Genomic DNA, 230,686 nt, shown 5'->3' on the forward strand with positions numbered 1-230,686 from the left:
TTTCAGTCTTGCGACCGTACTCCCCAGGCGGAGTGCTTAATGCGTTAGCTGCAGCACTAAGGGGCGGAAACCCCCTAACACTTAGCACTCATCGTTTACGGCGTGGACTACCAGGGTATCTAATCCTGTTCGCTCCCCACGCTTTCGCTCCTCAGCGTCAGTTACAGACCAGAGAGTCGCCTTCGCCACTGGTGTTCCTCCACATCTCTACGCATTTCACCGCTACACGTGGAATTCCACTCTCCTCTTCTGCACTCAAGTTCCCCAGTTTCCAATGACCCTCCCCGGTTGAGCCGGGGGCTTTCACATCAGACTTAAGAAACCGCCTGCGAGCCCTTTACGCCCAATAATTCCGGACAACGCTTGCCACCTACGTATTACCGCGGCTGCTGGCACGTAGTTAGCCGTGGCTTTCTGGTTAGGTACCGTCAAGGTACCGCCCTATTCGAACGGTACTTGTTCTTCCCTAACAACAGAGCTTTACGATCCGAAAACCTTCATCACTCACGCGGCGTTGCTCCGTCAGACTTTCGTCCATTGCGGAAGATTCCCTACTGCTGCCTCCCGTAGGAGTCTGGGCCGTGTCTCAGTCCCAGTGTGGCCGATCACCCTCTCAGGTCGGCTACGCATCGTCGCCTTGGTGAGCCATTACCTCACCAACTAGCTAATGCGCCGCGGGTCCATCTGTAAGTGGTAGCCGAAGCCACCTTTTATGTTTGAACCATGCGGTTCAAACAAGCATCCGGTATTAGCCCCGGTTTCCCGGAGTTATCCCAGTCTTACAGGCAGGTTACCCACGTGTTACTCACCCGTCCGCCGCTAACATCAGGGAGCAAGCTCCCATCTGTCCGCTCGACTTGCATGTATTAGGCACGCCGCCAGCGTTCGTCCTGAGCCAGGATCAAACTCTCCGATAAGTGGATCACAGGTTAAGTTCACCGCATCCTGCGGCGACACCTGTGTGACCTGCATCGTGCAGGCCCTAGTTTGACTGACTACGCACATCGCTGTGCGATTTATAAAAATGAATTAACAGGTACGTTTTGTCTTGTTTAGTTTTCAAAGATCATTTCGTCACTTCTTAATGAAGCAGCTTTACTAATGTAACATTCAGCTTCTTTTTTGTCAACAACTTTTTTGCGTTATTGTTGAAGCTTTTTGTTTGTGTCCGCTGTGTATCAGCGACATTTAATAATATAACACCTGTGTTTATTTATTGCAATAGTTTTTTTAAAAAATCTATAAAACAAATAAACTATAATCCTCGCCATGATTTCTAAAGCGTGTGTATCATATAATTTTCTTAAAAGAACATATATATCAGTCATGTGATCTTGTTGTTTTTTTCGTTTTCTTGTATAGTAGAAACGAACTAAATACTGATGACCACAAGGGGAGCATTAAAGCTGAGAGTGAGCGGTTTCGTTCTGACCCTTTGAACCTGTTAGTTAACGCTGGCGTAGGGATGTGGCAAAGTCAAATGAATTGCAGATCGTAAAGCAGTGCGTGGAACTTTTCTCATCCTTCCGCGTGCTGCTTTTTTGTTGTCCTTTTGGTTGTCTGTCAATGGAAGGAGATATTTATGGATCAATCTAAGCAACTGGTTCGCCTTATTGAAATTGCCATTATGACAGCAGCAGCCGTTATTTTAGACATTGTCTCGGGAATGTTTCTTAGCATGCCTCAAGGAGGCTCGGTCTCCATCATGATGATTCCGATCTTTTTGATTTCGTTTCGCTGGGGGGTCAAAGCAGGCCTTACTACCGGTTTGTTGACAGGCCTCGTACAAATAGCGATCGGAAACCTGTTTGCACAACATCCTGTACAGCTATTGTTGGATTACATTGTTGCGTTCGCAGCAATCGGCATAAGCGGCTGTTTCGCTTCTTCTGTCCGTAAAGCCGCTGTAGCAAAAACAAAAGGGAAATTGATTGTTTCAGTGGTCAGCGCAGTTTTTATCGGCAGTTTCCTGCGCTATGCCGCGCATGTCATTTCAGGAGCTGTGTTTTTCGGCAGCTTCGCTCCAAAAGGAACGCCGGTATGGATTTATTCTTTAACTTATAATGCGACTTATATGGTTCCTTCATTCATTATTTGCGCCATTGTCCTATGTTTATTATTTATGACAGCACCGCGTTTACTCAAAGCTGACAAAGCTTAAAAGTGACAATCCCCCAGCGAATTCCGCTGGGGGATTTTTGTTATCTGTTAAGAAGTGTTTTTAAAGCAGAAAGATCCGGCCAGCCAAGGCCCGCTTCTTTCAGCCTTACTCCGGCAATTTCAAAGCTGTCCTCCGATACTCTTTCAGGAGAATAGGACTGATAAAATATAATCGAGGGGTTCTGCTCAATGACCCAAACAAACATGCTCGAAAAGCCATGTTGAAGCAAAAACTCTGCTCCTTTTGTTAAGAGCGCCCTCCCTGCACCTTGCCGCTGGTGCTCTTCCAGAAGGTAAATAGCATATAGCTCGCCGTCATAGCCTTCTTGTTCAGAGCGGATAGGTCCAAATGAAGCAAAGCCAAATACTGAATCCTTTTCATCCTGGGCAACAAATACTCCCTTTAACGAGCGGCTTTTCCATTTGTCTTCAAATTCCTTATAGTTCAGGCTGTTTAAATAATCAGTCGGGATAATTTCGTGGTATGTTGTCCTCCAGCTGTCTACATGCACCTTTGCAATGTCCTTTATATCATCTAACCTCGCTTCACGTACAGTTACCATCCCGTTCTGTCCCTTCCTTACTCTGATTTTTGGACCGTTTTGGCTTCTTTGATTTCATTTGTTAATTCATTAATGCTTTGTTTTACGTTTCCTTTTCCTGAAAAGTTCTCAATCATTTCTTTTACGTCAATTCCTGAGGATGCTTTTAAACTTTCTTGCAGACTTGACATTAGGTTCGTCGCATAGCTGGTTACTTTGTTTGCGCCGCTTGATTCACCGCTTCCTCCTGTATCTACAACGGTGATTTTATCAATATTTGAAAGAGGAGCCGCTGCTTGTTTCGCGTATTCCGGAAGCATTTTGACGATCATATCGAAAATCGCCGCCTGCCCGTACTGTTCAAAGGCAGCCGCAATTTTCTCTTTTGCTTCCGCTTCTGCAAGACCTTTCAGGCGGATAACCTCAGCCTCTGTTTCTCCTTTTGCCTTTTCAGCTTCTGCTTTGGCTAGCCCGTCAATTCTTACTTTTTCCGCCTCAGCCTTTGCCATTGCTTCTATACTGTACTTCTTGGCATCGGCTTCCGCTAGCTGTTTGGCTTTTTCAGCTGCTGCAGACTGCTCAACAGAATAACGGTCTGCATCGGCTTTTTTCTTCACCTCTGAGTCGTATTGACGTTCACGGCGAAGAATTTCTTTTTCTTCTAGTTCTATTTGCTTTTGGCGTTCGATAATTTTAACCTGCATTTCCTGTTCTGTGACTTGCTGGCGCGCTCTGGCTGTCTCTAAATCATATGCTTGGTCAGCATTCGCTTTTGCCGTATCTTGGTCTCTGCGGAATTCAGCCATTTTGAGCTGATTGATTTTTTCAGCTTCAGCGATTTCCGTCGCCCGTTCAAGTTCAGATTTCTTTGCATCTTTATCGGCTTCTGCCCGCTTAATCCGGGTTTCTTTATCAGCCTCTGCTGTTGCGATATCAGCATCGCGTTTTACTTGGGCAATTCTCGGTTTCCCTAATGATTCAAGATAACCGTTTTTATCACGTACATCTTTAATGGTAAACGAGACGATTACAAGCCCCATTTTCGCGAGATCCTGTGAAGCGACACGCTGCACCTCTTGAGAGAATTTTTCTCTATTTTTATAGATTTCTTCTACTGTCATTGAGCCGAGAATGGAACGAAGGTGGCCTTCTAAAACCTCCCGCGCTTCCTGCTCACGGTCGTCTTTTGATTTTCCTAAAAATTGTTCGGCTGCTGTAGCGATTTCTCCTATAGAACCGCCGATTTTAATAATCGCAGTTCCATCAGCCATTACAGGCACTCCTTGCTCTGTATAGACTTCAGGTGTCGAAACATCAAGTTTACTTGACAATAAGCTTAGCGGCTCAGCCTGCTGGAAGACGGGAAGGACAAAGGTTCCTCCGCCGCGGACGATTTTGAGACGATTGCCGCCTTCATCGACATGAACATTTTTATTGCCCAGATAACTCCCCGTTACGATTAACGCTTCATCAGGCCCTGCTGTACGATACTTTGTAATAAACACAGCTATTAGTGCAATTAATAAAAAGAATACAACTCCGATGATCATTATAATCGGCATTGTCATATCAAATTCCTCCTTGTGTTTTAAATGGATTCATGCGGAGTAACAGAAAGAACTCCATTGCTAATATCTACGACCAACACCGTTGTCCCGTAACTGATTTGCTGATTATCAAAACTGACCGCTGACTTTGAAATGGTGCCGCCTATTCCTTCAATGACCACTTCGCCAAACCCGTCAACTGGAACAGCTGTAATGACTTTACCGACTCTCCCTCTTAGATCATCTTCTCTATATGCCAATGATTCTTCCGCGGATGATAATGGAACCAGCACAAAGATGTGAAGCAATATCACCAGCATGATTGAAAGGATGCAAGATAAAAGCGCAATCAGCAAGCTTGACAGCGGCAATACGAGCTCGCCTATATATCCGCCTGCTGAAAAACATGTGAAAAATGAGAGCACTAATGTCGGATTTAGAAACGGAATACCTTCCGACAGTCCTGCAAATACATCTCCGAAAAACAGAAATAACAGCGTAAGACTGCCGGCAATCATAAGCGTATAAAGATAAATCGTTTGTATAGGTACACCAAATAACTCCAATTCCCTCATCCTTTCTTCATCAATGCATTGATGAACGGCTGCCGTTACCATTTATACGAGACAACGCAGGAAAGGTTTCAAAATTTTAAGACAAATAACCTATTTTGAAGTGCTTTATAAATGATAATTGCTTATATATATGGTAATGTCATTTTAGGAGGAGATATGATGAGTATCTTTAATGAAGCCAGATTAGAAACGTGGAACGAATTGAAAGGACTTTCTGACGAAAAGCTGAACCAAAAGCCTTCTGCTGATGAATGGAGTATACGGGAAGTTCTTGACCATTTGAAAAAAATCGATATGACAGCACAAAAAATGCTGAAGGAACGTGTAAAGGACGCTCCTATCAAAGAAATTGAAGAAAAACCGCTTGAGGTGGCACAGAACAGAAATAATAAACGGAAAGCTCCGAGTCATCTTGAACCTGCGCATGATTTTATTTCAGGCAGCCAAATGAAACGCGAGCTTGATGTTGTAAGAGAGCAGCTGACAGCCACGATTGCCTCTCTGAAAGAAGAAGATTTTGAAAGAGTGCTTCCGCATCCTGTGTTTCAAGAGCTGACTGTCAGACAGTGGATCGATTTTATCGGCCATCATGAAAAACGGCACCTCAGCCAAATGAAAGAAATTAAAGAAAAGATAGAAAGGGCCTGATTTGTTCAGACCCTTTCTGCTTTTCGTTTAACTTTTCGCTGATAGGAATGAACTTCTATTTCATCACCTGCGTAAACAGCTCCGGGTCTCTCAACAATGCACACAATCCCTCTTATGCCCAGTGCGTGACGGACAAAAGCCGGCGCCAGCTTCGGTTGCTCCGGATAATAAGACTGAATGACTTCTCCCGGCTGAATGCACGGATCATTTTCGCCCTCGCACAGCAGAGCGGCTCCGCTCGGAAAAAGAATCCGGCTTCCTTCTTTTAATGTAGTAAGATCTGGTATACCGCTGACTGCCACATTCGCCCCGAGCCATTCCGGAAAAATCCTCGGCACTCCCATTTTTAAAGCGATTTCGTTGCATTCCTCTATAGAAACAATTGAAATTTGTCTTCGGTTGAAAATTTCAGTCCCTCTTGAAAACATTGGTTCTCTGGCTCCCGCTTTTTTGGTCAGGCCAAAATGCAAGTCTCCGGGGATGCCGCCATATTCAAAATCAAGCTTGTCCATTTGCTTTGTTACGAAGCTTTCTGTATCTGCAATATATAAGCCTTCTGCTTTTGCGGTCATACGCTTCCACATCAGCTGGCACCTTCCTTCTCATCTGAAATTTCCATCTATGCTTCATTATCCCAAAAAATCCCGCTCTGTAAAGGAGCGGGATTTTGATTATACCGTTTTAGGCGTAAGGTTAAAGCAGCGCTTGTAGATCCAGTTATATGCTTTTTCATTTAAATCTCTAGGATTTCCGAAGGTTTGCGGGTCTTTCATTGCTTCTTTAGACAAGCGTTCGATCATGTCAGGTGACACTCCCTGCTCTTCTAAAGTCGGCACTTCTAATTCTTTGACCAGATCATACATCCAATTGACAGATGCTTTCGCAGCTTCTTCTGTTGTCATCTTGCTTGTATCAATACCGAAGGCTTTCGCAATCCGTGCAAATTTCTCAGGATAGCCCTTCCAGTTGTATTCCATGACAGGGCCCATCATCGCCGCCACACATTGGCCGTGAGCGACTGGGATAATACCGCCAAGCGTTTGGCTCATCGCGTGAGCCGCGCCAGCTGATTCACTGCCGTAAGAAAGACCGGCAAGCATTGCAGCCTGCGCCATTCCGTATCTTGCCTCCAGATCCTCTCCGTCAGCAAATGCCCTTTTAATGTAATGAGCGGCATATTCAATTGCCATTAAGGCAACTGCATCCGTGATTGGCTGTGCAAACTTCATTGTATAGCACTCAATAGCATGAGCAAGCGCATCAATTCCCGTCATGGCTGTTACATGCGGAGGCATCGAAATATGAAGCTCAGGATCAATGATGGTCAAGTGCGCTGCAATCAGCGGACCGCCCGTGTTAAATTTGAATTCTCTTTCTTCATCTGTGATCACCGCCCATTGCGTTACTTCTGATCCTGTTCCAGCCGTAGTGGGAATTGTCGTCAGTGGAGGAATGCGGTTTTCCAGCGGTTTTTTCCCATCTGCCGCTTCATAATCAAGCACGCTTCCTTCGTGAGTTGCTTCTACTCCGATTGCTTTTGCTGTATCCATGGAGCTTCCGCCTCCAACTGCCACCAAGCCATTACAGTTCTCTTTTTTGTAAAGCTCAGATCCTTCATTCACCAGACGGACAGGCGGGTTTGGCTCCACTTTATTAAAGAGCACCACTTCAATGCCTGCTTCTTTAAGTGATTCGATAACAGGATCAGCTACGCCAGCTTTGTAAATCCCTGGGTCTGTGACAAGGAGCGCTTTTGAAACGCCCAGTGCAGCTACTTCCTCACCCGTATGCTTGATTGCTCCGATTCCGTGCTTAATGACAGTCGGAATTTCAAATGTGTGGAATTTCTGCATACTTTCTACCTTCATATTTAATGTCATCATCAATCTCCCCCTCTTATGAATTGAACCAGTTAACCGCTGCCGGTTTTGTATTGCGATATACATGCTTGACTTCTGTGTATTCTTCAAGGCCTATTTTTCCAAGCTCGCGTCCGAACCCGGATTGCTTATAGCCGCCCCATGGCGCCTGTGCAAAGTACGGATGAAAATCGTTGATCCAAACGGTTCCCATTCTCAAACGGGCTGCTACCCGTTCGCATTTTTCAATATCTTTTGACCATACCGCTCCGGCCAGGCCGTAGATGGTATCATTCGCAAGCTCAATTACCTCTTCTTCAGAGCTAAAGGTTTCGACTGTCAAAACAGGGCCGAAAACCTCTTCCTGTACAATTCTCATGTCAGATTTACAGTTTGAAAAAATAGTAGGTTCATAGAAAAAGCCATTTTGAAGCGCTGGGTCTTCCGGGCGTTTGCCTCCTGTCTCCAGCTTCGCGCCTTCTTCTATTCCGATCTCTACATATTTTTCTACCTTTGCCCTGTGCTCCGCCGAAATAAGCGGTCCGCTTTCTGTCTCTGCGTGAAAACCGTTTCCGAGTTTTATGCGTTTTGTCCGTTTGACCAGCTCCGCCAAAAATTGATCATGAATGGCGTCCTCTACAAGCAAGCGGGAGCCTGCAGAGCATACTTGGCCAGCGTGGAAAAATACAGCGTTTAATGCCTGATCAACCGCAACTTCTAAATCCGCGTCCTTGAAAACGATATTTGGGTTTTTCCCGCCAAGTTCAAGGGCGATTTTTTTGACATTTCCGCTTGCCGCCCGCATGATATTTTTGCCTGTTTCGATTCCGCCTGTAAACGAAATCAAATCGACGTCTTTGTTTGCGGCAAGCTCATCGCCCACTGTAGCTCCCGGTCCAAGGACAAGATTGGCGACACCTTTTGGAACGCCGGCTTCTTCCATCAGCTTAAAGACTTTGATTGTCGTCAGCGGCGTAATCTCACTCGGCTTCATGACGATTGTGTTTCCTGCAGCCAGTGCAGGTGCGATTTTCCAGCTCGCTTGAAGAAGCGGATAATTCCATGGAGTGATCTGGCCGCAAACCCCAATCGGCTCCCTAATGATTTTGCTTTCTGAATCAGGAATCGGAGATGAAATGATCTCTCCGCCATCTTTGTCAGCCAAGCCGGCGTAATATTGAAAAACATTGGCGATATCGTCCATATCGGCTTTGCTTTCTTCGAGTGTTTTTCCTGTATCAAGAGATTCAAGCTCTGCCAGCTCCTCGAGATCGCGTCTGATTAATTCCGCAATTTTCAGAACAATCTTCCCGCGTTCAAGCCCGGATAATGAAGACCATTCTCCTTTGTCAAATGCTCTGCGCGCGGCTGCGATTGCCTTGATGGCGTCCTCTCGCCCTCCCTCGCTTACAGTTGCAATTTCTTCTTGATTAAATGGATTGATAATGCTCCGGATCTGTCCTTTTTCAGCACTGATCCATTCTCCGTCAATGTAAAATGTTTGACTCATATAAGCCTCCTTGACGTAAATAAAGTTTGTTAAATAAAAATTTAATGTTTTTAACAACCTTAATCTAACATACGGTTTTTAAACTGTCAAAGCCCCTTTTCGATTTTTCTTTTTGACTTTTCCTTATGTTTCGTTAAGATAAAGAACATAAAGAAATAACTTAACGAATTTAACTTTCTAAAGGAAAAGAGGGTCAGTATGGATGAAAATCCAGAATTTGCAGCTATAGAACAGGCTCGGGATCTTGTTATTGACTCCATTGCTGAAACGATGGATCTTTACGGAATTACCCGCAGTGTCGGGATTTTATATGGGACGATGTATATGAGGGATGAGATGACGCTTGACGAAATGCGCGAGGAGTTGCAAATGAGCAAACCAAGCATGAGCACAGGCGTCAAAAAGCTTCAAGACTTAAACGTAGTGAAAAAAACATTTCACCGGGGCATCCGCAAGCATACATTTGTGGCTGAAAAAGATTTCTTTAAATTTTTCACAAATTTCTTTCCCCCTAAATGGGAGCGGGAGGTTCAAGTGAATGTAGCAGCGATCGAAGAAGCTCAGGCTGATTTACAAAAGGTTTTAAGCAAGGAAGATCTCGATAAGGATATCAAAAATGAAGCGTTGCAGTTATATGATCAGCTGGAAAGCTCTAAAGCTTACTACGACTGGCTGAAGCGGCTTGCTGAAGCAGTGCAGAGCGGAGAAATTTTTAAATTTATACCGATCGAAACAAAGTAAAACAGCAAACGCCTGGGAAACCAGGCGTTTTTTTAGTGTAACTACTACAAATTTGAAAAATACGGGAAAAACACCCCATTTACTTCCAAAATATTTGATGGTAATTTTATGTAGGTAAAATTTGTATTTGGCCTTTCAGAGGAGGGGAAAAGCGGGCAGGCCTGTTTAATTAATCAATTTTTAGGGGGAATTTTATTATGAAACGCAAATTATTATCTTCTTTGGCAATTAGTGCACTAAGTCTCGGGTTACTTGTTTCTGCACCAACAGCTTCTTTCGCGGCTGAATCTACATCAACTAAAGCTCATACTGAATCTACTATGAGAACACAGTCTACAGCGTCATTGTTCGCAACAATCACTGGCGCCAGCAAAACGGAATGGTCTTTCTCAGATATCGAATTGACTTACCGTCCAAACACGCTTCTCAGCCTTGGCGTGATGGAATTTACGTTACCAAGCGGATTTACTGCAAATACGAAGGACACAATGAACGGTAATGCCTTGCGTGAAACACAGATCCTCAATAATGGGAAAACAGTGAGAATTCCTTTGGCACTTGATTTGTTAGGAGCTGGCGAATTCAAATTAAAACTGAATAACAAAACACTTCCTGCCGCTGGTACATATACTTTCCGCGCGGAGAATAAATCATTGAGCATCGGAAATAAATTTTACGCAGAAGCCAGCATTGACGTGGCTAAGCGCAGTACTCCTCCGACTCAGCCATGCGGCTGCAACTAATGTAAAAGACCGGTTAACACCGGTCTTTTTTTGCGTTTTCCCCTACCCTTTTTTCTCTCATTTCCGTTATCTTTTTTCTGGTTTAAAATTTAAATTGACAAACACTAGAAACAGGAGTAAATTCTTGAGTGTTCAATTTCATACAGTCTCTTTTACCGCTTAATCAAACACGAACGGGGGAACCAACGATTGGCTGTTTTATTAACAGCCTTGGGGTGAATCTTACTAAGTAAGAGGGGGTACTCTGAATCCCTAATCCGACAGCTAACCTCGTAGGCGTATACAGAGAGGAGGTCTATTGCGACCATTCTTCGAAATGGTCTTTTTTTCTTAAAAAAACGTTAATTTTACTAAGGGAGTTATGAACATTGGGAAGAATAAAAAATAAGCAATTTGCCGTGATCGGGCTGGGCCGGTTTGGCGGCAGCATTTGCAAAGAGCTGCACAGAATGGGACACGAAGTCCTTGCAGTTGATATCAACGAAGAAAAGGTCAATGCTTATGCTTCTTACGCCACTCATGCGGTAATTGCCAACGCCACCGAAGAAAACGAATTGCTTTCATTAGGAATACGCAATTTTGAATATGTGATTGTTGCCATCGGAGCGAATATTCAAGCGAGTACGCTGACCACCTTATTATTAAAGGAGTTTGATATTCCAAATATTTGGGTGAAGGCTCAAAACTATTATCATCATAAGGTGCTTGAAAAAATCGGCGCGGATCGTATTATCCACCCTGAAAAGGACATGGGTGTCAAGATCGCACAAAGCCTTTCTGACGAAAACGTTTTGAATTACATTGATTTATCTGATGATTACAGTATTGTCGAGCTGCTGGCAACGCGAAAGCTTGATTCAAAATCAATTATTGACCTGAATGTGAGAGCAAAGTACGGCTGCACGATCCTGGCCATTAAACATCATGGAGATATCCGTCTTTCTCCCGCACCTGAAGACATCATTCACGAGCAGGATTGCCTGGTGATCATGGGGCACAAAAAGGATATTAAACGTTTTGAAAACGAAGGGATGTAGACAAAGGTGACACTTCAAAAGGATAAAGTGATCAAATGGGTTCGGTTTACACCGCCTCAAGTGCTTGCAATTGGTTTTTTCCTAACCATTATCATCGGGGCTGTGCTGTTAAAGCTTCCGTTTTCTACACTGAAGCCATTGTCATGGATCGATGCCCTTTTTACTGCAGCTTCCGCTACAACCGTTACAGGGCTTGCAGTTGTCGATACCGGTACAGAATTTACACTTTTCGGGCAAACTGTCATCATGGGGCTGATTCAGATCGGCGGGCTTGGATTTATGACGTTTGCTGTTTTGATCGTCATGATATTAGGGAAAAAAATCGGGTTGAAAGAACGAATGCTGGTTCAGGAAGCCTTAAACCAGCCGACAATCGGCGGCGTCATTGGCCTTGTCAAAGTCCTGTTTTTGTTCTCGATCAGTATTGAATTGATAGCAGCACTCATCCTATCCATCCGGCTTGTGCCTCAGTATGGCTGGTCATCTGGCTTGTTTGCCAGTCTGTTTCACGCGATTTCTGCTTTTAACAATGCCGGGTTTTCGCTGTGGCCTGATAATTTGATGAGCTATGTTGGGGACCCTACAGTGAACCTTGTGATTACTTTCTTATTTATTACAGGAGGGATCGGATTTACGGTTCTGTTTGACATTATGAAAAATCGGCGTTTCAAAGCTTTTTCCTTACATACAAAGCTTATGCTTACAGGAACGCTGATGTTGAATGCGATTGCTATGCTTGTGATCTTTATTCTAGAGTACAGCAACCCTGGCACGCTAGGCCACCTGCATATAGGGGATAAACTATGGGCTTCTTATTTTCAGGCAGTGACGCCGAGAACCGCAGGCTTCAACTCCCTTGATTTTGGAAGTATGAGAGAAGGAACCATTGTATTTACTTTATTATTGATGTTTATCGGAGCAGGCAGCGCTTCTACGGCGAGCGGCATTAAGCTGACTACGTTCATCGTGATTTTAACATCTGTTATTGCTTACTTGAGAGGTAAAAAAGAAACGGTGATTTTCCGCCGCTCCATCAAATATCCGGTAATCATTAAGGCTTTAGCTGTGAGCGTCACCGGTTTGTTCATCGTGTTTTTAGGGATATTCGCCCTGACGATCACAGAACAAGCGCCTTTTATTCACATTGTGTTTGAAACCTTTTCCGCTTTCGGAACTGTCGGTCTATCGATGGGGCTTACTCCTGAACTGACAACAGCTGGCAAGTGTATCATCATTGTCATCATGTTCATCGGAAGAATTGGTCCTTTAACGTTCGTGTTTTCATTCGCAAAAACAGAGCAATCAAATATTCGATACCCTGACGGCGAAGTGTTTACAGGGTGATATCAAAAAAATCCGGCGTGCAATCGCCGGATTTTTTTATGATTCGATATGAGATTGATTTTGTCTTTTTTCTTGTTCTGCGATGATCTCGTTGTCCTCTGCGTTATCACGGGTCACTTTTTGTGTAAGAATCGCACCAACAGCTACGAGTATCATAACAGCGATGTAATAACCTTTTTCATTGAGTTCCAGGTTATCAGCATTATAGAGTCCGATACTAAACAAAAATACTCCCGCAAAAAAAGTGAAATAAGCCAATACGGTAAAGGCAACCGTATTTCTGCGTCTATATTTCTGCACCTTTGTTCCCTCCCAAAAGCATAGTTAATTAGTGTTAACTGTCGTGGAATATTATACCTCAAATTCCCCGGAATGGAACAAAGAATTAAAAATACCAGTAAAAAGGACTTAGGTTGCTTCCTTTATTTCAACAGCGGAATCATCAATCCAGCCGATGAGTTTATTATTGATTTGGAATTGGTACCATACAGACTGGCCTTTCTGTTTTTTAGACACAACCTTTATATCTTTGCCGACGTAAGATTGGGCAGAGGTAAGCCTTATAGACCGATCATCAGTAGAAGGCTTGGACCATACGTCTTGAACGGCACTATCTTTAATGGAAGCATGTAAATCCACTGATTTGAGGGATGGGTTTACCTTATCGTACTCATCCAAATCGTATTTTTCCACAATAGCGCTGATTTTATGAGCGTAGTCAGGGTCTGTAGCATATCCTGCTGTTTGCAGTGCAGTAGCAGCTTCCTTATAATCTCCAGCCTCAAGCACAGGTTTATACTTCTTTTTATTCCACGATGTGCCGCGGACGAACAATTGGGCATGGTCATCCATCGATTCAAAAAACGTGCTGTATTTTCGAAACTTCGCACGAATGGTTTTTCTTTTCCCTTTTTCAACTTCGTCCGTTTCCATCGTAACGTGATGGCCTTTATAATTTCCTTTTACGCCAAAAAGGTTGTTGGCCTTAGCAGCCAGCTCGCTATTCCCCCAGTCAGATTCGAGAATGGCCTGAGCGATTGTGATGCTGGGGAGGACATGATATTTTTCATACAAAATTTGGGCATGCCCGGACAGGCTGTCTATAAATACTTGCTGTTCATCAACTTCTTCGGTTTCTTTAGATGTTTCAATCGGTTTTGATAAAGTTGTCGCTAAAACAAACAGAGCTAGCGGAATCGATACAATGAAAAATAGTGAAATGAAGAGTTTACGTTTTTTCAATTTTTTACGGGCCATGAAAACCTTCCTTCGAATTAAGAGATTACGAATGTAAAAGAATCTACCTTTTAGAATTTTACTTGTACTTCTAATATTTTTCAATTCTTTAGGGATAAAGTTGGGAAAAGATTGCATAATAAAAACCTTTTCGTGAAAGGAAAAGGTTTTTATCACGTTTCTACTTTTGCAAATTTCTGAGTGCATTCCGATATTCTGTATCATTGATTACTTGATGTGATTTGACAGTTGCATTCGACAATCCCTGTCCTGAAACGGCCGGTTCCGGAGCTGTTTTTGCTTGGTCATGTGGTTTATGTGCAAGCTTGTGCCCCATTCCTGTAGCATTCATACAAAATGACAGGCAGACGAGCAGAACGCTGAGTATAAAAGAAATGAAAAAGAGATCATGATAAGCAGTCATCATAGAATCCTGTACCGAACCGTTTTGTCTGGCAGCATCTTTTTTCGTGAAAAAAACGATGAGAATCGGAACCCCCATATAGACAAACAATCTTAAAAACTGGACAGCTGTCATTCTCTTGACCAAATCAGGCAGCGGTCCTCCCATGGCAGCTCCCATCAGCCCTGCGGCGACTGTCAGGCCTGTTCCCGCTGCCAGCATGATAAACAGTGCTGCGAACATAGAGAGAGACGATTGATCCTGCATATGCAGCCATTGAAAATTTACAAAGACGAGAATAAGTCCGCCAATAATACCAAGCATCCCTGGTCCGACTTTATCATAAAACAGAGCGCTTAAAATGGCCGCGATCGCCACCCCGATTAAAAGAGTCAAGTTTAAAAGAATGAGCTGCTCCTGAGAAATATCATACATTTGACGGAGCAAGCCTTGAAAAGCAGACAGGCTGACAGCTACCGTTATCGTCCCTGCAGCTATGATCAATAACCCGAGCACCGGTTTTGGGAGAAGCATTAGTTTAATAGAAATGAAGGGATTTTTCACTTTATATTCTACTATTAATAGAACAATGAGCAAACATAACGTCACACCGAAACCTGTCCATACATAACCCGATGAAAGCCCCCATTTTTGCAGAAAAATGAATGAAACCGCTGAGGCTGCGGCAAGGAGAACAGATAAAAGAATTCCCGCACGATCAAGGGGCTGTTCTTGAGCCGCTGCTCCGTGATGTTCGTCATGGAGAAAGAAATAGCTCACCGCGACACCGATCAGTGACAATGTGCCAAAGGTGAAAAACAGCCATCTCCAATGCCCGCAGCTTGTAGCTATCGTTCCCAGGATCGTGCCGATGATAACAGAACCATAAAATCCCCCAATCAGCACAAGCAGGGCATAGTTCCTGCGTTCAATCGGGAATGACAGTACAAGCATTGGAATCATAATCATCAGCATGACACCTGTTGCCGCTCCCTGTAAAAAGCGTCCTGCCGCCATCCATACAATATCGTTTGAAAATGCGATGAGCAGTGACCCTAGTATAAAAACAGGTAATGAAGCAAGGTAGACGGGACGAGCACCGAATTTTTTCCTCAGCAGCGGTCCTGTCGGAACTAACAAGGCAAAGGCCATATTTCCGATCAATATTGGATTTACTGATGTGAAGACACTTGTTCCAACCGCTTTCTGAACAAGGCTTTGAACTGACGACAATGCCGTGTTAGACATCAATCCCGGCCCGACCGCTAAAACGGCGAGCAAAGAAATCACCCAATAGTGTTTTGTCTTCATGTTGTCATTCCTTCCTATATGAATACATGCGAAATACACCATTTTTTGAAAACAAAAGAAGCTAATAGATTTTCGCATACCATTAGCTTTCATTCTAATATTCTCCCTTTCAGGGGAAATGATATTATTTTATTATAAATATGTGAACAAATGAGCATATAATCAAATATTATTTCAAACCGACTATGTTTTGTCAATGGCGCAAATTTCAAGCTCCAACATAAACAGTTTTTGCCCCGATATTGTGTATAAGAGCCTAAAACTCCTCGCTTGTTCCTTCAAGTGAATCAAAGCAGGCAGTTTGAATCCTTTCATCCCCTATTCCAACTAATAAGCTCGAATAGGTTGGTGATAAGCCAACGTGTTGACCGCACATTTTTTTGTGTTCACTGGGCGTTTGCCGCCTCTAATTTGTATATAGGTAAATACCATGAATTAATCTGTGAAATACCAATGTTAGGAAATTTTTATTTTTTCCGGGAGGCAAAACGAATGGAACTGTATGAGTGTATCCAAGATATTTTTGGCGGCTTGAAAAATCCATCGGTTAAAGATTTAGCAACATCATTAAAACAAATTCCAAACGCAGCACAATTGAGTCAACCGTATATTAAGGAGCCAGACCAATACGCCTACGGCCGAAATGCCATCTATCGTAACAATGAGTTGGAGATTATCGTAATTCACATTCCGCCTAACGAGGAGACAACCGTCCACGATCATGGCCAATCTATTGGGTGTGCAATGGTGCTAGAAGGAAAACTCCTTAATTCTATCTATCGCTCAACCGGCGAACACGCAGAACTCTCCAATTCATACTTTGTCCACGAAGGAGAATGCCTTATTTCAACTAAAGGTTTAATTCACAAAATGTCCAATCCGACGTCCGAACGAATGGTATCTCTTCATGTCTACTCACCCCCTTTGAAAGACATGACGGTCTTTGAAGAACAAAGGGGTGTCTTGGAAAATTCATGATTGACAGATGAACTGCTCAACTGGAGGATTCAGAGAATGAACCTTTTCCTCAAAACAAAAAAAACCTTATAGAATAAGGGTTTACAGGTATGGAGCCAAGGGGGCTCGAACCCCTGACCTCTACGCTGCCAGCGTAGCGCTCTCCCAGCTGAGCTATGGCCCCGTATGTAACGTCATGTTTATTATAGATGATTTTTTTTTGAAAAACAAGCTGTTTCCTCTTGAATTGACAGAAAAAATAAGGCTCGGGATGAGCCTTATTTTTCGACTTACATCATGATTAAAAGTAAAATCACCCCGAGAATAATTCGATAGATTGCAAATGGGACGAGTTTGATTTTATTAATCAGTCTTAAGAAGAAACGGACGACAAACAAAGCGACAACAAAGGCACAGATAAAGCCGACGATGAAAAACGGCATCAAATCCGAGCTTAAGCTGTCCCAATGCTTCACAAGGCTAAGAAAACTTGCTCCCATCATGATCGGCATCGCCATAATAAACGTAAAATCGGCTGCCGCTCGGTGGTTTAACCCGAGAATAACACCTCCGGAAATGGTTGAACCTGAACGTGAGAAACCCGGCCAAAGGGCAAGACATTGGAATAAGCCGACTGCTATCGCCTGTTTATAGGAAATGCGGTCGAGGGTGTCTGTCGCTGCTTTCCGCTTATTCACCCAGTCAGCAAAAAGCATCAGGATTGCCCCGGCGATTAAACCGAAGGCCACAGTTTTAACGGAAAATAAATATTCATCAATGTAATCTTCAAACAAAAAGCCGAGAACAGCAGCTGGAACGAGCCCGACAGCAATTTGGGCAATGCTTAATTTATGTCCCTGCTTCTGGTCGCTTGTAATATTTTTTTTCAAGCCGAGTAAATTTAAAATTCGGTCTTTAAACACGATAGCTACTGCTAAAATGGAGCCTAGCTGAATAACTACTTTGAATGAATTAGCAGCTTCTTCTGACATCAGATTACTTGATTTAAGCCAGATGTCGTCTACTATGATCATATGTCCTGTCGAAGAAACCGGCGCGTACTCTGTTAATCCTTCTACGATTCCTAAAATGGCGGCTACAAACAATTCCCATAGAGTCATGATTTTGATTCTCCCCATTAGACATTTATTTTTTTACATAACGGAAGCTTCCCATAAATGGAAAGCCCGTCTTATATAACTATAAACGAAAATCACACTTTATGACCCGGCATATTTTCATTTTTTTCTTCGTCGTATAAATGTGACCGCATTTTAAACCAGTCAAATAAATGTGTGGTAATGACTTTGGCGACTGCATAGCCCGGAATGGCAAGAATGATTCCAACAACACCAAACAGTTTGCCGGCTGTTAACAGCAGAAATATAATCGTGATCGGGTGGATGTGAAGGTTTTTCCCCATAATTTGCGGAGAAATCAGCTTCCCTTCAATCAGCTGAACAATGGTCCAAACGATCACCAGCTTAAGCAGCATGAGCGGCGATGTCACTATGGCGATGATAATTGCAGGCGTAATGGCAATCGTTGGTCCTAAATATGGAACAATGCTTGTACATGCCGCAATGACTGCGAGCAATGAAGCATAATCCAGGCCGATAATCAAATAACCGATAAACAGCAAAAACCCGATACAGAAGCTGACAATGATCTGGCCTCTGATATAAGAGCTTAACCGATGATTCATTTCACTTAAGACTGTATATGTCTGTTCTTTCAATCGAGTCGGCACAAACTTCAGTATGTAGACCGGTAATTTTCTTCCGTCTTTTAGCAAATAGAAAAGAATAAACGGAACCGTGACGATCGAAATGATAATCTCAGTCAGCGCGCCGATAAAATTCCCAACGCCGGTAAAGGTGCTGTTTACGATCGTCGCTGCCTGATCCGAAACCTTTGTAGCAAGATCAGATATATTAATGTTCATCGTTTGCTGGGCCTGATTGACGAAGTTGCTGCCGATCAGCTGTTTCGTCTGGTCTTCTACGACATCGACATATCTCGGGATATTGTCAATCAAACTCATAATTTGTTCTTTTAAAAAGGGGATGATGGACACGATCGTGATCGTGATCAGCCCGATAATCAATAGATATAACAGCAATATAGAATAGATTCTTCTTATTCTTCTTCTTTCCAGGAAATCGACGACTGGATTTAACAGATAAAAAACAATGCCTGTCAAAATAATCGGAAGTGAAATTGTTTTGAGCAGAACAATAATCGGGGTGAAAATAAATGATGTTTTTGTAAATACAAGAATATTTAAACCAATCAGCAGCAGCACAAGCAAAAATAAAACAAACTTATTGTCCAAGAAGAATCGCTTGAATCTGCCGCTCCATGTTTGCAACGTCTCCACTATCGTTCCTCCGTCATACATAGTTTAGTTAAATTGTACACTATCGTCCCTATAATGAAAAATAAAAACCGTTAATTGCTGGAAAAGCTTTCTCTGTTGTCACATTCTATTTATCTCTATCATGTGATTTTGTTCTTTTTAAGCTATAATTTAGCTATATCATGCAAAAGGAGCGATACGAGTGATACGTTTTGCGATAATAGGAACCAACTGGATTACAGACCGCTTTCTTGAGTCAGCAGCGGATATAGAAGATTTGCAGCTGACTGCCGTTTATTCAAGATCGGCTGAACGCGCTGCTGAGTTTGCTGCTAAACACAATGCTGCGCATACCTTCTCAGACCTTCAGGAAATGGCGGAGAGCAATTGTTTTGATGCCGTATACATAGCCAGCCCGAACGCTCTTCACAAGGAACAAGCCGTACTCTTTATGAACCACGGCAAGCATGTGCTTTGTGAGAAGCCGTTTGCTTCAAATACAAGAGAAACAGAAGAGATGATCTCAGCGGCTAAGGCAAACGGCGTTGTCCTCATGGAAGCGATGAAGACCACTTTCCTGCCGAATTTCAAAGAGCTGAAAAAACATCTGCATAAAATCGGCACTGTCCGCAGATTTACCGCAAGCTACTGTCAATACTCCTCACGGTATGACGCATTCAGAAACGGAACTGTTTTGAATGCGTTTCAGCCTGAGCTTTCCAATGGGTCATTAATGGATATTGGCGTCTATTGTATTTATCCGGCTGTTGTGCTGTTTGGCGAGCCGAAGGATGTAAAAGCAAATGGATATGCTTTATCTTCCGGAGTAGATGGAGAGGGAACTGTCATTCTGTCTTACGATGGGTTCGAAGCTGTTCTGATGCATTCTAAAATCTCTACTTCATATGCCCCGGCGGAAATCCAAGGTGAAGACGGAACGATTGTAATTGATACGATTCACCGGCCTGAACGTGTTGAAATCCGCTACCGCGACGGCCGCCTTGAAAACATTGCGATCCCTGATCCTAAACCGGCGATGTTCTACGAAGCAGAAGAATTTGTCACGCTCATAAAAGAGAATAAGCAGGAATCTGAAGAAAATACATTTGAACGATCTTTGATCACCGCAAAAATTATGGAAGAAGCAAGAAAGCAAATGGGGATTGTGTACCCTGCTGATCATGCTTAAAAAAATCCGCCCGCGTACAAATGACGCGGCGGATTTTTTATTAGGCAATCGGAGAAGACGCCTTCCTTTTTAAAAGCACCTCTTGTTCATACTCTTTGATATCATGCAGCCATGTCTCTTTTACCGGCACGCCCATTTGTTCACAGTAGGAATCCCAGATGGCTCCGAAAGGATATGTTTTGAATTCCTCCATAAGGGCCAGCCTTTCTGTATAGCGGCCCTCTTCCTGCAATTGTTTTAAATAGCCGTTCGGAAGAAGCAAGGCATACAATAAAGCTTTGATCATATTTCTCGTTCCGATGGTCCAGGCCGCTACACGGTTAATGCTGGCATCGAAAAAATCCAGACCGATGGCGACCTTCTCAAGAGCCTGATTACGCACAATTTCAAGAGCGATTTCTCTCAATTCATCATCCAAAACCACTACATGGTCGCTGTCCCAGCGAACTGGCCGAGATACGTGCAAAGCAAGCTTGTCTGTAAAAAGCAGCATGGACGAGATCTTGTTTGATACCGTCTCAGTCGGATGAAAATGGCCTGTATCAAGTAAACAAAGCTTATGATTCGTCAGAGCATAGGCGAAATAAAATTCATGAGATCCGACAACATATGATTCAGAACCAAGCCCGAACAGCTTGCTTTCAACTGAATCGAGATTGTGTTGTTCACTGATCTCTTCTGCGAAAATCTGATCCAGTGATTCTTTTAATCTTTTACGCGGTGTCAGCCTGTCACTCGGGACATCCTTATAGCCGTCGGGAATCCAAATATTCGTCAAGCAAGGGGTGCCTAATTCTTTCCCGAAGTATTCTCCGATACGGCGGCACGCGATGCAATGCCTGATCCAAAATTCTCTGATATCCGGATCGGGGTGTGAAAGGGTGAGTCCATCAGCCGCTTTCTCATGCGAAAACAAGGTCGGATTGAAATCTAAACCTAGCCCTAAATCTTTTGCCCATTTTACCCAGTTTTCAAAATGCTGCGGCTTCAACTCGTCACGTGCTGTCTCTTCCCCGTTAGTTTCTGCGTAAATCGCATGAAGGTTCACACGGTGTTTTCCAGGAATGAGAGAAAGAGCCTTCTCCAAATCTCTTCTTAATTCTTCAGGCGTTTGCGCTTTTCCAGGATAATTGCCGGTCACATCAATTCCTCCTGAAAGCTCGCTCTTATTTACTTCAAAGCCTTCAATGTCGTCACCCTGCCAGCAGTGGATTGAAATGGGCACTTGCTTTAATTGCCGAAGCGCCTCTTCAACATCAATCCCCCATTTTTCATATGCCTGTTTTGCACTGTCATAATTGGTTTTTATGGTCATGCAGCTCTCTCCCTTATTTCAGTTTTTTAATCCAAATAGAAAACTTCCTTTAGATCTATCGAAACAGGACTGAAATCCGAATTTGTTTTCATTAAGGGCGCCATCGTTTTCCACCATCTCCGGCAAACTTCCGTGTCCGCCATCTTTCTCCATTTCCCTTCATCCTCTATTTCTAAATATGCAAAAAGCCGGCCTGTTTCCTCATCTAGAAAAATGGAATAATGGTGGGCTCCATGAGCTTTGAGTGCTTCTGCCATCTCAGGCCAAATGTCATCATGCCGCTGCTTGTATTCTTCGTACTTGTCTTGATGGACAAACATGATACTGGCTTTTCTTTTCAAACTTTGTCACCTCTTCATTATTTAGATAGCGCTTTCAAAACAGTTTGCTGAAATGACTGAATGATCGTGCTTCTGTCAATGTCTTTGGGTGTAAACACTTTGATCGGAAAGGAATTTCTGACGACTTGCCGGGCTTCTTTTATGTCTTTGACTTCTTTGGCAGCAATCATTTGCATCAGCAGATTTCCTATGGCGGTTGCCTCTACGGGCCCTGCGTATACTGCTTTTTCGCTCATGTCTGCCGTTAATTGATTTAAGAAATCGTTCCGGGCTCCGCCGCCGATGATATGAAACTGATCGATCGTTTTTTCTGTGATCGTTTCGAGTTCTTTGATGGCTATCGCATAGATGATGGCTAAATTGCTGTAGATGCAGCAGGCAAGTTCGCCTGCAGTGCGGGGAATCTTTTGGCGGGTTTCTCTGCAATAATGTTGGATTTCCATTATCATGTTTTCTGGATTGAGGAAGCGTTTATCATTTAAGTTTATAAATTGCTGGAATGGTTCTGTTTTTTCGGCTTCTTCTGCAAGCTGCTGGAAAGAGTAATCTGCTTGTAACTGCTGTCTTACTTCTTGTATCACCCACATGCCGATAATGTTTTTGAGAAAGCGAATGGTGTTGTTTGCGCCGCGTTCATTTGTATAGTTGTTTTTCAAAGCCAGATCAGTTATTATCGGTGTTTTGTTTTCAACCCCGATTAGCGACCATGTTCCGCTGCTGATATACGCCCAGCCATCATTTACACCAGGCGCCGCGATGACGGCCGAGGCCGTATCATGTGTTGCGACTGTCATCACCTTGCACGCCGGGAGATCATAATCCGGAAACCAGTCATTTCTTAGCTTCCCGAGCTCATACCCCGGTTCAGTCAACGGGGCAAATTGCTGTTCGTAAACAGACACGGCTTCAAGCAATTCAGGATCAAACTTTCCCGTTGAGACGTTTAAAAGCTGTGTTGTGGACGCATTCGTGATTTCTGTTACAGCTTTTCCGGTTAAGCAATAGCCTAAATAATCAGGAACCATCACAATTTTATCTGTCTTTTTCAGCAGCTCACGGTTTTCTTCATACAATTGATAGATCGTGTTGAAAGGCTGAAATTGTATTCCTGTTTTTTGATAAATTTTAGCCTTCGAGAGGGTATGTTCCAGTTTGTCTATTGTATGATCTGTTCTTCTATCACGATAGGATATTGCTTCGCGCAATCGATTTCCTTTTTCATCCATCAAGACATAATCAACTGCCCATGTATCGATGCCAATGGTGCAGTGTTCATGTCCAAGCGTTTTTACTTTTTGCAGTCCTTGCAGGATTTGTTTTAGCAAATGATCAATATCCCAAAAGCAATGCCCGTCTCTTTGACTAAAACCGTTAGCAAATCTGTGAATCTCTTGTATGTCAAGCTTCCCTTCCTTCAGTTCACCTACCATGATTCTCCCGCTTGATGCGCCTATATCAATGGCAGTATAAATCATTCTTTCACCCTCTCTTCGGAAGAGGAACAGCTGTCACCTTCACCTTTTTGTCTTCAAGAGCTTTTACCGATGCCGGATCAAGTCCAGAATCTGTAATAACGCGGCTGACATCTTGCAGCGAGGCGATATGTGAAAACTCGCGGTTCCCCCATTTGCTTGAATCGGCCATCAAAATGGTCTGGTCTGACCTTTCGATCATCCGTTTTTTGAGCAGCGCCTGCCACTCATTTGAGTCACTCATCCCGTTGTTTACATCAAATCCCTTACATGACAGAAAGGTTTTATTGACATGATAGGTCTCAAGTGAACGTTCTGCTAACGGGCCGGCAAATGATAATGATTTTTCCAGCAAAATGCCGCCTGTTGAAATGACTGATATGTTTTTTTTATTGCTGAGTTCAATGGCTGCTTTCATTGAGTTTGTAATCACGGTGAGCTCAATGTCAGGGAGTATTTTCGCCATGTACCAGGCGGTTGTGCTTGCATCGAGAATAATTCGGTCTCCGCTTTTTACATATTTGGCCGCTTCGTGAGCAATAGCTTTTTTTTCGATGACATTTGTGATTTCCCGTTCAGAAAAATGAATTTCTGATTCCTTCTGCTGAATACTGACCGCTCCTCCATGACTCCGGCTCAGTTTATGTTCTTTTTCAAGCTTCTCAAGATCACGCCGAATGGTTTCCTCTGTAACTGAAAATATGTCACTTAATTCGGCAACGCGGATGCTTGAACGCGTATTCACTATTTCCACTATTTTTTGCTGCCGTTCTGCTACTAGCATCAGTAACGCCCTTCCTCATATCGTAATCCATCTTATAATTTTTATCATAGCATATTTCTAACGCGTAAAAGCAGCAGGGACGCCGCCGTCTACCGTGAGCATGCAGCCCGTTGTTTTTTCGGCTTTAGAAGAAGCGAAAAATGCAATGGCTTCGGCAATATCCTCCGGGTAAATATTGACGAGCAATGCAGTCCGTTTCCGGTAATGTTCTTCCAGCTGATCCGGTTCAATCCCGTACGCCGCGGCTCGTTCCTCACGCCAGCTTGAACCCCAGATTGCCGATCCTTGAAGAACCGCGTCCGGCAAAACGGAGTTGACCCTAATGCCGAATTCTCCGCCTTCTGCAGCAATGCATCTTGCTAAATGGGTTTCAAGCGCCTTAACCGAGCTGTAGGCAGAGGCGTTTTTCCCCGCATAAACCGAATTTTTCGATCCGACAAATACCATGCTTCCGCCTCTATTTTGCTGTTTCATCTGTTTAAACGCTTCACGGGCTACAAGGAAATAGCCTGTTCCTAAAACATTCATATTAAGATTCCATTCTTTTAGACTTGTTTCGTCAAATGGGCTTGATGTGGCCAGCCCGGCATTATTGATGACGATATCAATGCCGCCGTAAGCAAGTGCCGCTTGTTCAAAAGCTGACTGTACGTCTTTTTCCTTTGTCACATCCATTTTGACAGCCATTGCACGCCCTTCTCCGTACGCATCGTTTATTTCCCCGGCAATTTTCTGTGCACCTTCTATATTCAGATCAGCTGCGATTACGTGCCCTCCCTCAGCTGCAAATCGGCGGCATGCTGCACTGCCGATTCCGCCAGCCCCTCCAGTTATCAGCGCTACTTTTCGGGAAAACTCTGCTTCCGGCGGGGCAAGCGTAAGTTTATATAGTTCGAGCGGCCAATATTCGACATGGTAGGATTCATTTTCATTTAAAGAAACAAATTGCCCCAGAGCTGTTGCTCCTTTCATAACGGCGATGGCCCTCCGATATAAGGCCCCGCTTACTTTAGACATGGTATAGCTTTTTCCTGTATTCACCATTCCGATTCCAGGAATCAATATCACCCGCGGAGCGGATTCAAAGATTTGATCCCCATCCTGCTGATTGCGTGTAAAGTAAGCCTGATACTCTGACGTAAAGCGCTCGACTCCTGACTTGAGCAGATCCGCAAGCTTGTGAACATCTTGAGTTTCCGGATTCCAATCAATGTACAGTGGAACCCTTTTTGTGTGAACAAGGTGATCCGGGCATGCCGCACCGATTTGCGAAAGTGCTGGCGCTTGAACACTGTTTACAAATTCCAAGACGTCGTCATGATCATCATAGGAAAGGATCTGTTTCTTTTCTTCACTTACAGTTCCTCTGATCACAGGCATGATCTCAGCCAATATTTGTTTTCTGCGATCTTCCGGCAGCGGCTGATATCTTTTGCCTCCGAATACCTCATGCTGATTGATACGGTCGTTAATATACTGCTCGGCTTCTTGAATGATGGATATCGTTTTTTGATAACATGTTTCAGACGTCTCTCCCCAAGTGACTAAGCCATGTTTCTCCATTAACACAAGCTCGGCGTGAGGGTTGTTCGCTACGCCTTCAGCGATTATTTTAGACAAAGCAAATCCAGGGCGGACGTATGGCACCCATACAAACCGGTTTCCGTAAATGTCTTCAGCGATCTGTTTTCCATTATCTGCGCAGCATATGCTGATAATCGCATCTGGATGGGTATGGTCAACATGCTTGTATGGCAGAAAAGCGTGTAATAGTGTTTCAATTGAAGGGCGGGGATGTTTGCTGTCAATCATACAATGAGACAGGTAATCTACCATTTCTTCATCTGACATTTGGTCCCTTTCAATCAGCGGGCGGATATCATCTAATTTCAAACCGGTAAAGTTATGCGCTTTCATTGTTGCCAAATCTGAACCGCTTCCTTTTACCCACATGACTTCTATTTCACGGCCTCTAAAATCCTTTTCCGTTGTCTTCATAGATGTATTCCCCCCGCCCCAGTTGCAAACAGTGCGGTCTGACCCGATCAAATTGGACCTGTACACCAGTTCCTCTACACCTTTAGGCAGCTTTGCAGCTCGGTCTGAATCCCATATATGCTTCACCATATTTGATATTCCTCCATACCCTTTTATTTGTATCCGTTTTCATTATATATGATCTTCATTTGTTTTTGAATTATTTTTGTTTATTTTTGTTTTCAATAAAAAAAGAAAGCAGCAGAATATGCCGCTTTCTCGTTCATTATGATTCAATTTTAAATTTTTTCGTAATGTCCTGAAGTTCTTCCGCCATGTTTGCCAACGTTTCCGCTGAAGAACTGATTTCTTCCATGGACGCAAGCTGTTCTTCAGCCGAAGCCGCGATATCCTGAATGCCTGCCGAGCTTTCTTTCGCCACTGCAGAAATGTCTTCAACAGCACTTGACACTTCATGTGATCCGGCTGATAGTTGTTCAACCGTCGCGTTCAAGTTTTGCAATTCGCCGGAAATTTGGGTTGTCATCTCATAGATTTGTTTAAAGCTTTCCGCTGTTTTGTCAGTAATCTGCAAGCCTTCCTTCACTTCATGATTCACAGATTGGAACATCGAAAGGGAAGTGCTGATTTCTCTGACAATCTCTTGAATTAATCCTTCAATTTCCTTGGCGGAGTCTGCTGATTGCACGGCAAGTTTTCTAACCTCTTCCGCAACTACTGAGAAGCCTCTTCCGTATTCTCCCGCTCTTGCCGCCTCAATCGCAGCATTTAATGCCAGCAGGTTGGTTTGGTCAGCGATGCCATTAATCACATTCAAGATGCTGTTGATGTCTTGCGATTTTGTTTCAAGGCCCTTCACAACCGCTTCCGCTTGTTGAACGGATTGGTCGATTGTTTTCATTTGGCCGACTGTGTGTTCCACCAGTTTCTCGCCGCTGCCCGCAGCCTCAGAGGACTGAATCGATGATTTCGTAATGGTTGAAGAGGCTTGTGCCACTTTTGAAATCCCGTGATTCATTTGAGAAAGGTGGTTTGAGCTTGTTTCCAGTTTCTCGCTTTGCGCCTCGTTGCCATCTGAGAACTGTTCGATGGCGAGTGTAATATGTTCAGTTGCCTTACTCGTTTGAGCTGCGCTTGCCGTCAGCTCCTCAGAAGATGAGGCGACGTTTTCGACAGACGCTTGAATAACGCCGATTACAGAACGCAATGATGCAGACATTTCATTAAAGCTCTCGCCAAGCTGGCCAAACTCGTTTTTCGAGTGAATATCAATGACTTCTGTGAGATCACCGTTGCTGATTTTTGCAGACGTTATGACAAGTTTTCTTAATGGCTTGGTAATGGCACGAATAATATACAGTATGAGTATGCCGCCGATTACAATAGACACGCATAGAATGATAATCGCAGTGTTCAGCACCGGGCTTGAAGCATCTTGCAATTCACTGACAAAATAAGTGCCCGCGATTTTCCAGCCAGTCAATTTATTTGTCGTAAAGGCCATTTTCTTTTCTTTGCCTTCGAATGTATATTCAAAGGAGCCGTCATTTTTGGAATATACTTGGTTTGTCCAATCGCCGGAGCCGGTTGTCCCAGGCTTAATCGTCGGATGGGCGATATATTTTTTGTTGCCTGTCGTAATAAATGCATAGCCTTCTTTACCGATTTTGATTCTCTGTGATGCAGTAAGCACCTCATCCAGGTTTAAATCAAGCGCTATAACCCCTGACCCGTCTTTTAATTGTTTTGAAATTGTGACAACGGTATTCCCTGTTGCTTCATCCGTATACGGTTCTGAGAAAACAGCCTGTCCTTTTTCCGCAACGGCCTGTTTGTACCAGTCACGTCCTGTCGGATCGAAGCCTTTCGGAACACCGCTGTCCGGATATTTGTAAAGCTTCTTATCTTCTGAAGCAGCATAGATCGCGCCTACATCATCGTTAAGTGTCGTGTACTGCTTAAATTTCTCTTTCAGTAAGGTTTTGTTTTTGCCTAGCAATAGGTCTTTATCGATTGTCTCACTATAATAATCTACTGCTTTCACTTTATTATTCAATTTGTTTTGCAGGGTGCTATTGAGTTCCTCAACGTTTCCCACTGCACTATTGGTTAGTTCCCTGTCCAGTGCGTTCCAAGCTGATTGATAACTGAAATATGCTAAAACCCCAACCGGCAAAATAAGCACTGCCAGAAACGCAGCGATTAGCGGTTTGCTGATCGATGGCTGTTTGATCCATTGTATGAATTTTCCCATTCCTGTTGACTCCTCCTTTAAGCTAAATCTAATATCGTCAACTAGGATAAAAGGTTTAATAAAAAAACTAAAAAAAACACCCAAGCGCAACATGCTTGGGTGTTAAGGCTTATTATTCGATTTTGAATCGGTTAGTCATATCGCGAAGCTCTTCCGCCATAGACGAAAGGGTTTCTGCAGACGAGCTGATTTCTTCCATGGAAGCAAGCTGCTCTTCAGCTGACGCAGCGATATCTTGAATATGTGCTGAGCTTTCTTTGGAAATCGATGCAATATGCTCAGACGCTCCCGATACTTCCTCGGAGCTGGCAGAAAGCTGCTGAACCGTCGCACTCATATTTTGCAGTTCGCCGGCGATTTGGTTCGTCATTTCAGAAATGCGCTTAAAGCTCATTTCTGTTTTATCTGTGATATCAAGTCCTGTCTGCACCTCTTGATTGACAGACTGGAACATGCCGAGAGATGTATTAATTTCCTTCACAATTTCGATGATTAATCCTTCAATCTCTTTTGCTGAATCTGCTGACTGTACTGCCAGTTTTCTTACTTCTTCCGCTACAACAGAGAAGCCTCGGCCGTACTCGCCTGCACGGGCTGCTTCAATTGCCGCATTTAAGGCAAGCAGGTTTGTCTGGTCTGCGATGCCGTTAATCACACGCAAAATGTTTGTAATGTCTTTCGATTTCGTTTCCAATCCGCGTACGACTTGCTCCGCTTCTTTAACGGACTTGTCAATGACGTTCATTTGGCCGACGGTTTGGTGAACAAGCTTGCCGCCTTCACTTGCAATTTCCGTCGATTGAACAGATGAATCTGTGATGACTTCAGAAGCTTGAGCCATATTCGTCAACCCGTCATTCATTTGATAAATATGCTCTGCTGCCGTTTCAATATTTTCGTTTTGTTTTTCATTGCCGTTAGAAAACTGTTCAATCGCCAATGTAATATGCTCTGTTGCCTTGCTCGTTTGTGCAGCAGATGCAGTCAGCTCCTCAGAGGAAGCGGCAACATTGTCTACCGAATCCTGGATGGCGTGTATGAGAGAACGAAGTGACGACGCCATATTATTAAAGCTTTTGCCGAGCTCGCCCAATTCATCTTTTGAACGAATATCAATGGTTTCCGTCAAATCTCCCTCGCTGATCCGCTTAGAGGAACCGACAAGCTGTTTCAGCGGTGTTGTAATCGACCGAATGATCAAAGTCATGACGATAATCCCTATGATAATAGCTGCGGCCAAGACAATTAAAGCAAGGTGAAGGACAGGCTGGGCTGCCTCGTGGATTTCGTCTAAATACATGGTGCCGCCGATCTTCCATCCCGTTAACTTGTTTGTGTCAAAGGCCATTTTTTTCTTATCGCCGTCCATGGTGTATTGAAAATCGCCTTTATCAGCATTCAGCATCTTATCGAGCCAGTCGCCTTTTAATTCAGTTCCTGATTTTTCATTAGGATGAGCGACAACTTTTTTGTCCTTCGTCATGATAAATGCGTAGCCTTGTGTGCCGATGTTGACTTTTTTGGTTGTTTTCAACAGATTTTCAATGGTCATGTTGATTGCGATAACGCCTGAACCATCTTTTGTCTGCTGGGCGATTGTCACAACCATCGTATTTGTAGACGCGGTTTTATAAGGATCTGTCACAACGACTTTTCCTTTATTCGCAACCGCTTTTTTGTACCAGTCGCGTTCAACCGGATTGTAGCCGCTCGGCATCGGGAGATCCGGGTAACGGGTAAATCGCCCGTTTTCGTCACTAGTATAAATGGACTCTACATCTTTATTAATGCTGATATATTGTGAGAATTTCTCTTCAATGCTTGCATTGCTTTTTGCTTTATATCTCTCTTTTGTCAGCCATTCGCTGAAGTAAGCAGCGCTGTTTTCTTTTTCGCCGATGCTGGTGTTAATGATTTCGTTTAATTGCTGTACATTTTCTAATGCGCTCCCCATCATCTGTCTGTCGAGCGAGCTGCTAGCCGATTGATACGCAAAGATCGCCAATATGACAACCGGTATGATGAGGATCGACAGAAAGGAAACGAGAAGCTTCCGTGTAATTGATCTTTGTTTTATGAGTTGGAGTATTTTTTTCATCATTCATTTCTCCTTTTTTATGCTACCCTTCATATCGGCTGGAAATGGGTAAATATATACAGCAAAAAAGAAGAAATTTAACAAAAGTAACTAATTTCCCATAAATAGATAGTCTTTTAGACCTATTATTTATCTATCTTAAATCGTTTTGTCAGATCACGGAGTTCTTCAGACATTCTTTCAAGCGTCAGTGCTGATGAACTGATCTCCTCCATGGATGCCAGCTGTTCCTCAGCTGAAGCGGCGATATCTTGGATACCGTCCGAGCTTGCCTTAGAAATGGCTGTGATATCATTTGAAGCTGCGGAAATTTCTTGTGCTCCCGCCGACAGCTCCTCAACCGTCGCATTCATGTTTTGCAGCTCGGAAGCAATCTGATTGGTCATTTGCGAGATATGTTTGAAGCTCTGCTTTGTTTCGTCCGTCATGACAAGCCCTGTTTCAACTTCTTTGTTTACGGACTGAAGCACGTTCAATGATGTGTGGACTTCTTTTACTATTTCACTGATCAGCGATTCAATTTCTTTTGCCGAGTCAGCCGACTGTACCGCGAGCTTTCTCACTTCCTCAGCGACGACTGAGAAGCCCCGGCCATATTCACCCGCTCTGGCAGCTTCAATAGCGGCATTTAAGGCCAAAAGATTGGTTTGATCCGCAATACCGTTGATAACACGCAAAATATTTGTGATATCCTTTGATTTGATCTCCAGCCCTTTCACCACTTGTTCCGCTGCTTTTACAGAATGGTCAATTGTGTTCATTTGGCCGGCTGTTTTCTGGACGAGTATCTCCCCTTTACTTGACACTTCGGTTGAATCTGCTGATGTCTCTGTAATCACTGCGGCCGCCCGCGCCAGCTCTGCCAATCCGTCATTCATTTCATTAATTTGTTCAGTTGTCGTTTCTATTTTCTCGCTTTGGCTTTCGCTCCCGTTTGAAAATTGCTCGATAGCCATCGTAATGTGCTCAGTGGCTTTGCTTGTCTGGCCTGCCGATGCAGTCAGCTCTTCGGACGATGAGGCAACGTGTTCTACTGAGTTTTTGATTCCGTGAATGAGCGAGCGAAGTGAGTGTGCCATATGATTGAAGCTCTCGCTCAGAACGCCGAGTTCATCTTTTGAATTGATTTCAATCGTTTCGGTCAGATCGCCTTCACTGATTTTTTCAGCTGATGCGACAATGCGTCCCAATGGCTTTGTGATGGATCGAACCACAAAATAAATCGCCGTCATTCCGGCTGCGATGGCAATCGCCAGAACGACTGAAGCCATGATCAGAACCCTGCTTGCAGCATCGTGAATCTCGTTTGCATACATCGTGCCGCTGATTTTCCAGCCTGTTGTTTCGCTAGTGGCAAACGCCATTTTTTTCTTTTTGCCTTTGTACGAATATTCAAAGTCTCCGCTTTTATCCTTGTAAAGCTTATCAACCCAGTCCCCTTTTAGCTCTGTTCCTGCTTTTTCTCCAGAGTAGGCGATGACTTTCTTGTTTTGGCTCAAGATAAAAGCATAGCCTTCTTTTCCAATATTGATTCCTTTCGCGGTAGTGACTAAGTCGTCAATTTTCATATCAATGGCGACAACGCCTGATCCATCCACTGTTTGACGGGCGATGGTGACGACCATTTTTCCTGATGAAATCGATTCATAAGGCTCAGTGACTATTGTTTTGCCTTTATTGTCCATTGCTTCTTTGTACCAATCTCTTTCCAAAGCATTAAAGTCACTTGGCATGTCAGCGTACGGATAACGTGTGAATTCCCCGTCTTTGCTGCTGGAAAATACCGCAGCGACATTATCATTCATTTGGATAAATTGTTTAAATTCCTGTTTCAGCTCTGTTTTCTTTTTATCCTGAAACTTATCTGCTGTCGCCCAATCGCTAAAATACGCGAGGCTCTTTTCAGTCGTTCTGATTTTATCATCAATAATGTGATCTAATATTTGAATGTTTTCCTTGGCGCTTTGCGTCATCTGTACATCAAGTGAGGAAACTGCTGATTGATAAGCGCTTACCGAAAGGGCGGTTATCGGGACAATTAAGATCAGCAGGAAAGAAATGATAAGTCTCCTTGCAATTGATGATCTGCGAATAGTGGTAAGTGTTTTTTTCATTTCCTTTTGAACCTTCTTTCAATAATTTACAAATTATATCGACAGAACTTCCTTTAAATTACATTGAAAATAGAGGTAAAAATGAAAAATAGTTCAAAACTCACCGTATAGACTAGGACTTTGTTAATGTTTCCCATATAAAAAAACAGCGCCTTGATCAGCGCTGTTTTTCGGTTTTTACTCGATTTTAAATTGTTTCGTCAGATCGCGAAGCTCTTCTGCCATCTGCGCAAGAGTGGTCGCTGATGAACTGATTTCTTCCATGGAAGCAAGCTGTTCCTCAGCTGATGCGGCAATGTCCTGGATGCTTGCCGAGCTTTCTTTCGACACGTCTGCAATGCCGCTGACTGCTGCTGAAACATGCTGTGAACGGCCTGACAGCTGCTCGACGGTGGAATTCATCGTCTGCAGCTTGCCCGCGATTTCGTTTGTCATGCTGAAAATGCTCTGGAAGCTTTCTTTTGTATTGTCTGTGACAACAAGTCCGGATTGCACTTCCTGATTAACCTCTTTAAACATGTGAAGGGAGGTTTCAATCTCTGCGACGATTTCTTGGATCAGCTTTTCGATTTCTTTTGCTGAATCGGCTGATTGAACAGCCAGCTTGCGCACTTCCTCCGCTACGACAGAGAAACCGCGGCCTGACTCTCCGGCACGCGCCGCTTCAATAGCCGCGTTTAATGCAAGCAAATTTGTTTGGTCTGCGATGCCGTTGATGACTCTCAAAATGCTTGTAATGTCTTTTGATTTTCCTTCTAAGCCTTTGACTACAGCTTCAGCCTGCTGAACAGATTGATTAATCGAGTTCATTTGGCCGACTGTCTGCTGCACAAACTTTTCACCTGTTCCGGCGATTTCCGTTGATTGGATAGACGCCTTTGTAATATCTGACGATGTTTGTGAGACTTGCTGGAGTCCTTCATTCATTAAGTTCAACTGATGAGAGCTGGATTCAACCTTTTCGCTTTGCTCTTCGTTTCCGTTTGAGAACTGCTCAATCGCCATCGTAATATGCTCGGTGGCTTTACTTGTCTGTCCGGCAGATGCGGTAAGCTGTTCGGAAGATGCGGCCACATTGTTCACCGAGTCCTGAATTGCGCTGATTAGAGAGCGGAGGGATTGTCCCATTTCGTTGAAGCTTTCTCCTAGCTCCCCTAGCTCATCCTTTGAATGAATTTCGATCGTTTCGGTCAAATCCCCTCTGCTGATCGTTTTCGATGATTGAACAAGACGTTTTAACGGTTTTGTAATCGAACGAACAATAAACAGAATTAAAATCCCGCCTGCCACAATGGAGGCAATCAGTACGATCATGCCCGTTACCAGCACAGACTTTGAGGCATCCTTAATTTCATCCATATACATAGTGCCGGCTATTTTCCAACCAGTCAGTTCATTTGTAGTGTAGGTCAGCTTTTTATCTTCGTTATTAAGAGTGTACTTGAGTTCACCGCTGTCATTCGCATACATTTTGGCTACCCAGTCGCCTGACAGCTTTTCTCCAGCCTTATGGTTCTTATGTGCGACGTAGGTTTTGTTTTTTGTTGCAATGAAAGCATAGCCTTCTTTTCCGACCTTGATTTGTTTCATCTGTTCTAACAATTTATCAATGGTAATATCCATGGCGACAACGCCTGAGCCGTCCTTCAGCTCTTGTGCAATGGTAATGACCATGCTTCCGTCACTCGCAGCCACGTAAGGATCTGTCACGACAATTTCACCGCCGGCCTTCATCGCATCCTGGTACCAAGGGCGTTGTCTAGGGTCGTATCCGTCCGGCAATGTCTCTTTTGGCGCTTGTACGTAAGTGCCGTTATCTGCGCCTCCATAAATTCTGGCTACGCCCTGATTAATAGATACGTATTGTGAAAATTTAGCTTTGATCTCTTCTTGATTCGATTTTCCTTTGAATGCGGATCTTTTAAGAGATTCACTGAAAAAGGTAACTGCTTTCGCTTTTTCTCCCAGATCATTTGTAACGGTTGTATTAAATGTATCGACACTGTTTTTCGCATTCCCCATCATTTCCTCATCCAGCTTTCCGCTGGCGCTTCGGTAAGAACTAAATTCTAATATAAGAATAGGGATAATGAGAATCGCAATAAATGAGACGATTAATTTCTTTGAAATAGACGGTTTCTTCAGCCAATTGATAAAAGTCTTCATGTCTACTTGCTCCTTCAGGTTTGATACAGTATATATCGGCTGCTTAAAAAAGTTTTAAAATAAAAAATGGAAGAAGTTCTTTTGCCAGTCTTCAGTCTTTTTAGCTTTCATTGCCCAAGCCTTTTGCATATCTTATAAAAAACAAGGGGGGCTAATCATGATTATAGTATCAGGACAATTGCTCCGTCCCCAGGATATTGAAAACTGGCAGATTGATCAAAATCTGAATCCGCTCTTAAAAGAGATGATTGAGACGCCTGTTCAGTTTGATTATCATTCAATTGCTGAACTGATGTTTGAGCTGAAACTGCGAATGAATATTGTCGCAGCGGCAAAGACACTGCACAAAAGCGGGGCGAAGTTTGCCACTTTTTTGAAAACATACGGGAATACAGCGTATTGGAGGGTTTCACCAGAGGGCGCCTTGGAGCTGAAATACAGAATGCCGCCTTCAAAAGCGATTCGGGACATTGCAGAGAACGGCCCTTTTTACGCATTTGAATGCGCAACCGCAATCGTTGTTATTTATTACTTGGCCTTAATCGATACAATCGGGGAAGACAAATTCGATGCCAGCTTTGACAGAATTATTTTATATGATTGGCATTATGAGAAGCTGCCGATATATACAGAAACAGGACATCATTTTTTCCTTGGCGATTGTTTGTATTTTAAGAATCCTGAATTTGATCCGCAAAAAGCCCAATGGAGAGGCGAAAATGTGATTTTACTGGGGGAGGATAAATATTTTGCCCATGGTCTTGGAATCTTAAACGGACAGCAAATTATTGATAAGCTGAATTCATTTAGGAGAAGAGGAGCCTTACAGTCAGCCTATCTTCTGTCTCAGGCGACCAGACTGGATGTTCCGTCTCTTTTCCGCATCGTCCGCTAAAAAGCCCCATCGCCTATTTTCGGGACGATGGGGTTTCAAATGCCTTCCGTTTTCGATAGAAAGGGGCTGTGCCTAAATATTGGTTCGCAGCCCACTCCATTTTTTCAAGGTCATTTCTTGTCACGATTGGATCTAGGCTGCTCCATTTGATAAAGCGGACAAAATAGTAGCCTTTGATAGGAGCCATTGTAACTTTTGAGTGAGGCCAGCCTTCAAATACAAACTCAATTTTCCCTCTTTTTTTATAAGAGTATTGAAGAATGTTCATATCTGTCACCTCTGATTTATCAAGTTACATTCGCCAAACAGTGTCTTCACGTCAGCAGGCCCGTAAAGCATCCGTGTCTGCTCCCTTCAATTTTTTAAATCTACATCTGGATTTGCTTTTTGAGATGTCGGGACTGAGATATTCGAATGTCAAGCGCGCCTTCATTACGTGAGACGAGCCCTCCGGCTTTCAGCGCTTATGTCAGCGAAAATGTTTCATCATAAAAAACAACCTGCTACCCCATGATTTTGATATAACATGTTCGGGTGCGAGGGCCGTCAAATTCGCAGAAATAAATGCCCTGCCACGTTCCAAGAATGAGCCGGCCGTTTTCCACAATGACATGCTGTGAAGCGCCGACCGTACTCGACTTCATGTGTGCAGCTGTATTGCCCTCCATGTGGCGGTCGAGCTCATGTTCCCACGGATATACCTCATCAAACCTTCTGAGCATATCTTTTTTGACGTCCGGGTCGGCATTTTCATTAATTGTAATGCCCGCCGTCGTATGTGGACAGTAAATCAGCGCTGCGCCGCTCGTTACACCTGTTTCTTGAAGAAACGCATCCACCTCACGGGTGATATCAATCATTTCATCTCGTTTGGAAGTCTTGATTTGCAGTGTTTTCAGCATTTGTTCTCCTTTCGTTTGTCCGCTCTATTTGCTTAATTCGTTCTGTGTTCTTTTTTTCCTGTTAAACCGCTCTCATAAACCTGATAAAACAAAAAAACTCCAGTCTAAGGCTGGAGTTTAGCCCCATAGATATATTCTTGTCTCATACGGCTTTAAGAGTATTGATGTCATATGCTTGTGCGGCTCTGTTTCAATATTTGACAAGGCAAGGGCATCTGATGACAATGGCCATCCAGATTGCTTGAATAACGCCGGTGTTCTAGTCAGATTGGCTGCAATCAGTGCAGTGTGGCTCTCGTTTTTTCGAAGATATGCAAAGATTTGCTGATCTTCCGGTAAAATGAGCTCGTATGTGCCGTTGATAAAAACATCATATGTTTGGCGCAGCTTGATCAAGCTTTTGTAAAAATGGTAAACGGATGTATTATCGTTTTTTTGCGCCTCAGCATTCAGCCATTTGTAATTCTCATTGACTCCGATCCACGGCTTGGCCTCAGAAAATCCGGCGTATGGATCTGCGTTCCATTGCATAGGTGTTCGTGAATTGTCTCTTCCCTTTTTCCAGACAACCTTCATCGCGTCCTCGTGTGATGCGCCTTTCGCTATTTTTGTTTCATAGAGGCGTTTCATTGCGACATCATCATAGTCCTCAATAGACGGAAATGCCACGTTCGTCATTCCGAGTTCCTGTCCTTGATAAATAAACGGCGTGCCTTTCATAAGAAAGTAAACAGCAGCCAGCGCTTTTGCACTTTCTTTCAGGTACACTCCGTCGTCTCCCCAGACAGAAACTGAACGGGGCTGGTCGTGATTCTCCATAAACAAAGCATTCCACCCAATTCCTTCAAGACTGTCCTGCCAGTCAGTTAAAATTCGTTTAAATGAGGCAATATCAATGCTTTCATCGATCTCTACATCCCACAGGCCAAGATGCTCAAATTGAAAAATCATGTTGAATATGCCGTTTTTTTCTCCAGCCCAATCAGCAGCTTCCTTTGCAGAGACGCCGTTTGCCTCGCCGACCGTCATAATCGGATAGCGGGAAAATGTGTTTTCCTTCAGCTCTGTTAACAAATCCATAATGCCATGAGCATTCATATGATAAGGAAAGGAAGGAACATAATCCAGTCCCTTTGGATTCGGCATGTCGGGAAGCCCTTCTTTTTTCTTAATATGCGTAATGGCATCCACCCGAAATCCATCAATTCCTTTATCAAGCCACCAATTGATCATGTCATAAACGGCATTCCTCACCTTTTCATTTTCCCAATTCAAATCAGGCTGTTTTTTATCAAAAAGGTGAAGATAGTACTGGCCTGTCTTTTGATCATATTCCCAAGCCGGCCCGCCGAAAATGCTTTCCCAATTGTTCGGTGCTTTTCCGTTTTTGCCGTCTTTCCAAATATACCAGTCGCGCATTTCCGAGTGTATAGATGAACGGGATTCTACGAACCATGGATGTTCATCGCTTGTATGGTTCACAACGAGATCCATAATCAGCTTCATGCCCAGATCATGAATGTCATCAAGAAGCTCGTCAAAATCTGCCATGGTGCCAAAATCGCTTAATATGTTTTGATAATCCCTAATATCATAGCCATTATCGGCATTTGGTGAATCATACAGGGGGCAAATCCAAAGGACGTCAGCGCCCAGCTCTTTTATGTAAGAAAGTTTAGATCTGATTCCTTGAATATCCCCAATTCCGTCGCCATTTGAATCTTTAAAACTGCGGGGGTAAATTTGGTAAACAACCGCTTCCTTCCACCAAGCCTTTTTCATACAGCCACTCCTTCCCAGTGTACCGGTCTTATATATCCTATGTAGAAAAAAGGCTTCACAGCATTGCTTTTTAAGAAATGACTTGATCACACAAAAAACAGCCGTTCGTTCCCGGCTGTTTTTTATCAAAAATCGGTTTTTTTTATTTCTACAAAACGGATGTGATGATCTTCGGCGTCGAGGATTTTAAATTCACAGCCTTCCGCGTGTATGACGTCTCCTGCTTTCAGCTCCATTTTTTGCGTTAGAAGCCATCCTGCAATCGTATCAATCTCTTCATTTTCAATCGCAATGTCGAGCAGGTCATTTACTTCGTCTATTAACGCTTTTCCATCCATCACATAATGGTGCTCGCCCTTTTTCAGGATGTGCGGTGTTTCATCCTGATCATACTCATCGCGAATTTCCCCGACGATTTCCTCGATAATATCCTCGACAGTGACAAGCCCCGCCGTTCCCCCATATTCATCTACGAGAATCGCCATGTGAATCCGCTCCTTCTGCATGCGGATTAACAGCTGCTGAACAGGAATGCTTTCAATGACCCTGATAACGGGCCTCATGATTTGCTCCAGCTTTATCGGCTGGCCGAGAAAATAAGCTTTAAACATATCTTTGCTGTTGATGATCCCTAAAATATGATCCTTGTCATCTTTGATGACAGGGTAGCGTGTATATCGTTCATTAATGATGTGATGAATCGCCTCTTCAAGCGACTGCTCAAGAGAGATGACGGCAATTTCTGTCCGGGGAATCATAATCTCTCTCGCTACCCGGTTGTCGAATTCAAAAATTTTATTTACATAGCGGAATTCAGACTGATTGATTTCTCCCTTTTCATAGCTTTCTGAAAGAATCAGCCTTAGTTCCTCTTCGCTGATGACAACCTCATGCTCCTTTACTGAATGAAAGCCAAACAATTTCACAAGAAAGCTTGCAGAGCCGTTTAATGCCTTAATAAACGGGTACGTGATTTTATAAAACCAGATGAGCGGCTTTGCAATCCATAAGCTTACAGCTTCAGCTTTTTGAATAGAAACCGTTTTCGGGGCAAGCTCTCCCATCACCACATGCAAAAAAGTGACGATAATAAATGCAACTACAAATGTGACAATGTGATTAAACGGTTCCGGCATGCCTGTCATTGTAAATAAGGGATGAAGAAAACGTTCAAATGTAGGTTCACCTAGCCATCCAAGGCCGAGTGCTGTAATCGTAATCCCGAGCTGGCAGGCTGATAAATACTCGTCAAGATTGGAGATGATTTTATGTGCGGCTAGCGCCCGGCTGTCACCGCTTTCGATGAGCTGATTGATTTTTGAACCTCTGATTTTGACGATCGCAAATTCCGCTGCAACGAAAACAGCCGTAATGCCAATCAAAACAAAAATGGCGATCAATTGTAAAATAAGCAAAAAAAGCCCTTACCATAAATGGTAAGGGGCCACCTCCTTAACGTTAATTCTCATCACGACCGTTTAAGAAGATCATCACAAAACGAAGAAGTTCAAACAGGGAAACCAGGGCGGCGGCCACATACGTTAAGGCAGCAGCGCTCAGCACTTTATTTACCCCATTTTCTTCATTGTTTCGGATGAATCCTTCTGACACAATAATCTGCTTCGCGCGTGAGCTTGCATTGAATTCGACAGGCAATGTAATCAGCTGGAAAAAGACAGCCGCTGAAAATAATATGATGCCAAGCCCGATCAAATTCAGGCTTCCGAGAAGCATGCCTCCTAAGAAAAGCAAAGGAGCTACACCGGATGCAAAATTCACGACTGGGAAGATTTTATGTCTTATCACAAGCGCACCATATGACTCCTGATGCTGCAAGGCATGTCCGACTTCATGGGAAGCTACGGATATGGCGGAAATTGAGCGGCCGTAATAGACCGGCTCAGATAAACGCACCACCCGTCTTGTCGGGTCGTAATGGTCTGTTAAAGTGCCTCTTACCGGTTCGACCGGCACGTCGTAAAGACCGTTTATATCTAAAATCCGTCTTGCTGTTTCTGCCCCTGTACGTCCGCTTGAGGCTTCCACTTTTGAATATTTTTCAAAGTTGCTCTTCACTTTAAATTGTGCCCAAAACGACAATCCCAATGCGGCTATTGTTAAAAATATAAACAGCATTTTTCATCATCCTTTTTCCATGATCATTTCTCTATTACGATTATTTTAATGAGTTTTCTTTCCCGTGTACAGAAATGCGCTTTTTCTTCCGGCTCGGAGCACACAATCCAATCAGCAAAAAGAACAGACCTGCTGAAAACAAATACAAGGCGAAACTGCCGGCCAGTTCTTTCAGAAAATGAAGCCAGGAGAAGCTGCCGGAAAAGTGATTATATGAGTTTAAATCGAAAATAAACAAAATCACCGCGGATGCCGCCAGCTGCGTACCGATCAAAACCACGATCGTTCTTTGAAAGATCGTCATCTTTTTCATCCTTTTTGTTTTAGTTTATGGAGAAATCCGTTTTTATATGTTTTGTTCATTTTTTGAAAAACATCATCGTAAGTGGGACATACTGTTAGAAAAAAGCACGGGTGTGATGGAAGCTATGAAAGTGACGAGTGAGGAAAAGGAACAGCTGAGCACAGCAATCGACCGGATGAATGAAGGATTGGACGCGTTTATTCAGCTTTATAATGAATCAGAAATTGATGAGCCGCTTATTCAGCTTGATGACGATACAGCCGAGTTAATGAAGCAGGCCCGAGATATGTACGGCCAGGAAAAGCTAAATGAGAAATTAAATACAATCATTAAACAAATTTTATCCATTTCAGTATCTGAAGAAGGAGAAAAAGAATGAAATCAAATCGGATATTTATTTCATGGCTTAGATGGCCGTTATTTATCCGAATCGGGGTTATTATTTTATGTCTGATTCTTTTGTTCGGCCAAATCATTTATATACTTGAGCCGAAACAGTTTACTTCGGTATTTGAAGGCATTTGGTGGGCTGTCGTTACGGTTTCGACAGTCGGTTATGGAGACTATGTGCCGCACACGCCGCTGGGTCAGGCAGCTGGAATTCTGCTGATTTTGAGCGGCGCAAGCTTTGTCACTGCATATTTCGCAACGTTATCAGCGGCCGCATTCAGCAGACAGCACCGCTATATCGAAGGAAAAGTTGCTTACAAAGGCCGGGGCCACATCATTCTGATCGGGTGGAATGAAAAAACAAACCGGCTTTTGAAGGACCTTCAGCTTGCGGCCCCTTCCAAAACAGTCGTGCTAATCGATGAATCTTTAACAGAAGGCCCGCTGATCGAAAACGTCCATTTCATACGCGGGCACGCTGCCGATGACGAGACACTGAAACGGGCCAATATTACTGAAGCGGAATCAGTGATGATTACAGCCGATCAGTATAAAAGTGAAACTGAAGCAGATATGCTGTCAGTGCTGACTCTTTTATCTGTGAAAGGGCTTAATCCCCTTGCTTACTGCATCGTCGAGATTTTGACTGACCGTTTTGTCACCAATGCGGAGCGGGCAGGCGCAAACCAAATCATCGGAACGTCAGAATTTATCAGCCGGGCGATGCTGCAGCATTACCAAGTCAAATTACGGCCGTCGAAACAGCAGAACGGAATTAAGCTGCCGCTTGACCAGCATGTAGAGCTTCTTGCTGTTCCTGACGAACTAAAGGGAGTGGCTTACAAAACCTGCGTTCTCTATTTCCTGGATCACAACAAAACAATTATAGGTGTACAAAAAGAGGAGGGGCCGATGATTTCCCCTCCTCTTACATACACGGTACTCGAAACAGACCAATTCCTTGCCATCTAATGCAGCAGAACTTCCTCCAATTCTTTTACGAGAGAGGCGCCGATATCCAAAAATGCCGGATCAATTTCCGCGTCCCGCCTTTCCGGTTCGGAAAATTGATTAAACAGTGATTGGAAAGGCCCTCCCTCGGCTTGATCATCAACATCCGTCTGAAACACCTGTCTCAGCATAAACGGCGTTCCGATCCGGACGGCCGCCCCGCGTTCATCGAGACTGCCCTGTACCGCATTGACAGGAATTCTCAAAAATAAATAGCCGTCTCTATCATCAATTTTATAATCAAAGTAGCCATGATCGTATTCCCAGCCGCCGTTTATCACATAACCGAGCGGCTTCATCACTTGTTCCAGTTCTTGAAGCAGAAAAGACTGCCCATCTATCGCTGAAGGTATCGGTATCATCAAAATGCCCCTTTTTCACTTATCCTGTCCTGCCGAACAAGACTTCATTCAGAGGCGCCTACATGGAAATCGTTGTTTCTTTCGCGCGTCCAACAAAAAAGAAAGCGCATTCAATTAAGAAGTAAACAGCCATTGCCGCAGCAAGCCCTGCAGCTGAATCCCAAGACACATAAACAACCGTTGCATAGAGTCCTAATTTAGTGAAAAGAGTATGGGTTCGTTTCAAATGCAAAATTCGATGTACCGCATCGGTAAAAAGCGCGAGCGGCAAACCAATGAGAAGAAAGGCGTGGATGAAAAAATGTGACAGCGTGCCGCCAAAGCTTGAAGAAACATCTGTATACACAGCATCAAAGGAGATAAGGATACTTAAAAGAGCTGCAGAAAAGCCGGCAATGATGAGGTGTTTAACCACTTGTTTCATGAACATCAGCACCTTTCTGATTTTATAAAAAGCCGACCGGCAATATGCCAGTCAGCTTGTCACATTAATCTTTCAGACGTTTTTCAAGCTCTGCTTTTTTCTCTTCAAAGCCAGGTTTGCCAAGCAATGCAAACATATTGACTTTGTACGCTTCTACACCAGGCTGGTCAAACGGATTGACGCCAAGGAGGTAACCGCTCATCGCGCAGGCTTTTTCGAAGAAATATACAAGGTATCCAAAAGTATATGCATTCAGCTCAGGAATGTTAACGATTAAGTTCGGAACATTTCCGTCAGTATGGGCAAGCATTGTGCCTTGGAATGCTTTCTTGTTAACGAAATCAACCGTTTTACCGGCTAAATAGTTCAAGCCGTCAAGATCGTTATCCGCTTCCTCGATTGTCAGTTCATGTTTAGGTTTCTCTACGTTCAGCACCGTTTCGAATAAATCTCTGCGGCCTTCTTGTACATACTGGCCTAAAGAATGAAGGTCTGTTGAATAGTTGGCTGAAGAAGGATAAATGCCCTTCTCATCTTTCCCTTCACTTTCTCCGAACAGCTGCTTCCACCATTCCGCAAAATATTGAAGCGCTGGTTCGTAGTTGATGAGCATTTCGATCGTTTTGCCCTTGTTATAAAGGACATTGCGAACAACCGCATATTGGTATGCAGGGTTATCTTCCAGTTCAGATGTTGCAAAATCTTTGCTCGCATCCAAGGCGCCTTTCATCATATCGTCAATGTTGACGCCGCTGACAGCAATCGGTAAGAGGCCTACAGCTGTTAAGACTGAATAACGGCCGCCGACATCGTCAGGGATAACGAATGATTCGAAGCCTTCTTCGTTAGAAAGCGTTTTTAATGCGCCGCGCTCTTTATCTGTTGTTGCATAAATCCGCGCTTTCGCTTCTTCTTTACCGTATTTCTCTTCAAGAAGCTTGCGGAAAATACGGAAAGCGATTGCAGGTTCAGTTGTCGTACCTGATTTAGAAATGACATTAATAGAGAAGTCAACATCTTCAAGAAGATCCATGACGTCTCTCATATAAGATGAACTAATGTTGTTTCCGATAAAAATGACTTGCGGATTGCCGCGTTTTGCTTTTGGCAAAGTGTTATAAAACGCGTGATTCAGCGCTTCAATCGCTGCCCGCGCCCCAAGGTAAGAACCGCCGATGCCGACAACAAGCAATACATCAGAGTCAGATTTGATTTTTTCCGCGCTTTTTTTGATGCGCGCGAATTCTTCTTTATCATAATGTTCAGGGAGGTCCACCCAGCCTAGAAAATCGCTGCCCGCGCCTGTTTTTTCATGGATATTATGGTGTGCAGTTTTTACAAAGTCCCGCAGGTATGTAAGTTCATGTTCGTTGAAGAAAGTCAACGCTTTTGAGTAGTCAAAGCGTACATGCGTCATTGCTTGTCCCTCCATAACGGTATAATGTTTTCATCTTTCACTTTATATGAACTTATCTGTGAAATCAAGTCAAGAAGAAAGGCGGAATGACTGGATTCCGCCCTTTGGGGTTATAGAGACGCGCGAAGGATGGCAAGCACGTCATCTTTGTTCAGTTTTTGGAAGTTGCCGAAGCCGCCGTGTTCCATTTCCTTGGCTGCGATATCAGCAATCAGCTCAAGCTTTTCTTCTCCGATATTGTAATCAGCAAGACGGGAAGGCGCGCCAAGGCTTGTCCAGAAAGCAGACAGTTTATCGATTCCTTCAAGCGCAATTTCTTTATCTGTTTTGCCTTCCGTATCAATGTCAAACATGTTGAGCATGAGGTTTTTGAAGCGGCCTACGTTTGTATCAAGCGTATATCTCATCCAGTTCGGGAACAGTATCGCCAAACCGCCCGCATGCGGAATATCATACACAGCTGAAACGGCGTGTTCCATTGTATGAGAAGCCCAGTCACCAAAGTAGCCCATTTGGAGCGTGCCGTTTAAAGCGATTGTACCAGCATACAAAATCGTTTCACGAAGCTCGTAGTTTTCCAGATCTTCAAGAAGCTTAGGAGCTGTTTCGATGACCGTCTGCAAAACAGCAAAGCACATTCTATCCTGAAGCGGCGTGTTTTCAACGTTGTGGAAGTATTGTTCGAATACATGGCTCATCATGTCAACCATGCCGTATACTGTTTGATTTTCAGGAACCGTGAACGTATTTTCAGGATCTAAAATTGAGAAACGCGGATGAGTCACATTGCTGCCCCACACATATTTCTCGTTTGTTTCCCAGTTTGTAATCACGGAATCAGGGTTCATTTCAGAGCCTGTTGCAGCAAGCGTTAGAACAGTGCCAAATGGCAGCGCATCCTCCGCTGTTACTTTTTTGCTGAAAATATCCCAAGCATCACCGTCATATTTGACGCCAGCTGCAATCGCTTTTGTACAGTCAATGACACTGCCTCCGCCGACAGCAAGCAGAAAATCAATGCTATGTTCTCTGCAAAGGCCTATGCCTTTTTCCACTGTCGCAAGTCGCGGGTTCGGCTCAACACCTGACAGCTCATGAACAACAGCTCCCTCTTCTTTTAAAATGCCTGTGACTTGATCATAAAGGCCGTTGCGTTTAATGCTGCCGCCCCCGTAAACAAGCAGTACATTCTTGCCGTATCGTTTTAATTCTTTTCTTAACTGTTCAAGCTGACCTTTTCCAAAAATCAGCTTTGTCGGATTATAATAAGTGAAATTTTCCATAGTAAAACCTCCAATAATGCTGGCTTAAAAAACAGATTTCCCATTGTAACATAAGTTTGACAAAAAGAAAAAGGGAAGCAGCCAAACGGCTATTTCCCCTTTTTTTATAGAGATGCCTTCAGAATTGACAGCACATCTTCTTTGTTGAGTGATTTAAATTGGCCGAATGTACCGTTAGCCATTGCCTTGTCAGCGATTGTGTCAAGCTGCTCATCATTAATATCATAATCAGCAAGACGGTTCGGAGCGCCAAGGCTTGTCCAGAACGCAGACAGTTTATCGATACCTTCACGTGCGATTTCTTCATCTGTTTTACCTGCTTCTTCAACACCAAACACACGAACTGCAAGCTGTTTCATGCGGGCAGGGTTTTCAGACAATGTGTGTCTCATCCAGTTCGGGAACAGAATTGCCAGTCCCCCGGCATGCGGAATATCATAAACGGCTGATACTGCATGTTCAATATTATGAGTAGCCCAATCCCCTCTTGCACCCATAGAAAGCATGCCGTTTAATGCGATTGTTCCTGTGTACAGAATCGTCTCACGCAATTCGTAATTTTCGAGGTCATTGATCAGCTTAGGCGCTGTTTCAATAACTGTACGAAGAAGTGATTCACACATGCGGTCCTGATACGGCGTGTTTGATACATGATGGAAGTATTGTTCGAATACATGGCTCATCATGTCAACCATCCCGTAGATCGTGTGGTTTTTAGGTACAGTGAATGTATTCACCGGATCAAGAATCGAGAATTTAGGGAATACGAGCGGGCTTCCCCAGCCGTATTTTTCTTTTGTTTCCCAGTTTGTAATAACAGAGCCTGAGTTCATTTCAGAACCAGTCGCAGCGAGAGTCAATACCGTACCGAATGGCAAAGCATCTTTTGGCTGATGTTTTTTCGTGACGATATCCCACGCATCACCATCATACTTTGCTCCTGCGGCAATCGCTTTTGTACAGTCGATGACGCTTCCGCCTCCGACAGCCAGTAAGAAATCAATGTTGTGTTCTTTACAGATGGCAACACCCTTATTAACAGTCGACACACGCGGATTCGGTTCCACACCTGCTAATTCATGCACGGTCGCTCCGGCTTTATTCAGCTGTTCGATCACTTGATCATACAGGCCGCTGCGTTTAATGCTGCCGCCTCCGTACACAAGCAATACGTTTTTCCCGTAAGGTTTGAGTTCCTCCGGAAGTCTTTCCACTTCGCCGCGCCCGAAAATTAATTTGGTCGGATTCCAGTATGTAAAGTTTTGCATGACATCTCCTCCTTAGATTTTTTATTATGCAGAATGTCCTCACCACATGTAAAGCAATCAGCTCTCACCGCCCAGCATATCTGATGGTTTTATCTTGCAAGACGCTGGGAAAGAAGCTGATATAAGCGAGGGCAGGCCAGTTTCCCCTTATATGGAGAATGCATGTATAGATTCTCCAATATGTCACAATCTATAACTGTTTTAATAATTCATGGAGGAGGTTGCAAAACATGAGTACCATTCAAAGAATTTGTCTTGTATTAACCATCATTGGCGCTATTAACTGGGGACTGATCGGATTTTTCCAATTTGACTTAGTAGCGGCTATTTTCGGCGGCCAAGGGTCAGCCCTTTCCCGAATCATTTACGGACTTGTCGGAATCGCCGGCTTAATCAACCTCGGTCTGCTATTTAAGCCAAACGAGGAAAGATCACGTGAAGAAGCAGCAAATCCTGAAATGCGATAGGATATCAATACGCTGAAATAGGATTTTGCATGAAAGCAAAAGCACCGAACATTCCTGTCCGGTGCTTTTTTCATACTTATTTTTTGATAAGGTCTTTGCGGTTGGACATTTCGATCCACTCTTCAAGCTTATCTTTTAATGTGTTGAAACCTTGTGGTGTAGAAGCTTCTTCGCTTACTTGCGCAGCTTTAGGTTTTCTTGGTTTGCTTTCTTTTTTCTCAGGCGCAGCTTGTGTCGCACGAATTGAAAGGCTGATTTTGCCTTTTTCTTCATCAACAGCAAGTACCTTTACTTGTACTTCGTCGCCAACTGAAAGGTGCTCGTTGATATCTTTTACGAAACCGTGAGTCACTTCAGAAATGTGTACTAAACCTTGAGTTTCTTCATCTAATGCAACAAACGCACCATACGCTTGTAATCCTGTAACTTTACCAGTGTAAACACTGCCCACTTCAAATTTTGCTGCCATTCATAACAACTCCTAAGTTAAATTAAATATCTGTTTATACGCAATTTAAAATTATATCACACATGTCTTATTTTCGCAAAGAAATCTTTTTTATAAAAAATCAGGTTTGTGCACGGCAAAAAGGGGGTAAACTGAAAATACCAAAGGCTTTCTAGTATTCCCCCCTTTTATTGGATGCGAACAAAAGGTTCGTATCTTTTTTTTATGTTGTTTTGTGCAGGAAGCGTTTCATTCTGACTAACGCTTCTTGAAGCTGTTCAATCGAAGTTGCGTATGAACAGCGGATATATCCTTCACCGCTCGGGCCAAACACACTTCCCGGAACAACTGCCACTTTTTCCTGCGTCAGAAGCTCTTCTGCAAACTGTTCTGAGCTCATTCCCGTGCTTTTAATGGATGGAAAAGCATAGAAAGCGCCGCCCGGGTGATGGCAGCTGAGACCAATTTCATTGAGAGATTCTACAAACAGATTCCGTCTTCTTCGATAGCTTTTTTTCATTTTTTCTACGTCTTCCATGCCGTTCTTCAGGCCTTCAAGGGCGGCAAACTGCGCCATTGCGGGCGCGCACATCATCGCATATTGATGAATTTTAAGCATTGCATCCCGAAGCATGGATGGTGCTGCAGCAAAACCAAGCCTCCAGCCCGTCATCGCAAATGCTTTTGAAAAGCCTGAAATGACGACCGTCCGTTCCTTCATTCCCGGTAATGCCGCTATACTTGTAAATTCCTCATCATATGTCAGCTCCGCGTAGATCTCGTCGGCTAAGACAATGACATCATGTTTTTTGGCAAACTCAGCAATCGCATTCAGCTCTTCCTTCGAATAAACCGAACCTGTCGGATTCGATGGTGAGCAGATGAGAATGGCCTTTGTTTTTTCAGTGACTGCCGCTTCAAAATCAGCGGCCGTTGCTTTAAACCCTTTGTCTGCTGTTGTATGAACATGAACCGGGATACCGCCTGCCAAAGAAACAAGCGCATCGTACGCCACAAAACATGGCTCAGGTATGATGACTTCCTCACCTGGATTCACAAGAGCACGGATCGCAATATCCAAAGCCTGACTTGCCCCTACTGTCACAATCAGCTCATTATCTGGCGAGTAGCTAAGGTCAAACCTGTTGCTCAAATAACGGCTGATTTCCTCTCGCAATGAGTATAAACCGGCATTGGCCGTGTATGACGTATATCCTTGTTCAAGAGAGAGAATGCTTGCTTCACGGACATTCCACGCGGTAACAAAATCAGGCTCTCCAACACCTAAAGAAATAACGCCTTCCATCGTTGCCGCCAAATCAAAGAATTTGCGGATGCCTGATGGTTTTATTTGTTGTACATAGTCTGATAAATACGAAGTCATTTACGGGGACACCACGATTCTTTTGTCGTCGTCTCCTGTTTCAAACACTTTGCCGTCATGCTTGTATTTTTTCAGGATAAAATGGGTTGTCGTAGATACAACGGAATCAAGCGTTGACAGTTTATCTGAAACAAAACGCGCTACGTCAGACATCGAATTGCCGCGAATTACGACAGACAAATCGTACACGCCTGACATCAGGTAAACTGATTCAACCTCTTGGAATCGGTAAATCCGTTCCGCCACTTCATCAAAACCGACTCCCCGCTTCGGCGTTACTTTGACGTCAATCATGGCCGTAACGCCCTCATGTCCGTCAACTTTTCGCCAGTCAATCATAGCGGAATAATCGATAATAACCTTTTCTTTCTCCAGTTTGTCAATAATCGTTTTTACTTCATTTACTGGGATGCCCGCCATCTTTGCAATGGTTTCTAAATCGGCGCGGCTGTTTTCGTCTAAAATTTCTAATATTTCTGTTTCTTTTTCTGTCAACTTCATTTGATTCACACCTTTGCAATGTCAAGAAATCTCATGACATTATATCACGTTTTTTGACGAATGCTAAGAAAAAACGAGGAGAAACTTCCGCTAGAATTGACAATTTCAGGGCACAATACAAACATCAAAAAAAGGGAGTGACACAGAATGGAGGCGGTTTCACCAATAAGGCGGTTTACGGTCGATGGAGTCAATGTATACTACGAACATTATCAAAATCCTGGCAGGCAAACGCTGGTCTGTGTACACGGTTTTTTATCATCTGCTTTCAGCTTCAGAAAAATAATCCCTCTCCTTCGGGACAAGTACGATATCATCGCGCTTGATTTGCCTCCTTTCGGCCAATCTGAAAAATCAAGAACGTTTATCTATACCTATCAAAACCTCGCAAAGCTTGTCATTGGGATTTTGGAGCACTTGCAAGTGAAACAAGCTGTGCTAATCGGACATTCTATGGGCGGACAAATATCATTGTCTGCTGCTCTCCAAAAACCAGAGCTTTTTTCAAAGGTTGTGCTGCTTTGCAGTTCAGGATATTTAAAACGCTCACATCCAACGATCATTTTCGGGACCCATATTCCGTATTTTCATCTATATATCAAGCGCTGGCTCTCGAAAGAAGGCGTGATGAAAAATTTATTAAATGTTGTGCATGACAAATCGCTGATTGATGAGGAGATGATTGACGGCTATGGCAGACCATTTCAGGACGAGCAGATTTTCAAAGCCATGACAAGGTTTATCCGCCACAGAGAAGGAGATTTAGAACCCGAACAATTGAAGAGAATGAACAAGCCTGCATTATTGATTTGGGGCGAGGAGGATCGAATTGTCCCAATGGAGATCGGTAAACGGCTGCACGCGGATTTGCCTAATTCCGTGCTATACTCATTTAGCCAAACCGGACATCTGGTGCCTGAAGAACGGCCTGAGCTTGTTTCCGAACACATTGCTGATTTTATCAAATAGAAAAAAACCGGTGCTGAACCGGTTTTTTAAAGTGTGCAGGAGCTGCTGTTTTTAATGTATAAAAGCTGGCCAGCCACTTCCCGGCAGCTGTCGATCGGCAGCGTTTGTTCAAAAGAAGTTTCAAATATATGCTGAATGCGTTTCGCCAGCAGGGCGGGGTCGTCTTCATCATAGACCGCCTGCACGACATCAACTGCCTCCGTTTCGTAAAACTCTTCACCATATTTAAACGGGTCCCATTTGGCAATGATCTTGATCATTTCCCCCACCGCTTGACTTTCTTCCATATTCATCACCGCTTATAATAAAATTTGCAGTTCTATCTTATCATAGTGAAGCTTAGAAAAATAAACATACATGAGGAGGTAACAGAATGAACTTTGATAAACGAGAAGAACGCCTTGGCACCCAATCGGTCAAATGGGACAAAACAGGCGAATTATTCGGCGTGACAGACGCACTCCCGATGTGGGTGGCGGATATGGATTTTCGCGCGCCGGAAGCGATAACTGAAGCATTAAAAGAGCGCCTTGAACACGGAATTTTCGGTTATACGGCTCCGGATCAAAAAACGAAGGATGCGGTGTGCGCATGGATGCAAAACAGGCACGGCTGGAAGGTGAATCCGGAAAGCATCACATTCAGCCCGGGCGTTGTAACGGCCTTGAGCATGGCGGTACAAGCTTTTACGGAGCCGGGCGATCAAGTCGTTGTTCAGCCTCCAGTTTATACGCCTTTTTACCATATGGTGGAGAAAAACGGCCGGCACATTTTACATAATCCTTTGCTAGAAAAAGACGGCTCATATGCAATGGATTTTGACGATTTGGAAACGAAGCTTAGTGACCCAAGCGTTACATTGTTTATTTTATGCAATCCTCATAACCCTTCTGGTCGTTCATGGAGCCGTGAAGATTTGCTGAAGCTGGGCGAATTGTGTCTTAAGCATGGCGTCACAGTTGTATCCGATGAAATCCATTCCGATTTAATGCTGTACGGACACAAACACACGCCGTTTGCTTCGCTCTCTGACGATTTCGCTGATCTTTCCGTGACATGTGTTGCGCCAAGCAAAACATTCAATATCGCCGGATTGCAGGCTTCGGCAATCATGATTCCCGATCGCCTGAAGCGCGCCAAGTTTTCTGCAAGCCTGCAGCGCAATGGTTTAGGCGGATTAAACGCGTTTGCCGTCACTGCAATCGAAGCCGCATACTCAAAAGGCGGGCCGTGGCTTGATGAATTGATCTCTTACCTTGAGAAAAACATGACCGAAGCGGAAGCCTTTTTGAGCTCCGAGATGCCGAAGGTCAAAATGATGAAACCGGATGCATCATACCTGATCTGGCTCGACTTTAGCGCTTACGGCTTGTCCGACACAGACCTTCAGCAAAGAATGCTAAAAATAGGAAAGATCATTCTAGAGCCCGGGACGAAATACGGGCCTGGCGGAGAAGGATTCATGCGCCTAAACGCGGGATGTTCTCTCGCAACCCTGCAGGACGGCCTGCACCGCATCAAAACCGCATTATCATAAATATAGCTCTGAAACGCCTTTACGTCTTCATTCGTAAAGGCGTTCTTAATAAAGGAATTTTATATTTTACTTCTAATATTTAGTGTTATAATAGATTCATATTTTATACGAAAGGATTTCACACGAATGGAAATTCTAAAAGACTATCTCCTGCATATCTGCTTTATTTTGTTTCCTATTCTTCTTTACCAAGTGTTTTGGCTTGGAAAACCTGCGATTCTTGTGCCAAAAATAAACAGCGGTTTGGTCACGCTCTTCGCCTGCGGCGCCTCCGTTTTATGCATTCTTTTCCCGATTCATGAAATGGACTACATACAATACGGCCTTCAGATGATTCCCGTTATCATTTGTTTATTTTACATTAGCACCGCTTCCGGACTCACAGTCGCTGCATCTGCCCTATGTTTTGAACTGCTTTTTTACGAACCTTCCGCAATATTTGTTTTCACTTTGCTGCCTTTTCTTATCATTATCCCAATCCTATTTCAGAAAAAATGGCCATTTATGTCCAAAGCGAAAAAACTGCTGCTGTCATTATTGATCAGCTGCTTGGAGATTTTCCTATTTTTCGCCTCCAGCTGGATTCTTTCCGCCTTGAATATTTTAAATTTTCAAAAATCAGGAATTTTCGTTTACGAGGCGGTAGTCTCAGGGCTTTTCCGCTCCAGTGTTCTTCTATTAAGCATCTATATTATCGAAAGCATCGCCGAAAATATCGCCTTGCGCTCACAGCTTATCCATTCTGAAAAAATGACGATTGTGAGCGAACTGGCAGCGAGCGTCGCTCATGAGGTCAGGAATCCTTTGACAGTTGTCCGCGGGTTTGTCCAGCTGCTTTTTAATGACGAAACCCTGCAAAACAAGTCGAGTGCGGATTACAAACAGCTTGTACTGTCAGAGCTTGACCGGGCACAAGGCATTATCACAAACTATCTCGATATGGCGAAACAGCAATTATATGAAAAAGAGGTTTTTGATTTATCTGCCCTTATTAAAGAGACAAGCAACCTTATGGTGTCGTATGCCAATTACAAGTCAGTAACCGTCGAGGCTGAAACAGAACCGGACCTTTTGATATACGGGGACGCAACAAAGCTGAAGCAAGCTGTCATCAACCTGATGAAAAACAGTATTGAAGCGGTTCCTCACGGGAAGGGGATGATCCGCATATCGGCCAAAAGAAACGGCCATACGATCATGATTAACATCACAGATAATGGGGTCGGGATGACTGACCATCAAATGCAAAAACTCGGCGAACCTTATTATTCCTTAAAAACGAACGGAACGGGACTCGGCCTTACCGTAACCTTTTCCATTATTGAACATCATCACGGGACCATTTCATTTAACAGCAGCTTTCAAAAAGGCACTACGGTGACAATTAAGCTTCCCGCTGATCTTCCTCACTAGCAAATCGCTTGGAACTTTAATAGAATAAATGCGAGGTGATGACAGATGAGCACGTTTGAGACAGGCTCTATTGTTAAAGGATTTTACAAAACAGGTGTATACATAGGAGAAATCACGGCTTGCAGGCCGCAGCATTATTTAGTGAAAGTAAAAGCGGTTCTTACCCATCCCGCCCAAGGAGACCTTCATCATCCAAAACAGGCGGATGTGCCGTTTTTTCATGAGAGAAAAGCGCTCGCATATGGCGAACAGACCAATATTCCCCACCATATGGTGAAGCCTTATGACGGTGAAGTGCCGGATTATACCGAATCTCTGCGGGAGGCGACAGCACAGCTGAGAGCCAAATTGAATGAGGATGGTTCGGAGTGGGCAAAGCGCTCCCTACATAATCTGGACACTTTAGAAAAAGAATATTTCAATCGGCCATAACCCAGTCTGACAAAAGATTGGGTTTTTTACGTCGCGCGCTTGAACAGTTCGGTTAAATCGATTCTTTCGCCAATTGTGGGCGGTTTTGGCTTTTCGAGATACTGCTTATCCTGCTCAACAAGCTTAAAAAGTTTATATGCTGTGAGAGCATCATCAAGCGCTTTATGATGGGTGCCGGTTCCGGAATCTCCATACTCTTCAGCAGCTTTCCATAAACCCGTCAATGTCCGGTCTCCAAAAAAGTTTTTGTATTCAAGCGATAAATCTCTCATTTCTCCCTTAAACGGGAATGGGATATGGTTAAACATACAGTTTTGCTTCAGCACTTTCATATCCATGTTTCCCCACGTAATAATTGTGCTGTTTTTCTCAGGATCAAGCTCGTTTAGTTTACGGATGAGATCCTCGAATCTTATTCCTTCGTCTACCTGTTTTTGGGTGATTTTTAAAAATGTCTTGCAGCGTTTCGTAAGCTTCGGGAACTTTTTCGGTCTCACATAGCTAGAAAACGTCTCAACTACTTCATCATCAATCGACTTTACAATTCCGGCTTCAATGATTTCCGGGAAGAAGTTTTGCGGACTGTACTTTCCGTCGGGCATTGTAAATTCGAAGTCAATAATGAGTAAGCTGTTTGTCGTCACCTTTTTACACCTGCCTTTCCTCCGATCAGAAAATGCTATCTTTATAGTATATCAATTCCCCTTCTCGACATTTCTTCATTTTCTAAAAATAATGAATTTTCCCAGCCGCTTTGTTTCTTTTAAATTGTGAATCGTTTCTTTATAATTAGTAAGGAACCCGAAATAATAAGAAGGTGATGTTATTTCTACCCGCAAGAAAAACTTTGTCATTGTATGGCTGGCGAACTTTTTTGTTTCCGCTAGCACTACGATGATCGTTCCTTTTCTCTCCTTATACATTGAGTCGCTCAGCTCTTTTTCAAACGGCTTTGTGCAAAGATGGAGCGGCTATGTGTTCGGTATTACATTTCTCATGGCGTTTTTGGTATCCCCGTTTTGGGGACGGTTCGGAGACAAACGCGGATACAAGAAAATCCTTATGGCAACCGGAACAGGCATTGCCCTCAGCATTTTCTTAATGGGCTTTGTTACATCGGTGTACCAATTGTTTTTTCTGCGTATGGCAATGGGTCTTGTAACAGGATTCATCCCGACATCTCTTGCGATGATTTCGGCACAGACTCCGAAGAGCTCAGCCGGCAAAACACTTGGCACGCTGCAAATGGGGCAAGTGTCCGGAAGCTTGTTCGGCCCGCTTTTGGGAGGCATGCTTGCTGATCGTTTCGGCTTTACGTATACCTTTTTTATCACATCCTTTGTGATTTTCTCATCTGTTCTTCTCGTATTATTTGGCGTCAAAGAAAAACCTCTTGCAGAGAAAACAGCCAAACGTACGTCTTACTCGAGAAAAGAAGTGCTCTCCTATATTTTTCACCAGCCGGCGCTGTGGGTCATGATGCTGTTAACCATGCTGATCCAAACAGGCAATTTCAGTATCCAGCCGCTGCTCGCTTTATATGTAAATGAGCTGCACGGGCCTGTCAATCTTGCCTTTTTCTCCGGCATGGCATTTTCAGCAACGGGACTCGGAAGTTTGCTTCTGGCTAGAAAATGGGGTGATCTTGGCGACCGCTACGGCCACCGCCGCATTTTAATCGGACTTTTGATCGCCGCTTCTTTCTTTTTTATTCCGCAGGCGCTCGCGTCCTCACTCAGCGTTCTCCTTGTTTTCAGATTTTTGTTCGGAATGGCGATGGGCGGTTTGCTGCCATGCATTACGGCAGCGATCCGCGTTCAGGCCCCCGGCAGCATTCAAGGAGAAGTTCTCGGCTACAATGTCAGCTTTCGCTTTTTAGGAAACGTGCTCGGGCCTCTTCTCGGCGGAATCATATCGAGTCATTTTACGATTTCGGCCACCTTTTATGTCACAGCGTTTCTCTTTTTCGCCGGCGCCTGTATGCTTTGGATCATGCCGAAACTCCAGAAGGATTCCTATGCCAAAGCAAGCTGATTCCGATAAAAAACTGAGGAATCTTCTAAATTTAACCTTCTCGTAATCTCAAAAGAATGGTACGATATGGCTAGAATTTAGGAGAAAAGAGAGTGACCATGTTACGAAAAATAATCGGATGGATTTTGCTCCTTTGCATAATCCCATTGTTTGCATTTACAGTTATCGCTTCCGGAAAAGAAGTCAAACAAATGAAGTCCCTGGATCAGGTGCTTGATAAAAATATTAATCTGAAAGATATCAGCCTTGTTCAGAACAGCTACATGTATGACAGGGACGGCTCCCTTGTCTCGGAAATCGTCAGCGACCACGAAAACCGCGTGCTCGTTCCATTTGACAAGATTCCCGAGGAAGTCAAACAGATTTTCTTAACATCTGAGGACAAACATTTTTACGAGCATAAAGGCTTTGACTTTATGGGAATGGTGCGGGCAACTGCTTCTAACGTAAAAGACAAGAAAATTGACCAGGGCGCCAGCACCATCACACAGCAGCTTTCAAGAAACTTGTATTTGAGCCACGAACGCTCCTTCAGCCGTAAGCTGACAGAGCTCGCGTATTCCTATCAGCTTGAGAAAAAGTATACGAAAAATGAAATTCTTGAAGCTTACTTAAATACTATTTATTTCAACAATGGTGTTTACGGCGTCGGTTCAGCGGCTCAATTCTATTTCAGCAAACCGTTGAAATCTCTCACAGTGGGAGAAATGGCTTTTATCTGTGCTATACCTAATAACCCTACATTATATGATCCTCTCAAGCATTTTGACTACACGAAAAGCCGTCAAGAACGTTTGCTTAAAGGGCTAAAAGATGCCGGGGTCATTACAGACAAAGAGCTGAAAAAAGCCGTCAAACAAAAAATCAAACTGGATGTTGAAAAAAGAGAAGACAAATATCCTGACTACGTTTCCTACGTTAACGATGAATTCACTCAGCTGGTGTCTGAATCAGAAGGCTTTGATAAACGCCTTCAAAAAGCGTCAGGAAAACAAAAAGAAAAAATCGAGAATGAGCTGTCCGCAAGAGTCAGCACTCTGATGAAAGACGGCGTGAAAATTTATACTGCACTTAATCCGTACATGCAAAATCAAGTTGTGGCACAAATGAATTCCAAGCTCCCGTATGCGGGCGTGCAGGGCGGAGCGGCTGTGATTAATCACCAGACGCATCAAATCATTGCTCTGTCCGGCGGGAAAAACTATCAAAAATATGATTTTAACCGTGCCTACCAGGCATACAGACAGCCGGGTTCATCCATTAAGCCGCTTCTTGATTACGGCCCTTATATTGAACAGACCGGAGCGACAGCAAGCAGCACCATTGATGCCAGCAAGTTTTGCAGCAAAGATTACTGTCCGCAAAACTACAATAACCGCACGTACGGCACAGTAACGCTTGATACGGCGTTTAAAAATTCTTATAATACACCGGCCATTAGAATGCTCGACCGCGTCGGCATCCAAAAGGCATTCAGTTATATTGAGCCGTATCATTTTGCCAAACTTGTCAACAGCGACTATCTTCTTCCAGCGGCGCTTGGCGGATTTACAAACGGCATGACGCCTCTTGAGATGACAAAGGCTTATACGACATTTGGCAACAGCGGAAGCTATACGCCGAGCCATGCGATTACAAAGGTGACAGACCTTAAAGGAAAAACGCTTTATAAATGGAATGATAAAGCGACTCAAATATTCAGCGTCCGCACGAACATGCAGCTGAAAAAACTGATGTCTTCCGTTGTGAAAAGCGGAACAGGGAAAAAAGCATATTTCAATGCGCCTTACATCGGCGGTAAAACCGGTACGTCAAATGATTATCACGATATGTGGTTTGTCGGCCTGACAGATACGTATACAATGGGGGTTTGGGTCGGAAAGGATACACCGACCAGCGTTGAATATCTTCACAGCATCAGCCCTCAGCTTTCCATCTGGAAAGGAACGCTGCAAGCTGCTTATTAAAGGATCGGAGGGGATCTCGGGTGACTTCAGAACAAATTCCAAATCGCGTTTTGCTGTTTGACGGCGTCTGCAATTTATGCAATGGCGCCGTGCAATTTATCATTAAACGTGATCCGGACGGATTGATTTCTTTCACATCGCTGCAGTCGGAAACAGGACAAAACCTGCTGAAAAAAAGCGGGCTTCCGACTGATCGGTTTGACAGCTTTGTCTTTATTGAAGATGGCCAAGTGTACACAAAATCAACTGCAGCCATTAAGGTTTTCAGGCATCTGCGAGGCCCATGGCGGCTCTTCGTCCTGTTTTTCGCCGTGCCGAAGCCTGTCAGAGATATGGTCTATTCTTTCATTGCCAAAAACCGCTATAAGTGGTTTGGCAAAAAAAATGAATGTATGCTCCCCTCCCCTTCTATTAAAAAAAGATTTTTACCATAAAAAAATGGCTAGGAAGCTAGCCATCACAGAGTGTCGACAAAAACCTAAAACGGCTTCGTTTTAGGTTTTTGTCATCTTATCAGCGTGAGCGGAGCAGATTTTCACAGGATGTGATGATTGAGGATTCCAGACGCCGTTTCATTGCGTATAGAGAGTACCGAAGCGCAGGTCTGAACGCGAATGCAAGAGTTTGCCGATACGCAAAAATGGCTAGCTTACACAGGTAAGCTAGCCATTATGCTATTATAAAGCTTGATAAATATGAACAGAATACCGATAACAAAGGTAAACCAAAACAGCAGTTCCAATAGAATAAATCCGATTAATGACATGAGAGAAAGCGTCGAATAAATCCGGTATACAGTAAACACAAAGTAAGCCAGTGTGACGACCGCAAACCAGATCACAATCCATATGACGTTTTGCAAGAGCACAAAGGATAAAATCCCGCCGCCCAAATAAATCATGGAACCCATTCTGAGTTTTTTCAGGTTGTTCCCTTCCGGATCATTAGCAAAAAACAGCAATGACAGCTCAGTCACGGTATTTGCTATCAACTTCAGAGCGGACAGAACCATAAAATATAAAAGTGCAAAGGCAGCAAATAACGCAAGCCTGATCCCTTTCTCTGAAAAATAATCGAGCATTCCATCGTACATTCCAAATGAAGACAGCATCTTCAACGCATAAAGTGAAGTTGAGATGGATAAGGACGAACTAAAAAGCAGGATCGCAATCAGCGGAAAATATCCTGTCAAATAAGTATTTTTCATATAAAAAAGTCCCTTTCTATAATCTACCTCATTTATTATGGAGGACTTAAAACACATTGACAAGATAAATTATTCCATTTTTTCTCCTTTTTACGAATTACGGTCCCAAATCTTCACAAAGCAGCATTTTGAGAGTAAAGTAGTACGCAGGAATCATAAAACGTAAGGAAGTTTTATATGAAAAAAACATTAAAACTGCAAACCAGACTCACCATATTTGTTTGTATCGTTGTATTAATCGCATTGCTCATTACATTTTTCACAGTCGGTGCCCAAACGACCAAACGGATTAGAGACCAGGAAAAGGCCACTGCGCTGCAGACTGCTGAAATGGTAGCAGAAGCGCCGATGACAGCCGCTGCTTTAGAAAGCGGAAAAAAACTAAAGGAACTGCAGAGCTACACAAAGCGGGTTCAGAAAATCACCGGCACGGAATTTGTTGTCGTCATGGATATGAACGGTATTCGCAAAACCCATCCTGACCCGAGCAAAATCGGAAAAAAATTCAGGGGCGGTGATGAATCTGAGGTATTAAAAGGGCATGTCCATATCAGCACAGCCTCTGGCACGCTCGGGAAATCGCAGAGAGCGTTCGTCCCTGTCTACGCGGAGAATGGAAAACAGGTCGGTGCAGTCGCGGTCGGCATCACCGTAAATGAAATTGATGAAGTGATCAGCCATAGCTTACGGCCGCTTTACTTCATTATCTGCGTCAGCATCTTCGTCGGTGTAATCGGAGCTGTTATCGTCGCCCGTACGGTAAAAAATATCATGTACGGACTTGAACCTTATGAAATTGCGACTCTCCTTGAAGAACGGAGCGCGATGCTGGAATCGACGAAGGAAGGAATACTCGCTGTCGATGAACACGGCAAAATCAAACTTGCCAATGCGGAAGCAAAGCGGCTATTCGTCAAAATGGGCATCAACACAAATCCCATTGATCAGGATGTAGATGACATATTGCCGAAAAGCCGCTTGAAAAAGGTTATTGAGACAAAAAAACCTCTTCAAGATAGAGACGTCCGCATTAACGGGTTGGAGCTTGTGTTTAATGAAGTTCCTATCCAGCTGAAAGGACAAACTGTCGGAGCGATTGCGACATTCCGAGACAAGACCGAGGTAAAACATTTAGCTGAACAGCTATCAGGTGTTAAAATGTATGCAAACGCACTGAGAGCGCAGTCTCATGAATTTATGAACAAACTGCATGTGATATTAGGTCTCGTCCAGCTGAAAGAGTATGATGATCTTGGAGATTATATTAAAGATATAGCCATACAGCAAAAATCAGAAACAAGTGAAATTATAAATGATGTCAAAAGCTCCGTACTGGCCGGTTTTCTGCTCGGAAAGCAAAGCTTCATACGTGAGCAGGGCGCAAATCTTGATATTGAATGCAACGGTGTCATCCCGAACGCGGCAGACCCATCTGTCATCCATGAACTCATTACAATTATCGGAAATCTCATCAACAATGGCCTTGACGCCGTTGCCGATATGCCGAAAAAACAAATCACCATGTCCATGCGCTTTCATAACAGCATACTGGACATTGAAATTACCGATACTGGAGCAGGCATGTCAGAAGAAGACCAAGCCAAAGTATTTGAACAAGGCTATTCAACAAAGGGCAAAAACCGGGGATTCGGCCTTTATTTCACACAGCAAAGCATCGAAAATTTAAAGGGCCAAATGATCCTCACAAGCGAAAAGAATGAAGGAACGACATTCAGTATTCGCATCCCGTACGAACCGAAGGAGGAAAATCATGATTAATGTACTAATAGTTGAAGATGACCCCATGGTGGGTGAATTAAATAAACGATACTTAAGCCAAATAGATGGCTTTCAGCTGAAAGGCATCGCTTCTTCCTTTCAAAGCGCTCTGCATATTTTAGGCGAGCATCACATCGACCTCATTTTGCTTGATATTTATATGCCGGGGAAAAACGGGCTGGAACTGCTGACGGAATTGAGAGCCCAAAATGAAGCGGTTGATGTGATTGTCATCTCAGCGGCCAGCGAGCTTGACGTGATCAAAAAAACACTTCGTTACGGAGCTGTCGATTATTTAATCAAACCGTTTGAATTTGAACGTTTCCAAACGGCTCTGTCTGATTACAGACGAAAACAAAAGGTGTATTCAACCCATCGCAACATGAGTCAAAAAGAACTCGACGCCGAGCTTTTTCAAAAGAAAGAAGCAACAGAAAAAGTACAGCTTCCTAAAGGCCTGACAAAAAGCACGCTAAAGCTGATCTGGTCCAGTATCCAGTCATTTGAAAATGAATCTTTTACGACAGAGGACTTAGCAAAGCACACAGAAATCTCTCAAGTATCCATACGAAAATACTTAAAATTTCTTGAAGATATACAGGTCCTGAATGTAGAAATGGCGTACGGAACGATTGGAAGACCAGTGTTTCAGTACAACGTAAACAACAGTAACCTTAACGGAATAAAACAATATCTATAAAAAAACGCACTGCTTGCTCCGAGCAGTGCGTTTTTTTGTCATATCTCTTGCCAAGACGCTTGATTGTATTGTTGGTAAGTTATACAAGAATAATAAAGGTTTTTTCTATTTTCGAGCAAATAATTCTAAAAATAGATACTTTTTAAAAAAATGTGCAAATTTCTATTTATTTCTTATAAGTTAAATGATAAATTATGATTGGTTAGTTGATCCCGAAAAACTAAGTCATAAGTCTTACTTCAGAAAAAGATGTCACGGTTTTCCGCCCGGAACGCCTTCCGCATCCTTCTCTTCCCCGCCTTTCGAAGGAAATACTCACACCACGCCTATTCAGGGAAGAATAGAACTGTCTCAGCGCATTCCATTTGTTATTATCAGAAAATTTTATCGATTCTAAGAAATTGTTCAGGACAGCCCATCACATGACTGGCCGGATCAGCTTTGAACCAAATTTTTCTGGGGGGTTATATCTTGAATAAACGAAAAATCGGATTGGCGATGTCCCTTGTGATCGCAGCAGGCACCATATTAGGAGCATGCGGAAACAGCGAAAAAAGCAGCGGCTCCGGCGAAGGCAAAAACAAATTCAGTGTAGCGATGGTTACTGACGTAGGCGGAGTGGATGACAAATCTTTCAACCAATCAGCCTGGGAAGGCATCCAAGCCTTCGGGAAAGAAAACGGTCTGAAAAAAGGAAAAAACGGTTATGACTACCTTCAATCCAAATCTGATGCAGACTATACAACGAACTTAAATAAATTGGCACGTGAAAATTTTGACTTGATTTACGGCGTCGGCTACTTAATGGAGGATTCAATCAGTGAAATTGCTGATCAGCGCAAAAATACAAACTTTGCGATTATAGATGCTGTTGTCGATAAAGACAACGTCGCAAGTATTACGTTTAAAGAACAGGAAGGCTCCTTTCTCGTCGGAGTGGCCGCAGCCCTATCAAGCAAATCAGGAAAAATCGGCTTTGTAGGCGGCATGGAATCAGAGTTAATCAAAAAATTCGAGGTCGGCTTTCGTGCCGGTGTGAAGGCTGTAAGCCCTAAAGCCATTGTGGAAGTGAAATATGCAGGGGGTTTCGATAAAGCCGATGTCGGCAAAGCAACCGCCGAAAGCATGTATAAATCAGGTGTAGATGTTATTTATCACTCAGCAGGAGCCACTGGCACAGGTGTCTTTACTGAAGCGAAAAACCTGAAAAAAGAAGATCCAAAACGCAATGTCTGGGTCATCGGTGTTGATAAAGACCAATACGCAGAAGGCCAGGTAGAAGGAACTGATGATAATGTCACCCTCACTTCCATGGTTAAAAAAGTAGATACAGCGGTTGAAGATTTAACGAAAAAAGCGAGCGACGGAAAGTTCCCGGGTGGCGAAACACTTACCTACGGGCTTGATCAAGACGGAGTCGGCATTTCTCCATCTAAACAAAATCTATCGGATGATGTGATCAAAGAGATCGATAAATGGAAGAAAAAAATCATCGACGGGTTGGAAGTCCCGGCAACTGAGAAAGAGCTGAAAACCTTCAAAGCTGAATAAGAATCGCAGGGATAAGGAGGTCGAGCCCTTATCCCTTGTTTTTCTTTTATTTTGAATAAAGGAGCGGTCAATCAATGGAATATGTCATTGAAATGCTCAATATCCGCAAAGAGTTTCCTGGTATCGTCGCCAATGACAATATCAATCTTCAAGTCAAAAAAGGTGAAATACACGCGCTGCTCGGTGAAAACGGAGCGGGGAAATCAACGTTGATGAATGTCCTTTTCGGGCTATATCAGCCGGAGCGGGGTGACATTCGGGTGCGCGGCGAGAAGGTGCACATCAACAGTCCGAACAAAGCGAATGACCTCGGTATTGGAATGGTGCACCAGCACTTTATGCTTGTTGACACCTTTACAGTTGCTGAAAATATTATTCTCGGGAAAGAGCCAAAGAAGTTTGGCAGAATTGACCGGAAGCGTGCAGTCCAAGAGGTACAGGATATTTCCGATCGATACGGCCTGCAGATCCATCCAGAAGCAAAAGTAGCTGACATATCAGTAGGTATGCAGCAGCGCGCAGAAATATTAAAAACCCTCTACCGCGGTGCTGACATTCTCATTTTTGATGAACCGACGGCTGTTTTGACGCCTCATGAAATCAAGGAACTGATGCAAATTATGAAGAACCTGGTCAATGAAGGGAAGTCTATCATCTTAATCACCCATAAGCTGAAAGAGATTATGGAGATTTGTGACCGAGTTACGATTATCCGCAAAGGAAAAGGCATCAAAACGCTTGATGTCCGTGATACAAACCAAGACGAACTCGCCAGTCTAATGGTTGGCCGCGAGATATCGTTCAAAACCGAAAAGAAAGCTGCTCAGCCGGGAGTGGAAGTGCTTGCGATTGACGGCATCACTGTAAAGGATACCCGCGGATTTGAGACGGTCAGGAATTTGTCGCTTTCAGTCAAAGCTGGAGAAATACTCGGCATAGCCGGCGTCGACGGAAACGGGCAATCGGAGCTGATTGAAGCGATAACAGGACTCCGCAAAACAGATTCAGGAACCATCACCTTAAACGAGAAACAGATCCAAAACCTGACGCCAAGAAAAATCACTGAATCCGGAATCGGACATATTCCTCAGGATCGCCATAAGCACGGTCTCGTCCTTGATTTTCCAATCGGAGAGAATATCGTGCTGCAAAGCTATTACAAAAAGCCGTATTCAGCATTGGGCGTTTTACATAAAGGCGAAATGTACAAAAAAGCGCGCAGCCTGATCAGCGAGTACGATGTCAGAACGCCGGATGAATACACACACGCGCGGGCATTGTCAGGCGGAAACCAGCAGAAAGCGATTATCGGGCGGGAAGTAGACCGAAATCCTGATTTATTAATCGCCGCCCAGCCGACTCGAGGCCTTGATGTCGGAGCTATTGAATTTGTCCATAAAAAGCTCATTGAACAGCGTGATGCCGGGAAAGCCGTTCTTCTCCTCTCGTTTGAGCTTGAAGAAATTATGAATCTCAGTGACAGAATCGCCGTTATTTTTGAAGGACGCATTATCGCCAGTGTCAATCCGCAGGACACCACCGAACAGGAGCTTGGTCTCTTGATGGCAGGAAGCACGCAAAAGGAAGCGGGGAAAGCAAATGGTTAAACGACTCTCTCATTTACTCGTGCCGCTCATCGCAATCATTCTCGGTCTTGCAGCCGGAGCGCTGATTATGCTTGCGAGCGGCTACAGTGTGATCAGCGGATATTCAGCTTTGTGGAATGGGATATTCGGAGAAATCTATTATGTCGGAGAAACCATCCGGCAAATTACGCCTTATATCTTATCCGGATTGGCTGTGGCTTTTGCATTCAGAACCGGACTCTTTAATATCGGTGTGGAGGGCCAGCTGCTCGTCGGCTGGACAGCAGCTGTTTGGGTCGGTACGGCGTTTGACGGACCAGCATATATCCACTTGCCGCTCGCACTGCTTACAGCGGCAGCTGCAGGAGGATTATGGGGTTTTATTCCCGGCGTTTTGAAAGCGCGCTTCTATGTTCATGAAGTCATTGTCACCATTATGATGAATTATATCGCACTGCATATGACCAATTACATCATTTCAAACGTCTTGACAGATCATCAAGATAAGACGGGAAAAATTCAAGAATCCGCCTCCCTCCGCTCTCCGATTCTTGAACAGATCACCGATTACTCACGGCTGCATTTTGGAATCATCGTTGCCCTTCTCGCAGCAGTTATCATGTGGTTTATCATCAACAAAACAACAAAGGGATTTGAGCTCCGGGCCGTCGGGTTTAACCAGCACGCTTCCCAGTATGCCGGCATGAGCGTGCGAAAGAATATCATGACCTCCATGCTTATCTCCGGTGCTTTTGCAGGACTTGCCGGAGCTATGGAAGGCCTGGGAACATTCGAATACGCAGCAGTGAAAGGCGCATTTACCGGCGTAGGCTTTGATGGTATCGCGGTCGCTCTTCTCGGGGGAAACACAGCCATCGGCGTTGTACTGGCGGCATGCCTGCTTGGCGGGCTGAAAATCGGCGCGTTAAATATGCCGATTGAATCAGGCGTCCCATCAGAGGTTGTCGACATTGTGATTGCCATTATTATTCTGTTTGTGGCTTCAAGCTATGCGATTCGTTTTGTCATGGGCAAATTGAAGAAAAAGGGGGCGAATTAAGTGGACTTTGTGCAGATTTTATCTATCATTGTCCCAGCCACACTCGTTTATGCGGCCCCGCTTATTTTAACTGCTCTCGGCGGCGTGTTTTCCGAGAGATCAGGTGTTGTGAATATCGGTCTAGAAGGCCTCATGATTATCGGGGCGTTCACCAGCGTGTTATTTAATTTATTTTTAGGTCAGGAATTAGGTGCCTCCGCACCATGGCTTTCACTCCTCGCCGCCATGGCAGCAGGCGTACTGTTCTCACTGATTCACGCGGCAGCGGCGATTTCATTTCGCGCCGACCAGACAGTCAGCGGTGTCGCCATTAACATGCTGGCGCTTGGGGCAACTTTATTTATCGTCAAGCTGATCTACGGCAAAGCGCAGACAGACAAAATCCCAGAGCCTTTATATAAGACAAAAATTCCTGGCTTGGGCGATATCCCTGTTGTGGGAAAGATCTTCTTTTCGGATGTTTATTATACGTCTATTCTTGCAATAGCACTTGCCTTTCTTTCTTGGTTTATCTTGTTTAAAACACCGTTCGGCCTCCGTATCCGTTCTGTCGGAGAGCATCCGATGGCAGCCGATACGATGGGAATCAACGTATATAAAATGCGCTATATCGGTGTGATGATCAGCGGATTGTTTGGCGGTCTCGGCGGCGGCGTATATGCTTCCACGATTGCGCTTGATTTTACGCACTCTACCATCTCCGGACAAGGCTTTATCGCACTGGCAGCGCTTGTATTTGGAAAATGGCATCCGATTGGGGCGCTGGGAGCCGCCCTGTTTTTCGGATTCGCCCAAAGCTTAAGCATCATTGGATCGCTGCTCCCTCTTTTTAAAGACATACCAAATGTGTATATGCTGATGGCCCCTTATGTCTTAACAATCCTCGCTTTAACCGGCTTTATCGGGCGGGCAGATGCGCCAAAAGCCAATGGTGTGCCTTATATTAAAGGAAAAAGATAAAACATTCTCCCCTGGGAAGATGCTTCTCAGGGTTTTTTCTAATTCAAAAGACCCCCTTAATTTAATTGTTTATTGGTTTTTTAACTTAAAAAAATATGAAGTGTTAACGCTTTCTTGTAGACTGTAACAAACAATACATGGGGGTGTATGACATGGGAGCAATTCCAAAAACGGGGACAATTTCACCTGAGCAAAAAGACCCACAGGGGAAAAACCTGTTTCAAAAAATCTGGGCTTGGGAAATCGGTGTGATTCCTCTGCCATTATACACAGTTTTAGCTGTTATTATTATTCTTGCAGCCTATTACAATGAGCTGCCGGTAAATATGCTTGGCGGGTTTGCCATCATCATGATTCTTGGTGTATTTCTTGGAGACATAGGCCAACGTATACCGATATTGAAGGATATTGGCGGCCCTGCTATTTTATCTTTATTTGTTCCTTCATTTTTAGTCTTTTACAATGTACTGAATTCAACATCTTTAGACGCTGTAACCAACTTGATGAAAACGTCTAATTTCCTTTATTTCTATATCGCTTGCCTTGTAGTGGGAAGTATCCTCGGTATGAATCGAATTGTTTTAATACAGGGGTTTATCAGAATGTTCGTTCCACTGGTTGCAGGAACGATCGCGGCCGTTGCAGCAGGCATTCTTGTCGGATTTATTTTTGGCTACAGTGCTTATGATTCCTTTTTCTTTGTGGTTGTCCCGATTATTGCCGGGGGAATAGGTGAAGGAATTTTGCCGCTTTCAATCGCCTATTCACAAATACTGGGCTCATCCGCTGATGTGTTTGTGTCTCAGCTGGTTCCAGCCGCTATTATAGGAAACGTTTTTGCTATCATATGTGCAGCCTTAATGAAAAAGCTTGGCGATAAGCGTCCAGATCTTAATGGGAACGGACGCCTCGTAAAATCTAAAAAAGCAAATGAGATTTTTAATCAAAAAGAAGCCGAAGCAAAAATTGATTTCAAACTCATGGGAGCTGGAGTTCTGCTCGCGTGTACATTCTTTATTTTCGGCGGGTTATTGGAGAAGTTCATCTTCATTCCAGGCGCGATCTTAATGATTATTTCAGCTGCGGCTGTCAAGTATGCGAATATTCTTCCGAAAAAAATGGAAGAAGGCGCTTACCAGCTTTATAAGTTTATTTCTTCAAGCTTTACATGGCCGCTCATGGTCGGTCTCGGCATCCTCTTTATTCCGTTGGATGACGTGGCGTCTGTGATTTCTATTCCGTTTGTCATCATTTGTATTTCAGTTGTAATCGCGATGATTAGTTCTGGATATTTTGTGGGCAAGCTGATGAACATGTACCCGGTTGAATCCGCAATCGTTACCTGCTGCCACAGCGGTCTCGGCGGAACGGGTGATGTTGCCATTTTATCAGCGTCAGGAAGAATGGGCCTTATGCCGTTTGCCCAAATTTCAACACGTCTCGGCGGTGCAGGCACAGTGATTTGCGCGACAGTTCTGCTTCGTTTTTTCACTTCATAAACAGAAAGAGTTCCGTTTTATACGGAACTCTTTTTTATCTATTTACAATCCGAATATACTCTCGCGGACCAAACGGCAGATCCTTTGATTCCGTCTCACTCATTCTGGCTGACAGGTGATGCTCCAGTAAATACAGCTCCCACTCATCACGAGCAGCCACACTGCTGCGCCCGTCATATTGATTCAACATGAATGCCCCTGTAAATACTGAGCAGAATAAACCTGAGCACATCACTATTTTTCTTTTCACATGACCAGCTCCTTACATTCAGCTTGATCAGGAATGATTTTAAATATACAAATAACCTCTTTTTTGTTAGACTTATTTTGAGGTCAAAAGAACTCATAAAAATCAATTTCAGCAGTTCGAAGCGTGGCAGCTTGCAGAAAAGTGCGATATAATTTGGACTAGGTCGTTTGACCGTATATTTCATACATAGCGCATTTTTCAATTGAGAACGAGAAAAAGGAGGTCTTACTTTGCAGCTCTTACATTTTGCTATTTTATCGCCTTTTTTATTTGCTTTTATCATTCCATTCTTGGCAAAATACGCAAAAAGAGTGCATACGGGCTGGTTTGTGTTAGTCCTGCCCGTCTTGCTGTTTATATACTTTCTCCCCATGATCAGGATGACACAATCTGGAGAAACACTTCGGTCGGTATTAGAGTGGATTCCTTCACTCGGCATTAATTTTACCGTTTATATAGACGGCCTTGGGTTATTATTCGCCTTGCTGATCACAGGCATCGGCTCTTTGGTCACTCTTTACAGTATTTTTTATTTATCGAAAGAAAAAGAACAGCTTGGGCCCTTTTATGTCTACTTATTGATGTTTATGGGCGCCATGCTCGGCGTTGTTCTTGTAGACAACGTCATGGTCCTCTACATGTTCTGGGAGCTTACAAGCCTTTCATCCTTTTTGCTGATCGGCTATTGGTATAAGCGAGAAAAGTCGCGCTACGGCGCCGCCAAATCACTTTTGATTACGGTCAGCGGCGGGCTGTGCATGCTTGGCGGATTTATTCTCCTTTATTTGATAACGGATTCCTTCAGTATTAGAGAGATGATTCATCAGGTTCAATTAATTGCCGGCCATGATTTGTTTATCCCGGCTATGATTCTCATTTTATTAGGTGCATTTACGAAATCCGCGCAATTCCCTTTTTACATCTGGCTCCCTGATGCGATGGAAGCTCCGACGCCTGTCAGCGCTTATCTCCATTCAGCCACTATGGTAAAAGCCGGCATTTATGTAATTGCGAGATTCAGTCCAATTTTCGCCTTTTCAGCCCAATGGTTTTGGATCGTATCCCTCGTCGGGCTCTTTACGATGGTTTGGGGCTCATTCCATGCCGTGAAACAAACTGATTTAAAATCGATTTTGGCGTTTTCAACCGTCAGCCAGCTCGGAATGATCATCTCTATGCTCGGAGCCAGCGCTGCAGCCCTTCATTACGGCCATACAGAATATTATACAGTTGCCGCCATGGCTGCCATTTTCCATTTAATCAACCATGCTACCTTTAAAGGAAGCTTGTTTATGGCAGTCGGGATTATCGATCACGAAACAGGCACACGGGATATCCGAAAGCTAGGCGGCCTGATGGCGATTATGCCGATTACGTTTACCATTTCTTTAATCGGAACATTTTCAATGGCCGGACTTCCGCCGTTTAACGGATTCTTGAGTAAAGAAATGTTTTTCACAAGCATGCTTCGCGTAGCACATTTTGATCTGTTCAACGTGCAGACATGGGGCATTCTGTTCCCTGTTCTCGCCTGGATCGGAAGTGTATTTACGTTTATCTACAGCATGAAATTGCTGTTTAAAACATTCAGAGGAAATTACCAGCCTGAGCAGCTTGAAAAACCGGCTCACGAAGCGCCTGTCGGCATGCTCGTATCGCCGGTCATTCTTGTCGCTTTGGCTGTCAGTCTCTTCTTTTTCCCAAATATCTTGTCGTACAGCCTGATAGAGCCTGCGATGAACTCAATCTATCCGACACTGCTGGACGGCCATGAGAAATTCCACGTTCACATTTCACAGTGGCATGGGGTTACAACGGAATTGCTCATGACTGCGGGTATTGTTGTGATCGGAACAATCGGTTATTTATCCCTGAATAAGTGGAAGGGAATCTATAAACTGTTTCCTTCAAAACTCACACTCAACCGGTTATACGATAAGCTTTTAACTCTGATGGAGAAAGGCTCTTACCGGGTCACAAAACAATATATGACCGGGTTTTTAAGAGATTATTTGCTGTATATCTTCGCTGGTTTCATCATTCTGATGGGCGGAGCTTTTGTCATCAAAGGCGGATTTTCCTTTACAACAGAAGGCATGGCTAAAATCGGCGTATACGAAATCATTTTGACGCTTGTCATGATCAGCGCCACAGTGGCGACTGTTTTTGCCAGGTCAAGACTGACGGCGATCATTTCACTTGGTGTTGTCGGTTATGCGCTTGCATTGTTTTTTGTCATTTTCAGAGCGCCGGACTTGGCATTGACTCAGCTTGTCATTGAAACGATTTCTGTGGCACTGTTTCTGCTTTGCTTCTATCATTTGCCGAAACTGAGATTGAAAACAAAAACGAGAACGTTCCGGATGACAAATTTTATCATTTCTTTAGGAGTTGGGACGATCGTTACTCTGCTCGGCATCGCATCCTCAAGCCAGCGGACAAAAGACAGCATTGCATCCTTCTTTGTAAAACACAGCCACGATCTCGGCGGAGGGGACAATGTCGTCAATGTCATCCTCGTTGATTTCAGGGGATTTGATACAATGTTTGAAATTACGGTATTAACAATAGCCGCTCTCGGCATTTACAGCATGATTAAAACAAAAGTAAAAGAGGAGGGGAAAAGCGGTGAATGAACAAAAAACAAATGACTTAATTCTTCAGACTGCGACAAAACTTGTATCCTTTATCATTTTGCTTTTCTCTTTCTATTTATTTTTATCAGGGCATAACGCGCCCGGAGGAGGCTTTGTCGGCGGACTGATCACGTCCTCTTCCATCGTTCTATTGCTCCTGGCATATGATTTAAAAACCGTGCGTTCCCTTTTGCCGGTTAATTTCATTTATGTCGCGGGAGCCGGCCTTCTGCTCGCTGTATTAACAGGCGTTGGCTCCTTTGTCTTCGGGGCTCCTTTTTTAACCCACACATTCGGATACTTTCAGCTGCCGATCTTTGGGAAAACGGAGCTCGCCACGGCGACGATATTTGATTTAGGCGTTTATCTTGTTGTCGTAGGCATTACGATGACCATTATTCAAACGATTGGAGAGGAAGAATAATGGAAATCTTAATGGCTGTTTTAGCCGGTATTATTTTCATGGCTGCTACGTATTTGCTGCTGTCTAAAAGCCTGCTTCGCGTCATTATCGGAACAGCACTGTTAAGCCATGGCGTTCATTTAATGCTTTTGACTATGGGAGGATTAAAGAAAGGCGCCGCTCCGATATTAAGCGAGCATGCCAAATCATTTGTCGATCCGCTTCCGCAAGCCCTGATTTTGACGGCAATTGTCATTTCATTTGGCGTTACATCATTCATCCTGGTCATGGCCTTTCGCGCTTATCAGGAATTGAAATCGGACGATATGGATCAAATGAGGGGAAATGATCAACATGAATAATTTTGTTATTTTGCCAATCCTGATCCCGCTTCTGTCGGCCATTCTGCTGATTTTCATGACGAAAAATCTTATGCTCATGCGGATCTTCAGCACTGCGGCATCGGCTATCGGGATTGTGATCAGCGGCATACTTGTACAGACTGTCTTCACAAAAGGTATCCAAACACTTAGCTTAGGCGGCTGGAAAGCACCGTACGGCATTGTGCTCGTCGCAGACCAATTCGCCAGCCTGCTCGTTCTCACAACAGCGGTCATCGGTTTATTGGTTGGGCTTTATTCCTTCCGTTCCGTCGGTGAAAAACGTGAGCGTTCCTTTTATTACTCCGGCGTGCAGTTCTTGCTTGCCGGCGTCAGCGGGGCGTTTTTAACAGGCGATTTATTTAATATGTACGTATTTTTTGAGCTTCTGCTCATTGCTTCCTATATGCTGATTGTATTAGGCGGCACAAAAATTCAGCTGCGGGAATCCCTTAAATATATTGTGTTTAATATCGTATCGTCTGCCCTGTTCGTCATAGGTGTCGGGTTTTTATACGCGGTAACAGGCACGTTAAACATGGCGGATCTTAGCGTAAAAATCACTGAATCTGGACAAACCGGGCTGATCACTGTGATTGGTGTCCTGCTGCTTTTGGTATTTGGCATGAAGGGCGGAATCTTCCCCCTCTACTTTTGGCTTCCAGGCTCTTATTACGCGCCTCCGGCGGCAATCTCCGCATTGTTCGGCGCTTTGCTGACAAAAGTCGGATTATATGCGATTACGAGGGTTTTCACATTGATTTTTATTCACGATACAGCCTTTACCCATCAGCTGATGATTTGGCTGGCGGCGCTGACTGTGATTTTCGGTGTAATCGGTTCACTCGCTTATTCAGATGTCATGAAAATTGTGATCTATAACATTATTACCGCTGTCGGCGTGATTTTGTTTGGTGTGGCAGTACACACCCCCGCATCCATTCAAGGCGCCATTTATTATCTGATTCACGATATGCTGATTAAGGGCGCTTTGTTTATGCTGGCGGGCACGCTGATCGCATTGACTGGAACTGCGAGCCTGCATAAAATGGGCGGACTGATCAAACGTTACCCTGTTCTTGGATGGATGTTTTTCATTTCCGCTATTTCTCTTGCTGGCATTCCGCCACTGAGCGGATTTGTCGGCAAATTTAAAATTGCGGAGGGCGGCTTCGCAGAAGGTGAATTTACGATATCCATGCTGATTCTGCTTTCGAGTCTGCTTGTCCTGTACTCTGTGCTGCGGATCTTTATACATGCGTTTTGGGGCGAAGAAAAAGAAACGCCAAAACCAAATCATCGAACAGCTAAAGGGCTTCTTTATCCGGCAGCTATTTTTCTCTTGCTGTCTCTTCTCTTCGGATTGGGTACAGAATGGGTGTCGCCTTACGTTGATCAAGCGGCCGAGACGCTGCTGAATCCGGAAAAATATATTGAAGCTGTTCTGAAGGAGTAGATCGCATGGCATTTCAAATTTTATTAAATGTGTTTCTCGCTTTTTGCTGGATGTTCTTAAGCAACAGTCCAAGCGCCGCAGGATTCATTACAGGCTATATTCTGGGAATGCTCTCTCTCTTTTTCTTCCGGCGCTTTTTCACTCGCCAGTTTTATCTATGGAAAATGTTTTCTATCATCAAGCTCTGTTTCATTTTTATAAAGGAACTGTACCTTGCCAATGTCAGCGTGATGAAGTCCGTTTTATCACCAAAAATGAATATCAGACCGGGCATTTTTGCTTTTAAAACTGAACTGACGAAAGATTGGGAAATCACCCTGCTTTCCCTGCTCATTACATTAACGCCGGGAACCTTGGTGATGGATATTTCTGATGACAGAACAATACTTTATATTCATGCAATGGATATCGAGGATGCGGAAAAAGCGATTTTTGATATTCGGGAGTCTTTTGAAAAAGCCATACAGGAGGTGAGCCGCTGATGTTTACGCTGATCCTGCAAATCGCGCTCGGCATTATGGCAGTGTCTACCTTTTTGTATGTCATTCGTGTCATTAAAGGGCCGACTGTGCCCGACCGGGTCGTGGCTCTGGATGCTATCGGCATCAATCTGATCGCGATCACGGCGCTTGTCTCCATTTTGCTGAAAACAAGTGCGTTTTTGGATATTATTTTGCTGCTGGGGATTTTATCATTTATCGGAACAATTGCATTTTCCAAGTTCCTGGAGAAAGGAGAGATTATCGAAAATGATCGAAACCGCTAAGGTCGTTGTAGCTGTATTCATATTGCTTGGCGCTCTTGTATGCCTCATTGCATCATTCGGAGTGCTTCGCCTTCCAGATGTGTTTACACGCTCTCATGCTGCTTCTAAAGGCTCAACATTGGGGGTCAATATGATTCTGCTCGGTGTCTTCTTTTATTTGTGGTTTGTGTCAGGGGAACTCTCCGCAAAAATCCTGCTTGGAATTCTATTTATCTTTATTACGTCGCCTATCGGCGGACACTTGATCTGCCGTGCTGCGTATAACTCCGGCGTCAAGCTTGATGAGAGAAGTGTGCAGGATGACTATAACGGAATCAGAAACTTTGTGATAAAACGAAAAAAGGATTCTTATTTATAAAAATAAGCAGCCGGACAGGCAGAGTTCCGGCTGTTTTTTTATTTCTTGATGACAGCCAGCGTGCATCTGGATATACAGATTAACCTCTCTTGCTCGTCATATATGTGAATATGATAGACAATCGTCATTCTGCCTACATGAACGGGCTCGGCTACCGCCTTTACCGTTCCTTCCTTAACAGATTTTAAATGGTTGGCGTTAATCTCCAAACCAACACAAGCTTGCGTTGTATGATCAATCAGGTTCTGTGCACCTGCGCTCGCCGCGGTTTCCGCCAGGGCCACTGAAGCGCCTCCATGCAAATATCCGAACGGCTGTACCGTCCGATGATCCACCGGCATGACCGCAACGCATCGTTCCGCAGTGTTTTCAACAATCTCAATACCAAGCGCTTCAAGCAATGTGTGCTTCATATCCATCTCTACACCCCCCAACATTTAAAGTACACCGTCTGATTTCGCAATCAAAACCGCTTCCGTCCGGGAACCGACATTCAGCTTATTGAAAATCGATGTCAGGCTGTATTCAATGGACCGCTTGCTCAAGTGAAGGGCATCTGCGATTTCTTGGTTTGTAAATCCTTTTTCAACTTCTTGCAGAATCAGGCATTCTCTAGGTGTGAGCACATCTTGTTCTTTTTGAGAGGAAGGAGCCGGCTTTGTTTTTTGCTGAGTCATCAGCTGTTTAAAGTAAGCAAAATCGACTAAAATTTCTCCGTTGAGTACGTGGTATATGTATTGGGTGATCTTTTCTTTAGATTCCGTTTTGCTGATGGCACCGTGCAGACCCGCACGAATCGCTTCCTCAAAATAATCCTCGACCTCATAACCGGTATACACGATAATTTTACAATGAGGATTCTCTTGTAAAATCTGTTTAGAAAGCTCCATCCCATTGACCTCGCCGCCCAGATTCAGATCCATTAAAATGAGATCATATGACGAGAAATCATGCTGCTTGATAAACTGTTCACTCGGTTCAGGACTGAGACAATCAACAGACAAATTCGAATCCGTTTCCAAAATTGTCTTGGTGCCTTCCATGACAGCCGGATGGTCATCAATCACTAGTATCTTTTTCATGTTTTCCTCCCTTTTACTCACTCTTTTCCATTTTATAAAAAAGACTTGGCCTGTGCCAAGTCGTTTCCGTTATAAATCCATTACAATTCGATTTCAATATCAGCCTTAAAGCCCTTTCCTTCACTCGTTTCAATCCGAAGGCGCCCATCTAAAGCCCTGACTCTCTCCTTAATGCCAGAAAGCCCCATGCTCATGGAATGTTCAGTATTTTTTTCAAGGTCAAACCCTACGCCATCGTCCTCATAATGAAGAACAATTTTGTTTTGTATACTGATGAGCATAATCAGCACATCCGTCGCCTGAGAGTGCTTGACCGCATTAGACAGAAACTCTTGAATGATCCGATATAAATTCAGCTGCGAATCCAGATCAAGGGAAGCCGTAAATCTGCCGGTATTTAAACGGATATGAAACGGAACCCGCTCCTGCTGCTGCGCCACCAGCTTCGACAGCGCCTTCACCAATCCAAGATCATACAGAAGCTGCGGCCGCAGTTCATGACACGTCTCCCTCGTCATCGAAATCACATCTGACATCTGCTCATTCATCTGTACAAGCTTGTCCTGCACTTCTTCACGGCACGGATTGTCATCCTTCTTAAAATCACCCAAAAACAGCTCACACTGGCGTTTTAAGGAAATCAAGTCCTGAAGAACCGAATCGTGGAGATCGCGGGCGAGATCGGAGCGTTGTTTTTCCTCGATCGTGTACATGAGTTTTTTGAGCCATACGGGGTTGGATTCTTGTTGTTTTATTTCTTCTAAATGACTCATCAGTTCTTCAATTTTCATGACGTTTTCAATCGATACGTTTGTATAAAAAGCCAATGTTTTCAGCCAAGAAAGTTCTTCAAGTGTAAGACGGGGCGTATTCATTTTAGATAAACAAAGCATTACAAATGATTTCCCACCGCGTTCACCTATCTTCATGACAAAACCTTTATTAAATTCAACGATTTTCCCTATTTCGGATGTTACTTTTCTAAATTCTTTTTGATAGACTTTTTCAATTGAATTTACGTTCGCATCATCATATAGTTCAATACTTGCGTCAGCTGAAACTTCATATACATGTGCTCGGCTAACAAGAGAGACTTCAAGTATAGTATTTTTCAGTTCTTCAAATACTTGAGTCAAGGAAGTTGAGTCTCTAATCATCTGCGTGAATTTATATATACTGTCTTGATAATTGAATTTTTCCGAGACCCTTTTTAATCTAAATCTGAAATCAAGTACTTCTTTATAATAAAAAACTGCCACCATAATAATATATATCAGAATCGCCAGTCTAAAATAATAGAAATCTCCAGCTGGATTTCCTATTAACTCAAATACCGTAACTAAAATAATTGTGGGCGTTAATGCTAATATTCCATAATATTTTAACCTACTTAAAATAAAATCCACATTATAAATTTTATTTGTCATAAATTGATAAACCAAAGAAAATGGTATTAGGAACATAAATGAAGCAGCTATAAAAGAAGAAATCCCATCAGTGCTTAAGAATACATAAGGTATAATATATAAAAACAAAAACGGCGAAAAAGATAAGATATTAATTATGGTAAGAACTTTTATAATATGTGCTTGTTCAGTATCCTTACTTTTAATTAAAATAGATCCAAAATATACGCTCACGATTATAAATGAAATAAAGAACGAAAGTAAATTTATTTTAGGCACATAATGTCTAAAGAAAAGCTGAGTTCGCAACAATTCAAAAACTAGATTTAGTATTGGAATTGCATATAGTATAAAAACTTTTTTGTTAAATAACACAGTGCCTAGTTCTTTAAAATACTGATACAAGAAAAGAAGATAGTTAAACATTACAGATGTTAAAGTGAATACCATTATACATCTGCTTAACCAATCCCCCTTTGCAGATCCGCCCGCACTTAAGTATGCTAAAGAAGCTGATAACAAGAAAACGATTAAAATCAAAGCTGATAGTAGTTTTTTCGATTCATTTATTTTTAGAATGAAGAAACAACAAAATAGACAGGCTATATAAAATATTAGCGGGATAACAAAAGTAGTAAAATTCCCATCATTCATTAAATCAGGCTTAATTCTAACCTTTTCTCCATCTCTCTCGACGACTATTGAACTCACATGGTTTGAATTATATTTTTGAACTTCAAGAGGACGCTTAACTTTTTGATTATTGATACTTTTGATGACGTCCCCTTTTTGTATGCCTGAGTAATAAGCCGTAGAAAATTCCTCAATATTTGTTATTACGACTTCATTGTCTTGATTTTCGGCTACTGCTGCACCTACTAAAAGTTTACTCGAACTTATATACGTTAAATAAGTTACATAGACTAAACTGACTAAAATCAAAATAATTGAAACTTTGTTGTACCATGCCTTCATTTATTAAAGCCTCACGAAGGAACCCAATTACCGTTTGTATAAATTTGCAGCCCTCTAAAGGCATCAACTATACTTTTCAATTGTTCCTTATCTATATTTAATAAAGAGGCTCTGCCTTCCATGACCTCATCTAAAACTTCTGGATTTTTTACTAAGTATCCGACTATTTCCTGCATATAAATCCTCCTTTATTTTATGATTCCTGTTATTAATTTTTTTATTTTATTCTCTTGCAATTCTAATCTAGCAATTTCTTTCTTTAGTTTTTGTAATGACAAGTGTTTCATTACAAGTAAATATTGCACTACGCCTGCCTCAGTTAATTTTTCTTTTATTTGTTTGGGATTCAATGATAAGAACAACTCAGCATTTTCATACCAACTCAAGATTTCTGCAGAAGCTGCATTAAAACGTTTACTTAAATATAAGTATGCCAATGTGTTTTTCTTCTGAATAAAATCGTTATTTAAATAATATAAACCTTGGTAATCATTCTCAATTTGTGCAATAATCCCAAGTTCATAAGAATAAGAAGCCACGATGGGATGGTATTTGCCTGTTGCCAGCATTACTCCCATTACACAAGGCAATGCCGTTAGCGCTCCTGATTTATTTTTGATCATGTCAATACAGGCTTCTTCAGTTTGCGGCGCATTCACAATATCATCATGCTGGCCTTGAATTGATTGTAACGCAAAATTCAATATCTCTTGTGAAAATTCTGGTTCATGACTAGCTTGACACATCACTTGTATACTAAGGGTGTAAAGAGCTGTAACTGCATTTAAAGCGATAGACGAGTCAATCTTCATCCAGACAGCATTTCCATTATCTTGATCCTCTAAGTCATCATAAATATCGAATGAGAGTATAAGCAATTCAATTCCGGCAGCAAGCCATTCGATTGCTTTTTGATCCTGACCGTTAAAAGCTAAATAATGATGAAGTGCCAAATCGGCAAACTCAAAAGTATCCTTAGACTCAATAAAATTCTGAAGATATCGTTCCAAGTCCTGATTCTTTATTTTTTGGCTTACAATCTCCTTCATTTTCTCCTTGATCCGGACAGAATCTAAACATATCTGCTCAATAACGACTTCCCCCCTCCCATTCCATTTTACTAAATGGAACATTTAAAGGACAGCAGGTTTTTCGTTTTTTAACAATCATATAATACTTTATCCATTAATTGTATGAATAGAACGAAAAAAAAGACTTGTTTCCAAGTCTTTTTCACGAAATTTTCATTGCATAATTGTATTTATCGAGTTGATCGATGCTTTTGTTAATGTTTCGTAATGAATCTGTCGTTTCTTTAATATCAAGTTCGAGTCGGAATAACAATTGTTTTACTTCTTCAAGTTTCTTTTCCATCGTTTCCACACTCCTTTTTTTGAAAGATCAATGAATTGTGTATGGTGAACGAGTCCTAGGTATTTGATCTGTTACTAATAGTGTATCTGCTTTCGGCTCATTTTTCACCGAAAAGTATGCAAAAAGATCCTGCGTGACACCGCAAATATCAATAGGTCCTTATACTCAAAGAGATCACAACAAGAACGGGACTATTTTTCTATGGGCAAGAGCGGATATTTCTGCTCAAATTGAGAAAGATTCTTAATTCCCTTGATTTTAACGTGTTTCACATTTTTATTAAGCAAGACTATAGTCCTTCATACCGTATTTTCAAAATTGAATATGCGATTCTTGGCGTTTCCTGACCGACAAACACCGAAAAAGACCGCAACGCTAAAGTTGTGGTCTTTTCGCTTTGTCATATTCAGCAAATGGGGATCTATACATATAGAAACACCACTTTTGTGTGAGGTGCTCCCATGAGATATCGTTATCCCTGGTTTTACGTGTATCCGTATGAGATACGCCGTCCGCCCGCTCCTGCCTCCAATATAGATACTTTTATCCGTTCAGCGAAGCAGGCCGCAGGGATTTTTGCGGATGCTCAGCTGGTGCTCAGCCGCATTGCGGGCTCGCGGGAGCTCTCGCGCCGCATTCTGACCGCAGCCGAGCAGTCCGATAAACAAACCATAAAGCGCCTGATCAAACAAATGGGCGTCCGGCATGAAGTGGATACGGTCTTTAATCCCGACGGCATCTATATCAGCCTTATCGGCACGCAAAGCCGAATGATTCTTGCTTTGCGGTGGTCAGAGGACCGCAATCATTTTGCGTCCATAAGATTATGACACCATTCCAGAGCCTCAAGATAACATTCATACGCTTCTTCTTTGTCCAGTTGATTGCCTAATTCCGAGCAAGTGTCCCAGTTGTTGCTTTCAATTAATTTCACAAGCTCAAGCATTTGGTAGTAGTCGTTTTGATGGCCTAATAACGCTTGCCCGACTTCATCTTTCAAAGGCAATTCTTGTACAATTTCCTCTATTTCTCTATGCAGGAGCGTGTCTATGAGAGAAAACATTCCGATCAGCATATAAGAAGCAGGCTGCGGCCGGGATGCCTTCCTCGCCAGCAGCTCGCAAAGCTTTGCTCTTATCAAAGAAATCTTAATGATTTCGTGCTTGCTGGAATGCCCTTTTCTGCTTAAATCCTTAAAGGAAAGAATATAGATCCACCGTTTGATTTCATTAAATCCAAGCAGCATAATGGCCTGCTGAATGCTTTCAATTTTCTGGCTCAAACGGCTGTGGGATGAGTTTAAAAATTTTAAAATTTGATAGGACAGTGATAAATCCCGCTCTATGTACTCTGTTACACGCTTTATGTTAGGCTGCTCTTTGCTCAGTTCGTTAAGCAGTTCATAGTAAGAATAAAAATGAGTCGACAGGTCATGCCCGCTGATGATGCGCGGCTCGCTGAAAAAGTAGCCTTGGAATAATTGAAAGCCATCTTGAACTGCCTGTTTATATTCTTTTCGGGTCTCTACCTTTTCTGCTAAAAAAATTAAGCCGCTGCAGCTGTAGGTTTGCAAAATTTTTCTGCGTTCCATTCGTGTTGTTTTGAGAAAATCAATTTTCAATATATCAATATAGCTCATGAGCTTTTCCAATAAGTCCTCATTTTGCGGGTTTATTGCATAAAAATCATCGAGCGCCAGCATATACCCCATTTTTTTCAATTCTTTGCATCTAGAAATGAGGGCCGGCGTGATCGGTATATCTTCAAGGATTTCAATGACAAGCTGTTTCGGATTGAAGGAGGTGGGAAGATTCGAAAACATCAGGCTTTCCGTAAAATTAACAAAACAGCGTTTTCCTTCCGTCAGCTTCTCAATTCCGATGTTTAAAAAGCTGTTGATCACCAAATCTGTTGTTGCCTGATCGCCGTCTTTAGCGCTATATACGTTCTCTTCGCTTTCTCTATACAGCAGTTCATAAGCAACAACCTGTTCTTTTCTATTAAAAATAGGCTGTCTTGCAACAAACACCCTCATTGATTAATCCCCCTTACAATACGCGCGGCTTTCACCCCTAAGTATATCAAATATTTTGACGAAAATTGTCTAAACATGAAAAATAATATATTCATAAAAAAACTGGCCCTTCGCGAACGAAAGGCCAGTTTTTATTTATTCTTCCTCAAGCTCTTCTTCAATTCTGCTTTTTACTTCGTGAATCCGCTGCATTTTATTGCTCCAGCAGTCCTCGCTTAAATCAACCGGGTATTCCTCCGGCTTGCTGATTCTTTTATATTCCTCCCAAAGCAGGCTGAGGTTATCCTGCACATACTGCTGTATGTCTGAAATCTCAGGGTTTTGGTAGCAAAGAATACCCTTTTCAAAAATCAGCTCATGAAGATCCTTCGCATAAAAATTCGTGACAAATTTGCTGATGAATGTATGAACCGGATGGAACATTCTGAGCCGCTTCTGATCATTCACCTGCTCATCATAAAGCGCGATATAATCGCCTTCAGAATGATGGTTGGACTGATTGATAATTCGGTAGACTTTCTTTCTGCCCGGTGTCGTCACTTTTTCAGGATTGGATGAAATTTTGATCGTGTCGACCATTTTCCCGTCTTCCTCAATGGCAACGAGTTTATAAACTGCGCCGAGAGCCGGCTGGTCATAGGCAGTGATCAGCTTCGTACCGACACCCCAGACATCAATGCGCGCTCCCTGAGCCTTTAAATTCATAATGGTGTGCTCATCCAAATCGCTTGAAGCAATCACCTTCGCATCTGTAAATCCTGCTTCATCAAGCATTTTACGGGCTTTTTTTGACAGGTACGCCAAATCGCCGCTGTCCAGGCGGATGCCAATGAAATTAATGCGGTCGCCAAATTCCTTGGCAACCCTAATCGCATTCGGCATGCCTGAACGAAGCGTATCATACGTGTCGACTAAAAAGACGCAATCCTTATGCGTTTCCGCGTATTTTTTGAAAGCTGTATATTCATCGCGGTAAGCCTGCACAAGCGCATGCGCATGTGTGCCGGAAACCGGGATATTAAAGCGCTTTCCGGCTCTTACATTGCTTGTCGCGCTAAAGCCGCCGATTAAGGCTGCTCTCGCCCCCCACATGGCCGCATCCATTTCATGTGCCCGCCTTGTTCCAAATTCAAGCGCAACTTCATCACCGATGACGCCTTTAATCCGGGCAGCCTTTGTTGCGATTAATGTTTGATAGTTCACAATGTTGAGCAGAGCCGTTTCAATCAGCTGCGCTTCAACCAAGGGCGCCTCCACCCTCATAATCGGCTCATTATTAAAAACAAGCTCTCCTTCTTTCATGGAGTAAAGTGAACCTGTAAAAGTCAAGCCGCGCAAATATTCGATAAAATCTTCTTGGTACCCCAGTTCATCTTGTAAATAACTCAAATCGCTATCCGTAAACTTGAAATTTTCCAGATACTCTATGGCTTTTTCCAAGCCCGCAAATACGGCATAGCCATTTTCAAACGGAAGCCTTCTGAAAAACAGCTCAAAAATCGCTTTCTTTTCATGAATGCCGTCTCTCCAGTACGTTTCCGCCATATTGATCTGATAAAGGTCTGTATGCAATGACAGGCTGTCATCTTTAAATCCGTACTCTAACACTGTTTTTCCCCTTCCTTACTCTGCCACTTGCGCTCCGATGCTATTTGCAAAATGGGAAAGAGCCCATGCGTGCCCCTCCTGATTAAAGCTGGCAACAGCCTGTTGATGCACAACAATCTGAAAACCTTTGTTGTATGCGTCAACGGCCGTATGTAACACACAAATATCTGTGCAGACACCGGCAAGATGCAGTTCGCCAATCTGCCGCTCTCTGAGTTTGAGCTCTAAATCAGTTCCCGCAAAAGCAGAATATCTCGTTTTTTCCATGTAGTAAACATTCGGTTTATGTTCATGTTTCTGATATAGAGGCAAAAGCTTTCCGTACAGATCTTTTCCTTCCGTGCCTTTTATATTATGCGGAGGAAAAAGACGGGTTTCGGGGTGATATTGATCCCCTTCATCATGAGAATCTACTGCTAATACGACGTAATCACCGTTTGTGATGAATTCTTCGGTTAAATTGACGATCGCCTCTTCAATCATTCTGCCGGGCTCCCCGCAGGTCAATTTTCCGTCACTCGCCACAAAATCATTCGTATAATCAATACAAATAAGTGCTTTTTTCATAGCCGGCCTCCCCGCCATCAGTATGAGAACATTATATCTTATCTCCAGTTGTAAGTGAATTGCCATGAATAAAAAGACAAACGGCCCGTTTGTCTCTTAAGATTTCAGCACTGACCGATTATAAATGTCGTCCTGAATATATATCAATTCACGATTCACAGCGATGTCAGCCGCAATGACGAGGCCTAAAGGCGTATGAAACTGAAGATCAGATACAATCTTGAAGGGCACTCCGTATCGATTCGCCATTTGGATATAAGGAGAATAAGACTGGTACTGAAGCTCTCCATTAATCAAAAGGGTGACGTTATTGCTGTTTTTCAGCTCTTGTTCCGCCTCTTTATACGGTTTGCTTCTAAGCACTTGTCCTTTCGTCAATGCCAAAACGACTCTTTCTCTTAAAGAGCCTAAAAACAAATGGCGCTCGTCAGGCTTTGTCTCCAAAGGCCCATACATTCCTTGCTGCAAATAGAGATCCATTTTATCTTCACTCAAAAGCCTGTCCTCCCGTCTTGTTTGTTTTCATTATCACCTGATCAGGCAGGAGCTAAACTTTCAAACGCGGTTTACATTTCTGTTACCCAATGAATGATTTTTTTTGCCAGCTCACCAGCAGGGGCTTCCTCTGTATGCCGGCGCAACGAAGCTTCCAGCCGTTCAGGCAGAGTTGCTTTATCTTCTTCATAGGAAATGATCGTGCTCCACTCCAGCTGCGGGACCGCTACAAGCGTGCGCAGTTCTTTTCTGTTTTCATGCAGATACACGTCCGTGATCATTTCGGTTTGCGTATTGATATTTGCTTTTCTGATTTTCATAACATGACCTCTCTATTCAAAGACTACCCATATTATACAATAAAAAAGCAACAGCCTCTTATGAAAAGGCTGTTACCCGTTAAACGAAACTGTTTCATCAATGATATCGGCATCTTTGAAGAGAGTTTTACTCGTTTGGTTGTTAATCTTCACAAAATCACCAAGCTGAAATGCGCCTGACCCCGCCCCTGAGTGAGCGACGCTTTTAGGCGAAATCGCAAATACGTCTCCAAAGCTTGCCGCAGCATTACCCGAAACTGACATGATATAAATCGGCCCCACAATCGCAGGCATTTCCCCACCTCCGCATTGATTTACAGCATCATATGCAAAGAGCCGCAAATGGTGCCCGCCTATTCAGCGGGCTTTGCGTTTTCTTCGAGGCGTGACCGCTGGCGCAGTTTGATCAAGCGGACAATATTCAGGAAGAACGCCTTCACTACCGCATAAACCGGCACCGCTAAAATCATGCCGAGAATTCCGCCGAAGCTTCCCGCACCGATTAACAGCAAAATAATCGTAAGCGGATGCGTATTCAGCCGTTTTCCGATTACAAGAGGGGACAGCAGGTTTCCGTCCAGCTGCTGAACGATGACAACCACAATAATCGCAAACAGCGCTTTAGCCGGCGAGTCCATAAAACCGACAATAACAGCCGGCGCGGCACCGAGAAAAGGCCCGACATAAGGAATGATATTGGTAATCGCCATGACAATCCCAAGAATCAGGGCATACGGCAGTCCGGCAATTAAATAGCCGATAAAGCACGCTGTCCCGACAAATAGACAGATTAACAGCTGTCCCTGGAAATAAGCCGCAAGCGTATCTGATAAATCTTTAAAAATCTTTAAGCCTTCTGTCCGATAAGAAGCCGGAAGAATTTTTACCGCCAAATGCGGAAAGCGGTGTCCGTCTTTCAGCATGTAAAAAAGGATAAATGGAACAGTAATAATAACAAGCGTGATGTTTGTCACGACGCCAAACACCGCAGATAAACTGGACGTGATATTTTGCGGCAGGTTTTGGAGAAAGCTTGTCAATGACTGTTCAATTTTTGATATTGAGACATAATCCTGATTCATCATCCAGGTAAACCATTGGGAATGAGACAAATCCTTTGTCAGCGCCTGAATCTGTTTTATGTAATCAGGAAGGTTGTTGAACAGCCCGGTTACCTGCGATGTGATGACAGGCCCGACTGACGCTGAAACGAAGGCAAGCAAACCGATAAACAGTAAATAGATCAATAGAATGGATAATGTCCGCGGAATTTTTTTCTCAAGCAGGCGGACGACCGGATTAAATATGAAATACAAAATTCCCGCAATCAGCATCGGGAAAAACAATGTCGAGATAAAAACAATGAACGGCTGAAATACAAATGAAACTTTTGTCGCTACATAAATAATCAGCAAAACAAATAAAATCTGCAATGTCCAAAAATGGACTTTTGATTTCAACAAGCTTTGTTCCTCCTAGTTTTTCTTTGTCTGTCAGATAAAAGAACTTATACCCCATCATTGTAACAAAAATGAACTCATATCAGAACTCTTAATATAATGAGAGGAGTGTTGGTGATGAAGGCCGTGACATACGATACAGATTCAGAACTGGCTTATATTTATGTTCTTCCTTTGAAAAAAGAACAGGAATGTACGGACTGCGGAGCTCAGAGTCAATGATTGTCTCCTGCTGGATATCAGCCAAGACGGCAAAATCGCCGGATTCGAATGTTTTGGTGAGGCAGCACGCCTCTGTGCCCCATTTGCCGGGAAATCCCGGCTGTATGTAAAAGATTCAGACGGTTATCAATTTCAGGTCTGCCAGCATGCTTCAGTCCGTTCCTGCTATACGGTGTACGGCGGCACTTTCTGTTTTTTAGATGGTGACTATCAGGAATTTGCCGGTTTTGACCTTGATGGAACAATGTATCCCAGTGCGTTTTTACAGCGCTTAACTGAAAAATAGGACGTCCCTCCCGGTGTACGCCTATTTTTCATGCGCAAGCACTGTTAGACCCGCTCACTGTAATCTGGCGTGACGGAAATCATGTGCTGGATTCTGATCAAACAAACAGAATTTCGAGCTCCCTCAATTGTGATATGGTCAGGTTTTACATCGATCAGTCTGCCTCTGACCGTATCTCCTACTGTCTGTATAACGAACCTTGAGCCGATGAGCTTTTTAATGGTCTGATAGACATAAGGATCGACTAAAGAGACCAGTTGCGGACTACCTTGGTTGACCATACTTTTATCCCCTTTGTGTGTTTTATCTCAGCTTATGCCGCGCTTATGGATAATGACACAGGCTTCCCTGATAAAACAAAGGGGTGCGGAGATTTTAGGAGAATACGTTTGGAAGCGGGTGTAAAGGAAGTGTCGATGAAGCGGAGACAGCGAAGAAAGCTGGCCGCTGTTCCGTACTTATACAGGCTTTATCACGGATGCCTGGGCTTGGTCGATTAATTGGTCCAGCTTTTCTATTTTTTTTCGTGCGGTTGAAGGATCAATTTGGCGGTAATGATGGTGGCCACCCGGTTCTTCATCCAGTTCGTCCGCTTTTTTGACAATCTGCTGCAACGTGTTTTTATCTAATTCGCCTTCAGGCAAATAGGAATCTGTATGAAGCAAAATGGCTAGGGCAATCTCTTTTGCCGCTTTCGGTTCCTCGCCAAGCCGAATCAGAAGCTTATGCGCCCGTTCTGCCCCTTTAATGGCATGGATGTCATTTCTTTTGTATTTCTCATAATCCCACTTTCCGTCTGTATACCATTCATAATGGCCGATGTCATGAAGCAGTGCTGCTTTTGCTGCTAAATCAGGATTGATGTCAGCCTTCACAGACAGCCTGTATGCATGATAAGCGCAGGCAATCGCATGTGCCACGCCGGAACGCTGAAGATATTTTTGTGCAATTGGATGGGTGAAAACATCCATTAATGTAACCTTTCTCATGGAAACCCCTCCTTTAGATATTTTTAGAATCCTAACATAATTTGCAGAGAAACTCAATTCTTATGTCACATCATTTTGATCTTCTTATCATCATTGTTATACCCTAAAAGCAGCGTTTCAGTCAGTATATGCCGCTGTTCAATAAATGCTCTGGCTGCAGCCTTTTTTTATAAAAAAAAGAGCAGAAAATATCTGCTCTACAAAAACTCTTTCATATCATAAATTCTTCCGTTTTCCGTCCCTTTTTCTAATAAAGAAAGCAGCGTGCCGGCAATAAAGTCCGGACTGCGAAGGCTTCCTGTTTCATTTAATTTCCGGAATCGTTCAATGTGGTGGAAATCCTTTTTCGATGAAGAACGGATGACGGCCTGCATTTCAGTGTCCATCACACCTGGTGAAAACGAAATCATGTGCACTGGCAGCTCTTCATCCTCCTGTTCAAATCCGAATGTTCTCGTAAACATGTCGAGCCCGGCTTTTGAACTGCAATACGCGCTCCATCCCTTATATGGATTTTTGGCGGCTCCTGATGTAATGTTGACAACCGTCTTTTTGCCGCTGTATGAAGCAAACCGTTTTGTAAACAGCTGACTCAAAAGCACAGGGGCAGTCAGGTTCAGCTGATAATGCCGCTGAAGCTCGTCAAGAGACGCTTCGCCGGCGCGTTTGATCGGCGTTACCATTCCGGCGTTATTGATCAGGGTAATACCAGAATAACGATCTGGATCGATGGATGAGAGCAATGTTTCAAATTGCTGTTCAGCTTCTTCAAGATTGATGAGGTCTATTTGATGCTGCGTCAGTTTTTCGTGAGACACATCCGCTTTCGTTCTGGATAAGGCATGGACTTCATGACCCTTCTCTAAAGCCTGTGATGCAATGGCTTGACCCAGCCCTTTTGACGCTCCGGTGATGATATAAAGTTCCATTGGAAACCTCCTTTTCCGTTATTATTGTACGGCACCGCTTTTACACAACACAAGCACGCGGCTATGCTTTCTTGTTTTCCTGATCTGTGACTTTTGGGATGAGGAACACGATACCTGCAATTCCGAGCAGGATCAGTACGACATAGATCATCGGCAGCAGCAATGATGATGTTTCTTGTTCATTCTCTGTTTCCGTTGATGACGCCTTTGTCATTGGCTTTTCAGCAAATGTAATTCCAAGCTGTTTGGACTGGGCCGCAATCGTGTTGGAATCCTGGGCATTTGTGGATGTAAACAAATCTTTTATCAGCTCGGCGTCCTTGTCCTTCGGTTTATCAAAAGTGATATCCTTCTGTTCCTCAGGCAGTTCTGTTTTCTCTTCATAGTAGGTATCTTCATGTAAATAATTCGTATCAATTTCGATGTCTTTTTTCTGATACTGGTTTGGCGCGACATCTGTATTTTCTTCGGTTTGGGCAGCGGCGGCAGAGGGTATGAAAAGGGAAAAGGAGAGCATACAAATCATGATCCCCTTTTCCATGCTGCGATTACGCTTCATACGTTTCATCGCTTTCTGCTGTGTGTTCAGCCATCAGCCGGATAATCAGCGGCAGAGCCGCGGCAATCACCGTAATGATTAGCAGAACTGTTATTCCCATTGTAAACAAGTGCCCAGTACCGTACTGGATGTCGATATATACTTTCGAAACCGGATCTTCAAATGTAAAGTTCGGCATGATCAAATCAATAAGCGGTGCAACATAGAATAGAATCATTGCCGCTGAAGCAACCCATCCAGGGATCGATCCGAATCTGAACGCCGTCCGGATGAAGGCAGAACTTGCGACCAGCAATAGAATCGTAAACACTGACCACTTAATCGTCTGATCGTCCGGCAGTGAATAAATATTCAAACCGAACAAGCTGATCATGAGTCCGACAAGGATATTCAGAATTCCGAATAGCGCTCCTTTGACGAGAAGCGGCGCGTTTTGGTAATACGAGCTAAAATAGCCGATTAACAGACTGCTGATCAACACAATGACAAGGATGACAACCGGCGGTACCGTCTGAGTTTTCTCTTCCGGAACCTCTCCGCTGATTTTAAGCGGATTCGCCAAGTAATCATACACATAGCCATTGTTTTGCCCGTCTACTAATGTATTTCCGAGTATGCCGTATACGTCATTGCGCACGAGTTTCGTGGAGGCGACATTTTTCCCCCAGTTGTTGTTTAAGGTGTCGGCTTTTGCTTGAACATCATTGACGCTTTGCTGCATATTGGTTGTGTAATCAATGATGCCTGACTGGCGATCAGACAATGAACCCATCATGTCTGACATTTGCAGCACTTCCTGACCGACCGTATCTTGGACATTCAGTGCCATTGTGCCAGACAGTCCATCGTTGCTGAACGTCGCAGATTCCTGCGTTGCGCCCGTTACCAGCTGTTCTGTCGCTTTTGCGGCACTTTCAGAGATGTTCGTTAGTTCGTCGAGAACACCTGCTTGAGAGTCGCGGATATAGCCGCTGTAGTCGTCCGCAAATTTGGTCATTCCGTCGATGAAGCTGTTGATGTCTTCATCAGTTTGCATCGTGTTGTTTTTGAGAGCTTCCCAGCTGGCTGATTCTTCAGGTGTGAGAGCCAGTACGGAATTGACTTTACCTTGTTGGCCTTCAATAGCATTGGTTTTCGCAGCGCTGTCTATCGTGCCGGATAATATTGAATCATATACAGATAGATATTTATAATATCTCATTGTTGCATTTATATTTTCTTTATTTATATAGATTGCTTCGGTAAATGGTAGCTGAGCTTTATTTTCAAGTTCTTGAATGGCATTATACATATCTCTATAAATACCTTCAAGTTCTTGCTTGCGTTTCGCTTCAAGCTTTTCAAGTTTATCTTCGAGCGTTTTCACTTGGTCTTTGAGATCATCTATTTCATCATTAAGATCATCCATTTGCTCTTTTAGTTCTTCTAATTTCTTTTTCAGCTCTTCATTATGAGCCGTTTCTTTTTCTTTTAGCTCTTCTTCGATCTGTTTGATTCGCTCAGACGCTTTGCTGAGCTGTTCTTTTGCTTTTGCAATATCCGAAACCCCATCATTTCCGGTTTGACCTTCATCTCCAGGCTGAGTCGTGCCGCCGTCGTCTCCTGAATCTCCGGTTCCGTCTTCATTTGTCAACCGGATCAATTGAAGAGCTGAGTCAGATGAAGCGGTCTGTTCACCAGTACCCCTTTCTGTTTGTCCGCTGTTCGACTCGCCATTAGAGGCATCACCTTTCTGCCTCTGACCGTCTGTTCCCTGCTGCTGGTCTTGATCCTGAGTACCGCCGTCCATTTGTCCGTCATTTCCGGTATCACTGCTGTTATTGTCTTCTCCAGAATTACCATTTTGATCATTTGGAATCGTCCCGTCTCCATCATTATTTCCGGAGTTTGTATCCGGCTCTGGAGTAGGGTCCTCTTTTTCAGGCTCCTTTAGATTATCTGAAATATCCTGAATATCTGCAGCGATGGTTTTCAGTTCTTCACGCTGTTTTTCAAGATCTATTTTGAGTTCTTCAGGATCTTCTTCTTTCGGGTCTTTATCGTTTTGGTTATCTTGGTTATCCCCATCAGATGAATTATCTGGGGGTGGCTCATCAGTTAGATAATCACGTGTTTCAATTAAAAGTTTATAAACCTGATTTAGTGCTGCCTGTCTTGATGCGGCCTGATATTGATCGATTAAATCACTTTGGATCTTCGCCATGCCAAGTTCCTGCTGAGGCACTTGGCCCTCCCTGATTTGCTGGGCGTTTGCCAGCACATTGCTGGTTTGTCCGAGCTGTGTCTTCGCTTGGCTGATCCCAGTTGCCAATCCGCTCATGCGTTCGCTGAACTGATTCGCCTTTTGCTGAGCTTGGATGGCGTCCAGGCCTGTCCGGATTTGCTGCTGTGTTGAATCCTGGGCTGCCAAAAGCAGCTTTTTCTGATTCTCTTGATATTCTTTGTATCTTTCAACTGTATCAATGAATTCTTTCAGCGTGTTTTTTGCTTCCTCCGCTGTAGAAGCTTTTTCTTTTGTCGTGCCTTGCGCTTCATTCATTGATTTCTTCAGCTCATCGATTAAGTCTTTTTGCTGTTTGATTTCACCTGCTAAATCATTAGAGCTTGGTTTGTAAAAGTTGTACATGACATTCTGGAATTCAGATTCTTTATTGACGATTTTGTCAAATTCTCCTCTGATGTTGTCCACTTTTTGCGACACAAAGTTCCAGTATAAGGCCGACATTTTTTTGTTCATTGTCTTTTGGGCATCCTCAAGCTCACGCTGAACTTTTTCTTTGTTGACCGCATTCAGATTATCTTGAATGCTGAATTCCAGCGTTGCTTTTTGTGGATGGTCTTTGTCATAGCTCAAAATGTTTTTTGAGAAGTCTGAGGGAATATAGACGATCGCATCGTATTTCTTTGAAGCGAGACCGGTCTCAGCCGCGCTTCGGTTTACGACCGTCCACGAATAATCAGGCCGTTCACCCAGAACAGCCGCTACTTCCTTGCCGAACTGGGCGGATTTGTCCTCTTCATCAGACTTTACCTCATCACTCAATACGCCAGTGTCTTCATTCACCACCGCGATTTGCCGGGTGGAATTGACTGCTTTTTTCGTCGGATCGTCTCCGATAAATCGGAAAAACAAAACCGGCAGCAGCAAAATGATGATGACGGCGGATATTAACTTGATCAAGCTTTTTCGTTGTTCTGTCATCTAGCACTCTCCCTTTCAGCAGAACATAAAGGAATTTGAACTTTTTGCTCCTTCCCGTTTTCCACAACATATCCGAAGCCCGGCTGAATCTCAGGCTCCTGTCTTTGGTACGGGAGAGGAATGACATTTTGCTCAGATTTTTTCATCAGCAGAATCGCGTGGCGGATTTGCTTCATCTCTGTCGTCAAGGAGTCATAGCCTTTTGAGAATTCGCTGTGGTTACCGCCCGGGATAAAGCTGAAGCCAAGATGCGCGTATGATTTCATGAAGTTAGCGAGACGGTCTTGTAATCTTGTATCAATCGTCTGCTGGAATCTCGTAATCCCGTCAATCATCAGCACCACTTGTGAGAATCGCAGATTGTGCGCGTCTCCTTGGCGGACGGCTTCTACATACATGGCTTCTCTTGTTTTGAATATGTCTTCTGCTGTTTCAATCCACTGCTCAATATCTTCTTTCGTTTCCAAATATGAAACATCTGATTCCTTCGCATAATGAGATAAGCCGCGGTCAATCGAGTCAAACAGGCCGATCATTTCGGTCTCATCATCAATCAGATGTTCAAGCATGACTTTTAGGACGTTTGTTTTCCCGCGCTGAGTCTGGCCTAAAATCAGGCAGTGCTTATGCTTGCCCAAATCAAAATAGACTGGGCTGACTGTTTCTTCATGAAGCCCGATCGGTACAGATAAAGGCTTGCGTTCCAGCTTGAAGCGGAGAGAAAATTCTCTCGTCGACAAGCTCTCAGGCAGCATCGGAATCGGTGCCGGCTGCTCCATTGAAGCAAAGCGCTCTTGAAGTTTCTGAACGTCTGATTTCAGCCCATTGAACATGCCGATATCATCATCAGCGTCAACAGGCAGGAACATTTGCGCGAAATAAAGCTCTTCTTTTTGAATGATGACGCGCCCCGGGATCGGCTCAAGATTGAACTTCGGACGGCCATAAATGGAATATCCCTCAGATTGATCCATGAGATAATGGACAACCTTTGTTTTCAAGTTATTTAACAATGACTGGCGGACAGCATTAACACGCGTTGCCGTCAGCATGAAGTAGATCCCTAAGCTCTGTCCGTCTCTGGAAAGCTGGACAAATTCCGATTCAAGCTCATGCATCTCATCCTTGACGATGTCAAAGTTGTCAATGGTGATGAAAATGAATGGAAGCTCTTCTTCGCTAAGTGCATTGTACATTTTGATGTGGCTGATTTCTTTTTCCCTGAACAGACGTTTACGTCGGTCAATTTCTTCTTTGATTCGAATCATGAACTTTTCAATTTTTCTTGACTGGTCCATCAGGAAGTAATCCGCGGTATGCGGGAGCTTCGCTAATGGCAGAAGCGTTCCGTTACCGAAATCAAAGATATAGACATGAAGCTCTTCAGGTGTGTACACGTCCGCAAAGCTCATCAGGAACGTCGCGGCTGCAATTGATTTTCCGTAGCCCGAAGAGCCGAATATGCCGATATTTCCGTCTTCCATCATCTTATAAGCAATCGGCGCCTGTCTTTGCAAATCAGGTTCATCGACATATGCAAAGTGGAAATGGTCTTTTTCGTCTGAAGGGAAAAGAGTGCGCGGAATACGTTCCGCAAGCGGCGGCAGCCAAGGGCTTGGCAGCTTCTCGATTCCCATTTCATCTTGGATGCGTTCAATTTCGTCAACGACAGCTTCAATTTCAGTATGAACGTCTTTTTTCGCAATATCTTCGGTATCAACCTCAGAAAGCGGAATCAGACCCGTATCTGTGACGATCGCGATTTCATCCTCTGTTCCGTAGACTTCCTCTAAGTAAGGCGCCCCGCTCCATGCAGATTGGAACAGCTCATAGACTTCATTGTTTCCGACCTGCAAATATCCGCGGCCTGTTACGGTAATGTTTGCAGCATCGCTGTTTTTCAAAATTTCTTTACTGTCGGTGGCATCCTGGACCTTGAGCGCTACTTTAAAGCGCGAGTTACTCCAGATCTGGTCGTCGATGATGCCGCCTGGCTTCTGTGTCGCCAAAATCAAGTGAACGCCGAGGCTTCGCCCGATACGTGCGGCGCTGACAAGCTCCCTGATAAAATCTGGCTCCTCGCTTTTCAGCTCGGCAAACTCATCAGAGATTAAGAACAAGTGAGGCATCGCCACTTCTGCTTTCCCCTGCTTGTACAGCTTTGTATAGTCATTGATGTGATTGACTTGATATTGGTCAAACAGACGCTGCCTTTTTTTCAGCTCGCTTTTAATGGAAGCAAGCGCACGCATACTGAAGTTTTTGCTTCCTTCAATATTAGTGATCGTGCCGAGGAGGTGGGGAATGTTGCGGAACGGCTGCGCCATTCCTCCGCCCTTATAGTCAATTAATAAGAAAGCCGCTTCGTGCGGATGAAAATGCACTGCAAGTGACAGAATGTAGGTCTGGAGAAATTCACTTTTCCCCGATCCCGTTGTCCCGGCAAGCAAGCCGTGCGGACCGTGTGCTTTTTCGTGAAGGTTCAGATACACAATGTCATCTTTCCCTTTATAGCCGATCGGCACTGACAGCGACTTCGACGATTCGCTCGTCAGCCATCTTTGCTGAATGCCGATTTCTTTTACTTCCTTCGCATGAAAAAGCTCCAAGAACGATACCGTTTCCGGAATGGAATTCGTGATGCCGACCTGGTGGTTCAGTGTCCTCAGCGTGCGTGAGAACCGTTCGTTGTCCTCACGCTGATGATGATCGAGACGGAACGGGATTCTTACCGCTTTTTTCTTTTGAATTAAAATGTCGCCTTCATGCTCATTGATGTAGCGGACAAGGGTTGTAATGTTTTCCGACAGGCTCTCCTTTGTTTCCGCAGCGACAATTGTCGAGATGCCCAGATGCTCATGCTGTCCTTCTAAATATTCGAGAATGACATGCTCAGAGATCAGCTGCTGATTCGTGATAACAAATACAAAATGCGGTTTGAACTGCAGTTTTTCTTTGTCATCTTCGAGATCGCGCTCTCTGATCAATTCGTAAAGCGAAGACAGAAGCTGATCTCGCGTTTGCTCATTATAAATAAATCCTTTTGCATAAATATGGGGCATTTGAAATTGCGGAAGCCACTTCATCCACTCCCAGTCTTTATACTCTTCTTCATGAAAAATAAAAACGAAACGCAAATCGTGATAGCTGTTAAAGAACGACAGCTGTCCGATCAGCTGGTGAATCTCATTTTTCACAATTTGGGATTTACCGACAAGCCCCATCGGACCTTCCGCCAAATCGACCGTCACCGGCGCATTGCGGATGTCCTTATAGACACGCTGCATGTGCTGCGACTTCTCCATGAGGTCATCGATATCACGATTCGCCAAGTCTCCGCCGCTCATATTGATTTCATAACTCGAGGGGACTGTTCCCGTCCCAAGCCGCAGCTGAAGATAATCCTTGCTTTCAAGTGATTTTTCCCAGATTCGGTCACTGATTTCACTTGTTAAGTATTTCATTTTTTCAAATGAAGGAAAGTGAAATTCAAGAACCTGCTTTTGCTTCTCAGCAAGTGCCTGAAGCTCTTTCCGTTTATTGTCTAAGTAAAGCTTATATACACGCTCCCGTTTTTCCTCGCGTTTTTTCCGCTGATTCTTATCCCGGAAATATTGCACTGTCGAGGTAATGAGAGTCATCATAAACATCGCCAAAGAAACAAGTATAAATATGCCGCGCGGCTGGATGATGGCGACTACGCCCATCACGATCAGCATCACAAGCGGAGGCAGGATGACGAGCCACAGCCCTCTGTTGGTTTGATCGCTCTCCTGAGAGGGAAAACTAAAGGAAACGCGGTCATCCGGCAGATCGTACACCATCCGCGGTGTTCTTCTGTACTGTGGATATTTTTTCTGCATCTCTGTACTCGGTTTGACTGTTTCTGTTAACGCTGTTTCAAACTGGGCAAAATGAACGATTTCTAAAAGGTCTTGTTCCATCACACTCATTTGCGTGAAGTTCCAGAAGATTTCATCCCCCGGCTTGAGTGGCGTATTGGCGTTGATCTTCTCTCCGTTCAAGAAGATCGTTCCGCTTTCAGGGCGAACCGACCAGTTGCCGCCGGCACGAAGCAAAGAAAACGTGCTTTGTTCTGCAAATGCAAAATCTTGCGGATTCAGATAAATATCTGCATTCGTTTTTTCCGAGGAGCATACAATTTCATCCCGGTTTCCCGTAAAATAAACAGATTTCTCAGGTTCACTGCCCAACAATATCAAGCGTATATCCTGCTGATCCGTTTGGAGAGTAAATGATGTATCCGTCTCAATCGTGCCGAGACAATCATTTCCCAGGAAAACTTCGTATTGGCCGCCGGATTCCTTTCTTTGAAGAGAAATGACTCCGCTATTAAATGGAATGGCGCTGATCGTAACGGAATCTTTCACATCAGGCCCAATGGTCACCGGATGAGACGACGGGAGGTTAGACAGATTTAATTTTTGAACGTTATTTTGGTAAAAAACCCATAATAGACTCAAATGGCGAACCCCCTAACGGCCGAATAGCAACATGCGATGACCTGCGATTCATGTCTCACGTTATTTGTCATCTTTTTTCTCATCTTTCTTTTCTGTTTCTTTTTTCTCTTGTTCTTCTTTTTTCTTCTGTTCTTCTTTTTTCGCTTTTTCCTCTGCTGCGGCTTTTTCTTCCGCTTGTTGTTTTTCTTCGTCTGCTTGTGTCTGTTCTTCGCTAGTATCGACTAATGATGTATCAGAATTAGACTGTTTATTGTCTTGACGTTCTTTTTGCGCTTTTTCAAGTTCACTATTTACTGAATCAAGTTCTTTCTGTATGTCTTCATCATTTGTATTCTCAGATAAAAGCTGCTGCTTATATTTAGCAAGGGCAAAGTAAATATAATCATTGTATTCAAGCTTACGGCCGATACTGATCGCTTCTTTGTATTCTCCTCGACCATAATCAATCCAGTACAAGAAATGCTGAGGGTCTGATTGAAGGGTGACTAAATTATTTTCTATATTTTTAGTTTTTGCACTCCCCAGATTTTCGACCTCAACATAAGACGTCGCCAGCTGATACTGCACTGATTCAGGCAGGCTTTCCGCATCGTACTTGGACAATGTGCTGATGACTTCACTGTACTGCTTGTTTAAGAAAGCGCGGTTGCTGTCCACTATTGCCTGGTGCTTTGGCTGCGCGAAAAATAAGGCGTACATCGAGTAAATAAGGGCCGGTACAAGCAAAACAATGAGCCCCAGGCCGATATATCGCTGGATGTTCCACTTCTTTTTCGGGATATGTATGTATGTTTTTGCTTTGGCTTCGAGCTCATCAATATGGGTTTGAATCAGCTCAAGCAGGCCATCATAGGATTTCGCATCCAATATCGCTTTAGCCTCTGCGGAGAACGTCAGCGTTTCATTGAATTTCAGATAGTCTTCAAACGCAAAAGCGCCGTCAACTGCCAAAGCCGCTGCCGCTTTCAGCTCCCGCCACACTCTTTCCTCATCATGCTCGTAAGGAGGGATGCTTTCCTTTACTCCATAATGGAGAAAATAAGGCGTCAGCCCTTTATCGAATACAATGTTTTCCGGAGCGACAATCACATTCAGCCTCGACAAATTGTGCTGCTGCACGGCTTGAACAAGCTGATAGGCAAACTGCCATTTGCTTTTTTTATCCTTAGCTTTCATGAAGCGGAATGCTTTATAGGAGGAGGGAGGTTGGATTGTGATGATGACCTCATCATCTGTCACGTCGATCTCTTTATGAAAAAATGGATTTACATCTTTGATCACATTAGCTTCAAGACCGTCCAGAAGCTTTATTTTTTCCCGCTGAAAGGTAAATGTATAGCCGGCATCTGTTTTCTCGGCAACGGCTTCTAATTGGTTTTCTAAATACGATTTTTGTTTACCTGACATTCAACCAGATCCTTTCATAATATTTCAAGCCGGTCTCCGTTTGTAATGCCGCAATCAGACAGCTTGCATTCTCCGGAAAACACCTTATCCTTGTTAACCACTCTGATCCAGTGCCCTTCGCGCGGAGGCATAGATACGCTTTGGGCCTGCCAAGCAATATCAATTACTTTTTTCACCGGGTGGAAATCTGACAATCTGAGATCAAAGACACTGCCGTTATAATGTTTCAAATCTATAGTAATATCAATATACATTTAGGATCACCCTTACATAGAAAGAGCGCCGTCTTCTTCTGAATCAGGCGCTCCTTCCCTTTCATACTGTTATCCGCGGATTTGATTTGCGATGTCTTGGTCAGTAGACTCAAGTGTATTTGCTGTTTGATCAAGCTGCTGATTCACATCTTGAAGCAAATCTGACATTTTGATAAATGAAGGTTTGAGCTGCTCATATTGATCTGCGAACGCTTCGCTTGAAGCACCTTCCCACATGCTTTTCAAATCAGAGATCATTCGGTTTAAACGATCAACCTGATTTAATACTTCTTGGCTTTCAACGCCGTATTGCTTCGCCATCGCTCTTAGCTCTTCGGGTGTGACACGAATTAATCCTGCCATATTCCTCATTACCTCCTGTGCCATCAGCCTAAATATGGGCTAATTCACTTATTTTTAGAACGTCATTATTATAAAAACAGTTTTTCGGCATAGTCAAACAAATATGTTTTAATTTTACAAAATGAGTCCAATGGTTTACCTCGAACCACTTAAAAATAACATATATTGTAAAGTAAATAGGTTTATTTTCTTAATCTTCTTTTCATCCTTCGAATAATCCAAAAGACCCAAATAATTCTCCAACTCCCAAAAAAAACCTTTCAGAATATTTGATGCTACAGCACCATTTCTGAAAGGTTCAGTTTTTTCTTTCCTTAATCAGTCCCGCCTCCGATGACTCTCTTAGAAGATTAATAGGATAAGCTTTCGTATCATATAAGGCATACAACTGTACTTTAAAAAGGCGATTCACCGCCACATGTATATAGAACGTTTCTCTCATGTAAGTGTTTTTCTTTGTTGTTGATTTTCACAAACAACAACAATCATAATAAAAGGAAGGGGATGAGATGTCAAAGAGAAATCAAGCACGAAAAAGTAGGGAGATTTATGACCATGCCGAATGATCCGTTTAAATATAGTTTTGACAGACTTGAAGATGTGGCTGATCATATCAGCGACGTTCTGCGGTGCCCGATCACCATAGAGGATGTTAACCACAAGCTGCTTGCCTACAGTACACACAGCGACTGCACAGACCCTGCCCGGACGTCTACCATTATTGGCAGAAGGGTACCGGAGAAGGTGATTAACAAGCTGTGGAAAGACGGGACAATTCCTGCTCTCTTAAAAACGGACCAGCCGATCAGAGTCAAGCAAATCGATGAAGTCGGGCTGAGCAATCGGGTCGCTATTTCGATTTGGAAAAACAACCAAGTGCTTGGCTTCATATGGGCGCTTGAGATCCAAAAAACATTGTCTGATGATGACCTGATGACATTGCAAATGGCGGCAAAAGCAGTGAGAAACAAACTTCTTAAACTTCAAATCAGAAAAACAAAAAATGAAGAACGCAGCCAAGAATTTTTCTGGAAAATGCTGACTGGACACATCCATCAGGAGGACGACATGGCGGATGGGTTCCATAAGCTTGGAATGGCCGCTCCTTCAGAATTTTCCGTTATGATCATCCGCATAAACGGTGAGCTGACTGAAAAAATCGAACAGCAGCTGCAATATTTACAGGAAACGACCCAGCAGGTTTACGTGTTGCTGGCGACCGTAGATTCTAATGAACTGATTATATTAACCGCACCCAAAACAGATCATCCTTTTCAAGATTTAAAACAGTTTGCTTTCAGTACGCAAAAACAGCTGAAGGAGCGGTATAAAATAGAAGACGTTTCTATCGCTTTCGGCGGAATATACAGCTCTATTTCTTTTGTCTCCCGCTCCTATCAGGAGGCATTGTCCGTCTTAAAAGCGAAGGAACGGTTCGCAGAAGAGACCAAACATCTTTTCAGCTTTTCTGAGTTAGGCATTTATCAATACTTAGATGTCTTATATGAAAAACGGAAACTGGCGGGCTATGATAATTACTCGCTTTCCAAACTGGAACAATATGACCGTGATCACCAGTCAAATCTGGTAGAGACGCTAGAGCGCTTTATTGAAGCAGACAGTAACGTGAATACGGCTTCCAAGCTGTTAAATATACACGTTAATACGCTGAATTACCGCCTCAAGCGAATCAGCCAAATCGCTGAAATTGATTTAAAAAATGTGAATCAAAAATTCACCATCTATTTAGATATTAAACTTCGGCACATGGATTTGTGAAATTTCACAAATCCATGTTTTTTTATTTTCTTAATCAAACAAAGAATTTTCCAAAATATCGAGCTACACTAAAAATATCACAGATACAGGAGGAGACAGATATGATCATAGGGGTTCCTAAAGAGATAAAAAACAATGAAAACCGTGTCGCTTTAACACCTGGAGGCGTTTCACAGCTCATTTCAAACGGCCACCGAGTGCTGGTTGAAACAGGCGCGGGCCTTGGAAGCGGATTTGAAAATGAAGCCTATGAGTCAGCAGGAGCGGAAATCATTGCTGATCCGAAACAGGTCTGGGACGCCGAAATGGTCATGAAGGTAAAAGAACCGCTGCCGGAAGAATATGTTTATTTCCGCAAAGGTCTTGTGCTGTTTACGTATCTTCATTTAGCAGCTGAGCCTGAGCTTGCACAGGCCTTGAAGGATAAAGGAGTAACTGCCATCGCATATGAAACGGTTAGTGAAGGCCGGACATTGCCTCTTCTCACGCCAATGTCCGAGGTTGCGGGCAGAATGGCAGCGCAAATCGGAGCTCAATTCTTAGAAAAACCTAAAGGCGGAAAAGGCATTTTGCTTGCCGGGGTGCCAGGCGTTTCTCGCGGAAAAGTAACGATTATCGGAGGAGGCGTGGTCGGGACAAACGCGGCGAAAATGGCTGTCGGACTCGGTGCAGATGTGACGATCATTGACTTAAACGCAGACCGCCTGCGCCAGATTGATGACATCTTCGGCCATCAAATTAAAACGTTAATTTCTAATCCGGTCAATATTGCTGATGCTGTGGCGGAAGCGGATCTTCTCATTTGCGCAGTATTAATTCCGGGTGCTAAAGCTCCGACTCTTGTGACTGAGGAAATGGTAAAACAAATGAAACCTGGTTCAGTCATTGTTGATGTAGCAATCGACCAAGGCGGCATCGTCGAAACGGTCGACCATATCACTACACATGACCAGCCGACATATGAAAAACACGGTGTTGTGCACTATGCTGTAGCGAACATGCCGGGCGCTGTTCCTCGCACATCAACAATCGCTCTGACTAATGTTACAGTTCCATACGCGCTGCAAATCGCGAACAAAGGGGCAGCAAAAGCGCTCGCAGACAATGCGGCACTGAGAGCGGGTTTAAACACCGCAAACGGACACGTAACTTATGAAGCTGTAGCGAGGGATCTAGGCTATGAATATGTTCCTGCCGAGAAAGCTTTACAGGATGAATCATCTGTGGCGGGCGCTTAATTCACATTGAGCTTGCAGAAAGATTTCTGCAGGCTTTTTTTATCTTTTAAAAGGAAAAAGAGATCATTTCACGAATTATGATTATGAAGTTGATCATAAAGGAGGATTCATATGGCTGTTCAGCAATATGGCGTGTTAAAAGGCATTGTCTTAGACATGAAGCGGGAAACAGATGATGACAGTCCTCATTTCCAAGTCAAAGTGCTCGGTGAAGAGAATACGTATTACAGGTGCGCCATCAATGTGATGTCCAGTTCTGAGGAATCTGAAGTATTGTATTTGGCTGACGATCAGTTTGATTCGAGCTCGATTACCATCCTTCCGAACATGCCGTATGGATATACAAGGATCAATGAGGCAAACCGTGAAGTGGCGCTTGATTACGTGCGGGGCAATTTGTTTGACCCAGGAGAAATGAAGCCTTTGCCGCATGAAATCACGGGGCCTGATAATGATTTAAATGATTTTATTGAAACGTATATGAAGAAAGCGCAAGATGAGAAAGCGCCGGTTTATATATTCGGTTCCAAATTCGGACCTGAACAGGCTGCAGATAAAATATTCGGCTTTACCCCGACCAACGGCATGCACAATATCCATATGAATCAAGGGAATGCAATGGATACCCGCTGGAAAAAAGACAACGGTTCTTGGCATGACGGGGGCATTCTGATTCAGTTTGCCGATCAGTGGGCCGCTGTGTTTTTAGCGTTTTTATCCCAATCTTGGTGTACAGATGAAAACGGAAACCCGGTCAGAGATTGTGATCATACCCAAACGTCTGCGCAAAAATAGAAAAAGAGACTGCTTGCCGCAGTCTCTTTTTATGCGATTACACATTTTCAACAGTCTTTAGGCTGTTTGGCCTCATGTCTCTCCAATGTGATTGGATATAGTCCAAACAGGCTTCACGCCCTTTTTGTTCATGAACGACTGTCCAGCCGCTCGGCACATCTATAAAACCGGGCCATAGGGAATATTGGCCTTCTTCATTGATCAGCACCAAATAGGTGCCATCCGCATTTTCAAAAGGATTTGCCATCTATTTCTCCTCCCTTATTGATGTAACTCTTTCAGTTTGACAGCGAGAACCTTGCCGATTTGAGCTAGCGGTTCCGGCTGACATAAATCTTTATGACGGCAGTTGATGTCGATTTGTTCAATCTGTCCGTTAATATAAGGCTTCCACGAATCAGGTTCAATCGGATCAAACCATTCAGGAATGATTGTTGATCTGAAAAATAAAACATTTCCACGGAAGGTTTTCGGCTTATAGGAGCCTAAAATGCCGACAGAATTGACATACGTATTTTTCAGATTTAAAATGACCGTTTCATCCAAGCTCGCAAGCGCACTGCCGTCACTGCGAAGAATCTCAATTGCTGCTTCAAAATCTAGCTGTTTGTCCCCTAAGCTGTCTGGATCGTACCCGCCTAACGCCAGAAGGGCAATAAGCGCTTCCGCATCATCCGGCGCCTCTTTTATAGGAAGGAAGTGGTTTGGATAGGCATCCAGCATCACCAATAGGGCAACTTCTTCTCCTTGATTTTGCAGCTGGGTGGCCATCGCTTGAACGACGTTCCCGCCCAGGGACCAGCCCAGCAGATGGTACGGTCCTTTCGGCTGGACCCTTCGTATTTGTTCAATGTAATCGGCCGCCATGTCATCAAGTGTTTTCGGAAGCTCCTCGCGCTGCCCGATTCCCCGTGCCTGCAAGCCATAGATCGGATAATCCGTTCCTATATTCGTCATCAAACCGGCATAGCACCAGCTGAGCCCCCCTGCCGGATGCACACAGAATAAAGGAAGCTTGTCTCCGCTTGTTCGGAGCGGCAGCAGAACATCAAGAGCGCTTTGGCTTGATCCCATTTCAAGTCTTTCAGCAAGCCCGGCAACAGTCGGCGCTTCGAATAGGTTGCCGATGCTGAGTTCAACGCCGAGGGATTCGCGGATGCGGCTCATGAGCTGTACAGCAAGCAAGGAATGTCCGCCTAAATCAAAGAAACGATCATCAATGCCGACACGCGGCAAGTGAAGCACCTCCATAAACAAGTCACAGAGAATTTCTTCCTGCGGCGTTCTCGGTCCGCGTCCTGTCACTGACCCTGCGAAATCCGGAGCTGGCAGCGCTTTACGATCAAGCTTTCCATTCGGTGTCAGCGGCAATTCTTTCATCGTCACAAAGGCAGCAGGCACCATGTAATCCGGCAATCTCTCAGCAGCATATCTGCGCAGTTCCGCCGTATCAAATGTTTCTTCCGAAGGGATGACATAAGCTGCCAACCGTTTATCTCCCGGCTGATCCTCACGAACGATCACTGCCGCATCTTCAAGCTGCGGATGCTGAATGAGCGCTGCTTCAATTTCTCCCAGTTCAATCCGGAATCCCCGAATTTTCACCTGATGATCGGCGCGGCCGACATAGTCAAGAGAACCATCAGCGCGGAGGCGGGCCACATCCCCAGTGCGGTACATCCTAGTGCCTGGAGGACCGAATGGATCAGCTATGAAGCGTTCAGATGTTAAACCAGGCCGGCCTAGATAGCCTCGTGCTAACCCCGCTCCTGATACATACAACTCTCCGGCAACCCCCGGCGGCACCGGCTGCAGGCGCTCATCCAGCACATATACACCAAGATCGGGAATGCCGCAGCCGATCAAGCTGTTTGCCCGTAAAGCTGCCATGCTTCGGTCTAATTCGATATAGCTCACATGCACGGTTGTTTCTGTAATACCATACATATTGATAAGCTGCGGGCTATTTTCAGGGTGGCGGTTATACCAATCCTCTAAACGGCTGAGTTCAAGCGCTTCTCCGCCAAAAATGACATAGCGCAGGCTGAGCGCCTGTCCGAGATCCGGCTGTTCCCGTTCCGCCTGCATAAACTGATAGAAAGCGGACGGTGTCTGATTCAGAACGGTCACACCCTCTTTGACAAGCAGGCGCAGAAATGCTTCTGGCGATCTGCTGACGTGATGAGGCACGATCACGAGACGCCCGCCATGCAGCAGAGGACCCCAAATCTCCCACACTGAAAAGTCAAAAGCGTAGGAATGGAACATGGTCCAGATATCGTCTGAGCTGAAATGGAACCAGTGCTCGGTCGCTGCAAATAAACGCGTTACGTTTTGGTGAGGAATCATCACACCTTTTGGAACACCTGTAGAGCCGGATGTATAAATGACATACGCCGTATTCAAAGGCGTAAGCGGCTGGATCCGATCCGTATTATCCGGATTATCAGCTGGGTATGTGTTTAGATTCTTTTCCAGTTCGAGATCATCCAGTACGATTTTCGGCACGTTGTCCGCTGGCGGAATGTGTTCTGCAGCTTTAGTGTTCGTCATGATAAACGCGGGCTGTGCATCTTTTAGCATAAAAACAATTCGATCAGCCGGATAATCTGGATCAAGAGGCAGATAAGCTGCTCCCGCTTTCAGCACTGCCAGTAGCCCGACAGCCATTTCCAATGATCGGGGCAGTGCCAATGCCACAAATTGCTCCGGCCCGACACCTTCACTAATCAGCATGCGGGCAAGCCGATTTGCTCTTTCATTCAGCTCTGCATAGCTCAGTGCCTGATCTTCATAAACAACGGCAATGGCATCAGGACATAAAGCAGCCTGTTTCTCAAACTGCTCAGGTAAACATGAGTGCGGAATCTTTTCAGATACACCTTGCCAATCTGTCACCATATTGCTGCGTTCCTCATGTGCCAGAATATCCAGATTTCCGATTTGCTCGTCAGGCTCAGACTCGGCAGCCTCCAACAGGCGCATCAATCGGTCAGCAAGAGCCTGAGCCGTTTCCCGCTTGAAAAGATCAGTGCTGTATTCAAGCAGTCCTTCCATCCCGTTTGGTGTCCCGTCAGCAAGACGATCTTCACTGATTTCCAGCGTCAAATCAAACTTGGCAGAACCGACACTGTGGATTCGCAGGCTGCTCTCCATGTCAGGAAGTTGCAGTTCAGCGTCCGGTGTGTTTTGGAACGCAAGCATGATTTGGAACAAAGGATGCGTCGCACGCGAACGAGCCGGATTGAGCACCTCTACAAGTCTCTCAAACGGCAGATCCTGATTGTCATAGGCTGCCAGATTCACTTCCCTTACTCTGTCAAGAAGCTCACGGAAGCTTGGGTCACCGGACGTATCGGTTCTGAGCACCAATGTATTGATAAACAGCCCTACAAGATCGCCCAGCGCATCATCATTCCGTCCCGCGATCGGACTGCCGATCGGAATGTCGGTACCCGCCCCGAGCCTTGTCAATAAAGCGGCGAGACCGGATTGAAGCACCATAAATAGGCTCACCCTATTTGCGCGAGCCAGCTCCTGCAAGCGCTTGTGAAGGCCGGGCTCAATACGAAAATGAATCGTATCCCCATCATGGCTCGGCTCAGCCGGACGTGAATAATCGGTTGGCAGTTCAAGCTGGTCAGGCAGATTCTTCAAGGTACCTTTCCAGAAAGCAAGCTGTCCGGCAATCAAGCTATTTGGATCATTCTCGTTTCCAAGCAGTTCTTGCTGCCAAAGCGCATAGTCCGCATACTGCACAGCAAGAGGCGCCCATTCGGGAGCTTTTCCGTGGCAGCGAGCCGCATAAGCCGTTCCAAGATCTCGGGTCAGCGGTGTTAAGGACCAGCCGTCCCCGACAATATGATGCACGAGAAGAAGCAGCACGTACTCGTCAGGACCGATCACAAAAAGCTCGGCACGAAAGGCCGGTTCAGCTGCAAGATCAAAGCTGTAGCGTACAGCTTCGGCAAGCCGATCAGAAAGCTCCTTCTCAGCAATTTCAGTAACATGTAACTCAGGCCGGGCCTGATCGGCATCTAAAATATGCTGATAGGATGTCCCCTGTGTTTCAGGGAAGATCGTCCGCAAGCTTTCATGACGGCGGACGAGGTCATAAAGTGCCGCTTTCAGCACTCCTTGATCAAGCTCACCCGACAAACGGACAGCAACCGGAATATTATAAGTAGGGCTCGGCCCTTCCAGACAGTGGAGGAACCATAGCCGGCGTTGGGCAAAAGATAGCGGGATTTTTTCAGATCGCTCAGCTCTTTGCAAAGCGGGACGTGCACTCTGCGCCTGATGAAGATGGGCAGCGAGACCGGCTACTGTCGGTTCGTCAAAGAGCTTGGCGATACCAAGTTCGGCTCCCATTACCTCGCGAATGCGGCTCATCAGTCGGGCTGCGAGAAGAGAATGACCGCCAAGCTCGAAGAAACTGTCATCGATACCGACACGTGCCAAACCGAGAACCTCTGCAAACAAGTCACACAATATCTCTTCCTGAGGAGTCCGCGGGGCCCGATCACTGACAGATGTGCTGAAATCTGGTGCCGGCAGTGCTTTCCGGTCAAGCTTGCCATTAGGTGTTAACGGCAGCTCGTCCATCTCCACAAACGCCGCCGGTACCATATAATCAGGAAGACTGGCCCCCATATAACGGCGAAGCTCGGCAATATCGATAGCAGAATCAGCGACTACATAAGCCGCCAATCGTTTGTCTCCCGGCTGATCTTCCCGTACGACAACCGCTGCCTGTTCAATGTGCGGGTGCTTGGCAAGCACGGCATCAATTTCTCCAAGTTCAATTCGGAATCCGCGAATTTTGATTTGATGATCCGCCCGCCCGATATAATCCAAAGACCCATCAGCGCGCCAGCGAGCCTGGTCTCCGGTCCGATACATCCGAGTCCCCGGCGGTCCGTATGGATCTGCAACAAAACGCTCAGCCGTTAAATCAGGGCGGTGGAAATAACCTCTGGCCAAGCCGGTTCCTGCGATATAAAGCTCGCCGACAACCCCCGGCGGCACCGGCTGCAGACCGTTATCAAGCACATACACCTGCGTATTCCAAATCGGTTTGCCAATCGGCGGAACGCCCTTCAGCCCTTCATCAAGAAAAGCTGCTGCAGACCAAATCGTTGTTTCAGTCGGACCGTATAAATTCGTGACTGAACAATGAAGGTCTTGAAGCGCCTGCAAAAGACCGCTCGGCAGCGCCTCACCTCCGACAAGCACTCTAAGCCCCCGAAGTTTCTCAGGTTCACTCGTCACCAAAGCATGCCATAGTGTCGGTGTTGCCTGCATGATATTGATATCGAAATTTTCAATCATTTGAGCTAATGCCTGTGGCTCTCGGATCGTTTCTTTCTTTGCGATCACGATTTGCGCACCGCTAATCAGCGGAAGATATAACTCCAATGCTGAAATATCAAAAGCGACAGTCGTCACAGCCAACAGCCTGTCTTCTTCTCCTAGAGAAAATGCCTCCTGCATGGACAGCAGAAAATTGCTTAAGCTTTTCTGTGTCACAACGACGCCCTTCGGTCTTCCGGTTGATCCTGATGTATAGATAATATACGCAGGATGGTCAAGAGAAACCGATACATTCGGATTGTCAGGCGAATAGCGTTTTAAAACCTCCTGGGTAACAGCCTGATCAAGCACTAGCTCCGGTACAGCCAGGTCATCAGGCAGACTGGCTGCTATTTCCTCAGTCGTTATGATGCATGAAGGCTTCGCATCCTCCAGCATGTAAGAAATACGGTCGGCAGGAAACTCCGGATCAAGCGGGAGATACGCCGCACCAGTCTTGAGCACAGCAAGCATTGAAGCCACCATCTCTGGAGAACGCGGCAGCGCCAAAGCGACAAATTGCTCGGGACCAAGGCCTTTTTCAATCAACAGATGCGCAAGGCGATTTGCCTCTTCATTGAGCTTTCGATAATTGAATTGAATGTCATCACACATAAGAGCGATACGCTCAGGCGTAAGAACTACCTGTTTTTCGAACATGTCCTGGAGTCTGACCAGTTTCTCGGATTTTGCCGTATGGTTCCATTTATGAATGACTTGTTCTTTCTCCTCTGGCAACAGAAGCTCCATTTGCCCAATCAGCATGTCCTCCCCGACCGAAGTCGCTTGCAGCAGCTGCAGGATACGCTGCTGATGAAGCTTAATATCAGACTCGCTGTATACCTCGGGATTCGCATCAACATCAATTCGCAGCCCGCTGCCATCTGTTCTGTCATATACATTGATTGATAGATCATCAACAGGACCGGCTGAAAGATTATGCGTTATGCCGCGGGCCCCGGCAAAGTCGAGACCATAATCAAACGGCATGAGATTGATTTGAGGGCCAAATAATCTATGATTTTCTCCTATCAATTTCAGATCACGCCGAAGCTCTTCATGGCGATACTTATGATGTCGCCGAATACTGCGGATTTCCCGGGAAATTTGCTGAATCAGTTCAGAAAAGCTCATCGAAGAGCTGACAGTCAGCCGAAGAGGGAGAAGGTTCATCACCATAGCCGGTACATTCAGTGATGCGGAACCTATCCTTCCCATCATGGGCAGGCCGAGCACAACATCCTCAGAGCCGGTCATACGGTGCACATAAACAGCTGACACCGCAATCATGACTTCATGCCAGCTTCCTGAGAAATAGCGCGCCGCTTCTTTTAACGCGTTTACATCAGACGGAGGCAGATATGCCGTATGACGAAGAAAGCTGTTAGATGTTCTTGGCGCCCGATCAGCCAAGCTCACAACTTCAGGTGCATCTGCAAAACGGTCCAGCCAGAATTGACGATCCTTCTCATACTGCTCTGATCCTCGATAATCTGTATCCTCCTCCAAAATGGCTTGGAGAGACCCAAAGGAACGATCCTTAGCTGTTTGCCCTTTTATAAGCTTGGTATATGTACTTGCCACACGCTGGGCTATCAGTGAAAAACCGAAGCCGTCGATCGCTATATGGTGAATGCGCTGATACCAAAAGAAACGATCAGGCCCGGCAATAAACAGAGCTTCATTGAACAAAGGGTCATCTCCTAAATCAACCGGCTTTGCCAAATCTGCTTTCATCCAGTTTAATGCTGTTTTTTCCGGATCTGGCTCAGAGCTGACGTCAATGACGTGCAGCTGTACATCCCGAGACGGGTTTATCATCTGCCATGGCCCGTCCATATTTTCACCGAAGCGGACATGCAGCGATTCCGCTTCCTTGATCACGTGCCGCAAAGCTTCTTCAAAAAGAGCAATATTGATGGGTCCATTGATTTCTATATATTCTGCCGTATTGTAGATTGGATTGTCCGGATCAAGCTGCTGAGCAAACCATATGCCAGTTTGCGCCCCGGTCAAAGAATATTGAAGATCTTTTGTATCAGGCATCCGTTTGTTTCCCCTCCTTTTATAAATAATCCGCGTTTGGCAGCACTTGCTGGCTGCGGGTTGTGAGCAATTTCTCCCATTCTTCGATCGTTGGGCGTTCAGCCAATTCCACGAAAGTCACCTCTGCCCCTTCACGGCGCCATTGTTCCACCAATGTCATGATCCTTACCGAATCTAGACCACGATCGAGCAAATCCTCTTGATCTGTAATGTCTTCCGGTGTTTCTTGCAGAAGCTCAGCAATTTGTTTACGGATATTCTCACATGTAAACACTTCTTTTTTGCCGGTGTTTGCTGACGTTTTTTGAACGTCTGCCGGCGCGTTCTGCAGCTGATCAAGAAGACTGTCAGTCATCACGGTAAATGCACAGCGCCCAGCCGCATAGTCCAGCGCCATTTGATGTTTTTCTAACGAAAAATCAGCAACTGCATCTCCCACAAAAAAGGCTTTTATATCCTCCATAAATGCCTCACATGCTGTAACGAGACAGCCAATATGGGCGTAAATTCCGGTAATGACCAGCTGATCGCGTCCCTCTTTGCGCATAATGTCAAGCAGGTTCGTTCTCTTAAACGCGCTGTATCTCCATTTTGTCAGCACAAGATCATCATTCTCCGGTGCCAGCTCGGGTATAATTTTCTCCTCATAAGGACCGCTGTTTAATCCCGGGCCCCAAAAGTCTGTCAGCAGCGCCCGGTCAGCCGGATTTTGGCTTCCCGGCTGCGCGGTATAGACAACAGGAATCCCAAGCTGAACACATTGATCCTTCAGCTTTCGTATATTCGCTGAAAGCTCTGTTACCGGAGACGCTCCAGCTGTGAAAGCATCGACAAAATAGTTTTGCATATCGTGTATTAGCAAGACAGCCCGATTTGGATCAGGCACCCATGATACTTTGTTTTGGGGCATATCAGACGCTGTCGGCATTTGATACGGCTGAATGGCAGGTATAGCCATTTGAACACTTCCTCTCAAATTGTTGTTTTATTTTTTTGCCCCTGCAAGAAGCTTCTCAGCAATGGCTTCACGAAGGGCCTTTTTGCTTACCTTTCCTACCCCTGTCTGCGGGAAGGATTCGACAAATTCTATACGGTCGGGAATTTTATATGCCGCCAGTCCGCGCTCTCTCAAAAAAGCTTTGAGCTCTGCGGATTTCGGGGCTTCATCCCGGGGAATAATGAACACACACGATCTTTCGCCAAGAAATTGATCAGGCATGGAGACCATTGCCGCATCATGGACAGCCGGGTGCGCCAGCAAATGATTTTCTACCTCTTCAGCCGCAACCTTTTCTCCTCCACGGTTAATTTGGTCCTTCGCACGTCCTTCAACGACAATATAGCCGTCTGGTGTCAGCCTGACGATATCACCCGTACGGTAAAAACCGTCCTCAGTAAATGAAGCAGCATTATGCTCTTCCGCCTTATAGTAACCTCGAATTGTATACGGTCCCCGCGTTAGCAAGTGGCCTGCTTCACCAGGTTTTACATCGCGATCCTGATCATCCCAAACACGCACTTCATCATATGGGGACATCGGTTTTCCTTGGGTATTGACAATGATCTCCTCAGGGTCATCCAATCTCGTATAATTGACAAGCCCCTCTGCCATTCCGAACACCTGCTGCAGCGTGCAGCCGAAAACAGCTTTTACCCTTCGCGCGGCTTCAGCATTGAACTTGGCACCGCCGACCTGCAGCACTTGAAGGCTGGATAAATCGTCACGGCGTGAGGATGCCGCATCCATCCATACCATCGCAAGAGGCGGAACAAGAGCGGTTATCGTGACCTTTTCGCGTTCAATCAAAGGAAATGCGTCATCTGGACTTGGAGAAGGAGATAAAACCACTCTTCCTCCAGCGTATAATACGCCGAGAACCCCCGGTGAGCTCAGCGGATAATTGTGCGCCATCGGCAGAGCGGCCATGTACACCGTGCTGTCGTCGAGCCAGCAGACCTCGACACTCCGCTTCAGACTGTAAATGTAGTCGTCATGAGTCCTCGGAATCAGTTTCGATAGCCCGGTGCTCCCGCCAGAAAGCTGGAGGAACGCCACATCTGAAGATTTGACTTCAGGCAGTTTTACAGGTTCTGTATGCAAATCGTTCAGCGGCAAAAATTCCTCTGCCTCACCTGCGACAATGACGTTTTTCAACGTCGGCAACTTGCTTTGAACCTGTCTGGCAAGTGAACGGTAGTCAAAACCAGAATAAGAATCGGGAATGATATATGCAGCCGCTTCCGCAAACTCGCAAAAGTATGTAATTTCACTGCTTCGATGAGAAGGCAGCGCAAAGACTGGAAGCGCCCCCAGGCGGAAAAGCGCGAAAATGACTTCAAAAAACTCTTTGATATTTGGCAGCTGCACCACGACACGATCCATCTGTTGAATGCCAAGCTTCTGAAATCCGGCAGCCAGACGATCAACCCTTGTGTCAAGCTCGTGATAGCTCCAATGGGTGTTCCCGCATGTAATCGCAATGCGATCGCCATATTTGGCTGCCCGGTCTCTTAACAAATCTCCAAACGTCTCGCCGGCCCAGCAACCATTCTTTCGATAGGTCTCAGCTAATTCATCAGGCCAAGGAGTAAATCCTTTCAGCATATTGTATCCCTCCAGCAATCCATTCTGTTCATATGTGATCCACGCCCATTGCCCGCAGCATTGTCCGAAACTTTGCGGATGTCTCCTGAAGCTCGTCCTCTGGCTTTGATCCGGCAACAACACCAGCTCCTGCATACAGGCGGAGTGAGCGATCTTCCGCCTCTGCACAACGGATCGTCACAATCCATTCTCCGTCACCCGCATCGTCACACCAGCCGACCATGCCGGTAAAGAAACCGCGGTCAAACGGCTCAATGCTGAGAATCGCTTCTCTTGCAAGATCAGTCGGTGTTCCGCAGACCGCCGGCGTCGGATGAAGTGCCGCCGCCAATTCAAGTGCGGTTACAGATGGATCGGAAAGCTCTCCCTTAATCACGCTGGACAGGTGCCACATCGTTTCTGTTTTGATCAGTGAAGGCTTCTCCGGAACCTCTAGCGTCCGGCAGAAAGGCCTTAGCGCTGCCGCAACTGCGTCAGCCACAACCGCGTGCTCATGAAGATCCTTTGCGGAAGCAAGCAATTCAGCTGCCCGGCGCTGGTCTTCAACAGGATCATCACTGCGCGGCCTTGAACCGGCTAATGGATTGGAAACGACCTGAGTTCCCATCCTTGAAACGAGAAGCTCCGGACTTGCACCGAGCAATGTTCGGCGGGGAGATGTTTCCGCCTGACTGGACACGTCCGCGGCAAATGTGTAGCCATGCGTGTTATGCTGAGCCAAATGGCGAAGCAGCTCATCCGTCTGAATCGGTTCAGGCGATGTCAACTGCAGCGACCTGGACAGAACGATTTTGCTGAGTATTCCATCGGCAATGCGTGCCAGCCCTTGTTCCACACCATTTTTATAATCCTCCGGTGCCGGAACAGGCTCTATGTGATATGTATGCTCACATTGCTGCTCCTTCTCCGCATAGTCAAATTGAAGCGGTTCTGACCAGCGAACTTCCTCAGGAACAACGAGCCTCGCTGCTTTTACTTGATCAAATGGAACGGCCCCGACAACAAGCGGACGGCTTTGCCCCGATCGCTTTGCCTGACGCAGCGTCTCAGCAATACGGACAGAAAGGGTTTCCATTTGATTTTGCCCGTCTGCCCCCGGTACGATTTCACATATGCCTTTCGCTAACAGTACGCGATGAGGTGAAGCTAAGAAAAAAGCACCCGGCTGATACTCACGAAGCAAATGCTCCGCTTTTGTTTCTGGTATTACGTTTTGTTCCAACATTCTCATGAACCTCCTTTAAATTCAGTTACACGCCTAACGTCGCGCCGCCATCTACGCATAAATTATGCATCGTAATATGCCCTGCCTGGCCAGAAACCAAAAAGAGCACTGCATCCGCAATATCCGAAGGCTGGGCTAATTTTTTGAGCGGGATCCCTGTTTTAAATGTCTCAAGTGATCCTTTTATGACTTGCTCCGCTCCATTCTCATCGGCCCATAATGACCACTGCATGTCTGTTTCCGTTGATCCGGGAGAGACGATGTTGCAGCGAATATTGTATTCTGCAAGCTCAAGGCCAAGGCATTTCGTAAACATCACAGCCGCAGCCTTTGAAGATGCATATGCCGCCATAGATGTTCTTGGCACACCCGCAGCATTTGATCCGACCGTTACGATCGAACCAGATCTCCGGTCCATCATATATTTGCTGACTGAACGCGAGGCGTTAAATACGCCAGTCGAATTCACTGAGAACGTCGCTTCCCATTCCTCATCACTAAGCGAATGGATGAGACCCGGGCGAAGGACACCCGCTACATTCACCAAAATATCAATCGGCCCCATCTCGCGTTCGATGCGCGCCGTGATCTCGTCAATCGCCGCGCTGTCTCTCACATCCGCAGGAAAAGCTTCCGCATGGTGCCCTTCCGCTTTGAGGCTGTTCACAACCTTTTCCAGCTTTTCTGGATTATAATCAACTGCCGCAATATGTGCGCCTTGACCGGCAAGCGTCCGCGCAACAGCTTCACCTATCCCTTGGGCTGCCCCTGTTATAAAAGCAATTTTGCCCTTTATATCCGTTGCATTCATATCATCAATTCCTTTCTTCACTCTAGATGCCGAACAGACATCCAGAGAAAAAGACTGCCGCACTTTGAAAAGCGCAAACAAATGATAATGATTATCATTATCAATTATAAAAATAATCATATCCAAATGTCATGTGACAGTCAAATATAATTTCAGTGACAACTATTTTTTAGAAGCAAGGCTGAGTATGTCTCAGCCCATTGAAAGATGCGGACCATCAGGATGAAGCGCAAAACGCAGCGCCCGGCTGACCAAAACAGGAAGAACCGAAATATGGCCTTCTCCTGAAAACTCGCAAAATTCTGCCCGTACACCTTGTTCAGATAAAACGGCCAGCCGCTCGTAAAGCTCCCTCGCATTGTCGTTCATCCGGCTTTTATGATGCTGCTCCAATTCCCCTGCGGCAAGCAGGATATTGATAGGCTGATTGTTTTTCTTAGTGAGGGAGGCGAAATGATCCGCTCTCTCGAGAATAAACGGTTTATTCCAATGAATGGACGGACTTCCCGCAATATAAGTTTGAAACGCCTCCGGCTTTGTTAACAGCACCTGCAGCACGAAAAGCCCGCCAAGCGAGTGGCCAAAGATTGTTTGTCTGTTTTTGTCAATCTGGTAATCTCGTTCTATCTCCGGTTTCAGATCCTCCTCAATAAACCTGATAAAGCTCTCTGCTCCGCCATGCTCCGGCCATTCTTTGCCGTCGGGCCGTTCCGGCAGCTTCGATTGGGCTGTCGGCATTGTAAAATCCCGGTGACGTGCTGAGGAAAACGGCTCCGCTGTCTCATAGCCAATGCCGACGATCACTGCAGGAATTACCCCTGTTTTTTCAGGTCGTCGCCCCTGTATTCGAACGGCTTCCGTCATCGTTCCAAAGACAGAATTGGCATCCAGCAGATAAATCACAGGATAACCAGCGGGTGGCGGCGGCGTATTCGGTTTCGAGATAAAAATATGATAGGTACGGTTTTCAATGCGAGAAGACATCATACGCACTTCCGTACCAGGAATCGTATATGCGTTTGGTGTTCCACCTTTCGTCCAGTCTGTTGTTTGCTCTTTCATGCAGTACGACATTCCTCTCCTTAAACTAAACGCAATATATGATAATGATTTTCACTATCAACTAGACAACTCAAATAATAGGTTTTCTTCCAAAGAAAGTCAACTTTTTCCCGAATAAAAAAGGCACCTGTATCAAATAAGGTACCTGCAGACTATCAATATGGAAATAAAAACCTGATAAAGATGCGGATGGTCCTGTTTAAAATAGAACCTTAATCCCATGTAAATCGTTGATTTTGCCATGGATCCCCTCTCATGTGATAGCCATTCCGCTCCCAAAAGCCTGGATGGTTTTCTTTTGTAAATTGGATGCCGCGCAGCCATTTGGCGCTTTTCCAAAAATACAGATGCGGAAATACACCCCGCAGCGGGAAGCCGTGTTCAGGCGTTAATGGCTCGCCATTATGCGCATAAGCCAGAAGGGAAGTTTCCGCTAAGAAATCATCAAGCGGCAGATTGGTCGTCCAGCCTTCTTCCGCATGTAAAATAACGTAGCCAGCTTCTTCTTTCACACCCGCTTTTTCCGCTATATCACGAGCGCGCACGCCTTGCCACACATTATCAAGCCTCGACCAGCCCGTGACACAATGAATGTCATTTTTCGATTCGTACTTCGGAAAGGCTTTGACATCTTCAAAGCTCAGCAGCATCGGTTGGTCAACCAAACCATATACTTGAAGATTCCATCTCGTCATATCTTCGTAATATGGGACACTTCCCGTATGAAGCACAGGAAATGAAGTGGTGACATTTTGATTTGGGGGCACTCTTCCAGATTGATCGGACTGTTTTGTTTTTCCAAAATACATATGGAACCCTCTCTTTTGTTAACCTTGTTTTAATTTATGTTGACAATATTTCCGTTCTTTATTACTCTATGATTGTGTATGTAAACCTAAGGGGGACAACTATGAAACAACGTAAACTTCGCGCGGCCGATATGGCGCTGATCGGCATGTTCGCCGCACTTATGGCTGTCGGAGCCAATCTTACCTCAGTAGCACCCTTTTTACAAGTTGCCGGCATTCCGCTTTCGATGCAGCCGTTTTTCTGTCTCTTGGCAGCCTTGCTTCTCGGCAGCAAACGAGCAGCGATTGCCATGATTGTATATGCACTTGTCGGATTGGCCGGAGCGCCTGTGTTTGCTCAATTTTCTGCAGGCTTCGCACCGTTTGCAGGGAAAAGCGGAGGGTTTATTATCTCATACATCCCGGCAGCATTTGCAGCGGGATGGTTTTTAGAACGAAAAATTCAGCCAAGCAAAATTCGATTTCTCATTGCTTCACTTATCGGAACGGCAATCATGTATATCATCGGCACCACCTATATGTATCTTGCACTGAAGCTGTGGATTCATACGCCGGTAAACTACGGCACAGCTTGGGGCTTTATGACTTGGTTTATGGTAAAAGACACGGCGCTGGCTGTCATACTGGCGTTTATCGCACCAGGGATCTACCGGTCTATTCATAAAGCAACCGGCTTTAACAGAAATCACATATCGTCCACGTAAAAACCGTTCTATTGGAACGGTTTTTTTATGATAACGAGAAAAGGCTCCCCAGTAAAGGGGAGCCTTTTTCCTTATAAAACAAGCGCTGCAATCCATCCAAAGATAATAAGCGGGATATTATAAAATACAAAAGTCGGCACACAAGTGTCCCAAATGTGGTGATGCTGGCCGTCCGCACTTAAACCTGAAGTCGGTCCAAGCGTACTGTCGCTGGCAGGTGAACCGGCATCGCCAAGCGCAGCAGCTGCCCCGATTATCGCAACCGTTGCCATCGGGCTGAATCCGAGCTGCAGGCAAAGAGGCACAAAGATCGTTGTGATAACAGGAATCGTCGCAAAAGAAGATCCGATTCCCATTGTAATGAACAAGCCGACAATGAGCATCAGCAATGCACCCACTAACTGACTGTGCCCCATGATGCCAGCTGCTGTTTTAACCAGTGACTCGACATCTCCGGTTTTCGTTAATACGTTTGAAAACCCGGCTGCAACAAGCATGACAAAGCCGATAAAGGCCATTAAGACCATTCCGTCAGTAATCAGCGAGTCCGCTTCATCACGCTTCATCACACCGCTGACAAACAGAATAACCAGACCTGCCAGCGCCCCCATAATCATCCCTTCTACTCCCAAAGTCTGAGATAAGTAAAGCTGGACGCCGAGTGACACAACGATGGCAAGCACCGCGATAGCCAGGCTTTTTTTCGTATATGGAGAAGAGCTCGCACCAGATATTTCTTTTGTTTCATATGTTTTCGGTTTACGGAATACGATGATTGATAAAATCAGACCTACAACCATACCTGCAACCGGAATCATTAACGCATAAGGAATATCACCGAGAGATACGTTTAATCCGGCATCTGCCATATTATCCTTGAGCATTCCCTGGAAGATTTGGCCGAAACCAACCGGCAGCACAATATAAGGCGCCGTTAAACCAAAAGTGATCACACACGCAATCAGACGGCGGTCCATTTCAAGTTCATTAAAGATTTTCAAAAGCGGCGGAATCAGTACCGGGATAAACGCGATGTGAACCGGAACAACGTTTTGGGAAAAACAAGATACAATTAAAATAATCAGCACAATCAGCACCTTAGACAGTGCTTTTTTGCGAGAATCTTCTTTATTTCCGATTAATTTAACGGAGGCTTCCACCATTGCGTCCGGAAGACCCGTTTTCGTCAAAGCGGCGGCAAACGCGCCAAGCATGGCGTAGCTGACTGCAACGGTGGCATTTCCGCCGAGACCGTCTGTGAAAGCTTTAACCGTTTCGCCAAGACCGAGCCCGCCTGTTAACCCGCCGGCTAAGGCGCCTATAATTAATGCGATAACAATATTGACACGCAGCAGGCTTAATACAAGCATAAGCAGGACTGCGATGACGACTGCATTCATGATACCCCTCCAAAAATCCTTTAGTTTGCTAATGTAGTAGATAAATAAAGTACGAACGTATCGTATCATAACCGATCCACTTTAGTCAACTAAAGATTTTGGAAGAAAAAATCCCCGCCGCAAGATGCAGCAGGGATTCATCATTATTCGCTTTTCTCTTCTTCCAATGCAAATCGCTCCGCAAGTGTAGCCAATGTTCTTGCCATAACACCGGTAGCCCCGGACGGTCCAAAGCAGGTCGCTTTATTGGCAGTCGCTGTGCCCGCAATATCAAGATGAACCCAAGGTGTTGACTCAGCAAATTCTCCAAGAAACGTTCCTGCCATAATCGCATGTCCTTCACGCCCCGGCGAGTTGCTGAGATCCGCCATCTGGCTGCTTTTTACGCGCTTTTTATCCTTCTCTGTTATCGGCAGCTGCCAGATCGCCTCGCCACACTCTTGTGCGGCATCAGCTACCTGCTGGTAAAAGCTTTGATCATTTGTCATTGCGCCGGTTGTTTCTGTTCCTAATGCCACAACGACGCCGCCGGTAAGCGTAGCCACATCAACAAGAACTGATGCGCCATGCTGTTTCGCGTATGTAATGCCATCTGCAAGCACGAGCCTTCCTTCAGCATCTGTATTGAGGATTTCAATTGTTTTTCCGCTTAAAGATACGATCACGTCATCAGGCTTCATCGCCCCGCCAGAGATCATATTATCGGTTGACGGAATAACGGCCAGCACGTTTTGCTCGGGACGAAGCTCTCCGATCGTTTCCATAGCGCCGAGAACCGCAGCAGCTCCCCCCATATCTGATTTCATGCCGACAATTCCAGATTTCGTTTTAATGGAGTAGCCGCCTGTGTCAAATGTAATCCCTTTCCCGACAAGTCCGACGACATCTTCCCATTCCTTTTTGCCCTGATATTTCAGCACAATCATTTTCGGCGGTTCGGCAGAGCCTTGGTTTACCGCAAGTATTCCGCCCATACCGAGCTCTTCCATCTCTGATTTCTCCAATATCTCACACTCAAAATCATATTTTGCCGCAAGCTCTTCTGCATATGAAGCGAGGTCAGTCGCGGTCAGCATGTTTCCTGGCATATTCACAAGCGTTCTAGCCGAATTTGTCCCTTGTCCGTATGCCTGGCCGACGCGAAGCCCCGCCTGCACTTCCTGTGTATCTTCATCTGTGACAGCATATACGGTTTCAATTTGTTTGTCAGGCTCATTTGATTTGTGCTTATAATCCTGTACCTCATAGGAAGCAAGCAGGCAGCTCTCAGCTAATGCATGAGCGGCATCGGCTGGAGGCACATCTTCCGAAATAAACGTATCAAGCAGGACAGCTGCTTCTTGTTTTCGGTCTTTATGAATAGCCTGAAAAACATGAGCAAAACGCTCCTTCGCCTGTTCAAACGTAAAATTTGCTTTTCTTCCCAGACCAACGAAATAAATTCGTTTCATACCCGCAGAAGCTGGGGGGAATACTTTTGATACTTGATTCGGTTTCGCAGAGACATCACCATCTTTTAAAAGCTGTGTCAGATGGCCTTCGAGCATTCCATCAATTTCCAACGCTTTTCCTGTCAGCTGGCTTTTTTGAAAAAGCCCGACCACAAGGGTTTCTGTATGCTCTAATTGCTGTACCGCATAAAACATGAGGCTTACACTCCTAACGTAATGGGTATTTGTAATGAACAATGGTATAATAGGAAAAACATTCTTTCCACTACACTTATTTTATCAAACAACAGTCTAAGACTTGCTTTTTTCTTTTGAAACACGAAGGATTTTTCAAATAGAAAGGATGTCGCCGATGGAACTTTTAACGAATTTTCCTTTATTATCAAGCCTGGCCGCAATTATTTTTGCTCAGGTCATCAAAGTGCCCATACAGTATATCGTGTCCAGAAAACTGGACTGGTCGCTGGTCACAAGCACAGGCGGCATGCCGAGCTCTCACTCCGCAGCGGTCACTGCGCTTTCTACAGGCGTAGCCTTGGAGCATGGATTAGGCTCCTCACTCTTTGCGGTTTCTGCCATTTTCGCCGTCATCACCATGTTTGACGCAACTGGCGTCAGACGTCACGCCGGTGAGCAGGCAACAGTCATTAATAAGCTTGTCATTGATTTTAACCGTTTTGTTAATGAAGCAAAGGACTTCCCTAAAGCTGAAGAAAAAGAAAAACAAAAAAAGCTGAAAGAGCTTCTCGGACATCAGCCGATCGAAGTCTTTTTCGGAGGCCTAACAGGTATTTTACTGACATTAGCACTCGCTTACTTTTTCATGTAAAAAACGCTCCTGCTTTCGCTGGAGCGTTTTTATTCTTTCACCGTTTTATATTGATTTCTGAACACTTGCAAAGATTTTGTTTCATTGAGCTTCTCAAGCTCATCCTCGGTAATCTTTCCCGTTCCCTTTTTAATCACATATACATCAAGGGTTTTTTTGCCCCATTCATTGTATACATCTTTGACGGTTTCAAAGTACAAATCAAGGCGGTTTCCCTTAATAGCCGATCCGGTGTCAGCTACAACTCCGAGACCGTAATTCGGAATGAATAAAATCGTGCCGATCGGGAAAACCGACGGGTCGGCAGCAACCGTGGAATACAGATCCCGTTTCACTTTCACGCCTGAATATGTAAGCCCGTATAATGGATCACCGGGATTTTTTCCCGTCGATTCAGCTCCTGCAGTATAACCAGTTGCTGTTACTCTTTGGGCCGGATACTCATCCCAGTCAAATGCTTCTTCTAAGGGTTTTGTTTTATCCTTAGCCGCGGACGTCGTTTGTGTTTGTTTCTGCTGCAATGCTTTTAATGTCAGTCCTGCATGCTTCAAGTGCTTTTCTTGATGTTCCTGCACCCATTTTGACAAGTCCTTCGCTTCGATTCCTGACACTGATAAAAATGTCGTGCCAAATGCAAGCAGAAATAAACAGGTCATCAGCAAACGTCTGATCATATTCAACATCATTCACCTCTCCTCCGAATCATTGTTCCCAAGCGGAGAGAGCATTATTCAAAATGATGAATGAGCGAACATACAAAAAAAGCTTTCTATAGAAGAAAGCGGCAGTTAAAACATTTGATATCCTCTTTTTCTGAGCATATTGATCGCTATCCCTGACACAATGGCGCCGGCCAAACCGCTGGCTAAAATCAGCACATCGGCAGCCGCTAATGATAAGACACGATGAAACAGGCTGGCAAAGGATTCTCCCGGCGACTGGACATAGCTGACCAGCTTTTCTTTGCTGATAATGAAAAGGCATACAACCGGATAAATCACAGCCATAATCCAAGACATTCTCAGCAGCATGTTTAATAAGAAACCGATTCCAAAAAACAAAACAAAAAACAAAACAATTGAGATGATTACGACTGGCAGACTAATCAACCTATTCCACCCCCCTGCGTTGCTTTTAGTGTAACGCGGGGGTGGAAATAAAGTCAACGTCTGGAAAATGAATGACTGTCTTTTCCTGTCCCCTGGCAAGACGGACAAGTCTCTGAACCGCCGAGAATCAATTGAAAATATCCTTTTCCTGAGCAAAATGGGCATGCATGTGAAGCGGTTGTCGTTGCAGTTTTCATCTGATCATCACCCTTTTTCTTAATTTTCTGATAATATAACATATCAGGCTGTCAACAATAAAGTCAGATCATGTGACAAATCTTTTCATGTAAGCGGAAACATACTTGTTTTCCTCTCTTTCTCTTTTTATTTTGGCGTTTTTTAATAAAGAAAACCCGCTTCCGCGGGTTTTTAGAAAAACTTGAACTTGCCTTTTTTCAGTGTCAGTCCGAGTCCGCCAATCATAAACAACGATCGGTTATCAATGACTTTTTTCATAAAAGAAGCCGGCGTGCCTTTTAGCTTTCTGCCATAAACAACCCCAACCGCGTTATGCTCGCCAAGAGAGGCCACTGTTCCCTTAATGTCCGGCTTGAATTCCTCAAGCTCTCCGCCTTTAATAAGCCTGCCAAGGTTTTTAGCGACCGTTAAGCCCTGCTGCATGGCAATTTGCGCAGTCGGCGGATATGGGCGCTCTGTATCTTCGTTCATAAACAGCGAGCTGTCACCGAGAATAAAGACATTGTCATGTCCCGGGGCGCGAAGATCAGGATTGACTTTCACCCGTCCGCGCATATTTTCAAAACCGGCTTCCTCTACAATCGGATGGCCGCGGACACCTGCCGCCCATACAACGGTTTGCGATTTGATCTGCTCTGGTTCCTCATCTTTTTTGCCGACTCTGACTCCTTCTGGTGTACATTCTTGTACAGCCGTGCCGATCTTGAACTCAATTCCGTTTTCCTCAAGATAATGTACGGCATAGTCAACAAGTTCCGGATCAAAGCCCGGCAAAACGGTCGGCGCTGCTTCCACACAAACGATGCGGACAAGACTTCTGTCAACGTCATACTCCTTACAGAGCTCCGGCACGCGAGCCGCCAGCTCGCCAAGGAATTCAATGCCCGTAAATCCGGCGCCGCCAACAACGATCGTTAACCTGTCCGGTCTTTTTTCCGCTTCCGTATTGTAAGTCGCAAACTGCAGCTCAATATGTTCCCGCAGCAGGCGCGACGTGTTGATGTTGGCGATCGGAAACGCATATTCTTTCAAACCTTTAATGCCGAATGTTTCAGGCACGGCGCCGAGCCCGATGACTAAATAATCGTACTGCAGTTCTCCATTCGCAAGCACAACTTTTTTCTCATCAATTTTGATTGCCGTTACGGTATCCTGTACAAAATTAACCCGTGACTGGTTGATTACATCTTTTATCTGATAACGGCAGCGGTCATGATGGAGCGTACCCGCGCTCGCTTCATGCATCCATGTCGTTTCATAATGATAATTGTGTTTATTTACAAGCGTAATGTCAGCATCATTCGGCCCGACATACTTCGTCAGCCTTGTCACCGTCATCAATCCGCCATATCCTGCACCTAAAATCACGATTTTGGGCTTATTCAATGCCATCACATCCACCTTCTCTTTTTTTGCTTTTGTTAGACCCATAATAAAATCATCATTTGTGTTAGCTTCAGCTTATTGGCGGGATTTTATGAAATATATTGAAAAGTTTTTTGTGAAGTCCTCACCCATAGCACTACTACCATGTTTATCCGGCTGGCTCAAGAAACATTCAGAAAAAGATCATTTCATTTGGTTATTATCGTAGCGGCCGGCGGAAATATTTTCAAGAATGGATGGGCGCGTTGTATCCTTACGATTTTTTCTGCTGACTCGTCAATTCGAACGGCAATATGGTATAATTAATAACAATTTTCATTTAGGAGGCAATTTTCGTATGCGAGAGGATACAAAGGTTTATGATATTACAATTATAGGCGGGGGACCGGTCGGCTTATTCACCGCTTTTTACGGCGGGATGAGACAGGCAAGCGTCAAAATTATCGAAAGCCTGCCTCAGCTCGGCGGACAGCTTAGCGCCCTATACCCTGAAAAGTATATATATGATGTAGCGGGATTCCCGAAAATCCGCGCGCAAGAGCTTATCAATAACCTAAAAGAGCAAATGGCGAAATTCGACCAAACCATTTGTCTGGAGCAAGCGGTTGAATCAGTTGAGAAACAAGCGGATGGCGTGTTTAAGCTTGTAACAAATGAAGAAACCCACTACTCTAAAACAGTCATCATTACTGCAGGAAATGGCGCATTCAAACCGAGAAAGCTGGAACTTGAAAATGCCGAGCAGTATGAAGGCAAAAACCTCCATTACTTCGTTGACGATCTGCAAAAATTCGCCGGCAGACGCGTTGCGATCCTTGGCGGTGGAGATTCCGCGGTTGACTGGGCGCTTATGCTTGAGCCGATCGCAAAAGAAGTATCGATCATTCACCGCCGCGACAAGTTCCGTGCGCACGAGCACAGTGTGGAAAACCTTCATGCGTCGAAGGTTAATGTCCTGACACCATTCGTCCCTGCGGAGCTGATCGGCGAAGACAAAATTGAACAGCTTGTGCTTGAAGAAGTGAAAGGCGACCGCAAAGAGATTTTAGAAATTGATGACTTAATCGTCAACTACGGTTTCGTTTCATCTCTTGGACCGATCAAAAACTGGGGCCTGGACATCGAGAAAAATTCCATTGTCGTAAAATCAACAATGGAAACAAATATCGAAGGTTTCTTTGCAGCAGGTGACATTTGTACATACGAAGGAAAAGTCAACCTGATTGCCAGCGGCTTCGGTGAGGCACCGACAGCAGTGAACAACGCCAAGGCTTACATGGACCCGAAAGCCCGCGTACAGCCTCTTCACTCAACAAGTCTTTTTGAAAATAAATAATAAAAAAAGGAGCTTGTGTCTGCGACACAGCTCCTTTTTTTATTTGAAGATATTTATATAATTCAGTGCGGTTCCAACAACCAGCGCAATCACAAGTGCTGCGACTACCCAGATCATTGTCATAATAATGCGGTCTTGAATCTTTTGGGACTTCGGTGTTTTTTCTTCGTTTTGGGCCATCTTTTTTGCTCCTTTCACATGTTCATGCCATAAAGAAAGCCTGGTGCTGAACAACCAAGCTTTGCTGAACGTATATCATTCGCGTTTTGATCCGCTCTCTAAGACCATTCGTTAAAACTATGATACCTAAACTCACTCTGTATGACAAGCTTAGGCACTCGCACCACACCTGCCACAAAATAATAATGTTTGACATCATAAATAAAACAGAGTACATTATAGAAGGCGAACATTTCATATAATATACTTTTAAATATTCGTTTTTAGGAGTGAAAACCATGGAAAACGTATTTGATTACGAAGATATTCAGCTAATTCCTTCAAAATGTATTGTAAATAGCCGTTCAGAATGTGATACATCCGTACGTTTAGGCGGACGCACCTTTAAATTACCCGTCGTCCCTGCCAATATGCAGACGATTATAGATGAAAAGCTTGCGATTCAACTAGCCGAAAATGGCTACTTTTATGTCATGCACCGATTTGAGCCTGAAACACGAATTGATTTTATTAAAGATATGAACGCACGCGGATTATTCTCTTCTATCAGCGTGGGCGTCAAAGAAGAGGAGTATGAATTTGTCTGCCAGCTGGCAGAAGAAAATTTGGCTCCTGAATATGTGACAATAGACATTGCCCACGGGCACTCAAATGCTGTCATTGAAATGATTCAGCACCTCAAAAAACATTTGCCGGACAGCTTTGTGATTGCTGGCAATGTCGGAACGCCGGAAGCGGTCAGAGAGCTTGAAAATGCGGGAGCGGATGCCACTAAAGTCGGCATCGGACCGGGAAAAGTATGTATTACGAAAATCAAAACCGGCTTTGGCACAGGCGGCTGGCAATTAGCGGCGCTGCGCTGGTGCGCCAAGGCTGCGAGCAAACCGATTATCGCCGATGGCGGCATCCGCACCCATGGCGACATCGCAAAATCAATCCGATTCGGCGCAACGATGGTCATGATCGGTTCACTATTTGCCGGACACGAAGAATCACCAGGCCAAACGATCGAAAAAGACGGAAAGCTTTACAAAGAGTATTTCGGCTCAGCCTCTGAATTCCAAAAAGGCGAAAAGAAAAATGTCGAAGGCAAAAAAATGCACGTGGCCCATAAAGGCTCAATTAAGGATACATTGATTGAAATGGAGCAGGATCTTCAATCTTCTATTTCTTACGCAGGCGGAACAAAGCTTGACGCCATCCGCAATGTGGATTATGTAATTGTGAAGAATTCGATTTTTAACGGGGATAAATATTAATCATAAAAAACGCCAAGTCAGCGGCGACGCTTGACTTGGCGTTTTCTGTTACTTCTTCAGCAAAGTATGCTTATATTCGCTTTTTGAATGTATCTTTCATCAGTTCTGCCATTTGTTTTGCATTTGGATTTTCTTCATGTTGCAACTGATCAATGATGTTCATATAATCTGTTTCATTTCGGTTCTGGCTTAATTTATATGCCGCCTGAATGTCTTCCACCTTAATCTTAAATCCAACAATACCTTTCAATTCACGTTCTAAGAGTTTTGGAGAAAGCTTATCCCATAAAACAGGATGATCACGATGTTTTTCGTATTTCTCCAGCATGATTGTTAATTCTTCTGCTAGTTCATCTTTCTCTAACATACTTGCTTTTCCATACATGTGGACAGCCTGATAATTCCACGTCGGAACATTTTCGCGTGAATACCAGGAAGAAGAAATATAAGCGTGCGGTCCCTGAAACATCACAAGCACATCTTCACAGGCTTCAAACGTTCTCCACTGAGGATTTCCATAAGCGAAATGCCCCGTAATATAGTAATGATCGCCTTTTTTATGAAATCCTAACGGCAAATGAGTGGCAATTGGTTTTCCTTGTTCTGTTGTGACAATCGTACCAAAGGCGTTTTCTTGTACAAAATTCCAAATGTCTTCAGCATTTGTGACCTTAAAATATTTTGGAATATACATCAATATCCACCCTTTGAAAAATATGATGTGAGCGTTTTGGTCATGATTAAGTCTGTTTGTTCTTCATCCCCCATATAAAATGAGTGGGCGCCAGTCTGAACAAACCCCATTTTCTTATAAAAGGCAATGGCATTTTCGTTTTTTTCCCATACACCTAGCCAAATGTTCTTTTTATTACGTTCCAGCGCAATTTCTATCGCTTTATTCAGCAGATGTTTGCCAAGCCCATGCTTTTGAAAGTTGTTCTTTATATAAATTCTCTCGATTTCAAGTGATTCAGCGCCCATTTCTTCAGACTGCGCATGATCGATGTTGACTTTTACATATCCAGCGACTTCATGATCAAAGTAAACAAAAAAGAATTCCGAAGACATATTGGATAATTCCTTTTCCAACTGCTTCGTGTTAAATGCCCTTTCTAAATAGGCTTTCATATTTTCAGGTGAATTCTGATCTTTAAAAGTGTCGTTGAATGTTTCGATACTCAATTGTTGGAGTATTTGTAAATCTTCCCGGCTACATTTTTTAATGTTTACACTCATGTTCGGACTTAGCTCCTTTATATAAAATCACGGAACAGATACTGACCTTGTTACCATTCCACCAAAAATCTTCTCCATCATCAACTCCTCAATGTTATTTTTGTTGCAATTGCAATAAAATACTATGTATTAAATATAGCGTAACTTCGCTGTATTTACAACAAAATACAAAATAACGACAATACAGCATTTCTCTGTCCGAAACACTCGGACCTCTGCTTCATTTTTAAAATGCAGAGCATAATAAAAACGCCTCCCTTAACGATAATTTATCGCTAAGAAAAGCGTCAGTAATAATCGCTATCCGTTTTTAGTGCTTAGCACTCTTCAGGCTTGCCTGCATTCGTTGCTGTTCTGAACGAAGAACCGCAGCCGCATGAAGCGATGGCGTTTGGATTGTCGATGGTGAAGCCGCCGCCGAGCATGGATTGCTTATAATCAATCACGGTGCCGTTCATGATGTCGAGGCTTTCTTTGTCAACTAGAACAGTGATGCCGTGCTGGTCAAACACACTGTCTGATTCACTCTTTTCATGCTCAAAGCCCATGCCGTAAGAAAGCCCGCTGCAGCCGCCGCCTTTGACGCCTACGCGCAGAAATGCGTTTTCTTCCTCATGCTCTTTCATCATATCTTTTATATGCAAAGCTGCTGCTTCTGTAATTGTTACCGGGTTGCTCATCATTGTGAACCTCCTTTTAAAAACCGGTTGCTGTCTTTTATTATAAACATGATCGTCCCAATTCTCAAACAAGGTGTTTTACAAGAAATAGACACCCTCACAAACGGTTTCGGCCGGCCCTGTCATCATCACATGGCCGTTATCTTTCCAGTTTATCACCAAATCACCGCCTGCTAAATGCACCGTGATGTCTTGATTTCGTTTTGATACGCCGTTCAACACAGATGCGACAGCCGCTGCACATGCCCCTGTCCCGCATGCCTGTGTAATGCCTGATCCCCGTTCCCAGACGCGGAAATGCAGTTCTTGTTCATTCACGGTTTCGACGAATTCCACATTGACGCCTTCCGGAAATCTCGGGTCTTTCTCAATCACCGGTCCCAGTGTCGTTAAAGGTGCCTGTTCGATGTCAGCGATTGGAAAAACGATATGCGGATTTCCCATTGAAACGGCAGTGCCTGTTAGCTCAACTTCACCAAATGCCATGGTTTCATTGATTGTGTGCTCTTCCCCGCCGTCAAGCATCGGGAGTTCGGATTTTGATAAGCGCGGTTCGCCCATATCGACAGTGACCACATTCACTTTTCCATTTTCAACTTGAACCTCCGCTTTCACAAGCCCGGAGAGGGTTTCAATCAGAAAAGATGTTTCCTCAACCAGCTTATGCTCATATGCGTATTTTGCGACGCAGCGCAGGCCGTTGCCGCAGTTTTTCCCTTCAGACCCGTCATTATTAAAAATCCGCATTTTAACAGGCGCTTGATCTGATGGGCATATCAGGATCATTCCGTCAGAACCGATCCCTGTATAAACAGAAGAAACCTGAATTGCAATCTCTGACAGTTTTTCTTCAGGAAGCTGTTCTTCAAATTGATTCACATAAATATAATTGTTTCCCAGGCCGTGCATTTTGGTAAATCGAAATGAGTTCATAGGTGCCTCCAACTTTTTTCTTTTTCTTAGTATAAAAGCTATTATAAACGGACACAATACAATTATCCCCCGTTTTTCATACATAAAAGCTCCTTGCACTGACGCAAGGAGCTTTTATTGTTTATATAAACATGCCGGCAATAGCTGCGCTGAGCAGATTGGCTAATGTTCCCGCAAGAACAGCCTTCAGGCCGAGACGTGCGATATCCGAACGGCGGCTGGGCGCTAATCCGCCAAGCGTACCAAGCATAATCGCAATTGAGGAAAAATTCGCGAATCCGCATAACGCAAAACTGATAATGGTAGCCGTTTTCTTAGAAAACTCGCCGATGTGCGGACCGAAATTAGAATAAGCGACAAACTCATTCAGCACCAATTTCTGGCCGATATAGCTTCCAGCCTGCAATGCTTCATGCCAAGGCACGCCAATCAAAAAGGCGATAGGAGAAAACACATAGCCGAGAATGGATTCTAATGTGACGCCTTTTAAGCCGAACAAACCGAAAGCCCCGCCGAGAATACCGTTTACTACAGCGATTAACGCAACGAACGCTAGCAGCATCGCCCCAACATTTAACGCAATTTGCAGTCCTGTTGACGCTCCCTTTGCAGCTGCGTCAATGACATTGGCTGCGCCTTCGCCTTCATCCATTTTAAAATCGCTATTTACGGTTTGCGTTTTTTCCGTTTCGGGTATAATCAATTTACCAAACACAAGTCCAGCTGGAGCAGCCATAAAGCTGGCCGCCAGCAAGTATTCAATCGGAATACCAAGAAGCGCGTACCCAAACAAGGTAGATCCCGCAACAGCCGATAGTCCGCTCGTCATAATCGTAAACAACTCAGAGCGCGTCAGCCCGGCAATCAGGGGCTTGATCACTAACGGAGATTCTGATTGTCCTACAAAAATATTGGCAGCAGCAGCCAGAGATTCCGTTTTGCTTGTTCCAAGGAGCTTCGACAATCCGCCGCCAATGACACGGAAAACGAGCTGCATGATTTTCAAATGATATAAAACTGCAATCAGTGCTGAGAAGAAAATGATAACGGGCAGTACACTTAATGCAAATGCCGGACTGTCGCCGACCTTTAAAAGCGGTCCAAAAATAAAACTGATGCCTTCATTCGCATAGTCAATCAGAAGCTGTACACGGCTTGAAAACCATAAAAAAACAGCGCGTCCCGCTTCCCATTTCAACACGATGTATCCAAACGCCACCTGTGTGCATAAACCAACGATGACGGTTCTTATCTTAATATTGCTTTTCTTTTCTGAAAATAAAAACGCGATAGCAATGATCGCAACTGCGCCCAGCAGTCCCCACAGAACATTCATGAATACTCGTACACCTCTTAAATTTTATTTAAAAAAATATCTTTTATACGATAACAATAATATTTTTTGATGTCTACACATTTTTTTAGTTCTTTTGTACGACAAAATAAAAAAGGGCCTGTCCAGGCCCTTTTCTTTAAAACATTGGATTTTCTTCAATAAAGGTATATATATTCTCAACAAGCTCAGCAGGCGTTTCACCCATGACGACTTCTCCGTTTACCAGAGCGAAAAGCGATTCCATACATGTCCCGCAGTAGCTTAAGCAGCCGTATTCAAGGACATCCAGGTTGGGATCCTTCTCTAAAATCGCCCTAGCTTCCTGAGAGCCGTGAGCCAGATTGCTGACACAAAATTCAATCATTGGATTCATGCGGTTTCACCTCACATACATCCATTATCGCGAATTTTTTACGATTCGTCAAAGACAACGGACTGTTCAAGATTTATTATCGTAACATATCATTTCTTGTATAACGTTTTACTAATTTGCGCTTTCAGGCTAAATTGTAGGTTATTTTGAAACTATTATTGTGATTTTAGATCAAATTCGATATAATTCTAGATGTTATTTTACATAGTTCGTATTTTCTTCAATGTGTCTATCATACTCTTCGGATTAAAGGGGAATTCAAATGAAAAAATTGGTCTTGATCGGCGGAGGTTACGGGAACATGCGTGTTCTTCATCGCTTATTGCCAAACCAGCTGCCTGATGATGTTTCAATCACGTTAATTGACAGAAATCCTTATCACTGCTTGAAAACAGAATATTATGCCCTTGCCGCAGGCACAATTTCTGACCACCATATCAGAGTGTCATTCCCAGAGCACCCTCGCCTGGATGTCCAATACGGTGATATCACATCAATTGATATTGCACAAAAACAAGTGCTGTTCCAAGATCGTGAACCGATTTCTTACGATGACGCCGTCATCGGGCTCGGCTGTGAGGATAAATATCACAACGTGCCGGGAGCGCCTGAATTCACCTACAGCATTCAAACCATCGATCAGTCCCGTGAAACCTACCAAAAGCTGAATAACCTGAGCGCTAATGCCACCGTCGCCATTGTCGGAGCGGGCTTAAGCGGTGTTGAGCTTGCAAGTGAATTGAGAGAAAGCCGTGATGACCTGAACATTATTTTGTTCGACCGCGGTAATCTCATTTTATCAAGCTTTCCCGAGCGTTTGAGCAAATATGTGCAAAAATGGTTCGAAGAGCACGGTGTCCGCATTATTAACAGGGCAAATATCACAAAAGTAGAAGAAGGCGTTGTGTATAACCACGATGATCCGATTTCTGCAGACGCCATCGTGTGGACTGCCGGCATACAGCCAAACAAAGTTGTCAGAGACTTAGATGTGGAGAAGGACGCACAAGGGCGTATTGTATTAACGCCTCATCACAATCTTCCAGGTGATGAACATCTGTATGTTGTCGGCGATTGCGCCAGCCTTCCCCATGCACCGAGCGCCCAGCTGGCAGAGGCTCAAGCAGAACAGATTGTCCAAATCTTGCAAAAACGCTGGAATGGAGAAGCCCTGCCTGAATCAATGCCGCAGTTTAAGCTGAAAGGCGTCCTCGGTTCACTTGGAAAAAAAGCCGGCTTCGGGCTTGTTGCTGACCGTCCGCTGATCGGCCGTGTTCCGCGTATGCTAAAATCCGGCTTGCTGTGGATGTACAAACACCATAACGGTTAATGATAGAGAAGAACCGCTGATTAGGTCAGCGGTTTAAATGATTACAAACGGCTAAAACGGTTTTAGTTTTAGCCGTTTTCATCTTTTCAGCGTGTTTGAAAACCCTTGAAGTCTATGAAAGGTGAGCATTGGAGCGGAGCGAATGTTTTCATTCGTGAGCACCAACGCACAGGCTTGACAACGAATGCGAGGGTTTGTCCACACGCTGGAACCGCTGATCAAGTCAGCGGTTTTCTATATACCCATGCTTCTCCATTTCCTCATAAACGTCTTTTAATTTTGGATTGCCTTCACCGACAATTTTGTCTTCTACGAGTACAAGCGGATAAAAATACTCGTCATTTCTGATTTTTTCCGCAAGCTCTTTCGCCTGTTCATTGTCAGGCGGCTCATGAATATCAATGTATTGCATCTCAAAAGGCTGATTCGGATATTTTCTTTTCAGCGCAGCCTCAAGCCACTCGTATGTATCCTTGGCTGTCGGCATATTGACACAGCTCGCACAAACGGTTTCTGCCCCGTACACGCTGAGCATGATTGGTTTCATCACTGCAAATGCCCCCTTCTCCTAGGTAAGTCCTTTCTTTAAGTATACAGAGCCAAAGGGCGTTTTTATAGAAAAAAACCGTTTTTGTGTTGAAGTCTGAATGTGCTATAATAGGGAAAGCAACTTTGCAAACCAAACAATAGATTTTTATTGTTACACTGAATATAATGGTTTTATGACGACGAAAGGAGCGAATGTCATGACTGAAGTTGAAATGAAAGAACAGGTGCAGGAAGTACTGGACAAACTTCGTCCGTTTTTACTTCGTGACGGCGGTGACTGTGAGCTTGTAGACGTAGATGAAGGTATTGTTAAGCTTCGTCTTCTAGGCGCATGCGGCAGCTGCCCAAGTTCAACAATTACGCTGAAAGCCGGAATTGAGCGCGCTCTTCTAGAAGAAGTGCCGGGTGTCGTTGAAGTAGAACAAGTCTTTTAATCAAGCAGCCAGGCTGACATTTAATCAGCTTGGCTTTTTTTATTAGAGATATTGGTCAAACCATGAGCTTATATAATTCAGGCGCTTGATCCGCTGTCTTGGGTGTCCGGTGCGTGACAAATTGTGCGACGCTTTCGGAAAACGGACAAGCATCGTTTCCTTGCCCATTTTTTTCAGAGCGATAAACAGCTGCTCCGCCTGCTCGATCGGGCATCGGTCATCCCGCTCGCTATGCAGAATCAAAAGCGGTGTCTTAACGTTTGCTGCGTATTTTAGAGGAGACCGGTCCCAGAGCTTTTCTGTGTCCTCAAACATGTCATGCTCAAGCTGCCAGTCTGTAAAGAAATAACCGATATCACTGACGCCGTGAAAGCTGATCCAATTTGAAATCGAACGCTGGGTGACGGCAGCTTTAAAGCGGTTCGTCTGCCCGACGATCCAGTTGGTCATAAAACCTCCGTAGCTTCCGCCCGTGACGCCGAGCCGCTTAGGATCAATATGCGGATCTCGTTTGATAGCCTCATCCACAGCCTGCATCACATCGTCATAATCCTTTCCCCCATAATCTCCTCTGACTGCATTCACAAATTCCTGCCCGTAGCCGTGGCTTCCCCTCGGATTGATATAGACGACCGCGTATCCCTTCGCCGCCAGCACTTGAAACTCATGAAAATATGTATGCCCGTACATCATATGAGGACCGCCGTGTATGCTGAGAATAAGTGGATATGCTGTTTCACCTTCCATTTGTGCAGGCTTCATCAGCCAGCCGTTCACCGTCACGCCGTCTTCTGTGACATATTGAATCTCTTCAGGCATTGAAATCGCATGCTCACTGACAAACTTGTCATTCACGCCAGTCAGCTGTTTTTCTTCCTGTCCAAGCGGGATACTGTAAAGCTCACTCGGTCTGTCCGGCTTTGTCACACTGGCCATAAAGTGCTGTTCATCAGGTGAAAGAGAGAAGCTATTGATGTACTCCTTTTCCAGACGAATCGGATACACAAGGCCTTCAATCGAAATATAATAGATTCCCGTGCTTCCTTGATCTGTGCCGATAACATAAAACCCTTGGCAGTCTTTCGTCCAAATCGGACGCTGTTCGGCACCTCCGATCAATGAATCTCCAATCAGCGCATCCGCTAAATGAACGTCCAGCATCTCAGTCAGACATGTGAGGCGGCCTTGTTCGATATCATAGAGCCACGCCTTTGAGAGCGTTGCATTCTTATATTCCTTTTCATTTCCAAGCAAAGCAAGATACCTTCCGTCTGGTGAAAATGAACTCGATCCGAATGAGCCGCGATGAGGTGTAACCTGCTTTAGATCACCAGACGCCAGTGACATCATGTAAACATCATGTGGCTTGCTGGCATCATCCGTTTCAGTTAAATTAGCTGAGAAAACAAGCCATTTTCCGTCAGGAGAAAAAGCAGGATCGCCATGGTCGGCTTTGTGATTTGACAGCTCCTTCATCTCGCCAGACTTGACGCTGACAAGCACAAGCTGGGCATACGCACCTCTCGTCAGCCCTTTGCCGTCCCGTTTATAGGAGAGACCATGAACTTCAACAGGTTCATAGCTGTCCTGCTCCAATTTTTCTTGATCATTAGCACTTTCTCCCTCTCCCAAATTGACAGTGACAAGAATCGATTCACCGTCTGGGGACCATAGCGGCTTTGACACGCCATATGGGATATCAGTCAGTTTTCTTGCTTCTCCGCCTTCAGTGCTCATGATATACAGCTGTGCTGCATCCCCGTCACGATCAGAAATAAAAGCAAGCGTGCGCCCGTCCGGAGACCATCTTGGGTCGGTGCTTCGCTTTTCTCCATGTGTCCAAGGAACAGACCCGCCTGTTTTTGTTTCGTAGATCCAAATATTTGATGTATACGAATCTTTCTCTTGGTTTACTTGTGACTTCACAAATGCGGCACGGGTGCCGTCTGGGGCGTATTGAGGATCGGTTACAGAGACAATCTCTGTGATGTCTTCTGCGGTTATCAGCTTTTTCATATTCATATCTCCTCCTTTTTACATGTATTTCGTTTTCCTAAATAAAAACTCCTTTATCTCCAGCAAAAAAAGCGCCCTCAGCTGACGCTGAGTGACGCTTGGCATGATCTATACACTTTTTACTTGGTATAAAGGGTTTCGCTCTATTATACTTCCCTCTTTCGGAACGGTCAAAGCGTCCACTTCACAATGAGGGAAATGAAGCGCGAGCTGTTCCTTCAGCTCTTCTCCCTTTCCTTTTTCGGTCATGACGAGAATCGTCGGGCCTGCCCCGCTGAGCGCCGTTCCATATGCGCCCTTCATCTCGGCGACGTGTTCTACTTTAGACAGCTCAGGCACTAGCATCGCCCGGTACGGCTGATGAAATATATCCTTTTTCATCATTTTCCCGACGAGCGGCCAATCCTTGGACATAATCGCAGCAATGAGCATATTGCTGACAGCACTTGCTTTTACGGCATCGGCATATGGAAACTCCTTCGGAAGCACGTCTCTTGCGTCTCTTGTCAGCACTTCGTAAAAAGGAATGACAACGACAACGTCAATGTCGGCATCCGGGACGCGGATCATTTGGGTCTCGTCATCCTCATGCAGGCCGATCACAAGTCCGCCAACGAGAGACGCGCCAGCATTGTCCGGGTGTCCTTCTTCTAGACTGGCTACATGCAGCTTGTCCGCTTCAGACAGCTTTAGGCCGCATAATTCATCAGCCAGTTCAATGGCCGCTACAATCGCCGCGGCGCTGCTGCCAAGGCCGCGTGCAAGAGGGATGTCGCTCCACACCTTCACATGGACAGGGGGCATTTCTTTTCCGTATAAATCTGCGGTCCGTTTAGCCACTTGATAGATCAGGTTATCTGTACCCGCCGGAATTCCGGCGACTGTTTCTGTTTCAGCTTCAAATGACCATTTGTCGCTTTCAAAGACGGTCAGCTTCAAATATCTGCTAAGCGCCATTCCGACTGAATCAAAGCCGGGGCCCAGGTTAGCCGTGCTTCCGGGAACAGTGACAGAGAACAGCATGTCGGCTTCGTTCATACACGGGCTGCTCCTTTTATATATTCGAGGATGCTTTCTTCATCAGTCGGCAATATGACGGGCTTGATTTCGGAAATGTCGACCGCTGTGTTCGGATCTTTCAGTCCGTTTCCTGTTAACACAGCCACGACCTTGCTGCCTTTCGGAATTTCCCCGGATTTCACCTGTTTCAGCACTCCTGCGATAGACGCGCAAGAACCTGGTTCTGCAAACACGCCTTCTTCACGGGCAATCAGCTGATAGGCGTGAAGGATTTCATCATCAGTAACTTCGTCAATTTTCCCATCGGATTCCTCGGCTGCCTTTACCGCTTTGTCCCAGCTTGCCGGGTTTCCAATCCGAATGGCCGTCGCTATTGTTTCCGGATTTTCAATCACTTCATTGCGCACAATTGCCGCAGCGCCCTCCGCTTCAAAGCCGCGCATTTTTGGAAGGCCTGTGCCGTTTTTCTCATGATATTCCTTGAAGCCTTTCCAGTACGCAGTGATATTTCCCGCGTTTCCAACTGGGATCGCTAACACATCCGGCGCTTCCCCCAGCTGTTCGCACACTTCGAAGGCAGCAGTTTTTTGGCCTTCAATGCGGTAAGGGTTGACTGAGTTGACAAGGGCAATCGGTGATTTCTCACAGATGGAACGGACAATTTTAAGCGCGTCGTCAAAGTTTCCGTCAATTGCGATAATCTCGGCTCCGTACATGACTGCTTGAGCGAGTTTTCCAAACGCAATTTTTCCGTTCGGGATAATGACGATGCATTTCATGTTAGCGCGGGCTGCATAGGCTGCCGCAGCAGCGGAAGTGTTACCTGTTGACGCGCACATAATTGTGTCATTGCCTTCTTCTTTTGCCTTCGCCACAGCCATAACCATTCCGCGATCTTTAAATGATCCAGTAGGATTGACGCCCTCCGTTTTGACATGAAGCTCAATTCCGAGCTGCTCAGACAGCTTCGGCAGGTGAATAAGAGGCGTGTTTCCTTCATGTAAAGTAAGCGCCGGTGTTTGATCTGTTACAGGTAAAAATTCTTTATATTGATGGATAAGTCCTTTCCACATTAGCTCCAACCGTTCCCTTCTACACGATATGTGCTTTTGACTTCTTGAACGACTTCCAAATCATTTAGATTTTGCAGGATATCACTGAAATCAGCTTCTGATGTATGGTGTGTGACAATTACGATTTCTGCTAACTCATCATGGCCTTTAATTGGCAGCTGAAGAATTTTCTCAAAGCTCACGCCCCGTTCTGAGAACACAGACGTAATTTTCGAGAATGAACCAACCTCATCTTTTACATGAATTCTTAAAAACTGCTGTGCGTAAATGTCAGACGGCGATTTCATGTTTTTCTCATATTGCGGCCCGACAAAGCTATTGCCGGTTACGCCGAGGCGCATATTTTTCATGACAGCGACAAGGTCAGAAACAACGGAGGTCGCTGTCGGCATGCTTCCGGCTCCCGGTCCGTAGAACATCGTCTCACCGACAGCCTCGCCGTATACATAAACGGCGTTAAACTCATTATGAACAGCAGAAAGTGGATGGTGGTCAGGAAGCAGTGTCGGCTGTACGCTGACTTCGATTTTGCTGCCGTCACGCTGGGCAATCCCGATCAGCTTCATTGTATAGCCGAGACGTTTGCTGAAGCTGATGTCCTCGTCTGTAATCTGGGAGATCCCCTTTACCTTAACGTCTTCCAAATCCACGTTCATCGAGAAGCCGAGGCGCGCCAATATCGCCATTTTCCGTGCGGCGTCAAGCCCTTCCACGTCTGAAGTCGGATCAGCTTCGGCAAAACCGAGATCCTGGGCTTCCTTGAGCACTTCCTCGTAAGGGCTTTTCTCTTTGATCATTTTTGTTAAGATAAAGTTCGTTGTGCCGTTCACAATTCCCATCATTTTTGTAATCCGGTCTGATGAGAGGCCTTCCTCTAAGGTGCGCAGAATCGGAATCCCGCCGGCAACACTGGCTTCAAAGTAGATATCGCATCCATTTTCCTTCGCTTCAGCAAGCAGCTCGGAGCCGTACACAGCCATTAAGTCCTTGTTTGCTGTGACAACATGCTTTTTCGATCTCAGCGCGTCGACCAAATATTGTTTTGTCTGCTCAACTCCGCCGATCACCTCGATAACGACATCAACATCCGGGTCATCAATGACATCATATACTTCTGTCGTAAGCACTTCTTTCGGCAAATCTACTTCTCTCTTTTTCTCTACATCTTTTACAAGCACTTTTTTTATCGTAACCGGACAGCCGACCTGATGCATAAGCTTATCCTGATGATCTTGAATAATTTTAACGACACCGCTTCCCACGGTACCTAAACCTAAAAGCCCTACACGAATCGCTTTCAAAAAAACTCCACCTTTCTTTTGATTGTCCTCTTGAAAAAGACAATTGTTAACTCAACACAGACATATAAGTTACAAACATTATATAAGCCCGCTCCTGTTTTGACAAGACAGCGATAGGCTGAATTTTTCGAATGTAAACGCTTAACACATTGATATGACAAGATTCTTTATTTTCTAATTATTTTTGTCAGATTTTCTCCTCACCCTGAGCTGCCTTTGCCGAGCCAGCTGACGCGGGGAACAAACAGCTTCTGCGCCCGCATATTCATGAATTCCTGCGCTGTATTGAGAAATTGTTCATAACGCTCACAGTCATTAAGAATAAAGTCAAGCTGTTCTTCAAAATAATGCTTTTCTGATTCTGAAGACATGTAATAGCTTTCCACAATTTCAAAATAATGAAGCGGAAAAAGCAGACGGCTGTATAAAAGGCGTTTCGAAAACGAAGACAGCGGTGTGACTTGCTCGTATTCCTGCAAAAAGAGAAAGCCCTGCTGTTGAAAATCTTGTCTGTGATGCAAAAACGTATGTCTCATATATTCAGCCATATCACGGGAAGCGTGGTCAAACACCCAATCCGCCGGAATCCTGATCAGTGATTCGGGTGACCATGTATGCCTTTCCATCCGCTGATGGCATATCGTTCCTGAATCAGCGGCTTGGGGCTTGTCATCCAGCTCCGTGTCCACTAAATATTGGATCGCGTTTTCTGACAGTCCTAAATAATATGGAAATGACTCGATCATTTTTTTATCGAATGGCTCGTGAGGAGGGCTATGAACCTTTCGCTGCCAAAACACCTCCAGCTGATCAATGCGTTTTCCCCACAGATCCTTCCACTGGCCGATTCTTCCGGCTGCCTTCACCTCATACGGATACCCTCGGCCTTTTCGGTGAAATTCCGCCAGCTCCGCTCCAATGGAGAACGCCCTGTTTGAATAAGGGGGGGCCGCCTTCAGCAGAGCGTACGTTTTTTCTTCATGTTCAAATGTCAGCTCGCCTTCTTTTGTAAAGATAAAAACCGAAACGTATGGGTCACTTTGTTCTTGTAAATACTGACTCATGTAATAAAGCTCCGCCAGCTCTGTATCTGAGAATTGGGAAACGGGGACTATCAGAAAGAATGAATTAGGCGTCTGAAAGCATTGATATGTGTGCTGGTACACGGAGAGCTGCCTGATGTGAATGCCGTATTTTTCTTTTATTGTACCTTTCACCATGATCACCTGCCTGTTGAATTAGGGCTCATCACATCGTAGTCATACACAGCCGGAATTATGAATACATATTTTAATCCAAACAAGGCGCAAGAAAAAGTCGTAAACTTCTCAAACATTTTGTATAAACTAGTAAAAAAGATTGGGTGAAGCTGATGTCAGAAAACGAACAATTCAGTCAGATGGAAGCTAAAGCAAGAGCACGGATGAAGGAGCGCGGCGTAGAGGTATCAGATATTGCCGAGCTTGTCTTTTTTCTGCAGAAAAAATATCATCCGGATTTAACCATTGATGAATGCACGCTGAACGTCAATCGCGTTCTCGCAAAACGCGAGGTGCAAAACGCGATTTTAACGGGCATTGAATTGGATGTTCTTGCTGAGCAGAAAAAACTGTCTGAACCGCTGCAAACGATGCTGGAAATAGATGAAAGCCTATATGGAGTAGATGAAGTTCTGGCATTTTCCATTGTAAACATTTACGGATCGATCGGGTTTACGAACTACGGTTACATCGACAAAGAAAAACCCGGAATCCTTAAACGATTAAATGATAAATCAACCGGCGAATGCCATACCTTTCTGGATGACATCGTCGGCGCGATTTCCGCCGCGGCCTCAAGCAGGCTCGCACACCGCGCGCGGCACACAGAATAAGGGCACCCTTTTGGGGCGCCCTTTTTTTAAATGTATGGAATCCATTCGGTCAGAGAGTCAATGGCGTGAGTCGGTTTTTCCATCTCGTCTGTCATATGTTCTCTTTTCGTTACGCCTGTGTGAACGAGCAGCGTATCCATACCCGCGTTAATGCCGGCCATAATATCAGTCGCGTAGTTGTCGCCGACCATGAGTGTTTCAGACACATCTGTGCCGAGAACGCGCATCGCCTGCTCCATAATGATTGATTCCGGCTTGCCGATAAATACAGGCTGTACACCTGTAGATACGGTTAACACAGATGTCAGTGAACCGTTTCCAGGCAGAAGCCCTCTTTCAGTCGGGATCGCAATATCTCCGTTAGTGGAAATAAAGCGGGCGCCATTTCTGATTGCCAGGCAGCCGACAGCAAATTTTTCGTATGTAATGGAACGGTCGATACCAACAACGACAAAGTCCGCGTTTTCTCCGCCAAATGTCAGGCCGTTTTCTTCAATCGCCTGGCGGATTCCTTCCTCCCCAATCACATATACAGACGCGTCTTTTTTCTGCTGGGCAATATGCTGGGCAGTAGCCATGCTTGTCGTGAAAACCTGCTCTTCTGTTGCCGGAATATCAAAAGACATCAGCTTGTCCGCCACCTGCTTCGGTGTGCGCGAAGAGTTGTTTGTCACGAAAAGATAAGGAACGCCGCGATCTTTCAGCGTTCTGACAAATTCACACGCTTCCTCGATTTTTTCCGTGCCATTGTACATCGTTCCGTCTAAATCAATTAAATACCCTTTATATGTTTTCATTTCCAACACTCCTGTGGCTTTCCAGTTGTTATTTAAACGCGGAAACAGGTCCTAGCTCTGTTTCCAAATAGCTTCTGATCCGTTTCGGGAAGTCTTGAAGGGCTGCTTGATGCGCCTTGATCAGCCTGTAAAGCTCGCCGCTGTCAGCGAGCAGGTACTGTTGAACCAATGTTTTGCGGTAGGCGATCAATTTCTTGAGCTCAGTTCCCTCTTTTTCCGTGACAACTTTTTCATCAACAAGTATGTCCATAATGTCATCATAGCTGCCCGGGTCCCGCATAATAAAACCGTCAATCATGTCATTGCCTGTATCAAGAATGCATTCGATTAACAGATGGCCTATACGCTGAAGCGCCAGTCCCCCGAATTCAGTCTGCCAGTCTGTTTGTGAGTTAAATAGCGCCAGCTGGTGCTCGAAGAACCCCAGTGTTTTCTCTATTTTGTTTCTGTCAACAAAATACATGACAGCATCCCCTTTGTGTATATTTATTTTCTGATCCGTTTCAAGACAAAATACGCACAGCCGAAATTGCAGTATTCGTAAATATATTCATCTAATGTGCTGATTTTCGTTTCGAAGGTTGCCTTTTGATTCTGGTCGTCAAAGAAGCCCTTGAGCCTAAGCTGACCGTATCCCCAGTCTCCCACAATATAATCGTATTTATTTAATATATCGGAGTAGCGGGCTTTAAAAGCCTCTTCGTTGAAGCCGTCTTTGAAATTGTGCACCAATTCAAATTCGGCATTTTGAATAAGAATCATGATTTCACCTCTTTTTCACTCATTCCTATCATAATTCATTGCCCCGTCCCCATCAATTGCTAAAGAATAAATCATGCGATTTGGCTACCCTACACATGAGGAGGGATTGATAAATGAAACGAACTGCCATCAGCCTCTGCCTGCTGACCGGACTTTTATCCGGATGCGGAGGCGCAGGATTGGATAATGCCGAGAATGTCCGCAATCAGACACAGAATCAGACCAAACCCATTCATGTGTCGGATCGCAACGAGGCTTTTAACAGGCATGATGAGAACGAACAATTTGGCTATGTCCGCTATCAAAAAGAACAATTTGACGGCGAACAGCAGAAAACGCCGGTGATGAACCGGGAAGAAACCGCTCACATGATATCAAGTTTAACGGTTCAGCTCCCCCATATTCAAGATGCTGCGACATTGGTGACTGACCGAGAAGCGCTTGTCGTATACAAAACCGATTCTGAAAACCGGGAGCTGACCGCCGATCAGGTCAAAAAAACAGCGGCTTCTGTCATACCGCGATACTATCATGTGTATATTTCCGATAATTCAAACCATATGCAGTCCATCGAAAATTACAGCAATCTCGGCTCTGGTTCCAGAGATATCAGAGAGATCATGTCGGGGACGATTCAAGAAATGAAAACCTCCCCGCAGGGAAGCCCCGTCTCAGAGAATGAAAATGCCAATGGAGAAACACATCAGGACATGAAAATCGATAGGAATGACAAAAACGCCAGATGATCTGGCGTTTTGGCATTACGCTTGTGCTTGACGCTTTTTAGATGCTTCGTTTACCTGTTCATCCGCATGGTAAGAAGAGCGGACAAGCGGACCGGCTTCGCAATGGCTGAAGCCTTTTTGCATCGCGATTTCCTTTAATTCTGCAAATTCATCAGGGTGATAGTATTTTTGGACTTTCAAGTGTTTTTTCGTCGGCTGCAGATATTGGCCGATTGCCATAATATCCACCTTGTTCGCCAAGAGGTCGTCCATTACTTCAATAATCTCTTCTTTGGTTTCGCCAAGTCCGATCATAATACTTGATTTCGTCGGAATGTCAGGCTGCATTTCCTTCGCACGGCGCAAAAATTCCAATGAACGATCGTACGTCGCACGCGCGCGGACTCTTGGCGTCAGGCGGCGAACCGTTTCGATATTGTGATTCAGGATGTCTGGGCGTGTATCCATCAAGGTTTTTAGGTTATCGTAGTTTCCGCCCATATCAGACGGCAGCACCTCAATTGTTGTGAACGGGCTTTTTCTGCGGATTGCACGGACGGTTTCCGCGAAAATGCCTGCCCCGCCGTCTTTCTGATCGTCACGCGCCACAGCCGTAATGACCGCGTGCTTCAGATTCATAAGCGCGACTGAATCCGCTACGCGTTCCGGCTCTTGCAGGTCAAGCTCAGTTGGAAGTCCTGTTTTGACAGCGCAGAAACGGCATGCTCTTGTGCAAACAGAACCTAAAATCATAAATGTCGCTGTACGTCTGACCGCCCAGCATTCATGAATATTCGGGCATTTTGCTTCTTCGCATACGGTATGCAGGTTGTTTTCCCGCATGAGTTTTTTGAGCCCTGTATAGTTTTCATTTGTATTTAATTTGATTTTGAGCCATTCGGGCTTTCTGAGGTGTTCGTCTTTCTTTGCCAATTCCCATCATCTCCAATATCCAATATACTCAATTTCTGACACGAAACATTCTGAAAACGAGAAAGGTGCAGGTTTTATTTCTGCAACAAAAATAATGTTTTTCTAACTAAAGAAAGTCTTTTCTTTAGACACTTTAACATAGGAAAAATTTCTCGACAAGGGAAGATGATTACTGACATTTTTAAGCCGGGTTGCTGCAAACTATGTGTATTCAATATGAAAGGAGATTATTTTGTGAAAGTTTTGTTATCCGCTCTTCTTCTCCTTTTGTTTGCCTTTGAGCCTTCTGCGTCTGGAAAAAAGCTTTCAGATCCAGTGCTGTCGAAACGGATGGAATTATATCATAAAATCGAGGCTGTGACGCAGATCCCTTGGTATGCGCTCGCCGCTGTTGATCAATACGAGGAAAATGTGCGGAGCAACCGGAAAGATCTGCCCGACAAGGCGGGAATCATCAGCATCCATATACCCGATGACATCTGGAGCGGTCCTGAAAACCCAAATCCGAAAGACGATGCGCCGTTAAGCATTAAAGTGTTTGACGGAATCGGAATGGATGGTGATGGAGACGGGAAAGCAGAGGTCAGCAACGATGAAGATATTTTGTATACGTTCAGCCAATACTTGCTGTCGTACGGCACAGATGAGGACAACATCCGCATTGGGCTTTGGCATTATTACCGGCGCGATCAGACAGTGGGGATCATATCTGAATTCATGAAGCTGTTTAAAGCCTACGGCCATATTGACCTGGGCGAGCATGCATTCCCGCTTCCGATCAGAACCGATTACAGCTATCGAAGCACGTGGGGAGATGCCCGCGGCTTCGGAGGAAGACGGATTCATGAAGGTACGGATATCTTTGCCCATTACGGCCTTCCTGTCAAATCCACATGTTACGGCGTTGTCGAAATGAAGGGCTGGAACCGCTTCGGAGGATGGAGAATCGGCATCAGGGACATTAACAATACGTATCATTATTTTGCCCACCTCAATGGGTTTGCCAAAGGGATTAAAACTGGACAAATCGTTGAGCCCGGCCAAGTGATCGGATCAGTCGGAAGCTCCGGATACGGCCCTCCGGGAACCGCCGGGAAGTTCCCGCCTCATCTGCACTACGGCATGTACAAAGACAATGGAAGAACCGAATGGTCATTTGATCCATACCCGCATTTGAGGGCGTGGGAACGATATGAATACAAAAAAAAGAAGTAACAAAAAGCCGCCTCTTCGACAGGCGGCTTATTTGCTGCTTTTTTCTTTTTTTGAATCGGCACCGTCTTCTTCTTTGCTGCTCGGAAGCTGGACAGAAGGCGTGACACCCGAGCCGCCGCTTCCATTATAAAACTGCGGCACCTCGCCCTGCACTGCTTTAATCGATACAGGAACATTATTTGTGACGACAGCGGTTTTGCTGGCAAATGGAATGATGACCTTCACTTTAATTTCGACAAAGATGCTGATATCAATAAGTGCGTTATTTATGCCATACGGCTTGATTTTGGTTTTAACATCTGTAAAAGCGTCACCGATTAAATTGAACCGGACCGGGATTTTCGGCCCGAGGTTTCCAAGAAGGCTGTTGCCGGTTACCTGTCCCAGCGGAATGTTGATCATAATGTTTTCACTGGCGCCGCTGTGTCCGGTATGGGTTTCCATCTCTTTCAGATGAGCCTGAAGCTGCTTTGTCACTTTTGTTTTTACACTGTTTACAACCTGTGTATTAAAATCGATTGTCGTTAAATTTCCGTTTTCATCAGAATTCATTTGAAACATATCTTTCATATTTTCACTGTCAGACATATAGTCCTCAATCGAATCCTGGATCACCTCTGTCGCGATACGCTTCGTTTCCATCTCGCCGATGTCCATTAAAACAGGTTTGATCGAGCCATTGATCATCCAAAGGCTGACCGTTGTTGACAGGATAAAAAAGACAACTGACAGGAGCATCACGTAACGGAAAGGCAAAGGTCCTCTCTTGCGAAAAGGGCCGCGATATCTTGGCAAGAAAATCCCCCCTTACATATCACAATGTATGCTTGTAAGAGGGGACATAGTAATAGCCGGGGCCAATTTATTTTATTTCACCATTTTTAAAAGCGCTTCTCTGCCGCTCATGCCGACTTGAATGCCAAGATCTTCCGCGGCGTACGTGACGGATTCTAAAGGTGCGTCTAACAGCTGGTCAATGGTGCGGACACCAACTGCGCGCCCCGCCACGATGCCGCGCTCCTTTAATTTCTCATTCAGCAGCGCCACATCAAGCGCGCCGCACATAATGTATCCGTGATCATTGGTGACGGCCATAAAATTCGTTTTGGGAAGTTTTACTGTCACAGCTGTAAAAGGCTGTCCTTCTATCATGATCGGTGTCAGATTTACCACGTCAACCACTCCCTTCATTCATCACTTTATGATGAAGGGCACAGCTTGTTGTGGGCTGACAGCCTTATTGCGCGAGCTTCCAAGCGAGCAGATCCCGCAAAAATTCCGGCATAAAGTATTCTTTTTCTGCCGCGTCGCGAATCAATGGAAACAGTTTGCCGAGCGTAAACATATCAAGCACCGCAACGGAGTATTGTTTATGTTTTTCAATATCTTCCCCGTTCAGCGTGATGCGGGTGACATGCGTGATCCCGTCATCGAGCCGTTTCGTTTCTACCTCAACGCCGGCATACACCATTTTCCCCATCACTTCTCCGCGGAAGCCAAGTCCTTTGATCCGGAGCTGTTCCATTTGTTCGGAAGCGGCATGGACAATGGTTTCCTTCAGTTCTTCACCCGTCAGGCGGACAGCCACCGGGTTGATCGGATGCGGACAGATGCGGTGCAGATCCAGTTTCGTCACAGGGCCTGCTTTCAGCGGACCGAGAATGACACCTGAATTCACCATACTGATGTCCGTCTCGCACCATTCTTTTAACGCGTACGCCAAAAGCAACGGCAGCTCTGATTCTTCAAACCACTTCACCTCAGCATCTTGGGCAAGCTCTGCAACGGCATCGGAGAGCTTCTCCTCGGCTTCACGTTCTTTTTCATTAAGAAACGCTTTTGTTTCTGCGGATTCTCCTATCCATTCCGCCATGTTCTGCACAGACGCTGTTTTGCTGATGATGCTTCGCTGTACACTGTCCACTGTGATTTCTACACAGCCGACATAATGCCCGTATTTCTCAGCACTGGCAAGCAATACCCCGTTCACCACTTGTCCGTCTTCAAGCAAATGATGGGTGTGCGATTCGAGAATGACATCAATCTCAGGTACCGCTTCAGCCACTGCCTGATCATCAAGAATGCCTAAATGCGACAGCAGGACGATGATATCCGCCTGCCCTTTCACTTCCTGAATGGTTTCCTTTACGCTATCAAGGGCATCTGTTACTGTCCATCCCAGCTTGTCGTAAACGGGATAATACGGCACAGTTACGCCTAAGAAAGCAATGGACATACCGTTTTTCAATGATTTGATATGGTAAGGCACCGCCCATGACGGACGGTTCCCGTTTTTATCAAACAGGTTGGAGACGATAACAGGAAATTCAGCATGATCATATAAAGCAGCAAGCTCTTCATGCGGAAGCGTAATCCCTTCGTTATTGCCAATCGCCGCTCCATCAATGTGAAGGCGGTTTAAGAGATCGACATTGGCTTTTCCGAATGTCGCCTCTGTCACGAATTGAAAACGATCAAGATGATCGCCAATATCAAATACGAGCGTCTCTTCGCTGTCTGATTGATGCTCTTTTCTTTTCTGCTCGATATAATCTACAATTTTCGGCCAGTTTTCAAAATGGCTGTGCAAATCATTTGTATGATATAAGCGGAGCTTCTCCTTCATAATATCTCTCCCTAATCGTTCAGCTGAAAATGCCTTCATAAATGAGCTGGCAGCCGATCAAAATCAATACGATCCGCATGATCATAACGATCGTTTTCGTCTGCATTTTTCTGTTGATGGCGGCGCCAAGCTTTCCGCCGAACCAAGCGCCGGGCACAAGCGCGAGGGCGTACAGCCAATTGACGTGCCCGGAAATAATATGTGAAACAGACCCTGTCATAGAAGACAGGAAAATAATAAACATGGATGTTGCGACCGCAACCTTCGGCGGAAACAAAAATAACAGCATCATCGCCGGAACCATCAGTGATCCGCCGCCTATTCCGAAAAGCCCGCCTAAAAAACCGACAACAAAGGCAATGGCAATACCGACAGGGGCCTGATATGAGTACGTATAAGGCTCACCGGCATCATCCTGAAATGTCCGGATAATCCCTTTGTGCGCTTTGTTAATGGGCCGGGCTTTCGCTTTCAGCATTAAGGATAATGAAATCAGAATCATAAAAATGCCAAACCAAACGGAAAATGAGTTTGAATTGAACAGCTTTGACACATAAGCCCCGATTATGCTGCCGGGACCTGAACCGATAAAGAAAATGAGCCCGCTCTTATAATCAACGATTTTATATTTAATATAAGCCAAAGTTGAAGAAAGACCCGTAAAAATAATGACCAAAAGCGAAGTTCCAATCGCAACCTGCGGCGTCACATCCTGAAACAGCGGCGTCACTGTGCTTAAAAACATCAAAGACGGCACAATGACAATTCCGCCTCCAAGCCCGATCAGACTTCCTACCGTACCTGCGATTAATCCCAGGACGACCAAAATCACAAACGACATCAGTAAAAACCTCTTTTCTAAAATAAATCGAGCTGTCTCGGAGCAAGTCCGCTGTACTCGATATCAAGCAGTTCAAGCATCTGCTTGCCGTTATCCGCGGCGTCACCGCCGGAATTATTGTTGAACAGGACAAAAACATCCTTACATTGCTGCTGCAATTCATTCAGGTGCTTTTTCCAATCCTCCAGCTCCTGTGGGTTGTAGCGGTATAGGTACCTGACCTCGCGCCAGTTTTTCCCGCCGTCAGGCTTCATCCAGCCCTGCTTGTTGCGTCCGTGAAACCTGACGAGCGTTTTGTTTTCATTGGTCGCGCGCAGCACAGTCGGAACGCTGCCTTCTCCGATTTGCGGTTCATCACAAACACTGTGAATCCAGCCTTCCGCTTTCATAAATGAAAGCGTCTGCTCATAAAACGGCGGCGAGAACCAGGAACGGTTTCTGAATTCAAGCGCACAAGGAATATCCCCCATTTGGTGCTTGCACCATCTCAAATAGGCGACATTCTCCTTCTTGCAGTCAAACCACGGCGGAAATTGAAACAGCACCATGGCGAGCTTGTTGCTATGTAAATATGGCGTTAAAGACACCTTAAACGCATCAAACATCTCCTCTTTTGAGTCAAAGGGAATTTCACCGCGCTGATGCCCTGTCATGCCCTGATATGCTTTCACGATAAATTGGAAGGTTTCGGGCGTTTCCTTGACCCACTTTTCATTATTGCGAGCCGGCTGAATCGCATAAAAGCTCGCGTCTAATTCCACGATCGGAAAATGGGAGGAATAGGCCTGCAATTTTTTCTGGCTGGCCGTCTTCGGCGGATAGATGCTGTCATGATCCCCCCACCCCGTCAGTCCAATATAAATCACACTCATTCACCTCTCTTTCAGTTTATCACACGTGTTTTCAGGTTTCCTCGGAAATGCTGTTCATATGGCGGGAAAAAGCAGAACTCAAATGCTGATATTGTTCCTCATTCGTATCTAAAAACGCCTCTTCTCTTGTGGAAGGAATATGCTGATATTCAATAGGCGCCTGAAACTGCTCACTCGTAAAATCGTACACCACACCATTGAAGCTGTTATAAAAATGCCAGCTCTCACCGACTCTTGTTTTCAGAATGGCGCCGCCGAATTGATCCTGAATCACCAGTGCCGTCACACCGCATTGGCCGCATGACGGGCATTAATCCGTCCATTTAGAGCTCGTATGGCGAGACCAAGATTGCTTAAGTATGTATTTGACATGCTCCACTGCCTCCGCCTCCTTTTAAAAAAGATACCACGTTGATGAAATTTTAAAAACAAGAACGGCAGAAATCAAAAAACCCGGCGGTAAAATCCGCCGGGCTTACGAAGGAACGACCAGCGCTCCGTCAATTCCGCTGACTTTTTCCCCATCATTGTACACGCACCGGCCTTTGCTGTAAGTGGCCGAAATACGGCAGGGAAATGTATGTCCTTCGTAAATGCTTATTTTATGCTTTGCAAACATCGATTCTCTAGTGACAGTGTACGGCTCCATACTGACGAGCACAAAATCCGCATCACACCCCGCTTCAAGCCGCCCTTTTTTCTGAAGGCCAAATCGTTTTGCAGGGGCCGCCGCTGTCCATTCTGCGATGGTTTCAAACGGAATCTGATGTTCAAGCGCCAGTTCCACCATGCCTAATAAAGTGAACTGCCCGCCGCTGATTCCGCCCCATGATAAAAACAGATTGTCCTCCCGCTTTAAGGATGGACGGCAAGGGGAATGGTCTGAGGAAACCATGTCAATGTCCCCGGCAATGAGCGCCTCGATCAGCTTCTCTTTTGATTGCCGTGGCCGGAGCGGAGGCGCGCATTTTGCAACAGAGCCCTTTTCCCGTAAATCGTCATGGCTGAACAAGACATAATGCGGGCATGTCTCGACTGAAACATCGAGCCCTTCCTGTTTCGCCTCTCTGATCAGCTGAACCGCTTTCGCCGTACTGATATGAACAAAATGAACCGGACAGCCTGTCACCCTCGCATACTGAATCGTGCGATACACCGCTTCAGCTTCTGCTTCCTCCGGGCGGGAGGCGGCGTACGCATCCGCATCCACCTTTCCTTTATTGGCCAAAACCATCTGCAAATAGCTTGTGATCGCATCGCTTTCTGCGTGAAGAGCGAGGATTTTTCCTGCAGCCGCAATTTCCGCCATACCTTTAAGCAATGTCCGTTCATCAACAGAGCGGAACTCATCAGTGCCTGACTTTGATAAAAACGCTTTAAACCCGATCGCTCCCGCTTCAGCCATCGGACGGATGTCCTCGATATGGCCTGGCACAAGCCCGCCCCATAGCGCAAAATCCACGGCAGATTTTTGCCTGCCCAGCTCAGCTTTTGCGAGAAGATGCTCTGCCGTCACGGTTGATGGAATGCAATTGAGCGGCATATCAAAAAAGGTGGTGCAGCCGCCTGCGGCCATCATTTGAGAACCTGTTTCAAATCCCTCCCAATCTTCCCTGCCCGGTTCATTAAAATGAACATGGCAGTCTATCGTACCAGGAAACACGTATGTCCCGTCTGCCTGGATGATTTCCGCCCCGCTTGCTTCGATGTCAGAACCTATCTCGACAATGACACCGTTTTGAACTGCAATATCAGCTTCTGTAACGCCATCTGGCGTAACTGCCTTCGCACCTTTTATGACCATATCGTAAGCCATATTGATCCCCCCATGTAAGGATGACGATTTTTCATGTCAGTTTATGTCACACAACCAGTTCTATTTTCAACAGTTTACTGCTACTATGATCGTATTACATCAGCAAAACCGCTAGAATTCCTATTGAAAATTATTCATCTTAACCAATGTTTTTATAGAAAAGGAGAATGCGCTATGAATATTTTTGATGTGATGAAAATACCGGCTTTTGAAAACGCCAATTTAATCGCTGGAAAAGCAGGAGGGGAAAGGGAGGTTCAGCATGTCAACATGATGGACGCTCCAGATATCGCAGACTTTTTGCATAAGAATGAATTGCTCGTCACCACCGCCTATCACCTGAAGGATCACCCGCATCAATTATCTGAACTGATTCGGCAAATGGCAAAACGCGGCTGCGCGGGCCTCGGCATTAAAACAAAGCGCTATCTGGAAGATATCCCGAAGGAAATCGTCGAACTGGCCGATTCATATGCGTTCCCGATCATTGAGCTTCCGGAACACATCCGCCTCGGCGATATTGTGAATGCCACTCTCAGCCATATTCTCGATATGCGTTCTAACGAGCTGCAGCAAGCCATTTACGCGCACAAAAAATTCACAAACCACATTATGAGCGGCAAGGGGCTGCAATCTCTGCTCAAAAAGGTGTCAGACCTCCTTCAGCTTCCCGTGCTGCTTCTAGACCAGCATGCTAAAATGCTGTCAGCGTCTCATCAAATTTCAGTTGAAACCGAAAAACTGAAAGGCACCCTGAATACCGTATCCGGGCCATTTTTCACTTGTTTCTCTACAATCTCAGATCAGAAAACATATTCTGTCCTGCCTATTTATAATCACGAAAAAAATTGCGGATATCTGCTGATACCGGACATGGTGCAGGCCGGCGACAAAGGATTGATCCTCACGATTGAACAAGCGGCCAACGTCATTTCCTTTGAACTGCTGAAAGAAAATGCGCTGAAGCAGTTCAGCCGGCGGGCGCGCAATGAGTTTTTTAACAATTTTATTGAGCGGTCCTTTTCTTCAGATGACGAAATCAAAAACCGGGCAAAAGAATTCAAGCTGCGCTGGGATCAAAAATACATGTGCATTGCCGGCAAACTCGATCGCAATGACGAATCAATCAGCTTTACAGAAAATCAGCTCGCTTCCGACAGCGTATTCGAATTTCTCGAAGGTGAATTATCGGCCTTCCCGTTTCCGCCTCACTTCTTTATGAAAGGAAACGTCGGCATTATTCTCATCGAGGCGACAGACAGCTGGAGTGAAATGCACGCCTCGGTGATCAGCTTTTTAGAACAGTTCCAAACACAGGTCAGCGCTCAATTTAAACGAACCGTGTCCTTTGGCATCAGCAATATCTGCCAAAAGCTCATTGATGTTCCCGACGCGTTCACAGAAGCTTCTGATGCTCTGCAATCGGGGCATTTGTCTAGAAGCACCGCATTTATCCAGGTGTATCACGCAAAAGATGTGCCTGAGCTTCTGCGCTTGCTCCCGGTTGAGGATTTGAAGAAATTTTACAACTCCACGCTTCAGAGCCTTGCTGAAAAACAGCAGGAGGACCAAAGCCTTCTTCATACGCTTTCCGTCTATTTAGAGACACACTGCCAAATTTCAGAGACGGCCAAGCGTCTGTACGTTCATCGCAATACGGTCATTTACCGCCTTGAAAAATGCGAAGAGCTGCTGGGGAAAAGCTTAAAAGATCCAGAAACAACGATGCGTTTGCGGCTTGCCTTACGTATGCAGCGGCTGATCAGCTAACGTTTGTCACATTCTCTTACAAAATCAATCATTTTTCGTCACTTTCAGCAATTACACCTGTCTTTTTCGGCTACTGTATCCAATGACACTCCTCAATCGGCACGATATCATGTTACTAAAGTTCACATACGAGGAGGGACTATGATGAAAAAAGGATCGTTTGCGGTGTTTACGCTTGGCCTGCAGCATGTGCTGGCCATGTATGCAGGTGCGATTTTGGTGCCCCTGCTTGTCGGCAGGGCGCTGAATGTAACAACTGAACAGCTGTCCTACCTATTGGCGATTGACCTGTTAACGTGCGGCGTCGCGACGCTTTTGCAAACCTTGCGCGGAGCATACATCGGCATCGGGCTTCCCGTCATGCTTGGCAGCTCATTTGTGGCCGTCACCCCGATGATTGCAATCGGCGCCAATTACGGCATTCACACGATTTACGGTTCTATCATCGCGGCCGGTGTGTTTATCTTTTTGTTTGCGCGTTTTTTCGGCAAACTGACTGTGTTATTTCCTCCTGTCGTAACAGGTACGGTTGTGACCTTAATCGGCCTTTCACTAGTTCCGACAGGTGTGAAAAATATGGCTGGCGGCGAAAAAATAAACGGCAGCGCCAACCCCGAATACGGTTCGCTCGAAAACCTTCTTCTCTCTGTCGGTGTCCTTGTTCTGATCTTAGTCCTCAACCGCTTTCTCAAAGGATTTGCCCGAACACTGTCCGTTCTGATCGGCATCGTCGCCGGTACAGCGGCAGCAGCGATCATGGGCAAAGTCAGCTTTTCTTCTGTTACAGAAGCACCGTTCTTCCAAATCCCGAAGCCTTTTTATTTCGGAGCTCCTGCGTTTGAAATTGGCCCGATCTTAACGATGCTGATCGTCGGAATCGTCATTATTGTGGAATCAACCGGCGTTTACTACGCAATCGGAAAGATATGCGGCAGACCTTTAACTGAAAATGACCTCGTCAAAGGGTATCGCGCGGAGGGAATCGCCATTCTCATCGGCGGGCTGTTCAATGCCTTTCCTTATAATACCTTTGCGCAAAACGCCGGCTTATTGCAGCTGACGAAGGTAAAAACGAGAAACGTCGTGATTACCGCAGGCTTTATCCTTGTCTGTCTCGGACTGATTCCGAAGATTGCTGCCCTTGCTTCTGCCGTTCCTGCTGCTGTGCTTGGCGGCGCAACCGTCGTCATGTTCGGCATGGTGATTGCCTCCGGCGTCAAAATGCTCAGCACAGCGGATCTCACAAATCAATACCACCTCCTGACCATCGCATGCTCAATCGCACTCGGCATCGGCGCCAGCACCGTCCCTGGGATTTTTGTTGAATTCCCCGCTCCGATCAGAATTCTGGTCAGTGACGGCACCATCACTGGCAGCCTGACCGCTATCTTTTTGAATCTATTTTTCAGCTTGCGCGGCAAAAAAGACAAAACAACTCAGAAAACTGAACTTCCGGTATTAGAACATACACTTGCATTAGAAAAAGAGGTGTAAAAAAGATGAAGAAACAGCATAATGCCTTTCAGCTGATGATGCTGGGGCTTCAGCACATGCTCGCCATGTATGCGGGAGCCATTCTCGTTCCGCTGATCGTCGGAGCGGCGATCGGACTGGATGCAGGGCAGCTGACGTATTTAATTGCAATCGATTTGTTCATGTGCGGGGCGGCGACTCTTTTGCAGCTCTGGAGAAACCGGTATTTCGGCATCGGCCTCCCCGTTGTGCTCGGATGCACGTTTACCGCAGTCGGCCCGATGATTTCTATCGGCAGCACTTACGGTGTCTCAGCGATATATGGTGCCATTATCGCCGCAGGGCTGATTGTCGTCTTAGCCGCGGGCTTCTTTGGAAAGCTTGTCCGTTTTTTTCCGCCTGCCGTAACCGGATCAGTCGTCATGATCATCGGCATCAGCCTGATTCCGACGGCAATGAATAACCTGGCCGGAGGTGAAGGAAGCAAAGAATTCGGCTCACTGGACAACGTCCTCCTCGGGTTTAGCGTCACAGCTTTTATCTTATTGCTGTTTTATTTCTTTAAAGGTTTTATCCGTTCCATAGCGATTTTGCTCGGTATGATCGCAGGAACAGCGGCTGCATACTTCATGGGAAAGGTCAATTCCTCTGAGGTCTTGGAGGCATCTTGGCTTCATGTTCCGTCTCTGTTTTATTTCGGACCGCCTGTCTTCGAACTGCCGGCTGTTGTCACGATGCTTCTCGTTGCGCTTGTCAGTCTCGTCGAATCGACGGGTGTTTACTTTGCGCTTGCCGATATCACAAACCGCCAGCTGTCGGAGAAGGATCTGGAAAAGGGCTACCGGGCGGAAGGCCTTGCGATTATGCTAGGCGGCTTATTTAACGCGTTTCCCTATACAGCCTTCTCGCAAAATGTCGGCATCGTTCAGCTTTCAAAGATAAAAAGTGTCAACGTCGTCGCCACCACAGGAATCATGCTGATGGCAATCGGGCTTGTTCCAAAAGCCGCGGCACTGACAACAGTGATCCCCACCCCAGTTCTCGGCGGCTCAATGATCGTCATGTTCGGCATGGTCATTTCGTACGGGATCAAAATGCTGTCCAGCGTCGACTTCGATTCACAAGGCAACCTGCTGATTATCGCCTCTTCCGTCAGCTTGGGGCTTGGCGCTACAACTGTTCCCGCGCTGTTTTCATCACTTCCGGGCGCCGCATCAGTCTTGGCGGGAAGCGGAATCGTGATCGGCAGTTTGACAGCCATAGCACTGCACGCTTTTTTTCAAGCCAAACAGCCGAATGGCTCAGACATAAAAACGTAAAGGAAGATGCCAATGCTCACAATGGATGACCTGAACCAAATGGACACACAAACACTGACAGACACACTTGGCTCTATTTTTGAACACTCTTCATGGATTGCGGAGAGATCCGCGGCATTACGGCCGTTTTCGTCCCTTTCTGATCTTCACCGCAAAATGACCGGTATTGTAAAAGCCGCGGATCGCGAGACACAGCTTGATGTAATCAATAAACACCCCCGGCTCGGAACAAAGAAAACAATGAGCAGTGAGTCGATAAAAGAGCAAAAGAACGCAGGGCTCAGCAAACTGGAACAGCAGGAATACGAGGAGTTTCTCAAGCTGAACGAACACTATTATGATCGCTTCGGCTTTCCTTTTATTTTAGCGGTGAAGGGAAAGGCGAAACAGGACATTCACCAAGCCCTGCTGGAAAGGCTTGAGAACGAACGGGAATCGGAGTTCCAGCAGGCTTTGATAGAAATTTACCGAATCGCCCGCTTTCGCCTGGCTGACATCATCACTGAAAAAGGAGAGACGCAAATGAAAAGAACCATGTCTTATGGCAAAGGAAATGTATTTGCATACCGAACGTTTTTAAAACCGCTCACTGGAGTGAAGCAAATCCCCGAATCATCTTTTACCGGGAGAGACAATACCGTTGTCGGCGTTGATGTGACTTGCGAAATTGGCGGAGACGCCTTCCTGCCATCATTTACAGACGGAGACAACACTCTCGTCGTGGCGACGGATTCAATGAAAAACTTTATCCAGCGCCATCTCGCATCCTATGAAGGAACGACAACCGAGGGATTCCTACACTATGTAGCTCACCGATTTTTAGATACCTATTCTCATATGGACACGATTACTCTGACTGGCGAAGATATCCCGTTTGAAGCAATGCCTGCATACGAGGAGAAAGAGCTCACCGCAAGCCGCCTTGTCTTCAGAAGATCACGCAATGAACGAAGCCGCTCTGTGCTGAAAGCCGAACGCAGCGGGAATACCATCACGATTACAGAACAATACAGCGAAATCATGGATCTTCAGCTCGTTAAGGTGAGCGGCAACTCCTTCGCCGGCTTCATCCGGGACGAATATACGACTCTTCCCGAAGACGGCAACCGCCCCCTGTTTGTCTATTTAAACATCAGCTGGCAGTATGAAAACACCAATGACGCATATGCTTCTGACCCAGCCCGCTACGTCGCGGCTGAACAAGTCCGCGACTTGGCGAGCACCGTTTTTCACGAGCTCGAAACCCCTTCAATCCAACACTTAATCTATCACATCGGCTGCAGAATATTAGCGAGGTTCCCGCAGCTCACTGATGTCAGCTTCCAATCTCAAAATCACACATGGGATACAGTTGTCGAAGAAATCCCGGGTTCAAAAGGAAAAGTCTACACCGAACCGCGCCCGCCATTCGGCTTCCAGCGCTTTACCGTGACAAGAGAAGACGCCGAGAAAGAAAAACAGAAAGCTGCTGAAACCGCAGGGAGCCTGAAAGCCTGATGGGAAAGCTGACCACCCATATTTTAGATTTAACCTGCGGCAAACCGGCGGCGAACGTCAAAATTGAATTGAAGCGGCTGGGCGAAAGTATAATGAAAGAGATATACACTAACAAGGACGGAAAAGTCGATATCCCTCTGCTGGCTGATGAAGAGTTGATGTTCGGAGAATATGTGATGGAATTTCATGCAGGAGACTATTTTGCGAGTAAAAACACGAACGCAGCCGATCAGCCGTTTTTAACCATCGTCACCGTCCGTTTTCACATTGCAGATCCAGATGCGCATTACCATATCCCGCTTTTGCTGTCGCCGTTTGGTTATCAGGTGTATAGGGGGAGTTAACATGTCAAGCCCGGTCTTCACGACCGGGCACTTTCATTTTTTTCCTGTTATAATCATGAAGACAGTATTCTTCTCACATCTATTGCCATCACTTATCTTCTTTATTTTTTCATTTTTTGAACTCTTTTCAGCCAGCAGCCGTATATAGTAACGAAACCAAGTTTCGAGGTGGGGTATGGACATTCTTTCTGACGAAGAATTGATGGAAAAAGTAAAACAAAAGGATATGGAGGCCTACAACAGTTTATATGCCCGTCACGCTCTAAAAACATATCAATTTATATTTCTGTACATCCGTCAAAAACAGGCAGCTGAAGATCTTCTGCAGGAAACTTTTATCCGGGTATATGTAAAATGCCGCAGCTATAAAAGCGAAAAAGCGAGCTTTCGTACCTGGCTCCATCAAATCGCTCACAGACTATGTATTGATTATTACCGAAAGCATTCTAAATTCAAATGGCAGCAGATGGAATTGGACGATTATTCGGAAAAGCACCAGAGCACCATTGAGCAAAATATACAAAATAAAATATTGATTCAACAGTATTTGGGACAGCTGCCTGACAAAGAGCGATCAATTCTGATTCTCGCCTACTATCAAGGGTTTACAGGCAAAGAAATTTCTCACATTCTCAACATACCGGAAGGAACAGTCAAATCCAAGCTTCATTATTCTCTAAAGAAGCTGAACAAATCCATTGAAAAGGAGCTGAAGGATTCATGAATGAGCAAGATGAAGTGAAAAGCATGATTGAAGGATTACAAGAACACATGCCCAAGCTGAACGAATTCCTGGATATGAACCGCCTGTCTCTTCCAGAACATATGTTAAAACCACCTTCTCCACCGATTACTTGGTTTGACCGTTTGAGCCATTGGCTAGCTTATCCTAGCTGGCAGCTTCCAGACCTTTTCTCATTTCGTTCTGTTGCTCAAGTGGTGACGATTTTGCCGATTTTATCCGGGAGCATAGCAGCACAAATACTTTTTTTCTTATTCTTAGGAAGGTGATCATATGACAAGCGGTACGGTGATAGGACTAATAAGCGGCGCGGCAGCTCTTACTGTCGGTACACTAGGTGGAGTCATGGGGTCTGCATTTAATCGGCAGATTTTAAACTCAATTGGCGTACATTCACTTCCACAGAACCCTAAACGGAAATATTCGCTGATTGCAAAACATTGCAGATTTTTAGGCGAATGGAATCGTTTTGACAGCTATAATGTGTTTGTCTTTTTTTTAGGGATTCTATTTCTAATTGGTGCAGGCGTATTATTGATTGTGAGATTCGAAACGGGCGGCACCCCTTTCCAAGACACACTTCAGCTCGCTTTTTTGGTTAACTCTCTCACCTGGATCTCCGTGTCCTCGATTTTATTGTTAGGACGGCTTGTACAATTGATCCACATCTATAAATACGGTATTCAACATATCAGTAAGGAGGAAACAGCCATTACCAAGACCCAAGAACAGCAAAATAAAAACAAATTCTCTTTATATTGGATCATTATTTTAGCAGCAACGATCCTGTTTATTGGTGGAGGTCTTCTGCTGCTTCAATACCCTGTTGGTTTTTTAAGTTTGGCAGGCGCCTACTTTTTGTTTATGTTTACTTTTAACTCGGTTTATCATAAAAACAAGCGGAAATAAAGAACTTCAGCCCAACAGCTGAAGTTCTTTATTTATTATTTTATATCAGTTGTGTTTTTAGATATTTGCGCGAGCAAAGCTCCGAGATAAGCCTCTTCTATCGGCCACACCCCTAAACGGTTATTCATCATATGAATATAGTGAAAGGCTAGATGGGAAGCAGACGTTCTAATCTTATCGGACTCTTGTATCTGTGAAAAAGCACTCTCCAGCAGTTTTTGGTACCCATTCGTTGACTTGGTGACAAAAGGGTTAGAGTGCATTTTTTCTATGACAACATTTATTACATCAATCCGTTTTTCCGCAGCCTCCTTCAGCTTCGTTTTATAGGTTATTCCATCAGTATAATCAGCTCCGCTCCAATAATGCAGCATGCTCTCCCAAAGATCCTGTGTTTGGTCTGCTGATAAAGAAGCTTGTTCCGCTGTTTTTTTCATAAGAAAGAGAGCGAAATCAAAACGGTCATGATCTTTAAATCCAGGATCATTCAATAATGAAAGAACCAATTCACTCGAAGACTGAAAGATGTCTTCAGCTATATTAACGCCTTGGATGCCGCCGTATTTTTCATACTCCGGCTCATATTCCTCTTGTTGGAATCCGGATTCAAAATTTCTAGTATCGGTTTTGACAGGCAGCAGCCGGCTCATTTCTGAAAGAGGTTCAGCCAGGACTTTAGATAGACTGCTGTTCAAATGCTCTTCCGTAATCTCTTCAACGATATCAATGTCGTCTTCATTTACTAAAAAACGCAAACGGATATGAGGCCCTTGCATATCAATGTATCTGATAAAAAACCACTTATGTACTTGAACACTGTCTTTTACCTGCTTAACAATCGGCGTTACAATGTTAATGATAATATTTTCTAAATACTCAGCCCTCGGCACATAAATGCTGTAAAACACCCATTCCTTCATATAAAAACCCCTTTCTCATTAGCTATAGCCGATTCTTGCTTTTTCTCAACAGGCCATTGGAATAAAGACATATACTCAGAAGCAATTACGCGCCCTTCAGCATTTTCCAACCAATGCTGGTGGCGATTAGGAAGTCCTTCAGTGAATGTTACAGACAAAAGATCATCTTCAACAATCGTGTTTACAGCAGCTGCGATAGAATGGTAGCTATTGAAATTCAGATACATTGGTTTTCTTTGTTTTGGATTCAGCATCACACTTGTTCTCTCTCCAGAAAGAAAACCCTCATCCGGAAGGCTGTACTTCTTTTGAAATGCTTTCATTCGTATAAAGTATGCATAGTCACTCTCTCGATTCTCTTTTAAAGGGAATAAGAATACCGGGATCCGCCAGCGGGCACGCCTTTGTACAATCCTCCCCTCCTGCATACGAGGATGAAATTCTACTTTTTCCGGCGGAGGTGATTTAGGAAATAGTGGTGATGTCACCCAATTGGTTTGGTAAGCATTAATCCATGGGTTCATAATGGTAAATAAATATGAGACAGGCCCATGCATCATGTGCTGTGGCACAGCACCAAAATACATAGGAGCAACAGGGCGCCCCTCTTTGTTTACAAATGCCAGCGTACCGCGCGGATCATGCACCAATAACAGATCCTTTAACAAAAGATCATTTTGATCTGCTGTTGGATTTTCACCAAGCCACCTTAAGGACTGTGCTGTAATACCTGGATCAGTTTGCAAATTGCTGAAATCTGAGATCATCGGAAAATGAACGATATCTGAGTGAGGGTTCATCACATGAATCCATCGCTTTGTAAGACTGTTTAAATTTCTCTGATCCTCATTAAACATTGATTGAAAGCGGAGTACCAGCCCCAGACCGGAACTGAGCTGGTTGATAACAAGCTGGTAGTCACCATTGGAAATGTCTTTACTGCCATTATTTGCTGCTAATTGATAAAACACAACCGCACTTGGGGGAACTGAGCTGCCGCTGCACGGGGCAAACACTCTGGACTCCTCCAGATTTACAGCTGTCTTTTTATCTTTCCGCAAGGCATTTTTAATCAGCCGGGGCCTATCTTTCCTCATTTCAAACTGATACAAAAACTCCTGAATGTCATGGCATATGCCTCCTTCCCCATACATCTCTATGAAGTGCTCACACAACAAATCATAGAGATGGGTCCGGAATTGATGCTTTCTCAACTGTCCAGAAAGCTGTTCTAAATCACGTTTGACCTGCTGGCCTAACGGCGGGTGATCTTCTATCCATTTCACATTTTCGTAAACAAGCTTTTCAGTTACTACACTTTTCGGTATTTTATCCGTAAGCTCACTGAATGCACGTTTTGACAGTCTGTAAATGAACTGATGATAGCGCAGTCTTTGCTTGGGCCCGCTTTTCGCAAGCTCCTCTACACAATGGTTCATCCATTTCACAATTCTTGCTATCCTTCTTGCTTTTTGGGTTTGTATCGGCTGTAAGAAATGATATAAACTGAGCAAAGGCTTTTCTGTTTTTCTTGAAAAAGGAAGTACCGGCTTGATCCATTGTTCAGCTGACAAGTCAGGTATTGTAAAAGAAGTATTTTTCAGCAATTCCTGTATCTCCGCATAACTCCCTGAACGGAGAGATTTGATCACCTTCAATTGTTCTTCTGACGAAATTTCTTCTGACACCATCTTATCTTCACGCCATGCAAACCCGTTTAAAATGGTGTAAGAGCTTTTCAGCAGCCGCATATTGTTCTTTTTATCAGTGTGGAGGGTTTGATTTTTTTCGTAGTACAAGTACTGGGATAATTCGTTATGCTGCGCCATCTCAAAAATAAGTTCACTGCATATTGACTTAGAAATGCTGCAAAAGTTCGTTTTTTGATTATTTGTATCAGGAGGCGTGTTATCAGCTGAAAAAGAGGTCAAGCCAATCTTGGTAAACGTACTGAATGGGCTTGTTTTCATCGTTATTCTTCCTAAATAAGACATACTGGTGCGTGCGTATTGTTTGTGGGGCCTCCATAGTTTAGCCTTTTTCTTGTTATAAGCGGATAGATATTTCGGATTTGCCAGCGCCAATCCTTTTTGCCATTCTTCATTTTCCATTTCATTCGCTAAATGTTGGCCAGCCTCTTCAATCTCTTTCTCAAAAATTAGTTTGGTATCTTCCATATACCTTTGTCTGTCGTGAACGGCCATATACCAGCGGTTAAATAATTTATAATCAGAAACAGTCAATCGTTTCTGCAGTTCACTTCTATTTTTATCATCAATTTGAAAAGGACGGCTGTTAAAGATATCTCGTTTTACTTTTAAAAGAAAACGAAGAAAGTTCGTTTCATCATCGTTGAGACAGGAAATCAGATGAAAGAAAATGTCGCTTAGAGGCTCCTTCATTACTTCAATTTCTGTTTCCAAATTCAAAATCTTTTCTATATTTTCAGATGTCTGTTTTACATCAACACATGCCAAGCTATCGATACTGCCCCCGGCAGCCCTCAGCATAACAAAAGGCGCTACATGCCCTTTCATGATACATCACCCCATATATCCAAATGCATTTCGTAAAAGAAAGAAAAATGCCGATAGCAAACAGAAAAGATAAGTAAGTGAGACTAAACTGTAGGTAACGTAAATGATTTTTCTATTTTTCGCCACATGCTGTAAGTAAGCAGGAGGCTTTCTAAACGTGCTTACATGCAGCAAATATGTTAAGGCTCTTTTTCTCAGTGATAACTCCCCTGCAGCAGCCTCTACCGCGTGATATCCATCAGTAGGAAGCAGTAAATTCAAATTGCTAAGAACAAAAAGGATTTGCAAAAATGAAATAAGGTGCGCTGTCTCGCTTATAGTGCCTTGAGGAGCCAACATTGAGACGGCTGCCCACAAACCGCAAGCTAACAAATCTGAATACGGCCCGGCTAGCGCGATATGAATTCTGCTTTTCTTGCTTTTGAGCCGGTAGGTGTCTGTCCGGTCAACGTACGCAACTGGAATAAAATAATAGAGCAGAGCGACACCCGCTTCCCGTATGGTGATACCGTAAGCTTTCGTTACTAAGGCGTGAGCCATTTCATGAATAATCAAATGAAAAGCAATGACACAAACCAAAAAAATCCAATGAATGGAAGACCATTCGATCTGCCATCCTCCTGTCACATTGAGCAGAATAAAGGAAGAAATGGCACAAAAAAACAGAACATAAAAGGTTATTTTTTGAAGCATATTGGGAATAGAATGGTAAAGATGAAGCAGTGTTTCTGTTGATTTATTGAGAGACTTCGCCAATGGTAATCGAAGCATCGGTTTATCAGCTGCGCGGCGAATTGCCTGCTTCACCTGATGTTCAGGCAGCGGTTTTATATTTAAGACATTGGCTTTTCTTAAAGATGAAAAAAACATATAGACAATTTCAGGAAAGTTACCGTAATTTGCATAATTTTTTTCTAGTTGATTCACTATATCCTGGCCCGTGTTTGAACCATCCATTAAGTGAAAAATCTCCAAGCCAACTTTTGAAAGCCTGATATATTTCCCATTCTGTTTGTCAAACAACATGGGTTCTTCATTGGCGCCTATTAACAACTCGACTCCTTCACCTAAATAGAGGGGATTGACCAATAGTTCTTCATCGTACTGGTATTGAACTTGACCGTTGTTCATGGCATCATTAAACTCCTTTTATTAACATACAAATACGGTATAATAGATAAAGGAAAGTAAGACATGCGCCTGCTCGCAACAGGCACTTGCCTTACTTGTCTAAATAAGGGCTGATCACCCGTAGCTGCTTGCTGTGCCAGCAGTTGACGCTGTAGTTGCCGGACATGAAGCTGTTGTAAAAGAGGAAGCAGTGCTAGCTGTTCCTGCAACAGTCGCCAAATCCACTTGGGCCGGCAGCTCTTCAGCGTATAATTCCAATGTTTTAATAGTAGTATCCTTTTCAGACATAATGTCACCGCCTCATGTTTTTTAGGTTGATAACATCCTAATTTACCGTTGAAATGGTAGCTATTGTGGAGACAAACGTCGTCCACGATGCATAGGAAGCTCCTGTCGACATCGTCGAGACAATAGACGACATGTCCACTTGGGCCGGCAGCTCCTCTGCAAAGAGTTCCAGTTTTTCTGTTTGCTCGCAGTTAACCTTCAACATACACATCTCCTATTTGAATCAACCGTAGCAGCTGATCGTGCCGGCTGAAGCTGCTGTTGTTCCCGGACATGAAGCCGTACTGACTGATGACGTAGAACTGAAAGATGCCGCAATCGTTGCTAAATCAACTTGCTCCGGCAGTTCTTCTGCAAAAAGCTCCAATTCAAGAGTTTTATCCTTTTCCATTTTTCATTCCCCCTTATTATCCGCCGTATGATGAGATCGTGCCGGCCGTAGAAGCCGATGAACCCGCACACCCAACTGTACCGAATGTTGCTGATGTAGTGAAACCAGATAATGATTGGATTTCTGTCATTTCTTCAGCATAAAGTTCCAGTTCACACTCTTTTTTCTCTTTCATTAGTAAACCTCCTTTTATTGGATTTAAATAATGAATGTATTATTATCCAGAAAGTGATGATGCCGTTGATGCCGTCCCCGCTGTGCTTCCAGGGCACGAAGCTGAGCCAACAGTTGTGGCTGAAGCCCAAGTCGACAATGGCCCCATTGTAAAATCCATTTGCGTTTCAAGCTCTTCTGCAAATAATTCCAATTCAACTTTTTTCTCTTCCATCTTTATCACCTCCTTTCAAGTTATGTGCTTTGAAGAAGGTTTATTTTTCAGAAAAAGATAGCGGTTTTCCAAATGAGAACGCGCACAGTTGAGTCCGATGCCGGCCGTCAATAGGCGTGTATTCCCTTAGCGGTCTAGGAAGGGCGCCAGCAAAAATCGTTCCCTGAAGTCCAAGTGTTAACGCAGAAAGCCAAGCATTTTGAGCCGCTGCGCCGCCGCGCACCATCAAATGCCTGTAGCCGTGTCCGCCGTACTGCTTTACCGCCTGATTCATTGTCCCATTAATAATAATAATGGCAGGAGCATACACAAATTCTTTTTGGAGAAACCAATCATCCGCTTTTTCTTGTTCCGGTATCTCGCCCATAGGCTTTAAAGAATGCGTTTCGGCACAATAATCATAGAAGAATGGACACCGCAGATTTTGGACACGCCACGCGATAACAGAAACCGTAATATCAATTCCCTGGCCGATCTGGCGCGCCCAATTTCTGTTATCTTCTTCTTTGACCGTCGCTAAAATAGTCCCCAAATCACTCAAATCAATTGCATGCTGATCATAAAATCGAGTGGCGGTACGCTCTTTCAATATGTGAAAAAGTTCTTTGCCTTCATATTGTTTTTCCGGCAACAGACATGATTCCCTTGTATTCAAGTTCTCTTGTTGCTGTCCCTCTACGGCACGATCGATTTCGCAGTCAAGATGAAAGGTTTTCGTTTCTTCGATTAATTTGTCTATCAGCTGAAATGGTTCAAAAGAAGCCATTGTCATCACCATCCGTCATCTAATCCGGCTAAAGCTATTACCGGTTCTTTTTTAGGATCGATTCCAAAACAGGATAAAAGCGCTTGCTCATTCCACTGATCAATCATATTTACTTTTATCCCGAGACCTGCAGATACAGCTTGCATTTGTGATAGAGCGACCCCTCCATCTAAATGAATGACTTTATAAGCAAAACCATTGTATTTGCTGGCAACTCTTTCATAAGCCCCTGTCAAGAGAACAAGCGCCTTTGGAAGATTGTCTTCTTTTAGTCCTGTTATATCAGTTATTTTCTTCTTGATTTCTCCTATTGTTAATGATGGACCGACTTTTGCCAATGAGTGATCCAAGTACTGGTAAAAGTAGCAGTTAGGAGCTAGTCCGTTTACTGACAGTGCAAGAATGTAAATCTGGCAAGATCCCAAGTTGCCCCCGGTTGGCGCCCACCTCTGCACTTTTCCAGTTGCCTGGCCGCTGTCTGCGTCTCTTAACCCACCGCTAGTCAAACATAAGCGAGTTAACGCTTCCAGATTCAATTCCTCTCTTCCAGACATAGGTTGTATTCTGTTTTTCAGGAAACCGCCTTTTGGCTGCGGCAAAAGCTCTTCGGTCGGCAGCTCATATAAGGCAGCACTCGGATAGCTTTTTGCTTCATTTGTTAGTAACAAGTTTTTTGGGTTGTAATGGACTTGATGACTTTTAGGGTTAATCAAATGTTTTGATGGAAAGGCAATTGCATTTTCAAACTGCAATACAGGATGAAGCTCATTCTCGGAGTCGCCGGTGCAGCAACTGCCGTCCGGTCTTGGATGGACCTTTTTGCTGGTGCACGTCCAATCATCGAATCGGAATGTGAGATACTCTGTTCCGGTTGCAGAAGGAGCAAGCCTCGTAATGAAATAAACAATTTCAACCGCAGAATAATATTCCCACATTTCAATATGTTCAAGGCTTGGTTTGCCTTGGCCATCTTCTGATTCAACTGTTATTTGATAGTCTCGATAAGTGGCTGTTTCATTTTTTTCAAAATATGGCCCCAGAACACCGACATTTTCTGCTGCTCGTGTGAGTATCCATGGAATATTCTTTTCATGGCAGATATGATCCAATGACCTTAATTGTTTGTGGTTCAAAGGATTGGTGCAGAAGACAATCACAAGGGCGGCATGATCGATGTTCACTTCATCTGAGAGCCGTGCTGTTACAACATTTTCTCCTCCCATATATACAAGTTCCTCATGAAGGATCTTGCCATGCTCTGAATCAGTCAATAGCAGAATCTCAGCAGTTTTCAATTTATGTAATCCTTCTGCCGCACTTCTGTTTACTCTTGTCGAATCAGTACTTCGCTGAAAAAATTGGTAAACATCAGGCTCAAAACAGCTTGTATCTATCCCTTCATCACCTTCCGCATCATCAAGCAAACCGCGCATGAACAATAAAGAAAGAATGTTGCTGATGTCTCTTGGAGAATATTGGTCAAACTCCGCCATAATATCTTTAATGGTATACGAACCATTGAGAAATGGTATTAGATTTGGCAAAAAGCGCGTAACAGCATTTCCTTTCAGCACCTGCAAATGTTCTGTTCCATGAAATAACATAGAATCTTGATCCGGAATCATTTGAAGACTTGCGATTAAGCGCGGCTTTTTAGGCAATCGAAAATTCGGGTCAAAGTAAGCCGCATGGCCAACTTGCTCAGCTGACATGACTGATGCAGGTTTCATTTCGTAAGCACTTCCCCTCTTCTATGACTTAACAATGATTGAAGGTCTTCAGATAACTGTGCCACGCTGCGGTTTTCTTCAGAGCGTTTTAATCCACATCTCGGGCAGCCATGCACTGATATGGTTTGTGAACTGAAGGATTCTCTTGTCAGCATGTTTAATTGCCAAACTCGCCCAGATTGTGATTGCTCATTCTCGTCAATTGATTTTATAATTGTCGAAGCGAAAACGGCTGACCAGCCGGCAAAGCTGCGTAAAAATCCCTTTGGTCCCGCGTCTGGATGGCTATGATAATATGCATCTATTTTTTTGACATACTGAGGAACCGGTGAATGCTGTAAATAACGAGATTCAAAACAATGGTAGCATGTCCCTTCACCAGGTATAACAAGCGGGCCTATTCTGATATACGGATGATCCATAGTAATGGGAAGCCACGGTTCATTCCATTTAAAACAAAGCTGGTCGAGCTGTTTTGAAATAAAAGAAGATGATTTCCAAGAGGCAAAGATATGCAATCGAGCAGATGGAAAACGGTCTGACGGCAATAAGTAGAGCGGCTCGTTTAATGGCGTAATCACAATATGATCGATTTTTTTAGAAAGCTGCTGTGCGACTTCCCTGCCAAAGTCTCCTGTTGTCATGATATGAATGGGTTTCATTTATAAAATCTCCTTCCTTATTAAGCAAACGGCTGAGGCCAAGCATTAATTTCGCTCTCCGTTTTCACCGGATAACCCATCGCTTTTGTTGCTTCATAAAGACGCTGGTGCCCTAAAAAACGGCAGCGGTAACTGAAGGACAAAGGCTGAAGGCCGGGTATAATGACACGAACCACGCGCATATCAGCATGAATGGCTTCATCGGTTGTCAGATCAACTGCAAATGCCTCAAGTCCCTTTTCCTCAAGACGATTTAAAAGAAATTTTAAATTTTCTCCCGCATTTTCTTGCTCAAGGTTTGGTAATTCTGAAAGATTGGATTGATTCGGCGAATGTACTAGAAAATCATAGGCATGCAGCCTTTCAGCTTTCCCCATATAGGTCGCGCCGTGGAACACATTGTAGAAATCATCTATATCTTGCGGCGCAGGGCGCTCTGCCATCATGGCGATGCGTGAAGAAGCGGCTTCCCTCATAACTTTGTTTATTGCTTTATGAGGATTTAAATCAGTCGCACACATAATCAAGGCAGCCAGTTTTTTATTATCGGGTGTCAGCTGCAAGGAATAAATGGTTGGAATGCCTAAGTCCGTTGTACCATCGAACAGATATTGCTTGATATTTCCATTCTCGAATGTTTTATTTAAAAATTCAGTCATTTCTTGATCTGGCTTTTTATCAAAGATGATGTGAGGAAGAGGAAGTTCTTGATACCAAGTTAAAGAGATCGCGTCCCTTTCAATGACTTCACATATCGCATTTACAAGAGCTTGTTCATAAGAGGTATGTGCAGCACAGCCGGTCGAAATCGGAAGCCAAAAGCGCTCACCTTGGCTCATAGCCGGCAAATGCAAATAGGTCATGATGGCTGGAATCCATGTCTCTTCTTGTGTGTGAAGAGACATGCCCTTTACCCACCTCAACGGAGAATCTAATAATGGTTTATTTACCGGGCAGCGGGGATGAGATCGTTCAGTTTCTGAGCAGATGGGAATTTTTTTTAAATCTAAAGCTTTCGACCCTAATTCCTCAGCTGTTGCCCAAATAAACTGTTCCTCACTATACACACAGCTGGAATATCGTTCTAATGCTTCAGCAATCGCTTTAATTCGACTATCTTTTTCGTGAAGTGATCCTCCTGCACCATCCATATCTCCCGTCAACGACTTCCCCGGATTTAAGCTTGATATATGGGACAGAGACTGAGAAATATCTCCCGTAGATGCAACTTGAATTGGGAAATCAGGTTCACCAGGATAGGTCGGGAGGGAAGATACTCTGTTTATAAATCCTCCTAAAGGCTGTACTAGTTTTTCCAACGAATGAGCCATTCACGCACCTCCATTTTTTCAAAAAAACGTAAATTCTATGCTATGAATTTATTATATTAGATATATCAATCTGGATCTATGTCGAAAACCTTAATATACGTTAAGATTAATAATACTTTTTTCCTAATTTTATAAGTTTTGTCATTTTCATCTGAACTGAATTGTCTTTGCTCCCGTATATGCTAATGAAATCATACGTCTCAGTTGTCTTATCTAAAGGAGGAGATTCAGATTAATTACACAAAAAGAGAAATGCTTCTAATTGGCGATTGGTTATTAGACTCTGAACGTGAAATGCTGGTGAATGAAAATTCCACTATTCCCCTTTCCAGAATTCAATTTCGTTTGCTTCATTGTTTAGCTGTCAATAACGGCAGACCAGTATCCAAAGCCAAACTCATAAAATATGCGTGGGGAGAGGAAGGGTTCGCTACAAAGAATGCATTGTATGTATATATTAATCGGCTGAGGCGACTAATCGAGAAAGATGTAAAACGTCCCAGGCATATCTTATGCCTGAGAAAAGAAGGCTACATTCTCTATCCAAAACATTAAAGGAGTGTGACAGTTACATGAAGTCCAGCTTACCTATCACCGTGCAAAATCTAAATAAGTCTTACGAGGATCATCAAGTCATAAAGGGAATTTCTTTTGATTTGAGAAAAGGGGAAGTTTTTGGGCTTTTAGGTCCGAACGGAGCGGGGAAAACAACAATCTTAGAATCTATCATCGGATTGCGCAAACCAAGCGGCGGCGAAGTTTCAGTGATGGGTTACAACCCATTGAAACAGCCTGAAAAAATCCGTCCATTTATTGGGGTTCAGCCTCAAGAAACCACTCTATTTCCTTATTTGAAAGTAGGAGAAACTTTGAAATTATTTTCTTCCTTATATAATAAATCAAGATCTCCTGAAGAAATATTAAAGCTGGTAGGTTTAGAAGACATGATGAACAAACCCACTCGCAAACTATCAGGGGGGCAAAGGAAAAGGCTGCTGATCAGCATTGCACTTATATCTGATCCTGATATTTTGTTTTTAGATGAACCGACCGCCTCTTTAGATCCTCATTCACGCCGGCAAATCTGGGATATTATCCAATCCCTTAAGGAAAATGGGAAAAGTGTTTTCTTAACAACACACTCAATGGAAGAGGCCTATACACAATGCGACCGTACTGCTATTTTAAATAACGGGAAGTTTGCCGCCCTCGGAACGCCGGTAGATTTAATACAAACCCATTGTCCTCAGCAGCGCTTGTTCCTAAAGTACACCGATCAGAAAAAAGTGGCTCAATTGAAAAATATTCCCGAAATAAAAAAATCTTCAATAAAAACACTGCCTATTGGCTACGAGCTTGAAATCGTGGCCGAACCCATTACCAAAAATGTAATTTCTTCGATTATCAAACAGATTGACGCAGAGTGGTCCAGCATCCGCATTGAACAGGGAACCTTGGAAGATGTTTTTCTTAAGCTTACGGGAAAGAAAATACGAGAGGGTGTTTTGGTATGATGAATAAACGTGCTTTTTCTGCGCTTCTATTCATGAATATAAAAGAACTGATTCGAAATCCTTTAACCTTTTTTATGGTTCTCGCCTTTCCGTTTCTATTCCTGATTATGTTTGGTGTTCTCTCCAGCTCTACGGGAGTCGGTACAGATTTATTTGAGTTTATCATTCCTGGCATTATTGTGATGGCATTCTTTACGCTTGCTATAAACGGAACTTCCACTCCTATCATACAAATGAGGGACCAGGGAACTTTGCGATTAATTGGTTTAACTGAAGCATCAAAGCTGACCTTTGTGCTTTCTCAAATATGCGCTCGTTTTGTTTTAGCAGCTTTTCAACTTGTTGCGCTGCTTAGTATCGCTTATTTCAATGGAATGTTACAAGCACAGAATATCCCTCAAATCATGCTTGTTTCACTTATCGGGCTTCTCATGCTGTTTGCACTTGGTTATACTGTGGGAAGCATGCGTCTCTCTATTGAAGCTGTAAATGGGCTTTCAGGTGGCATGCTGGCCCCTCTGCTAATCGTGTGCGGATTAATTATGCCGATGAACCTGCTTCCCTCTTGGCTTGAAACAGTATCGAAATTTATCCCTCTCACCTACTTTGGAGAACTTCTGCGTTATTATTTAAATGGAGACAATCCATCTCTTGGCGTGTTATTCAGCTATCTTATTTTAATCGCTTCAACTGCACTTCTGGCTTTTGCAGCTGTCCGTTTGTTTCGTTGGGATAATATCCGCGGATAACATCATAAAAAAATCAAGCCATCTCTTGCCGCATTCCCGCAAGCCTGCAGCCTAATCCAGCCATACCCAGGCCGACAGGGACAAATCCCCTGTTGGCCCTTCTTTATGATTTACTTTTTTTCCAAACAGAACGCAAACATCATCCTCCTGATATGCAGCATCATTTGAGTCTGTTTTAATAGTGTTTAATCTCTCTTACACCTTTAGACAAAATATTCATTTTTTCTTTTTTAGACTCAAATCTATGTCGAAAATGATCGTTTGGCATATCTTATTCTATCTCCACTAAAGGAGGTGACATTATGGGATTCTACAATTCTGGCGGAAACTCTGGTTATTCAAGCGGTCTCGGCAGCTCCTTCGCTTTAATCGTAGTGCTATTCATTTTGTTAATCATTGTTGGAGCTTCTTTCTTTAGCGGTTATTAAGTTTGACTTTGCCAATCCTCTGCGGTATCAGCACCTCCCTGTCCGGCAGACGCCATAAGAGTTTTTATGGCGTCTTTGCTATGTGAAGCTGGAGCTATCAATTCTACGAAATGTACCGTATGTTTTCCCACACGCTGTCTGACCGCTTTTTCATAGTAAAATGTCAGGCTAAAAAAATCCGGCTTTTAAAAGCCGGACTCCCGTCTATCTCCGTTCAACTCTTCTCTAATCCTGCAAGCAGACCGCATAATCCCGCCATACCCGGTACACCGGCACAAATTCCCCGCCAGCCCCTCTTCTATGTCTTCGTCAGCCGGATGCGGGTTTTCCTCAAACAGCGCTTTAAGGGCAATCGTCATGCCCGGGGTGCAGTAGCCGCATTGGAAACCGCCTTCCTCTAAGAAAGCGGTTTGGCAGATATCCAGCTCTTCTTTTTGAAGCCCTTCGATGGTTGTGATGGAGTGTCCGTCTGCTTGATAGGCCATCGTCATGCACGCATTGGCCAGCCTTCCGTCGATTAGGATGGAGCACGCTCCGCAGCGGCCGATTCCGCAGGACACCTTTGTCCCGGTCAGCTGAAATTCCTTTCTAAGCAGGTCACTTAGACGTGTCGCAGGAACGACTGCAACCTCATACTCCTGTCCATTCACGGTCATCCGCAACTGTTCCTTTTTTACAGAAAACGGCCCGGCCTCTTTTACGTCCATTCTTTCATCCCCTTCCTGTCTATCGCGTTAAGAAGTTCTTCTCTTGAAATGGGCAGCTTATTTATCCAGCATCCGACCGCATCATGTATGGCCTTTACAATAGCTGGAGTGATGGCGATCGTTCCGATTTCGCCAACACCGCGCGGTCCATATGCATCACCCTTCATTAAGTCCTCTATTGCGGTCAGCTTCATGTCAGGAACATCTTTGACTCCGGGAATCAAATAGTGATCTAGATTTTCCGCGGCATAACGGCCGTCCGTCATTTTCGCTTCCTCCATTAGTGTATAGCCGAGCGCCATGGCAGCGCCGCCTTCAATTTGACCTCGATAACCCTGTGGACTGACAACCGGACCTGCTGCAATAGCATGCTCACAATCTATCACTTTGACATCGCCTGTTAACAGATCTACCTCCACCTCAACGGCAGCCGCTCCAAATGAGTAAAGAAAATGGCCGCCCACTACAGGATCAGGCGTTGTTGGAAAGTCAAATGCCGTTTCCTCTGTCAAAGGGCCTTTTTCAGCCAGCTCCTTATACGTCACCACGAGCGCCTTTGTGTTTTTGTCACGCAATCCTGCAGCGCCGGGGATAAGGTTTTCCGCTGAACAGCCGCTCCATTCTGCCGCCAGTTTTTTCAACTGAGCTAGAAACGGCTTCTTCAAACGCTTGATCGCGTGCCACACCATGCTTGTGCCGCGGGATGCTGTGGAGGAGCCTGACTTCGGTACTTTTGCGGTATCCCCAATAACAATGGAAATATCCTCCGCGGCACAACCTAACTCCTCCATGACAATATGTTCAATCGCTGCCAGAATCCCCTGTCCGCATTCTTCAAATCCAAACGAAGCAGTGATTTTGCCTTCACTAGAAAGAGACAAACGGCCTCCCGCCGCATCCATTCGGCCATATCCCAGCCCTCCTCCGTGCATTGTGATTGCCGCTCCCGTGCCTCTTTGCAGATACCCGCATTTCCGGCTTGTTCTTGTAAGAATGGGAGATTTAGAAATGGTGTCCAACACTTGCGCCGCTCCGTCAGTTGGTGCAATCCGATGCTCAAGCGGCCCCAAGTCATGCGGATTTCTGATATTTTTCCCTCTCAGCTCCAGCGGATCAATGCCGAGCATGCTGCTGAGACGATCTAGATGGGTTTCGAGTGCAAATGTGATTTGGTTGCCGCCAAAGCCCCGAAATTCTCCAGCCACCCCGTTGTTCGTAAATACAGATATTCCTTCAGTCCGGATATTCGGAATACGGTACGGCCCCGCGGCGTGCTCGACAGAAAAGTCAAGAACTGCCGGTCCAAGCGTAGCATAAGCGCCTGTGTCCGCCACAATTTTCACGTCATGCGCCAATAGATTTCCTGCATGATCCGCACCCGTTTTTATCGTAATCTTCATCGGATGGCGCTTAATGCCAGAACGTACAGATTCCTTTCGTGTTTGATGAACTTTGACCGGGTGTCTGCTTTTCAAGGCCAAAAGTGCTGCATACGGCTGGATATTCAGTTCATCCTTCCCTCCGAATGAGCCGCCCATCGGACTTGACACAACCCTGATCTTCTCTTCAGGAATGTCAAAAATACGGGCAAGCTGGAACCGGTCTTTATAGCCGTGCTGCGTGCCTGCATACATCGTAAAGCCGTCATCATCCTCCGGAACGGCTACGCCTCCCTCCGTTTCCATATACGTATGCATCTGCCGCGGCAGCTCATAGGTTTCTTCAAGGACTGTGTCAGATGCTCGAAAACCCTGTTCCACATCACCGTTTGAAAAAAACGCGCGGTGCAGGATATTCCCGTCCTCGTGCAGTCTATGCGCGCCCGGCTGAAGCGCTTTTTCAGGTGAATCAATGACCTCCAGTTCTTTATACTCAACGCAAATCAGCTCCAGCGCAGCCTCCGCGATTTCCTCCGTTTCCGCAGCAACTGCGGCGATCGCATCTCCGACATGCCGCACCCTGTCCTCGCATAAAACCGGCTGATCAGGGATGACAAGGCCAAATCGGTTTAAGCCGGGAACGTCTTTATGCGTGACGACGGCCCGCACGCCTTCCACTTTCTCAGCTTTCATGGTGCAAATCGACACAATCTCTGCATGAGGATAAGCACTTCTCAGCACTTTGCCATACAGCATTCCTGGAAAGCTGAGATCGGTCATATATTTCAGTTCCCCTGTGACCTTTTCGCTTCCATCCGGCCTGACTCTTGATGGTTTGTTGATGATCATTTATTCCCCTCCCTCAGCCATCAGCTCTGCCATGATGACGTTGGCAGCGGCTTTTTTTCTGTATGCCGCTGACATAAAAGCATCTGCGGAAAACGGCAGCTCATGGATAAGTGTTTTGTACAGCTCATGCGGGTCCCACCCTGGTGCCTTCCATTTCGCTTCGCTGTCCAATAATCTCTCAGGTGTGATATCGGCATGGCCGGCGGCGAGACGAATGCCGCCGTCTTTCAAAAAACGTCCGGCTGCAACAGCAACCGCTCCTGTAAAAGCCTGACGTCTCCCAAGCTTGCGGTAAAATACACGCTCTCCCGCCACCCGCGGGATGATGACACGCGTGACGATAGCCGTTTCAAAGTCTCCATCCACGAGCCAAGCGCCTAGCGGCAGCCTGATCTGTTCCTTTTGATACACGATAAGCTCAGCATCAAGCACAAGCAAAAGCGGAATCAAATCACCGATTTTACTCGCTATGTTTCCGCCAATTGTCGCCTGGCTGCGAATTGCAGGTGCGGCGACAGCGGAAGCAGCCTCACTGAAGCAGCTAATTGCGCTCTTGATTAAAGGGTTCTTTCTGCATTCACTCAATGTGGCCAGCGCCCCGATCGACACATGGGTGTCACTGACGCTTATCCCTCGCATCTCGTCAATCCCATCAAGGCTGACAAGGTGCTGTTTCGGCAAAATTCCTTTGTCCCACTGAAGCTGAAGCAGCGTGCTTCCCGATGCGGCACATACATCCGGAGCAAGCTGCTGCAAAAGCGAATAGGCCTCATCAAGCGCTGACGGCCTCCACAATTGAATATTCATCCTTTCTTTGGTCACTTGGCCGTTCAAGCCATCACCCTCCTTACCATGTCATATTCCTCCGGTGTATCAATATCCTCCAACTCACCGCTTCCCTTTGCCTCCAAAACCGCACCTGCTCCAAGCTTTCCGCTTTTCAGGAGCCTGCGAGCCCCTTCATCTCCCTTTAGCCCCTTTACATAAGGAAAACAAGCCGATGAGAAGTAGATTGGCGGGGTGAACGTCCCTAAAAATGATGACACGGCAAATGACTCAGGAGCCAGTGCCACAAGGGCATTGAGATGATCAACGGAAAGAAAAGGCTGGTCGGCTAACAAAATGACAACGCCGTCCGCCCCCATGCTTTCTGCTTTTCGCACCCCGCTGCTGATTGAATGCCCCTGACCCTTTTCCGCGTCTGGACAAACATGCAGGCTCCAGCGTTTTTGAAAAGGCGGTGCTTGATATGGCGATCCTATCCACTCAAGGGAGGCATGCTTTGTCCGCTCGACGACCAGCACATGATCAAGGCGGGACAACAGAGCAGTTTTCAAAGAAAGTGAGCCGATGGTTTCTTCTTTTAGCGGCAAAGCCAGCTTGTTTTGGCCCATTCTTTTGCTATTGCCGGCAGCGAGAAATACCCCAATCAGATAGGGGCTTCTCATACAACCGCCACCCGTTTTCTTGTTTGAATGATTTCTGCCACTACACTTACCGCAATTTCCTCGGGACCTTCTGCACCGATGTCCAGCCCGACCGGACTGTAAAAATGAGACGGAGGCTGTTTTCCGTTCAGCAGCCGTTTTGTACGATTTGCCGAACCCAACAGTCCAATATAATGGAGATTTTGAGAAAATAAGAAGTTGATGATCATTTGATCGTGCTGATAATGATGGGTTGCCACAACTGCTGCATCATGCGAAGAAAATTGGAATTCGCTGAGCATTTGTTCAGGAAAAGCGGTGATCAGCTGATCCGCTTTTGGAAAAAGAGAGGATGTGCAATAAGCGGGCCGCCAATCCGTCACGATAACAGAAAACCCTGTATCAGCCGCCAAATTGGCCAGCGGTACAGTATCCGGTCCCGCCCCGAACAGAATGAGACGCGGTTTCGGTTCAATTCGCTGAATAAACATGTTAGTTGGCGGATCGAAATGCGGTAAATGAAGCGTTGAAACAGTACGTTGAATATTTTGCAGAGGCGCGTCCGGCCAGTTCCCAAAATGCCCATTCTCCGTCAGAAATAAATAATGGGAGGATTCAATCTTTACAATAGAAGTGACAGCTTTGCCTGAATGAAGGCATTCCCTCACTTTTTCATAGTGGCGCCTTTTTCCCTGAGTGATTCGCTCCGCATGAACATGAATCATGCCGTTACACCCGGCTCCCATGCCCCAGGACAGATCATCCTCCGCCCGCATGTCGTAGGGAAGCAGCGCTGACGTGAGCTGATCGCCCAGCGCACTGATTCGTTGGCATAAATCTTCTTCCACGCACCCGCCGCTCAGCAAGCCAATCCGCTGGCCGCTTTTCTTAAAGAGCATAGAAGCGCCTGCTTTTCGATAAGCGGAGCCTTCAACCTGAACAATGGTCGCCAGCACAGCCTCCTCCTGGTCTTCCAGGAGCGCGTCTAACACCGTGTGGAAATTTCCCAATGCTGCATCCTCCCCTCAAAAATTGCTGTGAGAAACAACGAGTTCCGCGTGATTGTATGGGTAACTTGTATAAAGAATAGATGATGGAAGAGAGAATGACTCATGATTTGTCAGAAAATGAAACACATAGAAAGAGGATTTGTAAAAAGAGTCAAACGAAGAAAATCAAATTGGAGAAAACACGAAATGATAGCTTAAAAAGCTTGCGGAGGTCCGCAAGCTTTTCTTTACACCGCTGCCTGGCGGCCAGCGTTTTCATATACATCAAGCGCCGCTTGGAGCGCCTTCCCTGCTTCGATACCTGCATTATGCCTGAGAAGCACAGCCTCTAAACCGGCAAGCACTAATAATACATTTTCTTTTCTGCAGCTGTAGCCCATCGTGCCGATTCTCCAGATCTTCCCTGCCAGCGGGCCGAATGAGCTGGCGATTTCGATGCCGAATTGTTCCAGCAGCACACGACGGACAGACTCGCCATCGATGCCGCCGGGAATTTCAACACAGGTGACAACAGGCATTTTGCAGCTGTCATCTCCAAACAATCTTAGCCCCATTGCCTTTATTCCTGCCGCTAATGCGGTTTCATGGTACCGATGCCGCTCAAAACGGGCCTCAAGGCCTTCTTCAAGCACCAGCCTGATACCCTCACGCAAGGCGTACAGCATCGTTGTCGCTTCTGTATGATGATTGAGCCGTCTTTCGCTCCAATAATCCTCAAGCTGGCTCAAATCAAAGTAGTTGCTTGTAATTGGCCGATTTTCCGAAAGTGCTGCCCTGTCAGCTTGTGTCGCAATCCCGCGCTCCACCTTTTTGCGGGCTGCAATCACGTCCGCCACCCGCTCATTATATGTAATCGGCGCCATTCCTGATGGCACAGACAAACATTTTTGCGTCCCGCCGATGGCAGCGTCAATCTTCCATTCATCGACTTTGACCTCACAGCCCCCGATCGTTGCGACTGCATCGACGATAAACAATGCATCCTCAGTGCGGCAGGCTTCACCGATCGCTTTCAGCGGGTGAATCCGTCCTGTCGATGTTTCTCCATGCACCATCGCCACAATTTTCGGCTTCACTTTTTTTATCTCCCGTATGATGTCCTCCGGGTCAAAAACCGTTCCCCATTCGCACTCAAGCGTATGAACATTCGCCCCATACCGCTCGGCGATTTCAGTCAGCAAGTAACCGAAACGGCCGTAAATGGGAATGAGCACATCATCTTCCGGCTCTATTACGCTAGCCAGCACTGCTTCAATACCCGCCCGTGAAGTGCCGTCAATCGGGTATGCCCAGCGGTTTTTCGTTTGGAACAGCTCCCGAAGCATCTCCATCGTTTCATTCATAATACCTGTAAACGCCGGATCAAATTGGCCGACAACCGGGGTGCTCATTACTCTTAATACACGCGGATCAACCTCAACGGGTCCCGGCGTCATAATCGTTCTTAACGGGGTGCATAATTCTCTTCTGCCTGACACAGCCATTCCTCCTTTATCAGTAAGCCAGTTTGTGTAATAAATCAGTCAGTGCGCGGACGCCGATCTCAAGCTGTCTGGCTGGGGTATATTCCTTTGGCGAGTGGCTGATGCCGCCCCGGCTTGGCACAAACAGCATACAAGCAGGATAACGCCTTCCAATCATTTGCGCGTCATGCCCAGCTCCGCTCACCATTTCCTCACAGCTGATGCCGTTTTCTAATGCTGTTTCAAAAGCCGCAGCCTTCAGCCTTTCATCCATCGGCACAGGCTCTATCTGCATATATTCATCAATCACGGCACGAATTCCTTTTTGATGGCAAATACCATTGATCAAAGCAACCATGTCTTTATGAAACTGCTTCAGCACGTGCTGATGCTGATGGCGAATATCGATTGAAAACTGGACGCGGCCCGGTATGACATTGGCTACATTGGGCTCTGCCGTTATTTTTCCGCATGTCAGACGGAGCTCCTCCGGCTGCTCCTCCGACCGCAGCAGCAGCTCATGAATGATACGGCTGCTGGCTGCGAGCGGGTCCTTGCGCCATTTCATGGAGGTGGTTCCCGCGTGATTGCATTCCCCTTCCAGCGTGACGAGATATCGCCTCTGCCCCGCAATACTTGTCACAATGCCGAGATCCCGGCCTGACATTTCCAACGTCTGCCCCTGTTCAATATGAAGCTCAACAAAAGCGCTGATATCTGTCCGATATGCCGGCTGAAACACACCTTTGCCAAAACCGCACTCATGCATCGCAGTTTGCAGCGAGACTCCTGATTCGTCTCTTGGCTCTGCTCCATCCTGTAATGAAAAAACACCCGTCATATTCCCTGATCCCCAATAGGTCATTGGAAAACGGCTGCCTTCCTCCTCACATAAGGACACCGCTTCGAGTGTTTTTTTCGGCGCTCCATAGGCCTCTTTGAGCTGCTTTATCGCAAGCATTGCCGCCAAAACACCATAGGCGCCGTCGTATTTCCCGCCGTTGATGACAGTATCGATATGTGAACCGGTTACAATGACTTCATCCGGAGACTGGGTGCCCGAAAGCCTTCCAAACACATTCCCGACATCGTCGAATCTTGTCTCAAGCCCGAAAGAAGACATTTCTGTTTTCACGGCAAGCTGTGCGTCCATCCACTCTTTTGTGTATAAAAGCCTCGTTACGCCGCCGTCCGTAGACGCACCGTATTGGGCGAGCCATTCAATATAATCTGTGATGCTGTTTTTTACTGAATGCTTCTGCTTTTCCATGTACTCCCCCCTCTGGCCGTTATAGTGACTTCATTATAGAAGGAGGAACATGATAGTTCATTGGCATATTAACCAAAAAAACGTTTATTTTTTGGTCACAGTATCTAGCAATCAGGTTCACCCTACCTGTCAGAAGTCAAAAGAAAACACGGTAAAGAAGAGAGCCAGCAAGAGCGAAAGAGAGGGTCAAACTGCCTTTCATATGTACGAGCTAAGCTTGGGAGGAGAGGCGGTAAAAACAGAAATGGCGCAGCTTGCAAAAACAGGACCTAAGGATATGGGAACAGGACATTTCCGCCTCCTCCAAAGGAACTAATTTACAATTTTAATGAAAAATATACAAAATGACACTTCTATCCTTTATGTCAATTTTAGATAATAGACATGATCTCATAAAAGGAGGGCAAGTGATGACAAAAAAAGCATGGTTTCTGCCGCTCGTCTGTGTTTTCTTGATTTCCGGATGGTTTGCGCCGGCAGCTTCAGCAAGCGGGCAAACCGCATTAAACCTTAATGACCGATTGGCGTCTTCCCCTTCAGGAACAGGGAGTCTTCTCTCATTAGCCGCCCCCGCTGCACCCTATGCTGACACAGATACCTATTATGAAGTGGCTGAAGGCAAAACAGGAGACTCGCTAAAAAGCGCCCTGCACCGCATCATCAGCGGACACACGATGCTGTCCTACAGCGAGGTATGGAACGCGCTGAAAGAAACTGATGAAGACCCGGCTAATCGGAATAACGTCATCCTGCTCTATACGAATGAATCGCGGTCCAAAAACCTGAACGGCGGCAATGTCGGCGATTGGAACCGCGAGCACGTCTGGGCGAAATCCCATGGCGATTTTGGTACGAGCAAGGGACCTGGTACTGATATTCATCATTTGCGCCCGGCTGATGTCCAAGTTAACAGCGCCAGAGGAAACATGGATTTTGACAATGGTGGCACTGAATATGCAAAGGCACCCGGAAATTATTATGACGGCGATTCATGGGAGCCCCGTGATGATGTGAAAGGCGATGTTGCCCGCATGCTGTTTTACATGGCTGTCCGTTACGAGGGTGATGACGGCTACCCTGACCTTGAGCTTAATGATAAGACAGGCAATGGCTCAGCTCCTTATCATGGCAAACAATCTGTCCTGCTCGAGTGGAATAAGCAGGATCCGGTTGACGACCGTGAGCGGAAAAGAAATGAAATCATTTATGAGAAATATCAACACAACCGCAACCCATTTATCGATCACCCTGAATGGGCGGATGAGATTTGGCCGTAAGAAAAAGGTGCTCCTAAAAAGGAGCACCTTTCCTAATACACAGCCTCTTCTGTTTCCGCATCGAAAAAGACGGCGTGGTCCATTTTCACTGAGAGCTGGATTGAATCGCCTGCATCGATTCGCGTGTTTCCGTCCAGGCGGACCTTGAGCCGCTCGTCCCCAGCCATGACATGCACAATGAGCTCTGAGCCCAGATTTTCATTCACTTCTATCTTTGCTTTAAACACTGAATCAAACACCTGTTTATTTCCTGTCATTTGTGTGATGTGCTCCGGCCGGACTCCGGCAATCATTTGCTCTCCGGCATATCCGTTTTCCTTCAGCCGCTTTGCTTTTTCTTCAGGAATATGAAGACGGATCGAAGGGTTTGTGAAAAACAGCTCGCCATGCTGCTGTTCTATAACGCCTTTTAAAAAGTTCATTCCGGGAGAGCCGATGAAGCCTGCGACAAACAGATTCGCCGGGTAATGATAAATGTCATGAGGTTTCGCCACTTGCTGGATTTCCCCTTCATTCATGACGACAATCCGATCTCCCATTGTCATTGCTTCGGTCTGGTCATGCGTGACATAAATAATCGTTGCCTCTAATCGCTGGTGCAGCTTGCTGATTTCTGTCCGCATCGTCACTCTTAGTTTTGCGTCCAGATTAGAAAGCGGCTCGTCCATTAAAAAGACCTTCGGCTCCCTTACAATCGACCTGCCAAGCGCCACCCTTTGCCGCTGCCCGCCGGAGAGCGCCTTTGGTTTTCTCTTCAGCAAATGTTCAATTTCTAAAATTCTGGCTGCCGCATGAACCCGCTCGGCAATTTCCTGCTTCGCCATCTTTCTGAGCTTTAATCCAAACGCCATATTATCAAAAACCGTCATATGCGGATAAAGCGCATAGTTTTGGAATACCATCGCAATATCACGTTCTTTTGGGGGAAGATCATTGACCCGCTTCCCATCAATGAGAAGATTTCCTTCAGAAATGCTTTCTAATCCAGCCACCATCCGCAGCGTTGTTGATTTTCCGCATCCTGACGGCCCCACCAGCACCAACAGCTCCTTATCCTTTACATCTAAATCAAAGTTCTTCACGGTTAATTGTGAGTGATATGATTTTTTGACGTGTTCGAATGTTAATGAAGCCATCAGAACATTCCCCCTATCTTTTGATCGTTATTTCGTCACTGGAAACAACTTGGTCTTTCTGTTATTTTTAGAGTAATCGATTCCCATTTTTGCTATATTTCTAAAATAAAAAATGTAAATTTGTATTATAACGTCATAATACATTATAATATAAATAATAGGTTAAAAGGAGGCTACCCTTTGTTAAACAACGGAAGTTCTACACCTTTATACATTCAGCTAAAACAAATCATCACTGATGACATCAAAAAGGGCGTGTATTCCCCAACCGCCAAGCTGCCTACCGAAAATGAGCTTTGCAGCAAGTATAACGTCAGCCGCATCACCGTCAGGAAAGCCATTCTCGATTTAGTCGAAGAAGGCTATCTCATCAGGCAGCAGGGAAAGGGAACGTTCGTTAAAAGCCCTAAATTAAAACGAGAGCTAATCGCTGTAAACGGCTACTCGGAATTTATGGAATCAACCGGCAAAAAACCGAAGCACCAAGTGCTGTCCCATGACATCATTCCAGCGCCAAAGCCCATCGCCGAAAAGCTTCAAATCCATCCCGAGAGCCCTGTCGTTGAATTAAAACGCATTCTGTATAACGATGACCAGCCTCTCACCTTTGAAGTGACGCATTATCCGCTTGATTTGTTTCCCGGCATTGATACCTTTATTGCTGACGGTGTATCTATGCATGATATTTTGAAACGGCAATACAAAGTTGTACCCACGCACAATACGAAACTATTAAACGTTGTATATGCCCAGCAGGAGGAAAGCAAATACCTGGATTGTGATATCGGGGATGCGCTGTTTGAAATTGATAAAACCGCTTTTACATCAAACGACCAGCCAATCTATTGCTCACTGTTTTTGATGCACACAAACCGTGTCACTTTTACCATCAACAGCCCCTACACATAACAGGCATAAAAAACGAGACACTGCTTATAGTATTCTCGTTTTTTCACTGCTTCCCCCGTCCTCCAAGCGATAAGGATAGCCATAGCCGAAAGCCCCGTACACACCGCATGTTTTCGCAGCCGTTTCGGCGGCCTGGCGCAAAGCGTACATTATATCCTGCTTCACGCAAAAGGCAGTCAAAAAGCCTGCTATAAAAGAATCTCCCGCTCCAAGTGTATCTATTATATCAGTTTCCACAATCGGCTGATGATAGATTCGATCACCCGCAGACAGGATTGCACCTTGACCCCCTCGAGTCATACAAACCATTTTGGCTCCGTACCCATGAGCTGTTTTGGCAAGCTCGCCGCATTCCGGCTCACTCAAATCGCTTCCTGAAAAAAACGCATATGTCACATAAGGACAGACCCTCCTCAAATAATCATCCTCCCGATTGGTTGAAAAATCAAATGAGACAGGGACAAGCCCGCACAGCTGCGGAAGATCGTTCTCAAGCCTGCTGTACACGCTCGTATGCAGCAGATCATGCCTGCTGATAAAAGATACATCTTTCTCCTGAAACGCGAGGCGAAGCCGAGACTGAATGCCGCCTTTATTTGATCTGACAAAAATACGGTCCCCCTGTTCATCAAGAGTGACAATCGCCATCCCGTTTTCTCCGTGCGCCTGGCGGATATAATCTGCATTGACCTGCTCCAGCTTGAGAACGTTCAACAGATGTGCCGCTGCTTCGTCATTGCCGACGATTCCGATATAAGAAGACTCATGCCCGAGCCGCTTGGCAAGCACAGCAACGTTTAAGGCATTTCCTCCCGGGTAAAATGTTTCTTGATCCTGGTAGTAATCGACAACATTATCTCCAACCGCAATCAATTTCATTTCGCTTCCTCCTTCATCCTTTTACACTTCCGCTTGCAATCCCGCGGACAAAATACTTCTGCATCAATAAAAATAAAATAATAATCGGCGCGGCTGAAATCGTTAACCCGGCCAGCAGGACGCCCCAATCCGTCTGAAGCGCGTCTCTGAACTGCATCAGCCCAGCTGGAATGGTCCGCAAATTCTCATCATCTATGAAAATAATCGCAAACATAAACTCATTCCACGTATGGTAAGCCGTCAAAATGCCGGATGTCACCAAAATCGGCACACTCATTGGTAAGAAAATTCTGAAAAATACTCCGAAACTTGTACATCCATCTAAATAAGCCGCCTCCTCTAATTCTTTGGAAATAGAAAGAAAATAAGAGCGGATCAATATGATGGTGAATGGGATCCGGTAAGCCGCGTACGGCAGGATTAATGCCCAATACGTATTGTACAGGCCCAGCGACTGAATAATAGAATAAAGCGGCACAAGACTGACCTGCGGCGTCAGCATCAAACCGCCAAGACAAAGCACCAAAAAGAATCCTTTTCCTTTGAATTCAAACCGGGAAAGGCCGTACGCCGCCCATGCACTGATAAAGACAGTGATCACACACGTCAGCACCGTAACGATGACGCTGTTCATAAAATAAGAAGAAATCCCCTGGTTCCAGGCGGACACAAAGTTTTCCGGATGCCACGAAGACGGCAGCGACCAGCTGTGCTCAAAAATATCGTCAGAGTTTTTAAAGGCGCTCATCACCATCCATAGAAGCGGATAGGCAATCGCAATCAAATAAAGAAACAGAAAAAACCACACAGACGTTTCTCCGATGTACCATTTTCGCCTAGGCTTTCTTTTGACCTCAATGTGCTGGTCAGGCACAGGCTCCAATCTGAACGAATCTGTCTTCTTCTGAGGCAGCATCTGTTACTCCTCCTTTCCGGTTTTAAAGAACTTCATTTGCATGAGCGACAATGCGAGCGTAATGATTAACACGACAGTGGCAATCGCTGAGGCGTAGCCCATCATATCCTTTGTAAAGGCACTTTTATATAAAAACGTGCTCAAGACTTCTGACGCGTTTCCCGGCCCGCCGCCTGTCAATATGTACGGCTCATTAAATACCGTAAAGGCCCCGGTCAGCGTCATGACCACCGCCACAAAAGACATCTCTTTCGTCTGTGGAATAGTAATATGAAAAAACTGCTGAATTTTACCCGCGCCGTCAAGCCGGGCCGCTTCATACAGTTCATCCGGTATTTTTTGGATCGACACGATGTACAGCATCGCAATATAACCGACAGATTGCCACTGGGACACAAAAATGACAGAAAGCATAGCTGTGCTGTCATCCCCGAGCCAGGCCCTCGTCAGCTGATCAAGACCGATGGCCTGAAGCAGCTGATTCAAAAGCCCTGTCTCCGGATTGTAAATAAAATCAAACAAAAGCGCGATCACCGTCATGGAGATGACAACCGGCAAAAAGAAAACGGTACGAAAAAACGGCGACCATTTTCTGACCAGCTTATCCTCAAGCACCGCCGCCAAAATCAAACCGCCAAATACCTGGCATACAATTGAGATCACTGCATAAAGCACATTATTGGTAAGCGCCTGATAGAAGACAGGATCATGAAATAATTCAACATAGTTTTTTAAGCCGATAAACGTTTTTTCCGGAGAAAATGAGCTCCACTGAAACAGGCTGAGGAAGACATTCTCAAAAATCGGGATATAAACGAAAAGTAAAAAAACGAGAGCGGGCACCAAAAACAAATAGGGGATTATTTTATTTTGATTGACCAAGGGTATCTCATCTCCTTTATAAAAAGAAAAGGTGCGAAGCTTCACCTTTTCTTTGATTTATTCAGCTGACGCCCTCGCCTGCTTTGCTGCTTTTTGAACGGCTTTCATCACCTGCTGCGGTGTCATGTCGCCGCCAAGCATCTGCTGGACGCTCGTTAGGTACGCATCTGCGACTTCAACATCGACATCCATATCAAACCATGGCACCATTGATTTAGCGTCAACAATATGCTGAACGGCTTCACGCTGAATGGCTGTTGAATTTTCTTCAGTAGCCGTACCTTGCACCGCACTGTATTTTCCAACATCTTTCACGAGCTTTTCGCCCATTTTTTTCGACGTCAGAAACTGCAAAAACTCCATCGCTTCCTTCGGATGTTTTGTTCTTGAGGAAATCATGAATCCTTCCGGTGCTCCCGTTAATGCTTCTGAAGATCCTTTTTGCCCGCTGATTTCAGGAAATGGGAACATCCCGAGGTTAACCGGTTCAACCAGCTTGATTTCCGCTGTTTCCGCATATATCATTGCCGACTTTCCGCTCTTAAATTGCTGTCTCACATATTCATGGTCGACGGAGTTTACATGTTTATTGAAGTAAGGTGTCAGCTCTTGAAGCTTTTCAAGGGCTTTTACGTAGCCTTCATCAGTAAATTCACCCGTTTTGGCGTTATAGTCCTTTTCCCGTGTTTTTTCATCGACCATCCGCTGATTAAGCGTGCCGATATAGTGCGAGATTGTCCAAGTCGCCTTTGTTCCGAAGCTGATCGGTGTGTAGCCATGTTCCTTCAGCTTTTTTGACACCTTGATTAATTCATCCCACGTCTTCGGGGGATCAAGTTTCAGCTTTCGGAAAATGTCTTTATTATAGAAGAATGATTTAGCGTCCATTTGCCACGGCACGCCATATTGCTTGTTTTCATAAGTAAATGGTGTAATTTGCGATTGAACGAGCTGTGATGACCAATCGGTGTCATTTTTGTAGTAGGACGAGAGATCAAGTGCTTTATTGCCTCTGATAAATTTAAAAGCAAACTCATCGCTCCAAGAGAAGTAAATGTCAGGAGGGCTGGTGGTTCCCAGCATGACCTTAATTTTATCTTTATAGGAGTCATTTAAAACGGCTTCAATTTGAATATCGATATCTGGGTGTTCTTTTTCAAATTCCTTCACAACTTCTTCAAAATAACTTTTTTCCGGCTCCTTCGGCCATCTGTGGAAAAACTTCAATGTCACCTTTCCGTCCGCTGAACTGCTTTGGCTCGAACAGCCCGCAATGGTGAACATACTGACAGCTGCAATGATCAAGAACAACAATATTTTCTTCAAAGGGTTGGCCTCCTCTGGACATTAGACTATAATGTTATATAACATTATAGTCTAATGCATAATGGTTCCTCATTTTCAGATCAATACTCAACTTTCCACATGTATCTTCTATGAGATAAAGGATGATTTCTCGCCTCTGCCAGCTCGTCTGCATAGCTTCTCAGCACACGGTTGAGAACGAGCGGAGCAAGGTAGCCTTTAACTGAATCGTCAATTGCAGTGAAGTCGTAAGATGCAGCATCAAGCACAGTGAGCTTTTTGCCATACTTTTTCGAGAAGGTAAGCGCCCGCTCTTCAAGAGGCCTTGTTTCATCTAAACCGAGCAGGATGATAAACGGCACGGATTCATCAATAATTTCAAACGGTCCGTGAAAATATTCTCCGGCATGAATGGCGTGGGAATGAATCCATTGCATTTCCATGAGAATGCAGATGCTGTAGGAGTAAGCGACACCGTAGTTTGCACCGCTTGCCATTGTATAAATAATGCTTTCTTTTTCATGAGCTTTTGCAAATTGCTTTGCGTTGTCAGCTTCCTGCTTAAGGGCTTCTTCATACACAGCCTGTAATTGGTCTAAGCCTTCAATTGCCTGTTGGAATTTCGTATTGTTTTCTAAAACTTGCAGGGTTCCGAAAACGATTTGATACAGAACTCCATAGTTCGTATTGATCGCAAGCGCCTCATCACCCCAATCGTACTGGGCAACATATTGCGCTTCCTGCGCTAAAGGAGACTCCGGCTTATACGTCATCGCAATCGTAAGTGCGCCTTTGCCTCTCGCAAACGCAGCAGCTTTGACTGTTTCCGGGGTATTTCCCGAATGCGAGCACAAAATAACAAGAGACTTTTCGCCAAGCTGAACAGGGTTGCGCTGAATAAATTCATTAGAACTGTAAAGGTCGGAGTTGATTGATTTTGACTCTCTGTCAAACACATATTTACTCGGGTACATAATGGCCGAAGATCCTCCGCATGCGACAAAGAATACATGGTCAATGGTTTTCCCTTTCAAATCCTGCAAGAAAGCTTGAACCTCACGATTTACTTTTGCTGTGGCCTGACTCAAATCCTTCACTCCCCATTTTTATTATATAACGTTATATAACATTATATATTGTTATATTAAAGTCCACAGCCAGGATTGTCAATATTATTTTCTGAAATTTCTCAATAATTGTAGACTAGACCTATAAGTGAAAAAATGCCCAAATGAAAAGCCAGAACTTCATTTAAGCTCTGGCTTCGCTGTTCAATCCGCAGACTGACGTCTCTTATTTAAAAAATGCCTTGTCCACATTGTACTTCGATTGTTGTGTATTGATGATATAGGTTTCGTAAATATCTCTTTCCATTGGATCATCGACTACACATACTTCAATTTTATATACTTCGTCTCTGTGATGTTTGATCGGTGAGACATTGTCTTCAAAATGCTTCTTAATTCTCTGTCTTAACTTTCTGGCTTTACCGACAAACAGCAGCTCGTCATGAATGTTATAAAACATAAAGATGCCGCCTTTATCCCGTGGGATCTGGTGAAAGTCGATGAAGCCGTATATCGCCTTTATTTTCGGCTCGTTATCATTAGCTGACTGCTGTCGTTCAGTGATAGTGACATTCGGTGCGGGGATATCAATTTTTATCAAAATCAGTTCACGTCCTCTTTTTCATTAAAGATAAATGCTAACACATACAGAAAAGAAAAGCCAGAACAGCTTTATACTATTTGTTTGTCATGCTCTTACTTATTATGCAAGTGCTCCGGCTGGATCATAAGGGCTAAGGTCTAATTCTGTCTGCTTTCCGAGAACTAGCTTTGCGAGCTCTGCACCCAAGAACGGCCCCATCGTCAGGCCAGAAGCACCCAAACCATTAGCAGCGTACAGGCCTTGAACATTCGGCACGGCCCCTATGACCGGCAGAAATCCCGGTGTAAACGGCCTGAAGCCCACTCTTGTTTCAATGGCAGCGGCATCAGCAAGGCCCGGTGCAACGCCTAACGCTTTGCTCAATACTTCGTGCTGGCCTCCGGCTGTCACACGCAGATCATCAAGACCGGCATCGTTTTCGTGTGTGGCGCCGGCTACAATTCTGCCGTTATCAAACGAAAGAATGTACTGATCACTCGGCGGCATCACAACCGGCCAGAATCCTGTATCTGCATCTGTCATTTCAAAATGCATAATCTGCGCTTTCTGAAAAGACACTTGAAAATGAATGCCAAGAGGCTTCATGATTTCATTGGCCCATGCCCCCGCCGCCACAATCACCGCGTCTGCCGCAAACTGCTTTGTATCTGTTCGCACGCCGGTGACTGTTCCGTTTTCAAAAAGCAGGGATGCATTTCCTTTGATGATCTCTGCGCCGCGTTTCTCCGCAGCGCTTAAAAGCGACCGGCACAGCGCTCTTCCATTCACGCGGGCGGCCCCGCTGATATGAACCGATTCATAGCCATCAGCCAAAATCGGAAACAGTTTTTTCGTCTCGCTCGCGGATAAGCGGGTAATCTCACCGATCTCTGGCGCATCCTCCCGCCTCTTATACGCCCGCTCCTCCATCTTATCGAGCTTCGCCGGATCAGTATGAATGCTGATCGCACCGACACGCTTGTATCCCGTATCTGTTTCTCCGTCCTCTTCCAATTGATGGATTAAATCCGTATAGTACCGTGCTCCTCCCTTTGCAAGCTGGTACCAATCCTGATTACGGCGCTGTGAGAGCCAAGGACAGACGATCCCCGCCGCCGCATCAGTCGCTTGTCCCGGCTCTTTCCGGTCAATGACAGTAACTTGAGCGCCAGATTTTGCGAGATGATAAGCCGTCGAAGCGCCGAGAATTCCTGCGCCGACGATGATGTATGATTTCATATGCAAACACCTTTTCTATTATGATATCTATTCATTTTACCAAATCAAATGCTTTCCTTCGACCTTTTGCCCTAATGTGGAAAAACCGCGAAGTTCGTCCAATCTCTTTACTCTCCTATCGAATATTCTGTCACTATCAATAGAGAAAGGATGATACCATGAGCGAAAATCGTCATGAAAATGAAGAAAACAGACGCGATGCGGCAGTCGCAAAAGTCCAAAACAGCGGTAATGCAAGAGTCGTGGTCAGCGTAAACACAGACCAGGATCAGGCACAGGCTCAGACACAAGACGGAGAAGACTAATGAACGAAAATATCATTCCTATCAACAGACATGCACAAGAGATACCCACTACTGAATCTGCTATCAAAAACAGCGGCAACTCAGAGGTCCATATCGACATTCACATTGATACAATGCCAATTGCTTTTGCTATATTATGCTCCGCATTAGCCGCAAAGCAGATGACAAAAGAGGAATTCGATATGGCTTATACTCAATTGCGAGAGATGAACAGAGAAAATAACAGCAGATCATCTGTAAAGCAAATTATCAACCAGGAAATAGAAGAGGAGTAAAAAACCGCTGGTCCTGCGGCCAGCGGTTTTTCTTCTTCATACAAAAAGGACGCGACTGAAAACCAGTCACGTCCTTTTTTGTGAAACAATTAACCGATTGACCCTTCCATTTCGAACTTAATCAAACGGTTCATTTCTACTGCGTATTCCATTGGAAGCTCTTTTGTGAATGGCTCGATGAAGCCCATTACGATCATTTCTGTCGCTTCTTCTTCAGAAATACCGCGGCTCATCAAGTAGAAGAGCTGTTCTTCAGATACTTTAGACACTTTCGCTTCGTGCTCCAATGAAATGTTATCATTTAAGATTTCATTGTAAGGAATTGTGTCTGACGTTGATTTGTTATCCATAATAAGCGTGTCGCACTCGATGTTAGAGCGGGCGCCTTCCGCTTTGCGTCCGAAGTGGACGATTCCGCGGTACGTTACTTTTCCGCCCTGTTTTGAAATCGATTTTGATACGATTGTGGATGATGTGTTTGGCGCAAGGTGAATCATTTTCGCACCTGCATCCTGATGCTGGCCTTTACCTGCAAGAGCGATAGAAAGCGTCATACCGCGCGCGCCTTCGCCTTTTAGGATACAAGCCGGATATTTCATTGTCAGCTTAGAACCGATGTTGCCGTCGATCCATTCCATTGTTGCGTTTTCTTCACAGATCGTACGCTTCGTTACAAGGTTGTAAACGTTGTTTGCCCAGTTTTGGATCGTTGTATAACGGCAGTAGCCGCCTTTTTTGACGATGATCTCAACAACCGCACTGTGAAGTGAGTTTGTTGTGTAAACAGGCGCAGTACAGCCTTCAACATAATGAACGCTTGCTTCTTCGTCAACAATGATCAGTGTACGTTCGAACTGGCCCATGTTTTCAGAGTTGATACGGAAGTAAGCTTGAAGCGGCGTTTCCACCTTTACGCCTTTAGGCACGTAGATGAAAGATCCGCCGGACCAAACAGCTGAGTTAAGCGCCGCAAACTTGTTATCAGTCGGCGGGATTACTTTTGCCCAGTGCTCACGGAAAATATCTTCATTTTCTTTCAGCGCGCTGTCCGTGTCTTTAAAGACGATGCCTTGCGCTTCAAGATCTTCTTTCATGTTGTGGTATACAACCTCAGATTCGTACTGAGCAGAAACACCCGCAAGGTATTTTTGTTCAGCTTCAGGAATACCGAGCTTGTCGAATGTTTGCTTAATTTCGTCAGGAACTTCATCCCAAGAACGCTCTGAACGCTCAGACGGTTTTACGTAGTACGTAATTTCGTCAAAGTTCAGTGAGTTTAAATCTCCGCCCCATTGAGGCATCGGCATGTTGTAGAAATGCTCAAGTGATTTCAAGCGGAAATCAAGCATCCATTGAGGCTCTTCTTTCATGCGAGAAATTTCTTCTACGATTTCTTTTGTCAATCCGCGCTCTGAACGGAAAATGGAAACGTCCTTGTCGTGAAAACCATACTTGTATTCACCAATATCAGGCATTTTTTTAGCCATCCATTTTCACTCCAATCCTTTTAATTGCCGCCTTCTTCTTTTGCGACTCCTTTTTCAAGTGCTTTCCATGACAGGGTTGCACATTTGATACGGGCAGGGAATTTTGAAACGCCTTGAAGGGCTTCAATATCCCCGAGATCTATAGAATCATCATACTCTTTCCCTTGCATCATATCCGAGAAAATCTTAGACATGGAAAGGGCAGTTTCAATATCTTTCCCTTTAATCGCTTGAGTCATCATCGAAGCGGATGCCATTGAAATGGAACAGCCTTCCCCTTCAAATTTCGCATCTTCCACGATGTCTCCGTCAAGCTTCATTGTCAGCCTGATTCGGTCGCCGCATGTCGGGTTGTTCATATCCACGACGATGCTGTCATTTAAAACCCCTTTATTGCGCGGGTTTTTGTAATGATCCATAATCACCTGTCTGTACAATGTATCTAAGTTCGCATTAAAAGACATTTGTAAAATACTCCTTTGTCTTTTGAAGAGCTTCCACAAGCTTATCAATCTCTTCCTCTGTATTATACAGATAAAAGCTTGCTCTTGCAGTAGCAGTTACATCCAGCCATTTCATCAGCGGCTGCGCGCAATGGTGGCCGGCTCTGACTGCGATTCCCTCCGCATCAAGCACAGTCGCCACATCGTGCGGATGAACATCATCAAGGTTAAATGTAACAAGCCCGGCACGCTCTTTTGGCCCGTAAACCGTTACGCCGTCAAGCTGGCGGAAGCGCTCAAGCGCATAAGCTGCAAGCTTGTGCTCGTAGCGGGAAATCTCATCAAGACCGATTTCTTCGAGAAAATCAATGGCGGCACCGAGACCGATTGCTCCTGCAATAATCGGTGTGCCCGCTTCGAATTTCCACGGAAGCTCTTTCCAAGTTGATTCATAAAGCCCGACAAAGTCGATCATTTCACCGCCGAATTCGGCAGGCTCCATGTTTTCCAGCAGGGCTTTCTTTCCGTACAGCACACCAATACCGGTGGGTCCGCACATTTTGTGGGAAGAAAGCGCAAAGAAGTCGCAATCGAGATCCTGCACGTCAATTTTCATGTGAGGCGAGCTTTGTGCACCGTCCACCACAATGACAGCCCCGTTGTCATGAGCGATTTTCGCCATTTCTTTAATCGGGTTGACCGTGCCGAGAACGTTAGATACATGAGACACTGCAACAATTTTTGTGTTGCTTGTGACCGTTTCTCTGACATCTTCTAAAGAAATCGTTCCGTCTTCCTGCAGCGGAATATATTTTAATGTGGCGCCAGTCGCTTTGACAGCTTGCTGCCACGGAATGATATTCGCATGATGCTCCATGTAGGTGATGACCACTTCATCACCAGGTTTCAGGTTGGCGCGCGCATAGCTTAACGCCACCATATTCAGTGATGTGGTCGTGCCTTTTGTGAAAATAATCTCAGCCATTGACTTCGCGTTAATAAACTTGCGGACTTTTTCACGCGCTCCTTCATAACCGTCTGTCGCTCTGGTTCCAAGTGTATGGACGCCCCGGTGAACATTGGAATTGTATTGGTTATAATACTTATCCAGTGTTTCAATGACAGCACGCGGCTTCTGGGAAGTCGCCGCGCTGTCGAGATAAACGAGATCATGTCCGTTCACTTGCTGATGAAGGATCGGGAACTGTTCACGAATATCTGTGATATTCATTACTTCACTTTCCTTTCGATAACAGAAACCAATTGTTTCTTAACGCCTTCAATCGGAAGTTCATTTACTACCGGTGCAAGGAATCCGTAAATGACTAAGCGTTCTGCTTCTTCTTTCGGAATACCGCGGCTCATCAGGTAGTAAAGCTGAATAGGGTCCACACGGCCGACAGATGCCGCATGTCCTGCAGTTACATCGTCTTCGTCAATTAAAAGAATAGGGTTGGCGTCTCCGCGTGCTTTTTCGCTGAGCATCAGCACACGTGATTCCTGCTCCGCATTCGCTTTAGAAGCGCCATGTTCGATTTTGCCGATTCCGTTAAAGATAGAAGAAGCAGAATCTTTCATTACACCGTGCTTCAAGATATAGCCTTCAGAAGCTTTACCGAAATGGATGATTTGTGTTGTAAAGTTTTCTGTTTGCTCTCCTCTTCCGACAACAACCGTTTTCGTATCGCCGTATGTGCCGTCACCGTAAAGGTTTGTTGTGTTTTCGGAAATCGTGTCGCCGTCGTTCATCAGGCCGAGAGCCCACTCGATTTTGCTGTCGCGTCCGCGCGCAGCGCCGCGGCGATTCACATAAGTTGTCACACCGCTTGACAGATTATCCACCGCACCGTATGTCACGCTGGCATTATCACCTGTGATGACCTCACTGATAATATTGAAGACAGCGTCTTTCGGGTTTACAGTGCTGATATAGTTTTCTACATATGTGACAGAGCTGTGGTCTTCAGCCACAATCAGCACATGGTTGAATAGAGCTGTATCATTGCTTTCGTGGACATAAACAGCCTGAACCGGCGTCTCCACCTCAACATTTTTCGGAACATAAAGGAATGCTCCTCCGTTAACAAGAGCTGCGTGAAGTGCAGTTAACTTATGCTCATCAACCTTCACGCCGTCCTTCATAAAGTATTTCTCCACCAAGTCGCTGTGCTCGCGAGCAGCAGTCAGAATATCAGTGAAGATAACGCCTTTGTCTTTCAATTCCTGAGAAAGTGAAAGGTATGCCGGCGTCTGGTCACGCTGTACGTATAATGTTTTATCTTCGTTTTCAACGTCGATCAGCGCTTTTGCTTCATCAGTCAAATCTTCTAATGAAGAAAGCGGTTCGTTATCAACTGTATGCTTCGCGAAATTTGTGAAGTTCCAGTTTGTGATTTTAGTTTTGTCAGGCTTCGGCATCGGCAGATCCTCAGCTTGTTCAAGAGCCTGTAAGCGCAGGTTTTTCAGCCAGGCAGGTTCTTGATGCTTTTCGGAAAAGCTTTTGAGATACTCCTGATCTACGGATAGTTTTGTATCTAGTGTCATATTAATCCCCCTAACGCTTACGCTTCTTGGCCAACAGTTTCGTCTTCAATGCCAAGTTCTTGTTTGATCCAGTCATAACCTTCTGCTTCAAGACGCTGTGCAAGCTCTGCACCGCCGGATTTAACAACGCGGCCTTGCATCATAACGTGAACAACATCCGGAGTGATGTAGTTTAACAGGCGCTGATAGTGAGTGATCATCAGGCAGCCGAAGTTTTCGCTGCGCATTCTGTTGATCCCTTTAGATACAACTTTCAAAGCGTCAATATCAAGACCTGAGTCGATTTCATCAAGGATGGCGATTTTCGGTTCAATCATCATTAATTGAAGAATTTCGTTGCGTTTTTTCTCCCCGCCTGAGAAGCCTTCGTTAAGATAGCGCTGAGCCATTTCAGGGTCCATTTCAAGGAACTCCATGTTTTCGTCCATTTTGCGGATGAATTTCATAAGAGAAATTTCATCACCTTCTTCTCTGCGCGCGTTGATTGCTGAGCGAAGGAAGTCGGCATTTGTCACACCGCTGATTTCACTTGGGTACTGCATCGCAAGGAATAAGCCTGCCTGCGCACGCTCGTCCACTTCCATCTCCAGTACATCTTTGCCATCAAGCGTGATGCTGCCTTTTGTTACTTCATATTTAGGATGCCCCATAATAGCAGCTGATAAAGTGGATTTACCAGTTCCGTTCGGGCCCATTACTGCGTGGAATTCTCCACCTTTTATTTCAAGGTTTACACCCTTTAAGATCTCTTTCCCTTCGATTTCAACGTGAAGATCTTTGATCGTTAATGTTGAAGCAGCCATATCTATACCTCCAAAATATATAATCATTATTCTCATTTTATTCTCATTCTAATTTTATAACAAATGAAAAGTAAATACAACTTTTTATCGTGCCTCGCACATTCCTCAAGTTTAACAAAGATCAGCACTTTATTAAAGCGATTGAAAAAGAAAAAGAGTGGATTCCCACCCTTTTTTAAAAGATTGATTTTCTCAATAAGCTCCTGCAGAAATCCGCTTGCTTTTTTGATAATCAAGCTCTCTCTGCCGCTCTACTTTCATTCTTGTTTCCAGCCGGCGTCCGTATTCCTCGTATCCAATTCCGTGTGACAGCTGCATCGCTTTTTCCATTTCTGACGTATAATCGAGGTTCAGTCTGTCCTGGCTGCTGCAAATAATGAATCAATCCCTTCATATATTTGCTTTCTATTTTATCAGTGCTGCGTTTGATGCCGCAAAAAGGATATGGCTTGAAATAGCGGCAGATGTGACGAAAGCATCCATTCAGATCAAATGAGAATGGTTTTTCGGAATATTCCTTCTCTTAATGCGTGGTGTTTCCGAATTCCTCAATGCACTGCTGGACAACTGTCACGCCTTGACTGAAGGCCGCGCCGCCTCCAAATGCCGCTGCCACACTGACGGCTTCGAGAATGTTTTCTTCTGTCGCTCCCTGATCAAGACAGCCTTTTGTATGATAGATCATGCAATATTCGTCCTGAGCATTGATGGCGATTCCGAGGGCGATCAGCTGTTTTTCTCTTTCAGTCAGAGAATTCCCGGCAAAGCACTGTTCAGTAAACTCGTTAAATTTCCTTCCCATCAGCGGCATCTTTTGTTCAAATGTGCCTAAACCATGTTTATATTGTTTTAGCGCGTCCTGCATGCTTCCTCTGTCTTGATTCAAAGAAAATCCCTCCATCTGTTTAACATTCCTTTTTATTATGAGCAGCTTTTAGGAAAATACGCGAAAAAACCCCGGATTTCTCATCCGGGGTTTCACCGTGTCAGCAAACCCTCGCATTCGTTGTCAGACTTGCGCGTTGGTGCTCAATGCGAAGTGGATCAACGGCTAAATTCTCAGGCATCCTGCCTAAACGCCGTCGTCATCACATCCTGTGAAAGTCCGCTCCAATGCTCGTCCTTCCTAGACTTCAAGGGTTTTCAATCACGCTGAAAAGAGGACAAAGCCCTAAAACTAATATCGTTTTAGGGCTTTGTCAATAATTGAACCCCGGATTTCTCATCCGGGGTTTCAGACTTATTCAGATACAGGAAGCACAGCTCCGTCGTATTTTTTCTCGATGAAGTCTTTGATCTTTTTAGAGTGAAGAACTTCCATCAGCGCTTTGATTTTTGCAGAATCTTCTTCGCCTTTTCTCACTGCGACGATGTTAGCATATGGGTTGTTTTTCGTTGATTCTACTTCAATTGCATCTTTTTTAGGATTTAATTTATTTTGGATCGCATAGTTTACATTGATGAAGACCGCGTCTCCTTCTTTGTTTTCATATGCTTTTGCCGTTAATTCAGGCGCTACTTTTTTGAATTCAAGGTTTTTCGGGTTTTTCTTAATGTCTTTCAATGTTGCGTCAACGGTTTCCACTTTAGAATCAAGAGTGATTAATCCAGCGTTTTCAAGCATTGCAAGCATACGGCCTTGTTCAGCAACGTTGTTTGTCAGAATGATTGTCGCACCGTCTGGAAGGTCTTTCAGTGATTTGTATGTTTTAGAGTAAATACCAAATGGCTCTAAGTGAACAGCGCCGGCATTCACAAGTTTGTAATCTGTGTTTTCTTTCATTTCTTGCTCAAGGTAAGGAATGTGCTGGAAGTAGTTCGCGTCCACTTCTTTATCAGCTAAAGCTTTATTGTACATTTTGTAATCACTAAGCACTTTCACTTTCAGCGTATAGCCTTTTTCTTTCAGCAATGGTTCAGCTTCTTTTAAAATTTCCGCATGCGGTGTTTTCGTTGCTGCAACGACAATTTCTTTCTTGCCGGATTCAGCGCCGTTATTCGAACCGCAGGCAGCCATAACTCCTGCAAATACAAGCAGTAATGCACCTAAAAATAGCTTTTTCAATGTAAATCCTCCCTTATCGTTTGTCTATAATATTTGTTATTAAATCACCGATGATTTGAATAATAAATACGATGATTAAAATAAACACAGTCGCAACGAAGGTAACATCAGCGTTATTAGACTGATATCCTTCTACGTACGCAAGGTTTCCAAGGCCTCCTGAACCAATGGCTCCGGCAATTGCCGTTGAGCCGATCAAAGCGATGGCTGTAACCGTAATGCCAGAAATAAGAGCCGGCATTGATTCCGGAATCAGCACTTTGAAAATAATCGTAGACGTTTTCGCGCCCATTGATTTAGCAGCTTCAATCACACCTTTATCCACCTCACGCAGCGCGATTTCAACAAGACGTGCGTAAAATGGTGCCGAGCCGATGACCAGCGCCGGCAATGCGGCGTTTGGCCCTAAGATCGTGCCAACTAAAAACTTCGTAAACCCTAATAGTAAAATAATTAAAATAAGGAACGGAATCGATCTGAATATGTTAACAACGGCCGCAATCACAGAGTTGACCGCTTTATTCTGCCAGAGGCTTCCTTTGCTCGTCAGAAAGAGCAGCAAGCCGAGGATGACCCCGATGACAAAAGCAAACAGTAAAGAAATCAGCGTCATATAAAGTGTTTCATATGTCGCGTTCCATAATTCAGTTAAATCAACGTTCGGGAAGTATTTTTCAAACATTCGTGATCACCTCTGCTTTCACCTGTTTGTCATTAATGAACCGGATCACGTTTTGCACTTCTTCCTCGTCTCCGTCAATGTGGATGAACAGTGAACCGTAAGCTCCATCCTTCGTCTGCGAAATTTTCCCTTGCAGAATATTGACGCTGACATTGAAGTTTCTGATCATCTCTGTAATCAGAGGCTGTTCAGCTGACTCACCGACAAATGTGAGCTGAACCATTTTTCCTGATGCTGTATCATCAAGAAGGTGCTGAAGCGTTTCTTTCGTTTCTTCTGGCTCTGTCACCTGTTGAACAAATCGTTTTGTCATTTGTTCCTTTGGATTTTTGAAGACGTCGAGAACCTCGCCTTCTTCGACCACCTTACCGTTTTCCATGACGGCGACTCTGTTGCAGATTTTGCGGATGACATGCATTTCGTGCGTAATCAGCACAATCGTCAAACCGAGTCTTTCATTAATATCGGACAATAGATCCAGAATTGAATCTGTCGTTTGCGGATCTAATGCTGATGTCGCTTCGTCACAAAGGAGAACCTTCGGATTGTTTGCAAGCGCTCTGGCAATTCCGACACGCTGCTTCTGACCGCCGCTCAGCTGGGACGGATATGATTTTTCTTTTCCTTCTAAACCTACCAGTTTAATCAGTTCATTGGCGCGCTTGATCCGCTCGCTCTTTTTCACCCCGGCAATTTCTAAAGGAAACATGATATTATCTCTGACAGTCCGCGACCAAAGCAAATTGAAATGCTGGAAAATCATACTGATCTCATGGCGTGCTTTTCTTAAACCGCGTCCATTTACTTCATTAATCTTTGTTCCCGCCACTTCCACGGTTCCTAAGGTTGGTTTCTCAAGGCCGTTCAGCAGACGGATTAAGGAACTCTTACCAGCTCCGCTATATCCTATAATTCCAAAAATCTCACCTTTTTTAATGGAAAGCGAGACATTTTGGACAGCATTGACATCTCCATGTTTCGACTTGTAAACTTTTGAAACATCCTGAAGATTGATCAAAGCAATCACCTGCCTTAACACTATTCTAAGAAATCTTCCGGTTTTTTCTGCAAAAGAAAAGCCTTTCTGCACACTTGAGCAGAAAGGCTTATATAAAATGCCTTTCTCTCATCTTTCAAAGCTGAACGCTTCGTGTGAATTGGCACCATTTCAACAGTGTTGATGGTTGCCGGGCTTCATAGGGCACTTCCCTCCACCTCTCTTGATAAGAGAAATATATAGTCTTTTTCGTCCGGAAATTCTTAATGTAGAATAGCACGGCGAATGATTAAATGTCAATAAAATAAATGATGACAACTTTTACTATTATAATAATTTATTATTTTTCAATTCTTAGAAATCCTCTGAAAAAATCCATTTGTCAGCCAGAGAATGGCTTCTAGCTTTAACAGGGCCCTGAATGACCCCTTTACTTTGAGGCTTCCGCTCTGAATCAAGTGCTGAAGGGAAATGTCTCCGTGCAATAAATCAATAATTTCCGTTTGATTTCCGTAAAAGGTCAGGTTGGACGTTTGGGGCGGAGAAACTTTTTTCATTTCTCCCTGTTCGTTTATTGAGACGGTTAAGGCTTCTGCTTCTCCTTGAAAGGTAATGAGCAATGTTGAGGCATTCAAAAGGGGTTTTAAAAACAGATGCTGATACTCATCTTCTAAAACTTCCGCTTTCTCCATATGTACAACCTCCTATTTGTTGGTCATACATACACATTTCTCTCTCTGTCGCAAGAACCCCTTTATAAAACGAACGACAATTTCGTTGGATATGCTGAGAAATATGTCATAATTGGGATGCGGAAGATGATTTTTGTTTGATCAGCTCATATAAATAAGAAACGGAATGAAACGCATATCCTCTTTCGACCACCTTTCCGCCTTTAAACAGCAGAAAACAAGGGACACTTTCAATTTGATATGCTTTTGCAAATGTCGGAGAGTAATTGACATTGTTTTGATAGAAGGCGACATCAGGCAGCATTTCTTTCACCACTGTCAGCATTTTGCTTGCAAGCTGGCAGGTGCCGCAAAACGGAGTATATAAATATAGAAGGTACACATCATCTTCAATGTGATCAATTTCGTGTTCTTGGAGTTCTTTCATGCTATACACCTCGTGACTTTCTTTCAAGAAAAATAGTATGGACATTCAGATTCGCACGCAGCAAGACAGAGGCGACATGGTGCCTGGGCGCAGCCGCTACTTCCTTATAGGCTCTGTCGATATGGAGATGGCAGGCTTCATTAAATTCACGCTTCAGCTGTTTTCTCAATTTCTCGCCTGATTCATCAGCATCAACTAATATATAGACGTCTTTATCATAAAGCTCGTCAGCCAATTCCTCAAGCTTCAGCTGGCTGATTGTTCCGTTTGTGCAGATAATGCGCACCGGTTCATTCAGGACGCTTTCGATTTTCTCTTTATCTGATTTCCCCTCGACAATCATAACCTTTTCCAGCTCATCCATCTTCTTCACCTGCCGCGTCAAATTTGAAACGTTCAGATTGTAAAAGAAGGCAGTGAAATTCACCGCCAACATTTAACACCAGCCGTTTTCGTAGTCACAATCTACATATTTTGCGTCGTCACCAGAGACCACATCGGCTGTCTTATAAAACTTCTCATTTTCAAAGGAATAACCGGACTTAAGCTCATATTCATTCATGCTTGTCATTTGGCCGATCATCTCATTATCATGATATAATGAGAGCCGGCCATTTTGAAAGCGGCCTGTCACGTCGTTGGTGACATCGAGCTTTTGTTTGTCGAAAGCCATATTGGACACCTCCCATAACGTTAGCGTGTCCAATTGCTTTTACGGCTATCCTGTTTTAGTCTTCTTGTGTCATCTCTTCGTATTGCTCTGCTGTCATCAGTTTTTCAATTTCAGAAGCGTCAGTCGGCTCAACGACGATCATCCATGCTTTTTCGTACGGAGATTCGTTGACGAATTCCGGACTGTCATCAAGATCTTCGTTTACTTCCACAACAGTTCCGTTAATCGGCGCATAAAGCTCAGATACCGTTTTAACGGATTCAACACTGCCGAATGGCTCGTCCGCTTTGATTTCAGCGCCCACTTCAGGAAGTTCGACAAACACGATGTCGCCTAGCTCGGACTGGGCAAAATGCGTAATTCCGATTCTGGCTTTTTCTCCTTCAACTTTTACCCATTCGTGTTCTCCTGAGTAACGCAAATCTTTTGGTATGCTCAATTGAATCCCTCCATTTTTTACAGCACTACAATAAGAAGATACCACACTTTTCAAAAAAAATTTACATTAAGCCCAGTTTTCTTCAAATTGGTCTTCTTTAAATCCGACAGTCACTTTTTCGCCGTCTGTTGTAAGCGGGCGTTTGATCAGCATTCCGTCTGAAGCCAGCAGTTCGAGCTGTTCGTCCTCTGACATGTGATACAGCTTTTCCTTGAGGTTGAGCTCGCGGTATTTCATGCCACTCGTGTTGAAAAATTTCTTGAGATCCAGCCCGCTTTTTTCATAAAGCGCTTTTAATTCTTCTTTGCTTGGCGGCTGCTCAGCAATATGTATTTCGTTTATTTCTTTCCCATGCTCTTCAAGCCACTTCTTTGCTTTGCGGCACGTTCCGCATTTAGGGTACCAGTAAAAAGTTAACGACATCTTCTTCCCCCTCAATAAAATAATCGAGGTTATTTTAACACAGTTTGTTTTAAAAACCTAAAACAGTGCTTCTTAAAAAAGAGCTCCGCGCATGCGGAGCTCATGGCCAATCAGACAATATATTTCTCAGCCTCAAAAATGCCTGCCGCCGCCTCGCGTTTTTTCTGAATCACGTTTTTAGGCGTTACGCGTGTCAGCTTTCGCAGAGCGGAAAGCATCATGCGGAGGGAGTCTCCTTCTTCCATGGCGATAAGGGATTCCTTCGCATGCGCTTCAATTTCGTTAAAGGCTTCTTGAACGAAAATTTCTGTGTACAGCACCTTTTGCGCAGCTTTTTCAGCGCCTTGTGCTGCAATGGCCTTTTCCGTTCTGAGCACGGCCGATTCCATTGCGTATACATTGCTGACAATATCCGCGACGTTCACGAGAATTTCTTGCTCATGATCGATGGCTTTTCCGTATTTTTGCGCAGCTAGGCCGGCGGCAAACAACGCAATTTTTTTCGCTTGCTTAACGATATATTTCTCTTGCTCTAAGACGCCGCTTCCAGGCTCTTCAGGCATAAGCATCATGAGTTCTTCCTGCAGCGACTGCGCTTTTTCAAATAGAGGCAGCTCGCCTTTTAGCGCTTTTTTCAGGAAAGTGCTTGGCACGATTAATCGGTTGATTTCGTTTGTGCCTTCAAAAATTCGATTGATCCTTGAATCCCTATACGCTCTTTCTACTTCGTACTCCTGCATAAAGCCGTAGCCTCCATGAATCTGAACGCCTTCATCAACAATATAATCAAGCGTTTCAGAGCCAAACACCTTATTCAGAGAGCATTCGATGGCGTATTCCGCAATTGACTTGGCGATTTGCCGGCCGTCCTTGAGATCTTCGGCCGTGAACTGGCTCATATTGTCTTCAAACAGCCCGACGGTTCTGTATACAGAGCTTTCCATCGCATACAGCCTTGAGGCCATTGTCCCGATTTTTTCCTGTGTCAATGAAAAACCTGCAATCGGGGTTTTAAATTGGCGGCGCTGATTTGCGTATGCCGCAGACAGCTCGATGACCCGTTTAGATGCGCCAATTGTGCCAACCGCCAGTTTGTAGCGGCCAATGTTTAAAATATTAAAGGCGATGACATGCCCTTTGCCGATTTCTCCGAGCAGGTTTTCCTTCGGCACTTCAGCTTGATCCAAAATGAGGGTCCTCGTCGATGATCCTTTGATTCCCATTTTCTTTTCTTCCGGTCCCGTGGAGACACCCGGGAACTCTTTTTCTACAATAAAGGCTGAAAACTTGTCGCCATCCACTTTAGCGTAAACCACAAAAACATCGGCAAAAGCAGAGTTGGTAATCCACTGTTTTTCCCCAGTTAATACATAATGCGTTCCTGCTTCGTTCAGCACGGCTGTTGTTTTTGCTCCAAGTGCATCAGACCCAGAGCCAGGCTCAGTCAGAGCATAAGCCGCGATCTTTTCGCCTGAAGCGAGGCCAGGCAAATATTTTTTCTTTTGTTCTTCTGATCCGAAAAAGACGATCGGCAAGGAACCGATGCCGACATGCGCGCCATAGGAAAGAGAAAAGCTTCCCGCACGAGAAAATTTCTCAGTGATGAGCGCCGAGCTGATCTTATCTAGGCCGAGCCCGCCGTATTCTTCCGGCACATCGGCGCCAAGCAGCCCTAGTTCGCCCGCTTTCTTCAACAGTCTGACAGAATGCTCAAATTGATGGTTTTCGATGTCATCTATATGAGGGAGAACATCTTGCTCGATATAATCCTCTGTTGTTTTCGCAATCATTTTATGCTCGTCAGTGAAATCCTCCGGTGTATACATTTGATCGTATGTGACATCCTCGATTAAGAATCCGCCGCCTTTTAGTACGTCAGCCGTTTTTTTTGCCATTTGTTTTTCCCCCTTTAGCATAATTCAAATACACCGGCCGCTCCCATCCCGCCGCCGATACACATGGTCACGACTCCAAATTGCTCGTTTCTCCGTTTCATTTCATGGATGAGTGAGAGTGTAAGCTTTGTGCCCGTACAGCCAAGCGGGTGCCCAAGCGCGATTGCGCCCCCGTTGACATTCACTTTTTCTTCATCAATTCCCAATTCTCTGATCACTTGAATGGCCTGTGAGGCAAAAGCTTCGTTCAATTCAAACAAGCCGATGTCCTGCAGCTGAAGGCCGGCAAGCTTCAAAGCGCGTGGAATCGCTTCCACCGGCCCGATTCCCATGACTTCCGGCGGCACGCCGCCTACTGCAAAGGAGCGGAATTTCACAAGCGGGGCCAGGCCAAGAGCATCGGCTTTTTCCCGGTCCATCAGCATGACAGCCGCCGCTCCGTCACTCGTCTGCGAGGAGTTGCCCGCGGTCACCGTTCCGTCAACGGAAAAAGCCGGGCGCAATGTCGCTAAGATGTCTGCAGTCGTTTGCGGGCGAACACCTTCATCCTGAGAAAACACGAATTGTTTTTCCTGCGGCTTATGGTTTTCTCCGATTTCTGTCACCGTCACTTCGACAGGTACAATCTCATCTTTAAATTTCCCTTCTGCAAGGGCTTTAGCGGCGTTTTGATGGCTGCGAACGGCAAACGCATCTTGATCCTCACGGGAGACGCCGTATTTTCTCGCAACCTGCTCGGCTGTATGGCCCATGCTCATATAATATTCCGGTGCCTGTTCTGCCAAAGCAAGGTTCGGCCGGGTGACATGCCCCATCATCGGCACCTGTGACATGGATTCTGCTCCGCCAGCAATCGCTGTATCGTAGGCGCCGAGCATAATTTTTTCTGCCGCATATGCAATAGACTGAAGGCCGGATGAGCAATACCGGTTGACTGTAATCGCCGGAACCGTGTATGGCAATCCCGCGAGCGCCCCGATATTTCTCGCCATATTAAGCCCCTGTTCCGCTTCAGGTGTTGCACAGCCGATAATCAAGTCATCAATATTGCCTTCGTAGCCGCCTGCCCGTTTCAGCGTTTCTTTTACGCAAATCGCTCCCAAATCATCCGGGCGAACGGTGGCCAACGATCCTTTTTTTGCTTTCCCAACCGGTGTTCTTGCACCTGATACAATGACTGCCTCTTTCATAAGCTCCCTCCTAATTCCGTAAAGGTTTACCTTTCACAAGCATATGCTGCATTCTCGCTTGAGATTTTGCCTCTCCCGCTAAACTCAAAAACGCTTCTCTTTCGATCTCCAATAAATACTCTTCATCAACCTCTGTACCGAACGGCACTTTTCCGCCCGCAATGACATAAGCGAGTTTTTTCGCAATCTTGAAATCATGCTCAGATATATAGCCAGACAGTTTCATCTGCTCAGCGCCAAGCAAGAGTGCTGCATAACCGGTTTCTCCCGGCACCTTGACCTTTTCTTTTACAGGCGGCCGCCAGCCGGTATCGTATAAGGATGCGGCCAGCTGCTTCGCATCATACAGCAGGTGGTCTTGATTCACGCTGATGTGGTCCGTTTCTTTTAAAATGTTCATCTCACGAGCCTCTTGGGCGGAAGCGGAAACCTTCGCCATCGCAATTGTTTCAAATGTTTTCATTGCCGCATTCATCGGATCATGGCCGCGGCGAAGATGATTGATGTACAGCTCTTTGTTTCCCCCTCCGCCAGGGATGAGGCCGACACCGGATTCTACAAGTCCCATATAGGCTTCGCTTGCCGCTTGAGTGCGAGCCGCAGGCAGGCATACTTCCGTTCCTCCGCCGAGCGTCATGCCAAATGGCGCGGCGACGACCGGTTTCGCACTGTATTTGATCTTCATCATCGTCTCCTGAAAACGGCGTATCACAAAATCAACTTCCAAAAAGTTGTCATCTTGGACTTCCATTAAGATCATGGCGAGATTTGCGCCGACGCAGAAATTTTTCCCTTGGTTGCCGATGACAAGGCCCTTGTAATTCCGTTCTGTTTCCTCTAATCCTTTGTGGATCATTTGAATGATATCGAGGCCGATCGCATTGCTTTTCGAATGAAATTCAAGAAGGGCCACATCATCTCCAAGGTCAATTAAGCTTGCTCCGCTGTTTTTCGCAATCACGCCTTTTGTTTCTTTAAGTGCTTGTAAATGAATTCGTTTTTTGTTTTCTTTCACGGCTCTGTATTCGCCGCGGTCATAATAAAATACCGTTCCGTTCTCTTTGATGTAGAAGGTTTCATTTCCTTTGTCCAGCATCTCTTTTATCCAGCCAGGCATATCTGCTCCAAGCTGCTCAAGCTTTTCCGCTGACTGCCTGAGGCCGATGGCGTCCCACATTTCAAAAGGCCCCAGTTCCCAGCCGAACCCCCACTTCATGGCTTGGTCAATCGCATGAATATCATCGGCAATCTCACCAAGCAGCTCGGCTGAGTAAAGCAGGGTTTGAGAAGTGATATTCCACAGCAATCGGCCGGCCCTGTCATCCGAATAAATAAGCGCTTTCATTTTGGCTTTTGTCCCTTTTGCCTGTTTTGCCGCTTCAAGTGCCGGTGTTTTCATTTTTGTCCGCTCGCCATAAGTAAGCGTCACTGGGTCAAGCTCATAAATAATTTTTCCTTCTTTTTTATAAAAGCCTTGGCTGGCCTTACTTCCGATCCACCCTTTTTCCAGCATATCGTTCATGAAGCTTGGAAGGCGAAACACTTCTTTCTCATCGCCATCGGCTTTGTCATACACATTTCGGGCAACGTGGGCGAATGTATCGAGGCCGACAACATCAAGCGTTCTGAAGGTCGCGCTTTTCGGCCTGCCGATCAGCGGACCTGTGATCGAATCAACCTCTCCGACCTGATAGCCGCCTTTCAGCATTTCTTGGACTGTCACGAGAAGCCCGAATGTTCCGATTCGGTTTGCGATAAAGTTCGGTGTGTCCTTTGCTGTAACAACGCCTTTACCGAGGACATTTTCTCCGAAAGCTGTCATAAACTTTAAAATATCAGGATCCGTTTCCTTAATCGGAATGATCTCCAGCAGCTTTAAATAGCGTGCGGGATTAAAAAAATGCGTTCCAAGAAAATGGGCTTTAAAATCATACGACCGGCCTTCAGCCATTTCCTGCACTGATATGCCGGATGTGTTGCTTGAGACGATGCTTCCAGTCTTTCGATGTTCATCCACAAGAGCGAAAATTTTCTTTTTGACTTCAAGGTTTTCGACAACGACCTCAATAATCCAATCTGCTTCTTTCAGTTTTTCTGCATCATCCTCCAGATTGCCCGGTGTAATATAGGAGGTGTTTTTCGCTGAGGTGAGGGGAGCGGGCTTTTGTTTCAGCAGTTTTTTCACCGCCTGCCGGCTAAGCCTGCTGCGCACCTCCGGACTGTCCTTCGTCAGCCCCTTTTTTTCCTCTTCCTTTGTCAAATCGTTCGGCACAATATCTAGCAGCAGGACAGGAATTCCGATGTTAGCCAAATGCGCCGCAATCCCGGAACCCATTACCCCCGATCCTAAAACGGCTGCCTTCCGAATGTGTTTGTGCATGAGATATCCCCCTTGAACATTGAATGAATAGTCATTCATTTTTTGACTAAAAAAAATGAAACCCGTTTCTTCTTTCATCTTAAAAGATTTCTGGTTCGACTTCAATAGCTAATTTGTTTTTTTGTATGAAGCCTATAAAAGACGGGTAACTTAATCCCGGAGGTGAAGGGAATGGTGCGAGAGAAAAAAAATCCGTCTTCTGCGGCAGTCAGCGCGGCGAGCGTAAAGGGAGATGCCGGTCCGACTCAGCATTACGGCGGCGGAAAACGGACAAGTCAAAATCAGCAGTATAAAAAACATAACATGGAACAATCATAATGCAGCTGCTTCCCGCGGCTGCTTTCACTTTTTCAGAATTCCTTTTAATACAAATGCTGCATTGGCGGGCCGTTCGGCAATTCTTCTCATAAAGTAGCTGAACCAGTCTGTTCCATATGGGACATACACACGCATTCTGTAGCCTTCTTTCGCGAGTTCCTTCTGACGCTCTGGCCTGATGCCGTATAGCATTTGAAACTCAAATTGCGATGCGGGGATTTGATGTTCGTCGACGAGCTTTTTCGTATATGCAATAATGTCATCGTCATGTGTGGCGACAGCCGTGTAGTTCCCGCTTAATAGCTGCAGCTTTATTAAGCTCTGAAAATGCAGGTCTGTTCCTTTTTTGTCAGGAAACGCTACAGCCGCAGATTCTTTATAAGCGCCTTTCACAAGTCTGAGATTCGGCTTTACGTCACGCATCTTTCTAATATCTTCTGCCGCTCTGTACAGATACGCCTGAATGACCGTGCCAAGCTTCTCAAATTCCTGTTTGCATTGCCTGTAAATAGAAAGTGTCTGTTCATAATGAGAATAGTCTTCCATATCAATGGTCACAGCAACATTATATTGCTTCGCAACGGAAAGAATGGCGCGCAAATGAGTAAGAGCAAGTTCTTCTGAAAGATCGAGCCCGATTGAGGTCAGTTTAAGTGAAAGCTCCGACTCCAATTGATGTTCGGCAATGGCTTGAATGGCTTTCTTGCATTCCTCTGCGACCTGGTTCGCTTCTTTTTCCGAAGCTGCATACTCGCCTAAATAATCAATTGTTGCACACAAACCGGATCTGTTTAGCCTTTTGACGGTCTTAACTGCCGATTCAATCGTATCCCCTGCGACAAATCTTCGTGCTCCAAGCCTCTTTCCATATGCTTTTGCGAACTTGGTAAGCGTTTTATTTTGAGATAAAAATAAAAACACATGTCTCAACATCCGACTCCCTCCCGCCATCATCTTCAAAACACCTGTATACAACTCCCAGTCTGAAGGAAACTATAAAATGAACTGAAATCAAAGGAGGATCACAATGGACAATCAGCAGCAATCTCAAATGCCGCCTTCCGTTATTTCAACAAAGGATCATTTGTATCTCAATGACATGCTGAACTGGAATTTGCTCGCGATGAAAAAAGCTCATTTCATGGCGCAGCAGTGCCAGGATCAAACGTTAAAGCAAGAACTCGATCGCGTCGGACACATGCATCATGATCACTATCAAAGAATATTAAAGTACCTGCAGCCAGGGCAGCAGCAGTCCGGCTACATTCAATAAGGAGGCGTCAGAATGAATCAACAAAATCAAAAAATCAGCAACCCTCAGACACCTGTACCGACAACATCGGAAATGAATGACAGAGATTTCGTCAACGAACTGCTGACAACCGAAAAATACATGACAACAGCTTATTGCACAGCATTGCACGAATTCAGCCACGAGTCTCTTTATCAGGATATTCAATCCATTTTTGATGAGTCACAAAAAGCGCAAAGAAAACTGTATGACCTCATGTTCCAATATGGATGGTATTCTGTTGAAGCGGAGGATGCCCAAAAGCTGCAGCAATCCTATCAAAAATTCCAGCAGACCATTCAGCAGCAGTCTCCTTATCAGCAGTAACAATATTAGAAAAAGGATACGATGTTCTTTCGGACATCTATCCTTTTTTTTGTGTAAAATCAGTTGACTTTTCATTTACGCTTATTTATATTTAATAAGCATTAACTATTTTGTCATCAAAATATATATACAGTGTATGTAACAGAGGGGAATTGAATATGAAGAGTGCGGATCAGTTAATGTCCGATATCCAATTATCGCTTCAGGCGCTCTTTCAAAAGATACAGCCTGAAATGCTGGAAAGCATGGAGAAACAAGGTGTCACCCCAGCGCAGCTGTTTGTGCTGGCCAGCCTAAAGAAACACGGCAGCCTCAAAATTTCTGAAATTGCCGAGCGTATGGAGGTGAAGCCAAGCGCGGTGACGTTAATGGCAGATCGCCTTGAACAAAAAAATCTTATCGCCAGAACACACAATACAAAAGACAGGCGAGTGATTGATCTCAGTCTTACTGATGAAGGAGACAGAAAGTTCGAGGAGATTTTGGCAGGCAGAAAGGCCATTATGGCGCGCTATCTTTCCTTTTTGACGGAGGAGGAGATGCTTCAGGCGGCGCATATTACAGCAAAGCTCGCACAGGCAGCAGCGGAAACTGATGAAAAGCAAAACATGAAAAGAGGAAACGGATGAAAATGAGTAAAGAAGGCAAACAATCCAAACGGACGCTATTAATAACAGGCTTAATTATTGCCATGTTTTTTTCAGCCCTTGACGGTACCATTGTCGGAACGGCCATGCCGAAAATTGTCGGTGATCTGGGCGGTTTGAGCATGATGACCTGGCTGACAACTGCATATTTGTTAACATCAACAACCATTGTTCCAATTGCCGGCAAGCTGGCTGATTTATTGGGACGCCGCATTGTCTATGTATCAGGTTTGATTATTTTTATGGCCGCTTCTGCTTTATGCGGAATGGCCAACAACATGACAGAATTGATTATCTTCCGTGGACTGCAGGGAATTGGCGGAGGCATCATGATGCCGATGGCGATGATTGTTATCGGTGACTTGTTCACAGGAAAACAGCGTGCTAAATTCCAAGGAGTCTTTGGCGCGATTTACGGGCTGGCTTCAGTAATTGGACCGCAAATCGGCGGCTGGATTGTAGACTCGTTAAACTGGAAATGGGTTTTCTATATTAACCTGCCAGTCGGAATTATTGCGGTTATTTTCATTGCAAGAGGATTACAGGGACGCCAGCAGACTGGTCCGATCAACTTCGACATCGCTGGTATTTTCACGATGATTGTCGGTGTTGTCAGCCTCTTGCTCGCCTTAAGCTTTGGCGGAAAAGATTACGCATGGGATTCATGGCAGATTCTTGGTTTGTTCGCTCTCGCACTGATCGGCATTGTCAGCTTTATTATCGTAGAATCAAAAGCAAAAGAGCCAATCCTGCCAATGTATTTATTTAAAAACAGAACATTTACCTTTTTAAACTTGATCGGCTTCTTTATGAGTATCGGTATGTTTGGCGCCATTACGTTTGTTCCTTTCTTTATGCAAGGAATTGTCGGTGTAAGTGCGTCTGAATCGGGTACAATTATGACACCGATGATGATCTCTATGATTATCACAAGTATTATCGGCGGCCAGCTTGTATACAAAATCGGAATTAAACCGCAAATCATTACAGGCATGCTGATTATGGCCGGCGGATTCTTGCTGTTAACGACATTGGATCTTGACACGAGCAAGCTTGTCGCTACATCATATATGGCGATTATTGGCCTTGGAATGGGTCTTGTTATGCCGATTCTGACATTGGCTTTACAGGAAAGCTTTTCGAAAGAGGAGCTTGGCGTTGTCACCTCATCCAGCCAATTCTTCCGTTCTATCGGCGGAACATTCGGCATTACCATGCTGGGAGCCGTAATGAATGCGAGATCAGGAAATCTATTAACAGATAAATTGGTACCGTATTTAGACTCTCTTCCGGCACAGGCAAGCTCGTTTGCCGCCCAGCTAAAGGGTATGATTGATACAAATCCGCAAGGGCTGCTGCAATCACTGTTCAGTCCGGACGCAGTCAAACAAATCCCTGCGGCTTTCTCATCCCATATTGTGCCGATTTTAAAAACATCGTTGATGGATTCACTCCACAGCGTGTTTTATACAGGTCTGATCTTTATCGCAGTCGGAGCCGTATTTACATTGTTCTTAAAACCTATCAAACTATCAAATAAGAAAACGGGAGAACAAGTGAAAGAGAAAGCGGCAAAAGCCGTTGAATCACCTTCCCATTAATAGAGCACCCCGCGGGTATCAAACCGCGGGGTTTTTTTATTCAATCATCTGGGCCCTTCCATTTCCGAAAGACCAATCCTCATCCTGATTTCCGGCCAGCATGATAAACACATCCTCTTTTCTTACGCCAAGCTCGGAATGAATCCGGCTTGCGATTGAGCTGTAAAGCGCTTTTTTCTGTTCAGTTGTTCTTGAGTGTTTCAGTGTAAAATGAATATATATCAGTTCATCAGTACGCTCAACTTGGAGATAAAATGGATCATAGAAAAATTCGCCTTTTTCATATTGCTTGATAACTTGAAAATAGTCATCTTCCGGCACATTGATTTCTTCAATCATCGATTGGTGGATAGCCCTGCTCAGTTTTTGAAGCCACGCTTCGCTTCTTCCCGACCGTAAATGAATCTGTACAAATGGCATCTCCCTGCACCCCTCTCATTACAGCGTCTGTCCGCTGTCAATTGTGATGATTTGGCCTGTGAGTGATTCCTGTTCAACTAGTGAACAAATCAATTTGGCAACATCATCCGGTTCAGCAATATACTGCAGCGGCAAAGAACCGATCATGCTTTTCATTTTTTCTTCCCGGCCATCCCACCATCTCGTTGCCACAGCTCCTGGTGCTACACCGCTCACTCTGATGTCAGGCGCTAAAGCGTGGGCCAATGATTTCGTTAAACCGTGGACCGCCGATTTTGATACTGCGTAAGGCATAGATGAGCCCGCACCGGTTAACCCTGCGATGCTGCCGACGTTTACGATCGCTCCGGCCTTGCTTTTCTTCATGAACGGAACCACTGCCCGCGCGCAGAAAAACATTCCTTTCACATTGACGGCATACAGCTCATCCCATATGTCTTCTGTCGCAGCCTCAAGATCATCCATTGGAATATGCCTTGTAATGCTGGCATTGTTGACTAAAATATCAACCGTTCTGTGTGTGTTCACGATTGCTTGAATCATATCCTGCACTTCGCTGCTTTTGGATACATCTGCTTGGATGGCGAAGGCTTGCCCGCCAGCTTTTTGAATCATTTCCACTGTTTCCTCCGCTTCTGATTGCGAACGTGAATAATTCACCGCAACAATCGCCCCGCGCTTTGCCAATTCCATACTGGCTGCTTTTCCGATTCCAGTGCCGCCCCCCGTTACGAGAGCTATTTTGTTCATGACATTCATTGCCGCCACTCCTTGCTGTTGACTAAAATAGATTTCTGATTCCATTGTAATCCAGCTTTGATGTTACGTATAATGATTGTTAAAGATACTTGATATCATTCAGATTGATATCAAATAAACGGAGGAGTTCAAAATGGAGAGCGGAGATTTACGTGTGTTTCAAATGGTAGCCCGTGAAGGGACCATTACGAAAGCGGCCCTGCAGCTTGGCTATGTGCAATCGAATGTCACGGCCAGAATTCAACAATTGGAAGCTGAGCTGGGTACGACGCTGTTTTTGCGCCACAATCGGGGCATGACACTTTCTGCAAGCGGAAAGCTGCTGCTGGACTACGCAAATAAAATTATCGGCCTTCTTGATGAAGCGTCTAAAGCGCTCTCATCCTCCGCAGAACCAAGCGGGCCGCTTATGATCGGCTCCACTCAGACAACTGCCGCGGTAAGGCTTCCAAAGCTTCTGGCATCTTATTATGAAGAACATCCAAACGTCCAGCTGTCTTTAACAACAGGACATACGCAATTTCTCCTTGATAAGGTTCTTCGTTATGAATTGGACGGCGCGTTTATCGGATGCGAGTGCAATCATCCTGAGCTCGAATCCTATCCGGCATTCGAGGAAGAACCAGTAGTTGTTTCGGCTGCCTCTGTGTCCGATGTTGAGGAAGCCATCACAAAGCCGATTCTCGTATACAGCACAGGCTGCTCGTATCGAGAAACACTTGAAAAATGGCTGCGCTCTGTCGGTGTCACACAGCCGGTCATTATGGAATTTGGTACGCTTGAAGCAATTATCGGCGGGGTTACAGCAGGTCTTGGCATCTCGTTGCTGCCTAGAACGGTTGTGCAAAAGCATGAGGCAGAAGGATCGATTCAATTGTACCCGCTGCCTGAAACACTCAGACAGATGAAAACAGAATTTATTGTTCGAAAAGATTCGTTTATCAGCAGCGCGCTGCGGACCTTTATGAATTCCTTTGCACCAGACAAAACGGATGAATCACAAAAAAGCAGCCTGCTATGATGAGCAGACTGCTTTTTGGCTATTGTTTGTTTCTATGCGCTTCATTTAATTCTTTAATATGCTGAATGACATCTTTAATGCCCTGCTTTGCCTCGGGATATGTCGCATTCCAATGCTTAGCGAGCGGAGGCATGCTCTTGGCTATATGCGTGTACAAAATCCATTGCTTCACTTCTTCTTTTAGCTCATCGTTTGTTTCACCAAGCAGAAGTTCCGTATACTTTTCCAGCAATCCATCCAGCTGCTCCTGAAGTTTTTGTTCCATTTTCCATCTTCCTTTCGAAAAAACAGCAAGGAGCTTTCTCAAATGAAAGCTCCTTCGCTGGCGTTATTTATCCATGTGATGTGAAAGCCGCTTCCTGGACAATGCATCTGCCCCTGCCATGAGGAATGCAAAGAGGCGTTCCGAACAGCGGGTCCTGTGTAACCTGACAGTTCATAGAAAACACATTTTGCACAAGGTCACAAGTGATAACCTCTTCCGGACGGCCTTCTGCATAAATCTGTTTATCTTTTATGGCCACAAGATGATGCGCATAGCGGCATGCCAGGTTTAAGTCATGGAGAACCATAACAATCGTCCGCTCTTCCTTTTCATTCAGCTCAAACAGCAAATCAAGAATTTCAATTTGATGCGTCATGTCTAAATACGTCGTCGGCTCGTCTAGAAGGATGATATCCGTTTCCTGGGCAAGCGTCATCGCGATCCAAGCCCGCTGGCGCTGCCCGCCAGACAAAGAATCAACGGCACGGTCAGCCATGTCCTCAAGCTTTGTTGCTTTAAGCGCTCTCTCAACTGCTTCCTCATCCTCTTTTGACCACTGCTTCAGCCAGTTTTGGTAAGGATATCTACCTTGTTTCACCAGCTGATGCACCGTCAGCCCCTCTGGAGCCGAAGGACCTTGAGGCAGGATGGCGAGCTCTTTTGCGACTTCCTTCGTCGGAAGCTTGGCAATCGCTCTTCCTTCCAGCAGCACTGAACCGCCTCTCGGCTTCATCAGGCGCGCTAATGAACGTAAAAGTGTCGATTTTCCGCAGCCATTGCTGCCAATAAATACGGTAATTTCACCTTTGGGAATTGTTAAATTCAACTCATCAATAATAACGGCATCCCCGTATCCTAAGCTCAGCGTTTCTGTAGAAATTGCACTCATACCCATAACCGCTCCTTTTTGCTGGCTTTTTAGCAGCACTATGTATTGCACGTTTTCTATATACATGCTTTTCAGTCAATTGTCATCAATGCAAGTGATTCCGATATTCAGCCATTTGATATGGTCATCTATCCCACATTGTAGCAGAAAACACTGACTTTGAAAATCATTTTCAATTAGTTTTTTGGACATAATTGGCGTTTATGGTTTATTTATCACACGATTATTTCTTGATTTCTCTGATGGAGCCGTCCTTCAGCTTTAGTTTTAAATCGATATGATCATAATGACTGTCCAGATTAAATGCTGCCAGTACGCTGTGTATCACTTCTGTTTCAGCCATTTGATCTGTCACGGAAAGCTCGCTCAGAATCATTTTCATCTCATCCAATGCTTCTTCTCCCTCCTGATTGACACCGGAGAGCTTATCCTGTATTTCCGCTTTTTCCTGAGTCCCGTTCTTTGTATAGATTCCTTCATAACGGTTATGCTCACCATCCCCGTAGCTCACACGAAGCGAAAAATTGCTGTAGGGAACGGACTTCAGCTGGGTGACGGCTGTATTTTCTCCTTCTGCCTGCTGCTGGTCTTCATTGAGACGGCAGCCTGCAATCAGAACCACTGCGAGACATACAGCCCCGGCTGCTCTGATCAAATGCATATGTTTCCCCCCTGTAGGATTCCATTTGTTTTAGGTATATCCAGAGAATGAAATCCTCATTCAGAGAAGAATTGAAAAAGCCGTGGCATTTAACGCCACGGCTTTTTCTTTAAGATTCGGTCATTTGCAAAAAGGTTTCGGCGTCACGCACAGCCAGCTTGATGGCATTCTCCCAGAAATCGCGCTTCGTGATGTCAGCACCCAAATGCTTCATCGCCAAATCCTCCACGGTCATAGAAGCCGTATCACGCAATAGTGCCATATACTTCTCTTCGAATGTGTCTTTTTCTTCAAGCGCCAGCGCGTAAATACCAAGAGAAAACAGGTAGCCGAATGTATAAGGGAAATTGTAAAACGGCACCCTCGTGATGTGAAAGTGAAGCTTTGATGCCCAAAAAAGCGGATGATACTCTCCTAACGCATTACAGTAAGCCTCTCTTTGCGCCTCTTCCATCAGCTCATTCAATCGGCCGGCCGGTACCACTCCCCGCTTTCGTTCCTCGTAGAATCTCGTTTCGAATAAAAATCTCGCGTGAATGTTCATGAAGAACGCAACGCTTCTTTGCACTTTATCCTCCAGAAGAACAAGCTTTTCTTCCCTCGTCTCGGCCTGCTGGACAGTCGCGTCCGCCACTATCATCTCTGCAAACGTTGAAGCCGTTTCCGCAACGTTCATAGCGTAGGAACGGTTTAACGGCCTGACGTCGAGCATTGCTTCCTGATGGAACGCGTGCCCGAGTTCATGCGCAAGAGTAGAGACATTTGAGGCGCTGCCCGAAAATGTCATGAAAATCCGGGATTCCCCGCTGTCAGGAAAACTGGTGCAAAAGCCGCCGACTCTTTTTCCACTTCTGTCTTCCGCCTCAATCCAGCCGTCCCGAAACGCTTTTTCAGTGAATGAGGACAGCTTTTTGCCAAACGTTGAAAACTGGCTGGTAATAATATTCGCGGCTTCATCATAGGAATAGGCCTTTCCGTCAGAACCGATCGGCGCCTCAACATCGTACCAGCTAAGCTTTTCAAGACCGAGCATGGATGCTTTCCGGTTCAAAAACTGAACGAACGGCTGCTTGTTTTCAGTGATGACCTGCCACATCGTATCAAGTGTTTCTTTTTTCATCCTGTTGATCTGCAGCGGTTCCTTCAGGACATTCTCCCAGCCGCGCGCTTTATAGGTTTCAAGCCGAAATCCCGCCAAATGATTCAGCGTGCTGCTGAAAAGATCCTGCTTGCTTTCCCATGCTTGATGGAAACGTTCATAAACTGCTTTTCTGACAGCCCGGTCTTGATGGTCCATCATATTCTCCGCCTGACCGACAGACAATTGCTTGTTTTCACCGTTTTCCTCATACGGGATCGTCATTTTCCCGACTACCATATTGTATAAGTCACTCCAAGCGTGATATCCATCCACCGCAAGGTTTCCGATCAGTTTTTCTTTACCTGGACTAAGCTTTTCGGCAACCCTCTGTCTTCTTTCATTTAATATGTAAGATATATCGCGTAATCCCGGTTTTGTTAGCAATTCATTCCACACGTCTTGATCTACGTCCACAAGTTTATGATCTAATGTAACGAGTGACGATTGAAAATCCGCGTAAAGCCGATTCATAAGCGACTGATGCTCTATAGCCTTTTGATCATTGATATTCTGGGCCTGAAGGCAAGCAACGAAAGCGCCCGCCTGCTGAAGCTTGACGGATGTCTGTTCGAATAAATCTAGCAACGCGGCCAGCTCATCAGCCTCTTCAGACGATGCAGGCACCTGAAACGCATCAGTCATGTCTTGAAATGCACGCAGACTTTGTGACAGCTTCTCAACATACCCTTTGAATTCTTCTGATTGGCTCCCGCCCTTAAAAAATGAATCAAGATCCCATTTTTGGTCTACCCCTTGCAGCGCCATATCACAAAACCCCTTTCCTTCTTTCGTTATATTATAGAACAATTCTGAATTATTGTATAAAAATTTCTATTACAGGCGTCATTTCGTGTTCAGGATAGTACAATAGCTGTAGCAGTTTAATAGGAGGGTTAGGATGAATAAAAAAATAGCAATCGTAACAGGAGCATCAAGCGGCTTTGGTTTGCTTGCAGCTGTAAGGCTCGCCCGATCGTTTTTCGTGATTGCCACATCAAGACAGCCTGAAAAAGCGGAACAGCTTCGGGAATTGGCTGCAGCACACAAGGTGTCTGATTCCATTCTCATTACGGCTCTTGATGTCACCGATGAACAATCTATAATCTCATTCGGAAAAGCCATTAGTGCTTACGCCCCGATCGACCTACTCGTCAACAATGCAGGAACGGCTTATGGAGGATTTATCGAGGATGTGCCGATGGAACATTTCAGACAACAATTTGAAACGAACGTCTTCGGAGTGATCCATGTGACAAAAACCGTGCTGCCTTACATAAGAAAACATGGCGGCGCAAAGATTATAAACGTGAGCAGCATCAGCGGACTGACCGGGTTCCCTGCGCTCTCGCCCTATGTAGCTTCCAAGCATGCATTGGAAGGTTTTTCTGAAAGCCTGCGTATCGAGCTGCTTCCGTTCGGTATCGAAACCGCTTTGATCGAGCCAGGCTCATACAAGACATCGATCTGGTCAACCTCATTATCAAATTTTATGTCGGAGCCTGCTGACGATTCAGCCTATCATCAATACTATAAAAAGATCCTTTCATACGTTGAAAAAAACGGAGAAGAAAGCGGAGATCCCCAAGAGGTTGCCGACCTCATTTATCAATTGGCAACAACAAAGCATTTAAAAAAATTGCGATACCCGATTGGAAAAGGCATCAAGCTTACCCTGCTGTTCCGATCGCTTTTTCCTTGGTCTGCGTGGGAATCTATCCTGAAGAAAAAACTATTCAGCTAATCTAAATTATAATTATTATAATTTAGTATTGATTTTTATTTAGTATATGATATAATTAAATTAACAGATCACAAGGAGGACGTTATCTTATGAAAACTGAAAACGCAAAAACAAATCAAACATTAGTTGAGAATTCAATGAACACACAATTATCAAACTGGTTTCTTTTATACTCTAAGCTCCACCGTTTCCATTGGTATGTGAAAGGACCTCATTTCTTTACATTGCACGAGAAATTTGAAGAACTTTATGACCATGCGGCGGAAACAGTCGATACCATCGCTGAGCGTCTGCTGGCGATCGGCGGGCAGCCTGTTGCCACAGTGAAAGAATACGCTGAGCATGCATCTATCACAGACGGCGGAAACGAAACATCAGCCTCAGAAATGGTACAAGCATTGGTTAACGACTACAAACAAATCAGCAGCGAATCTAAATTCGTGATCGGCCTGGCTGAAGAAAATCAAGACAATGCGACAGCGGACTTATTTGTCGGATTAATTGAAGAAGTTGAAAAACAAGTGTGGATGCTTTCCTCTTATTTAGGATAGCAAAAAAGCTGAACCTTAATTGGGTTCAGCTTTTTGTTTTCTTCTTAGCTTGAGCTGCTTTCTGTATGCTTCGTCAGTGTCACGTTCAACGTTTTCGTTTTTCCATTTCGCAGCACTTGGATTGTTGTTTGATCTCCGACTTTTAAGTCTTTGTAAAGGATCTGGCGGATATCCGCGCTGCTTTCCACGTCTTTACCGTTTAGTTTGACAATAACATCCTCAGATTTTATGCCTGCTTTTGCCGCAGGTGAATTCGCTTGAACTTCTTTTACATAAACACCTTTGCCTAATTGATCCCCAAACAAGCCGAGCGTATTTTCCTGATAGGTTTCAGGAACTTGCGCCATGTCAATCATTTGCACGCCCAAAAACGGACGATCCACTTTTCCGTTTTTCAGCAGCTGGTCAACAATCGGCTCAACATCATTGCTTGGGATCGCAAATCCGAGTGATTCCACACCGCTTTCGCTCACCTTCAAGCTGTTGATGCCGATGACCTGGCCGCTTGCATTAATTAACGGACCACCGCTGTTCCCCGGATTGATCGCTGCATCAGTTTGCAGCACGTTCATTTCCACCGTGCCCTGTGTTGTATCCACATCAATTGTCCGGTTCAGCCCGCTAATGATGCCTTGTGTCACCGTACCGGAAAACTGCTGTCCGAGCGGGTTGCCGATAGCGATTACCTTTTCGCCCGTGCGCAGCTGTGAAGAATCACCAAAGCTCGCCACTTTTTTGACGTTCTTTCCGCTGATTTCCAAAACCGCCAAATCAGTAATGGTATCGCTGCCGACAAGCTTGGCAGTTTCCGTTTCTCCGTTGTATAGCGTAACAGTCAGCTTGTTCGCGCCTTCAACGACATGGTTGTTTGTAATGATATACGCTTTATTGCTGTCTTTTTTGAAAATAACACCTGACCCGGTTCCGCTTTCACTTTCTGAGCTGGAGCCGTCTCCCGTGCCGAATGTGTTATTTTGAGAGGTTTGGATATTTGAAATTCCGACAATCGTCGGCTCTAAATCCTCTACCATATCAGCGACGTTTGAAGCGTTCGTTATCGGTGTCGAAGTAAAATTATCAGACTGCACCTGTTTATTTGCAGAAGCGGTCTCGGTCGCCTGATTTTGGTCTGACGGCAGATAAGGCGCGATGCCAAGCATAAGGCCCCCGCCGATAATACCGCCTAAAATCGGGCTTAGCCATGCGGCTCTCCGTTTCTTTTCTTTTTTCACAGCCGTTTCTTGCTTTTCCATTTCTAACGCAGAAGCTGTTTCCTGCCGTCCCGCATCATACGACACAGGCGCGTCAAGCAATTCTTGTTCAGAATGTCCTATCAGCTTCTGGTTTTCTGTATTAGACTGTTCTGTATGTGAAGGTTCTGTTTGATGTTGATCGTTTTGGTCATCACGTCGATAATCCATGTTCTTGCACTCCTTTAACGGTTATTCATTTATCGTTACATATTCATCGCATGTACAAGTTCAATTGTCCCAATAATGAGGAGAAAAGCAAAGCACCAAAATAGAATATGTTTGATCATCCTACATCTTCCTCGCTCTTTTTCTCTTCCTTTCTTCCCTTAACCATATCATAAACAAACATTGTGGGATAAAAATGAAAAGAATATGTGAAATTATGAAAATTGCCAGCCGTATGTTAAAACTAGTTTATAATGACGTTGAAAGGATGTGAAGAGCCTTGTCATACACCATTTATCTAGTTGAAGATGAGGATAACCTGAATGAACTGCTGACGAAGTATTTAGAGAATGAGGGCTGGAACATTACATCTTTTACGAAAGGTGAAGACGCCAGAAAGAAAATGACACCGTCTCCCCACCTATGGATTCTCGATATCATGCTGCCGGATATCGACGGCTATACATTAATTAAAGAAATCAAGGCGAAAGATCCTGACGTGCCGGTCATTTTTATTTCTGCCCGTGATGCAGATATTGACAGAGTGCTTGGCTTAGAGCTTGGCAGCAATGACTACATTTCAAAACCGTTTCTGCCGCGGGAGCTGATTATCCGTGTGCAAAAACTGCTGCAGCTCGTATATAAGGAAGCTCCTCCTGTACAAAAAAATGAAATTGCCGTCTCCTCGTATCGGGTCTCTGAAGACGCCCGCGAGGTCTATGATGAAAACGGAAATATCATCAATTTGACGTCGAAGGAATTTGATCTCCTGCTATTATTTATCCATCATAAAGGGCATCCATACTCTCGTGAGGATATCCTCTTAAAAGTATGGGGACATGACTACTTCGGAACAGACCGGGTCGTTGATGACCTCGTTCGGAGACTGCGCAGAAAGATGCCAGAATTGAAGGTAGAGACGATTTACGGTTTCGGCTACAGGATGATGTCATCATGAAAAACAAACCGCTCGCGTTTCAGATATGGGTGGTTATCTCCGGCATCCTGTTAGCGATATCGATTTTACTGCTCGTGTTATTTTCAAACACGCTGCGCGATTTCTTCACCAATGAAACGTATACGACGATTGAAAATGAGCAGCATGTTCTGACGGAGTACCGCCTGCCGGGTTCAATTGAAAGGCGCTATTACAGTGAGGAAGCGACGGCGCCGACAACCGTCCGCTCCGTACAGCACGTGCTCCTGCCTGAAAATGAAGATGCTTCTTCAGACAAGGATTTAAGCATTCTGTCGTCTTCGTTTATCCACAAGGTATACAAGCTGGCTGATAAGCAGGAGGAAAAAAAGAAACGGTACAGCGCCGACGTCAATGGAGAGAAAGTGTTTTTTGTCATTAAAAAGGGACTTTCCGTCAATGGCCAATCAGCGATGATGCTCTCTTATGCGCTTGATTCTTATCGGGACGATTTGGCCTACACCTTGTTCAAACAGCTTCTGTTTATCATCGCTGTCGTCATTTTATTAAGCTGGATTCCGGCCATTTGGCTTGCAAAGTATTTATCAAGGCCACTCGTATCATTTGAAAAACACGTCAAACGGATTTCAGAACAGGATTGGGATGACCCAGTAAAAGTAGATCGGAAAGATGAAATCGGCAAATTGGGCCATACCATCGAAGAGATGCGCCAAAAGCTTGTGCAAAAGGATGAAACAGAAAGAACTCTGTTGCAAAATATCTCTCATGATTTAAAAACGCCGGTCATGGTCATCAGAGGCTATACACAATCAATTAAAGACGGGATTTTCCCTAAAGGAGATCTTGAAAACACTGTAGATGTCATAGAATGCGAAGCGCTTAAGCTGGAGAAAAAAATAAAGGATTTATTATATTTAACGAAGCTGGATTATTTAGCGAAGCAAAAAGTGCAGCACGACATGTTCAGTATCGTGGAAGTGACGGAAGAAGTCATCGAACGATTGAAGTGGGCGCGGAAAGAACTATCGTGGGAAATTGATGTAGAAGAGGATATTTTGATGCCTGGTGATCCGGAGCAATGGAACAAACTCCTCGAAAACATTCTGGAAAATCAAATCCGCTATGCTGAGACAAAAATAGAAATCAGCATGAAACAAGATGATCGAAATATTGTGATCACCATTAAAAATGACGGTCCGCATATTGAAGATGAGATGCTCTCCAGCCTCTATGAGCCTTTTAATAAAGGGAAGAAAGGCGAATTCGGCATTGGTCTAAGCATCGTAAAACGAATTTTAACTCTTCATAAGGCGTCTATCTCAATTGAAAATGACAAAACGGGTGTAACATACCGCATAGCAGTGCCAAAATAGACTGTAGATGTTTTTGCAGTCTATTTTTTTATGTGAAAGAATAGCCGTTAAAATCTCTGTAATTTGTTTTGAGCGGCTGTTTGCATTGATGAACCCATTTTTTCTCTGACAAGGTCTGCTTCGGATATTTGACTTTCTCCACTTTGATACCTCTGTTTCGCAAGCGGCTGATCATTTCGTCCAATTCTCTCATTCTAGATTCACCCTTTCGCTTGAGCTTTGACCATTCGGTCATCTCAATTTATAATATAAATAATACATGATAAAAAAACAAGTTACAATAAGGTTAATTTTATAACAGAAGGTGTGACTATATGGTCATATCCTAGCAGGCCTCAGGGCTCCGAAAGGGTGGAACCATTGAAGGAAAAAGAAAAGCTGATTATTGAAACAGCCTTAAAACTGTTTGCACAAAAAGGATACAACTCAACATCAGTCCAAGAAATAGCAAAAGAATGCAAAATATCTAAAGGCGCTTTTTATATTTATTTTCCTTCGAAAGAAGCGCTTCTTCTGTCTATGCTGAACTACTATTATGATAAAACGTTTACCCGAATTTTAAATATTAAAACGAAGGACGAAAGCCCCAGAACGGCTTACCGCAAACAGCTGACCGTACTCTATGAAAACATCCTTGAACACAAGGATTTTATCAGCATGCAAATGAAGGAAGGTTCTCTGCCTTACACAGAGGAAGTGGAGCAGTGCGCAAAAAAAATCCGCCAGTCCTCACTTCAATTTCATATCGACAGTCTGCTGAACATCTACGGAAAAAAAGCGGAACCGTACACTGCAGAGCTTTGTTTTTTAATAGAGGGCATCAGCCAGATTTACCTGGAATGCATGATTTTGCTCGGGTATGCTGTGAAGCCGTCTCAATTAGCTGACATCATTATGAATCGAATTGATGATATGGTAAAAGGCATGTCTGAACGGCACGAAAAGCCTTTCATCACATTGGAAGAGGCGAGCTCTTTATTTGGGCCTCTTACGCACGGCCGGCCTGACCCGCTGACTGAATCGATTGTGAAAAGCCTACGTGACAAAATTAACAGCTTACACACAAACTCCTCTCTTGAATTATCGGAGAGCTTGGATATACTTGAAGCAGAAATGAAGAAAAAAACACCGAAGCTGGCAATTATAAAAGGGATGATTCATAATCTGACGGAGTCTGAAGCGCTCGCTAAAGATGCGGAGCAGCTTAAATATTTATTAAAACAGCAACATATTTAGAAGAACGGCTGCTTAAAAAGCAGCCGTTTTTTCTTTCTATTACGCCTTTGGTTTTACCATGTCTTCCGGCTTAACCATTTCGTTAAATTGCTCCTCTGTCAGCAATTCAAGCTTCAAAGCCGCTTCTTTGAGTGTCAATCCCTCTTTATGGGCAAGCTTGGCGATTTTCGCCGCGTTTTCATAACCGATATGCGGGTTCAGCGCCGTAACAAGCATTAATGAATTTGACAGGTTTTCCTGAATGGTTTCTTTATTAGGCTCAATACCGATCGCACATTTATCATGGAATGAATTCATGCCGTCACTGAGCAGCTGCACAGATTGCAGGAAGTTGTAAATAATAACAGGCTTAAACACGTTCAGTTCAAAGTTCCCCTGACTCGCCGCAAAGCCGATTGTCGCATCATTCCCCATGATTTGCGCTGCGATCATTGTTAACGCTTCGCTTTGTGTCGGATTGACTTTACCAGGCATAATGGAGCTGCCCGGCTCATTTTCAGGAATGACGATCTCCCCGATGCCGCAACGAGGTCCGCTTGCCAGCCATCTGACATCGTTCGCGATTTTCATTAAGTCAGCCGCAAGCGCTTTTAATGCGCCATGCGCATAAGTGATTTCGTCATGGCTTGTCAGCGCGTGGAATTTATTCGGCGAGCTGCTGAACGTTTGGCCGGTCAGTTTGGTGATCTCTTCTGAGACAAGCTCTCCAAACTCTGGATGAGCGTTGATACCCGTTCCGACAGCCGTTCCACCGATTGCAAGCGCACGCATTTTATCAGTCGCTTCCAAAATCATTTCCTTCGAACGGTCCAGCATGTAAACCCATCCGCTGATTTCCTGTCCGAGGGTCAGTGGCGTAGCATCCTGAAGATGCGTGCGTCCGATTTTGACAATATCATTGTATGCTTTCGCTTTCTCATCCAATGTATTGCGAAGCTGATCAAGCGCCGGCACAAGCTGCTCATAAACAGCCAAAACAGCGGCAACATGCATCGCAGTCGGGAATGTGTCGTTTGAGCTTTGGCTGCGGTTCACATCATCATTTGGATGAATCGTTAGATCAGAGTTCTTCTCTTTTAATAAAGCAGTCGCACGGTTGGCTACCACTTCGTTCATGTTCATATTGCTTTGTGTGCCGCTTCCGGTCTGCCATACAACAAGCGGGAAGTTGTCATCGTACTTGCCTTTGAGCACATCATCACAAACTGCTGCAATCGCTTCTGCTTTTTCAGCATCCAGATTGCCAAGGCGTTTATTAGCAAGAGCTGTGCTTCGTTTTAATATTGCAAACGCCTTCACAACACGCATCGGCATTTTTTCAGAACCGATCTTAAAGTTCTCCTTGCTTCGCTGTGTTTGGGCGCCCCAAAATTTATCAGCAGGAACTTTTACTTCTCCCATGGTGTCTCGTTCAATTCTGTATTCCATTTATGTATCCCTCCATAACGGTTGCTTCAATAGATCATAATTCGCCAATGACACCAAAAATCCTTTTTATTTTTCGATCTTGGCAGATTTTAATTTTAATTCAAGATATACGCGGGAATCCTTTGAATATTTGTATTTTGGATTCGTCCTGCCGTACTCCTTTGATGTATAAGAGACATCATAATGCTGTTCAAATGATCTGATGAGCTGTTCGATTTCTTCTTGTTTACCAGCAAGCCTTACCTGTGCCACTTCGTCTCCTCCGCTTTCATAAAAAAACTTACTCCATGAAATACTCTAACACAGTATATCATTTTTTTAACAGGAAAAGATAACCTCTACTAAGGTTTTGGATAAGAGGTGACCTCATTGGAACAAACAGAGTTTAAGGAATATATACACGATAATTTAGCATTGTTGCTTCCAAAATTAAAAGAAAACGATGATCTTGTGAAAAATAAAAAAATGCTTGCGAACGGATTGGTTTTTTACTATCTCTATTTCAGTGAACTGACTGATGAGAATAAGGTGTCAGAAGCCATTAAAACTTTGATCAAAGATGAAGAGACCTTAACGCTTGACCAGGTCAAAAAACGCCTTGACCAGCTTGACGCAAGACCTATTGAAACCGCAAAAAAAACAATTGAATCGATTCTCAACGGCAATTGTGCCGTGTTTATCAACGGATTAGACAAAGCCTATATTCTGAGCACAGGAAAGAAAAAAACAAGAAGCCTGACAGAGCCGACAACTGAAAAAGTAGTTCGCGGCCCAAAAGTTGCGTTTGTAGAGGATATCGATACAAATCTCGCTCTGATCAGACAAAGAACCTCTCATCCGAAATTAATCACCAAAAAAATCATGATCGGCGAAAACAAGCTGAAGCCTGCAGCCATTATGTATATTGAAGGCAAAGCAAAAAAGTCCGTCATAAAAGAAGTAAAAGCGCGGCTTAAAAATATCCAGCTGGAAGATATCCAGGACAGCGGAACGCTCGAGGAGCTCATTGAAGATAATAAATATTCACCTTTTCCGCAGATTCAAAATACGGAAAGGCCTGACAAGGTTTCTTCAGCCCTGTTTAACGGCCGTGTGGCAATTTTGGTCGACAGTTCACCATTTGTGCTGCTGGTGCCGGTTTCTCTCGGCATCCTGATGCAGTCCCCGGATGACTACTATGAACGCTGGATTTCAGCATCTCTTATCCGGTCGCTGCGCTTTGCTTCTATCTTTATCACCTTGTTTTTGTCATCGATTTATATTGCACTTGTTTCATTTCATCAGGGGCTGCTGCCGACCGCGCTCGCCGTCACGATTTCGGCAAATAGGGAAAACGTGCCGTTCCCTCCGATATTTGAAGCCTTGCTGATGGAAGTAACCATTGAGCTGCTGAGGGAAGCCGGACTGCGACTCCCCAATCCGCTCGGACAGACGATCGGCCTCGTCGGGGGCGTAGTAATCGGACAGGCGGCTGTAGAAGCGAATCTCGTCAGTTCGATTATGGTCATTGTCGTCAGTGTCATTGCCCTGGCGTCCTTTACTGTTCCTCAGTACGGAATGGGGCTGTCTTTCCGGGTGCTGCGTTTTATTTCAATGTTTTCCGCCGCTATTTTAGGGCTGTACGGCATTATTTTATTTATGCTTGTCGTTTATACGCACTTAACGAGACAAACGAGCTTTGGGTCTCCGTATTTTTCGCCAAACGGATTTTTCAGCCTGAAAAATACGGATGACTCCATTATCCGTCTCCCAATTAAAAACAAACCAAAAGAGGCGAATAATCCAAATGAGCCAAAAACAGACTCCACTGAAACTTAATACCTTTCAAGGTATTTCGATTATTGCTAATACAATGCTTGGGGCCGGACTTTTAACCTTGCCTAGAGCGCTGACCACTAAGGCTAATACGCCTGATGGCTGGGTCACGCTGATATTAGAAGGTTTCATTTTTATTTTCTTCATTTATTTAAACACGCTTATTCAGAAAAAACATCAATACCCTTCACTCTTCGAGTATTTGCAGGAAGGGCTTGGGAAATGGATCGGCAGCATCATCGGCCTTTTGATCTGCGGCTATTTCCTAGGTGTGGCCAGCTTCGAGACCCGGGCCATGGCTGAAATGGTGAAGTTTTTCCTGCTCGAGAGAACACCCATTCAAGTCATTATTTTAACGTTTATTTGCTGCGGCATTTATTTAATAGTCGGAGGCTTAAGTGATGTGTCGCGGCTGTTTCCCTTTTATTTAACGATAACCATTATTATTTTGCTGGTTGTGTTTGGGATCAGTTTAAAAATTTTTGATATTAATAATTTGCGACCTGTTTTAGGCGAAGGCCTTGGACCTGTTGCAAACTCCCTTACCGTCGTTTCCATCTCTTTTTTAGGAATGGAAGTGATGCTGTTTCTTCCTGAACATATGAAGAAAAAGAAATACACGTTCAGATATGCTTCTATAGGATTTTTGATTCCGATTATCTTATATATCGTTACGTATATTATCGTTGTCGGGGCTTTGACCGCTCCCGAGGTGAAAACGCTAATTTGGCCGACTATTTCTCTCTTTCAGTCCTTTGAGCTTAAAGGCATATTTATTGAACGGTTTGAATCGTTTTTACTGGTGGTCTGGATCATCCAGTTTTTCACAACTTTTGTCATTTACGGATACTTTGCCGCTAATGGGTTAAAGAAGACATTCGGATTATCGACTAAAAAAAGTATGGTGATCATCGGCATAACGGTCTTTTATTTTTCTCTTTGGCCGGATGACGCCAATCAAGTCATGATGTACAGCGATTATCTTGGATATATTTTCATCTTCCTGTTTCTGCTTCCCTTCATTCTCTTTTTCATTGTAGCTCTCAAAAGGAGGATTACAGCAAAATGAAAACCCGGATTTTATGTATGTTTATATGCACCCTATTGCTGTCCGGATGTTGGGACAGCGAGAATATCGAGGAATTAAGCTTGGTGATCGGAGTAGGCCTAGACAAGCCCAACGATAAAAATTTAGAGCTGACACAGCAGATTCTCGTGCCGAAAAAAATCAGCGCCAAGGAGGGCTCTTCATCTGACCCGACACAGCTGTCTATCACAAAGGGTGAAACTGTCCATCAAATGATGAGAACCTCTGCATTAAAGCATAATCCTACGTTTTCACAGCATTTGCGTCTCATTCTGCTTTCCAAGAGCGTGATTGCGGATGAGATTGGAATGGACGCGATCATTAACCAGTTTGTCAGAGACAACGGAACAAGGAGGAGTTCCTACGTCTTTATCACCAACGGCCGAACTAAGGATATATTTAAAATGAATGATGAAGGCGAGCCCGCATCCAACGTGATATATGATCTGACAGAAAATAATAAGGTGACGATCAGAATGATGGAGCCAGTTACATTGGGGGAGATCTCAGAACACTTAACCTCTGACGATTCATTCCTCATCCCTCATGTCGGTAAGGAAAATGGCAAGCTCGCGATAAACGGAGCCTCTATCATCAAAAACAAATTATGGCACCGGGATCTCACCCCGATTGAGGTTCAAAATGTCAACTTATTTTCAGGCACTGTCGAAGGAGGCGTCATTGACTTGAAGCGCGATGGCCATCTCTTTTCTTATGAAGTATATTCGAGCAACCGGAAAATCAAGACGGACTACAAGGATGGAAAGTTCAAATTCACTGTCACCCGAACTATTGAAGGTCGTCTATCTGAGGACTGGAATCCAAATGAAGATTCGTTTAAGGATTCATATATTAAAAGTATTGAAAAGACAGTCGAAAAACAAGTACACAAAACAGTAACGACATTTATTACAGAGAAGCTGCAGAAAGAGATCAAAGCGGACGTAACCGGATTGGGAAACCAAGTCAGAATTCATTATCCTCAAAAGTGGAAAAAGATCGCAAGAAAATGGGACGATGATTATTTCAGCAATGCGGAAATAGACTACCGGGTCAATGTGGTTGTCAGAGACTTCGGAACGAAAGGCGCAAACAAATAGGAGCCGCCTATTTTACGAGATGGTTTCGATGCGCGTACACCGCCGCCTGCGTCCGGTCACTGACATCCAGCTTTGATAAAATATTCGTAATATGCGTTTTGACTGTTTTAATCGTAATAAACAGTTCCTCGCCTATTTCTTTGTTTGTTTTTCCTTCTGCGATCAGGCAGAGTATTTCGAGTTCCCGTCTCGTAAGGGAATCATGCGGGAGCGCGTTTTCACCTGAGTGGCGCAGCCTGGACAATACTTTTCCCGCCACTTTTGATTCCAGCTTTGGCTCTCCCTTGCTTGCAGCGCGGATGGCATCGGCGATTTCTGCCGCTTTTGAGGTTTTCAACAGATAGCTGAGCGCGCCAGCTTCAATAACCGGGTACACTTTGTCATCATCAATGAAGCTAGTGAGCACAATAATTTTCGGGTCGGAAAGCTCCCGGCAAATTTGCTTTGTAGCTTCGATGCCATCCATGCCCTCCATGACTAGATCCATTAAAATGACATCGGGCAATAGTTCCGCAGCAAGCCGAACACCTTCGCCGCCGTCAGATGCTTCGCCGATGACTTCAATATCGGGCTGCGCCTCCAAAAAAGCCGCGAGCCCCATTCTGACCATTTCATGATCATCAATCAATAATACTCGAATCACGTTCGTTCTCTCCTTTTTCTTCCGGGAAAATCGGGACCTTCACTTCGATTTGTGTGCCTTTTCCTTCTACTGAAATCACTTCGGCGACCCCGCCGATTTCACTTGCACGTTCCTTCATAGAATTTAAGCCGTATGAGGATGCTTTCACCTGGCCCATT

233 protein-coding genes, 1 tRNA gene, 1 rRNA gene, 5 pseudogenes and 3 riboswitches (2 of these 243 only partly in view) are annotated in these 230,686 nt (G+C 44.8%); of the genes and pseudogenes, 79 read left to right on the plus strand and 161 right to left on the minus strand.

What is annotated here, in order from left to right:
- Positions 1-917, minus strand: a 16S ribosomal RNA gene (locus MY9_RS15505); it reaches 633 nt to the left of the window's first position.
- Positions 918-1,381: 464 nt separating this feature from the next.
- Positions 1,382-1,483, plus strand: a riboswitch (TPP riboswitch).
- 99 nt (positions 1,484-1,582) lie between these two features.
- Here MY9_RS15505 and thiT point away from each other — a divergent pair.
- Positions 1,583-2,161 (plus strand): energy-coupled thiamine transporter ThiT, encoded by a 579-nt coding sequence (gene thiT / locus MY9_RS15515; protein WP_014665124.1) that lies wholly within the window; start codon positions 1,583-1,585, stop codon positions 2,159-2,161.
- A 40-nt stretch (positions 2,162-2,201) separates the two neighbouring features.
- Here thiT and MY9_RS15520 read toward each other — a convergent pair whose 3' ends face one another.
- Genes MY9_RS15520 through MY9_RS15530 form a run of 3 tightly spaced genes read right to left on the minus strand, consistent with a single transcriptional unit; the run spans position 2,202 to position 4,815 of the window.
- Entirely contained in the window at positions 2,202-2,723 is a 522-nt protein-coding gene (locus MY9_RS15520; protein ID WP_014665125.1) for a GNAT family N-acetyltransferase, read from the minus strand.
- 17 nt (positions 2,724-2,740) lie between these two features.
- Positions 2,741-4,270: a flotillin lipid rafts scaffold protein FloT gene (floT, locus tag MY9_RS15525; protein WP_014665126.1), complete on the minus strand. Its 1,530-nt coding sequence runs from the start codon at positions 4,268-4,270 to the stop codon at positions 2,741-2,743.
- Between the two features lie 20 nt (positions 4,271-4,290).
- Positions 4,291-4,815, minus strand: coding sequence for an NfeD family protein (locus MY9_RS15530; protein WP_040082019.1), 525 nt, complete (start codon positions 4,813-4,815; stop codon positions 4,291-4,293).
- Positions 4,816-4,983: 168 nt separating this feature from the next.
- Here MY9_RS15530 and MY9_RS15535 point away from each other — a divergent pair, with 168 nt between their 5' ends.
- Complete coding sequence (locus tag MY9_RS15535) at positions 4,984-5,472, plus strand: DinB family protein (RefSeq protein ID WP_040082017.1); 489 nt, start codon at positions 4,984-4,986, stop codon at positions 5,470-5,472.
- A gap of 5 nt (positions 5,473-5,477) precedes the next feature.
- Here MY9_RS15535 and MY9_RS15540 read toward each other — a convergent pair whose 3' ends face one another.
- From MY9_RS15540 to betB, 3 genes are all read right to left on the minus strand, one after another.
- Positions 5,478-6,056 (minus strand): MOSC domain-containing protein, encoded by a 579-nt coding sequence (locus tag MY9_RS15540; RefSeq protein WP_014665129.1) that lies wholly within the window; start codon positions 6,054-6,056, stop codon positions 5,478-5,480.
- Between the two features lie 87 nt (positions 6,057-6,143).
- Entirely contained in the window at positions 6,144-7,352 is a 1,209-nt protein-coding gene (gene gbsB / locus MY9_RS15545; RefSeq protein ID WP_041521528.1) for a choline dehydrogenase, read from the minus strand.
- A gap of 16 nt (positions 7,353-7,368) precedes the next feature.
- Positions 7,369-8,841, minus strand: coding sequence for a betaine-aldehyde dehydrogenase (gene betB / locus MY9_RS15550; protein ID WP_014665131.1), 1,473 nt, complete (start codon positions 8,839-8,841; stop codon positions 7,369-7,371).
- A gap of 198 nt (positions 8,842-9,039) precedes the next feature.
- Here betB and gbsR point away from each other — a divergent pair, with 198 nt between their 5' ends.
- The 4 genes from gbsR (at position 9,040) to ktrB (ending at position 12,706) form a co-directional block, all read left to right on the plus strand.
- Entirely contained in the window at positions 9,040-9,582 is a 543-nt protein-coding gene (gene gbsR, locus MY9_RS15555) for a transcriptional regulator GbsR (protein WP_014665132.1), read from the plus strand.
- 197 nt (positions 9,583-9,779) lie between these two features.
- Positions 9,780-10,325 carry a biofilm surface layer hydrophobin BslA gene (gene bslA / locus MY9_RS15560; RefSeq protein ID WP_014665133.1) on the plus strand — a complete coding sequence of 182 codons (546 nt, stop codon included), beginning with the start codon at positions 9,780-9,782 and terminating at the stop codon, positions 10,323-10,325.
- A 146-nt stretch (positions 10,326-10,471) separates the two neighbouring features.
- Positions 10,472-10,620, plus strand: a riboswitch (cyclic di-AMP (ydaO/yuaA leader).
- 73 nt (positions 10,621-10,693) lie between these two features.
- On the plus strand, positions 10,694-11,362 hold the full coding sequence (gene ktrA, locus MY9_RS15565; RefSeq protein ID WP_014665134.1) for a potassium uptake protein KtrA: 669 nt from the start codon (positions 10,694-10,696) through the stop codon (positions 11,360-11,362).
- 6 nt (positions 11,363-11,368) lie between these two features.
- Complete coding sequence (ktrB, locus tag MY9_RS15570) at positions 11,369-12,706, plus strand: Ktr system potassium transporter KtrB (protein ID WP_014665135.1); 1,338 nt, start codon at positions 11,369-11,371, stop codon at positions 12,704-12,706.
- A gap of 36 nt (positions 12,707-12,742) precedes the next feature.
- Here the strand turns inward: ktrB and MY9_RS15575 are convergent, their stop codons facing one another.
- The 3 genes from MY9_RS15575 to MY9_RS15585 all read right to left on the minus strand — a co-directional run bounded on the left by MY9_RS15575 (position 12,743) and on the right by MY9_RS15585 (position 15,656).
- Positions 12,743-13,006, minus strand: a complete 264-nt coding sequence (locus tag MY9_RS15575; RefSeq protein ID WP_003222348.1) for a YiaA/YiaB family inner membrane protein — start codon at positions 13,004-13,006, stop codon at positions 12,743-12,745.
- A 108-nt stretch (positions 13,007-13,114) separates the two neighbouring features.
- Complete coding sequence (gene lytG / locus MY9_RS15580; RefSeq protein ID WP_014665136.1) at positions 13,115-13,963, minus strand: exo-glucosaminidase LytG; 849 nt, start codon at positions 13,961-13,963, stop codon at positions 13,115-13,117.
- Positions 13,964-14,123: 160 nt separating this feature from the next.
- Entirely contained in the window at positions 14,124-15,656 is a 1,533-nt protein-coding gene (locus MY9_RS15585; RefSeq protein WP_014665137.1) for an MFS transporter, read from the minus strand.
- Between the two features lie 492 nt (positions 15,657-16,148).
- Between MY9_RS15585 and cdoA the strand changes: the two genes are divergently transcribed.
- Complete coding sequence (cdoA, locus tag MY9_RS15590) at positions 16,149-16,634, plus strand: cysteine dioxygenase (RefSeq protein ID WP_041521410.1); 486 nt, start codon at positions 16,149-16,151, stop codon at positions 16,632-16,634.
- Positions 16,635-16,724: 90 nt separating this feature from the next.
- Here cdoA and MY9_RS15595 read toward each other — a convergent pair.
- The 3 genes from MY9_RS15595 to MY9_RS15605 all read right to left on the minus strand — a co-directional run bounded on the left by MY9_RS15595 (position 16,725) and on the right by MY9_RS15605 (position 18,993).
- Positions 16,725-16,797, minus strand: a tRNA-Ala gene (locus MY9_RS15595).
- Positions 16,798-16,903: 106 nt separating this feature from the next.
- Positions 16,904-17,734, minus strand: a complete 831-nt coding sequence (locus tag MY9_RS15600; protein WP_014665140.1) for an undecaprenyl-diphosphate phosphatase — start codon at positions 17,732-17,734, stop codon at positions 16,904-16,906.
- A 92-nt stretch (positions 17,735-17,826) separates the two neighbouring features.
- Positions 17,827-18,993 carry an AI-2E family transporter gene (locus tag MY9_RS15605; protein WP_014665141.1) on the minus strand — a complete coding sequence of 389 codons (1,167 nt, stop codon included), beginning with the start codon at positions 18,991-18,993 and terminating at the stop codon, positions 17,827-17,829.
- Positions 18,994-19,174: 181 nt separating this feature from the next.
- On the opposite strand from MY9_RS15605, the gene iolU reads away from it, so the two are divergent.
- Positions 19,175-20,161 (plus strand): scyllo-inositol 2-dehydrogenase, encoded by a 987-nt coding sequence (gene iolU / locus MY9_RS15610; protein ID WP_014665142.1) that lies wholly within the window; start codon positions 19,175-19,177, stop codon positions 20,159-20,161.
- A 40-nt stretch (positions 20,162-20,201) separates the two neighbouring features.
- Here the strand turns inward: iolU and rhaA are convergent, their stop codons facing one another.
- The 9 genes from rhaA to mcpB all read right to left on the minus strand — a co-directional run bounded on the left by rhaA (position 20,202) and on the right by mcpB (position 34,703).
- The gene (gene rhaA / locus MY9_RS15615) at positions 20,202-21,476 is read right to left on the minus strand and encodes an L-rhamnose isomerase (protein ID WP_014665143.1); all 1,275 of its coding nucleotides are present in this window, start codon (positions 21,474-21,476) and stop codon (positions 20,202-20,204) included.
- A gap of 26 nt (positions 21,477-21,502) precedes the next feature.
- On the minus strand, positions 21,503-21,817 hold the full coding sequence (gene rhaM, locus MY9_RS15620) for an L-rhamnose mutarotase (protein WP_041521411.1): 315 nt from the start codon (positions 21,815-21,817) through the stop codon (positions 21,503-21,505).
- 17 nt (positions 21,818-21,834) lie between these two features.
- Entirely contained in the window at positions 21,835-23,292 is a 1,458-nt protein-coding gene (gene rhaB / locus MY9_RS15625; RefSeq protein ID WP_014665145.1) for a rhamnulokinase, read from the minus strand.
- A 4-nt stretch (positions 23,293-23,296) separates the two neighbouring features.
- The gene (gene rhaR / locus MY9_RS15630; protein ID WP_014665146.1) at positions 23,297-24,073 is read right to left on the minus strand and encodes a rhamnose catabolism operon transcriptional regulator RhaR; all 777 of its coding nucleotides are present in this window, start codon (positions 24,071-24,073) and stop codon (positions 23,297-23,299) included.
- 57 nt (positions 24,074-24,130) lie between these two features.
- Positions 24,131-26,200, minus strand: coding sequence for a bifunctional rhamnulose-1-phosphate aldolase/short-chain dehydrogenase (locus tag MY9_RS15635; protein ID WP_014665147.1), 2,070 nt, complete (start codon positions 26,198-26,200; stop codon positions 24,131-24,133).
- Positions 26,201-26,336: 136 nt separating this feature from the next.
- Positions 26,337-28,325: a methyl-accepting chemotaxis protein TlpB gene (gene tlpB / locus MY9_RS15640; protein ID WP_014665148.1), complete on the minus strand. Its 1,989-nt coding sequence runs from the start codon at positions 28,323-28,325 to the stop codon at positions 26,337-26,339.
- Between the two features lie 112 nt (positions 28,326-28,437).
- Positions 28,438-30,426 carry a methyl-accepting chemotaxis protein gene (gene mcpA / locus MY9_RS15645; protein WP_014665149.1) on the minus strand — a complete coding sequence of 663 codons (1,989 nt, stop codon included), beginning with the start codon at positions 30,424-30,426 and terminating at the stop codon, positions 28,438-28,440.
- A gap of 122 nt (positions 30,427-30,548) precedes the next feature.
- Positions 30,549-32,537 carry a methyl-accepting chemotaxis protein TlpA gene (gene tlpA / locus MY9_RS15650; protein ID WP_014665150.1) on the minus strand — a complete coding sequence of 663 codons (1,989 nt, stop codon included), beginning with the start codon at positions 32,535-32,537 and terminating at the stop codon, positions 30,549-30,551.
- A 177-nt stretch (positions 32,538-32,714) separates the two neighbouring features.
- Positions 32,715-34,703 (minus strand): methyl-accepting chemotaxis protein McpB, encoded by a 1,989-nt coding sequence (gene mcpB, locus MY9_RS15655; RefSeq protein WP_014665151.1) that lies wholly within the window; start codon positions 34,701-34,703, stop codon positions 32,715-32,717.
- A gap of 157 nt (positions 34,704-34,860) precedes the next feature.
- Here mcpB and MY9_RS15660 point away from each other — a divergent pair, with 157 nt between their 5' ends.
- Positions 34,861-35,598: a protein-glutamine gamma-glutamyltransferase gene (locus MY9_RS15660; RefSeq protein ID WP_014665152.1), complete on the plus strand. Its 738-nt coding sequence runs from the start codon at positions 34,861-34,863 to the stop codon at positions 35,596-35,598.
- A 13-nt stretch (positions 35,599-35,611) separates the two neighbouring features.
- Here MY9_RS15660 and MY9_RS15665 read toward each other — a convergent pair whose 3' ends face one another.
- The 7 genes and pseudogenes from MY9_RS15665 to MY9_RS15690 form a co-directional block, all read right to left on the minus strand.
- Positions 35,612-35,866 carry a hypothetical protein gene (locus MY9_RS15665; protein ID WP_014665153.1) on the minus strand — a complete coding sequence of 85 codons (255 nt, stop codon included), beginning with the start codon at positions 35,864-35,866 and terminating at the stop codon, positions 35,612-35,614.
- Positions 35,867-36,101: 235 nt separating this feature from the next.
- A complete protein-coding gene (locus tag MY9_RS15670) occupies positions 36,102-36,500 on the minus strand; it encodes a secondary thiamine-phosphate synthase enzyme YjbQ (protein WP_014665154.1) in 399 nt (132 codons plus the stop codon).
- Positions 36,460-36,592 (minus strand): annotated as a pseudogene (locus MY9_RS22145) (hypothetical protein). Before MY9_RS22145 ends, MY9_RS15670 begins: the two are co-directional and overlap by 41 nt.
- 25 nt (positions 36,593-36,617) lie before the next feature.
- A complete protein-coding gene (locus MY9_RS15675; RefSeq protein ID WP_014665155.1) occupies positions 36,618-38,282 on the minus strand; it encodes a glycoside hydrolase family 13 protein in 1,665 nt (554 codons plus the stop codon).
- Between the two features lie 125 nt (positions 38,283-38,407).
- Positions 38,408-39,697, minus strand: coding sequence for a hemolysin family protein (locus MY9_RS15680; protein ID WP_014665156.1), 1,290 nt, complete (start codon positions 39,695-39,697; stop codon positions 38,408-38,410).
- A 43-nt stretch (positions 39,698-39,740) separates the two neighbouring features.
- The gene (locus MY9_RS15685; protein WP_014477803.1) at positions 39,741-40,418 is read right to left on the minus strand and encodes a zinc metallopeptidase; all 678 of its coding nucleotides are present in this window, start codon (positions 40,416-40,418) and stop codon (positions 39,741-39,743) included.
- A 40-nt stretch (positions 40,419-40,458) separates the two neighbouring features.
- Positions 40,459-40,722, minus strand: coding sequence for a hypothetical protein (locus tag MY9_RS15690; RefSeq protein ID WP_014665157.1), 264 nt, complete (start codon positions 40,720-40,722; stop codon positions 40,459-40,461).
- Positions 40,723-40,768: 46 nt separating this feature from the next.
- Between MY9_RS15690 and mstX the strand changes: the two genes are divergently transcribed.
- Together mstX and kbfO are read left to right on the plus strand one after the other, a co-directional pair.
- Complete coding sequence (mstX, locus tag MY9_RS15695; protein WP_014665158.1) at positions 40,769-41,101, plus strand: biofilm formation protein MstX; 333 nt, start codon at positions 40,769-40,771, stop codon at positions 41,099-41,101.
- Complete coding sequence (gene kbfO / locus MY9_RS15700; protein WP_014665159.1) at positions 41,098-42,084, plus strand: potassium channel protein KbfO; 987 nt, start codon at positions 41,098-41,100, stop codon at positions 42,082-42,084. Before mstX ends, kbfO begins: the two co-directional genes overlap by 4 nt.
- Here kbfO and MY9_RS15705 read toward each other — a convergent pair.
- The 5 genes from MY9_RS15705 to MY9_RS15725 form a co-directional block, all read right to left on the minus strand.
- On the minus strand, positions 42,081-42,485 hold the full coding sequence (locus tag MY9_RS15705) for a YugN-like family protein (protein WP_014665160.1): 405 nt from the start codon (positions 42,483-42,485) through the stop codon (positions 42,081-42,083). The two genes, kbfO and MY9_RS15705, sit on opposite strands and share 4 nt — an antisense overlap.
- 58 nt (positions 42,486-42,543) lie before the next feature.
- Positions 42,544-42,915 (minus strand): hypothetical protein, encoded by a 372-nt coding sequence (locus tag MY9_RS15710; protein ID WP_014665161.1) that lies wholly within the window; start codon positions 42,913-42,915, stop codon positions 42,544-42,546.
- A 58-nt stretch (positions 42,916-42,973) separates the two neighbouring features.
- Entirely contained in the window at positions 42,974-44,326 is a 1,353-nt protein-coding gene (locus MY9_RS15715) for a glucose-6-phosphate isomerase (protein WP_014665162.1), read from the minus strand.
- 110 nt (positions 44,327-44,436) lie between these two features.
- Entirely contained in the window at positions 44,437-45,609 is a 1,173-nt protein-coding gene (locus tag MY9_RS15720; protein WP_014665163.1) for an iron-containing alcohol dehydrogenase, read from the minus strand.
- 104 nt (positions 45,610-45,713) lie between these two features.
- The gene (locus MY9_RS15725) at positions 45,714-46,877 is read right to left on the minus strand and encodes an iron-containing alcohol dehydrogenase (protein ID WP_014665164.1); all 1,164 of its coding nucleotides are present in this window, start codon (positions 46,875-46,877) and stop codon (positions 45,714-45,716) included.
- Between the two features lie 230 nt (positions 46,878-47,107).
- Here MY9_RS15725 and MY9_RS15730 point away from each other — a divergent pair, with 230 nt between their 5' ends.
- Positions 47,108-47,344, plus strand: a complete 237-nt coding sequence (locus MY9_RS15730) for a DUF378 domain-containing protein (RefSeq protein WP_003220771.1) — start codon at positions 47,108-47,110, stop codon at positions 47,342-47,344.
- A 76-nt stretch (positions 47,345-47,420) separates the two neighbouring features.
- On the opposite strand, the gene yugI is transcribed toward MY9_RS15730, so the two are convergent.
- The 3 genes from yugI to MY9_RS15745 form a co-directional block, all read right to left on the minus strand.
- A complete protein-coding gene (gene yugI / locus MY9_RS15735) occupies positions 47,421-47,813 on the minus strand; it encodes a S1 domain-containing post-transcriptional regulator GSP13 (protein ID WP_003228864.1) in 393 nt (130 codons plus the stop codon).
- 202 nt (positions 47,814-48,015) lie between these two features.
- Positions 48,016-49,176, minus strand: a complete 1,161-nt coding sequence (locus tag MY9_RS15740; RefSeq protein ID WP_014665165.1) for an aminotransferase — start codon at positions 49,174-49,176, stop codon at positions 48,016-48,018.
- Complete coding sequence (locus MY9_RS15745) at positions 49,177-49,677, minus strand: Lrp/AsnC family transcriptional regulator (RefSeq protein WP_009968070.1); 501 nt, start codon at positions 49,675-49,677, stop codon at positions 49,177-49,179.
- A gap of 147 nt (positions 49,678-49,824) precedes the next feature.
- Here MY9_RS15745 and MY9_RS15750 point away from each other — a divergent pair, with 147 nt between their 5' ends.
- Positions 49,825-50,646 carry an alpha/beta fold hydrolase gene (locus tag MY9_RS15750; RefSeq protein WP_014665166.1) on the plus strand — a complete coding sequence of 274 codons (822 nt, stop codon included), beginning with the start codon at positions 49,825-49,827 and terminating at the stop codon, positions 50,644-50,646.
- 26 nt (positions 50,647-50,672) lie between these two features.
- Here MY9_RS15750 and MY9_RS15755 read toward each other — a convergent pair whose 3' ends face one another.
- Positions 50,673-50,933, minus strand: coding sequence for a YugE family protein (locus tag MY9_RS15755; protein WP_014665167.1), 261 nt, complete (start codon positions 50,931-50,933; stop codon positions 50,673-50,675).
- A gap of 86 nt (positions 50,934-51,019) precedes the next feature.
- Here MY9_RS15755 and patB point away from each other — a divergent pair, with 86 nt between their 5' ends.
- The 3 genes from patB to kapB all read left to right on the plus strand — a co-directional run bounded on the left by patB (position 51,020) and on the right by kapB (position 54,028).
- The gene (gene patB, locus MY9_RS15760; RefSeq protein WP_014665168.1) at positions 51,020-52,183 is read left to right on the plus strand and encodes a cystathionine beta-lyase PatB; all 1,164 of its coding nucleotides are present in this window, start codon (positions 51,020-51,022) and stop codon (positions 52,181-52,183) included.
- A gap of 126 nt (positions 52,184-52,309) precedes the next feature.
- The gene (gene kinB / locus MY9_RS15765; RefSeq protein ID WP_014665169.1) at positions 52,310-53,596 is read left to right on the plus strand and encodes a sporulation sensor histidine kinase KinB; all 1,287 of its coding nucleotides are present in this window, start codon (positions 52,310-52,312) and stop codon (positions 53,594-53,596) included.
- A 45-nt stretch (positions 53,597-53,641) separates the two neighbouring features.
- Positions 53,642-54,028, plus strand: a complete 387-nt coding sequence (kapB, locus tag MY9_RS15770) for a kinase-associated lipoprotein KapB (RefSeq protein WP_014665170.1) — start codon at positions 53,642-53,644, stop codon at positions 54,026-54,028.
- A gap of 26 nt (positions 54,029-54,054) precedes the next feature.
- Here kapB and kapD read toward each other — a convergent pair whose 3' ends face one another.
- On the minus strand, positions 54,055-54,672 hold the full coding sequence (kapD, locus tag MY9_RS15775) for a 3'-5' exonuclease KapD (RefSeq protein ID WP_014665171.1): 618 nt from the start codon (positions 54,670-54,672) through the stop codon (positions 54,055-54,057).
- 75 nt (positions 54,673-54,747) lie between these two features.
- Entirely contained in the window at positions 54,748-54,951 is a 204-nt protein-coding gene (locus tag MY9_RS21970; protein WP_014665172.1) for a hypothetical protein, read from the minus strand.
- Between MY9_RS21970 and MY9_RS15785 the strand changes: the two genes are divergently transcribed.
- From MY9_RS15785 to MY9_RS15795, 3 genes are all read left to right on the plus strand, one after another.
- Positions 54,854-56,062: a multidrug efflux MFS transporter gene (locus MY9_RS15785; protein WP_081483641.1), complete on the plus strand. Its 1,209-nt coding sequence runs from the start codon at positions 54,854-54,856 to the stop codon at positions 56,060-56,062. The two genes, MY9_RS21970 and MY9_RS15785, sit on opposite strands and share 98 nt — an antisense overlap.
- A 92-nt stretch (positions 56,063-56,154) precedes the next feature.
- Positions 56,155-58,029, plus strand: coding sequence for a transglycosylase domain-containing protein (locus MY9_RS15790; protein WP_080478269.1), 1,875 nt, complete (start codon positions 56,155-56,157; stop codon positions 58,027-58,029).
- Positions 58,030-58,049: 20 nt separating this feature from the next.
- A complete protein-coding gene (locus tag MY9_RS15795) occupies positions 58,050-58,463 on the plus strand; it encodes a thiol-disulfide oxidoreductase DCC family protein (protein WP_014665175.1) in 414 nt (137 codons plus the stop codon).
- 215 nt (positions 58,464-58,678) lie between these two features.
- Here MY9_RS15795 and MY9_RS15800 read toward each other — a convergent pair whose 3' ends face one another.
- Positions 58,679-59,236 carry a YufK family protein gene (locus MY9_RS15800; protein ID WP_014665176.1) on the minus strand — a complete coding sequence of 186 codons (558 nt, stop codon included), beginning with the start codon at positions 59,234-59,236 and terminating at the stop codon, positions 58,679-58,681.
- A 177-nt stretch (positions 59,237-59,413) separates the two neighbouring features.
- Here MY9_RS15800 and maeL point away from each other — a divergent pair, with 177 nt between their 5' ends.
- The 7 genes from maeL to maeN all read left to right on the plus strand — a co-directional run bounded on the left by maeL (position 59,414) and on the right by maeN (position 68,371).
- Positions 59,414-61,015, plus strand: a complete 1,602-nt coding sequence (gene maeL / locus MY9_RS15805; RefSeq protein WP_014665177.1) for a two-component system sensor histidine kinase MaeL — start codon at positions 59,414-59,416, stop codon at positions 61,013-61,015.
- Complete coding sequence (gene maeM, locus MY9_RS15810) at positions 61,008-61,715, plus strand: two-component system response regulator MaeM (protein WP_014477821.1); 708 nt, start codon at positions 61,008-61,010, stop codon at positions 61,713-61,715. Before maeL ends, maeM begins: the two co-directional genes overlap by 8 nt.
- 471 nt (positions 61,716-62,186) lie before the next feature.
- Positions 62,187-63,266 carry a guanosine ABC transporter substrate-binding protein NupN gene (nupN, locus tag MY9_RS15815; RefSeq protein ID WP_014665178.1) on the plus strand — a complete coding sequence of 360 codons (1,080 nt, stop codon included), beginning with the start codon at positions 62,187-62,189 and terminating at the stop codon, positions 63,264-63,266.
- 74 nt (positions 63,267-63,340) lie between these two features.
- Entirely contained in the window at positions 63,341-64,873 is a 1,533-nt protein-coding gene (gene nupO, locus MY9_RS15820; RefSeq protein ID WP_014665179.1) for a guanosine ABC transporter ATP-binding protein NupO, read from the plus strand.
- Positions 64,866-65,912, plus strand: coding sequence for a guanosine ABC transporter permease NupP (nupP, locus tag MY9_RS15825; RefSeq protein WP_014665180.1), 1,047 nt, complete (start codon positions 64,866-64,868; stop codon positions 65,910-65,912). Before nupO ends, nupP begins: the two co-directional genes overlap by 8 nt.
- Positions 65,913-66,872 carry a guanosine ABC transporter permease NupQ gene (nupQ, locus tag MY9_RS15830; RefSeq protein ID WP_014665181.1) on the plus strand — a complete coding sequence of 320 codons (960 nt, stop codon included), beginning with the start codon at positions 65,913-65,915 and terminating at the stop codon, positions 66,870-66,872.
- Positions 66,873-67,024: 152 nt separating this feature from the next.
- On the plus strand, positions 67,025-68,371 hold the full coding sequence (gene maeN / locus MY9_RS15835) for a sodium/malate symporter MaeN (protein ID WP_014665182.1): 1,347 nt from the start codon (positions 67,025-67,027) through the stop codon (positions 68,369-68,371).
- A 34-nt stretch (positions 68,372-68,405) separates the two neighbouring features.
- Here the strand turns inward: maeN and MY9_RS15840 are convergent, their stop codons facing one another.
- Positions 68,406-68,621, minus strand: a complete 216-nt coding sequence (locus MY9_RS15840; protein ID WP_041521413.1) for a hypothetical protein — start codon at positions 68,619-68,621, stop codon at positions 68,406-68,408.
- Positions 68,622-68,851: 230 nt separating this feature from the next.
- Here MY9_RS15840 and MY9_RS15845 point away from each other — a divergent pair, with 230 nt between their 5' ends.
- The 7 genes from MY9_RS15845 to mnhG are packed head-to-tail and all read left to right on the plus strand — an operon-like array spanning position 68,852 to position 74,620.
- Positions 68,852-71,257, plus strand: coding sequence for a Na+/H+ antiporter subunit A (locus MY9_RS15845; RefSeq protein ID WP_014665184.1), 2,406 nt, complete (start codon positions 68,852-68,854; stop codon positions 71,255-71,257).
- Positions 71,250-71,681, plus strand: coding sequence for a Na(+)/H(+) antiporter subunit B (locus MY9_RS15850; RefSeq protein WP_014665185.1), 432 nt, complete (start codon positions 71,250-71,252; stop codon positions 71,679-71,681). Before MY9_RS15845 ends, MY9_RS15850 begins: the two co-directional genes overlap by 8 nt.
- Positions 71,681-72,022, plus strand: coding sequence for a Na(+)/H(+) antiporter subunit C (locus tag MY9_RS15855; protein ID WP_003220730.1), 342 nt, complete (start codon positions 71,681-71,683; stop codon positions 72,020-72,022). Before MY9_RS15850 ends, MY9_RS15855 begins: the two co-directional genes overlap by 1 nt.
- Positions 72,015-73,496 (plus strand): Na+/H+ antiporter subunit D, encoded by a 1,482-nt coding sequence (locus MY9_RS15860; RefSeq protein ID WP_040081971.1) that lies wholly within the window; start codon positions 72,015-72,017, stop codon positions 73,494-73,496. The genes MY9_RS15855 and MY9_RS15860 overlap by 8 nt, the downstream gene beginning before the upstream one ends.
- A gap of 5 nt (positions 73,497-73,501) precedes the next feature.
- A complete protein-coding gene (locus MY9_RS15865) occupies positions 73,502-73,978 on the plus strand; it encodes a Na+/H+ antiporter subunit E (RefSeq protein ID WP_014665187.1) in 477 nt (158 codons plus the stop codon).
- The gene (locus MY9_RS15870) at positions 73,978-74,262 is read left to right on the plus strand and encodes a Na(+)/H(+) antiporter subunit F1 (RefSeq protein WP_003228814.1); all 285 of its coding nucleotides are present in this window, start codon (positions 73,978-73,980) and stop codon (positions 74,260-74,262) included. The genes MY9_RS15865 and MY9_RS15870 overlap by 1 nt, the downstream gene beginning before the upstream one ends.
- Positions 74,246-74,620, plus strand: a complete 375-nt coding sequence (gene mnhG / locus MY9_RS15875; RefSeq protein ID WP_014665188.1) for a monovalent cation/H(+) antiporter subunit G — start codon at positions 74,246-74,248, stop codon at positions 74,618-74,620. Before MY9_RS15870 ends, mnhG begins: the two co-directional genes overlap by 17 nt.
- A 38-nt stretch (positions 74,621-74,658) precedes the next feature.
- Here mnhG and MY9_RS15880 read toward each other — a convergent pair whose 3' ends face one another.
- From MY9_RS15880 to degQ, 6 genes are all read right to left on the minus strand, one after another.
- Positions 74,659-75,039, minus strand: coding sequence for a hotdog fold thioesterase (locus MY9_RS15880; protein ID WP_014665189.1), 381 nt, complete (start codon positions 75,037-75,039; stop codon positions 74,659-74,661).
- 18 nt (positions 75,040-75,057) lie between these two features.
- Entirely contained in the window at positions 75,058-75,702 is a 645-nt protein-coding gene (gene comA / locus MY9_RS15885) for a two-component system response regulator ComA (RefSeq protein WP_003220716.1), read from the minus strand.
- Positions 75,703-75,782: 80 nt separating this feature from the next.
- The gene (locus tag MY9_RS15890) at positions 75,783-78,083 is read right to left on the minus strand and encodes a histidine kinase (protein ID WP_014665190.1); all 2,301 of its coding nucleotides are present in this window, start codon (positions 78,081-78,083) and stop codon (positions 75,783-75,785) included.
- Positions 78,084-78,094: 11 nt separating this feature from the next.
- Positions 78,095-78,259 carry a competence pheromone ComX gene (comX, locus tag MY9_RS15895; RefSeq protein ID WP_014665191.1) on the minus strand — a complete coding sequence of 55 codons (165 nt, stop codon included), beginning with the start codon at positions 78,257-78,259 and terminating at the stop codon, positions 78,095-78,097.
- A 12-nt stretch (positions 78,260-78,271) separates the two neighbouring features.
- Positions 78,272-79,132 carry a polyprenyl synthetase family protein gene (locus MY9_RS15900; protein WP_014665192.1) on the minus strand — a complete coding sequence of 287 codons (861 nt, stop codon included), beginning with the start codon at positions 79,130-79,132 and terminating at the stop codon, positions 78,272-78,274.
- A gap of 184 nt (positions 79,133-79,316) precedes the next feature.
- A complete protein-coding gene (degQ, locus tag MY9_RS15905; protein WP_003220708.1) occupies positions 79,317-79,457 on the minus strand; it encodes a degradation enzyme regulation protein DegQ in 141 nt (46 codons plus the stop codon).
- Positions 79,458-79,678: 221 nt separating this feature from the next.
- Between degQ and MY9_RS21655 the strand changes: the two genes are divergently transcribed.
- Together MY9_RS21655 and MY9_RS15910 are read left to right on the plus strand one after the other, a co-directional pair.
- The gene (locus MY9_RS21655) at positions 79,679-79,804 is read left to right on the plus strand and encodes a hypothetical protein (RefSeq protein WP_128422565.1); all 126 of its coding nucleotides are present in this window, start codon (positions 79,679-79,681) and stop codon (positions 79,802-79,804) included.
- Between the two features lie 114 nt (positions 79,805-79,918).
- The gene (locus tag MY9_RS15910; protein WP_014665193.1) at positions 79,919-80,287 is read left to right on the plus strand and encodes a hypothetical protein; all 369 of its coding nucleotides are present in this window, start codon (positions 79,919-79,921) and stop codon (positions 80,285-80,287) included.
- Here MY9_RS15910 and pdeH read toward each other — a convergent pair.
- From pdeH to MY9_RS15945, 7 genes are all read right to left on the minus strand, one after another.
- A complete protein-coding gene (gene pdeH, locus MY9_RS15915) occupies positions 80,263-81,492 on the minus strand; it encodes a cyclic di-GMP phosphodiesterase (protein ID WP_014665194.1) in 1,230 nt (409 codons plus the stop codon). The genes MY9_RS15910 and pdeH overlap by 25 nt on opposite strands.
- 135 nt (positions 81,493-81,627) lie before the next feature.
- Positions 81,628-83,100, minus strand: coding sequence for a nicotinate phosphoribosyltransferase (locus MY9_RS15920; protein ID WP_014665195.1), 1,473 nt, complete (start codon positions 83,098-83,100; stop codon positions 81,628-81,630).
- 15 nt (positions 83,101-83,115) lie between these two features.
- On the minus strand, positions 83,116-83,667 hold the full coding sequence (locus tag MY9_RS15925) for a cysteine hydrolase family protein (RefSeq protein WP_014665196.1): 552 nt from the start codon (positions 83,665-83,667) through the stop codon (positions 83,116-83,118).
- Between the two features lie 96 nt (positions 83,668-83,763).
- Positions 83,764-84,162, minus strand: coding sequence for a YueI family protein (locus MY9_RS15930; protein ID WP_040081965.1), 399 nt, complete (start codon positions 84,160-84,162; stop codon positions 83,764-83,766).
- 71 nt (positions 84,163-84,233) lie between these two features.
- Positions 84,234-84,482, minus strand: coding sequence for a YueH family protein (locus MY9_RS15935; protein WP_014665198.1), 249 nt, complete (start codon positions 84,480-84,482; stop codon positions 84,234-84,236).
- 72 nt (positions 84,483-84,554) lie between these two features.
- On the minus strand, positions 84,555-84,776 hold the full coding sequence (locus MY9_RS15940; protein WP_014665199.1) for a spore germination protein: 222 nt from the start codon (positions 84,774-84,776) through the stop codon (positions 84,555-84,557).
- A gap of 59 nt (positions 84,777-84,835) precedes the next feature.
- On the minus strand, positions 84,836-85,945 hold the full coding sequence (locus MY9_RS15945; RefSeq protein WP_014665200.1) for an AI-2E family transporter: 1,110 nt from the start codon (positions 85,943-85,945) through the stop codon (positions 84,836-84,838).
- Between the two features lie 114 nt (positions 85,946-86,059).
- On the opposite strand from MY9_RS15945, the pseudogene MY9_RS15950 reads away from it, so the two are divergent.
- A pseudogene (locus tag MY9_RS15950) lies at positions 86,060-86,450 on the plus strand (DUF2283 domain-containing protein).
- Between the two features lie 44 nt (positions 86,451-86,494).
- On the opposite strand, the gene MY9_RS15955 reads toward MY9_RS15950, so the two are convergent.
- From MY9_RS15955 to MY9_RS15995, 9 genes are all read right to left on the minus strand, one after another.
- A complete protein-coding gene (locus MY9_RS15955) occupies positions 86,495-86,731 on the minus strand; it encodes a YuzF family protein (RefSeq protein ID WP_014665203.1) in 237 nt (78 codons plus the stop codon).
- Between the two features lie 177 nt (positions 86,732-86,908).
- Positions 86,909-87,439, minus strand: a complete 531-nt coding sequence (locus MY9_RS15960; RefSeq protein ID WP_003244444.1) for an HD domain-containing protein — start codon at positions 87,437-87,439, stop codon at positions 86,909-86,911.
- Positions 87,440-87,636: 197 nt separating this feature from the next.
- A complete protein-coding gene (locus MY9_RS15965; protein ID WP_014665205.1) occupies positions 87,637-88,368 on the minus strand; it encodes a (S)-benzoin forming benzil reductase in 732 nt (243 codons plus the stop codon).
- Positions 88,369-88,429: 61 nt separating this feature from the next.
- Positions 88,430-88,885: a type VII secretion protein EssA gene (gene essA, locus MY9_RS15970; RefSeq protein WP_081483685.1), complete on the minus strand. Its 456-nt coding sequence runs from the start codon at positions 88,883-88,885 to the stop codon at positions 88,430-88,432.
- A gap of 31 nt (positions 88,886-88,916) precedes the next feature.
- On the minus strand, positions 88,917-92,129 hold the full coding sequence (gene esaA, locus MY9_RS15975; protein ID WP_014665207.1) for a type VII secretion protein EsaA: 3,213 nt from the start codon (positions 92,127-92,129) through the stop codon (positions 88,917-88,919).
- Positions 92,126-96,613 carry a type VII secretion protein EssC gene (gene essC, locus MY9_RS15980; RefSeq protein WP_041521414.1) on the minus strand — a complete coding sequence of 1,496 codons (4,488 nt, stop codon included), beginning with the start codon at positions 96,611-96,613 and terminating at the stop codon, positions 92,126-92,128. Before essC ends, esaA begins: the two co-directional genes overlap by 4 nt.
- Before the next feature lie 60 nt (positions 96,614-96,673).
- Positions 96,674-98,020, minus strand: coding sequence for a type VII secretion protein EssB (gene essB, locus MY9_RS15985; RefSeq protein WP_014665209.1), 1,347 nt, complete (start codon positions 98,018-98,020; stop codon positions 96,674-96,676).
- A 14-nt stretch (positions 98,021-98,034) separates the two neighbouring features.
- Positions 98,035-98,274 carry an ESX secretion system protein YukD gene (gene yukD / locus MY9_RS15990; RefSeq protein WP_014665210.1) on the minus strand — a complete coding sequence of 80 codons (240 nt, stop codon included), beginning with the start codon at positions 98,272-98,274 and terminating at the stop codon, positions 98,035-98,037.
- A gap of 69 nt (positions 98,275-98,343) precedes the next feature.
- Positions 98,344-98,637, minus strand: a complete 294-nt coding sequence (locus MY9_RS15995; RefSeq protein WP_003220661.1) for a WXG100 family type VII secretion target — start codon at positions 98,635-98,637, stop codon at positions 98,344-98,346.
- Positions 98,638-99,146: 509 nt separating this feature from the next.
- On the opposite strand from MY9_RS15995, the pseudogene adeR reads away from it, so the two are divergent.
- The 3 genes and pseudogenes from adeR (at position 99,147) to MY9_RS16010 (ending at position 102,449) form a co-directional block, all read left to right on the plus strand.
- A pseudogene (gene adeR / locus MY9_RS16000) lies at positions 99,147-100,416 on the plus strand (sporulation transcriptional activator AdeR).
- 101 nt (positions 100,417-100,517) lie between these two features.
- Positions 100,518-101,654, plus strand: a complete 1,137-nt coding sequence (gene ald / locus MY9_RS16005) for an alanine dehydrogenase (RefSeq protein WP_014665212.1) — start codon at positions 100,518-100,520, stop codon at positions 101,652-101,654.
- Positions 101,655-101,765: 111 nt separating this feature from the next.
- The gene (locus MY9_RS16010; protein ID WP_014665213.1) at positions 101,766-102,449 is read left to right on the plus strand and encodes a YukJ family protein; all 684 of its coding nucleotides are present in this window, start codon (positions 101,766-101,768) and stop codon (positions 102,447-102,449) included.
- Between the two features lie 37 nt (positions 102,450-102,486).
- Here the strand turns inward: MY9_RS16010 and MY9_RS16015 are convergent, their stop codons facing one another.
- The 8 genes from MY9_RS16015 to MY9_RS16050 all read right to left on the minus strand — a co-directional run bounded on the left by MY9_RS16015 (position 102,487) and on the right by MY9_RS16050 (position 116,359).
- Positions 102,487-102,696 carry an MbtH family protein gene (locus MY9_RS16015; RefSeq protein WP_014665214.1) on the minus strand — a complete coding sequence of 70 codons (210 nt, stop codon included), beginning with the start codon at positions 102,694-102,696 and terminating at the stop codon, positions 102,487-102,489.
- Positions 102,697-102,710: 14 nt separating this feature from the next.
- Positions 102,711-109,847, minus strand: a complete 7,137-nt coding sequence (gene dhbF, locus MY9_RS16020; protein ID WP_014665215.1) for a non-ribosomal peptide synthetase DhbF — start codon at positions 109,845-109,847, stop codon at positions 102,711-102,713.
- A gap of 19 nt (positions 109,848-109,866) precedes the next feature.
- The gene (locus MY9_RS16025; protein WP_014665216.1) at positions 109,867-110,805 is read right to left on the minus strand and encodes an isochorismatase; all 939 of its coding nucleotides are present in this window, start codon (positions 110,803-110,805) and stop codon (positions 109,867-109,869) included.
- 27 nt (positions 110,806-110,832) lie between these two features.
- Complete coding sequence (locus MY9_RS16030) at positions 110,833-112,452, minus strand: (2,3-dihydroxybenzoyl)adenylate synthase (RefSeq protein ID WP_014665217.1); 1,620 nt, start codon at positions 112,450-112,452, stop codon at positions 110,833-110,835.
- A 28-nt stretch (positions 112,453-112,480) separates the two neighbouring features.
- Positions 112,481-113,677 carry an isochorismate synthase DhbC gene (gene dhbC, locus MY9_RS16035; RefSeq protein ID WP_014665218.1) on the minus strand — a complete coding sequence of 399 codons (1,197 nt, stop codon included), beginning with the start codon at positions 113,675-113,677 and terminating at the stop codon, positions 112,481-112,483.
- A 25-nt stretch (positions 113,678-113,702) separates the two neighbouring features.
- Positions 113,703-114,488, minus strand: coding sequence for a 2,3-dihydro-2,3-dihydroxybenzoate dehydrogenase (locus tag MY9_RS16040; protein WP_041521529.1), 786 nt, complete (start codon positions 114,486-114,488; stop codon positions 113,703-113,705).
- 192 nt (positions 114,489-114,680) lie between these two features.
- Positions 114,681-115,550: a ferri-bacillibactin esterase BesA gene (gene besA, locus MY9_RS16045; RefSeq protein ID WP_041521416.1), complete on the minus strand. Its 870-nt coding sequence runs from the start codon at positions 115,548-115,550 to the stop codon at positions 114,681-114,683.
- A 212-nt stretch (positions 115,551-115,762) separates the two neighbouring features.
- On the minus strand, positions 115,763-116,359 hold the full coding sequence (locus MY9_RS16050; protein WP_014665221.1) for a sulfite oxidase-like oxidoreductase: 597 nt from the start codon (positions 116,357-116,359) through the stop codon (positions 115,763-115,765).
- A 101-nt stretch (positions 116,360-116,460) separates the two neighbouring features.
- Between MY9_RS16050 and MY9_RS16055 the strand changes: the two genes are divergently transcribed.
- Positions 116,461-117,063, plus strand: a complete 603-nt coding sequence (locus tag MY9_RS16055; RefSeq protein WP_041521417.1) for a biotin transporter BioY — start codon at positions 116,461-116,463, stop codon at positions 117,061-117,063.
- A gap of 71 nt (positions 117,064-117,134) precedes the next feature.
- On the opposite strand, the gene MY9_RS16060 is transcribed toward MY9_RS16055, so the two are convergent.
- Entirely contained in the window at positions 117,135-118,463 is a 1,329-nt protein-coding gene (locus MY9_RS16060; RefSeq protein WP_014665222.1) for a Na+/H+ antiporter family protein, read from the minus strand.
- A 143-nt stretch (positions 118,464-118,606) separates the two neighbouring features.
- Positions 118,607-120,109, minus strand: a complete 1,503-nt coding sequence (locus MY9_RS16065; RefSeq protein ID WP_014665223.1) for a leucyl aminopeptidase — start codon at positions 120,107-120,109, stop codon at positions 118,607-118,609.
- 157 nt (positions 120,110-120,266) lie between these two features.
- Between MY9_RS16065 and MY9_RS16070 the strand changes: the two genes are divergently transcribed.
- A complete protein-coding gene (locus MY9_RS16070; RefSeq protein WP_014665224.1) occupies positions 120,267-120,743 on the plus strand; it encodes a divergent PAP2 family protein in 477 nt (158 codons plus the stop codon).
- Positions 120,744-120,772: 29 nt separating this feature from the next.
- Here the strand turns inward: MY9_RS16070 and spsC are convergent, their stop codons facing one another.
- The 4 genes from spsC to MY9_RS16090 form a co-directional block, all read right to left on the minus strand.
- Positions 120,773-121,429: a stationary phase survival protein SpsC gene (spsC, locus tag MY9_RS16075; RefSeq protein WP_014665225.1), complete on the minus strand. Its 657-nt coding sequence runs from the start codon at positions 121,427-121,429 to the stop codon at positions 120,773-120,775.
- Between the two features lie 102 nt (positions 121,430-121,531).
- Positions 121,532-121,852: a YuiB family protein gene (locus MY9_RS16080; protein ID WP_014665226.1), complete on the minus strand. Its 321-nt coding sequence runs from the start codon at positions 121,850-121,852 to the stop codon at positions 121,532-121,534.
- Between the two features lie 53 nt (positions 121,853-121,905).
- On the minus strand, positions 121,906-122,049 hold the full coding sequence (locus MY9_RS16085; RefSeq protein WP_015714640.1) for a YuiA family protein: 144 nt from the start codon (positions 122,047-122,049) through the stop codon (positions 121,906-121,908).
- Positions 122,050-122,221: 172 nt separating this feature from the next.
- Complete coding sequence (locus tag MY9_RS16090; protein WP_041521530.1) at positions 122,222-123,442, minus strand: NAD(P)/FAD-dependent oxidoreductase; 1,221 nt, start codon at positions 123,440-123,442, stop codon at positions 122,222-122,224.
- A gap of 331 nt (positions 123,443-123,773) precedes the next feature.
- Here MY9_RS16090 and yumC point away from each other — a divergent pair, with 331 nt between their 5' ends.
- Complete coding sequence (gene yumC / locus MY9_RS16095; protein ID WP_003220618.1) at positions 123,774-124,772, plus strand: ferredoxin--NADP reductase 2; 999 nt, start codon at positions 123,774-123,776, stop codon at positions 124,770-124,772.
- A 39-nt stretch (positions 124,773-124,811) separates the two neighbouring features.
- On the opposite strand, the gene MY9_RS16100 is transcribed toward yumC, so the two are convergent.
- Positions 124,812-124,952, minus strand: coding sequence for a hypothetical protein (locus MY9_RS16100; protein WP_014665230.1), 141 nt, complete (start codon positions 124,950-124,952; stop codon positions 124,812-124,814).
- Positions 124,953-125,230: 278 nt separating this feature from the next.
- On the opposite strand from MY9_RS16100, the gene guaC reads away from it, so the two are divergent.
- Complete coding sequence (gene guaC, locus MY9_RS16105; protein ID WP_014665232.1) at positions 125,231-126,211, plus strand: GMP reductase; 981 nt, start codon at positions 125,231-125,233, stop codon at positions 126,209-126,211.
- 70 nt (positions 126,212-126,281) lie between these two features.
- On the opposite strand, the gene MY9_RS16110 is transcribed toward guaC, so the two are convergent.
- The 6 genes from MY9_RS16110 to MY9_RS16135 form a co-directional block, all read right to left on the minus strand.
- Entirely contained in the window at positions 126,282-126,905 is a 624-nt protein-coding gene (locus MY9_RS16110; protein WP_014665233.1) for an FMN-binding negative transcriptional regulator, read from the minus strand.
- Complete coding sequence (locus MY9_RS16115) at positions 126,905-127,447, minus strand: GNAT family N-acetyltransferase (RefSeq protein ID WP_014665234.1); 543 nt, start codon at positions 127,445-127,447, stop codon at positions 126,905-126,907. Before MY9_RS16115 ends, MY9_RS16110 begins: the two co-directional genes overlap by 1 nt.
- Positions 127,448-127,764: 317 nt before the next feature.
- The gene (locus MY9_RS16120) at positions 127,765-128,127 is read right to left on the minus strand and encodes a HesB/IscA family protein (RefSeq protein ID WP_003244166.1); all 363 of its coding nucleotides are present in this window, start codon (positions 128,125-128,127) and stop codon (positions 127,765-127,767) included.
- A gap of 78 nt (positions 128,128-128,205) precedes the next feature.
- Positions 128,206-129,060, minus strand: a complete 855-nt coding sequence (gene dapF / locus MY9_RS16125) for a diaminopimelate epimerase (RefSeq protein WP_014665235.1) — start codon at positions 129,058-129,060, stop codon at positions 128,206-128,208.
- A gap of 121 nt (positions 129,061-129,181) precedes the next feature.
- Positions 129,182-130,396: a NupC/NupG family nucleoside CNT transporter gene (locus tag MY9_RS16130; protein ID WP_014665236.1), complete on the minus strand. Its 1,215-nt coding sequence runs from the start codon at positions 130,394-130,396 to the stop codon at positions 129,182-129,184.
- Between the two features lie 136 nt (positions 130,397-130,532).
- Positions 130,533-130,769, minus strand: a complete 237-nt coding sequence (locus tag MY9_RS16135) for a YuzB family protein (protein WP_003222913.1) — start codon at positions 130,767-130,769, stop codon at positions 130,533-130,535.
- 262 nt (positions 130,770-131,031) lie between these two features.
- Between MY9_RS16135 and MY9_RS16140 the strand changes: the two genes are divergently transcribed.
- Positions 131,032-132,099: an NAD(P)/FAD-dependent oxidoreductase gene (locus MY9_RS16140; RefSeq protein WP_014665237.1), complete on the plus strand. Its 1,068-nt coding sequence runs from the start codon at positions 131,032-131,034 to the stop codon at positions 132,097-132,099.
- A gap of 223 nt (positions 132,100-132,322) precedes the next feature.
- Here the strand turns inward: MY9_RS16140 and MY9_RS16145 are convergent, their stop codons facing one another.
- Positions 132,323-132,649 (minus strand): YuzD family protein, encoded by a 327-nt coding sequence (locus tag MY9_RS16145; RefSeq protein WP_040081940.1) that lies wholly within the window; start codon positions 132,647-132,649, stop codon positions 132,323-132,325.
- 97 nt (positions 132,650-132,746) lie between these two features.
- Here MY9_RS16145 and MY9_RS16150 point away from each other — a divergent pair, with 97 nt between their 5' ends.
- Positions 132,747-133,082: a NifU family protein gene (locus MY9_RS16150; protein WP_010886606.1), complete on the plus strand. Its 336-nt coding sequence runs from the start codon at positions 132,747-132,749 to the stop codon at positions 133,080-133,082.
- Between the two features lie 42 nt (positions 133,083-133,124).
- Here MY9_RS16150 and MY9_RS16155 read toward each other — a convergent pair whose 3' ends face one another.
- From MY9_RS16155 to cotNH, 5 genes are all read right to left on the minus strand, one after another.
- Complete coding sequence (locus MY9_RS16155; RefSeq protein WP_041521418.1) at positions 133,125-135,098, minus strand: S9 family peptidase; 1,974 nt, start codon at positions 135,096-135,098, stop codon at positions 133,125-133,127.
- Positions 135,099-135,206: 108 nt separating this feature from the next.
- Positions 135,207-136,136: a homoserine kinase gene (gene thrB, locus MY9_RS16160; protein ID WP_014665240.1), complete on the minus strand. Its 930-nt coding sequence runs from the start codon at positions 136,134-136,136 to the stop codon at positions 135,207-135,209.
- Complete coding sequence (gene thrC, locus MY9_RS16165) at positions 136,133-137,191, minus strand: threonine synthase (protein ID WP_014665241.1); 1,059 nt, start codon at positions 137,189-137,191, stop codon at positions 136,133-136,135. The genes thrB and thrC overlap by 4 nt, the downstream gene beginning before the upstream one ends.
- Positions 137,191-138,492, minus strand: coding sequence for a homoserine dehydrogenase (locus MY9_RS16170; RefSeq protein WP_014665242.1), 1,302 nt, complete (start codon positions 138,490-138,492; stop codon positions 137,191-137,193). The genes thrC and MY9_RS16170 overlap by 1 nt, the downstream gene beginning before the upstream one ends.
- Before the next feature lie 200 nt (positions 138,493-138,692).
- Positions 138,693-139,712, minus strand: a complete 1,020-nt coding sequence (gene cotNH, locus MY9_RS16175) for a spore coat-associated protein CotNH (RefSeq protein ID WP_014665243.1) — start codon at positions 139,710-139,712, stop codon at positions 138,693-138,695.
- Between the two features lie 152 nt (positions 139,713-139,864).
- Here cotNH and MY9_RS16180 point away from each other — a divergent pair, with 152 nt between their 5' ends.
- A complete protein-coding gene (locus MY9_RS16180) occupies positions 139,865-140,365 on the plus strand; it encodes a phosphatidylglycerophosphatase A family protein (protein WP_003243814.1) in 501 nt (166 codons plus the stop codon).
- Positions 140,366-140,391: 26 nt separating this feature from the next.
- Here the strand turns inward: MY9_RS16180 and nucF are convergent, their stop codons facing one another.
- Genes nucF through MY9_RS16195 form a run of 3 tightly spaced genes read right to left on the minus strand, consistent with a single transcriptional unit; the run spans position 140,392 to position 141,924 of the window.
- On the minus strand, positions 140,392-141,162 hold the full coding sequence (gene nucF, locus MY9_RS16185) for a 5' nucleotidase NucF (protein ID WP_014665244.1): 771 nt from the start codon (positions 141,160-141,162) through the stop codon (positions 140,392-140,394).
- A gap of 28 nt (positions 141,163-141,190) precedes the next feature.
- Entirely contained in the window at positions 141,191-141,625 is a 435-nt protein-coding gene (locus tag MY9_RS16190) for a DUF86 domain-containing protein (protein ID WP_014665245.1), read from the minus strand.
- A gap of 23 nt (positions 141,626-141,648) precedes the next feature.
- Positions 141,649-141,924 carry a YutD family protein gene (locus MY9_RS16195; protein WP_003228682.1) on the minus strand — a complete coding sequence of 92 codons (276 nt, stop codon included), beginning with the start codon at positions 141,922-141,924 and terminating at the stop codon, positions 141,649-141,651.
- 113 nt (positions 141,925-142,037) lie between these two features.
- On the opposite strand from MY9_RS16195, the gene MY9_RS16200 reads away from it, so the two are divergent.
- Positions 142,038-142,670: a YhcN/YlaJ family sporulation lipoprotein gene (locus MY9_RS16200; protein WP_014665246.1), complete on the plus strand. Its 633-nt coding sequence runs from the start codon at positions 142,038-142,040 to the stop codon at positions 142,668-142,670.
- A 15-nt stretch (positions 142,671-142,685) separates the two neighbouring features.
- On the opposite strand, the gene lipA is transcribed toward MY9_RS16200, so the two are convergent.
- Entirely contained in the window at positions 142,686-143,582 is an 897-nt protein-coding gene (gene lipA, locus MY9_RS16205; protein WP_014665247.1) for a lipoyl synthase, read from the minus strand.
- A gap of 234 nt (positions 143,583-143,816) precedes the next feature.
- Here lipA and lytH point away from each other — a divergent pair, with 234 nt between their 5' ends.
- The gene (lytH, locus tag MY9_RS16210) at positions 143,817-144,797 is read left to right on the plus strand and encodes an L-Ala--D-Glu endopeptidase (RefSeq protein ID WP_014665248.1); all 981 of its coding nucleotides are present in this window, start codon (positions 143,817-143,819) and stop codon (positions 144,795-144,797) included.
- Between the two features lie 27 nt (positions 144,798-144,824).
- On the opposite strand, the gene yunB is transcribed toward lytH, so the two are convergent.
- From yunB to MY9_RS16245, 7 genes and pseudogenes are all read right to left on the minus strand, one after another.
- Positions 144,825-145,592, minus strand: coding sequence for a sporulation protein YunB (gene yunB / locus MY9_RS16215; protein ID WP_015483652.1), 768 nt, complete (start codon positions 145,590-145,592; stop codon positions 144,825-144,827).
- A 72-nt stretch (positions 145,593-145,664) separates the two neighbouring features.
- On the minus strand, positions 145,665-145,970 hold the full coding sequence (locus MY9_RS16220) for a YunC family protein (RefSeq protein WP_014665249.1): 306 nt from the start codon (positions 145,968-145,970) through the stop codon (positions 145,665-145,667).
- Between the two features lie 64 nt (positions 145,971-146,034).
- Positions 146,035-147,423, minus strand: coding sequence for a bifunctional metallophosphatase/5'-nucleotidase (locus MY9_RS16225; RefSeq protein WP_014665250.1), 1,389 nt, complete (start codon positions 147,421-147,423; stop codon positions 146,035-146,037).
- A 19-nt stretch (positions 147,424-147,442) separates the two neighbouring features.
- Complete coding sequence (locus MY9_RS16230) at positions 147,443-148,264, minus strand: sulfite exporter TauE/SafE family protein (RefSeq protein WP_014665251.1); 822 nt, start codon at positions 148,262-148,264, stop codon at positions 147,443-147,445.
- Positions 148,265-148,281: 17 nt separating this feature from the next.
- A complete protein-coding gene (locus tag MY9_RS16235) occupies positions 148,282-149,130 on the minus strand; it encodes a DUF72 domain-containing protein (RefSeq protein WP_014665252.1) in 849 nt (282 codons plus the stop codon).
- Positions 149,131-149,167: 37 nt separating this feature from the next.
- Positions 149,168-149,515 (minus strand): annotated as a pseudogene (locus MY9_RS16240) (YunG family protein).
- A gap of 96 nt (positions 149,516-149,611) precedes the next feature.
- Positions 149,612-150,952 carry an allantoinase gene (locus MY9_RS16245; protein ID WP_014665254.1) on the minus strand — a complete coding sequence of 447 codons (1,341 nt, stop codon included), beginning with the start codon at positions 150,950-150,952 and terminating at the stop codon, positions 149,612-149,614.
- A 174-nt stretch (positions 150,953-151,126) separates the two neighbouring features.
- Between MY9_RS16245 and pucR the strand changes: the two genes are divergently transcribed.
- The 8 genes from pucR to MY9_RS16285 all read left to right on the plus strand — a co-directional run bounded on the left by pucR (position 151,127) and on the right by MY9_RS16285 (position 159,006).
- Positions 151,127-152,722 (plus strand): purine catabolism transcriptional regulator PucR, encoded by a 1,596-nt coding sequence (gene pucR, locus MY9_RS16250; protein WP_014665255.1) that lies wholly within the window; start codon positions 151,127-151,129, stop codon positions 152,720-152,722.
- A 144-nt stretch (positions 152,723-152,866) separates the two neighbouring features.
- Positions 152,867-154,216 carry a uric acid permease PucJ gene (pucJ, locus tag MY9_RS16255; RefSeq protein ID WP_041521419.1) on the plus strand — a complete coding sequence of 450 codons (1,350 nt, stop codon included), beginning with the start codon at positions 152,867-152,869 and terminating at the stop codon, positions 154,214-154,216.
- A 5-nt stretch (positions 154,217-154,221) separates the two neighbouring features.
- The gene (gene pucK, locus MY9_RS16260) at positions 154,222-155,514 is read left to right on the plus strand and encodes a uric acid permease PucK (protein ID WP_014665257.1); all 1,293 of its coding nucleotides are present in this window, start codon (positions 154,222-154,224) and stop codon (positions 155,512-155,514) included.
- A 12-nt stretch (positions 155,515-155,526) separates the two neighbouring features.
- On the plus strand, positions 155,527-157,011 hold the full coding sequence (gene pucL / locus MY9_RS16265; RefSeq protein ID WP_014665258.1) for a factor-independent urate hydroxylase: 1,485 nt from the start codon (positions 155,527-155,529) through the stop codon (positions 157,009-157,011).
- The gene (uraH, locus tag MY9_RS16270) at positions 157,011-157,355 is read left to right on the plus strand and encodes a hydroxyisourate hydrolase (RefSeq protein ID WP_014665259.1); all 345 of its coding nucleotides are present in this window, start codon (positions 157,011-157,013) and stop codon (positions 157,353-157,355) included. Before pucL ends, uraH begins: the two co-directional genes overlap by 1 nt.
- Positions 157,356-157,530: 175 nt before the next feature.
- On the plus strand, positions 157,531-158,079 hold the full coding sequence (locus MY9_RS16275) for an RNA polymerase sigma factor (RefSeq protein ID WP_014665261.1): 549 nt from the start codon (positions 157,531-157,533) through the stop codon (positions 158,077-158,079).
- Positions 158,076-158,366 (plus strand): hypothetical protein, encoded by a 291-nt coding sequence (locus tag MY9_RS16280; protein ID WP_014665262.1) that lies wholly within the window; start codon positions 158,076-158,078, stop codon positions 158,364-158,366. Before MY9_RS16275 ends, MY9_RS16280 begins: the two co-directional genes overlap by 4 nt.
- A gap of 4 nt (positions 158,367-158,370) precedes the next feature.
- Positions 158,371-159,006: a hypothetical protein gene (locus MY9_RS16285; protein WP_014665263.1), complete on the plus strand. Its 636-nt coding sequence runs from the start codon at positions 158,371-158,373 to the stop codon at positions 159,004-159,006.
- 35 nt (positions 159,007-159,041) lie between these two features.
- Here the strand turns inward: MY9_RS16285 and MY9_RS16290 are convergent, their stop codons facing one another.
- The 12 genes from MY9_RS16290 to MY9_RS16320 form a co-directional block, all read right to left on the minus strand.
- Positions 159,042-159,926 carry a thiopeptide-type bacteriocin biosynthesis protein gene (locus MY9_RS16290; RefSeq protein WP_014665264.1) on the minus strand — a complete coding sequence of 295 codons (885 nt, stop codon included), beginning with the start codon at positions 159,924-159,926 and terminating at the stop codon, positions 159,042-159,044.
- A complete protein-coding gene (locus tag MY9_RS16295) occupies positions 159,923-162,463 on the minus strand; it encodes a lantibiotic dehydratase (protein WP_014665265.1) in 2,541 nt (846 codons plus the stop codon). Before MY9_RS16295 ends, MY9_RS16290 begins: the two co-directional genes overlap by 4 nt.
- Before the next feature lie 6 nt (positions 162,464-162,469).
- The gene (locus MY9_RS16300; RefSeq protein WP_014665266.1) at positions 162,470-163,594 is read right to left on the minus strand and encodes a PqqD family peptide modification chaperone; all 1,125 of its coding nucleotides are present in this window, start codon (positions 163,592-163,594) and stop codon (positions 162,470-162,472) included.
- A 114-nt stretch (positions 163,595-163,708) separates the two neighbouring features.
- Entirely contained in the window at positions 163,709-163,882 is a 174-nt protein-coding gene (locus MY9_RS21660) for a thiocillin family RiPP (RefSeq protein ID WP_014665267.1), read from the minus strand.
- A 37-nt stretch (positions 163,883-163,919) separates the two neighbouring features.
- Positions 163,920-164,087 (minus strand): thiocillin family RiPP, encoded by a 168-nt coding sequence (locus MY9_RS21665; RefSeq protein ID WP_014665268.1) that lies wholly within the window; start codon positions 164,085-164,087, stop codon positions 163,920-163,922.
- Between the two features lie 18 nt (positions 164,088-164,105).
- Complete coding sequence (locus MY9_RS21670) at positions 164,106-164,273, minus strand: thiocillin family RiPP (RefSeq protein ID WP_014665269.1); 168 nt, start codon at positions 164,271-164,273, stop codon at positions 164,106-164,108.
- A 16-nt stretch (positions 164,274-164,289) separates the two neighbouring features.
- Positions 164,290-164,448, minus strand: coding sequence for a thiocillin family RiPP (locus MY9_RS21675; RefSeq protein ID WP_014665270.1), 159 nt, complete (start codon positions 164,446-164,448; stop codon positions 164,290-164,292).
- A gap of 42 nt (positions 164,449-164,490) precedes the next feature.
- Positions 164,491-164,661 (minus strand): thiocillin family RiPP, encoded by a 171-nt coding sequence (locus MY9_RS21680; RefSeq protein ID WP_014665271.1) that lies wholly within the window; start codon positions 164,659-164,661, stop codon positions 164,491-164,493.
- 40 nt (positions 164,662-164,701) lie between these two features.
- Complete coding sequence (locus MY9_RS16305; protein ID WP_237711708.1) at positions 164,702-165,427, minus strand: nitroreductase family protein; 726 nt, start codon at positions 165,425-165,427, stop codon at positions 164,702-164,704.
- A 5-nt stretch (positions 165,428-165,432) separates the two neighbouring features.
- On the minus strand, positions 165,433-167,157 hold the full coding sequence (locus MY9_RS16310; RefSeq protein ID WP_014665273.1) for a nitroreductase family protein: 1,725 nt from the start codon (positions 167,155-167,157) through the stop codon (positions 165,433-165,435).
- On the minus strand, positions 167,154-167,819 hold the full coding sequence (locus MY9_RS16315) for a TOMM precursor leader peptide-binding protein (protein WP_014665274.1): 666 nt from the start codon (positions 167,817-167,819) through the stop codon (positions 167,154-167,156). The genes MY9_RS16310 and MY9_RS16315 overlap by 4 nt, the downstream gene beginning before the upstream one ends.
- 20 nt (positions 167,820-167,839) lie before the next feature.
- The gene (locus MY9_RS16320) at positions 167,840-169,150 is read right to left on the minus strand and encodes a YcaO-like family protein (RefSeq protein ID WP_014665275.1); all 1,311 of its coding nucleotides are present in this window, start codon (positions 169,148-169,150) and stop codon (positions 167,840-167,842) included.
- Between the two features lie 294 nt (positions 169,151-169,444).
- Between MY9_RS16320 and MY9_RS16325 the strand changes: the two genes are divergently transcribed.
- The 4 genes from MY9_RS16325 to MY9_RS16340 all read left to right on the plus strand — a co-directional run bounded on the left by MY9_RS16325 (position 169,445) and on the right by MY9_RS16340 (position 171,841).
- On the plus strand, positions 169,445-169,705 hold the full coding sequence (locus MY9_RS16325; RefSeq protein ID WP_231560771.1) for a winged helix-turn-helix domain-containing protein: 261 nt from the start codon (positions 169,445-169,447) through the stop codon (positions 169,703-169,705).
- Entirely contained in the window at positions 169,663-170,664 is a 1,002-nt protein-coding gene (locus tag MY9_RS16330; RefSeq protein WP_237711709.1) for an ABC transporter ATP-binding protein, read from the plus strand. The genes MY9_RS16325 and MY9_RS16330 overlap by 43 nt, the downstream gene beginning before the upstream one ends.
- Complete coding sequence (locus MY9_RS16335) at positions 170,661-171,413, plus strand: ABC transporter permease (protein ID WP_014665278.1); 753 nt, start codon at positions 170,661-170,663, stop codon at positions 171,411-171,413. The genes MY9_RS16330 and MY9_RS16335 overlap by 4 nt, the downstream gene beginning before the upstream one ends.
- 302 nt (positions 171,414-171,715) lie before the next feature.
- Positions 171,716-171,841 carry a YjcZ family sporulation protein gene (locus MY9_RS16340; protein ID WP_014665279.1) on the plus strand — a complete coding sequence of 42 codons (126 nt, stop codon included), beginning with the start codon at positions 171,716-171,718 and terminating at the stop codon, positions 171,839-171,841.
- 185 nt (positions 171,842-172,026) lie between these two features.
- Here MY9_RS16340 and pucE read toward each other — a convergent pair whose 3' ends face one another.
- From pucE to allC, 7 genes are all read right to left on the minus strand, one after another.
- A complete protein-coding gene (gene pucE, locus MY9_RS16345) occupies positions 172,027-172,548 on the minus strand; it encodes a xanthine dehydrogenase subunit E (RefSeq protein ID WP_014665280.1) in 522 nt (173 codons plus the stop codon).
- Complete coding sequence (gene pucD, locus MY9_RS16350; RefSeq protein WP_014665281.1) at positions 172,539-174,776, minus strand: xanthine dehydrogenase subunit D; 2,238 nt, start codon at positions 174,774-174,776, stop codon at positions 172,539-172,541. Before pucD ends, pucE begins: the two co-directional genes overlap by 10 nt.
- Positions 174,777-175,610 carry a xanthine dehydrogenase subunit C gene (gene pucC, locus MY9_RS16355; RefSeq protein ID WP_014665282.1) on the minus strand — a complete coding sequence of 278 codons (834 nt, stop codon included), beginning with the start codon at positions 175,608-175,610 and terminating at the stop codon, positions 174,777-174,779. It abuts the gene before it with no gap.
- Positions 175,607-176,224: a xanthine dehydrogenase accessory protein PucB gene (pucB, locus tag MY9_RS16360; protein ID WP_014665283.1), complete on the minus strand. Its 618-nt coding sequence runs from the start codon at positions 176,222-176,224 to the stop codon at positions 175,607-175,609. The genes pucC and pucB overlap by 4 nt, the downstream gene beginning before the upstream one ends.
- On the minus strand, positions 176,221-177,213 hold the full coding sequence (locus MY9_RS16365; RefSeq protein ID WP_041521420.1) for an XdhC family protein: 993 nt from the start codon (positions 177,211-177,213) through the stop codon (positions 176,221-176,223). Before MY9_RS16365 ends, pucB begins: the two co-directional genes overlap by 4 nt.
- A 227-nt stretch (positions 177,214-177,440) precedes the next feature.
- On the minus strand, positions 177,441-178,691 hold the full coding sequence (pucG, locus tag MY9_RS16370) for a (S)-ureidoglycine--glyoxylate transaminase (RefSeq protein ID WP_081483642.1): 1,251 nt from the start codon (positions 178,689-178,691) through the stop codon (positions 177,441-177,443).
- Positions 178,692-178,707: 16 nt separating this feature from the next.
- The gene (gene allC / locus MY9_RS16375; protein ID WP_014665287.1) at positions 178,708-179,946 is read right to left on the minus strand and encodes an allantoate deiminase; all 1,239 of its coding nucleotides are present in this window, start codon (positions 179,944-179,946) and stop codon (positions 178,708-178,710) included.
- Positions 179,947-180,197: 251 nt separating this feature from the next.
- Here allC and MY9_RS21975 point away from each other — a divergent pair.
- Both MY9_RS21975 and MY9_RS16385 read left to right on the plus strand, forming a co-directional pair.
- Positions 180,198-180,275: pseudogene (locus tag MY9_RS21975) on the plus strand (hypothetical protein); the annotation flags it as partial.
- A gap of 81 nt (positions 180,276-180,356) precedes the next feature.
- The gene (locus MY9_RS16385) at positions 180,357-181,223 is read left to right on the plus strand and encodes an endonuclease I family protein (RefSeq protein ID WP_014665289.1); all 867 of its coding nucleotides are present in this window, start codon (positions 180,357-180,359) and stop codon (positions 181,221-181,223) included.
- A 32-nt stretch (positions 181,224-181,255) separates the two neighbouring features.
- Here the strand turns inward: MY9_RS16385 and MY9_RS16390 are convergent, their stop codons facing one another.
- Positions 181,256-182,359: an ABC transporter ATP-binding protein gene (locus MY9_RS16390; protein WP_014665290.1), complete on the minus strand. Its 1,104-nt coding sequence runs from the start codon at positions 182,357-182,359 to the stop codon at positions 181,256-181,258.
- Between the two features lie 180 nt (positions 182,360-182,539).
- Between MY9_RS16390 and frlR the strand changes: the two genes are divergently transcribed.
- Positions 182,540-183,268, plus strand: a complete 729-nt coding sequence (frlR, locus tag MY9_RS16395; RefSeq protein WP_041521422.1) for a transcriptional regulator FrlR — start codon at positions 182,540-182,542, stop codon at positions 183,266-183,268.
- 24 nt (positions 183,269-183,292) lie between these two features.
- Here the strand turns inward: frlR and frlD are convergent, their stop codons facing one another.
- From frlD to MY9_RS16430, 7 genes are all read right to left on the minus strand, one after another.
- On the minus strand, positions 183,293-184,147 hold the full coding sequence (frlD, locus tag MY9_RS16400) for a fructosamine kinase FrlD (RefSeq protein WP_014665292.1): 855 nt from the start codon (positions 184,145-184,147) through the stop codon (positions 183,293-183,295).
- A 13-nt stretch (positions 184,148-184,160) separates the two neighbouring features.
- Positions 184,161-185,063: a carbohydrate ABC transporter permease gene (locus MY9_RS16405; protein ID WP_014665293.1), complete on the minus strand. Its 903-nt coding sequence runs from the start codon at positions 185,061-185,063 to the stop codon at positions 184,161-184,163.
- 3 nt (positions 185,064-185,066) lie between these two features.
- Complete coding sequence (locus MY9_RS16410; RefSeq protein ID WP_014665294.1) at positions 185,067-185,945, minus strand: carbohydrate ABC transporter permease; 879 nt, start codon at positions 185,943-185,945, stop codon at positions 185,067-185,069.
- 57 nt (positions 185,946-186,002) lie between these two features.
- A complete protein-coding gene (locus MY9_RS16415; RefSeq protein WP_014665295.1) occupies positions 186,003-187,271 on the minus strand; it encodes an ABC transporter substrate-binding protein in 1,269 nt (422 codons plus the stop codon).
- 80 nt (positions 187,272-187,351) lie between these two features.
- Positions 187,352-188,338, minus strand: coding sequence for a fructosamine deglycase FrlB (frlB, locus tag MY9_RS16420; protein WP_014665296.1), 987 nt, complete (start codon positions 188,336-188,338; stop codon positions 187,352-187,354).
- 205 nt (positions 188,339-188,543) lie between these two features.
- Positions 188,544-188,918: a nucleotide excision repair endonuclease gene (locus tag MY9_RS16425; protein WP_040081896.1), complete on the minus strand. Its 375-nt coding sequence runs from the start codon at positions 188,916-188,918 to the stop codon at positions 188,544-188,546.
- A gap of 102 nt (positions 188,919-189,020) precedes the next feature.
- A complete protein-coding gene (locus MY9_RS16430; protein WP_014665299.1) occupies positions 189,021-190,139 on the minus strand; it encodes an NAD(P)/FAD-dependent oxidoreductase in 1,119 nt (372 codons plus the stop codon).
- 158 nt (positions 190,140-190,297) lie between these two features.
- Here MY9_RS16430 and sspG point away from each other — a divergent pair, with 158 nt between their 5' ends.
- Both sspG and MY9_RS16440 read left to right on the plus strand, forming a co-directional pair.
- Positions 190,298-190,444: an acid-soluble spore protein SspG gene (sspG, locus tag MY9_RS16435; protein WP_014665300.1), complete on the plus strand. Its 147-nt coding sequence runs from the start codon at positions 190,298-190,300 to the stop codon at positions 190,442-190,444.
- On the plus strand, positions 190,444-190,719 hold the full coding sequence (locus MY9_RS16440) for a hypothetical protein (RefSeq protein WP_014665301.1): 276 nt from the start codon (positions 190,444-190,446) through the stop codon (positions 190,717-190,719). The genes sspG and MY9_RS16440 overlap by 1 nt, the downstream gene beginning before the upstream one ends.
- Positions 190,720-190,808: 89 nt before the next feature.
- Here MY9_RS16440 and sufB read toward each other — a convergent pair whose 3' ends face one another.
- From sufB to MY9_RS16535, 19 genes are all read right to left on the minus strand, one after another.
- Positions 190,809-192,206, minus strand: a complete 1,398-nt coding sequence (sufB, locus tag MY9_RS16445; protein ID WP_003240854.1) for a Fe-S cluster assembly protein SufB — start codon at positions 192,204-192,206, stop codon at positions 190,809-190,811.
- Between the two features lie 20 nt (positions 192,207-192,226).
- Positions 192,227-192,670 carry a Fe-S cluster assembly sulfur transfer protein SufU gene (gene sufU, locus MY9_RS16450; RefSeq protein WP_003222809.1) on the minus strand — a complete coding sequence of 148 codons (444 nt, stop codon included), beginning with the start codon at positions 192,668-192,670 and terminating at the stop codon, positions 192,227-192,229.
- Positions 192,660-193,880: a cysteine desulfurase SufS gene (gene sufS, locus MY9_RS16455; protein ID WP_014665302.1), complete on the minus strand. Its 1,221-nt coding sequence runs from the start codon at positions 193,878-193,880 to the stop codon at positions 192,660-192,662. The genes sufU and sufS overlap by 11 nt, the downstream gene beginning before the upstream one ends.
- On the minus strand, positions 193,880-195,193 hold the full coding sequence (gene sufD / locus MY9_RS16460; RefSeq protein WP_014665303.1) for a Fe-S cluster assembly protein SufD: 1,314 nt from the start codon (positions 195,191-195,193) through the stop codon (positions 193,880-193,882). The genes sufS and sufD overlap by 1 nt, the downstream gene beginning before the upstream one ends.
- 17 nt (positions 195,194-195,210) lie before the next feature.
- On the minus strand, positions 195,211-195,996 hold the full coding sequence (sufC, locus tag MY9_RS16465; protein WP_003327022.1) for a Fe-S cluster assembly ATPase SufC: 786 nt from the start codon (positions 195,994-195,996) through the stop codon (positions 195,211-195,213).
- Between the two features lie 192 nt (positions 195,997-196,188).
- Positions 196,189-196,326, minus strand: a complete 138-nt coding sequence (locus MY9_RS16470) for a hypothetical protein (RefSeq protein ID WP_014665305.1) — start codon at positions 196,324-196,326, stop codon at positions 196,189-196,191.
- A 193-nt stretch (positions 196,327-196,519) separates the two neighbouring features.
- Positions 196,520-196,897 carry a carboxymuconolactone decarboxylase family protein gene (locus MY9_RS16475; protein ID WP_014477920.1) on the minus strand — a complete coding sequence of 126 codons (378 nt, stop codon included), beginning with the start codon at positions 196,895-196,897 and terminating at the stop codon, positions 196,520-196,522.
- Positions 196,898-197,236: 339 nt separating this feature from the next.
- Complete coding sequence (gene metQ / locus MY9_RS16480; RefSeq protein WP_014665307.1) at positions 197,237-198,061, minus strand: methionine ABC transporter substrate-binding lipoprotein MetQ; 825 nt, start codon at positions 198,059-198,061, stop codon at positions 197,237-197,239.
- Between the two features lie 13 nt (positions 198,062-198,074).
- On the minus strand, positions 198,075-198,743 hold the full coding sequence (gene metP / locus MY9_RS16485) for a methionine ABC transporter permease MetP (protein WP_003228593.1): 669 nt from the start codon (positions 198,741-198,743) through the stop codon (positions 198,075-198,077).
- Positions 198,736-199,761 carry a methionine ABC transporter ATP-binding protein MetN gene (metN, locus tag MY9_RS16490; protein WP_041521532.1) on the minus strand — a complete coding sequence of 342 codons (1,026 nt, stop codon included), beginning with the start codon at positions 199,759-199,761 and terminating at the stop codon, positions 198,736-198,738. The genes metP and metN overlap by 8 nt, the downstream gene beginning before the upstream one ends.
- A 105-nt stretch (positions 199,762-199,866) precedes the next feature.
- A riboswitch (SAM riboswitch) is annotated at positions 199,867-199,973 on the minus strand.
- Between the two features lie 114 nt (positions 199,974-200,087).
- Positions 200,088-200,432 (minus strand): SCP2 sterol-binding domain-containing protein, encoded by a 345-nt coding sequence (locus MY9_RS16495; protein ID WP_014665309.1) that lies wholly within the window; start codon positions 200,430-200,432, stop codon positions 200,088-200,090.
- A 106-nt stretch (positions 200,433-200,538) separates the two neighbouring features.
- Entirely contained in the window at positions 200,539-200,859 is a 321-nt protein-coding gene (locus MY9_RS16500) for a thioredoxin family protein (protein WP_014665310.1), read from the minus strand.
- Between the two features lies 1 nt (position 200,860).
- Positions 200,861-201,223, minus strand: coding sequence for a toprim domain-containing protein (locus MY9_RS16505; RefSeq protein ID WP_041521423.1), 363 nt, complete (start codon positions 201,221-201,223; stop codon positions 200,861-200,863).
- 72 nt (positions 201,224-201,295) lie between these two features.
- Positions 201,296-201,532 carry a YusG family protein gene (locus tag MY9_RS16510; RefSeq protein ID WP_003228581.1) on the minus strand — a complete coding sequence of 79 codons (237 nt, stop codon included), beginning with the start codon at positions 201,530-201,532 and terminating at the stop codon, positions 201,296-201,298.
- Positions 201,533-201,587: 55 nt separating this feature from the next.
- Positions 201,588-201,971, minus strand: a complete 384-nt coding sequence (gcvH, locus tag MY9_RS16515; RefSeq protein ID WP_014665312.1) for a glycine cleavage system protein GcvH — start codon at positions 201,969-201,971, stop codon at positions 201,588-201,590.
- 66 nt (positions 201,972-202,037) lie between these two features.
- The gene (locus MY9_RS16520; protein WP_003222779.1) at positions 202,038-202,394 is read right to left on the minus strand and encodes an arsenate reductase family protein; all 357 of its coding nucleotides are present in this window, start codon (positions 202,392-202,394) and stop codon (positions 202,038-202,040) included.
- 110 nt (positions 202,395-202,504) lie between these two features.
- Positions 202,505-204,289, minus strand: a complete 1,785-nt coding sequence (gene fadE, locus MY9_RS16525) for an acyl-CoA dehydrogenase FadE (protein ID WP_014665313.1) — start codon at positions 204,287-204,289, stop codon at positions 202,505-202,507.
- A 14-nt stretch (positions 204,290-204,303) separates the two neighbouring features.
- Positions 204,304-205,479: an acetyl-CoA C-acetyltransferase gene (locus MY9_RS16530; protein ID WP_014665314.1), complete on the minus strand. Its 1,176-nt coding sequence runs from the start codon at positions 205,477-205,479 to the stop codon at positions 204,304-204,306.
- 10 nt (positions 205,480-205,489) lie between these two features.
- Positions 205,490-207,859, minus strand: a complete 2,370-nt coding sequence (locus MY9_RS16535; RefSeq protein ID WP_014665315.1) for a 3-hydroxyacyl-CoA dehydrogenase/enoyl-CoA hydratase family protein — start codon at positions 207,857-207,859, stop codon at positions 205,490-205,492.
- 171 nt (positions 207,860-208,030) lie between these two features.
- On the opposite strand from MY9_RS16535, the gene MY9_RS16540 reads away from it, so the two are divergent.
- Positions 208,031-208,177, plus strand: a complete 147-nt coding sequence (locus MY9_RS16540) for a YuzL family protein (protein ID WP_003240817.1) — start codon at positions 208,031-208,033, stop codon at positions 208,175-208,177.
- A 24-nt stretch (positions 208,178-208,201) separates the two neighbouring features.
- Here the strand turns inward: MY9_RS16540 and MY9_RS16545 are convergent, their stop codons facing one another.
- Complete coding sequence (locus tag MY9_RS16545; RefSeq protein WP_014665316.1) at positions 208,202-209,110, minus strand: proline dehydrogenase family protein; 909 nt, start codon at positions 209,108-209,110, stop codon at positions 208,202-208,204.
- Between the two features lie 94 nt (positions 209,111-209,204).
- Between MY9_RS16545 and MY9_RS16550 the strand changes: the two genes are divergently transcribed.
- The 4 genes from MY9_RS16550 to mdtP all read left to right on the plus strand — a co-directional run bounded on the left by MY9_RS16550 (position 209,205) and on the right by mdtP (position 212,043).
- A complete protein-coding gene (locus MY9_RS16550) occupies positions 209,205-209,450 on the plus strand; it encodes a hypothetical protein (protein WP_014665317.1) in 246 nt (81 codons plus the stop codon).
- A 12-nt stretch (positions 209,451-209,462) separates the two neighbouring features.
- The gene (locus MY9_RS16555) at positions 209,463-209,795 is read left to right on the plus strand and encodes a spore coat protein (protein WP_003222766.1); all 333 of its coding nucleotides are present in this window, start codon (positions 209,463-209,465) and stop codon (positions 209,793-209,795) included.
- A gap of 158 nt (positions 209,796-209,953) precedes the next feature.
- Positions 209,954-210,424, plus strand: a complete 471-nt coding sequence (gene mdtR / locus MY9_RS16560; protein WP_014665318.1) for a MarR family transcriptional regulator MdtR — start codon at positions 209,954-209,956, stop codon at positions 210,422-210,424.
- Positions 210,421-212,043, plus strand: a complete 1,623-nt coding sequence (gene mdtP, locus MY9_RS16565; protein ID WP_014665319.1) for a multidrug efflux MFS transporter MdtP — start codon at positions 210,421-210,423, stop codon at positions 212,041-212,043. Before mdtR ends, mdtP begins: the two co-directional genes overlap by 4 nt.
- A 36-nt stretch (positions 212,044-212,079) precedes the next feature.
- Here mdtP and MY9_RS16570 read toward each other — a convergent pair whose 3' ends face one another.
- Together MY9_RS16570 and MY9_RS16575 are read right to left on the minus strand one after the other, a co-directional pair.
- Positions 212,080-212,463 (minus strand): tautomerase family protein, encoded by a 384-nt coding sequence (locus MY9_RS16570; RefSeq protein WP_014665320.1) that lies wholly within the window; start codon positions 212,461-212,463, stop codon positions 212,080-212,082.
- 18 nt (positions 212,464-212,481) lie between these two features.
- Entirely contained in the window at positions 212,482-213,222 is a 741-nt protein-coding gene (locus MY9_RS16575; RefSeq protein WP_014665321.1) for an SDR family NAD(P)-dependent oxidoreductase, read from the minus strand.
- Between the two features lie 133 nt (positions 213,223-213,355).
- On the opposite strand from MY9_RS16575, the gene MY9_RS16580 reads away from it, so the two are divergent.
- Complete coding sequence (locus MY9_RS16580; RefSeq protein ID WP_014665322.1) at positions 213,356-214,243, plus strand: LysR family transcriptional regulator; 888 nt, start codon at positions 213,356-213,358, stop codon at positions 214,241-214,243.
- Between the two features lie 19 nt (positions 214,244-214,262).
- Here the strand turns inward: MY9_RS16580 and MY9_RS16585 are convergent, their stop codons facing one another.
- The 4 genes from MY9_RS16585 to MY9_RS16600 form a co-directional block, all read right to left on the minus strand.
- The gene (locus MY9_RS16585) at positions 214,263-214,550 is read right to left on the minus strand and encodes a YusU family protein (RefSeq protein ID WP_080487994.1); all 288 of its coding nucleotides are present in this window, start codon (positions 214,548-214,550) and stop codon (positions 214,263-214,265) included.
- A 25-nt stretch (positions 214,551-214,575) separates the two neighbouring features.
- Positions 214,576-215,403 carry an ABC transporter ATP-binding protein gene (locus MY9_RS16590; protein ID WP_079288351.1) on the minus strand — a complete coding sequence of 276 codons (828 nt, stop codon included), beginning with the start codon at positions 215,401-215,403 and terminating at the stop codon, positions 214,576-214,578.
- A 217-nt stretch (positions 215,404-215,620) separates the two neighbouring features.
- On the minus strand, positions 215,621-216,058 hold the full coding sequence (locus MY9_RS16595) for a YusW family protein (protein WP_014665325.1): 438 nt from the start codon (positions 216,056-216,058) through the stop codon (positions 215,621-215,623).
- 109 nt (positions 216,059-216,167) lie between these two features.
- Positions 216,168-217,964, minus strand: coding sequence for a M3 family oligoendopeptidase (locus MY9_RS16600; protein WP_014665326.1), 1,797 nt, complete (start codon positions 217,962-217,964; stop codon positions 216,168-216,170).
- Between the two features lie 133 nt (positions 217,965-218,097).
- Between MY9_RS16600 and MY9_RS16605 the strand changes: the two genes are divergently transcribed.
- Positions 218,098-218,940, plus strand: a complete 843-nt coding sequence (locus tag MY9_RS16605; protein ID WP_014665327.1) for an oxidoreductase — start codon at positions 218,098-218,100, stop codon at positions 218,938-218,940.
- Between the two features lie 89 nt (positions 218,941-219,029).
- Entirely contained in the window at positions 219,030-219,491 is a 462-nt protein-coding gene (gene mrgA / locus MY9_RS16610; RefSeq protein WP_014665328.1) for a metalloregulation DNA-binding stress protein MgrA, read from the plus strand.
- 44 nt (positions 219,492-219,535) lie between these two features.
- On the opposite strand, the gene htrB is transcribed toward mrgA, so the two are convergent.
- Positions 219,536-220,912 (minus strand): serine protease Do-like protein HtrB, encoded by a 1,377-nt coding sequence (htrB, locus tag MY9_RS16615; protein WP_014665329.1) that lies wholly within the window; start codon positions 220,910-220,912, stop codon positions 219,536-219,538.
- A gap of 277 nt (positions 220,913-221,189) precedes the next feature.
- Between htrB and cssR the strand changes: the two genes are divergently transcribed.
- On the plus strand, positions 221,190-221,867 hold the full coding sequence (gene cssR / locus MY9_RS16620) for a secretion stress-responsive two-component system response regulator CssR (protein WP_014665330.1): 678 nt from the start codon (positions 221,190-221,192) through the stop codon (positions 221,865-221,867).
- Positions 221,864-223,219, plus strand: a complete 1,356-nt coding sequence (cssS, locus tag MY9_RS16625) for a secretion stress-responsive two-component system sensor histidine kinase CssS (protein ID WP_014665331.1) — start codon at positions 221,864-221,866, stop codon at positions 223,217-223,219. Before cssR ends, cssS begins: the two co-directional genes overlap by 4 nt.
- Positions 223,220-223,247: 28 nt before the next feature.
- Here cssS and spxO read toward each other — a convergent pair whose 3' ends face one another.
- Positions 223,248-223,412 carry an anti-adapter protein SpxO gene (spxO, locus tag MY9_RS16630; protein ID WP_003221681.1) on the minus strand — a complete coding sequence of 55 codons (165 nt, stop codon included), beginning with the start codon at positions 223,410-223,412 and terminating at the stop codon, positions 223,248-223,250.
- A gap of 167 nt (positions 223,413-223,579) precedes the next feature.
- Between spxO and MY9_RS16635 the strand changes: the two genes are divergently transcribed.
- Positions 223,580-224,455 (plus strand): TetR/AcrR family transcriptional regulator, encoded by an 876-nt coding sequence (locus MY9_RS16635; RefSeq protein WP_014665332.1) that lies wholly within the window; start codon positions 223,580-223,582, stop codon positions 224,453-224,455.
- Between the two features lie 39 nt (positions 224,456-224,494).
- Here MY9_RS16635 and fumC read toward each other — a convergent pair whose 3' ends face one another.
- Positions 224,495-225,883 (minus strand): class II fumarate hydratase, encoded by a 1,389-nt coding sequence (fumC, locus tag MY9_RS16640; protein ID WP_014665333.1) that lies wholly within the window; start codon positions 225,881-225,883, stop codon positions 224,495-224,497.
- A 66-nt stretch (positions 225,884-225,949) separates the two neighbouring features.
- The gene (locus MY9_RS16645; RefSeq protein ID WP_003244599.1) at positions 225,950-226,135 is read right to left on the minus strand and encodes a YvzF family protein; all 186 of its coding nucleotides are present in this window, start codon (positions 226,133-226,135) and stop codon (positions 225,950-225,952) included.
- A gap of 117 nt (positions 226,136-226,252) precedes the next feature.
- Between MY9_RS16645 and gerAA the strand changes: the two genes are divergently transcribed.
- The 3 genes from gerAA to gerAC are packed head-to-tail and all read left to right on the plus strand — an operon-like array spanning position 226,253 to position 229,885.
- Positions 226,253-227,701: a spore germination receptor protein GerAA gene (gerAA, locus tag MY9_RS16650; protein WP_014665334.1), complete on the plus strand. Its 1,449-nt coding sequence runs from the start codon at positions 226,253-226,255 to the stop codon at positions 227,699-227,701.
- Positions 227,670-228,767, plus strand: a complete 1,098-nt coding sequence (gene gerAB / locus MY9_RS16655) for a spore germination receptor protein GerAB (RefSeq protein ID WP_041521424.1) — start codon at positions 227,670-227,672, stop codon at positions 228,765-228,767. The genes gerAA and gerAB overlap by 32 nt, the downstream gene beginning before the upstream one ends.
- Complete coding sequence (gene gerAC / locus MY9_RS16660) at positions 228,764-229,885, plus strand: spore germination receptor protein GerAC (RefSeq protein ID WP_014665336.1); 1,122 nt, start codon at positions 228,764-228,766, stop codon at positions 229,883-229,885. The genes gerAB and gerAC overlap by 4 nt, the downstream gene beginning before the upstream one ends.
- Positions 229,886-229,892: 7 nt before the next feature.
- Here the strand turns inward: gerAC and liaR are convergent, their stop codons facing one another.
- Both liaR and liaS read right to left on the minus strand, forming a co-directional pair.
- Positions 229,893-230,528, minus strand: coding sequence for a two-component system response regulator LiaR (liaR, locus tag MY9_RS16665; RefSeq protein WP_014665337.1), 636 nt, complete (start codon positions 230,526-230,528; stop codon positions 229,893-229,895).
- On the minus strand, positions 230,506-230,686 hold the 3' portion of the coding sequence (gene liaS / locus MY9_RS16670; protein WP_014665338.1) for a two-component system sensor histidine kinase LiaS. The gene runs 902 nt beyond the window's last position; 181 of the gene's 1,083 nt are visible here — the last part of the coding sequence; the start codon falls outside the window, past its right edge; its stop codon occupies positions 230,506-230,508. Before liaS ends, liaR begins: the two co-directional genes overlap by 23 nt.

It is taken from the genome of Bacillus sp. JS, from assembly GCF_000259365.1.
In the GTDB taxonomy this organism is placed as follows: Bacteria; Bacillota; Bacilli; order Bacillales; family Bacillaceae; genus Bacillus; species Bacillus stercoris.

What these genes read in the sequence shown, in the direction of transcription:
- thiT (WP_014665124.1), top strand. Translation starts at nt 1,583, where the DNA reads ATGGATCAATCTAAGCAACTGGTTCGCCTTATTGAAATTGCCATTATG.
- MY9_RS15520 (WP_014665125.1), bottom strand. Translation starts at nt 2,723, where the DNA reads ATGGTAACTGTACGTGAAGCGAGGTTAGATGATATAAAGGACATTGCA.
- floT (WP_014665126.1), bottom strand. Translation starts at nt 4,270, where the DNA reads ATGACAATGCCGATTATAATGATCATCGGAGTTGTATTCTTTTTATTA.
- MY9_RS15535 (WP_040082017.1), top strand. Translation starts at nt 4,984, where the DNA reads ATGAGTATCTTTAATGAAGCCAGATTAGAAACGTGGAACGAATTGAAA.
- MY9_RS15540 (WP_014665129.1), bottom strand. Translation starts at nt 6,056, where the DNA reads ATGTGGAAGCGTATGACCGCAAAAGCAGAAGGCTTATATATTGCAGAT.
- gbsB (WP_041521528.1), bottom strand. Translation starts at nt 7,352, where the DNA reads ATGACATTAAATATGAAGGTAGAAAGTATGCAGAAATTCCACACATTT.
- betB (WP_014665131.1), bottom strand. Translation starts at nt 8,841, where the DNA reads ATGAGTCAAACATTTTACATTGACGGAGAATGGATCAGTGCTGAAAAA.
- gbsR (WP_014665132.1), top strand. Translation starts at nt 9,040, where the DNA reads ATGGATGAAAATCCAGAATTTGCAGCTATAGAACAGGCTCGGGATCTT.
- bslA (WP_014665133.1), top strand. Translation starts at nt 9,780, where the DNA reads ATGAAACGCAAATTATTATCTTCTTTGGCAATTAGTGCACTAAGTCTC.
- lytG (WP_014665136.1), bottom strand. Translation starts at nt 13,963, where the DNA reads ATGGCCCGTAAAAAATTGAAAAAACGTAAACTCTTCATTTCACTATTT.
- MY9_RS15585 (WP_014665137.1), bottom strand. Translation starts at nt 15,656, where the DNA reads ATGAAGACAAAACACTATTGGGTGATTTCTTTGCTCGCCGTTTTAGCG.
- cdoA (WP_041521410.1), top strand. Translation starts at nt 16,149, where the DNA reads ATGGAACTGTATGAGTGTATCCAAGATATTTTTGGCGGCTTGAAAAAT.
- MY9_RS15600 (WP_014665140.1), bottom strand. Translation starts at nt 17,734, where the DNA reads ATGACTCTATGGGAATTGTTTGTAGCCGCCATTTTAGGAATCGTAGAA.
- rhaA (WP_014665143.1), bottom strand. Translation starts at nt 21,476, where the DNA reads ATGACCATAAAAACCAATTATGACAGTGCAAAACAGGCATATGAAAAA.
- rhaB (WP_014665145.1), bottom strand. Translation starts at nt 23,292, where the DNA reads ATGATTTATACTGCCATTGATATAGGCGCATCAAGCGGGAGAATCATG.
- rhaR (WP_014665146.1), bottom strand. Translation starts at nt 24,073, where the DNA reads ATGCTAGTAGCAGAACGGCAGCAAAAAATAGTGGAAATAGTGAATACG.
- MY9_RS15635 (WP_014665147.1), bottom strand. Translation starts at nt 26,200, where the DNA reads ATGGTGAAGCATATATGGGATTCAGACCGAGCTGCAAAGCTGCCTAAA.
- tlpB (WP_014665148.1), bottom strand. Translation starts at nt 28,325, where the DNA reads ATGGGAAAATTCATACAATGGATCAAACAGCCATCGATCAGCAAACCG.
- mcpA (WP_014665149.1), bottom strand. Translation starts at nt 30,426, where the DNA reads ATGATGAAAAAAATACTCCAACTCATAAAACAAAGATCAATTACACGG.
- tlpA (WP_014665150.1), bottom strand. Translation starts at nt 32,537, where the DNA reads ATGAAAAAAACACTTACCACTATTCGCAGATCATCAATTGCAAGGAGA.
- mcpB (WP_014665151.1), bottom strand. Translation starts at nt 34,703, where the DNA reads ATGAAGACTTTTATCAATTGGCTGAAGAAACCGTCTATTTCAAAGAAA.
- MY9_RS15660 (WP_014665152.1), top strand. Translation starts at nt 34,861, where the DNA reads ATGATTATAGTATCAGGACAATTGCTCCGTCCCCAGGATATTGAAAAC.
- MY9_RS15665 (WP_014665153.1), bottom strand. Translation starts at nt 35,866, where the DNA reads ATGAACATTCTTCAATACTCTTATAAAAAAAGAGGGAAAATTGAGTTT.
- MY9_RS15670 (WP_014665154.1), bottom strand. Translation starts at nt 36,500, where the DNA reads ATGCTGAAAACACTGCAAATCAAGACTTCCAAACGAGATGAAATGATT.
- MY9_RS15675 (WP_014665155.1), bottom strand. Translation starts at nt 38,282, where the DNA reads ATGAAAAAGGCTTGGTGGAAGGAAGCGGTTGTTTACCAAATTTACCCC.
- MY9_RS15685 (WP_014477803.1), bottom strand. Translation starts at nt 40,418, where the DNA reads ATGCTGTTTATATTTTTAACAATAGCCGCATTGGGATTGTCGTTTTGG.
- MY9_RS15690 (WP_014665157.1), bottom strand. Translation starts at nt 40,722, where the DNA reads ATGACGATCTTTCAAAGAACGATCGTGGTTTTGATCGGTACGCAGCTG.
- mstX (WP_014665158.1), top strand. Translation starts at nt 40,769, where the DNA reads ATGTTTTGTTCATTTTTTGAAAAACATCATCGTAAGTGGGACATACTG.
- kbfO (WP_014665159.1), top strand. Translation starts at nt 41,098, where the DNA reads ATGAAATCAAATCGGATATTTATTTCATGGCTTAGATGGCCGTTATTT.
- MY9_RS15705 (WP_014665160.1), bottom strand. Translation starts at nt 42,485, where the DNA reads ATGATACCGATACCTTCAGCGATAGATGGGCAGTCTTTTCTGCTTCAA.
- MY9_RS15710 (WP_014665161.1), bottom strand. Translation starts at nt 42,915, where the DNA reads ATGTTCATGAAACAAGTGGTTAAACACCTCATCATTGCCGGCTTTTCT.
- MY9_RS15715 (WP_014665162.1), bottom strand. Translation starts at nt 44,326, where the DNA reads ATGACGCATGTACGCTTTGACTACTCAAAAGCGTTGACTTTCTTCAAC.
- MY9_RS15720 (WP_014665163.1), bottom strand. Translation starts at nt 45,609, where the DNA reads ATGGAAAATTTCACTTATTATAATCCGACAAAGCTGATTTTTGGAAAA.
- MY9_RS15725 (WP_014665164.1), bottom strand. Translation starts at nt 46,877, where the DNA reads ATGCAAAACTTTACATACTGGAATCCGACCAAATTAATTTTCGGGCGC.
- MY9_RS15730 (WP_003220771.1), top strand. Translation starts at nt 47,108, where the DNA reads ATGAGTACCATTCAAAGAATTTGTCTTGTATTAACCATCATTGGCGCT.
- yugI (WP_003228864.1), bottom strand. Translation starts at nt 47,813, where the DNA reads ATGGCAGCAAAATTTGAAGTGGGCAGTGTTTACACTGGTAAAGTTACA.
- MY9_RS15740 (WP_014665165.1), bottom strand. Translation starts at nt 49,176, where the DNA reads ATGACTTCGTATTTATCAGACTATGTACAACAAATAAAACCATCAGGC.
- MY9_RS15745 (WP_009968070.1), bottom strand. Translation starts at nt 49,677, where the DNA reads ATGAAGTTGACAGAAAAAGAAACAGAAATATTAGAAATTTTAGACGAA.
- MY9_RS15750 (WP_014665166.1), top strand. Translation starts at nt 49,825, where the DNA reads ATGGAGGCGGTTTCACCAATAAGGCGGTTTACGGTCGATGGAGTCAAT.
- MY9_RS15755 (WP_014665167.1), bottom strand. Translation starts at nt 50,933, where the DNA reads ATGGAAGAAAGTCAAGCGGTGGGGGAAATGATCAAGATCATTGCCAAA.
- patB (WP_014665168.1), top strand. Translation starts at nt 51,020, where the DNA reads ATGAACTTTGATAAACGAGAAGAACGCCTTGGCACCCAATCGGTCAAA.
- kinB (WP_014665169.1), top strand. Translation starts at nt 52,310, where the DNA reads ATGGAAATTCTAAAAGACTATCTCCTGCATATCTGCTTTATTTTGTTT.
- kapB (WP_014665170.1), top strand. Translation starts at nt 53,642, where the DNA reads ATGAGCACGTTTGAGACAGGCTCTATTGTTAAAGGATTTTACAAAACA.
- MY9_RS21970 (WP_014665172.1), bottom strand. Translation starts at nt 54,951, where the DNA reads ATGTATAAGGAGAGAAAAGGAACGATCATCGTAGTGCTAGCGGAAACA.
- MY9_RS15800 (WP_014665176.1), bottom strand. Translation starts at nt 59,236, where the DNA reads ATGAAAAATACTTATTTGACAGGATATTTTCCGCTGATTGCGATCCTG.
- maeL (WP_014665177.1), top strand. Translation starts at nt 59,414, where the DNA reads ATGAAAAAAACATTAAAACTGCAAACCAGACTCACCATATTTGTTTGT.
- maeM (WP_014477821.1), top strand. Translation starts at nt 61,008, where the DNA reads ATGATTAATGTACTAATAGTTGAAGATGACCCCATGGTGGGTGAATTA.
- nupO (WP_014665179.1), top strand. Translation starts at nt 63,341, where the DNA reads ATGGAATATGTCATTGAAATGCTCAATATCCGCAAAGAGTTTCCTGGT.
- nupP (WP_014665180.1), top strand. Translation starts at nt 64,866, where the DNA reads ATGGTTAAACGACTCTCTCATTTACTCGTGCCGCTCATCGCAATCATT.
- maeN (WP_014665182.1), top strand. Translation starts at nt 67,025, where the DNA reads ATGGGAGCAATTCCAAAAACGGGGACAATTTCACCTGAGCAAAAAGAC.
- MY9_RS15855 (WP_003220730.1), top strand. Translation starts at nt 71,681, where the DNA reads ATGGAAATCTTAATGGCTGTTTTAGCCGGTATTATTTTCATGGCTGCT.
- MY9_RS15860 (WP_040081971.1), top strand. Translation starts at nt 72,015, where the DNA reads ATGAATAATTTTGTTATTTTGCCAATCCTGATCCCGCTTCTGTCGGCC.
- MY9_RS15865 (WP_014665187.1), top strand. Translation starts at nt 73,502, where the DNA reads ATGGCATTTCAAATTTTATTAAATGTGTTTCTCGCTTTTTGCTGGATG.
- MY9_RS15870 (WP_003228814.1), top strand. Translation starts at nt 73,978, where the DNA reads ATGTTTACGCTGATCCTGCAAATCGCGCTCGGCATTATGGCAGTGTCT.
- mnhG (WP_014665188.1), top strand. Translation starts at nt 74,246, where the DNA reads ATGATCGAAACCGCTAAGGTCGTTGTAGCTGTATTCATATTGCTTGGC.
- MY9_RS15880 (WP_014665189.1), bottom strand. Translation starts at nt 75,039, where the DNA reads ATGGATATGAAGCACACATTGCTTGAAGCGCTTGGTATTGAGATTGTT.
- comA (WP_003220716.1), bottom strand. Translation starts at nt 75,702, where the DNA reads ATGAAAAAGATACTAGTGATTGATGACCATCCGGCTGTCATGGAAGGC.
- MY9_RS15890 (WP_014665190.1), bottom strand. Translation starts at nt 78,083, where the DNA reads ATGAAGGCATGGTACAACAAAGTTTCAATTATTTTGATTTTAGTCAGT.
- comX (WP_014665191.1), bottom strand. Translation starts at nt 78,259, where the DNA reads ATGCAGGAAATAGTCGGATACTTAGTAAAAAATCCAGAAGTTTTAGAT.
- MY9_RS15900 (WP_014665192.1), bottom strand. Translation starts at nt 79,132, where the DNA reads ATGAAGGAGATTGTAAGCCAAAAAATAAAGAATCAGGACTTGGAACGA.
- degQ (WP_003220708.1), bottom strand. Translation starts at nt 79,457, where the DNA reads ATGGAAAAGAAACTTGAAGAAGTAAAACAATTGTTATTCCGACTCGAA.
- MY9_RS15910 (WP_014665193.1), top strand. Translation starts at nt 79,919, where the DNA reads ATGAGATATCGTTATCCCTGGTTTTACGTGTATCCGTATGAGATACGC.
- pdeH (WP_014665194.1), bottom strand. Translation starts at nt 81,492, where the DNA reads ATGAGGGTGTTTGTTGCAAGACAGCCTATTTTTAATAGAAAAGAACAG.
- MY9_RS15925 (WP_014665196.1), bottom strand. Translation starts at nt 83,667, where the DNA reads ATGAAAAAAGCACTTATTTGTATTGATTATACGAATGATTTTGTGGCG.
- MY9_RS15935 (WP_014665198.1), bottom strand. Translation starts at nt 84,482, where the DNA reads ATGAAAATCAGAAAAGCAAATATCAATACGCAAACCGAAATGATCACG.
- MY9_RS15940 (WP_014665199.1), bottom strand. Translation starts at nt 84,776, where the DNA reads ATGCCTGCGATTGTGGGGCCGATTTATATCATGTCAGTTTCGGGTAAT.
- MY9_RS15955 (WP_014665203.1), bottom strand. Translation starts at nt 86,731, where the DNA reads ATGGTCAACCAAGGTAGTCCGCAACTGGTCTCTTTAGTCGATCCTTAT.
- MY9_RS15960 (WP_003244444.1), bottom strand. Translation starts at nt 87,439, where the DNA reads ATGAGAAAGGTTACATTAATGGATGTTTTCACCCATCCAATTGCACAA.
- MY9_RS15965 (WP_014665205.1), bottom strand. Translation starts at nt 88,368, where the DNA reads ATGGAACTTTATATCATCACCGGAGCGTCAAAAGGGCTGGGTCAAGCC.
- essA (WP_081483685.1), bottom strand. Translation starts at nt 88,885, where the DNA reads ATGCTCTCCTTTTCCCTTTTCATACCCTCTGCCGCCGCTGCCCAAACC.
- esaA (WP_014665207.1), bottom strand. Translation starts at nt 92,129, where the DNA reads ATGACAGAACAACGAAAAAGCTTGATCAAGTTAATATCCGCCGTCATC.
- essB (WP_014665209.1), bottom strand. Translation starts at nt 98,020, where the DNA reads ATGTCAGGTAAACAAAAATCGTATTTAGAAAACCAATTAGAAGCCGTT.
- yukD (WP_014665210.1), bottom strand. Translation starts at nt 98,274, where the DNA reads ATGTATATTGATATTACTATAGATTTGAAACATTATAACGGCAGTGTC.
- MY9_RS15995 (WP_003220661.1), bottom strand. Translation starts at nt 98,637, where the DNA reads ATGGCAGGATTAATTCGTGTCACACCCGAAGAGCTAAGAGCGATGGCG.
- ald (WP_014665212.1), top strand. Translation starts at nt 100,518, where the DNA reads ATGATCATAGGGGTTCCTAAAGAGATAAAAAACAATGAAAACCGTGTC.
- MY9_RS16010 (WP_014665213.1), top strand. Translation starts at nt 101,766, where the DNA reads ATGGCTGTTCAGCAATATGGCGTGTTAAAAGGCATTGTCTTAGACATG.
- MY9_RS16015 (WP_014665214.1), bottom strand. Translation starts at nt 102,696, where the DNA reads ATGGCAAATCCTTTTGAAAATGCGGATGGCACCTATTTGGTGCTGATC.
- dhbF (WP_014665215.1), bottom strand. Translation starts at nt 109,847, where the DNA reads ATGCCTGATACAAAAGATCTTCAATATTCTTTGACCGGGGCGCAAACT.
- MY9_RS16025 (WP_014665216.1), bottom strand. Translation starts at nt 110,805, where the DNA reads ATGGCTATACCTGCCATTCAGCCGTATCAAATGCCGACAGCGTCTGAT.
- MY9_RS16030 (WP_014665217.1), bottom strand. Translation starts at nt 112,452, where the DNA reads ATGCTGAAAGGATTTACTCCTTGGCCTGATGAATTAGCTGAGACCTAT.
- dhbC (WP_014665218.1), bottom strand. Translation starts at nt 113,677, where the DNA reads ATGTTGGAACAAAACGTAATACCAGAAACAAAAGCGGAGCATTTGCTT.
- MY9_RS16040 (WP_041521529.1), bottom strand. Translation starts at nt 114,488, where the DNA reads ATGAATGCAACGGATATAAAGGGCAAAATTGCTTTTATAACAGGGGCA.
- besA (WP_041521416.1), bottom strand. Translation starts at nt 115,550, where the DNA reads ATGAAAGAGCAAACAACAGACTGGACGAAAGGTGGAACACCAAACGCA.
- MY9_RS16050 (WP_014665221.1), bottom strand. Translation starts at nt 116,359, where the DNA reads ATGTATTTTGGAAAAACAAAACAGTCCGATCAATCTGGAAGAGTGCCC.
- MY9_RS16055 (WP_041521417.1), top strand. Translation starts at nt 116,461, where the DNA reads ATGAAACAACGTAAACTTCGCGCGGCCGATATGGCGCTGATCGGCATG.
- MY9_RS16060 (WP_014665222.1), bottom strand. Translation starts at nt 118,463, where the DNA reads ATGAATGCAGTCGTCATCGCAGTCCTGCTTATGCTTGTATTAAGCCTG.
- MY9_RS16065 (WP_014665223.1), bottom strand. Translation starts at nt 120,109, where the DNA reads ATGTTTTATGCGGTACAGCAATTAGAGCATACAGAAACCCTTGTGGTC.
- MY9_RS16070 (WP_014665224.1), top strand. Translation starts at nt 120,267, where the DNA reads ATGGAACTTTTAACGAATTTTCCTTTATTATCAAGCCTGGCCGCAATT.
- spsC (WP_014665225.1), bottom strand. Translation starts at nt 121,429, where the DNA reads ATGATGTTGAATATGATCAGACGTTTGCTGATGACCTGTTTATTTCTG.
- MY9_RS16085 (WP_015714640.1), bottom strand. Translation starts at nt 122,049, where the DNA reads ATGAAAACTGCAACGACAACCGCTTCACATGCATGCCCATTTTGCTCA.
- MY9_RS16090 (WP_041521530.1), bottom strand. Translation starts at nt 123,442, where the DNA reads ATGGCATTGAATAAGCCCAAAATCGTGATTTTAGGTGCAGGATATGGC.
- yumC (WP_003220618.1), top strand. Translation starts at nt 123,774, where the DNA reads ATGCGAGAGGATACAAAGGTTTATGATATTACAATTATAGGCGGGGGA.
- MY9_RS16100 (WP_014665230.1), bottom strand. Translation starts at nt 124,952, where the DNA reads ATGGCCCAAAACGAAGAAAAAACACCGAAGTCCCAAAAGATTCAAGAC.
- guaC (WP_014665232.1), top strand. Translation starts at nt 125,231, where the DNA reads ATGGAAAACGTATTTGATTACGAAGATATTCAGCTAATTCCTTCAAAA.
- MY9_RS16110 (WP_014665233.1), bottom strand. Translation starts at nt 126,905, where the DNA reads ATGTATATTCCAAAATATTTTAAGGTCACAAATGCTGAAGACATTTGG.
- MY9_RS16115 (WP_014665234.1), bottom strand. Translation starts at nt 127,447, where the DNA reads ATGAGTGTAAACATTAAAAAATGTAGCCGGGAAGATTTACAAATACTC.
- MY9_RS16120 (WP_003244166.1), bottom strand. Translation starts at nt 128,127, where the DNA reads ATGAGCAACCCGGTAACAATTACAGAAGCAGCAGCTTTGCATATAAAA.
- dapF (WP_014665235.1), bottom strand. Translation starts at nt 129,060, where the DNA reads ATGAACTCATTTCGATTTACCAAAATGCACGGCCTGGGAAACAATTAT.
- MY9_RS16130 (WP_014665236.1), bottom strand. Translation starts at nt 130,396, where the DNA reads ATGAATGTTCTGTGGGGACTGCTGGGCGCAGTTGCGATCATTGCTATC.
- MY9_RS16135 (WP_003222913.1), bottom strand. Translation starts at nt 130,769, where the DNA reads ATGAATCCAATGATTGAATTTTGTGTCAGCAATCTGGCTCACGGCTCT.
- MY9_RS16140 (WP_014665237.1), top strand. Translation starts at nt 131,032, where the DNA reads ATGAAAAAATTGGTCTTGATCGGCGGAGGTTACGGGAACATGCGTGTT.
- MY9_RS16150 (WP_010886606.1), top strand. Translation starts at nt 132,747, where the DNA reads ATGTGCTATAATAGGGAAAGCAACTTTGCAAACCAAACAATAGATTTT.
- MY9_RS16155 (WP_041521418.1), bottom strand. Translation starts at nt 135,098, where the DNA reads ATGAAAAAGCTGATAACCGCAGAAGACATCACAGAGATTGTCTCTGTA.
- thrB (WP_014665240.1), bottom strand. Translation starts at nt 136,136, where the DNA reads ATGAACGAAGCCGACATGCTGTTCTCTGTCACTGTTCCCGGAAGCACG.
- thrC (WP_014665241.1), bottom strand. Translation starts at nt 137,191, where the DNA reads ATGTGGAAAGGACTTATCCATCAATATAAAGAATTTTTACCTGTAACA.
- cotNH (WP_014665243.1), bottom strand. Translation starts at nt 139,712, where the DNA reads ATGGTGAAAGGTACAATAAAAGAAAAATACGGCATTCACATCAGGCAG.
- MY9_RS16180 (WP_003243814.1), top strand. Translation starts at nt 139,865, where the DNA reads ATGTCAGAAAACGAACAATTCAGTCAGATGGAAGCTAAAGCAAGAGCA.
- nucF (WP_014665244.1), bottom strand. Translation starts at nt 141,162, where the DNA reads ATGAAAACATATAAAGGGTATTTAATTGATTTAGACGGAACGATGTAC.
- MY9_RS16190 (WP_014665245.1), bottom strand. Translation starts at nt 141,625, where the DNA reads ATGTATTTTGTTGACAGAAACAAAATAGAGAAAACACTGGGGTTCTTC.
- MY9_RS16195 (WP_003228682.1), bottom strand. Translation starts at nt 141,924, where the DNA reads ATGATTCTTATTCAAAATGCCGAATTTGAATTGGTGCACAATTTCAAA.
- MY9_RS16200 (WP_014665246.1), top strand. Translation starts at nt 142,038, where the DNA reads ATGAAACGAACTGCCATCAGCCTCTGCCTGCTGACCGGACTTTTATCC.
- MY9_RS16225 (WP_014665250.1), bottom strand. Translation starts at nt 147,423, where the DNA reads ATGAAGGAGAAGCTCCGCTTATATCATACAAATGATTTGCACAGCCAT.
- MY9_RS16230 (WP_014665251.1), bottom strand. Translation starts at nt 148,264, where the DNA reads ATGTCGTTTGTGATTTTGGTCGTCCTGGGATTAATCGCAGGTACGGTA.
- MY9_RS16245 (WP_014665254.1), bottom strand. Translation starts at nt 150,952, where the DNA reads ATGGCTTACGATATGGTCATAAAAGGTGCGAAGGCAGTTACGCCAGAT.
- pucR (WP_014665255.1), top strand. Translation starts at nt 151,127, where the DNA reads ATGAATATTTTTGATGTGATGAAAATACCGGCTTTTGAAAACGCCAAT.
- pucJ (WP_041521419.1), top strand. Translation starts at nt 152,867, where the DNA reads ATGAAAAAAGGATCGTTTGCGGTGTTTACGCTTGGCCTGCAGCATGTG.
- pucK (WP_014665257.1), top strand. Translation starts at nt 154,222, where the DNA reads ATGAAGAAACAGCATAATGCCTTTCAGCTGATGATGCTGGGGCTTCAG.
- pucL (WP_014665258.1), top strand. Translation starts at nt 155,527, where the DNA reads ATGCTCACAATGGATGACCTGAACCAAATGGACACACAAACACTGACA.
- uraH (WP_014665259.1), top strand. Translation starts at nt 157,011, where the DNA reads ATGGGAAAGCTGACCACCCATATTTTAGATTTAACCTGCGGCAAACCG.
- MY9_RS16275 (WP_014665261.1), top strand. Translation starts at nt 157,531, where the DNA reads ATGGACATTCTTTCTGACGAAGAATTGATGGAAAAAGTAAAACAAAAG.
- MY9_RS16280 (WP_014665262.1), top strand. Translation starts at nt 158,076, where the DNA reads ATGAATGAGCAAGATGAAGTGAAAAGCATGATTGAAGGATTACAAGAA.
- MY9_RS16285 (WP_014665263.1), top strand. Translation starts at nt 158,371, where the DNA reads ATGACAAGCGGTACGGTGATAGGACTAATAAGCGGCGCGGCAGCTCTT.
- MY9_RS16290 (WP_014665264.1), bottom strand. Translation starts at nt 159,926, where the DNA reads ATGAAGGAATGGGTGTTTTACAGCATTTATGTGCCGAGGGCTGAGTAT.
- MY9_RS16295 (WP_014665265.1), bottom strand. Translation starts at nt 162,463, where the DNA reads ATGAAAGGGCATGTAGCGCCTTTTGTTATGCTGAGGGCTGCCGGGGGC.
- MY9_RS16300 (WP_014665266.1), bottom strand. Translation starts at nt 163,594, where the DNA reads ATGAACAACGGTCAAGTTCAATACCAGTACGATGAAGAACTATTGGTC.
- MY9_RS21660 (WP_014665267.1), bottom strand. Translation starts at nt 163,882, where the DNA reads ATGTCTGAAAAGGATACTACTATTAAAACATTGGAATTATACGCTGAA.
- MY9_RS21665 (WP_014665268.1), bottom strand. Translation starts at nt 164,087, where the DNA reads ATGTTGAAGGTTAACTGCGAGCAAACAGAAAAACTGGAACTCTTTGCA.
- MY9_RS21670 (WP_014665269.1), bottom strand. Translation starts at nt 164,273, where the DNA reads ATGGAAAAGGATAAAACTCTTGAATTGGAGCTTTTTGCAGAAGAACTG.
- MY9_RS21675 (WP_014665270.1), bottom strand. Translation starts at nt 164,448, where the DNA reads ATGAAAGAGAAAAAAGAGTGTGAACTGGAACTTTATGCTGAAGAAATG.
- MY9_RS21680 (WP_014665271.1), bottom strand. Translation starts at nt 164,661, where the DNA reads ATGGAAGAGAAAAAAGTTGAATTGGAATTATTTGCAGAAGAGCTTGAA.
- MY9_RS16305 (WP_237711708.1), bottom strand. Translation starts at nt 165,427, where the DNA reads ATGGCTTCTTTTGAACCATTTCAGCTGATAGACAAATTAATCGAAGAA.
- MY9_RS16310 (WP_014665273.1), bottom strand. Translation starts at nt 167,157, where the DNA reads ATGAAACCTGCATCAGTCATGTCAGCTGAGCAAGTTGGCCATGCGGCT.
- MY9_RS16315 (WP_014665274.1), bottom strand. Translation starts at nt 167,819, where the DNA reads ATGAAACCCATTCATATCATGACAACAGGAGACTTTGGCAGGGAAGTC.
- MY9_RS16320 (WP_014665275.1), bottom strand. Translation starts at nt 169,150, where the DNA reads ATGGCTCATTCGTTGGAAAAACTAGTACAGCCTTTAGGAGGATTTATA.
- MY9_RS16325 (WP_231560771.1), top strand. Translation starts at nt 169,445, where the DNA reads ATGCTGGTGAATGAAAATTCCACTATTCCCCTTTCCAGAATTCAATTT.
- MY9_RS16330 (WP_237711709.1), top strand. Translation starts at nt 169,663, where the DNA reads ATGCCTGAGAAAAGAAGGCTACATTCTCTATCCAAAACATTAAAGGAG.
- MY9_RS16335 (WP_014665278.1), top strand. Translation starts at nt 170,661, where the DNA reads ATGATGAATAAACGTGCTTTTTCTGCGCTTCTATTCATGAATATAAAA.
- MY9_RS16340 (WP_014665279.1), top strand. Translation starts at nt 171,716, where the DNA reads ATGGGATTCTACAATTCTGGCGGAAACTCTGGTTATTCAAGCGGTCTC.
- pucE (WP_014665280.1), bottom strand. Translation starts at nt 172,548, where the DNA reads ATGGACGTAAAAGAGGCCGGGCCGTTTTCTGTAAAAAAGGAACAGTTG.
- pucD (WP_014665281.1), bottom strand. Translation starts at nt 174,776, where the DNA reads ATGATCATCAACAAACCATCAAGAGTCAGGCCGGATGGAAGCGAAAAG.
- pucB (WP_014665283.1), bottom strand. Translation starts at nt 176,224, where the DNA reads ATGAGAAGCCCCTATCTGATTGGGGTATTTCTCGCTGCCGGCAATAGC.
- allC (WP_014665287.1), bottom strand. Translation starts at nt 179,946, where the DNA reads ATGGAAAAGCAGAAGCATTCAGTAAAAAACAGCATCACAGATTATATT.
- MY9_RS16385 (WP_014665289.1), top strand. Translation starts at nt 180,357, where the DNA reads ATGACAAAAAAAGCATGGTTTCTGCCGCTCGTCTGTGTTTTCTTGATT.
- MY9_RS16390 (WP_014665290.1), bottom strand. Translation starts at nt 182,359, where the DNA reads ATGGCTTCATTAACATTCGAACACGTCAAAAAATCATATCACTCACAA.
- frlD (WP_014665292.1), bottom strand. Translation starts at nt 184,147, where the DNA reads ATGAAATTGATTGCGGTTGGAGATAATGTTGTCGATTACTACCAGGAT.
- MY9_RS16405 (WP_014665293.1), bottom strand. Translation starts at nt 185,063, where the DNA reads ATGCTGCCTCAGAAGAAGACAGATTCGTTCAGATTGGAGCCTGTGCCT.
- MY9_RS16430 (WP_014665299.1), bottom strand. Translation starts at nt 190,139, where the DNA reads ATGAAATCATACATCATCGTCGGCGCAGGAATTCTCGGCGCTTCGACG.
- sspG (WP_014665300.1), top strand. Translation starts at nt 190,298, where the DNA reads ATGAGCGAAAATCGTCATGAAAATGAAGAAAACAGACGCGATGCGGCA.
- MY9_RS16440 (WP_014665301.1), top strand. Translation starts at nt 190,444, where the DNA reads ATGAACGAAAATATCATTCCTATCAACAGACATGCACAAGAGATACCC.
- sufB (WP_003240854.1), bottom strand. Translation starts at nt 192,206, where the DNA reads ATGGCTAAAAAAATGCCTGATATTGGTGAATACAAGTATGGTTTTCAC.
- sufU (WP_003222809.1), bottom strand. Translation starts at nt 192,670, where the DNA reads ATGTCTTTTAATGCGAACTTAGATACATTGTACAGACAGGTGATTATG.
- sufS (WP_014665302.1), bottom strand. Translation starts at nt 193,880, where the DNA reads ATGAATATCACAGATATTCGTGAACAGTTCCCGATCCTTCATCAGCAA.
- sufD (WP_014665303.1), bottom strand. Translation starts at nt 195,193, where the DNA reads ATGACACTAGATACAAAACTATCCGTAGATCAGGAGTATCTCAAAAGC.
- sufC (WP_003327022.1), bottom strand. Translation starts at nt 195,996, where the DNA reads ATGGCTGCTTCAACATTAACGATCAAAGATCTTCACGTTGAAATCGAA.
- MY9_RS16470 (WP_014665305.1), bottom strand. Translation starts at nt 196,326, where the DNA reads ATGGAAAAAGCGATGCAGCTGTCACACGGAATTGGATACGAGGAATAC.
- MY9_RS16475 (WP_014477920.1), bottom strand. Translation starts at nt 196,897, where the DNA reads ATGGAGGGATTTTCTTTGAATCAAGACAGAGGAAGCATGCAGGACGCG.
- metP (WP_003228593.1), bottom strand. Translation starts at nt 198,743, where the DNA reads ATGTTTGAAAAATACTTCCCGAACGTTGATTTAACTGAATTATGGAAC.
- MY9_RS16495 (WP_014665309.1), bottom strand. Translation starts at nt 200,432, where the DNA reads ATGGAGAAAGCGGAAGTTTTAGAAGATGAGTATCAGCATCTGTTTTTA.
- MY9_RS16500 (WP_014665310.1), bottom strand. Translation starts at nt 200,859, where the DNA reads ATGAAAGAACTCCAAGAACACGAAATTGATCACATTGAAGATGATGTG.
- MY9_RS16505 (WP_041521423.1), bottom strand. Translation starts at nt 201,223, where the DNA reads ATGGATGAGCTGGAAAAGGTTATGATTGTCGAGGGGAAATCAGATAAA.
- MY9_RS16510 (WP_003228581.1), bottom strand. Translation starts at nt 201,532, where the DNA reads ATGGCTTTCGACAAACAAAAGCTCGATGTCACCAACGACGTGACAGGC.
- MY9_RS16520 (WP_003222779.1), bottom strand. Translation starts at nt 202,394, where the DNA reads ATGTCGTTAACTTTTTACTGGTACCCTAAATGCGGAACGTGCCGCAAA.
- fadE (WP_014665313.1), bottom strand. Translation starts at nt 204,289, where the DNA reads ATGGCAAAAAAAACGGCTGACGTACTAAAAGGCGGCGGATTCTTAATC.
- MY9_RS16530 (WP_014665314.1), bottom strand. Translation starts at nt 205,479, where the DNA reads ATGAAAGAGGCAGTCATTGTATCAGGTGCAAGAACACCGGTTGGGAAA.
- MY9_RS16535 (WP_014665315.1), bottom strand. Translation starts at nt 207,859, where the DNA reads ATGCACAAACACATTCGGAAGGCAGCCGTTTTAGGATCGGGGGTAATG.
- MY9_RS16540 (WP_003240817.1), top strand. Translation starts at nt 208,031, where the DNA reads ATGGTGCGAGAGAAAAAAAATCCGTCTTCTGCGGCAGTCAGCGCGGCG.
- MY9_RS16545 (WP_014665316.1), bottom strand. Translation starts at nt 209,110, where the DNA reads ATGTTGAGACATGTGTTTTTATTTTTATCTCAAAATAAAACGCTTACC.
- MY9_RS16550 (WP_014665317.1), top strand. Translation starts at nt 209,205, where the DNA reads ATGGACAATCAGCAGCAATCTCAAATGCCGCCTTCCGTTATTTCAACA.
- MY9_RS16555 (WP_003222766.1), top strand. Translation starts at nt 209,463, where the DNA reads ATGAATCAACAAAATCAAAAAATCAGCAACCCTCAGACACCTGTACCG.
- mdtR (WP_014665318.1), top strand. Translation starts at nt 209,954, where the DNA reads ATGAAGAGTGCGGATCAGTTAATGTCCGATATCCAATTATCGCTTCAG.
- mdtP (WP_014665319.1), top strand. Translation starts at nt 210,421, where the DNA reads ATGAAAATGAGTAAAGAAGGCAAACAATCCAAACGGACGCTATTAATA.
- MY9_RS16570 (WP_014665320.1), bottom strand. Translation starts at nt 212,463, where the DNA reads ATGCCATTTGTACAGATTCATTTACGGTCGGGAAGAAGCGAAGCGTGG.
- MY9_RS16575 (WP_014665321.1), bottom strand. Translation starts at nt 213,222, where the DNA reads ATGAATGTCATGAACAAAATAGCTCTCGTAACGGGGGGCGGCACTGGA.
- MY9_RS16580 (WP_014665322.1), top strand. Translation starts at nt 213,356, where the DNA reads ATGGAGAGCGGAGATTTACGTGTGTTTCAAATGGTAGCCCGTGAAGGG.
- MY9_RS16590 (WP_079288351.1), bottom strand. Translation starts at nt 215,403, where the DNA reads ATGGGTATGAGTGCAATTTCTACAGAAACGCTGAGCTTAGGATACGGG.
- MY9_RS16595 (WP_014665325.1), bottom strand. Translation starts at nt 216,058, where the DNA reads ATGCATTTGATCAGAGCAGCCGGGGCTGTATGTCTCGCAGTGGTTCTG.
- MY9_RS16600 (WP_014665326.1), bottom strand. Translation starts at nt 217,964, where the DNA reads ATGGCGCTGCAAGGGGTAGACCAAAAATGGGATCTTGATTCATTTTTT.
- MY9_RS16605 (WP_014665327.1), top strand. Translation starts at nt 218,098, where the DNA reads ATGAATAAAAAAATAGCAATCGTAACAGGAGCATCAAGCGGCTTTGGT.
- mrgA (WP_014665328.1), top strand. Translation starts at nt 219,030, where the DNA reads ATGAAAACTGAAAACGCAAAAACAAATCAAACATTAGTTGAGAATTCA.
- htrB (WP_014665329.1), bottom strand. Translation starts at nt 220,912, where the DNA reads ATGGATTATCGACGTGATGACCAAAACGATCAACATCAAACAGAACCT.
- cssS (WP_014665331.1), top strand. Translation starts at nt 221,864, where the DNA reads ATGAAAAACAAACCGCTCGCGTTTCAGATATGGGTGGTTATCTCCGGC.
- spxO (WP_003221681.1), bottom strand. Translation starts at nt 223,412, where the DNA reads ATGAGAGAATTGGACGAAATGATCAGCCGCTTGCGAAACAGAGGTATC.
- fumC (WP_014665333.1), bottom strand. Translation starts at nt 225,883, where the DNA reads ATGGAATACAGAATTGAACGAGACACCATGGGAGAAGTAAAAGTTCCT.
- gerAB (WP_041521424.1), top strand. Translation starts at nt 227,670, where the DNA reads ATGAGCCAAAAACAGACTCCACTGAAACTTAATACCTTTCAAGGTATT.
- gerAC (WP_014665336.1), top strand. Translation starts at nt 228,764, where the DNA reads ATGAAAACCCGGATTTTATGTATGTTTATATGCACCCTATTGCTGTCC.